Genomic DNA, 191,371 nt, shown 5'->3' on the forward strand with positions numbered 1-191,371 from the left:
TTGTAGTTACTTGTTTCTAGATGCGAGATGCGAGATGCGAGATTGATATGACCCCTAAAAAGTAGACACAGGGGGTTAGTTGATTAGCTCAACATATCATGTGGTATAGCCCCGTACTAAGTGGATACGGGACAAATTTAGATAGAGCTAAAAAGAGGGACTAGCGTTTCAAATCAATGTAGATCTGCTCTACTTTGGTACGAGCCCAGTCTGTTTTACGCAAAAACTTTAAGCTAGATTTAATGCTTGGGTCTTTTTTGAAACAGTTGATGTTCACCATGTAACTCAACTCTTCCCAACCGTAATGCTCAACCAATTCAGTCAGTAGCTTCTGCAATGTGATACCGTGAAGTGGGTTATTTTCTTGTGTCATGAGATGTTCTCGCCATTTATTTGAGCTCAGTATATCAGTTTCGCTTTATGAATTATCAGACCATTTCAGCTCGTAATCTGTCTCGATAATAGAAAGTTCTTCTCGACCTTTATTTCCAAACAACTGAACCTGACTTTGCATCCAAGCTTCAAAGCGTTTGATTTTCTCACGATGAAAATATCCCGCTGGCGCACATAGGAAATAGTTGTATTTGGGCTTAAGTGCGATGTTACCTATCCGTACCAGCTTCTTTTCCTGCAAATACCGATAAACCAAGCTGTGCTTAACCAGTGCGACACCTTGAACGGATAGCGCACCTTCTAAAACAAAATGCGAACCATCAAATTGCAGTGATGAACGTCCTGCCTTCGCTCCAACAACATCTAACCATAGATTCCAATCCATATCAGGCCAGCGGTCTTCAATTAGTTCGGCTTTGTGTAGGTCGTCGATGTCATAAATACCATGCTTCTCTTGGTAGATAGGGTGGCAGACAGGGTAAACCACTTCGTCCATTAACCAACGTGATTCAATGTTTGGATAACTACCATGACCATATCGAACGCAGACATCGACATTAGAGTCTTCAAACGTCACGAGCTTATTGGTTGGTTCAATCAACATGGATAGATCAGGGTGGCGATCGCGAAAGTCACCAATTCTAGGTACCAACCAGTGTTGGGCAAATGATGGCACGGTCGAAATAGACAGTTGAGTGGGATTTGGGTCTTGGTTAATTCGCCTCACACCATCTTGAATGTGGGCAAAGCCTTTCTTGGCTTGCAGGTAAAGCACTTCACCTTCATGAGTGAGTACTATTTTTCGGTGCTGACGAATAAACAAGTCTGCACCTAACCACTCTTCAAGTTGGCGAATTTGTTGGCTGACGGCAGCAGCCGTGACAAACAGCTTTTCAGCCGCGAGTTTAAAACTGCCAGTTTCAGCCGCAGTATAAAAATAGTAGATCCCTTGGAATGGTGGGGTTCGCTCTCTCACATTAGTTTTCCTTAACTGAATGCCAGTATCTATCGTTTGTCGTAAGTACGTTGTTGGTCGATTATTGACCATAACAAAGCAGATAATCAATAGGAGAAAGGTTATGAATACAATAACTGCGGGAACAAATAGTCATCAAGTATTCTTTTCATCACTGTCAGTTAAGAAATTCTATTCTAAATTTAGACTGTATCTTCAGAACCGTAGAACGAGAAAACACCTAGCTGAACTGTCAGATCATTTGCTTGAAGATGTTGGTATTACCCGAGGCCAGGCTAATGAAGAGGTGAGAAAGTCATTTTGGGAGTGATTCAGATGATCAAACGTAACTCTTTCTTTTTAGGAGGAGTTACGCCAAAACCAATGCTAGATCTTTGAGATATCAGAAACTTCTTCATGTAGCCACTCAGTAAACGCCGCAATGCGCTCTTTTCTCGGTGAGCTAGGATCAAAACATAAGTTAACTTGAACGCCAGGTGTCATCCCAATATTAAACGGTTTAACAAGCAGGCCGCGTTCTATAAAGTCTCCGGCTAAGCTATCTGTTGCCAGGCAAACTCCATGACCTGCCATCACTGTCGTTAACCCCATATCAAATGTTCCCACCTCCATCCATTGAACTGCGGTGTCTTGCATTGGAATATTCGCTTGTCTGAACCATTCCTCCCAAGGGAAAAGGCCACCCTCAAATTGAATCAACCAACACTTTAGTAGTTGTTCTGGTGATGTGAATTTCAAAGAACTGGCGAGCTCGGGAGAGCAAAACGGATATAGAGGTTCGTTGAACAGCACTTCAAGTGCTAAACCTTGCTCAACGCACAGATCTTCCCCTTGTCGAATCGCGACATCAATTTCACCATGTTTTAGATTTGGTGTGTCACACCCTGTGAGGATCTTGATTGGAATCTCAGGGTGCTTGACTGAGAATTTCCAAAGCCTCGGCAGCAACCAACGCGATGCAAAAGAGGGAGGACTTCGAACAACGATAACGCCTTGCAAGGGTTCAGACTGGATCTTATTCAATCCGACAACAAGCTCTTTAAATCCATCTGACACATGTTGGAAGAGAGTCCGCCCCTCTTGAGTTAATGCCATTTCACGCCCTTTCCTAATGAACAGCTTGCACTCTAGTTGTTCCTCTAACTGACGGATCTTTTGGCTGACAGCAGCTTGGCTAACGAAGAGCTCTTCTGCTGCCTTGCTGTAGCTACTCAAGCGAGCTGCGACTTCGAAGTAACGAAGTCCGGAAAGGTGGCGTAGTCTATTGTCCATAACGTCTGCTTATAGTTCTTGTTAGAAATGGTTGTTCGCTTATCGAACAAGTTGTTTTCATAATAACGACAGAACGATGGCAAATACAAGAGAGTAATTATGGAAGTATTAATCAGTTGGACGAGATTTTATGGTACTAAATTATTTAAAAATAAGAAGATAAGAGTAGGTAAAGTTAAGGCGAAACAGAATAAGGTTTTATGTGCGGAACAGCTGAGTCGTCGAGTGAAAGAAGACATAGGGTTAGAATATGAAAATAACGATGCAACTGATTATACTAAATATTTATAACCATGACTTATGTAGCCATTAGCGCGAAGGCTAGTCTCGTTGGTTCTATCTCAGCCACAATATTCATTTGTACTCGCTTAATCCAGGCTGACTTTACCCATTAATCATCGAGTACTTATAAAACCCTATTCCTACTAAACTAAATGCTTAGTTTTCAATTTATGTTGTCTTATTTTTGAGACTGCAACTCTGATTTATATAGAAACAAGCGTCGTAATGTTTTTTTCTTTCTTTGTCTAATGGATATAAAACAGACAGTTATTTTGGGGATTAAAAAATGAAAATTAAATTACTATGTAGTATTAGATTCTTTAATTTTATATAAGCAATTGAATTAAATTAAATAAAATAAAAAACAGTTTGAATCCACCTACGTATTAATAGTATTGAAATTGATTAATTGAATAGTGCTTGTGTAACTCATTTGTCAGTTCTATATATGTAGTGTTCAGTTTTTCTATATCTCCTGAGGTTTTCTATTGGGCTAGATAAGGTGAATAGAAAGACGAGAGGGTGGGGGTTGTATGAAATCTATTTTAAGAGTTTCGGAGCGTAGCCGTTTCCGAAGCAGTTTAAAATCAAAAATGAAAGGCATCGCTATTATCGAGTTTACGGTTGTGGTGAGTCTGTTTTTTGCGCTTTTCTTAACGGTTGTCGATCTTGGTATATATGGGTTTGTTAAATTGACCATGCAACATTCGGCAAGAGAGGGCGCAAGATATGCCATCACAGGTCGTTCTGATCTGGATCCTGACGCGTCGAGTGACCGCGAAGCAGCAATATTAGAAAAAATTTCTCAATCCTCGAGCGGTTTGCTCGACAAAGTGATGGATGTCCAAAACATACGTGTTGAAGATGTCTATGGCAACGCAGTCACTGGCTTTGGTGGCTCAGGAGACATTATTTCTATTCATCTTGATTGCGAGTGGCCATCTGTAAATCCTTATATGTATGTTTTGCTTGATGACGGGAAGTTTAAATTTACCGTTAGCGCGGCAATGAAAAACGAAGCTTTTTAAGGAGGGACAGGATGTTTCCTTTACAGATAAAAAAAGCCGCTGAGAAAGGGTTTGCGGCAATCGAAATGACGTTAATAGCACCATTGTTTATGTTGCTTATTGTTGCTGCTGTCGATATCACGCACCTCATTCAAGCCAACCACATCATTATTAGTATCAGCCGAGAAGGTGGAAACATTATTTCTCGGAGTAATACTGACACCCCCCAAGAAGTGATGGACATCATCGCCACGACATCGGGAACATTGGATTTGACGCAAGACGGTGTCATTTATATTACCGAGGTGGTTGGGCAAGAAGATGCTTCCCCCTACATTAAAAGCCAATACCGATGGAACCAACACGGGTTAAGTAAAAATAGTGCTATTTGGTCGAGCTGCAGTAATTGGGCAAATGATGGAGAGTGTTCTGATGTGGATGCAGATGACCCTCCACTCATTAATAATTTAGCCGTTGCGCTTGATGATGGGGAGATCGTGTACAGCGTAGAAGTATTCTATGACTATTCGCCGGTTTTTAGTCGAGTATTCGATGAGGAATATATTCTGAGCGACACAACATATATGTAAGGGAGGTTAAAATGGATAAGGGAACCCCAATCAAATATCGTTACAGTCGTGGGTTAGTGGCTTTGATGTCAGTCATCGCACTGCCTTTTATTCTGTTAGTTGTCGGGCTTTCTGTTGACGCTGGACGTGCTTATATTGTTAAATCGAAATTATTTGCAGCAGTCGATGCTGCCAGTATTGCCGCTGCAAGAGCGGTTGCCAATGGCGAAGATGCAGGGCGTGCCGCTGCTCAAAAATATTTTACAGCAAATATCCCTGCCGACTTTTATTCTGCAACACCTAGCTTGGGCGCAGTCAATTTCTCCTATGATTCATTCGGTAATATCTCGATTGATATTTCAGCTACGGCACAAGTGCCCACAATCTTTTTACCTTTAATAGGGTTAGACACATTTAACCCTGGCGTGTCAGCACAATCTATTCGTCGCCCTGTCGATCTAGTGTTAGTGATTGATAACACAACTTCCTTGAGACTTGGCAGCATAGGTGATGTGACTCAAGACGTCATTGATAGGTCTAAGTCATTCGTTGAAAATTTCCATGAAGGGTTTGATCGAATTTCATTGGTTAAATTTGCTTTCGGAGCCGAGGTTCCAGTGGGGTTCAATGCAACTCGTGGCCATAGCCGAAGTACTATCAAATCTGAAATAGACAGCTTTAATTTTGGTAGTACGTCTAATGCACAATATACCAATGCATCAGAGGGGATCTATCGAGCTTTAAATGAGCTTAGAACGGTTACCGATCCCGCTAACTTAAAAGTGATCGTGTTCTTCACAGATGGAGCGCCGAATACCTTTGCGACAACGTTTGACTTTGAGGACGGTGATTCGCATACGGGAGCTATTCGATCGAGTGATGGCAGCAGTGGTACACCTCGAGGGCTTTGGAGACATGACTCGATTGCAACGACTTTAAGTGGAGGTTATGAGGGGCGTGATATTGATGACCATATTAGCGAGATGCCCGATTACTATACCACTCATGATTCAAGCGCAACCGAGTTCAATATTTTAAATCCGACTCATACGGTGCGGCCGGTAGCACAATATGACCCTGATAGTCATTCGGCAAATGATCTGTACACCAGAGTGAATCGTGTGGCACGTAATTTAGTGGAAGACATTGCTGAGGCTGCAAGAGGAGAAGATATTTACGTCTTTACCTTAGGGTTAGGTTCATCATTAACATCGGCAACCGGACCTGATAGTGAGTTTGGAGAAGACTTACTGTTACGAATGGCAAATTCTAGTGCGCTTTTGGATGATCCAGATTTAAGTGCGGATTATGACCCTGCCCAATTAGAAGGTGTGTATTGCCATGCCATCGATGAGGAAGCATTAGGCCCTTGCTTCGACGAGATGTTGGATGTGATTATCCGTTTAACTTTGTAACGTCTTTCTGGTTTAGCACTTTTGCATATTGATAGGTTAAAGAGAGCTCAATCGAGAGATTAGAAAAATAAAAGAGGGAGCTTTTCGCTCCCTCTCAATGCTATGTGTATTTTTGTCGTTAGTTACTCTTCCCAAACCACCAATTTATCTTTTGGCCAGTTATGGCCGACTTCGTGATATTTCTGCTCAAGGATATGTCGCTTTATCTTAAGCGTTGGTGTTAACACGCCATTCTCAATGCTCCACGGTTCCTTAATCATTAATACGCCTTTGATCTTCTCGTGTGAGGCGAGTTGTTCGTTCATCTTCTCGATAACACGCTTGGTCGTTTTCTCATAACGAGTTCGATCAAAGTTAGGGAAGTCATGGGGTACAACAAGCAGGATAGGACCTGGTAAGCCTAAGCCGATCAAGCACATCATTTCTACGCGGCTGTATTCAAAGAGTTTGTTCTCGATTGGAACGGGAGCAACAAACTTACCTTTAGCGGTTTTAAAGGTATCTTTCTTACGTCCACGAATCGTTAAATAGCCTTCGCTGTCAATATCACCAATATCACCCGTATGTAGCCAACCCTCTGAATCAAAAGACTCTTGAGTTGCAATATCATTTTTGTAGTAGCCAGAGAATAGCCCTTTGCCTCGAACCAAAATCTCTTCGTCTTCAGCTATTTTGAGCTCGATACCCGGACCAGCATTACCAACACTACCAATTTTGTCTGCTCTAAATGGATAGTTGAGCGTGCTGTAGGCGAATGATTCTGTCATTCCCCATGCCTCGGTGATGTGTAAACCAACGCTTTCATACCATGCGAGCAAAGCCGGTGATACTGGTGCTGAACCACAGCCGAGAACACGCGCTTGGTCTAAACCCAGACCGTCAGCCAGTTTCTTCTTAATGATGTTATTCACAAATGGAATTTTAAGTAAGAAGTTCAGTTTTTTCTGTGGCAGCTTATCTTGGATTCGTTGTTGGAATAGAGTCCATAAACGAGGAACAGAGATAAACAAAGTTGGACGGTGCATTTTTACATCGTCAATAAACGTGTCTAAAGATTCAGGGAAAGCAGTGACTACACCACCCATTACGGACGAACCAAAGATGTATACTCGTTCTGTGATATGGGCAAGCGGCAAATAAGAAAACAGACGGTCGCCGGGTTGGATACCAATGTGATCGATTAATCTCTGAACTGACCATGTAAAGGCACCATACGTGAGCATTGCGCCTTTAGGTAACCCAGATGTACCCGATGTATACACAAGCGACATCAGCTTATCATCGTGATGCTGAGGTCGTTTCGTGGATGGTTCATGTGTCTCTATGAGCTGTTCAAAAGTATGTTGGCACTTCGCCGCAGTATCGTAGGGTAATGAGATACTGACTAAGCTCGGATTATCATCGAGTACTTTTTGTGTCGCTGCAGGATCATCAAGCTTACCTGCAATTACTATCTTACTTTCACTGTGTTCAATACAGTATTGAATGGTATCTGCCCCAGCTGTTGGAAAGATTGGGACGCTGACAAAATCTCCTAACATCATGGCAAGATCACAGATAAACCACTCTGCACAGTTTTTTGAAACGAGAGCGACTCGATCGCCGGGTTGGGCTCCGAGTCCTTCTAATGCTGACGCCAGTTTTAGTGCTTTGTCGGCCACTTCTTTATAAGTGAATTCAACAAATTGGCGGTTAATGATTTGTTTTAAATAGACTTCATCTGGGCGTTCTTCTGCCCATTTTAAAATCATGTCATTGGGTGTAGGGAGAGCTGTTGCTTTTTCTTGGCTAAACTCGTTAGGCTGAATCATTGTCTAACTCCATGTTTTTCGCTAAGTTATTTTTGTTAAAATCATGTTAAATGTACCATGATTTTTTCTTTTAGGGAGTAAAATTAGCGTTTTCTGTTATCCGTGCAGGCACGTCTGTAACTTGCGGGTGTTACTCCGGTCCTTTTCTTAAAGATTCTTGAAAAATACGACACATCCTTGTATCCACATTGGTAAGAAATAACAGCGATTTTTGATTCGGTATCGGCTTCGATTAACTTTTTGGCTAACAGGATTCGTTTATCGCATACAAAGTCTCTAAAGCTTACCCCAAAGTGTAGATGAAACTTCTTAGAAAAGTAGGTTGTTGAACAATGGCACTTTTCCGCTATCTCGGTTTCTCTGATTTCTTTGTTGATGTTGTCCATAACAAAGTTAACGACTTCAGAGGTAAACAACTTTGCAGGTAGTTGATTATTGTTGTTGGTATCTCGGTCGAGATCAAAGTGAGGCTCGAAGATATGTTGCGTTTTACGCTGTAGTTCTTCGAACTTACTGGTCAGATGATTACTGCTCGTTTCGATAACAAAGAATATATTCTTATGATTTCGCACGATATTAGGTATCTTACCTGAACAAATAATGACTATTCGCTTGTTTAGGTTTTCACAAATAGACAGTGCCATTGTAAGTAGTTGAAGTTCATCCGTTCGATTCAATATATAGAATACTAACCTTACATCTAAGTTACTGATTATAGATATATCTTGTTTATAGTTCTCAATAGGGAAGTAATGACTAATTTTATTGGTAATAATTGAGTTGAAATCACTGTCTATATCAGAAAGTAGTGGTGTTATTATTTCCATTGGTATTGAACCTGTGTCATATCAAAATAAACAGTAAGGAATTAATGTGAAAATGGTATTTATTAAATAGATTAGAAGCACCACAAAAAAGTGCAAGTAAATAGCAAGAAAATCCTAACCGAATATATTGTTCAGCTCTAGATTTAGTTTACAGGTAAATAAAACCTGATACGTAAATCAAGGAGAGATTCTTATGAACAACCTATTGAAAAACATCAAAGAATTCATGAACGATGAAGAAGGTTTAACTGTTGTTGAATATGTCATCGGTGCAGCCATGCTTGTATTCGGGCTAACGAGTATTTTCGGCAATATTGGTACTGTATTGGGTGATAAGCTCAGTGATATTGTTGATGCTATTAGCACAACATCGGCACCTTAGAGCATGATTTTCAAAAGAATGAGGAGGCAGAATGGGCTGACGGTAGTTGAATATGTCATCGGCGCAGCCTCACTCGTTTTAGTTATATTTCTGGTGTTTTCTGGTATGTCAGCGTCGTTATTTAGCAAGTTCTCGTTGATAGTTTCTAGTATGTAGAGTTTTTATATGATTTTTGAGACTTTGCCATTTTGGGGGTTAGTTTTTCTTATTGCTGTATACGATGTTGAGAAACATCGTATACCTAATAAGATACTGATTTTGTTTCTTTTTCTATATTTATTATCAATGTTAAATGATAATTTCACATTAAGTGCACTAGTTTCATCATTAACTGGTTCTGCAGTTTTTTTCTCTGCTGGGTTGTTTTTATACTTTCTAAGAGCAATGTCTGCAGGTGATGTTAAATTACTTGGTGTTATTGGTTTGTATATTGGGTGGGGTTCATTACTTGATGTGTCTTATTACATACTTGTAGCTTCGGGAATGATAGGGTCATTATATTTGCTTTATAACAGAGTAAATAATAGTGAGATGACAGTTAGACGATATTATGAAGAAAAACTAATGTTAGTTAACGGGATCTCACCTGATATTAAAGGTAAGCCTGTTGTGCATTCTCGGTACTCAAATAAAGTAACCATGCCATTTGCTCCTTCAGTTGTTATAGGTTTAGCGATGTACAGTTATTTTACATAGATCAAACTAAATCACTAATCGATGTGTTGGAGAGGACATATGGATATGAGAGGGATACCTTCCCCGAGCAATTTAAAGCCTCAAATATCAGCTCCTGTGGTGCCGACTTCCATCGAAATGCTTGGTGTTCCTGAGGTTGTTGTTGAAAACCTGTTGCTCAAGCATCTGTCAGCTTACCCTAAATCAGATGTGCTGGAACTTTCCAACTATTTGTGTGTGGTGACACATATTGTAGAAAACGGACTTGCGGTACTCAGAAATAAATCCCTTATCGAAGTATTTCAACCTACTTCTGCTTTGTCTTTGGAATCGTCTTCTCATAGCCACGTCCGTTATTCTTTGTCAGATAAAGGCTTAGAAGAGGCCGACCTTGCGTTCAAACGAGATGCTTATTTAGGCCCAGTTCCTGTTTCTCTCAAACAATATACTGAAATTGTAGAGCAACAAGATTTAAGGGCAGAGCTTGTTACTCGCCCTGATGTGGAAGCAGCATTGAGTGATGTTTACGGCGTACAAAAAATGATCTCCGTTTTAGGGCCGGCAATAAACTCGGGTAGGGCGCTGTTGTTGTATGGGCACGCTGGTACAGGTAAGACTTTTGTTGCGTCTCGTATCGTAAATGCGCTTCATACTTCAGTTTTTATCCCCTATGCCGTTTATGCGCTAGGGAATGTCATTAAGGTTTTTTCAGCGCAACATCATACTCCTTTAGATCGTAATGGCAGTGAGCAAACTGTTTCACTCCGAGATCAATACGATAAGCGATGGCTCAATTGTGAACGTCCTAATATCCAAGTGGGTGGAGAGCTCACCATGGATATGCTTGAGGTAAATCACTCCGAGCACAATCGCGTTTGGTTAGCACCTTTACAAATGATGGCTAATAACGGCATTTTTGTTATTGATGATCTGGGGCGCCAACCCATGCCGGTGGATGCTTTGCTCAACCGCTGGATCGTACCAATGGAATATTTCTTTGATCACCTGTCATTACCGAATGGGCAACAAATCACCATGCCATTCGTTTTAACGCTCGCATTTTCTACCAATTTGAATCCTGAAAAGATCAGTGACCCTGCCTTTCTACGTCGCTTGGGCTACAAAATAGAATTCAAGCCTCTGAATCAGCAAGATTATGAAGCTCTGTGGGTGAGCGTAACTGTTGATAAAGAGATAGAGCTGCAAGATGGTTTCTTTGAGCGTTTGTCTCAAATGCATACGCTGCACAAAGTACCGCTTTTCCCTTGTTTACCGAAAGACCTTGTTGGTATTAGCAAAGACATTCTTTCGTTTGAGCAACTCCCACCCGTTATCACATTCGACATTCTAGCCATGGCATGGAAAGTCTATTTTACCTCTGATGGACACGAGGAAGAGAATAATGAATAAAAGTCAAGTTTTCCTACTGTTTTTACTGTCCGTAGTATTCGGTTTAGCCGCTGTATTTTTCGCTAAACAATGGATGGACAATCAAGTTCAACCGACGATTGAAGTCGAGCAAGTTGAGCGTCATCCGGTTGTAGTGGCATCTCAAGAAATTGAAGCTGGAACCATAATTGAAGAGCAATATTTAACAACGAAGTTGATGGAAGTTGATTGGATCAATGAAAACAACTATTCGGATAAAGCGGAGCTTATCGGAAAAGTAGTCGCCAATACTATTTATTCCGGAGAGGTGCTTCACAAGTTACGTTTTACTGTGCCAGGAGAAGGGTCAACACTTGCTGCTCTCATCCCTGAAAATAAACGTGCGGTAACGATACGTGTTGATGATGTTATTGGTGTGGCCGGTTTCTTATTACCGGGGAATAAGGTTGATATTCTCAATACCGTTTCTTACGGAAAAAATTCTGCAGCGACTCAAACGGTATTAAAAGACATTAAGGTTTTAGCCGTCGACCAAACGGCTAAAACGAAAGAAAACAGTCCGATTATCGTTCGTGCGGTAACACTTGAGATGACGCCAAAAGAGGCGGAGAAGCTTCTCACGGCTAAAAGCAAAGGTAGTATTCAGCTGACCTTGAGAAATCCACATGAAGTAGAGAAAAAAGTGGTTCGTCGATATGTGCCTAGACCAAGTGTCACCATTATCAAAGGTACAGAAACATCTAGTGTGCGCGTCAAGGATTGAGGTGAGATATGAAAATATTATTAGCGTGTGTTTTTAGCCTGATTTGTTTTTCGGCAGCCAGTGTTGCTGCACTGCAGACGGGAAAAACGGTCACGGTTCCACATCACAAATCTACGCATGTGGTGCTGTCGGGAAAAGCGGCGAAGGTTTCTCTTGGTGATCCTGAAGTCTTAGATATTGTGATTTTGAAATCTAATGAGTTGTTCTTAATTGGTAAAAAATTAGGGGCGACAAATTTGATGGCTTGGGATTCGCGAGGTCAGTTGATTGAGTCGATTAACATCGAAGTTACCCATGATCTTAATAGCTTAAAGTCAAAGCTATACGAGTTTCTTCCAGATGAGACGATTGAGGTTCATAGTGCGCAAAACCGTTTGCTGTTAAGTGGGCAAATCAGTAATCAACAAAAAATGAATGTAGCGATGCGAATTGCCGAAACTTATGCGGCAGGACAAGCAGCGGATGATGCTAAAGAGAGTGGTAGTGAGCAAGCAGCCGCAACGGGTGTGATCAACTTGATGTCTATTGGTGGCGCACAACAAGTTATGCTTGAAGTGACGGTCGCCGAGGTTCAGCGAAGCTTAGTGAGAAAGTTCGATGCTAACTTCCATTTCTTCCAAACCAGTGGTTCTAACTTTTCGTGGGGCGCTTCATCAGTCCCTGCTGGTGTATTGGGCGCAACGCCAATTTTCGATATCCCAACCTCTACCGATTACGGGATTTTAGGTTCTTTCATCGATAGTAATACCTTGTTTACTTTTGCTCTTGATGTCGCGAAGCAAAACGGCGTGGCTAAGGTATTAGCTGAGCCAAACTTAACCGCATTGAGTGGCTCAAAAGCTGAGTTTCTAGCGGGTGGTGAGTTTCCTATTCCTGTTCCCGACGATGATGGAATTACCATTGAGTACAAGGAATACGGTGTCGGGTTGAAATTCATACCTACCGTACTCAGCGATAAAAAAATCAATCTTAACCTAGCGGTTGATGTGAGTGAGATAGCTAACAGCAGTTCATTGACTATCGATCCTGGTTCTACGAATGCGACTTATTTTATCCCACCAATCACACGTCGAAGTGCATCTTCTACGCTTGAGCTTGCTGATGGCCAAACTATCGGTATCGCAGGGTTGTTGAGTGAGAATGTACGAGATGTCAGTAACAAAATGCCGGGTATTGGTGATGTGCCGATTTTAGGTCAGCTTTTCAATAGTCAGGAATACATATCGGGTGAAACCGAGCTTGTTATTCTTGTCACACCTCGACTCGCCAAACCGGTGGATAGAAGTAAAATCGCGCTGCCAACTGATGCCTTTGTAGATCCTAATGACCTGGAATATTACTTATTAGGTAGAAGTGCTTACATTGCTGAGCCTTCTGATTCTGAAGACAGCAGCAATACAAATTCAGACAAAGGAATCGCGCCAACTGATGGTGGCAGTGAAGGTTCATTTGGTCATGATTTATAAGGAGATAGATATGATTAGAACAATGATGGTCTTTCTCGTCATTCTATTAGCGGGTTGCGCGAATGACGCACCTTTGGGTCAGTCGGTTGCTAAGCTGCAAGCAGAACAAACGTATAACCCTAATGCGACTCAAGAGAACTTGCAGGTTTTACCTGATGGTACCGGAGAGCGCATGCAAGCTGGGTACGATAAGTATGTAGGTAAAGGTGATGAAGAACTCTCCGGAAGTAGCAGCCAGGTTTTAAAGAGCTTTAATTAGTTTGGAGGTACTTTATGTTGTATCAAGTATCAAGAATGCCTAAAAAACAGGGCGGATTGGTGGTCATATTTGTGACCATTGCGCTGTTAGTTTTCCTAGCCGTATCTGCCTTAGCGGTGGATATAAATCATATGCTAGTGAATAAAACTCGCCTACAGAATGCGGTTGATTCAGCGGCTTTAGCAGCAGCGACGATTTTAGATAACAGCAAAAATCAGACTGCGGTATCAACAGAAGTTACATCAACATTAAATGCAATGGCGGGGTCTTCTGGCAATCATGAATTTGATTTTTCGACTGCAGTAGTAACCGTAGAGTACTCGAATGATCCGCAAGATTTTGTTGGAGTGGCAACGTTCGGCGCTGACGATGATGTTTATGTGCGAGTCAATGTCAGTTCATTGGATATGGATGAATTCTTTATTCAGATGTTTGGCTTGGCCAAAAGTGTATCTGCAACCGCTGTTGCAGGGCCAAGTTCTGGTCAACAAGTCGTAAACAACATTGTACCGATTGGAGTGTGTATTGGTGATGGAACCTCAGATAATGATGTAAATGAAGATGGCTATCACGATACTACTGGCGCGGAAATTACCAACGTATTTGGTTATGAAGTCGGTAGTGTTCAGGCGCTTAAAGTCGGGGACAAAAAGCTGTCTCAGATGGGGAATGGTAACTACCACTTGCTGGACTTTGGATCTGGAGGGAGCACAGTTAGAGAAGCTTTGGCTGGATACTATGATTACTCAGTTGCGATTGGCGATGATGTCACAACTAAGCCCGGAGGAACGGTTGGCCCCACAGGTCAAGGGCTGAACACTCGTTTTGGTGATTACGGTGGAGGATTGGCGAGTTCAGATTATCCTTCCGATTACGTAACAACAGAACCTAGTTCTAAAATTACGATAGACAGCAAAACGGGCGATATAGACTTTGATGGTTCTTATACCTATGCGCAATATGAGGCCGCTACAAACGCATGCATTGCAAATAACGGTTCTGGTTGCGTTTCCGATGGCACTGCATGGCGACGTATCCTCCCAATTCCTATGGTCGACTGTTCAGGGAAAAGTGGTGGAGTAACCACTTTTACTGTAGAGAAAATAGGGTGTTTCTTCTTATTGCAAAAAGCGCCAACAAACAATTCTGGCACGCCTGCTGTGTTTGGTGAATTTATACACTCTTGCAGTGTCGCTGGTGGCGCTAGTGGCTCAGAGTCATCCACTGAAGGTCCATATACGATTGTGTTGTATAAGGATCCTGATGGAGAGGGGTCGTAGTTATGAATAGTAAATTCAAAAAACAGCAAGGTTTTGCTGCGATTGAAATGATGATTGCGACACCGGTGTTACTCTTTTTCTTGGTGTTGGTTCTTGAGCTGGGAAACATTTTAATCCACTACAACATCATCTCCAAATCTGTTCAAAATGGGGCCCGTTATGCGGTTACTGAGGTTTATGGAACGCAAGGTGGAACAGTAGCGCCTACTGCAGAAATTCAAAATATAGTGGTTTATGGGAAGAATACAGTCGGTACTGCAATACTCTCGAGCCTTGTCACTTCTGATGTGACAATTACCCCTCCTTCTGGTGATAGTTACGTGCGAGTAACGGTTAATTACAACTATGTTCCGCACTTTTTATCTATCCCATTTTCATCGGAAAGTTTATCGGTTCCTTTGAGCGTATCGTCCGTGATGAGGGTTTTCTGATGAAGTTAATCAAGAAACAAAACGGTTTAGCCATCATTGAGTTTACGATTGTTTCTTGGTTGATATTCTTGCTGATTTTTTTGATTGTCGCCTTGGGGGCTTATGTATTTTCCCTGCAAATAGTGAACGAAGCGACAAGAAAAGCAGCAAGATTAGCCACCGTTTGTTACGTGTTGGATCGCGATAATATTGCAGGGGTTGTTGTAGAAGATATACCCATATTAGGCTTTAGTGATAGTAATTTGGAGGTTGCGTATTTGGATGCTGCAGGCGCTGAGATTACTTCTGATCTGGAAGCAAACCTGAGTGCGATTAAGTTTGTACGAGCAAGAGCGACAGGTTATGGCATTCAACTGATCAGTAACCTAAGCTTTTTAGGAACGAATGGTTTTTTGGCTGCACCTGCATTTGAGACAATTTTACCGTCTGAGAACTTAGGTGTGATAAGAGCGAATTCAAATACTAGGACAAGATGTCCGAAACAAATACAGGGTGAGTAGCATGGGCGAAGCAATTGATATTTTACCTAATGAAGACGATGCGATTCGCCTTAAAACTAACTTGAATGTATGGCTGATTTATAACAATGAGAATTTTCATGCTCATATGAGACAGCAATTGAAACGTTGTCGAAACGTGCATATTGAGTCTTTTTCTTTGTTAGGTATGACTGAAGAGTATGTGAAAAATATTGATGCCCCAGATTTGATTTTTGTTGAAGCAAGCGGTGGCTGGGCTCAGAAAATGGTGGATTTGCAAAGCTACAATCTGCAGTTAGAAGAGCATGATTTATCTTTGGTTGTGTTTGGTGATGAAAGTGACAATGGGTCATTAAAAATAGCGCTAAGACTCGGTGCTTCGGATTTTCTGTCTCACGATATATCGATTTCTGGTCTTCTCCCCTTACTAAAGAAAACAGCGGCAGAGAAAATCGAAAACTCGAGCTACGGAGAAGTGTTCTTATTTATCAACACTAAAGGTGGTATGGGGGCGACAACCTTAGCGCTCAATACAGCCGTAGAAATAGCAAGTTACCACCCGAATGAGGTGCTGTTGCTCGATATTGACCTCCAGTTTGGTGTTATTCCTGAGTATTTGAATATCACGCCTACCTACAGTATTTCTGATGCCATCGATAACTCCAATGATTTGGATGAGATGTCTTTGAGTAGCTTGGTGAATAAGCACACATCAGGGCTACACGTTTTAAGTTTCAAGCATGAAAATAACGCAGATGATTATGAACATGCTCAGAAAATCGGGAAGTTACTGCCCGTATTACGTCGCTTCTATCGCTACATTATTATCGATTTTTCTCGAGGGTTGGATCATATCTTCGCATCGGCTATCTCTCCTGCGACTAAGGTGTTACTTGTTGCTCAACAAACCTTGGTTTCGGTTAAAAATAGTAATCGATTAATTCGAACGCTCAAGTTTGAGTACGGGTTGCAGCAGGACTCAATCGAGATCATTGTGAATCGTTATGAAAAGCGACAAACCATCAAGCTAACAGACATAGAACAAACCGTTGGAAAGCATGACATCCATTTAATGCCTAATGATTTTAAGGTGGCTCTTGAGAGCGCCAATTTAGGTTTGCCGTTGGTTGAATCGAAGAAAAAGAGCTCGATTACACGGTCGATTATTGATTTGTCCCATATCCTTTCTCCGCCAGAACAAGAAGAGAAAGGTTGGCTTAAAAAAATATTTTCATAACACGTTTGTTACAGCATATATGAGGGATCGTTATGTTCTTTAAACGAAAAAATATTAATCCGGAGTTTGAAAAGAAAGTAGAACAGTTTTCCCAAGAGGAAGACGGCGTTGTATCGCCCCTCATTCAGAAAGTAGCTAACGTATCTCATGAAGCTAAGAGTTTAGAGGCGAGTGAAGAGCAAGAGAAGTCGATGAATGAGGCGAAAAAAGTCTTAGAGCAGGAACTGTCGATTAAACACTACTTTCATAAACAGCTACTTGAAACATTAGATTTGGGGCTACTTTCTAGTTTGGATAAAGAGCGCGCCAAAGTAGACCTTCATGAAGCGATCGTTCAGTTAATGGCGGATGACCAAAGCCACGCATTAAGTGCTGAGGGGCGTAAGCGAGTCATCAAGCAAATTGAAGATGAAGTATTCGGCCTTGGTCCACTTGAACCATTATTAGCCGATAAAACGGTGTCCGATATTTTGGTCAACGGACCTAAAAGTGTTTATGTCGAACGCCGAGGCAAATTAGAAAAAACACCGTATACGTTTTTAGATGATCGTCACTTAAGAAACATTATTGATCGTATCGTTAGTCAGGTTGGACGCCGGATTGATGAAGCGTCGCCGATGGTGGATGCTCGATTAGTTGATGGTTCACGAGTGAATGCCATTATTCCCCCTTTGGCCTTAGATGGCCCTTCCGTTTCTATACGACGTTTTTCGGTAGACAGCCTAACCATGGATAATCTTCTGGAATACAAGTCAGCCTCTCCACAAATGGCAAAGTTCATTGAAGCTGCAGTAAAGGGTGAGCTCAATATCCTTATTTCTGGTGGTACAGGTTCAGGGAAAACGACGACGTTGAATATTTTTTCTGGGTTTATTCCTAGAGATAAACGGATTATTACCATAGAAGATTCCGCAGAGTTACAACTGCAACAGCCACACGTGATTCGTTTAGAAACACGCCCAGCAAACCTTGAGGGTAAAGGTGAGATTAGTCAGCGAGAGCTGGTAAAAAACACTTTGCGTATGCGACCTGACCGTATTGTGGTCGGGGAGGTGCGTGGTAGCGAAGCTGTCGATATGTTAGCGGCAATGAACACGGGTCATGATGGTTCACTTGCCACGATTCACGCGAATACACCTCGTGATGCTCTAAGCCGTGTTGAGAATATGTTCTCGATGGCGGGGTGGAATATTTCAACGAAAAATCTCAGAGCGCAGATTGCTTCTGCTATTCATTTGGTGGTTCAAATGGAGAGACAAGAAGACGGTAAGCGTCGGATGGTAAGTATCCAAGAGATCAACGGGATGGAAGGAGAGGTTATCACTATGTCTGAGATCTTCCACTTCCAGCGTCAAGGTATAGACGAGAATGGCAATATCTTAGGTTATTACACTGCAACCGGTGTGGTTCCTCAGTCTCACGACCAGTTAGTTAAGCGTGGTCTTGACTTGCCGTTTGAACTCTTTACCGAATCTCATAGTTGAGGAGCCGATTATGGATAACGTAACGGTATCGTTGGCCCTATTGTTTGTCGCAGTGTTGTTTATTTCACAAGCCTTGTTATTGCCCGCTGCCGGTAAAAAAGCCAAGCACAAAGAGTTATCTCGTCGCTTAAAAGAGACGCAAAGAAATATTGATGAAGAGAGCTTGTCTCTCTTAAAAGAACATTACAACAAAGAGTTATCACCACTCGACCGAAAGTTGATTGTTATACCTTTCTTTGCCGATCTAAAACGCATGCTTGAGTTAGCAGGCCTCAAGCTCACATTAAGCCGCTTCTTATTAATCGTATTTTTGTGCGGAACGTTATTGGCTTTGATTGCTTTGGTTTTCAATCAGGTGTGGTTCATTTGTGTTGCCGCTTTTGTCTTTGTTTGGGTCATCGCTTATCTGTTTGTACAAAACCGAGTGACTTACAGAATGGCACGCTTTGAAGAACAGCTACCAGAGGCCTTGGATATTATCAGAAGGGCCTTACAAGCCGGCCAACCATTAGTTCAGTCTTTCAATGAGGTTGGCGAAGAGATGCCAGAGCCTATTGGGGTTGAGTTTAAGAATACCTATAACTTACTGAACTATGGTTATGACTTAAGGCTCGCTATTTTACAAATGTCGGAAAGAGTGCCGACGGTATCGATGTTGGCTTTCTCAAGTGCGGTTATGTTGCAGAAAGAAACGGGGGGCAACCTCTCCGAGAATCTACAAAAAGTATCTGAAGTATTAAGAGCCCGCTTTAAGTTAGAAAGAAAAATTAAAACGCTTTCTGCTGAGAGTCGACTTTCTGCTTGGATACTGACGCTTTCTCCTTTCGCCCTATTTTTCGGTCTTAAATTCGTAAACCCTGAATACATCGAGCCTTTGTACAGCGATCCTAGAGGTATATCTATGGTCAGTGTCGGCGTGATTTTGTTGGCTATTGGGGCGTTGTGGATAAGAAAAATAATAAATATCGAGATATAGATTATGGAATTCTTTGATTTAGAAGTATGGAAACAAACACTCTCTGAGTTCGGTATCAGTAGTCAAACTCTGCTGTACGGAATGATTTTGCTGACCACTATGTTACTGACTCTTACCCTTGGTTTTATTTTTGTTGGTACTCGTTCCCCATTGGATAAAAAACTAAAGCAGATTTCAGGAAGCAGTCAGTCGAGTAGTCGTAAACCTTACGACTTCACTAATACCTTGGAGTCGTTGACGCCATTCATTGGGCGAGGGAACAAAAAGGACAACGAAACGTATTCAGAAAAGTTAATGCATGCTGGGTACCATGACAAAAGTGCGCTATCGATGTTTTATGCGATAAAGGTTTTATCTACTCTAATAGGTATAGTGTGTGCGTTTACCGTGTACTACTTATCTATAGGCGATAGTTACAATGGTTTGTTAGTTATTACCTGTATTTTCATTGGTACTTTTTTACCTAATTACATGTTGTCTAGATTTCAAAAAGAACGTCAAAGAAAAATTAGAAATGGTATACCAGACGCTCTTGATCTGTTGGTGGTTTGTACTGAATCTGGGTTAGGTTTTAACGCAGCCTTAGGGCGTGTCGCTTCTGAACTTTACATTTCTCAACCTGAATTGGCTGATGAACTTGATACGGTTTTCGCTAAAATTCAAGCTGGTGTCACCATGCCTGACTCCTTGAGTCAACTTGTTGAGCGAACTGGTCTTCACGAACTAGATGGCCTTGTTTCTTTGCTCTCGCATGCTTCGAGAATGGGGGGAAGTTTAGCTCAAACCTTGCGTGACTATACCGAAGATTTTCGAGACAAACGCCAACAAGCTGCGGAAGAAATTGCAGCAAAAATCCCCACCAAAATGCTATTTCCCATGTTGTTGTTCATTTGGCCTTGCTTCTTTATCGTTGCTCTTGGCCCCGGAATGATGATTGTAATGGATGCACTGACATCTCCAGGAGCGAGTTTATGATGCGAATGAACAGAATGGTTTTACTTTTACTACCGCTATTGATTCTCGGGTGCGCCTCTTCTGATGAGCCAACTAATCAGTTTGATGCCGAATTGTATTCGGGTAAGCCAATTGACACCCTAACCAGTGACGATCCACCCGTCAGTGAAAAAGAAGCAATTATGCGTGGTGATGTCGCTTTGAGAGACAACAACATCGATTTAGCTCTCTATGAGTACATCCGATCTCTGTCTTTTCCTGAACAAGAGTTTCATGACAAAACGCTATTTACGATTGGTCGAATTCACTCATCTAGAGGTAATTACGCTCTCGCTGAAAAAGCGTATTTGGCTGCATTAGATTTTAACCCTGCACATACTGAAGTATTAGAGCAGTTAGGTGTTTTATATACCAAACAACGCCGTACAGATGAAGGTCGAAGTTACTTCTTTAAAGCGATCAACGCCGACCAAGTTCGTTTGAAAAGCAGTGAAACGATTAAAAACTACCAAGCGTTAAGTCAAAGTGAAGTGGCAGGTTTGAAAGTTGACAGTATGTCTCCTGCTTTGGCTTACATGGGAATCGGAGTCTTGGAAGATGTAGATGGTAAACATCAGATAGCCCAAGAATATTTTAAAAAGTCTCTCACTATCGATAAGACTTCAGTGAAGGCTCTACTGAACATGGGTTATTCCCATTACATGTACGGCAACTACAAGGAAGCGTACCAATACACGCGTTCTGCTTTAGAGATCGAACCTAACAATGAGAAAGCTCAAAACAACCTTGCACTTATTTATTTAGCATCAGGTGATGTGAAAAAAGCCATAAATGTGTTTATGCGTCATATGGATGCGCCGGAAGCTCTGAATAATGTCGGTTACTTTTTAATTATTCAGGGACGACCTGATGAAGCGATTCCTTACCTTCAACAAGCCATCGACAAAAAACCTTCGTATTACAAAATCGCCAATGAAAACCTAAATCGTGCCTTAGCAGAGGTCAGAGAAATGAAGGCGAGCACACCAATATAGTGTTGTTCTATGAAGAGTTATTCTTCTTATGGTAAATAACGAAAATGAATTAGCCCCTGATGAGTTTCCTTATCAGGGGCTAATATTTGTAACTCAGTTTTGTATCTAAAGTTGGGTATCTAAGTACTTAATTATAAATAGTTAAGCATCGCACCAGCTGCGATAAAGGTACCAACTAAACCTACAATCGGCATCTTCATTGTTTTCAATAACCACACGCCAACAATGATCAGAGCGAAGTCTATGCCGCTGCTCACTGCGCTTGTGAAGATCGGTTGGTATAGAGCTGCAAGTAATAGACCAACAACTGCAGCATTCACACCGGTAAGAGCACCAGCCACCAAAGGTTTACTCGCAATTGCCTGCCAGTTCTTCAGTACACTCAGTAGCAATAAGAAGCCCGGTAAGAACACGGCAATTGTTGCGAGCAGTGCACCTGTAATCGGTGCCGATGGCATTAACACATAACCAAGGTAAGTAGCTAATGTAAACATTGGGCCAGGAACCGCTTGTGCAGCGGCATAGCCTGTTAGGAAAGTATCTTGAGACAGTTGGTCGCCAATACCATTCTGTAGCAACGGAAGAACCACGTGACCGCCACCGAAGACTAAGCTGCCTGCTTGGTAAAATAACCCAAATACTTCGATGCCTTGAGAATATGCACTGAACAGAGGTAAACCAACCAGTAGTGCTACAAAAATCACTAGCGGTGTTATGGATATCTTATGAGTCGAAGGCGCTGTTTTTAAGTCTTGCGAGGTTAAGAACTTACTGCCAATGATAGCTGCAAACAGAAGTACGAAGATTTGCGGCCAGATTCCTGGAACTAAAAGTAGAACAATCGCGGTGATCACACACAATGCTGTTGCCATCTTTGATTGGCAAAAGTTTTTGTACATGCCGAAAGTGGCGTCAGCTACAACCACGACCGCGAGTAGCTTGAGTCCGTGGATGATTGAAATGAAAAGAGGTGCTTCCAACAACTGGTTGCTCACTAAGGCCAATATCAACATTAGGATGACAGAAGGGGAGGTGAAGCCTACAAATGCGGCAATCGCACCGGTTAAGCCACCTTTTTTGTAACCAACCGCGAAGCCAACCTGACTTGAGCCTGGACCCGGCAGAAATTGACTGAGGGCGACAATTTGCCCGTACTCTTCGTCGGATAACCAATTCAGTTTCTCAACAAAGGTTTTACGGAAGTAGCCAATATGTGCCGCTGGTCCACCAAAGCTAATCCAGCCAAGCCAGAAAAAGGTTTTAAAAATTGAAAGCATGATCGATTCCAGATAAATGTTTAGCGTAATTTAGGTGGAGTTGGACTATGATTCAAATTAATTATTTTAATTATAACTATGAATGATATGGGATTGGTTTATGGCTGACTTTAACTGGAAAGGAATTGATCTTAACTTATTGATTGCACTACAGGCACTGTATAAAACGAACAGTGTGAGCAAAGCGGCTGAGCGTTGTTTTGTCAGCCAATCAGCGATGAGTCATAGCTTACAAAGACTGAGAAAGCTGTTTGATGATCCTTTATTTGAACGAGTTGGTAGCAAGATGGAAGCGACCGAACGAGCGATTGAATTATCAAGCACCGTCGATGCGTTGCTTAATACTATTCAATCTGAAGTTCTGTTGTCCAAAAGGTTCGAAGTTGATAGTTATAAAGGCAGCTGGAAGATCGGACTTACCGATTACGCGGAACAGATGTTTGGCCCAATGATCTTCGATTTTATTAAACAAGCTTCGCCAAACTCTCAAGTTGCATTTCTTAACGTTAATCGAACCAATTACCAGCAGGTATTTGAAGAGGCTAAGCTAGACATTGCGATAGGCAGCTTTGGTGAAGTGCCTAAGCTATATGGCATTGAACATCTCTATACCGAGCAACATGTTTGCTTGCTTGATGCATCCGTTTTGGATGTTGAGTTGCCTATGTCATTACAATCATTTGTCTCTGTGGAGCACGCCTTAGTGTCTCCTAGTGGTGCCTTAAAAACGGCAGTTGATAGTAAATTGTCTGAATTGGGCTACACCAGAAAAGTAGCAATCGCATCGAGCAACTTCTTAACCGTAAAGCGATTGATCAGTGGCAGAAAGCTATTGTGTATTGTGCCTAAGCTAGTCGCTAGAAACGCCCCTAATGTCGATAGCTCATTGATAGCGGTTGCTCCGCCGATAGAAGTTCCAGACTTCGATATACAGCTTGTTTATCGTAAGGGAAAGCAATTAGACGACAAGAACACTCACTTGAGAAAAGTGATTTCTCAAGCTGTTGAGATTGTTATTACTGCCGAGTAATTGAGGGCATGTTCCTTCGGAGTAAGTAACCGATCAAGTGCCAGAGAGATACAACCAGTATTGCACCCACATAACCGTCAATAGCGTAATGCCATGCCAAATGCACCGACCCAACCTGAATAAAGAAGGCGTAAATCCACGCTATGTAACCGAGTTTCTTATTCAATTTGAATGATGTCATCGCAATCAGAACGGATATGGTTACATGCATGCTAGGCATGGCTGAGATTCCTGTTCCTCTACTTGTTTTACCAGAAATATAGCTATCCCAGAGCATATCTTGAGTCGAAAGTGCCCATAGGGGAAAAGCACCTAACTCTTGTAATTCTAAGTTTTGAATGTTTAACCTGTGCATTAATTCAATATACAGATTCTGGTCGTTGAAATGATGAAAGAATGTAGGTCCAACAGAGGAAAGCAGTGTAGCGGCGGCGTTGCCAATTAAAAGCCATGAGATCAGGAATGTCAGTAAAAATTGATTACGTAAAAGGGTACTTCCTCTATAGATAATAAAGAACAACAGCATTCCCCACATGACGAAGAACCACAAGTTGTACAATATGTTGATAGCTAAGGAACATAAAGCACTAGGGAATATATAATGTGTAATCTCCCAAGGTGAAACTCCAAAGTGAAGCCATTTATCAATAAGATAGAAATCAAGATCTAATGCGTATGGGTTGAAATAAGGTATTGCGGACTTAATGAATGTGTAGCTGGAAAATGACACATTTAAAGAAAGCATCAAAAGAACAAAAAAAATGGGTTTTGATACAGGGAATAATAGTGACTTTATTTTTCTTAAGAACTGTATTGTTGGCCTTTTTTCACGTTTAAAAAGTAAAGAGAAGTAGTAATAAGTAGCCCAAGCAATAAAAGTGACATAACAAATTGTCATCAAAGCATTGAGATAACTATAAATATCATATTTCATTTTGTGGGGAGCATACGAAGTTACGTATAAGGTTAAGATCGCTATGAAAACGACATAATACAAAATCAGTTTGTTTCTTCTGAATTCATGAAGTAAAGACGACAATAAGTTTGATTGTTCTTTTTGAGGAGTGGGTTTGGCGGTGGTCGTCTCTGAATCCATATAGCCCTTCATCAAGGTTTCCTATCATGATTAAAGGTTAGTTCATTTGAGCTGGTTTTCTACTTTTCAACCTTGTGTCTAAGGTAAAAATAAACGAAATAAAGCCTTCCATTTTTCATAACCCGACTATACTTAACTTACGACTCAAAGCAGTCGTAAAGAATAGGCTTTTTGATTTACCTAAGTAAAAAAATTGGTTATATCCTCATGATATAGCTTAAAAAACTACCAGGCTAAACGGACTTAGTTGGTCTTAAAGCGCTAGCTCCCCCTAGCGCTTTTTCTTTTATCTCGATTCTGGCAAAAGGGTCTGAATCCTTTTTAGCAATTGCTCGATCTCTTGTTTTTCATAGTGAGCCGTCACCTTAGGTTGACTGCTTTCTCTTGGGAGTAATGCAGTTTCGATATGTTGTTGCAGTAAAGCATCTTGTGAGTTGGCGTTGAGCTTCTCTGCAAGTATCACAGCTTGTCGACCAATCGTGGTGAAGTCTTGTTTGATGGTGGTCAATGGTGGATTAAAAAACGCACTGTCCTCGATTCCATCAAAGCCGACGACCGCAACCTTATCAGGGACAGGTATCAGCAGTTCTTGCAGTGCACGTAAAGCCCCCAATGCCATCTGATCACTTGCCACTAACACGGCATCAAATACGGCTTGTTTAGCGACAGCTTCTCGAACGCCAAGATAACCACTTTCTGCTTGCCAGTTTCCTTGATATTGATACTGCACCTTACTCTCTGCATCTGATAACGCGGCTAACCAACTTTGGTGACGAATCTTTGAGGCGCTGGATTCGTTCGGACCAGTGATCAACAGGAAGTCCGTTCGTCCGCTCTCAAGTAGATGTTGAGCCGCCAGTTTTGCTCCTTCCGCATGATCACCACAAACATAGTTCACTTGGCTGTTAGAAGGGACATCAATGAAGATTAGGTTAAGGTGCTGATATTGTTCCACTAACAATTCTGCATCGGCGCTCTTTAAAGGCACGTTTAGAATAATGCTGTCGACCTGTTGAGCCATCAATTCTCGGATTGCCTCACGGGTATTCGCGAGATTGGGCTCGGAAACAACAGAGAAAGCGACGCCATAACTCATATCATGAGCCTGCATTCGTACGCCATTTGCGATCATTGCTGCGCCATGCAGTGCCATATCGAGAGTGACTAAACCAACGCTGGTGGACTTGGCTCGACTGAGCATTTGAGCACCTTTATTGGGTACATAACCAAGTTGCTTTATGGCGGCGTTAACCTTGTTGCGGGTGGATTCCGCGACGTCTTGTGAGCCATTGGTTACTCGAGATACCGTTTGGGTGGATACCCCTGCCAGTTTTGCTACGTCTTTAAAGGTGATACTCATCGGTCTGCTCATCGAATATTTTAGAGTGAAATAAGCCTACCGAAATTTACCAAACTAAACTCTGCTCACTCTCAAATAAATGTCTTTTAAAACATTAGAAATGTTTCCGGAAACAGTCGATCTTGTGCAAATTTTTTGAATGTTAAAGCCAATTTACATCACGATTTTGTCGATGTTGGATACTAATTTGACGTGATGGGTTCACTATTATTTCTATATTATGTTTACGAAAACAGTAGAGATTAGTAATGAACGAGTTTATTCATTTAAAGAGTAAAAATCATAGTTTGATCATTAAATCAGGGCGCGTTCCAGAGGTTTTGCATTGGGGAGCAAAGATCGCAAGTATTGATGAAGATCTTCTGCTTTCGACAGAGAGACCGATTTCTCAAGCTCGACTTGATGTGGATGTGCCACTTTCTCTTTGCCCTGAGTTAGGCAGTGGGCATTTTAACGCTCCTGGCATTGAAGGTCATCGAGAAGGGCGTGATTGGGCTCCCGTCTTTAAGACCGTTCGTTACGATGCTCACGATCAAGAAGTGAGTTTTTTCCTTGAAGACAAGGTTGCTCAACTGGATCTTAAGGTTGAGATCAAACTGGATTTCGAATCTGACGTCGTCCAAAAGCGTGTAACCGTCACCAATAAAGGCAGCAATAAATACTACCTGAATAAGCTTTCTTCTACGTTGCCATTGCCGAATCATGCCAACGAACTCATGACGTTCCATGGCCGTTGGTGTCATGAATTTCAAACGCAACGTCAGCGTTTTGAACACGGCGGCTTCATGCAAGAGAACCGTCGCGGTCGTACTTCACATGAAAACTTCCCTGGCATGTTTGCAGGCACTCAAGGGTTCTCAGAGCAGAGCGGTTTGGTGTGGGGATTTCATTTGGGTTGGAGCGGTAACCACCAAATGCGCGCGGATGTTCGTAGTGATGGCCGCCGCTTTGTTCAAGCGGGAGAGTTATTGCTAGCGGGTGAATCGATTCTAGAACCAGAGGCTACTTATCAGACACCTTGGCTCTATGGCTGTTACAGCAATTCTGGCTTGAACGGTATTGCTCAGCGTTTTCAGCAATTTGTTCGCGACAATATTATTCAATTTCCAACTGATAAACCTCGTCCCGTTCACTTGAATACATGGGAAGGGATCTATTTTGATCACAAGCCTGACTACATCATGAAGATGGCAACGGAAGCGGGCGTGATGGGCGTTGAACGTTTCATTATTGATGATGGTTGGTTTGTGGGCCGTGATGGTGAACGTACCGCACTGGGCGACTGGTATTTGGATGAGGTGAAATATCCAAATGGCTTAGAACCTGTGATTGAACATGTAAACCAACAGGGTATGGAGTTTGGCCTTTGGGTTGAACCTGAGATGGTAAGTCAAGATTCTAATCTTTATCGAAACCATCCGGATTGGGTGCTTGGTTTACAAGGGTATCATCAACCATCTGGTCGTTGGCAGTACGTGTTAGACCTACAAAATGAAGCGTGTTTTAACTATTTGTATGAACGCCTCAATGCGCTTTTGACTCGATACAACATCACTTACCTTAAGTGGGACATGAACCGAGAGTTGGTTCAACCTGGGCATCAAGGTAAAGCTGCGGTGCATGGTCAGACTAAAGCGCTATACCGTCTTGTTGATGAGTTAAATCGAGCGCACCCAGAAGTCGAGATTGAATCTTGCTCTTCAGGTGGTGGTCGTATCGATTTTGAAATTCTAAAACGAACCCATCGTTTCTGGGCATCAGATTGTAATGATGCCTTAGAGCGCCAAGCCATTCAGAAAGGCATGAGTTACTTCTTCCCACCAGAAGTGATGGGGGCGCACATCGGCCCAGCTGAATGCCACTCAACCAACCGTCGTCATAGCATCAATATGCGTGGTGTAACCGCACTCATGGGGCATATGGGGGTTGAGCTTGACCCTGTTAAAGAGTCACCTGAAGAGAAACAAGCATTCTCACATTACATTTCACTGCACAAGCAATTTCGTCATGTTTTGCATTCTGGCCGTAGTTTCCGAATGGATCCTTCGGACAAAAATCAGAACATTTATGGCGTTGAAAATGACGATGAAATGCTGATCACCGTGTGCCAATTAGCGATGCCTGAATATGCTCTGCCTTCGCCACTTCGTATTAGCTGCGTGGAAGACAACGCGATGTATCAAGTGAAGTTAGTGGACATGCCAAAAACCAGTTTCCAGTTGATGAAACAACGCCCCCAATGGCTCGACAAAACGTTAACCCTGAGTGGCGATAACCTCAAGGAAATTGGATTGACCTTACCGATTCTAGACCCGGAGTCAGCCTTGATTGTTCATCTGAAAAAGATATGAAGCGCTAACTCTGAGTACTCCTACATAAAATTCTAAATATAAAAATATAATCGGCAGCGAGGAATTGCTGCCGCAATAACTAAACTTAAGGAAAACAAAATGTCTATTACAGTTCTGCTGTCATTCTTGTTATTTACTGGTTTTGTTGTCGCGTTTACCTACAACAAAGTTAAAAATGACAAGAACACCTCACAAGACGGTTTCTTTCTCGGTGGAAGAAGCTTAACCGGTGGTTTGATTGCCAGCTCCCTAATTTTAACCAACTTGAGCGCGACTAGCTTTGTTGGCATGAGTGCACAAGCTTATACCCACAACATGAGTGTCATGGGTTGGGAAGTGGCGTCTGGTGTCACCTTAGTGATCATTGCTCTGATGCTGGTACCACGTTACCTCAAGCAAGGGATCACGACGATTCCAGACTTCTTAGAGAGCCGTTATGACATGTCGGTGAAGAAGTTCGTTACCTTGCTTTTCTTATGCCAGTACGTCATCAATATTTTGCCAACCACACTTTATGCCGGTGCCGTTGTTCTCGGTGAGATCTTTGATGTTCAAGCTCTGCTTAATATTTCAGAATTCAGCTCTATTGCCCTAATTTCAGCGACGATCGGTCTACTTGGTTTCTTTTACGCGATTTATGGTGGACTCAAAGCGGTCGTGATTGCCGATACTATTAATGGTGTGGGTCTTATTATTGGCGGCTTGATGATCCCTGTTTTTGGCTTGATGGCACTAGGTGATGGCAGTTTTGGTGCAGGCTTAGATACGCTGTTGTACGCTGCTCCTGAGAAGTTGCAATCGGTCGGTACAGAGACCGATCCACTGCCGTTCTCAACCTTGTTTACTGGTCTTTTACTTGTGAACCTTTACTACTGGGGTACGGATCAATCAATCATCCAGCGTGCGTTGGGTGCTAAGAACTTAAAAGAAGGCCAGAAAGGGGTGATTCTTGCGGGGGCAATTAAGGTTATCTCTCCGTTGTTCCTAATCATTCCTGGCATCATTGCATTCCACATGTTTGGTGCAGATGCTGGTAATCCAGACACCATGTACACGCGCTTGGTAAACGAAGTATTGCCTAAACCATTAGTCGGCTTCTTCGTCGCGGTTATGTTTGGTGCCATCCTAAGTACTTTCAACGGCGTGCTTAACAGCTCGACCACTCTGTTTGCATTGAATGTCTACAAGCCTTTGTTTGGCCAAGGTAAAACGGATGAAGAGCTGGTGGGTAAAGGCCGTATCTTCGGCGTTGTGATTGCGATTATCTCTGTGTGTATTGCACCGTTCATCATGTATGCCCCTGAAGGTTTGTTCCAATACCTACAGATGGTAGCGGGCTTCTTCAGCGTGCCAATTTTTACGATTGTGTTTGTTGGTTATGTCTCTAAACGTGTCCCTGCTGTGGCGGCTAAAGTTGCGTTGGTGGTGTTTGTAAGCTCATACGCCGCAATGCAATTAGTGTTCAAAACGCCAATTCACTTCTTACACCAATTGGCGATTCTGTTTGTTGTATGTACAGCGCTGATGTTCATCATTGGCTACTTTATGCCACGTGAAGATGATTATGTGATGCCTGTGAATGAAAACATTGATGTTACGCCTTGGGCATTCCGTTTCGAAGCTTCGGCTATCATTCTCTACATGGTATTAGGTGCTTACGTGATGTTCTCTGATGTCGGTTTTGTATCTGATGATCCAACTATCATGCAAGTGTACGGCGTGTGTGGCATTGTGATGTTGTTCGGAATCGCAGCACGGTTGGCAAAGCGCAAGAAAGCACTTGAAGCTGCCGCATAACCTTCACAGAGCCTGCCATTCGTTCTTTTAGAATGAGCTTGCTAAGTAAAAGGATCATAGTAGGCCAATAACTAAAAAGGCATCTCAATCGTAATGAATGAGATGCCTAACATATTGTTTTTATAACTGGTTATTGTTTGGCTACTTACTACTTACTACTTACTACTTACTACTTACTACTTACTACTTACAAAGAAAAACGAGTCCATTTTTTTGTTCTCCAACGATACGCCATAATGATTCCGCGGAACCATTCATCCATCGCGATCGCCATCCACGCGCCTAATACGCCATAACCCCAATGCACGCCAAGCAAATAGCTCATAGCAACGCCAATGCCCCACATGCTGAGAATACCCATTTTGATCGGAAACTTAATATCGCCTGCGGCTTTCAAGCAAGAGATGAAAATCAAATTAAATACACGGCCAGCTTCTAACAGGATAGAGCCTGCAATCAGTGCTGCGGTGAGTGCGATGATCTCTGGATCTTGAGTGAATAAGTCCAAAATATCGAATCGGAAAATATAGACCACGCAGGTAATGCTGATAGAGGCGATGAAGCCAACTACAAAATAGCGTTGTACACGATTGGCTATCTCATCTATCCAACCCTTGCCGATGTAGTATCCGGTTTGGATTTGGCTACCTTGACCGATAGCTAAGGCAAAAGCAAAAGAGAGGCGAGCGATATTTTGTGCGTAAGTAAACGCAGCCAGTGAAGACGTTCCCATCTGTACCACAAAGAAGGTAATGCTGATCTGCGCCATATTGTAAGAGAGCACTTCTCCTGCATTCATAGAACCAATCTTGATGATCTTTTGATAGATAGCTTTCGGTACAGATTTGAACTGCTTCATCGGCAGATCAATGCCTTTATTTCTTACCACACCAATCAAGATAAACATGCCGATTAATTGGCTGATCACAGTTGCGGTAGCCACCCCTTGCACGCCGTAAACGGGCAGTCCAAAAGGTTGATAGAGTGCGCAATAGTTACCGAATACGTTGATAACACCAGCAATCAAATTGATCACCATCGGCGATTTTGAATAACCATGGCTACGTAGAATGGTGGTAAGTACTACGCCTATCGTGACATTAAAGGTGAGTGCGCCACTGATGAACAGGTACTCTTGTGCGTACTGTTCAACTTGAGCCTCAAGCTGATAGAGCGGGATAAAATATTCAGCGCCAAGAACCGCAATAATACTGAGCAATACGCCCGTAATAATGGCCAAGATAATGCTGGCCACACCCACATGAGCGCTATCTTGAGTACGAGAGGCACCGTTGTATTGAGCAATTAGGATGCCAGTGCCACTGCTGACCATGGTTGATACGATGATCAGAAAAAAGGATATCTGAGAGATAACACCAACGGCGGACACGGCTTTGTCTGAGTATCCCGATAACATGAATACATCGCTGGTGTTGAGTGCGGTTCTTAGAAGAACTTCGATAAAAATTGGCCAGGTGAGCGCAACGATTCCCATGCGTTTGTTTAGGGTGGAATCAGCATTAGGCATTTAGGTTTTCTCAAAAAAGGGGTAGGCGACACTATAGTTTAGCCATTATTGCGTAAACGACTATCAAATTAATGTCCGGAAGACTCTTAAGGATAAATTAATTTCGAATAAGTCTTCAGAAGACAACATTTAGGGACGAGTTATGAAATTTTAAAAGCAGTTTCATAAATTAAGGAACAAGGGGGCGAGGGTTGTGGCTGTGTGGAATGATATGAAAATCGGGTTTGAAATAACACGGTAAAGCTAGCGATATCTAGCTTTACCGTTTTTAACGACTTAGTTAATTCGCTGACCTTCAGCATCAAACAGATGGCAATCTTTTGATGAGAAATTTAAATTGAGCGATTGATAGCGGGTGACTTCCTGATCGCCGGGTAGATGAACCTTGAAGCTATCGACACCACAAGATTGACCAAACATATAAGTGCTGTTGCCAAGCCTTTCTACGACCTCGCTTTGGAACTCAATCGTGATATCAGATTCGCCGTTGATCTCTAGATGTTCTGGTCGAATGCCTAGAGTCAGCTTTTGTCCTTCGGTAAGGCCATCACTTGGTAATGGCAGAGTAATTTTACTGAGGCCATTGACAGTAAGTTGAGCATGGGTGTCCGAGGTGTTATTGACCACACATGGCAAGAAGTTCATTTTCGGAGAGCCAATAAAGCCTGCCACAAATTCATTTTGAGGAGAATGATACAGTTCGAGAGGTGAACCCACTTGCTCAACTCGACCATCTCTCAGTACCACGATTTTGTCTGCAAGTGTCATTGCTTCGACTTGATCGTGTGTTACATAAATCATGGTGTTTTGCAGATCTTGGTGCAATTTTGCGATTTGTAAGCGCATATCGACACGAAGTTCAGCATCTAAGTTTGATAAAGGTTCGTCGAATAAGAACACTCTTGGGTTACGAACAATCGCTCGACCAATAGCAACACGCTGACGTTGTCCACCTGACAGCTCTTTAGGTTTACGTTTCAACAAAGGATCTAGTTGAAGCGTTTTCGCTGCACTGGTGACTTGTTTCTCAACGACTTCTTTAGCTACACCGTTCATTTTCAGGCCAAAGCCCATGTTTTCTTCAACCGTCATATGCGGATAAAGGGCGTAGGACTGGAATACCATCGCGACACCACGTTCGGCAGGATCGACATCGTTAACCAGATCATCGCCAATATGGATCTCACCTTCAGTAATCTCTTCCAAGCCAGCAACTAAGCGTAAGAGGGTTGATTTACCGCAACCAGACGGCCCAACGAATACTACGAATTCGCCGTTACTTATTTCTAGATCAACACCATGGATCGTTTGAACATCACCATATCGTTTGATGACTTGTTTTAAGCTGATATCAGCCATGTTCTCTCCTTGCTTCGTTGGACTACATCACTTTGCCTTTAAAACATACGCTTTCATCAGAAATTTGTTAGATGCCTCGAATGAATTATTGATCGGGGTCATATAAATTTTACAAATCATACCGATTTTTGTGGAAACGTTTACAAAATCAAAACATAACTGTGCGTAATATTATCAATAAGCCTAATATTTGAACGTAATCACCATAAATGCTGATTTGCTAGATTGAATTTAGAAATCTAGGTGGAAATTTATCAAATAGTAAATGAAGCTTTGAAGACAAGGAATTTCGGGAAATGGAGCAATCTGTGAAAACGATATACCCAGAAAATCGCATCCCATCGACTAAAAAGAAAAGACGTATTAGTTCTAAGGTATCGCCTTGGTTGTTCTTGGCACCGGCTATCGCCATCTTTTCTCTCTATGTTGTTTATCCGATCTTAGACAGCATTTGGCTCAGTTTCTTTGAGTGGGACGGGCTAGGTGAGAAAGAGTGGGTAGGGCTTGAGAACTATCGCGAACTGTTTGATTCCGATGCATTCTACACATCGTTAACGAATAACTTCCTTTGGTTGATCTTCTTTATGCTCGCGCCACCTTGTGGCTTGGCGATTGCTCTTTTCTTAAACCAACAAGTGAAAGGCATTCGTGTCGTTAAATCCTTATTTTTCTTCCCCTTTGTTATCTCTCAAGTGGTGGTCGGCCTCGTATTTTCTTGGTTCTACGACCCCTCATTTGGCCTTTTCAATATGGTATTGGGTGCGTTCGGTTTTGAGCCCATATCAATACTCGCTGACGAAGACTATGTGACCTACGGAATCATTGCCGCTGGTCTATGGCCACAAATCTCTTACTGCATGATCTTGTATCTAACGGGGTTGAATAACCTCGACCCAGAGCAATTAGAAGCGGCGCGACTGGATGGTGCGAAGAAATGGCGCATGCTCTGGTATGTGGTGCTTCCTCAATTAAGACCCGCGACGTTTATTGCTGTGGTCGTGACTGTAATTGGTGCCCTTCGTTCTTTCGATTTAGTGGCAACCATGACGGCTGGTGGACCTTGGGGAAGCTCGACGGTACTGGCGTATCAAATGTATGAAGAGTCTATTTTTAACTATCGAATGGGTTACGGTGCGGCGGTTTCAGTGGTGCTGTTTCTGATTATGGATATCTATATCGCTTACTTCTTGTGGCGCATGTTAAGGAGTGAAAAATAATGTTTCCGCAACCAATTCAAAAAGCCGGTCGATTTACTAATATCAGCTACCGAGTCGCGTTACCTATCTCGATCGTGATGTGGTTGTTACCGCTTATCGCCGTGATGATGACGTCGATTCGTTCGATGGATGACATCAACAAAGGTAATTATTGGGGCTGGCCGAGCGAGATTCAGTTCATTGAGAACTACACCCAAGTTTTTACTTCGACTTCGATGGGGCAGTACTTAATCAATAGTTTGATCATTACATTGCCAGCAGTCGCAGGGGCTGTCGCTCTTTCTACTTTGGCCGGGTATGCCTTGGCGAAATATAACTTCAAAGCCAACGTTTGGATCTTTGCGATGTTTATCGCGGGCAACTTTGTTCCGTTCCAAATTTTGATGATTCCAGTGCGTGATTTAACGATTGGACTCGGTTTGTACGATACCCATTGGGCGCTGATTTTCTTCCATATCGCTTTTCAAGCCGGCTTTTGTACCTTGTTCATGCGTAACTTTATCGTTGGCATTCCCGATGCGTTAATTGAAGCGGCGCGTGTTGAAGGGGTGAGTGAATGGAAAATATTCTGGCATGTGGTGCTGCCTTTGGTTCGCCCGGCTTTAGCTGCGCTAGCAGTATTGGTGTTTACCTTTATTTGGAATGATTTCTTCTGGGCGTTGGTATTGGTGCAGAGTGATGACGTTCGCCCTGTAACTGCGGGGTTGAGTTCACTGCAAGGCCAGTGGTTGGCGTCTTGGCAGTTTATGTCTGCCGGAGCAGTGGTCGCGGCTATCCCACCGGTAGTACTGTTCTTCACCATGCAAAAACACTTTATTGCTGGCCTGACATTAGGTGCGACCAAAGGGTAAATAACGAGATAAGAATAGATACACGAATCTAGCGATAGCGACGGCTTAAAGTCGTTATTGCTACCGGCATCCCGAATGGATGAATCATTGAAGAGAAACTAAAACACGCACAACCCTACGAGACAAAACAATAAAAATTGGACTTAGTGAGCTTAGCTCTATAACAAGGACCTCAATATGAAATACGTGAAACATATCGCTGCTACGGCAGTGCTTGCTGCCTCCGTTTCTACAACAGCGTTTGCAGGAACCTTAGTCATCAACTCTGATGCTTCCGATCCTGCGCCAAAAGAAGCGTGGGGTGAGATCATCAATCGCTTTGAAAAAGAAAACCCAGATATTACGGTGAAGTACAACTTGTACGATCACGAGTCGTACAAAACAACGATTCGTAATTGGTTGGTCACTTCGCCGCCGGACGTGGTTTTTTGGTATGCGGGTAACCGAATGAAAGCCTTTGTTGATCGTGGCCTGTTCGAAGATGTGAGTGATATTTGGACTGACAACAATATGAAGCAAGACTTTGCGGCTGCCGCTCCTGCGATGACAGTACAAGGCAAGCAATTTGGTGTGCCATACACGTATTACCAATGGGGTATCTACTACCGTAAAGACATCTTTGAGCAATATGGAATTGCTGAACCGAAAACATGGGAAGATTTGAAGTCGGCATCGGCAACGCTTAAAGAAAATGGTGTGGCACCGTTTGCGATTGGTACTAAGTACTTGTGGACTGCCGCAGGCTGGTTTGATTACATCAACATGCGTACCAACGGCTTGGATTTCCACATTCAGTTGATGGAAGGCAAGGTGCCTTATTCTGATGAGCGTGTGAAGAAAACATTTGCGAACTGGGCTGAGCTTGTTGAGCCTGGTTACTATCTAGAAAATCACGCCTCTTATTCTTGGCAAGAAGCTCAGCCATTCTTATATAACGGCAAAGCGGCGATGTACCTCATGGGGAACTTTATTACGCCAAACTTCCCGGCTGAATTAGATGGCAAGATGGATTTCTTCCAATTCCCTGTGATCGACCCAAGTGTTCCTATGTCTGAAGATGCGCCTATGGATACGTTACACATTCCTTCAAAAGCGAAAAATAAGGAAGATGCACGTAAGTTCCTAGAGTTTGTTGCACGTGCGGAAAATCAACAGCTGATCAATGAGATGCTGCTACAGATCCCAACCAACAATAAAGCCAAGGCGAAGTCTGATCCGTTCTTAGACAAAGGCGTAGCAATGCTGGCTTCTACTGATGGTACGGCCCAGTTCTATGACCGCGATACCGATCCTGCAATGGCTAAAGAAGGCATGAAGGGCTTCCAAGAGTTTATGGTTCACCCTGATCGAATCGAAAAAATCTTAAAGAAACTCGATAAGGTGAGTAAGCGCGCCTTTAAGTAATGTGTTATTCGCCGCAGCGGTTCTCGCTGCGGCTTCTACTTTTTCTAAGTTTGTCATTGCTGGTGTTATTTCGTTGGCGTTTGTCGTGTCCTAAGAGCGCTTTAAGTACTCAGCACTCAACACTAAGTACTACTTGCAATGATTCACTTTGAACGGTTTATCGTAAGGAACACTCCATGAGAACTTTCTCTCAAGTCATCTCTGCCCGTGAATGGGAAAACCAACATATAACTCACCACAATGTCATTGAGGCTCACGCCCCTCTCAATGCTTACAGTTCGCTCATACAAGCACTCACTAAACATTCACCACACAAGGTCTCCCTTAATGGGGAGTGGAAATTTCAGTTGTTTGATGCGCCTGAATTAGTGTCGGAAGAGTCGGTGTCTGAACATTTCGATGATTCACTGTGGGAGAAAATAGAAGTACCAAGCAATTGGCAGATGCAGGGTTTTGATAAACCGATATACACCAATGTGAAATACCCATTCGATGACAAGCCGCCTTTTGTACCAACCGACAATCCAACGGGGCTGTATCGCACGCGTTTTAATTGTACCGAACAAGCGCTTTTGGATACCCATAGGCTCACCTTTGATGGCGTTAACTCGGCATTTCATTTGTGGTGCAATGGTAAATGGGTTGGGTATTCACAAGACAGCCGACTACCGGCTGAATTTGATGTGTCTGACTACCTTCAGGCGGGAGACAACACCTTAGCTGTGATGGTGCTGCGTTGGTCCGATGGTTCTTATCTTGAAGATCAGGATATGTGGTGGCTGAGTGGTATCTTCCGCGACGTCACTTTATTGAGAAAACCGAAAATCGCCATTGAAGATGTGCGGGTTGAAACTCAACTGGACGCTTGTTATCGAGATGCGTGTTTGAAGGTGTCGACACAAATATCGAAACCAAATCCATTAGCTCAAGATAACCAAACTCAACAAATAAACCGAGTTAAAGTCGAGCTGTTTGATGTGCAGGGGCAACTTATCTCTGAGCCTCAAATCGTTGGCTTGGGTGAGCGAGTGGTGGATGAGAAAGGGCCTTGGTCTGAAATGGCTGAACACAGCATTTCAGTGGTTAATCCGAACAAGTGGAGTGCCGAGTCGCCTTACTTATATCGCTGTGTGGTGTCGTTACTTAATCAGCAAGATGAGCTCATTGATTGTGAGGCTTACGATGTCGGCTTTCGAAGTGTTGAAATTACCGATAGTTTGCTAAAAATTAACGGTAAGCCGTTGCTGATTCGCGGTGTGAATCGCCATGAACATCATCCTGAATTGGGTCACACCATGACTCGTGAAGGGATGATTCAAGACATCAAACTGCTCAAGCAAAATAACTTCAATGCCGTTAGAACCGCCCATTATCCCAATCATCCATTGTGGTATGAACTATGTGATGAGTATGGCCTGTATCTGGTTGATGAAGCGAATGTGGAAACCCACGGCCAGTTTCCGATGTGTAGACTATCCAATGATTCGTCGTGGTTGAATGCGTACATGAGGCGAATGACAAGGCTGGTCGAGCGCGATAAAAACCACGCCAGTGTGATCGTTTGGTCGCTAGGCAATGAGTCAGGTATTGGGCGTAATCACCATGCGATGTATCAATGGGTGAAACAAGCCGATCCAACCCGACCTGTTCAGTATGAAGGCGGTGGTGCAGATACCGCAGCGACTGATATTTTGTGCCCAATGTACGCTCGTGTTGATTGGGATCTACCTGTGGTTGAGAGCCAATCTGAAGTTACTCCTAGAGTGGGTATTCGTAAAGCTATCGCTCTACCCAACGAGCAGCGTCCGCTGATCTTGTGTGAGTATGCACATGCAATGGGCAATAGCCTTGGTAGCTTTGATAAATACTGGCAAGCTTTTCGAGATAACCCTAGATTGCAAGGTGGCTTTATCTGGGATTGGGTCGATCAGGGGATAACCAAAACAGACTCGAACGGACAGACATACTGGGGATACGGTGGTGATTTCGGTGACGATATTAATGATCGCCAGTTCTGCATTAATGGTTTGGTATTCCCAGATAGAACGGTTCATCCAACCTTACATGAAGTGAAAAAAGCACAGCAGTTTTATCAATTCAAGCTGGTTTCTGCATCTCCACTGGTGATTGAGATTACTAGTGAGTATTTATTTGATGCTGAGTCTGTCGAAACGCTTAATTGGAATATCACTCAAGATGGAATTGTTCAATGTCATGGCAGTATTGAGTTGCTTGTTGAAGCTCAATCCAGTGTACAGATTGAGCTTGATGGTGTGACTATCCCGAACACGGCTAATGCGCTCAACTTCCTTAATCTCGATGTGGTGTTGAATACCAATACGGCGTGGGCTGACAAAGGTCATGTGACGGCCATTGAACAACTGAGTTTACCTACTCAACCGCAATTAGTTTTGGACGCCAACCTTTCACAAAATCTGCCGCAAGTTATTGAAACTGAAAAACAGCTAACGGTTATCGGCGACGATTACCAAGTTGAGTTTGATGCGTTAACAGGGACCTTAGACAGTTGGCTAGTGAAGGGAGTTGAACAGTTAACCCGTGGCCTAAAAGATAACTTCTATCGAGCACCACTAGACAATGATATTGGTGTAAGCGAGGCCAATCGAGTAGACCCCAATTCATGGATAGCACGTTGGCAGGCAATGGGGCTCGATTCACTTACTCCTGAGTGTATTGAATTTTCCCACTTCACTCAGCAAAACTCAGTATCGGTGACAGCAAGAATTGCTCACTTAGTTGAAGGGCAGGTGAGGTTGCTTACTTGTTGGCAATATCAGCTTTATGCTGATGGCGAGGTCAAGCTAGATGTGGATGTGCAAGCGGCGAGAGGTTTACCGTCTTTACCACGAGTGGGATTAACTTTCGCATTGAAAAACGTTTCTGATGGCGTGAGGTGGTTTGGTCGTGGGCCACATGAAAATTACCCAGACCGAAAGATGTCAGCGCATATGGGGAGATATCAGCAGAGCATTGAGCAAATGCACACTCCTTATATTTTCCCTTCAGACAGCGGCTTACGTTGTGATGTTCGTGAGGCAAAGATTGGTGAATTTGAAGTGAAAGGAAACTTCCATTTTTCTGTCAGTCGATTTGGACAACAGCAATTACAGAAGGCCAAACATACTTGTGACTTAACTGAGCAAGAACAGTTGTTTGTATATATCGATGGCTTTCATATGGGCGTCGGCGGTGACGACTCATGGACACCAAGTGTTCATGATGAATACAAACTATTGAAAGAGCATTACCATTATCAGGTGCGCTTCTATTGTGGTGAGAACGGTCAAAGTACAGCGAATAGAGTAAAAGGATCATAGTAGGCCAAATAGTCTAAGTGCTTGTTTGTTAGCTTATTTGGCTTCAGGTGTAAAAAAGGCACTCAGCGAGATACTGAGTGCCAAAGCCTGAAATTTATGAGGTTATCTTTTCATTGAATTCCAGAAGACAGGTATAGGTTTGATTTACTCTGCGTCAGTAAAGAAATCGTTGTAAAGCATGTATAGGTGAGCAGCACTCCAAGAGAAGTTTGGTGCGCCTTGTTGTTCGCCGGTTAGTGGATTGTAGTTCTCACGGATAGGGCCGTCTTGCACTAGTCCATCGGCGTGATCAAAGAATGCACCTGCCATTTCAATCGCATCGTCACGGTAGCCGTAGCTGTCCATGCCTTTTAGACCGAAGTAGAATTGGTCTACCCAAACGCGTCCACGCCAGTAAATATCTGGGCCAAATGCTGGGCTAGAAAGCGCCGCTGTGCCTAGTGGAACGTAGGTATTGAACTCTTCTGTATCTTTCATTACAGAGACAACTGCATCAGCGTTAGCTTGAGTGGCAGCAGCATTGAACAATGGTGACCAACCTTCAGGGCCTTTACCACGCTCTACAATCGGTTTACCTGCACAGCCGTTGGCTAGTGGTTTGTCTTCGATACGAATGTCGTAGAAGAAGTTAGTGCCTTCGTCGAACATACAGGTGTTGATGTAGTTCGACAGATGCTCAGCCTTTTCACGGAACTCTTTCGCTTCTGCGTCTTTACCAAGAATGTCAGCCATTTCTGCTAGGTACTTGTTATCGCTGTACATGTAGCTTGCTTGGTCGACAGACTCTTGTAGCAGTGAGTAACCCAATAACGTGCCATCTTCAGCGCGGTTTTGAGCGAACTCAACATCCCAATCGCTGCGCTTGCCGCCATTCGCCACATACGCGTCTAGTTGGTCTTTATCAATGAAACCAAATGCGGCTGCATCGTCACGACCTGATTCCCAAGATGCGGCTGTTTGAGCTGGGCTTTCGATGTAATCGTAGTTACCTTCAGCCACAACTTTATCCAGTGCTGCTTGGCCTACGACGGTTTCATGTTTGTCGCCACGAACCACAGTGAAGTACATTTCACCTTCAGGTGTGTTGTGTGCTTTGTCGCGTGCTGCGCCATATTCAGGTACACCGTTGCCGTTGTTGTCACGGTTGCGTAGCCACCAATCGTGGTAAGCCACGAGCTTTGGATACATCTCTTCGAGCCAAGCTTCATCGCTGGTGGTCTTGTAGACTTCCATTACTGCCCATGCAGCTAGGCTTGGTTTAGTATTACGTTCATTCCAGTTACCACCGTCGCCGCCACGTTCTGGGCTTAGGTTATAAGCCAATAAATCGGGCACGTAGCCTTCATCCCAAGGGCGAACGGCGTCGTCAGCCTGAATTTGGTAAGCGAACATCGCACGGATGTTGTCTTTCGCTACGTCAGGGTTGAAGTGAGCCATTGCGTAGGCTTGTTTCCATGTGTCCCATGGCCAAGTTTGGTTGCCTGAGAACCAACGTGCGGTCACTGATGGCGTCACTGAATCAAACTCCATCGCACCTGCAGCGCCACGCCAGTTACCGTTTAGGGTTTCCATCGCTTTAACCGCAACACGTTCTTGTTCTGGTGTCGCGTTCGGGTTGGTTAAACCCATCTCAAGATAGCCTTCCCAACGTTCTGCTGATGCCGCTAAGAAGTCGGTAGGGTTTGCCATGATCTTTTTGATTTCTGGCTGTTCTGCTTGCGCTTCTTCTGCCGTTAGAACATGTGAGTATGTGGTGTAGATAGTTGTCGATGCTTCAATGTTTGCCGTTGAAGTAAACGCTAAACCATCAACTGTAGTTTGCGTTGGAATCGATTTGTGAACTTGGTACTCAGACTCACCTGAAGTCAGCAGATCCCACGTTGAACGCACTTTACCAAAGGTGACCTTTAGGCCATCGTCGGTTGCGACGATTTGACGGTCATACTCAGGGTAAGTTTCAGCGATTGTTTTGTCGGTTTGTGCTACGCCTTCTTTCGCATGGGTCTTTTCTAGCAGTTCACCATCCCACACTAACTCAACCGGCGAGTCGGTAGTGATTTTGGTTTCTAGCAGAGAGGTACGGTTTGAAGCAAAACGCATCGTCATTTCTACCGTTACATCGTCAGATTTTAGTGTCTGAACCAATGCGCCCGGTAGGCTGTAAGCTTCCATGGTGAATGCGACTTTTTTGCCATCTTTGAACACGCTTAGGCGGTCAAAGTTATCTGCCATGAAGTTGATGTATTCTTCAGTAAGCAGTGCCGTTCCTGGGAAGCCGCCCATGCCTTCAGCTGTGTCTGGCAGCAAGTGACCGTGCCATGCACCTAAGTCGAAGAATGGGTTGAAGCGCTGGTGGTCATCGAAGTCGTAATCTCGCATGTATTCTGGCGAGCCAGTGCGGTCGATAACGTTTTTAAATTGGTTGGCTTGAAGTTCTTCAGAGCCTGTATTTGATGTACAGCCAGTAACAACAAGTGCTGCGCCAATAGCGAGAGCTGCGAATGATTTATTCAGTTTCATGATGAGTTCCTGTTATTACCAGTAGAAGTATTGCATTGCGAACACTTGCGCGTCGCCGATTTCAGTGTCGCTGCCTACGCCAAAGCGGCTGTCGAAAGCAGTCGCAAATGCGCCGTTTCCGTATTCGTACCAAACGCCAGCATTGATGTAAGAGGTGATCTCTTTGTCGCCATTGTCACCGTCAAAGTTTGCGTAGTTGTAGGCTGCTGATAGGTAAACGCCTTGTGCTGCTTCGTACCACGCACTGGTTTGAATACCTGACTCGCTACCGAAAGATTCTTGGTTGCCTTTATCGGTATCATGCCAAACACGAGTGGCGAAGTTTTTGTATTCAGCTCCTAATAGTAGAAGTTCACCACCATCGTTGTTACGAACTTCACCGCCACCCATCAGGGTTAGGTCGTCGGTCAGATCGTATTGAAGGTAACCATTGACCATGGCGTTCTTATCTTTCCATTGGTCTGCGAAGCTGTCGTATTTGCCGAAGTGAACGAGAGCATCGTCTTCAGAGAAGTCAGACTCTGGCGCGAATGAAACACTGTAGCGAAGTTTGCCTTCTAGGTTTTGAATCTTTACACCAAGATGTACGTCACGCGTGTTTGAGATTGCGTAGCCGTACTCAACTGTAGGGTCACCCCACCATTGAACGTCATCCAGTGACGAGTCCATACGACCGACAATAAATTCTGTTTTTGCGTCGGTGCGGTAGCCAGCGTAAAAGCGGTTAAAACCACCTTCGAAGCCACCCCAGCCGTGGCCAGTCGCCCAAGCGTTACCTTCGTCATCGGCCTGTACTGTCCAGCCTTCCATGTAAGCAAGACCAAACCAATTACCGTGCTCGATAGCTAAGCCCGCTTCAATGTAAGTGCCGTCTGCGTAGCGACCTTTATCATCACCTTCGAGTGCCACATGACCACCAAGGCCAAGCTCACCGTAAAAGTTAAACAGCGTTTCTGATTCTGTTTTAGGGGGCTGAGTGTCGCCGTGGTTAGCTGCGGTTTCATCAGCGTGCGCATTAGCCGTAAGGGCAGCAAGAATACAACTTGTAATAAGAGTCTTTTTAGTAAAACTACTTTTCATTTTGTTCACTTCTGTGTCGGGGTTATAAATGAAGCTTCGTAAGCAGTTCTGACTTCTAATATGGGGTGCTCTTCAAGGCGTATATGGTCAGGTCACTTACGATCGCAAAACCAATATTAATGATTATTTTTGTGTTTAAAATTAAATAAGCTTAAAAGTGTGATCTATTTTTAGTAAAAGTTTACTGTTAATTTATTTTGGGTTTTAGTTGAATTTATAAACAAATATCAGGCGAGGGATATATCGGTGTTGTGAATCTATTTTTGATGAAAGGAATAACTCAGTAAATAGGATGTAAGGCGCAGCGATAAGAAAAAAGGGAAGCGAATAAAAAGGCACTCGCCAAATAGTGAGTGCCTAAGAGAGTTCAAATCAAGATTAAGACCAAGGTAAGGAGAACACTAGGCGTTAGCAGTTTCCGGCTTTGCTTCTAGTTTCTTCTCTTCTGGAGATAAGCTTTTCTCGTATTGACCGTATTTCCACCATGCGTAGCCAAGGAAGATCACAATACCACCTACGTTGTAGAAGATGATGGTCATGATGTCTGCGCCAGTTGGGAAGGTTGATGCAAAGAAACCAACCGTAAAGATAGCGATAAGAATCGACACCGCTGTGATACCCACTCGGCGTGAACCCATTCGGAAATCACGTGGGAGATGGTCGAGTTTCACACGCAAGTGAAGGTAAGCGATCATGATGAACAGTGGCGGCAACATAGAGGCTGCAGCGGTCATGTTGATGATGGTGCTCATCAAGTCTTGTACGGTGTCCGACGCCAACGTTGGGATGAACATCAGTGGAATCACGATGAAGAATTGAACCCAAGCTGCACGCTCTGGAACGCCTTGTTTGTTTAGAGCGACCGTTTTCTCACCGAAGATTCCTTTAGGGATCTCAGAAAAGAAAATCTTAACCGGAGTCGCTGTCCACATCAGTAGAGAGCCCAACATCGCAGTGAATGAAACCACACCAACGAAACGGTTCATCAAGATTTCAGACAGGCCAAAGTGTCTTGCTAGCCCTTCGAATACCTGCACCGAACCACCAGTAAACTTAAGTTCTTCGCGAGCAACGAATACGTTCGCAAGCACAGAGCCAACTGAGTAAAGCGCACCGATAAAGATACCGGCAATGATGATCACTTTAACGAAAGACTTGTGTCCACCTTTGATGTCGTTGACGTAAACCGCAACCGATTCAGCACCGCCTGCCGCCATGAAGATCCAAGTGATTACCCCAAGGAATGCCCAGTTAAAGCTTGGTGTCATCGCTTCAATGGTGATTGGGTCAGCTGGCTCGATACCACCGATCAAAGCACCGCCTGAAAGCAGGATGTAAGACAGAGTCAGCAACAACATCAGTGACGAGGTTAGTGAGGTGATTGGGCCAAGTAGCTTCGCACCGTTGTTTGAAATGTGCGTTGCAACAGCAAATAGAATGGTGCTTAAGATCGCCGTGGTTATCGGCGTAAATATGTATTCGAAGCCTAAGAAAGCATACGACGCATAAGCGATGATTCTAGGCAGCAGAGAGGTGAAGAAGAATAGGTTAACAAACCAGTAGGTGTAAGCTGAAATAAATGCCCAGCGACCGCCTAGAGAGCTTTTAACCCAAGAATAAACACCCGCCTCAGAGTCTTTATTCAATGATACAAACTCGGCCACGATCAAACAAAATGGCACAAAGTAAAAGATGGTTGCTAAAAAGAACATCGGAGCTGAGGAAAGGCCAATTTCGATGTTGTTGTTTATGATGTTATTGAAGCTGTATACCGCCGCGAAGGTCATAGACAGTAGGGCAAACTTGCCTATCGTACTGCGTTTATTATCGGACATGATGTTCTCCGGTGAATCACGTTGATGATCGTTATTACTAGGTCCTAGAGAGGGAGATCTAGGCCGTGTTTTTATTGTTATGTTGGTTTGGCAAACACCCGCTTCATGAAGTCAGGTTTGGCTCATTTATTATTTTTGTATTGATTTACGAACGAATTCCTTGGCGTTTATCTTTTCGATTTCAGTAAATTTATTACTTGAATTTCAAATGCAACACTAAGGCATTCATCGAAGAAATTGGCTTTCTCATGTACGACGATGTAACAGGCTTGTAGGGGCTTTTTGTCGTTTATTGTTCTATGAGTTTTTCTATTTCTTCAGCAAGAAGATTAAAGATTAAGCGGCGGGAAGTTAATCGGAATTGATCAAATATGTGATATCGAGTAAATAAATTTAGTTAATATTTTACCTGTATTTTTGTTCGGGATTTATTACGACTTAACTAGCGTTTTTCGTGAAGTGAAACCTTGACGGAATGACGTTTTTATTCTTGTTTATTGGTGTTTAATATTCTGATTTAAAACAAAAAAAGCGCCACAAAGGCGCTTTTCAATTAGAGATGTAAATTTTGGATTACGACTGCTTTGCTGCTTCTAACTTCGCGTCTTTACCTGCTTGCTTCTTTTCAAAGCGAGAGATCCACCACCAAGCGATAGCTGAGAACACTGCCGTCATAAATACGTTGACGAAGAACGCTTGCATTAGGTCTACACCCGTCGGGAATGCTGACGCCGTCATACTCACAACGAAGATACCGATAAGTACAGATACAACAGCCATACCTTGAACTCGAGTACCCATGCGGAAATCACGTGGCGTATCGTCATGCTTCAAGCGGAATACAAAGTACGCCACCATGATGAAGATAGGCGGTAACATTGCCGTACCAGCTGTTAGGTTAATCGCAGTGTTCATCATGTCTTGTACAGACTCAGAACCGAAGCCGTTTATAACGAGCATTAGGAATACGAACGCAAACTGCCACCATGCTGCACGTACTGGCACGCCATGTTCGTTAAGCTCAGTCGTCTTCTCACCGTAAACACCTTTAGGGATTTCAGAGAAGTGAATTTTTACTGGAGCTGCTGTCCACATCATCATCGAACCGAACATTGCGACGAACAGGATGATACCGACGAAGCGACCTGTTAGAGATTGTGAAATGTCGAAGTAGTTCGCCATACCAGTGAAGATTTCAACCATGCCGCCAGCATAAGTGAGTTCATCACGTGCAACGAACACGTTCACTAACAGAGAACCGACTGCATACATGATACCGATAGCGATACCCGCGCTGATGATCACCTTGATGAAAGACTTATGACCACCTTTAACATCGTTTAGGTAAGCGGCTGCGGTTTCTGCACCACCGGCTGCTTGGAAGATCCAACACATAATACCTAGTGTTGCCCAGTTGATGGTTGGCGTCATTGCTTCTAGCGTGATTGGTTCTACTGGCTCATGGTTACCACCTAATGCCATTAGTGCGCCGATAACGTAAACCGCGAACAGTGCAAATACGCCGTATGCCACGATCTCTGCAATCTTACCTAACCAGCTCGCGCCTTTGGTCGAGATGTGCGTTGCCGCCGCAAATAGGCCAATTGAGATTGCCGATGTCACAATAGGAGAGAAGGCGTACTCGTAGCCAAGCATTGCGTAAGACGCGTATGCGATAACGTTAGGTAGTAGTGATACAAACCAGAATAGGTTAACGAACCAATAGAGGAATGAACCTAAGTAGGCCGCTTTTGAGCCTAAAGGTTGTTTAAGCCAGTCATACATGCCTGACTCAGAATTTTTATTTGCTGATACGAATTCAGCAATAATGAATACGAATGGAATGAAGTAAATAAGAGTGGCAAGCAAAAAGATAGGGGCTGAACTCAATCCCAATTCGATGTTGTTATTTACAATGTTGCGAACGTTAAATACCGCTGCAAATGTCATGGAGAGTAAGGCAAATTTACCTAACTTACCGCGTACAGATTCAGACATAGTGTCCTCCAAGGGTCACGTAATTATAGTCGTTATTTCTTTAAGCTTCCTTGTAGGGAAGAAGCGTAAAGGCGTTATGCAGTGTGACTGAGCCTTGAACGGCAAGGCTCAGTACACACTGTGAATAGATCTTGTTGTTGCTTTCGTTTGTTTAGCTTTCAGTTACTTACTTATTAAGGAAGTAACCGTCTTCAATAGTCACTTTCAGCACCACTTTGCGTACTCGGTTATCACCGTGGAATCGATAAGCTTTGCTGTTATCAAATATCGCTACTTGGCCTTCAATGAGTTCACGAGTTTCACCGTTACCCATTAGGTGTTCGCGGTCACTCTCATCGCTGTAAGCTTGGATTTGCTCTAGCTCTGATTTGGCTGCGAACTCAACCGTTTCACGACCTTCTAGGTAGTAATGCACGTCGAAGTAACGACGATTGCCAGTAAAGCTTTCGGTGTTACGAGCCACGCCGTCTTCAATCATGTAAGCCAGTGAGTCACCAATTGAATACATCACGCCATCCTTGATGTTGCCGATGTTTTCAATCGCTTCTACACAGCGTTGCCATTTACGACCGTCGCGGTAAACGACTTTAAATTGCTCTAGGTTGTCTAAAACGATCATCGCTTATGCCTCGTTCTGTTGTGGTTGAGCTTTCGGTGCGTTCGCCGTGAAAAACTCATCGCCAAAGTTGTGATTGATTAGGTGCTGCGCATCGCAATCGCCTGCTTGGAATGGAATCAGAGTTAAGCCGTAGCGGAACTCGTCCATGTAAACTCGGTAAGAGTCGAGCACTTCGCTGCCCCAAGAGTTCGAGCCTAAGCCCATCACTTGGTGGTCTAGGTTTAGCGTGATGTAACCGCTCTTCTCTAGCTCAATGGTGTGTTGTGCTTGGTGCAGGTTTTGGTTGGTGTAGAACCATGCGCTGAAGTTGATTTCTTGCTGTGGTTTTACTGCAATACCATTACCTGCGCGGCTTGAAAGCGCAGCCCAACGAACATGTTGGCGGTTGCCGTTGTTTTGTGGGAACGGGTAGTTCTCGAACATGTCAGCCACGGTTGATTGGTAAACATCAATCATGTTGGCTTGTTTGCTGTCTTGGTAGTTCTCTTCAGGGCCACGGCCGTAGTATTGAACTTGGTCGAAATCACCGTTGATACCCATGTCGAAACCAATCACTGGAATAACGTGAGGGTAATCACCGTAGCGTTCACCGCTCAGTTCAACGTTCAGTTGGCCTTCAGCACTGATTTGGTAGCGATATTCACAACGTATGCCGAAATCGAATACCGGTGGAGCAACGATACTGGTGGTGGTGATCTCAATCTTGCCGTTGTTCGCTTCCACGTTTAGCGTGCGGAAGTGCTCTTGCATGATTTGTAGATGCGCAGGTTCCCAGTAACCATCGTGCTCTTGTTTATGGTTATCGATCATTGGCTTGAAGAAGTTCAGCTTAGGCTCCGACTTAATCAGTTCTTCGCCATTCACTAACCATGACGTCAGCTTGCCGTTCACTTTCGAGAAATTCAGTGCGAAGTTGTGGCCTTTGATTACATAAGCGAGGCGAGACTCTTCAACATTCAGTGCCGTTGCATTGTTGTTGGTGAAGGCGTCAAGCTGTGCAGTGTTCTCTTTCACTTGGAACTGGTAAACCGCGATATCGTGGTTCGCTTCGCTGTATGAAGTACGAGAATCTTTGCGAACAGTAAAGTTCACAAACACTTCACGCTCATCAAGCTGTGGCAAGTTAAGTGTCAGTTCGCGGCTAGAGTTTTCAGCCAGCTCTTCAACCTTAATATGTTGTACAGCAATGGTTTCACCTTCAGCGCGGATTTCCGCAGTGATGGTGTAGTCATCAATGTTTGAGAACCAAAGTTTGTTATCGACAGTGAAGGTGCCAGTTTGTGCATCGAAATCGCGAAGCTTCACTGGGGCAATCACTTGTTTGTACTCTTTCAAGCCTGGGCCTGGTGTTTGGTCTGGGTAGATCAAACCGTCCATGCAGAAGTTGTAGTTGTTCGGGTAGTCACCGTAGTCGCCACCGTACTTGTAGAACTCTGTGCCTGCTTCATCACGCGCTAGAATGCCGTGATCACACCATTCCCAAACGTAGTGACCTTGAATGGCATCGTGCTTGTAGAACACGTTTTGGTATTCGGTTAAACCGCCCGGGCCGTTACCCATTGCGTGTGCGTATTCGCAGATGATGCGTGGTTTTTCGTGTGGGAATTCACCGAAGGCATTCATCAGTTGAGCACGTGAGTACATGGTTGAAATGATGTCGACCACTTCAGCATCACGGTCTTCTTCGTAGTGAACCAGACGTGTGTCATCAATCGCTTTTGCTGCATCGTACATAGAACGGATGTTGCAGCCGTAGCCAGACTCGTTACCTAGCGACCACATGATGATGGAAGGGTGGTTCTTTTGAGCATGAATGTGACGTTCGATACGCTCAACAAACACCGCTTCCCATGCGGCATCGTTAGTGATGCGGCTTAGGTCGCCAACGTTAGCAAAGCCGTGTGTTTCAACATCGGTTTCGCCCATCACGAATAAGCCGTAGATATCACACAGTTCGTAGAAGCGTGGGTCGTTCGGGTAGTGCGCTGTACGTACTGAGTTGATGTTGTGTTGCTTCATCAGTACCAAGTCTTTCTCTACGCGATCCATACCAACAGCGCGACCTTTCAGGTGGTCGTTGTCGTGGCGGTTTACACCGTGCAGCATCACGTACTTGTTGTTGATGTAGAACAGACCATCGCGAACTTTAATATCACGGAAACCAACGCGTTGTGGAATCACTTCCAGCACCTTGCCGTCAGCGTCTTTCAGCGTAAGTAACAGTTGGTACAGGTAAGGGTTTTCAGCGTTCCATTGAACTGGGTTAACCACATCAATAGAGAATTGAGTATTCGCATTGCCGTCAGTCAATCTATTAGGAACGGCTAGGTTATCTACTGAGCCTTGCGAGATAACTTGGCCGCCATCAAGCAATGCGTACTCAAGGGTTGCGTTTGTTGCTGCTGCTAGGTTTTCTAGCTCCACTTTGCACGACAGGGTAGCGCTTTGGTAAGCGTCGTCGAAGTCAGTGCGAACGGTAACGTCTTGAACGTGCAGTTGTTCTTTACCGACTAGGTAAACATCACGGAAGATACCGCCCGTCCACCACATGTCTTGGTCTTCAATGTAGGTTGAGTCGGCCCATTGCATCACGCGAATAGAAAGTAGGTTGTTGCCTGCTTTTACGTGGCTAGAGATATCGAACTCAGCGGTTAGGCGGCTGCCTTTGCTGAAACCCACGTACTCGCCGTTTACGTAAACTTCGAAGTAAGTTTCAACGCCATCGAATTTGATGATGGTTTGTTTCTCGTCCCAGCTTTCGCCTAGGAAGAAAGAGCGTTGGTATGCGCCAGTTGGGTTGTCTGATGGTACGAAAGGCACATCAATTGGGAATGGGAAACCTTCATCTGTGTATTGAAGATCGCCGTGGCCTTCCATTTGCCACATGTTTGGAACCGTAATGTGGCCCCAGTCTTTCATTTCTTGAGAGTAGAACTCTTCAGGAACCAATAGTGGATTGGTGAAATAGCTGAAATTCCATTGACCACTCAATAGTTGGAAGTGGCTGCTAAGTTCACGCTGAAACGTTTTTGCATTCTTTTCTGATGCGTATGAGAAGAAGTATGCACGCGGTGCCATACGGTTCTCATGTAAGTTCAGGAAGTTTTCCCAGTTGTTCACGTTGCCTCTCTCTCGGCCTAAATGCAATTTGCTGACCGACGTTCTTATGCGTAATTGGGTCGTAGTGAATACGAGTATTTTTGGACTGAGGTAATTATTAGTAAAAGTTTTACTAAATGAAATTAGTGAAAACGTTTTACTTTAACTCCATCACGTTTTTTGTGGGCTTTTTACAGTGGTGTGTGATCCACTTAAAAGAATGTCATTTGGTGATTTAGGTGAGTATTTTAGAAGGGAGATATGCGTATATTAGCGTATATAAAAGACATAAAAAGGGCCACCTTCAATAAAGGCGGCCTTGATTTATATGTCTGATTTATATGATTATTTTGTTGTATCGCGCAGCTTGAGTTTACTAGGGACGTAGACTCTAAGTGGGATGGTTCGTCCGTCGCGCGCTTTCTCTATCAGCAGGTTAACACCTTGAATTCCCATCAGTTCAGAATGGATACGAACCGTTGATAAAGATGGGAAGGTAAACTTAGCGGTTGGGATGTCATTTACACTGATCAGCGCAATGTCTTCAGGAATGCGCAAACCGTGCTCATGAATCGCTCGTAAAACGCCAATAGCGATGGAATCTGATGCAATAAACATGGCTTTCGGGTAATTCTCGCTCTCTAGCATTTTCTTCGCTAGGTCGTAGCCCGATGAGCTAGAGAAGTCACCGCGATAGATATCTTGCTCACTGACTACGTTTTTAAGGCCACCGTATTCAGCAAAAGCCACTTCACGAATGTCTGAAGTATTGATGTCGTCTTGCCCACCAATGAAACCAATGCGTTGATAACCTTGGTTGATGAAGAAGTTGGTGATCTCTTTGCTGATACGAGCAAGATCGATATCGACAGAATCATAAGGTTCTGAGTGATCCGTAAAGTCGACGTAGCAAATATTATCGGTCAGCTTTTTCGCTTGCTCGATAACTTCTTGTGTCATTCTACCGACTAATAAAACACCGGTAATGTTGCTAGAGCTAACCTGTATTTTGCTTTCATAACAATTGGTTAGTCCAACTTCCATTTTTTCGCATTGAGTTTCAATACCATGGCGGATGGATAGGTAGTAAGGGTCGTTAACTTCAGCTTCTTGCTTGTAGTTATACAAGGCAAGGAAGTGATGATTTTGTTTTTTACTGCTAACGGTTTTTCGTGAGCTGCTGGTTTTGTACTCCAACTTCTCGGCAATTTCAAAGATACGCCTTTTGGTTTCTTCCTTGACGCTTAATGTAGGATCTTCATTGAGAACCCGTGAAACTGTAGCCAGTGAAACATTTGCTTCAGTCGCGATATCTTTTAACGTTGCCATACTCACTTCCTGTTATTGGAACATTGCGTTGCTTTGAAAATACATCTTTAGTAAAAAAGCAATGCACCTCTTTATTCTACAGACCTATTGTAATCAAACTAGATGTCATTGCATTAACTTTTAGTAAAATAAATGTTCAACTCCTCTACGATGTCTCAAATCTAGTTATCAATAATTATCTTATTAAAATTCAATGTATTAGATGTAATCGAGCATAGGTTATCTCCATGCCATGCTCAGTCACAGCGCTGAAAGTTAGTGTAAACGTTTACACTTCGTGGTTTTGATCACAGAATTATAGTCAAAATGGCTGCTACTATTTCTGGTATAGGGCGTTATTGAGCTGAATATCAGATCGAATTAAGCCACGAATGATGACAAAGAGAGGTTGATTGTGAAAGTACTGGTTACGGGCGGCATGGGTTACATCGGAAGTCATACATGCATTCAAATGATACAGGCAGGTATGGAGCCAATCATCGTTGATAACCTTTGCAACAGTAAAGAGCTGGTGCTAGAACGAATCGAATCGTTAACCGGAAAGCGACCAACGTTTTATCTTGGTGACATTCGTGATCAATCTTTTCTAGATAGCGTGTTTTCAGAAAACGATATCCAAGCCGTGATTCACTTTGCTGGCCTGAAAGCGGTAGGGGAGTCGGTGACTAAGCCTTTGGAGTACTACGATAACAACGTCAATGGTTCATTGGTGTTAGCTCGAAGCATGAAGAAAGCGGGTGTGAAAAGTATCGTATTTAGTTCTTCGGCAACGGTTTACGGTGACCCAGAAGTAGTGCCAATTACCGAAACTTCACCAACAGGCGCGACAACCAACCCTTATGGCCGCAGCAAATACATGGTGGAAGAGTGTTTGAGCGATCTGTTCAACGCGGAGAATGATTGGAGTGTGACGTTACTGCGCTACTTTAACCCTGTTGGCGCACATCCATCAGGCACCATGGGTGAAGACCCACAAGGTATTCCAAATAATTTAATGCCGTTTATTGCTCAAGTAGCCGTTGGTCGCCGTGAGAAATTGGCTGTGTTTGGAAACGATTACCCAACAGTCGATGGCACAGGCGTTCGTGACTATATTCATGTAATGGACTTAGCAGACGGCCACGTCGCCGCGTTAAAAGCGGTGGGTGAGAAGGCTGGCTTACATATTTATAACCTAGGCACTGGTAAAGGTTCGAGTGTACTTGAGATGGTTGAAGCCTTCGCACAAGCATCGGGTAAGCCTGTCCCTTATGAACTTTGTCCACGCCGCGCTGGTGATATTGCCGAATGTTGGGCAAGCACAGAAAAAGCAGAGCGAGAGCTTGGCTGGAAGGCGACGCGTAGCGTGATGGAGATGACGGCAGATACGTGGAATTGGCAGTCGAATAACCCGAACGGCTATTCCCCTTCGTAATTGAAGCCGCAGCGTTGTTAGCTGCGCTTACCAATTCCAATCACATAGAAGATCTATGCTCATGGATATTGGAAATCTTGCTGCCTAGCTGCAACTCCAATTTCTTTGGGGAATGCAGATATGAGAAAAAGAGATTCCAGATATCTCGTACCTCGATTCTGGAATGACGAATGAGCTAAAGGTAATCAATGAATGGCTTTGTAACCGTTGCGTTGAAATATGAAGCTCTGAAAAAGAAGCTTTGAACGTCATTCCCTACAACGAGGAACGAGCGTGATAGGGAATCTCCTTGTAGAAGAATTATTCATCTTGGTGAATTGACCAAGACACAAAATTTGAGAGCAATCTAAACATGTCAAAAGTTGAATTTAACCCAGTAGACCATCCGCACCGTCGTTATAACCCATTAACGGGTCAGTGGATCTTGGTGTCACCGCACCGCGCAAAACGTCCGTGGAGCGGCCAAGATGAAAAGCCATCGACTGCGCAACTTCCAGCGTATGAGAAAGAGTGTTTCTTGTGCCCAACCAATACACGTATCTCGGGTGACGAAAATCCAGATTACGACGGCACTTACGTATTCAGTAACGATTTTGCGGCGTTGATGCCTGATTCACCTGACGCTCCAGAGTCTGAAAACCCTCTATTCAAGACTCAAGGTGTTCGCGGGTTGAGCCGTGTTATCTGTTTCTCTCCGGATCACAGCAAAACGCTGCCAGAGTTACCGGTCAATAAAATCCGTGGTGTGATTGATACCTGGAACGAGCAAATTGAAGAACTGGGTAAAGATTACCTATGGGTTCAAGCCTTCGAAAACAAAGGCGAGACCATGGGCTGTTCTCAGCCTCATCCACACGGTCAAATCTGGGCGAACAGTTTTTTACCCAACGAAATTGAACGTAAAGAAAAGCTACTGAAAGAGTACTTCGACCAGCAAGGTTCGAATTTGTTAGTCGATTACGTTGAAGCTGAAATGAAAGACGGCTCTCGCACTGTGGTTGAAACTGAACATTGGATTGCTGTGGTGCCTTATTGGGCTGCGTGGCCATTTGAAACCATGTTGCTACCAAAAACACACATCCGCCGTATGAGTGAGCTGACTGACGAGCAGCGTGATGATTTAGCGCTTGCGATTAAGAAGCTGACTAGCCGTTACGATAACTTGTTCCAGTGTTCATTCCCGTACTCGATGGGTTGGCACTATGCGCCGTTCTTCGAAGAAGGCACCGACATCGATCATTGGCAACTGCACGCTTTGTTCTACCCACCGCTACTGCGCAGCGCATCGGTTCGTAAGTTCATGGTGGGCTATGAAATGCTGGCTGAATCTCAACGTGACTTAACCGCAGAGCAAGCTGCGCAACGTCTTCGTGATTTGAGTGACGTTCACTACAAAGAGCAGTAATACGTTGCTTCGTAGATAACGAGCGAGATTCCTGATATCTCGTTCCTCGATTCTGGAATGACAGTTTCATTGAAACGTTTAGCGTCAATCCCGAGAGTGAGGAACAAAGGAGTCGGGAATCTAAAAGAATTAAAGTGGTGCCGTAAAGGGGCCATAACCAATTGATTAAAGAGTTTAAGCAGAGAGTTTACTTATGTCTGATCTAATCCAAAACGTGAAAGCATCTTTTGAGCAAGTCCTTGGCTATCAAGCGACTCATATCGTTCAAGCTCCGGGTCGTGTGAACCTGATTGGTGAGCACACTGACTACAACGATGGTTTTGTTCTACCGTGTGCCATTAACTACCAAACGGTAGTTGCGGCAGCAAAGCGCGACGACAACATCGTTCGTGTTGTGTCTGTCGACTACGATAATGCAGTAGACGAATTCGATATCACTCAAGAGATCACGTTCCAACAAGACAAGATGTGGGCGAACTACATTCGTGGTGTTGTGAAATGCCTAATGGGTCGTGGCTTTGAGTTTAAAGGTGCAGACATCTCTGTAACCGGCAACGTGCCTCAAGGTGCGGGTTTAAGTTCTTCTGCGGCTCTGGAAGTCGTCATCGGTCAGACATTTAAGGTGCTTTACAACCTAGAGATCAGCCAAGCTGAAGTTGCGCTATATGGTCAGCAAGCGGAAAACGAATTTGTAGGCTGTAACTGCGGCATCATGGATCAAATGATTTCTGCTGAAGGTCGTGCAAACCACGCGATGCTGTTGGACTGTCGTAGCCTAGAAACTCAAGCGGTTTCTATGCCAGAAGATATGGCTGTGGTAATCATCAATTCAAACAAAAAACGCGGTTTGGTCGACAGTGAATACAACACGCGTCGTGAACAGTGTGAAGAAGCAGCGCGCATCTTTGGTGTTCCAGCATTACGAGATGTGACGATTGAACAGTTCAATGCCAAAGTCTCTGAGCTTGATGAAATGGTCGCTAAGCGAGCTCGTCACGTGATCACGGAAAATGACCGTACGGTTGAAGCGGCTCAAGCTTTACGTACTCATGATATGAAGCGTATGGGCGAGTTGATGGCAGAATCTCACGCGTCAATGCGAGACGATTTTGAAATCACAGTCAAAGAAGTCGACACTCTGGTTGATATGGTCAAAGACGTGATTGGTGACCAAGGTGGCGTGCGCATGACTGGCGGCGGTTTTGGTGGCTGTATCGTGGCATTGGTTCCGCCTGCTTTAGTTGATGAAATTAAAACAACGGTAGAACAGAAGTACCAAGCAGCGACTGGCCTAAAAGAATCGATTTATGTGTGCCAAGCGAAAGACGGCGCTAGCCTAATTGAAGTAATCTAGCTGTTTCGAGATTTCATGCTTGAAAGATAGTGCTTACCAAGTAAAAAGATCATGGTAGGCCAAATGGTAAAGCCTTTGCTTAAATGTAGAGGCTTTTTGTTGGCACTAGGAAGGAATTTAGAATGACATCAGAGCAGAACTTGCACCAATCCATGACACAAACGGCAGCCTATGATGGTCACCCTGCTCAGTTAGTTACCTTGTCCAACAAGCATGGCATGCAAGTAACATTCATGGATATTGGCGCGACTTGGTTGAGCTGTATCCTGCCAGTTAAGGGAAATCAACGAGAAGTTCTGTTGGGTGTCGATTCAATGGAAAACTTTCAGAAACAAGCCAGCTACCTTGGTGCGACGGTCGGGCGTTATGCCAACCGTATTGCCAATGGTCGTTTTAAAGTTGATGGCACGGGTTATAAGCTCGATGCGAATCAATCCGGTAATACTTTACACGGTGGCTCAGATGGCTTTGATAAACGCCGCTGGCAGTTAACCGCTCAAACACCGATGTCGGTCGTTTATAGCTTAGTGTCTGCTGATGGCGACCAAGGTTTCCCAGGGTTGCTGAATGTGTCTGTGAGTTACGAGTTAACCGAAGACAACCGAGTGTCTATCGAGTACTTTGCGACAACCGATAAAGCAACGGTTGTGAACTTAACTAACCACGCTTACTTTAATTTACTTGGCGCAAACAGCGATCACGATTGTTTGTCTCATATTGTCAGCATCAATGCCTCGCAATACCTACCGACGAATAAGGTGGGTATCCCATTAGGTAATTTGAAATCGGTGAAATCAACCAGCTTTGATTTCAATCAGCCTATGATGATCTCTGAACGCTTATTGGGTGATGAACAGCAAAAAGCGGCCAAAGGTTATGATCATTCTTTTCTTTTAGCGGAAAACTGTAAACGCGATCAATGTGCGGCTACAGTGACTTCGCCTAATGCACTTGTCACTCTGAAAGTCTTTTCAACCAAGCCAGCAATGCAGCTGTATACCGGTAATTGGTTGGGCGGAACACCTAATCGAAATGGTGGCAGCTACGAAGACTACGCAGGAATTGCATTGGAAACCCAGTTCTTACCTGACTCACCTAACCATCCAGAGTGGAAACAGGACAGTTGTATTCTTAGGCCTGAACAAGAATACCGCTACCGAACCTGTTATCAGTTTGAATTTTCGGGGGATTATTCAAACTAGTCTGCTCTAGCTCAAAATGGTTTATGCCAAATTGGCGCCTAACAAAGGGAATTATTGTTGGGGAGAGTAAGGTAAGAAAGCCCTAACAGAATCGCTTCTGTTAGGGCTTTTTTTTGTGTTCTATATTCGATGCTAACGGCTGGTCAGAAGACGAGCGAAAGCAAAGAGAGGCAGCTCTGCGGCTAGACAACTTTCTCAACCGAGTTTCTACGAACCAGAGTCGGAGAGAACATCATTGGCTCAGAGGAAACAGCTTCACTTTTAGCCAGCACTAACGCGAGTCGAGTGGCTTTTTCTGCCATCATCTGAATAGGGTAGCGGATAGTCGTCAGCTTAGGGTGAACGTAGCGAGCAATTAAGCCGTCATCAAAACCAACAATAGAAACCTTGTCTGGCGCTTGAATACCGTTTTCATCAAGCACTGAGAGTGCGCCTGCTGCCATGTAATCGTTGTAAGCAACAAGGCCGGTGATCGGCAGTGACTTGGTTAACAGGTTGGTCATCGCGTATTCGCCACCATCACTGGTGGGCGCTGAATATTCAATATAGCTATCAGATAACTCGATTTTGTAATCGGAGAGTGCTGCTAGATAGCCTTGCACTCGTTCATCGGCATCTTCAATGCTGTGAGACGAGGCGATGCAGGCGATGTTTTTGTGGCCATGACGAATTAGGTATTCAGTGGCGAGGTACGCGCCTTTCTTGTTGTCTAAGAAAATACAACGGTTCGCAATCTCAGCAATATAACGATTGATCAGCACTAAGCCTTTCACTTCTTTGGCATAGGCAATCAGCTCTTCGTCGGTGAGTCCTTTAGAGTGGATAACTAAGGCATCGCAACGGCTATTAATCAGCAACTCAATCGCTTGTCTCTCTTCTTCACGATCGTGTGAGCCATTACCAACGAGGATATGTTTTCCGTTCTCACGAGCGACATTATCGACAGCCTTAACCAGCGTGCCGAAAAAGGGGTCGGAGATATCACCGACTAACACGCCCACAGTGTTGGTGCTTTGGCTGACCAACGCACGAGCATTCGCATTAGGGCGGTAACCCAGTTTAACCATCGCTTTAGTCACTGACTCTACCGAGCTTGCGCTTGCTTTTGGAGACTTGTTGATTACTCGAGATACGGTTGCAACAGAAACACCAGCTTCCTTTGCTACATCTTTAATTGTTGCCATTTTTAACCTCTATATATTGCTGAATCTATTTAACACCGACAATGATACTAAGGCAATGAAACTCTCATTTTACTTCCAGTAATGAGATCTTTACCGCTTGTAATTGTTGCTCTTAGTGCTAGTGTAAACATTTACATTTTACTTAATTTTAGTAAATAATTTAATTGATAAAAATAAATTAATATAGGAAGTGAGAAATGGATACTGTCTCTTATGGTGACTTTGCTAAGTTAGAAATGCGTGTGGGTAAGATCATCGAGGTTGTGCGTCATGAAAACGCAGACAAGCTGTACATTGTGCAAGTGGATATCGGTGAGAAGACGCTACAAACGGTGACTAGCCTAGTCCCTTACTACACCGAGGAAGAGTTAATGGGCAAGCAAGTTGTCGTGTTGTGTAACCTAGCTAAAGCGAAGATGAGAGGCCACACTTCTGAATGCATGCTGTTATGTGCGGAAACAGATGATGAATCTGAAAGTGTATTGCTGACACCGGAACGTGCGATGCCAGCGGGTATTCGAGTGGTTTAAGTTGTCTAGATTAGTCGGTGAGACTATTCGTTATAAGCTCATCGACTTATCTGCTCTCAAAGCTTCAAATGATCGAAGATCCAAATTGCCGAAGCTCCAAGTTGCTGAAGCTTCAAAATACCCAAAGCCCTCAAAGACTAGCTACGAACGGTCAGTATCAAACCATCAATCACACTGTGGTGGTGATCAGAAACCCCAGCAAGGTTGCCGTATTTCGGCTGGTGGCGATCATTTTCTAATGGATGGTGCCAACCTTGTGTATGTTCCACAAAGTGCGCAGCAAAGCTTTCAGACACCTCTAAGCATCCTGCCATGACAGTATCAACATAGGTTTGAACGATAGGGCTGTTTTCACAAGGCGCTTCGATTTCGTCTTTGATGTATACCCAGATCGATTGATCCGCTTTAAAGTCGGTTTGGCTCTCTATCTGATCGCTTCTTAACTCAATTCGGTGATAACCACGCTCACGACGATCAAATTCAGCCAACGCAACATCATCGACCTCAAGCAAAACACCATTCACTTGTCCCTCACCAAGATTGACGATCAACGGTGACAAAACATAGCTGTCGTCGATTTTACTCCAGTGACGCACTAGGCCGTGCACTATCGCAGGAATAGCTTGTCCTGTTTGACCTGTGAGTTGACGAGAAGAGGAGTTGATCAAGCTACCATAACCAAAAATATACATCGCGTTCCCTGTCTGTTCTTTTGTATTTGAGACTAGTCTTACTATATGTTTGGCTTAATCAAATGTCAGTAGTTTTTTATTTTACACACCTTCGAGTCTAAATGACTTTTTGTGGTGTGTTTAATTGACACTTTTTTGACCTCTAAATACACCTTGTTGCTTGTTTTTATTGGTTTTATATCTTTGGCGCGTTTCATGCATTGTGTTAGGCAATATTGCGGTGATGATTACTGCACCTTGAATTTGGCTATTGGTAGCAATTCAATATAAGCCACACTTGGCTTGTTATCTGAAATGAGGAATGAGTTTGTTAAATATCACAGATAAAAGCGTAGAAGATGCGATTCCAGCTTATCTTCGTTTAGGTTTTAGACCTTTCTTCTTTCTAGGCAGCCTTTATGCCGTGATTGCTATCGTCGCTTGGGTTGTCATGTTCCAGAATGGTCAGCCTGAAGTGTTAAAAGTGCCCGCGCTTTGGTGGCACGTACATGAAATGCTGTTTGGTTTTTCTATGGCGATTGTGGTTGGTTTTGTTCTGACTGCGGTGCAAACGTGGACGGGAGTCAACGGAACTAAACATTATCGATTAGCTGCGCTCGTTGGTTTGTGGCTAGCACCTCGTATTCTATTTTGGACACCGGCGCCATTGTGGTTGATCTCATCGGTTGAAGCGTTGTTCTTGATCTTTGCCGCTTACGAGATTGGTTTCCGTGTCGTGAAATCGAAAGGCTGGAAGAACCTGTTTTTTGTACCGCTGTTTATATTGGCTATCGTCGCCAACTTTGCCAGTTACGCGACGATTAAAGGCATGCCTCCATTCCCATCGTCTGCAGTATGGCATGCTATGTTATGGTGGTTTACCTTGCTATTATCCGTGATGGGTGGACGAGTTATCCCGTTCTTCACGGCCCGTCGTTTTGACTTTGAAAAAGCACAACCACTGGTTTGGTTGGAATGGCTAGCGAACCTGCCTTTGGTTGGGTTGTTTGTGCTGAGCTTCTTCCCGCTGACCTTTGCTCAAGTGGGCAATGAGTTGATGGTGTTTGCAGGTGTGACTCAGTTGGTTCGCTTTGTCCGTTGGAAGCCTTGGACAACGTTGTCTGAGCCTTTGGTGTGGTCACTGCATGCGGCTTATATGTGTATTCCTTTGAGCTTGTTGCTAAGAGGCTTATTAGATAATCCATTTGCAAGCCATAACATGCTGCACCTGTTTGCGATTGGCGGTTTGAGTGGGCTCATTCTTGCGATGATCACTCGTGTCACCATGGGACACACAGGCCGTGCTATCTATAAAGGGCCAAGCATGGCGTTGGCGTTCTCGGCTATCTTTATCGCGGCATTAGTTCGTAGCTTAGGTGTCACTTTCTTCCCTGCTTACTTATTTGAGATGGTCAACATCAGCGCGGGTTTATGGACGTTGGCGTTTGGTCTGTTTATCTGGAAGTTTGGCATGATGTTATTAACCCCGCGAGTGGACGGTCACCCAGGTTAATCAGAGGATTGATGAAGCTTGCGAGTTAAGCCTTCAGATAATCAAAGGGAAGCAATGAGCTTCCCTTTTTTGATCGTGTTGAAGAGTGCACTTTTCTATTCGTTCAGTACTATCAATTCGTTCGTTCAGTATTATCTATTGGCTCGTTAAGAATTCACTGTCAGATATTGGCGGACTTGCGCGGTGAGTTCTTGTCTAGCCTGAGGGGAAACGAAGCTCGCTTCAATGGCATTAATACTGAATTGCGCTAATTCGTTTTTCGTCAGTGGATGAGCATTGGCGACAGCAAGGAAGTTGTCATTCATGTAACCACCAAAGTAAGCCGGGTCATCGGAATTGATGGTGACGCATAACCCTTTTCTCAACAGTTTGACAATGTTGTGTTGTTGCATGGTTTCGAAGACCTTGAGTTTGGTATTCGATAGCGGGCATACGGTCAGCGGTGTGCGCTTTGCTATTAACTGTTCCATCAAGTCGTCATCTTCAACACAGCGAACGCCATGATCAATTCGGGTTATGCCTAACAAGCTCAGCGCGTCACTAATATTTTGTGCTGGGCCTTCTTCTCCTGCATGAGCCACGGTTAGGAAACCTTGGTTGATGGCTTCTTGAAAGACATGTTTAAATTTTTCAGGCGGGTTGCCTTGCTCTGATGAGTCTAGCCCAACCGCTATGATTTTATCTTTGTAGGGCAGGGCTTGCTTGAGCGTCTCGAACGCACTGTCTTCATCAAGGTGGCGCAGAAAGCACATGATCAGTTGGCTGCTTATCCCAAGTTCCTGCTCTGCTTTTTGTAAAGCTTGAGTGATACCGCCAACAACTGTGTCGAAACCTATCCCACGTTCGGTATGAGTCTGTGGGTCAAAAAATATTTCGGTATGAACTACGTTGTCTTGCTGGCATTTCAATAGGTAAGCCCAAGTTAGGTCGTAGAAATCTTGCTGGTGGATCAGCACGTTGGCGCCTTGGTAATAGATATCGAGGAAGGATTGCAGGTTGTGAAATTGATAGGCTTCGCGAACTTGGTCTGGATTCTCAAAGGGAATCGACACGTTATTGCGCTTGGCGAGTTGGAACATCAACTCAGGTTCTAGTGTGCCTTCTATGTGTAAATGAAGCTCAACCTTCGGTAATTTTTTGATGAAGCTATCCATAGCAACTCCTTAGCTATTTTAATTATGGGCGGAGTAGGTGAGATGCTTACGCCTATTAATGTGAGATTTTAGGCGATTTATTTCTCTCTGTTTGAGCATAGTTCATTTCATTGCTGTCGATAAAACAGCGCTGAAATTGCTGGTGAATAGAGGGTAATGAAAGAATTGAAATGAGTCGCAAACGATTTGCAGCAATGGAGTGTGATCCGCTGCAAATATTTGCAGCAATATCCATGGATTTGTGCTCTAATACCGCGCTTACCAAGGGATGGTGTTAAAAGATGCTCACTTAGATGGAGTTATCAAAGTTGACCGATCCCTTAATGATCTCCCTTAGGAATAAATAGAACATGTCTAAGAACAAAAAATTTGATATCCGCATTACAGAAAAACGCAACGGTTGGTGTGCAGAGATTACTCGTCAAGTAACGTCTCGCAGCACAACAGTATCTAAGCGTGAATCTGGTTTTGAAACTGAAGCTCTAGCACAAGAGTGGGCTGAGAAAGAACTAGCATCTTTCATCGCAAACCAAGCTGAGCGTAACGATCGTAAATCAGAGCAACGTAAAGAGCGTGATGAATTGCGTCACACTAAAGAGCTTAAAGCTGAGCAAGCGCGTGAAGCACGTGCAAAAGCTCGCGCAGAAGAGCTAGACGACGAGTAAGTCGCAATAATTTATGCTCTTCTTGTTTGAAGAAGAGCAGAAAAAAGCCCCAATATAACTTTTCTCTTTCTAGTTAAAAGTATATTGGGGCTTTTGCATTTCTGAGCGTTATTCAGCTAACTTACTCTGCAAACTTAGTTGTTCAGAGTCGTTAACCAATCATCTTCCGCGACTTCTTCAATGTAACTCTCAACAGACTGTCCCACTTCATCATCATCTTGCTTGAAGTAAGCAATGTGGAACACCGCGTCACCTTCATTCACTAGAGGCAGCGTTTGTTGGCCAATCACGATACCGCCTTTGGTTGTGATCACTTGGCCTTCTTGGTGACCTAGAGGTGAACTGATGTAAGCCAGAGTTTGTCCTGCTTCAACTTGTTCACCAAGCCTTACCATGTTACGCAAAATACCGTCTGATTCAGCGCGGATCCAGCTGGTGGATTTACTCAGTACTGGCTCTGGCAACTTCTTACGGTTAGGGCGCAGCATGCCGATTTCTTTCATTACTTGATGCACGCCAAGGTAACCCGCACGAATCGCTAGGTGATCAAAACGCAGCGCTTCACCACCTTCATACGTTAGTACAGGAATCCCCAACTTTTCTGCTTCGCTACGCAGTGAACCATCACGCAATGGAGAATCAATGATCACTGGTGTTGCGAACGCTTTTGCGATGCGCAGTGTTTCTGGATTCGACAGGTTTGCACGGATCTGTGGCAAGTTAGTACGGTGAATTGCACCCGTGTGTAGATCCAGAATGTAATCACAGTGCTTTGCTACGTTCTCGAAGAAGGTGTGAGCGATGCGTGATGTTAGCGATCCTTTCTCACTACCAGGGAAGCAACGGTTTAGGTCACGACGGTCTGGTAGGTAACGAGATTTATGGATAAAACCAAACACGTTAACGATCGGCACAACAATTAATGTCCCTTTCAGCTTCTTTGGATCAATCGCGTTTGTCAGTTGTCGTGCAATCTCAACACCGTTTAGCTCATCGCCGTGGATAGCCGCATTTACCATCAGTGTTGGACCTGCTTGGCGACCGTGAATAATTTCAATCGGGATCGAAAGTGGAGAGTGCGTGTAAAGCAGGGCAGCTTGCAGTTCAATCTCCATTCGTTGCCCTGGCTGAACAGTATAACCAAGTAATTCGAAGGGTTGATTAGGTTTTAGTCTTGCCATTTAGGTTGTTCTCAACATAGTGATAATTCGTTAACACGGAATGTATCAATCGTTGATTTTTAGTACGAATCAATCACTTTACGGTCACGACAAAAGTTTTTTATGGAGAGGCTTCTGAATTGGTTTCTGTTTTTGATTTGGCTAATTAGAGGGTGTTTTTAATTGTGAATTTTCTGACAATACATTGATTTAACTCTGATATTTGTCGTTCGGTTGATTGGTATTATCCATCGCCATTTTTTGGCGGCCAAATTCATATATCGAGATAAAAATGAAAAAAACAATTTCAAAAGTCGTTGCTCTGGCGGTGGTTTCTGTCGCTTTATCTGGCTGTGTTGGTAGTAACGCAGTAACCGGTTACCTAATGAAGTTTAACGTTAAGGCTGTTGATAACCGTTACGCACGTGGTGGCTTGAACATGCTACTAGCGCCTGCTTACGGCCTAACAGTTGCTGCCGATTACCTGGTATTCAACTCACTAGAGTTCTGGACTGGTAGCAACCCACTAACTGGTTCTCCGCACATCTTTGATACAAAGACTGATACGTACCTAGACATCAACCATCAGTTGGATCCGTCTCTAACGGAAGCGCCTGTAGGCCCAATTACGAGTGCCGATGTGATTGAGAAAGGTCAAATGCAGCAGATTGATGAAAACACTATCCAAATGGATATTACTTACCAATCTGGTGAGCGTGCGACGTTAATCGGTGTTCGCGATGGCGAGATGGTGACGTACTTCATCGATGGTGAAGTTGTGGCACAAACTTCAATTGATGAACTAGAGAGCTACGCGGCTACACGCGCTTAATTGTTTCTTTAGTCACAAATAGTCATTACAAAGATTAGATACAAAAACAGGTACTCATTGAGTACCTGTTTTATTTTGTCTCGGATAAAAGGTGTTTACTGAAAAGTGCTATTTATTGAAAAGCACGATTCATTGAACAAACATAGCTTATCGAATTATGCTTTTTCTGGGATAGCTTCAAGTAGCGCAACCATTTGGTTCCAGAATAGCTCAACCGTATCGATCTTCACTTTCTCATCAGGAGAGTGAGGGAACTTGATGGTTGGGCCGAAAGAAACCATATCCATGTTCGGGTAAGGTTCTTTGAATAGACCACATTCAAGACCAGCATGGATAACCATGATGTTTGGCTTGTGACCGTAGATACCTTCGTACATGTCGCGGAAGATATGCATGATTTCTGAATCTGCGTCTGGTTTCCAACCTGGGTAAGCACCAGAGAACGCGATGTTAGCGCCTGCTAGTTCAGCAACAGAGTGAAGCATGCTTTCTACTTGGCTACGACCTGAATCGATAAGAGAACGGATCAGGCAAAGCACTGTGATTGAGTTCTCTTCTGTTGTGATAACACCTACGTTTAGAGACGTTTCAACAACACCTTCAATCTCGTCACTCATACGAATCACGCCGTTTGGACATGCGTTAAGTGCCGCGATAAAGCGAGCTTGGTCTGCTGACGCAAGTGCGCCCATTTCTACAGAAGCTTCTTCATTGAAAGTCACGATGCTGTCTTCTACTTTACCTAGCTCTGTTGAAAGCAGCTCTGTGTAGTAGTTGTATAGCGAAGCCAGTTTCTCTTGGTTTGCTGCTGGAACCGCAACCGTTACGAAGCCTTCACGAGGAATAGCGTTACGAAGGCTACCACCTTTGAATTCTACGATGCGAAGGTCTAGCTCTTTTGCGTGACCCGCTAGGAAGCGAGCAAGCAGTTTGTTCGCGTTTGCACGACCAGTATGGATGTCACAACCAGAGTGACCGCCTTTTAGGCCTTTTAGCGTTAGCTTACGTGTTACGAAATCTGCTGGGATTGCGTTACGTGCAATTTCAAATGTCATTGCGCCGTCGATACCGCCAGCACAACCCATGTACACTTCGCCTTCTTGCTCTGAATCGGTGTTAAGAAGGATATCACCTTCTAACCAACCTGCTTCAAGACCGAAAGCACCAGTCATGCCTGCTTCTTCATCTACTGTTAGTAGAACTTCGATAGGGCCATGTTTGATTTCGTTTGATGCCAGTACAGCAAGGCAAGAAGCCATACCCATACCGTTATCAGCACCCAGTGTTGTGCCTTTTGCTGTAACCCACTCACCATCAATATATGGCTGGATAGGATCTTTAGCGAAGTCGTGAACCGTGTCTTCGTTCTTTTGTGGAACCATATCGATGTGCGCTTGTAGCACTACACCTTTTTTGTTTTCCATGCCTGGCGTTGCAGGTTTAGTAATGAATACGTTACCCGTTGGGTCGCGACGTACATTTAAACCTTGCTCTGTTGCCCAAGCAATAATGTATTGAGCTAGCTCTTCCTCATGCTTAGAAGGATGTGGGATTGAGCAAATCTTATCGAAGAACTGCCAAATAGGGGCAGGGGATAATTTACTGATCTCAGAATGGAATTCAGACACGGATGACTCCTTTTTTATTTGGTAACCATATATTTAGGATTTCTATAGGTAAAACCTTAGAATAAAAATCTAAAATATGGGTCTGTTTTGATGGCAACAGCATACCACTTGAGCGTTTTGACGAGTAGCGGTTCTAAACCTCAAATAGCTCAAATTTTGAAAGCGATCTTGTCTATCTGATCATGGTTAAGCGCTTTGATGCTTATAAATGGCGTAAGCAAACGTTTGTTTAAGTCTATTTTGTAATTTAATTACAAAATAAAGTTTCTTAAATAACCATAATTAGCCAAAAGTGTGACGTATAGCAAAAAATACTTGTAATCTTTTTTCTTTCGGGTATATTAATAACCAACTTCTGAAGTGAAGAGTAAATGCTCAAAGGATGAGTCCGTTTTATCGCCTCCAAGGAACCGAGAAATCAAATTCGTTTTTTATTGATTTATTAAGGTGATAGTTATGAAAGGTTTACCATCTGCAATGTTCTGGCTTAACAGCTCTGTTTACACTAGCAACTTTGCATACCCTACAAGCTTTGGTTACTAATACCACAAGCATGTAACTCGAACAGTTTTGTTCACCCCTATATATTGGAATTCTTTTACAACCCTTTTGGTTGACAGATTCTACCGCCACTCAGTATTGAGTGGCGTTTTTTTTGCCTGCTACTTTTTCCCTATCGCGTCAATTCACTACTTTTTCTACCATTCTCAGCGGTTGTTTTTTAAACGCTAAAATATCAATTTGCGCCTTATTACTGATCCTGTTGAAAAATACACATCTCTTGTGGGTTTAAATTGAGAATTTGATGGCTACATTCTCAATGAAAATAACTGATGGTTTGAAAAATAGCCAAGTGATTCTATGGTGTTGAGTTTCACTAACGTATTGTTTTTATTCGTTATTGTTCCTGTCTTTCTTCGTTTTTAATCGCTTTGTTTCATACGGCATTCTGATAAATATCGATTAGAGCCTTAATTCTATCTGGAATTTGTTATTTGATAACTTTATAATCCACAGCCAATCGATTACGCAACCGTTTACTTTTTACCCTTATAGGATTCGATAATGTTCGAAAAGCTATTCAAACTCAGTGAAAATGGCACCAATGTGCGCACTGAAATCATCGCAGGTCTAACAACCTTCCTAACAATGGCTTACATCATTTTTGTAAACCCAATGATTCTAGCTGATGCTGGTATGGACCATGGCGCTGTATTTGTAGCAACCTGTTTAGCGGCCGCTATTGGCTGTTTCATCATGGGTTTTGTTGCTAACTACCCAATCGCGCAAGCTCCAGGCATGGGTCTGAACGCATTCTTTACCTACGCTGTTGTAATGGGTATGGGTTATACGTGGCAAGTTGCTTTGGCAGCGGTTTTCGTATCAGGCGTAATCTTCATCTTCTTAAGTATCTTTAAGATCCGTGAATGGATTATCAACTCGATCCCTATGTCTCTGCGTGTTGGTATCTCTGCGGGTATCGGCCTTTTCCTTGCGTTTATCGCGCTTAGCAATGCAGGCATCGTTGTTTCTAACCCAGCGACTAAGGTTTCACTTGGCGATATCACTGCGATTGCGCCAATGTTAGGTGCGCTTGGTTTCTTCCTGACTATTGCTCTTGTTCACCGCGGTGTGAAAGGTGCGGTAATGATTGCGATTCTAGCAATCACGGCTATCGGCATTGCAATTGGTGACGTTCAATACGGCGGCATCATGTCTACACCACCAAGCCTAGCTCCTACGTTCATGCAGCTTGATTTCTCTGCTGTATTTGAAATCGGTATGATTTCAGTCGTATTCGCATTCTTGTTCGTCGATTTGTTCGATACCGCGGGTACTCTGGTTGGTGTAGCTACGAAAGCAAACCTCATCAAAGAAGACGGTAAACTGCCTCGTCTAAACAAGGCACTACTTGCTGACTCAACAGCAACGTCTATTGGTGCATTGCTAGGTACATCAAACACAACTTCTTATGTTGAGAGTGTTGCGGGTGTTGCTGAAGGCGGTCGTACAGGTCTAACTGCGGTTGTTGTTGGTATCTTATTCCTACTGGCTCTTTTCTTCTCGCCACTTGCAGGTATGATTCCGGCTTACGCAACATCAGGTGCACTTTTCTATGTAGCAATTCTGATGATGTCTGGCCTAGTTGGCATTGATTGGCGTGATCTTACGGAAGCTGCACCAGTCGTGGTAACATGTCTGCTTATGCCGCTGACGTACTCTATCGCTGAGGGTATCTCACTAGGTTTCATCGCTTACGCTGCAATTAAGCTGCTAAGTGGTAAAGGTCGCGACGTTTCACCTGCTGTGTGGGTAATGTCGGTTATCTTTATTCTTAAATACATTTTCGCTTAATCGTCTAGATTTCTGCTTAATCGCTGAAGAGGCTATGTAAGGCATAGCCTCTAATAACATGACAAAATTATTAGGTTTTATACTATGAGCAACAAATTCGTTATCACTTGGGACAACATGCAGACTTACTGCCGTCAACTAGCTGAAAAGCAAATGCCAGCAGAACAGTGGAAAGGTATCTGGGCAGTAAGCCGTGGTGGTTTGGTTCCTGGTGCAATCTTGGCTCGTGAACTAGGTATTCGTCACGTAGATACGATTTGTATTTCTAGCTACGACCACGATCACCAGCGTGATATGACAGTCGTTAAAGCACCTGAAGGTGACGGCGAAGGTTTCCTAATCGTTGAAGACCTTGTTGATAGTGGTGACACTGCACGCAAGCTTCGCGAAATGTACCCTAAAGCGAAACTGATCGCTGTATGTGCAAAACCATCTGGCGCAGATTTGTTAGACGAATACATCGTTGATATCGCGCAAGACACATGGATCGAGCAACCTTGGGATACTAGCCTAAGCTTCGTTGAGCCGGTAAATCGCAAGTCAAAATAAGTGTAAACTTAGTTTTTTGAGAAATGACCCTTTATAGGGTCATTTTTTTTTATATGATTAGTAACAACCATTTCTTATTAAGTATCCCAATGTCTGAATCAGAAGAAACGAGCTCGAACCTTTCGGAAACCTTGTTTGTAAAGCACAAGCAGGCTAAAGAGACCTCAATGCTCACGCGTTACATGCCAAGTTCAGAAGAACTGTTGGATAAAAAGCGTGAAGAGCAGAACTCATCTTGGTATCGAAACCTAAGACGTCTTCAGTGGGTATGGCAAGGCGTAAACCCGATAGAGCAAGAAGCGGTATTGGCACGCATCGCCTCATCCGATAATTCTCGTACCACCGATGAGTGGTTAGATACCGTGATGGGCTACCGCAGTGGTAACTGGGCATACGAATGGACCAAGCTAGGTATGCAGCATCAGAATCGTTCTAATGAGAAGAACGGTGAAGAGATGGCTGAAGAGCTGTTTTCAGCATCGTTATGTTTCAGCATTGCGGGTTACCCACATCTAAAGAACGACAACCTTGCTGCTCAGGCGCAGGTATTAGCGAATGCGGCGTATTCTGAAGCGATCAAACACACCAAATTGATCGTCAAACAAATCGAAGTGCCGTATCAAAACAAAAAGATTAAGGCGAACTTACATCTAACCAAAACAGACAAACCACAACCTGTCGTGATCGTGAGTGCGGGTTTAGATAGCTTGCAAACTGACATGTGGCGTCTGTTTAGAGATTACCTAGCACCGAAAAACATTGCGATGCTAACGATTGATATGCCATCGATAGGGCACAGTTCGCATTGGCCATTAACCGAAGACTCTTCTTGTCTGCATCAAGCCGTGTTGAATGAACTGCCTAATATTCCATGGGTCGACCATCATAAAGTCGGTCTGTTTGGTTTCCGATTCGGTGGTAACGCGATGGTGAGGCTATCCTTCCTTGAGCAGCACAAACTGAAAGCCTGTATCTCTCTTGGCGCTCCGATCCACGATATATTTGTTCATGCGGACAAACTCAAGCAGATGCCCAAGATGCATTTGGATGTGTTGGCTTCTCGCCTTGGCAAAGGAGCGGTGGATATCAATAGCCTTTCTGGGCAACTGATGGCTTGGTCATTGAAGGTGCAAGGCTTGCTGGCTAACAGTAAAACCAGTGTTCCTATTTTGGCATTGGCTTTGGAAGGTGACCCTGTTTCACCGCATCTGGATAATCAACTGGTTGCTATTTACAGTGATTACGGCAAAGCGAAGAAAATCAAAACTAAATCAATTACACAGGGGTATGAGCAATCCCTCGAATTAGCGATAAAGTGGCTCGAGGATGAATTATTTAGATGACATTTCTCCTAAATTAGTTAAGCATGAAAAGTGTACAAAGTAAGTACCTGATACTCAGAGAAAATTTATAAAATCCAACTGCATGTTTTCTACGTATTGCAGTCTGAGTAAAGTCATTCTTAACATTGAAAATGGAGATTCAATATGTCAGAAGTGACACAGCAACCGACACATTATCGCTTGTTAAACGTTTTAAAGGCCATTGGTCCGTATTTGAGGGAGCCGCAATCAGAAGAAGGCCACTATATCTTTGATTGCTTGTCTGTGTGTGTGAACGATAAAAAGTCACCAGAAGAGCGCGAGTTCTGGGGCTGGTGGCTAGAGTTGGATAAGTCGGAAGAAGGATTTTCGGCGAAGTACAACACGGGTAAATACAACATCGATGGTAACTGGGATCCTTTGCCATTACCTAAAAAGGCAGTCGCTGAGGTCTCTCGAACTCAAGAAGCCTTTCACCAAAAGCTGGTTGACGAACTTCAAAAGAAATTTGAAATCGGCGTTCAGTTAGACGAAGAGTCTGTCGAATTCGTCTGATTTTAAAGGTTACTCTTCTCTATAAAGCAAAAAGGTGCGATTTCGCACCTTTTCTACTTGTGAATTCTCTTGTTGATTGCTAAAACATCACCTCTTATTTGTTTTATTCATAAAAGACTTCATGACAACAAATCATCAAAGCGGGACAACAACACAGAGTAAAACTGTCGTTGTTAAACTGGGTACCAGTGTCTTAACTGGTGGAACATTGGCATTAGACCGCGCTCACATGGTTGAGTTGGTTCGTCAATGTGCTGAATTAAAAAAACAAGGCCACTCTGTGGTTATGGTTTCGTCTGGTGCAATTGCAGCCGGACGTGAGCACCTTGGTTACCCCGCACTTCCCAACTCGATGGCGAGCAAACAATTGCTTGCGGCAGTTGGGCAAAGTCAGTTGATTCAAGTTTGGGAGTCTTTGTTTGCTATCTATGGCCTTAAAATTGGCCAGATGCTACTGACTCGTGCTGATCTCGATGATCGCGAGCGTTTTCTTAATGCACGTGACACGATCAACGCACTCGTTGAACACGATATTATTCCTGTAGTAAACGAAAACGACGCAGTAGCCACCAACGAAATTAAAGTGGGCGACAACGATAACTTGTCGGCATTGGTTGGTATTTTATGCGGCGCTGATAAGCTTTTGCTATTAACCGACCAAAAAGGCCTGTTTACGGCTGACCCTCGCAAAGATCCAAATGCTGAGCTCATCAAAGAAGTGAAAACCATTGATGACACACTGCGCAAGATCGCAGGCGGCAGTGGTACGACATTAGGTACCGGCGGCATGGCAACAAAACTGCAGGCGGCTGATATTGCTCGTCGCGCAGGCATCGAAGTGATTATTGCTGCGGGCAGTGCTGAAAATGTGGTGTTTGATTCACTGAGTGATAACCCACAAGGCACACGTTTCTTGCCTTTAGCGGAAGCGCTTGAAAACCGTAAACGCTGGATTTTAGCGGGCCCTGCTTCAGCTGGTGACATCGTAGTCGATGATGGCGCAGTCAATGCCGTTAACACCAAAGGCAGTAGCTTGTTGGCAAAAGGGGTTGTTCGAGTTAAAGGCGAATTCTCTCGTGGTGAAGTCACCCAAGTCACAGACAGCAAAGGCAAAGTAATTGCGCGTGGTATCGCCAGTTATTCAAGCCAAGACCTAGCAAAAATTGCAGGCAAGCACAGTAAAGATATTGGCGACATTCTTGGATACGATTATGGGTCAGAAGTCATTCACCGTGACGACCTAGTTGTAATCCAAGAATAGCTCGTGATGATAAGGCGAATCGCCTTTTTACATCCAAAGACAGACAGAATTTAGGGAGAGTTAAACGTGGATTTAACTAACATGGGTATTGCAGCAAAAGACGCTGCTTTCCACCTAGCGACCGCATCAACGGCGCAGAAGAACAAGGCATTGGCGATCATCGCTGATGAGTTAGAAGCAAACGCAGCAACGATTTTAGAAGCGAACGCGAAAGATATCGAACTTGGTCGCGAAGCGGGTCTGACCGACGCACTGCTTGATCGTCTACTTCTTAATGAAGAGCGCTTAACCGGTATCGCTAACGATGTGCGTAACGTGATTAGCCTGAACGACCCAGTTGGCAGCGAAATTGACAGCAAGGTACTGGAAAACGGTATGTCACTGTCTCGCCGCCGCGTGCCACTTGGTGTGGTTGGTGTTATCTATGAAGCGCGTCCGAACGTAACCATCGATATTGCAGCTCTGTGTCTGAAGACAGGCAACGCAAGCATTCTACGTGGTGGTAAAGAGACGTTCTTCTCGAACATGGAACTGGTTAAAGTTATCCAGTCTGCATTAGAGAAAGCGGAGCTTCCAGCTGCTTCTGTTCAGTACATCGAGAAGCCGGATCGTGAACTCGTATCTCAACTACTTAAGTTGGATGACTACGTGGATATGATCATTCCACGTGGTGGCGCTGGCCTGCACAAGATGTGTAAAGAGAACAGCACCATTCCAGTGATCATTGGTGGTTTTGGTATCAGCCATATCTTTGTTGATGAAAGCGCTGACCTTGAGAAGTCTGTTGATGTGGTTGAAAACTCAAAAGTTCAACGCCCATCTGCGTGTAACTCGCTAGATACATTATTAGTGCACGAAGCGGTTGCTGAAGCTTTCTTAGCGCAGCTAACACAGCGTTTAGCAGGCAAGGTTACCTTGGTTGCTGACACTAGCGCAAAATCGCTGCTAGCGGGTTTTGAAGACCAACGTGATGCAGTTGAAGGTGACTTTGACACTGAATGGCTAAGCTACACGTTAGGTGTGAAAGTAGTCGCTAGTGTGGCAGAAGCGATTGACCACATGCGCATACACAATGCGAGCCACTCAGATGCGATCATGACGAATAGTCTAGAGAGCTCAGAGCGCTTTATTAACTCAGTCGGTTCTGCAGCGGTTTATGTGAATGCATCAACACGATTCACCGATGGCGCACAGTTTGGTTTAGGCGCTGAAGTCGCAGTATCTACCCAGAAACTGCATGCTCGTGGTCCAATGGGCTTAGAAGAACTGACAAGTTACAAATGGGTGGGCAAAGCGAACTATTTGGTTCGTGGTTAACGCTGGTCGTTAATTTTATTCCTCAGCTCATTTTTGAAATTGCTTTTGAGTAGCAATAATCAATGAATCACCACACAAAAGGGCCTTAATTGGCCCTTTTTCTTTCCTAACGTTTGGCAATTCCGTTACACTGATATTCAATTATTTGGAGGTGATATGCATTGTCCTTTTTGTTCAGAGAACGACACTAAAGTAATCGATTCAAGACTGGTAGCCGATGGCCATCAAGTTCGCCGTCGCCGTCAATGCCTTGCATGTAGTGAACGCTTTACGACGTTCGAATCGGCAGAACTTGTGATGCCTAAAGTCATAAAGTCGAATGGAAACCGCGAACCATTTAATGAAGATAAAATGGTCGGTGGTGTACAGCGCGCCCTAGAGAAACGCCCAGTGAGTGCTGATGCCATTGAACTTGCGATCAGTACGATTAAGTCACAACTCCGTGCAACTGGTGAGCGTGAAGTACCAAGCGAGATGATTGGTAATCTTGTTATGGGTCAATTGAAAGTATTGGATAAAGTGGCGTACATCCGTTTTGCCTCTGTTTACCGCAGCTTTGAAGACATCCGAGAGTTTGGCGAAGAAATCGCTAAATTAGAGGACTAATTCCTCAATCATGTCTAACTTTACTCCCCTAGATTTTCAAATGATGTCGCGTGCTATTCAGTTAGCAAAACGCGGCATTTACACTACTGCACCCAACCCGAATGTGGGTTGTGTCATCGTACAAACCGACGGTCAGATCGTTGGCGAAGGTTTTCATGCCAAAGCTGGCGAAGCTCATGCCGAAGTACACGCGATGAGAATGGCGGGTGACAAGGCAAAAGGCGCGACCGCTTATGTCACGCTAGAACCTTGTTCGCACTATGGTCGAACACCACCTTGTGCTGAAGGTTTGATTAAGGCTCAAGTTTCAAAAGTGATTTGTGCCATGCAGGATCCAAACCCTAAAGTCGCAGGCCGTGGTATCAAGATGCTACGCGACGCAGGTATTGAGGTTGAAATCGGCTTGTTAGAGCAAGATGCTCTCGATTTAAATCCTGCATTTATCAAGCGTATGCAAACGGGCATGCCATTCGTTCAGTTAAAGATGGCCGCGAGCCTTGATGGCCAAACGGCATTAGAAAATGGTCAAAGCCAATGGATCACATCGCCAGAAGCGCGTCGAGATGTTCAGAACTATCGAGCAAAATCAGGCGCGGTGCTATCAACCAGCCAAACGGTGATTGAAGACAACGCGTCGCTGAATGTTCGTTGGGCAGAGTTGCCAAGCAGTACCAAAACAAATTACGTTGAAGACGAGTTGCGTCAGCCAATTCGCGTAATTCTTGATCGTCAAAATCAACTGTATCCTGAGCTCAAGTTATTCCAAACTCCAACATCGGTATTGAGAGTCGCTGAAACCTCTGCTGATATTGAAGTCGGAACTACGGATGCAGGTCAGCTCGATTTGCACGATCTAATGTGTCAATTGCCAGCGAACCATATTGATCATATTTGGGTAGAAGCGGGTGCAACATTGGCAAAAAGCTTGATTGAAGCACAGTTGGTGGATGAGCTAATCCTCTATTTAGCACCTAAACTAATGGGCAGTGACGGACGAGGTTTGATGGGCGCATTAGGGCTCACTTCAATGTCTGATGTAATTGACCTAGAAATTAAAGATGTTCGACAGGTTGGTGTGGATATTCGCATCGTCGCGAAACCTATTATCGCGACGAAACCACAGTAGAAATAGTCATTCCAACAGCATACGTGTCGTTGACAACAAAAAGAGTTTTAAAATGTTTACAGGAATTGTAGAAGCCGTAGGTACATTGAGTGCAATCACTCCCCGCGGAGAAGACATCACCGTAACGGTTAATGTTGGTAATCTTGATATGGCTGACGTTAAGTTAGGCGACAGTATCGCGACCAATGGTGTTTGTTTGACCGTAGTTGAGTATAACGACCACAGCTACAGTGCAGACCTTTCGCTTGAGACCCTGAAAAAAACGGGTTTTGTCGATTACCAAGCTGGCGATAAGGTCAACCTAGAGAAAGCTATGCTACCGACCACGCGTTTCGGTGGTCATATAGTATCGGGTCACGTTGATGGCGTGGGTGAGATTGTTGAGCGTAACCAAGTCGGTCGTGCGATTGAGTTCTGGGTTGAAATGCCAGCAGAGATCTCAAAATACGTGGCTCAAAAAGGTTCAGTCACCGTTGATGGTATTAGCCTGACAGTGAATGATTTACGCAAGAATGCCTTTAAGCTGACTATCGTTCCCCACACCTCTTCAGAAACGACCATTGATCAATTCAATGTTGGTCGCAAAGTGAATCTAGAGGTTGATGTATTAGCGCGCTACATGGAACGCCTACTGCAAGGTCAGCAGCAAGAGTCTGAACCTGAATCTCGATTGACGATGGAATTCTTACAGCAGAATGGTTTTGCCTAACCGTTAGTACAAAGTGCACTAAACATCACTTTGTAAAAGCGAGCAATATCATCAGGTTTAAATAGTGTCGGTTCTAGGAAGCAGAACCATTTCAAAGGATATAGAACAATGCCAATTAGTACTCCTCAAGAAATTATTGAAGACATTCGCCTAGGAAAAATGGTTATCCTGATGGATGATGAAGATCGCGAGAATGAAGGCGATCTGATTATGGCAGCAGAACATGTCACGCCAGAAGCGATTAACTTCATGGCGATGTATGGCCGTGGCTTAATTTGTCTAACATTGACGAAAGAGCGTTCAAACCGCATGGGTCTAGCGCCTATGGTTCAAGACAACAACGCTCAATACACGACGAACTTTACGGTTTCAATTGAAGCGGCAGAGGGCGTAACAACGGGTATTTCTGCATCAGATCGCGCTGTTACCGTTCAAGCGGCAGTAGCAAAAGACGCAAAAGCGGCTGACTTAGTTCAACCTGGCCATATCTTCCCTCTGACAGCTCAAGAAGGTGGCGTGTTAACTCGTGCTGGTCACACTGAAGCAGGTTGTGACTTAGCTCGTCTAGCAGGCTGTGAGCCAGCATCTGTTATCGTTGAGATCCTAAATGACGACGGCACCATGGCACGTCGCCCTGATCTTGAAGTCTTCGCTGAAAAACACGATATCAAACTGGGCACCATTGCTGATTTGATTGAATACCGCAACAACACAGAAACGACGATTGAACGTGTAGCACAATGCCATTTGCCAACAGAGTTTGGTGACTTTGAGCTTGTGACTTACCGTGACACGATTGATAACCAGATCCACTACGCAATGCAAAAGGGCGACTTGTCTGTAGGCGCTCCTTTAGTGCGTGTTCACCTGCATGATACGTTTACCGATCTGCTTCATTCTGATCGTGGTACCGAGCGTAGCTGGTCGCTAGATAAAGCGATGAAGCGCATTGGCGACGAAGGCGGTGTGTTGGTTATTCTGGGTAACGAAGAGTCGTCTGATTCTTTGATTCATAAAGTGAAGACGTTCGAAGCTCAAGATAAGAATGAGCAACCAACCATGGCTAAGAAACAAGGTACTTCTCGTCGTGTTGGTGTGGGTTCTCAGATCCTTCAAGACCTAGGCGTTCACGATATGCGTCTGCTTTCTTCAAGCACTAAGCGTTACCACGCATTGGGTGGTTTTGGTCTTAACGTTGTTGAATACGTTTGCGAGTAAGCTGACGTCTGTCCGTTTATAGCGACATAATTTACCGATGATTTCAGTGGCTCTTTTAGAGGTTAATTTCGATAAAAGAGCAAAGTAGCCAAGCCCGATTCAAAACGTGTTGAATACACAAGCTTGGCTACTTGCTGCTCCAGTAAGGTTGGCAGCAGCGCTGCGTTATCATCTTTACATCTCCGGTGCCTGTTCTTCTAAATTAGCATTAGATATTGCTCACAGTTTTGTGCTAGAATCCGGCGATTCTCACTTGATGAAAATAGTTAAAGGAAGGCTTATGAAAGTGATCGAGGGTGGCTTCCCAGCGCCAAATGCAAAAATTGCTATCGTTATTGCTCGTTTCAACAGTTTTATTAACGAAAGTTTACTTTCTGGTGCAATCGATACTTTAAAGCGTCATGGACAAGTAAGCGAAGACAACATCACTGTTGTTCGTTGCCCTGGTGCAGTAGAACTTCCACTTGTAGCGCAGCGCGTTGCAAAAACAGGTAAGTTCGATGCGATTGTATCTCTTGGTACAGTAATCCGTGGCGGTACACCTCACTTTGACTATGTTTGTAGTGAATGTAATAAAGGTTTGGCACAAGTGTCTCTGGAATTTTCTCTTCCAGTAGCGTTTGGTGTTCTTACTGTTGATACGATCGATCAAGCTATTGAACGCGCAGGAACCAAGGCTGGTAATAAGGGTGCAGAAGCAGCACTTAGCGCACTTGAGATGATCAACGTTCTTTCTGAAATCGATTCCTAATGGGGGCCAGTGTGAAACCAGCCGCACGTCGTAACGCACGTCAATTTGCTCTACAAGCAATTTATTCTTGGCAAATTACTAAAGAAAATATTGCTACCGTTGAAGAACAGTTCTTATCTGGTGGTAAGTATGATGAAGAAGAGCATCATGCCGCAGAACCTGCTCTAGCTATGCCAGAAACAGACGTTGCATACTTCCGCGACCTACTAACTGGTGTTGCTCTTAGTCACATGGAACTTGATAGCAAGCTTCGTCCATTCGTATCTCGCCCTATGCAAGATCTGGATTTGATGGAACTAGCGCTTCTACGTTTAGCTATGTACGAGATGACTCGTCGCGAAGATGTACCATACAAAGTGGTTATCAACGAAGCTATCGAGCTTGCGAAAGTATTCGCAGCAGAAGACAGCCATAAGTTTGTTAACGGTGTGCTTGATAAAGCTGCACCGCACGTTCGTAAGAAATAAGACGTTCGTATATTGAATCTAAAGGTCAGCTTTTATGCTGGCCTTTTTTGTAACTAAATTTCTGTAATATCAATAATTACGGTGATTTGTATGAAGACTAAAGATAGGGCATGTGATGTCTGGCGAATTTAACCTGATTGAAAAATATTTTGTAAATCGACAACCACAACGTAAAGATGTACATCTGGCAGCGGGCGATGACTGTGCTTTGGTCAAAGCGCCAAGTAATGTTCAGATCGCGATCAGTACCGACACCTTAGTGGCGGGCACTCACTTCTTAGCGGAAGCAAACCCAGCTTGGGTGGCACACAAAGCCTTGGCTTCGAATATCAGTGATCTCGCGGCTATGGGCGCGACGCCTGCTTGGGTTTCGTTTGCGTTAACCATGCCTGAAGTCGATGAAGCGTGGCTTGCCCCATTTTGTGATTCTTTTTTCAAACTTGCAGACTATTTTGGTATTCAACTTATTGGTGGTGACACGACCAAGGGGCCACTGAGTTTAACGCTGACTGTGCAGGGCTTTGTACCCGAAGGTCGAGCACTACGCAGAGATGGCGCGAAAGTGGGTGACTGGATTTACGTAACGGGCAACTTAGGCGACAGCAAAGCGGGACTAGAGGTGATATTAGACCCTGAACAGAACAAAGCTAAGCCTTATGCGTTAGAGCTTGAAGAAAGGCACTATCTGAGTACTCCACGAGTTTTGGCTGGCCAAGCATTGGTGAACCTTGCTTCGTCTGCTATTGATATCTCTGATGGTGTGATTGCTGATTTAAAACACATCCTTAAGCGTTCTCAGGTCGGTGCAAGCGTTGATGTGAGTGCGTTGCCTATCTCCGCTGAATTACGCCAGTTTTCTTCCGATATCGCTTCTGCACAGCAGTATGCGCTCACCAGTGGCGAAGAGTACGAACTGTGCTTTACCGTGCCGGAAGAAAATAAAGGTTCACTGGAAAGTGCTTTGTCACACACTGGCACAAAAGTCACCTGCATTGGCCAGATAAGACCTGTAGAATATTTTGAATTACACAATAATGGTGAACCACTAAGCTGGAACTTAACTGGTTACGATCACTTTAAGGTTAATTGATGACAAACCCACTTTCTCTTATTTCTCTTAAAAATCCTTGGCACTTATTGGCAACGGGTTTTGGTAGTGGCTTATCGCCTATTATTCCCGGCACCATGGGCACGCTTGCGTCGATCCCATTTTATCTATTGCTGGTTCAGTTACCTTTCCCTATTTATGTCATTCTTGTGGTTGTGAGCTGCATTATTGGTATCAAAATATGCCAAGTGACTTCTGATGACATGGGCGTGCACGATCACGGCTCTATTGTGTGGGATGAGTTTGCTGGCTTTTGGATCACCATGGGCCTAGTACCGTTGTTGGGTATTCCTGTTAATGATTGGAAATGGCTATTCGCTGGCTTTGTTCTGTTTCGTTTTTTCGATATGGTAAAGCCTTGGCCAATTGGTTGGTTAGACAAGCGAGTTCACGGCGGCTTAGGTATCATGATTGATGATATCGTGGCGGGTATTATGGCGGCGATTTCGCTGTATGCAGTGGCTCATTTTTCAGGTTGGCTTGTTTAAGAATCAATACCCAGAGAACGAACAATAATAGATAAAAACAAGGAATTACAATGTCTAAGAAGGTTTACTGTGTTGCTCAATTTCAGCCAAAAGAAGGCAAATTGAACGAGTTGTTTGAAGTGTTAAAGTCTCTAGAACCAAACACAATGCGTGAAGATGGTTGTATCCAGTACACGGTGACTCGTCACATTCAGAGCCCGTTTGCAGAAGGTCAGAGTTTCCCGATTGCTTTTAATGAGATCTGGGCGGACAACGAAGCGTTTGAAGCGCATTGCCAACGTCGTGAGATTCAACAGTTCTTCCAAGAGCAGTGTGTTGAAGAGACTGGCTTGGTTGAGAACTTCAACGTTGCTATCTACTCTGATGAACCAGAGAACTATGACGCGCCAGTACTTAAGCCTTGTTGCTAAGTTTAGGCTACAAGTTTGGATAAGCGAAAGTTAGTTGAGCTATAAGGTTTAGCTAACGAGTTAGCGTATACTAAAAAGGTTGACCCTAGGGCCAACCTTTTTTGATTTGTTGCTTATGCCGTTTGCTTGTGAAAGCTATTTAGCAAGGTAGTCAGAGATAGACTTCTCTATGCCTTTCGCATCTAAGCCAAGCTCTTCATGCAGCTCGCCTTGAGTACCTTGAGCAATAAACTTGTCTGGTAGACCAAGGTTCAATACTGGCATCAGTAGCTTTTCTTTCATCAAGAATTCAATCACACCCGCGCCGGCACCACCTGCAATCGCGTTTTCTTCGATTGTCACCAGTACATCGTGGTCAGCAGCAAGTTGTTTGATCAGAGCTTCATCGAGTGGCTTCACAAAGCGCATATCAGCAACTGTCGCATCAATAGCGTCAGCCGTTTGAAGTGCACTCTCAAGGAAAGTACCAAAGCTCAGGATAGCGACTTTCGAGCCATCTTTTGCTTTTTCGCTTTCGCGAACGATACGACCTTTACCAATCTCTAGCGCAGTAAATTCATTTTGAATCTCAGTACCCATGCCATTACCACGAGGGTAACGAACGGCACTTGGACCTGTGTGCTGGTGGCCTGTGTATAGCATTTGGCGACATTCGTTTTCGTCGCTTGGCGCCATGATCACCATGTTTGGAATGCAGCGCATAAAGCTTAAGTCGAACGCACCTTGGTGTGTCTGACCATCAGCGCCGACAAGACCTGCACGGTCAATCGCGAACATAACCGGTAGATCCATGATAGCTACATCGTGGATCAGTTGATCGTAGCCACGTTGTAGGAACGTCGAGTAGATAGCCACAATTGGCTTATCACCTGCAATCGCCATACCAGTTGCTAGTGTCACAGCGTGTTGCTCAGCAATCGCTACATCGAAGTACTGTTCTGGGTATTCTTTCGAGAAACGTACCATGCCAGAACCTTCGCGCATTGCTGGCGTGATCGCCATTAGCTTAGGATCTTGCGCGGCCATATCACACAGGAAGTCGCCAAAAATCTTAGAGAAAGTTGGTTTAGAGCTGGTGCTCTTAGGCAGACTTGAGTGTGCAGGATCGAATTTAGGTACGCCGTGATAACCAATTGGATCTTTCTCAGCGGGCTCGTAGCCTTTGCCTTTCTTGGTCATGATATGCAGGAACTGAGGGCCTTTAAGGTCTCTCATGTTCTTCAGCGTTTTAATCAGCTCATTCACATCGTGACCGTCAACCGGACCAATGTAGTTAAAGCCTAATTCTTCAAACATGGTGCCAGGGACAACCATGCCTTTTAGATGTTCTTCTGTACGACGAACCAGCTCTTTAATCGGCGGAACGCCCGATAGCACTTTCTTGCCACCCTCACGAATTGACGTGTAAAGACTGCCAGAAAGAACTTGAGCTAGATGGTTGTTCAGAGCACCGACGTTTTCAGAGATCGACATCTCGTTATCGTTAAGGATAACCAGCATGTCATTGTGAATATCACCCGCGTGGTTCATCGCTTCGAAGGCCATACCTGCGGTAATCGCGCCATCACCAATGACACTGACGACTTTACGATTCTTGCCTTCTTTCTTCGCACTGATCGCCATACCAAGTCCGGCACTGATCGATGTTGAAGAGTGACCAACAGAAAGCGTGTCGTACTCGCTCTCTTGACGCCATGGAAATGGATGCAGTCCATCTTTTTGACGGATAGTCGACAAGCGGTCACGACGGCCAGTAAGAATCTTATGTGGGTATGCTTGGTGGCCAACATCCCAAACCAACTGGTCGAAAGGCGTGTTGTACACATAGTGCAGAGCAACTGTTAGCTCTACTGTACCTAAGCCTGACGCTAAGTGACCACTTGACTGGCTCACTGAGTTAAGAAGATAGGTACGTAATTCATCACAAAGCTGTGTAAGCGTCTCTTTTGGAAGTAGACGCAAATCCTCTGGCTTATCAGCCAAAGCAAGAGTTGGGTACTTTGATATATCAAGAGTCATAGGTAATGCGCGCTTATTGTCTTAGTTCTTGCGCTCGATGACGTATCGGGCGAACTCTTCGAGTAACTGGGTATTGTATGGGATTGCAGCCAAAGCTTGAAGCGCTTCCTGTAGCAGAGTTTGCGCTTTTTCTTGAGCGCCCTCTAAACCTAGCAAAGAAGGGTAGGTGCTTTTGTTCAAATCTTGGTCAGAGCCCTGTGGTTTACCCAAAGTTTCGGTATCGCTAATGATATCTAAAATATCATCCTGAACTTGGAAGGCTAACCCGATTGCATCGGCGTACTTATCTAATTGAGGCATTACTTCAAACGCTTTTTCGCCAGCAGCAAGAGCACCTAAACGAATCGCACTCTTCATTAGAGCGCCAGTCTTGTTACGGTGAACTTCTTCTAACTCTTCTAGCGTGACAGAGCGATTTTCAGCTTCAATATCAAGAGCTTGCCCAATACACATACCTTGTGCACCAGACGCTTCTGCTAGGCGTTGAATCATTCGAACGCGATTGCTTTCCCCGTCAGCACTTAATGTGCCTTCCGCAAGTATAGTAAACGCGAGAGTTTGTAGTGCATCGCCAGTTAAAATTGCCGTTGCTTCATCGTATTTGATGTGACAAGTCTGATGGCCACGACGCAATTCGTCGTCGTCCATTGCTGGAAGGTCGTCGTGAATCAGAGAATAGGCATGAATACATTCGATTGCTGAAGCTGGAGTGTCGAGTTCTTCCGCGGTGCAACCGAGCATTTCCCCTGTAATGTAGACAAGAAACGGACGTGCGCGTTTGCCGCCTAAAAGTAACCCATAACGCATCGCGTTGATTAGGTTCTGATTTTGGTGTGGCAGGCGGTCAAGCCAAAGGTTCAGTTGCTCGTTATTACGTGCTTGATAAGACAATAACGTCTCGATCATAGGGGATCTCATACAATTTGTTATTCAGGTTGTGGGTTAAAGTCACTCAGTTCTGCATTTTCATCATTTTGCAGCAGGATGCTAACACGCTGTTCAGCGTCGTTTAGTTTACTTTGACCAGCACGAGCGAGGGAGATGCCTCGTTCGAACTTTTTCAGCGCATCATCTAAAGCTAGATCACCATTTTCTAGTTGATCAACCAAGCCATCAAGCTCTTCGATAGCCGCTTCAAAGCTCATATTTTCAGGTTTCTTAGTAGCCATAATAAATCTGCGTTTGGAAAGATGAACGAACGTTACCCTAGGCCGCTGAGATGGTCAAATGTAACCAAGAAATTTTGCTAGAAAGTTCGTTTTTAAGGGGCTTGAACTCACTTTGATTGAATAACCTTAGCTTTATCGAGTTTATGCACTACGGATAAGGCCAAAGTAAGCTAATAGTTGTGATTCAAAAACGAAAAGTGTGATACTTAGGCCAAGAATTAACTAAAAGATCTTACAGTCTTGCCGATAAAAAGATTATCGTCGACATAGAGCTACAAAAAAGCATGAGGAGTGCTCAGTGGATTTAGCAACCCTAATAGGTTTGATTGGTGGATTTGCCTTTGTAATCATGGCAATGATCCTAGGTGGAAGCCTCGGGATGTTCTATGACACGACATCCATTTTGATCGTGGTTGGTGGTTCAACGTTTGTTGTTCTGATGAAGTTCACCATGGGACAATTCTTTGGTGCGACCAAAATCGCTGGCAAAGCATTTATGTTTAAAGCTGACGAGCCTGAAGATCTTATCGCTAAAGTTGTAGAGATGGCTGACGCAGCACGTAAAGGTGGTTTCTTAGCACTTGAAGAGATGGAAATCAGCAACAGCTTCATGCAAAAGGGCATCGATCTATTGGTCGATGGTCATGATGGTGATGTGGTGCGTGCGGCACTGCAAAAAGACATTGCGTTAACCACAGAGCGTCACGAACAGGGCGCGAAAGTGTTCTCTGCATTCGGTGATGTTGCCCCTGCGATGGGTATGATAGGTACCTTGGTTGGTCTGGTTGCGATGCTTTCAAACATGGATGATCCTAAAGCGATCGGTCCTGCGATGGCGGTTGCACTTTTAACGACTCTATATGGTGCGATTCTTTCGAACATGGTGTTCTTCCCAATCGCAGACAAGCTTGCATTGCGCCGAGATCAAGAGACGCTCAACCGCCGCTTGGTAATGGACGGTGTATTAGCCATCCAAGATGGTCAAAACCCACGAGTGATTGACGGTTACCTCAAGAGTTACCTGAACGAAGGTAAGCGCAGTCTTGATGGTGAAACTGATTAAGGGGGAAGAATGAAGATGGATGAAGACAATCCATGTAAATGTCCCCCTCCCGGTTTACCTCAATGGATGGGAACATTTGCTGACTTAATGTCACTGCTGATGTGTTTCTTCGTACTGCTGCTCTCGTTTTCTGAGATGGACGTATTGAAGTTCAAGCAGATTGCCGGTTCGATGAAGTTTGCATTCGGTGTCCAAAACCGCTTGGAAGTGAAAGACATTCCTAAAGGCACTAGCATCATTGCACAAGAGTTCCGCCCTGGTCGCCCAGAACCGACACCGATTGACGTGATCATGCAGCAGACCATTGATATTACTCAGCAAACGCTAGAGTTTCATGAAGGTGAATCTGAGCGTGCTGGTGGTACGATGCGCGACCAAGGCAAGATGACCGGAGGTAAGTCTCCAGAGGTGTCGACTCACGACAATCAAAATTCTGAGTCAGACCAGCAACAGCAGCAAGCTGAGGCTCAATCACAAGAGATGGAAACCTTGATGGAAAGCATCAAGAAAGCACTTGAGCGAGAGATCGACCAAGGTGCGATTGAAGTTGAAAATCTTGGCCAGCAGATTGTGATTCGAATTCGCGAGAAGGGTGCATTCCCATCGGGTTCTGCTTTCCTACAACCTAAGTTCCGACCATTGGTGAGACAGGTTGCTGAGCTTGTTAAAGATGTGCCCGGTATTGTTCGAATCTCAGGACACACCGATAACCAGCGACTCGATTCTGAGCTTTACCGTTCTAATTGGGACTTATCATCGCAACGTGCGGTGTCTGTTGCTCAAGAAATGGAAAAGGTTCGTGGTTTCTCTCATCAACGTTTGAGAGTGCGTGGTATGGCCGATACAGAGCCTGTCGAGTCCAACGATACAGAATGGCAACGTAGCCTTAATCGTCGCGTTGAGATCAGTATTATGCAGGGTGAGCCGCTCTATAGCGAAGAAGTTCCAGCAATCGCTGAATAGTCTTTACCAAGAATATGTATTTCAAAGCCCAATCTGTCGTAGATTGGGCTTTTTCTTTGTGTGATACCCAAAAGTGTTTGTAACAAGCAGACAAGAGAAGATATCGAGAAATGAGCTTGGATGAAATCGAGACGGTAGTTTGTCGCCAAGGTGAGTTTATTAATGGCACCAAAGCACGCACTCTTTTCCTTGTTTGACTTTCTCATGTATAATTCGCGCCCTTAGATTTAATATTGATCTATTATTGCTTCAATAACTATGTGAAATGACCTTTTACGTGGTGATGAACCTATTAAAATTGTGAACCTTATTGGCGTGAAAGTACTATGAAATTTATTGTTAAGCCCCACCCGGAAATTTTTGTAAAAAGTGAATCGGTGCGTAAGCGCTTCACAAAGATTCTAGAACGTAATATTCGTACTATTCTTCAGCGTCGTACTGAGTCTGTGGCTGTCTTCAACCGTCGCGACCACATCGAAGTGACGTCTGAGAGCGATAAATACTTCAAAGAAACACTCGAAGTATTGACGCAAACTCCGGGTATTCATCACTCCCTTGAGGTTCAGCAATCAGAATTTAAAGACCTGCACGATATTTACGAGCAAGTTCTTGAGCGCAGCCGTAGTCTTATTGAAGGTAAGACTTTCTCTGTGCGAGCTAAGCGTCGTGGTAAACATGACTTTACCTCTATCGAGCTAGAACGCTACGTAGGTGGTGGTCTAAACCAAGCGGTTGAATCAGCAAAAGTAAAACTGAAAAACCCAGATATTACCGTTAAAGTTGAAGTCGAGAACGACAAGCTAAACCAAGTAATTGAACGTCATAAAGGCCTAGGCGGTTTCCCTCTAGGTACTCAAGAAGATCTACTGAGCTTGATCTCTGGCGGCTTTGACTCTGGCGTTTCGAGCTACCTACACATTAAACGTGGTTCTAAGGTGCATTACTGTTTCTTCAATCTTGGTGGCCCTGCTCACGAGATTGGCGTTAAGCAAGTTTCTCACTACCTATGGAATAAATACGGCTCATCTGCAAAGGTGAAGTTCATCTCTATCGATTTTGAACCTGTAGTCGCAGAGATCCTTGAGAACGTTGAAGACGGCCAGATGGGCGTTGTTCTTAAGCGTATGTTCATGCGTGCTGGTGGTATGGTCGCAGAGCGTTTCGGTATCGAAGCACTAGTAACGGGTGAAGCACTTGGTCAGGTTTCTAGCCAAACGCTAACTAACCTGCGTCATATCGACAACGTGACGGATACTTTGATCCTTCGTCCACTGATCAACTGGGACAAAGAAGACATCATCGACCTGTCTCGTAAGATTGGTACTGAAGACTTCGCTAAAGTAATGCCTGAGTACTGTGGTGTTATCTCTAAGAAGCCAACAGTGAAAGCGAAGAAAGGCAAACTAGAAGCGGAAGAAGCTAAGTTTAACTTCGAAGTGCTGGATCAAGTGATCGAGAACGCTCGTATTATGGATATCCGTGATATCGAGAAAGAGAGCCAAGAACAGGCACCAGAAGTGGAGCAAGTTCAAGCCGTTGCTGAGCACGCAGTCGTTCTAGATATCCGCAGCCCAGACGAAGAAGACGAAAGCCCACTAGAAATCGATGGTGTTGAAATCAAACACATCCCGTTCTTCAAGCTTTCAACTCAGTTTGGTGACCTAGACCAATCGAAAGAGTACTTGTTGTACTGTGACCGTGGTGTCATGAGTCGTCTGCAAGCGCTTTACTTGCAAGAGCAAGGCTTCCACAACGTTAAGGTTTACCGCCCATAGTGGTGTGTTGACCAACCGTTAATCATTTTGCAAAGCCGCTTACTGAAAAGTAAGCGGCTTTTTTATTTTCTATTATGAATGATTTACAGTAGTCAGACAGAGACGTGAGTTTGGGCGTGCTATCGTCATGAGCAGCTTTAAAATTTTTGATTGATAGAAATGGTGAGCTCTAAACGTGTTTATATGTCACTGAAGAAGTGTGAGTATCTTGAAGTATTCTGTTACTTTTTAGTGCAACTCAATGGTTCTATTTGTATGTGTTCAGTTGATTATTTGAGTGGGTATCTGATTCTGTGATTAGCGATGAAAAATAATAAAGATTAATTAGCACAGCTATTGATAAACTTGTTGTTATTTTGCTTTGGGCATAAAAAAACACCGCCTTAAAGGCGGTGTAAACCAATTTGACAGACAGGTCAAAATAAATACAGGAAGTATATGCCTCGTTTCAGTATGGAACTGCAACAAAACATTTGGTAGAACTCTACCCAACTCGAAAAGTACGAGTTTGCAAACACAACATCGCAGGAGCTAAACCAATTGATTCTGGAGAGAATCAAGCCGTTCAGGCTAGCTGCTGCGGGATGAAATATAGAATTTCTCTGGCCGCTAGGCAATGGACAAATTATAATGTTTCAGATAAAAAAAACTAATGCCAATTTAGAGAGTAACTATGTCTCGTCGATTACCCCCATTAAACTCCTTGAGAGTGTTTGAAGCCGCGGCTCGACACTTGAGTTTTACGCGTGCCGCAGAAGAGTTATTTGTTACTCAAGCTGCAGTAAGTCATCAAATTAAGGCGCTTGAAGAATTCTTGTCATTAAAGCTCTTTCGCCGAAGAAACCGCTCTTTGTTGCTGACTGAAGAGGGTCAAAGCTACTTCTTAGATATTAAAGATATCTTCACTTCTTTGGCTGAAGCGACAGACAAGGTGCTTGAGCGAAGCGAGAAGGGCGCATTGACCATCAGCTTACCGCCAAGTTTTGCGATTCAATGGTTAGTGCCAAGGTTGGCTGATTTTAATCAGCAAGAACCGGATATCGATGTGCGAATCAAAGCCGTAGATATGGACGAAGGCTCGCTAACGGATGACGTAGACGTGGCTATTTACTACGGGCGAGGCAATTGGTCGGGGCTTAGAGCTGATAAGCTTTACCAAGAATACTTAATTCCTCTTTGCTCACCGTCGGTGTTGCTCGGAACGAAACCTCTAGAATCGTTAAGCGATTTGGCATGCCATACGCTACTGCACGATACCTCTCGAAAAGATTGGAAACAGTTCGCGAAACAAAATGGCATTGATGGTGTTAACGTGAATCACGGCCCTATCTTTAGCCACTCGACCATGGTGTTGCAGGCTGCTGCCCATGGACAAGGTATCGCTCTGGGGAACAACGTTTTAGCTCAGCCTGAAATCGAGGCCGGTCGCTTGTTGGCTCCATTTGATGAAGTGTTGGTGAGTAAGAATGCCTTCTATGTGGTGTGTCATGAGAAACAGGCCGACATGGGGCGTATTGCGACCTTCCGAGATTGGATGTTAGCGAAAGCACAAAGCGAACAAGAGGACTTACTCGATGAGTAACCTAATTATTGATGGTGAAGACAACCCAGTAACCTTTGTCTTCGCGCACGGCGCAGGTGCAGGTATGGATCATGAGTTCATGCAGTCGGTAGCCAAAGGGTTGGCATTTAAAGGAATACGAGTGATTCGCTTCAATTTCCCTTACATGATTAAGAGAACTGAAGATGGCAAGCGTCGTCCACCTGACAGAGCGCCTAAGCTGCTTGAAGCCTACCAAGATATTATTGAGCAGGTTGATGCCGATAAGCTTGTGATTGGTGGTAAGTCGATGGGAGGGCGTATGGCGAGCCATTTGTCTGAAGTTGATAAGGTGGCAGCAATGGCGTGTTTGGGTTTTCCCTTTCATCCTCCTGGCAAACCAGAGAAATACAAAGGTGAGCACTTGGCTGAGTTAACAAAGCCATGTCTTATTCTACAAGGCGAGCGCGATACCTTTGGTAAGCGTGAAGAGTTTGCTGATTTCGATTTGTCCGATTCTATTCGTGTTGAATTTATCCCTGATGGCGATCACAGCTTTAAGCCTCGTAAGAGTTCTGGTTACACCGAACAGCAGAATATTGCGTTAACCGTTGAGAAGTTATCAGCGTTTATCAAAGAGGTGCTCAATGAGAAGTAAGTATTTACTCACTATCGCGGGCATCTCTGGCGCGATTGCCGTAATGCTTGGCGCCTTCGCGGCTCACGGGTTGAAAGCGATTTTACCTGAGTATCTGCTAGGCGTGTTTGAGACCGGTGTTCAGTACCAGTTTATCCATACGCTCGCGATATTGGCGTGTGGTGCTCTACTACAGATGAAACTTGGCGCTAAATCACAAAAATATTTTTTCATTGCGGCAATTTGCTTTATCATCGGCATCCTTTGTTTTAGTGGCAGCCTTTATGGCTTAGCACTGACAGGAATAAAATGGTTTGGCCCTATAACACCGTTTGGTGGTCTACTATTTATCATTGGTTGGGGAGTCTTCTCCTTCGCTGCTTTGAATATAAAAGAGGTAACTCAGTGAAACACGTACTACTTTATTGTCGCTCTGGTTTTGAAAAAGAATGTGCTGGCGAAATTCAAGACAAGGCAACACAACTGGAAGTGTTTGGTTTTCCTCGCTTAAAGAGCAATACAGGCTTTGTATTGTTTGAATGTTATCAAGCTGGCGAAGCCGATAAGCTGATCAAAGAAGTGGATTTCCAATCACTGATCTTTGCTCGTCAAATGTTAGCGGTTGCTGTTGAGATCAAAGATCTCCCAACAGACGATCGTATCTCTCCTATTCTTGAGGCGCTTTCTGAGAAAGAAGGTTTCCCACGTTGTGGTGATATCCGTATTGAAACGCCAGATACCAATGAAGCGAAAGAGCTTTTGAAGTTCTGCCGTAAGTTTACCGTGCCGATGCGTCAAGCAATGCGTGGTAAAGGCCTGATGACTGCGAAAGATAACGCTAAGAAGCCAGTGCTTCATTTATGCTTTATCGCACCGGGTCATTGCTTTGTTGGTTACTCTTACCCAACCAACAACTCACAGTTCTTCATGGGCATTCCTCGTTTGAAATTCCCATCAGATGCGCCAAGCCGTTCTACATTGAAGCTAGAAGAAGCATTCCACGTATTCATCCCTCGTGATGAGTGGGACGAGCGTCTGGCTCCGGGTATGTGGGGCGTAGATTTAGGTGCGTGTCCAGGTGGTTGGACTTACCAATTGGTTAAGCGCTCTATGTTTGTTCACTGTGTCGATAACGGCATGATGGCAGACAGCCTAATGGAAACGGGTCAAATTAAGCACCACATGGTGGATGGCTTTAAGTTCGAACCTGACCGTAAGAACGTGACTTGGATTATCTGTGACATGGTTGAGAAACCAGCTCGTGTTGCTCACCTGATGGGTGAGTGGATCATCAAAGGCTGGGCGAAAGAAGCTCTGTTCAACCTTAAGCTGCCAATGAAAGGTCGCTACGATGAAGTACTGCAAGATATCGAGAACCTAAAACAGTTCCTTATCGATAACAAAGTTAAATTCAAGATGCAGGCAAAGCACCTTTATCATGATCGCGAAGAGATCACGGTTCATATTCAGTCACTTTCGAATATCTCACCGTACTAATTGTAGTGACAGTGAAGAGTGACTAATATCAGTCATTAATCGGTCTGTCATAGGCCAATAAAATGCTCCTTTATGGGGCATTTTTTGTATCTGCAATTTGGTGGTATAGATGGTGACGTTTTTGGTGGGGCGCTTGGTCATCGTCGCCGATTTGTGCTTTAACCTTTGCGATCATCAGTTAAAAAAGCCGTAAGAGATCGAGACTTACGGCTACCTAATTCAGGGGTGATACGAAGCAGGATTTAATTAATAATTCAGCGGCAAAACTAAGTAAGTTTTACAACAAGAACATTCTAGCCAAAAGTAATTTTATTAAAAGTAAGTGAATGTAAGTAAAGAATGTAAATGATAAGAATTATCATTCAAAGTGTGTAATATTCACGCTTCCTCACTTGATTCTATAAATTATAAAAACACAATATGAAACTTAAAGTACTATCAGTGGCCGTTACGGTTGCCTTGACTTCATTTACTGCCCTTGCTGCAGACGAAACAGAAACCGTTGTCGTTATCGGTTCCGCTCTTGATCAACTCGTTCAGACAGAAATCAATTCAGATATCCTTGAAAAGAAACAAGCATCGGACATCAAAGATGTTCTGAACACCATGCCTAGCGTAACGGTAGACGGAAACGCACGTTACTCTCGAAAAGTGTTTGTACGTGGTATGGAAGATAAATTTTCCGTAGTGACCATTGATGGTGCTCGTCAAGAAGGCCAGCTCTTCCACCACTCAGGCGACCAAGCAATTGATCCTGCGATGCTTAAGCGCGCCGAAATTGAACTCGGTGGTAATTCTGCGCTATCTGGCTCAGGTGCGATCAACGGTTCGTTTAGTTACGAGACGAAAGACCCGAGCGACCTTCTTAAGCCAGGTGAAAGCATTGGCGCTCGAGTAAAAACAAGCTACCAAACGGCTTACGAGCGCTTCGCAACCAACGTGGCAGTGTACGCAAAAGTGAACGACAAACTGCAGTTCATGGGTATTGCTAACTACTCAGAAGATGGTGACCTGCATATTCCCGATCAGAAAGCGGTGACCTCAAAGCAGGGTGAGCTGAAGTCTGGCTTAGCTAAGGTTGTTTTCATCCCAAATGATGCCAACGAATTCAAACTAACGTTCAACCGATACAGTGATGGCGGTAAGCGTCAGCTTTCTGGTGAGAAGGCCGGTGCACTGTATGCCGACGACGAACACAACTACCACTCACTAAACCGCGATACAGTGACGCTGCAGCACGAATACGATGCAGGCAGTGATTTGGTTCATCTGAAAACTAACGTCTACTACAACCGTCAGTACATGGATCGTGACGCGCTTGTTGACACTGCTTGGGACAAAGACGCGAACGGCGATTGGATTAAAGACGGTACAATTGCTATTCCTGATCGTGAATACAACGTGACGACCATCGGTGGTGACATTCGTAACATTTCTTGGGTTGGTGAGCATGAGCTTACTTACGGCCTTGATGGTTACAAAGCTGAACAATGGATTGATGCTGGCGATGGCGTTTACCAAAGCGGTTCAAAGCAAGGCGAAACCAAGAAGTACGGTATGGATGGCGGCACGGTTACAGCGTACGGTCTTTACGTGCAAGATATGTATGAATTCAGCGATTTCCGTTTAACCACAGGTCTGCGTTACGACGTTCATAAGCTGGGTGGTGTATACACGGGTGATTTCGACCAGCTGTCTCCAAAGTTCAAGGGGGAATACCAAACCACGGACAACCTAAAACTTCGTCTTGGTTACGGTCGTTTGTTTAAAGGTGCATCACTACCAGAAACGCTAACGATGAAAGCGGCATCCGACGTTGACCAGTCTGATACTAAGGCGATGACAGGTAATAACTACGAAGCAGGTTTTGATTACGAACTGACAAGCTTACTTGCGGCGGATTACGCCATTCTAGGTTTCACGGCTTACACCTACAACCTTGATAATCAAATGCACCCAACCAAGAACAACTCAACATTAGCTAACCAGTATGATGTTGAAGTGTGGGGTGTTGAAACGGTATTAAGCTATCAGCTAGATGCGCTAAGTGTTTATGCTAACCACTCGTACTCCGATGGTGACCAGAAAGATCTAGAGAATGGTAAAACTAGCCATATGAGTAAAACAGGTATTCACAACTTCAAGGCGGGTTTCAACTACAGCCTGAACAGTGAGGTTGTGTTTGGTTGGGATTCTCGCTTTGTTCCTGGTAATGATTACACGGACGAAGATGGTGAACAGATCAAACGTGCAGGCTTCGGCACACATAACATTTGGGCGGCTTACACGCCAACATTTGCTAAGGATCTAGAGATGAACCTTGGTGTTGATAACTTATTCGATAAGAAATACGCAGAGCATACTGGCTTTGGTATCTCTTGGGGTTCAGATAAGTACACCAGCTACGAAGCAGGTCGTAACTTCAAAGCCTCAATCGCTTATAGCTTCTAATCCACTCTTTACTACAAGTCATTCTAGAAATAGAAGTTAATCAGTATAAGCGACATGTTTCGCCTTAACTGAAACCAAAAAAAGCCTTAGTTCAGACTAAGGCTTTTCTAGTTTCTAATGACTATTTTTTTAAGTTATTGATTTATAGTTGATATATCTCTAACGGTGAGCTTTTTAGCGATTGAGCTTGTAACGTCGAATTAAGACACCGCTTCGTAGCGAATATCTTGCAGATTAAAGCCCAGATCGATGTCTGTTTTGAGTGCAGAAACGAGCTTACATACGCGAGCTGACTCGATATGCTCATCGAACTTCTTACGATACTTTTTCGGTAAATCTTCAGCTAAGAATGCCGCTTCAATATCTGGGTACGTGGTTAGGATCTCTTTGGCAGCTTTTGGTCCAACGCCTGGGATCCCCGGAACTTGGCTTGAACTTACGCCGGTTAATCCCCAGTAATCTGCCAGTTGCTCAGGCTTCACGCCAAACTCCGCTTCAATGAAGGGCTTATCTAACCAACGATGTTGGAAGTAATCACGGATCTGTAGGGTTGGTGACAGTAGTTGGCAGTAGCCTTTATCAGTAGAAATGATCGTGACCTTTTCGCCATGGTCAGCGACTTTCTTCGCGAGTGTTGCGACTAGATCATCCGCCTCATCGCCGTCTGAAAGTAATGAATCAATACCCAGCTCCCACCATGCTTGTTGAATCGCATCTAGCCCTTTCATTAAAGGCTCTGGCATTGGCTTGCGGTTTTGCTTATAGGCAGGGAGTACCTCAGCGCGCCAGCCTCGATCTTGTAGGTGATGATCAAATACCGCGATGATGTGCGTTGGTTGTGATTCGTTTAGGATTCGGTTGAGTGTACGAGCTGTTGTGGTGATGGTTCTTGCTATATCGGTGGGATCCGGCTGAACGGAGTGCACGCGTCGGATGAGGTTCAAGGCATCGATAATAACAAGATGGATAGACATAAGTTTCCACTAAATAGGCAATAAAAAAGGGGCTGCTAGCCCCTTATAGTAACGTATCACTTGGTGAGTTGAAACGTTAGCGACGTAAACGCCATAACCTGATTAACTTTAGACCTGCCAATTGGTTATCACTGCATTAGTTACCAGTGAATGAGTGTCATTAATTACTGGGTGCGATCTTATAGCAAGGAACATAATCCGTACCGCCCGGCAGTTTCATTCGGTGTTGTTCAACAAAGTCATTCAGCAGTTGGTCCATTTTGGTCATCAGCTCTTTGTCCCCATCAATGATAAATGGGCCATGTTCCTCGATTTCAAGAATGCCCTCAGCTTTGACATTACCCGCGACAATGCCTGAGAACGCTTTACGTAAATTAGCGGCTAGGCTCTCTGTTTTCTGATCCATATGTAGGTCTAGTGCCGCCATAGACTCATGCGTAGGGTCAAATGGCAGTTGGAACTCAGGCTCAATATGCAGTGACCAGTTGTAACTGTATGCATCACCTGTCTCTTTACGATGAGATCGAACATCTGGCATTGCTTGCTTCATGATTTTTGCAGCGCGTGCTGGATCATCAATGACGATCTCATAGTGTTTCTGCGCATCAGGCCCTAATGTTTCGCCGATGAACTTATCAATCGAACGGAAGTAAGCCTCACTCTCTTTCGAGCCTGTTAAAACAATCGGCATGGGTTGATCGACATTATTCGGGTGCATCATGATCCCTAATATATACAGCAGCTCTTCGGCAGTACCGGGGCCACCAGGGAAAATGATGATGCCATGCGCCATACGTACAAACGCTTCAAGGCGCTTCTCAATATCTGGCATGATCACCAGTTCGTTGACGATTGGGTTTGGTGGCTCAGCCGCAATGATTGATGGTTCAGTCAACCCTAAGTAACGATGGTCTGTATAGCGCTGCTTCGCGTGACCAATCGCTGCGCCTTTCATCGGACCTTCCATTGCTCCCGGTCCACAACCGGTACAAATGTTCAGTTCACGCAGGCCTAATTCATTACCCACTTCGCGAGTGTATTGGTATTCGTTGGCGTTAATCGAGTGGCCACCCCAACACACGATCAGGTTAGGCTCAATGCCGGGTGTAAGTGCACCAGCGTTTCTCAATATCCCAAAAACGAGGTTGGTGATGTGAGTGGCGTTAGTCAGGTTGAGTCGTTGGTTGTCTGCTAAATGCATGTTGACGTAAACAATGTCACGCAGCACTGAAAATAGGTGTTCTTGAATACCCTTGATGATTTCACCGTCGACAAAGGCATGCTCCGGTGGGTTACTCAGTTCGAGCTTGATACCACGCTCACGGCGCACGACCTCAACATCAAACGATTGATACTTGTCGAGCAACTCTTTGGAGTTGTCGGTGTGGCTACCAGAGTTGAGTACCGCTAACGTACAGTTACGATACAGTTGGTACAGATCACTAGACGCGGTTTTCTTAAGACGCTCAACTTCAAGTTGAGAGAGTAAATCCATGCTACCGGCTGGGCTGATATGAGTGATCATAATGCCTCCTTGTTGAAAAGAGCAGGGGGACGTTGAAGTGACCCTCTGGCTCGAGAGTGAGAAGCAAACGTTGAAAGTGTTTGGTTAAAGGTGAGAGAGTTAACCAGACGAAACGGTTACGACAGCGTTGCTTAATGACTTAGTTAGAATGGCTTACGAGCCTATATACAGATGCTTAAGTACGTATACACGTTTTCTTAAGTTCATATATACACTGATTCTTAAGTTCATATATAGAGACTTAAAAGCTTATATACGCATTGCTTGTCAAAAATGCTTGTTAAGCGAATGTTAATCATTAGCTTAGCAAACATTGAGGGAATTGGTATGTGATAAGTATTTGAAAAAATGAAATAAATTAAACGCTAGGCTGGCTTAGTGCCAAATGAGTTGGTTAGTACCACGTTGTTTTGCTTTATTCAGTGTCTTATTTAGTCGCTCTAGCACTTCTTCCGGTGTATCTGATTCTTTAAACTGAGTACTTGCCGCGCATAAAGTAATGGTGATTTGTTGGTCACGGAACTTAAAAGGTAGGCGGCTAACTTGAGCCTGAATATTCTGAATCACCTGATGGCAATATTCATCCGTTTGTTCTGGAAGTAACAAGACGAACTCTTCACCAGAAAAACGAGCCACAGTATCAGTATTACCGACCTCTTTGGTGATGGTTCTTGCGATGATTTTAAGGGCTTTATCACCCGCGGTATAACCAAAGCTATCGTTAATGGATTTGAAGTTATCGATGTCTAGCAGTACAACGCGTAGTGAGTGTTGTGCGCGAATCCAACGACGGTACTCAAGCTCTAAGCGATCGGTAAAAGCGGTACGATTGTAAACCTTAGTGAGTGGGTCAAGCAGCATACGCTGAGCCTGATCCTCAAGACGCTTTCTGTAGTCTTGGGTCACTTCATAGAGAGAATCTAGTTGAGTCTTTCCGTAACTCATTCGTTCGATCAAAGCTTGTTCTTTCTGCTCTGCATGATTGAGTCGCTCTGACAGAGAAGCTATCTCGCTAAGAAGCGGATTAATCGACTGCTTCAAGACAGTAATATCAGTGGCTTTCTCAACCGAGTTTTGACTTTTGACGACAAGGTCGCTTAACTCAGAATTAAGGCCTTGGCGGTGCTCAAAATAGCTTTGGCTTTGATCGGTGTTTTGGTCTGCAGTTTTGATGCTGGAAGAGAGTGAAGCATTGAGCTGATCGATAAACTGTTCAGATTTCTTACGCTCTAAATTAGTGCCTTCAATCACTAGTTTGAGAATCTGAAGTGACAGTTCAAGTAGGTTTTGTGTTGAAACACCCAGTAGGAGCTTTGCTCGAATATCGATAAGCGAGTCACCTGATTCACCCTCGAAGTCGAGTTCAGTGATCAAGTGTTGTAATTCTGTGGAAAGATCCGAAAGTAATTCTTGCTCAGGAGATTGAGCCGTATCGCCAAAATGAGTGCGAGAGTTGTTCGCCATAATCTTAATGGCACGCTCATAAATACTGAGAAGCTTCATGGCGTGGTCGACTTTCTGACTGCCATTGCATTCGGAGAAGCTAAGTAAGTTTCGTAGATCGCGTTTCAACTGCGCTGGAAGACCAGTAATGCGTTGTAGCGTTTCACCACTGTGCTTAATGCTATCGTCCAGATATCCGTTCTGTTTATCCATAGCCAACGTTTTCTGCTTAAGCATCCTTTCTAATACTGCCAATTTTGGGATCATTGAGCTAATGTCTTTTTGCTTTTCTAGCTCTTCCCGCAAGGCAATAAGGTTTTCATCTAAATGTTCGTTACTTCCAACGCACGCGTCACTTAATGATGTAACGATACGCTTTAGAACTTTCTGCTCTCTAATAAACTTGAACGAAGTGTCTCTCTGTGTCAAACGAACTTGTTCCAACTGAACTTTCAGCTGGTGGAGTTGCGCGTGAATGTCTTGTTCGAGAATGCCCATAGATGTATTAATTAGCGCCGAGTAGACCGATCACGATCGTTTAGATGAAATTCCATTGCATCGATAATAACAAAACTAAAAATAAGGTCACGAGTTGCAGGTCTCAACCGCTCGCAAATCAGTCATCTTTTAGCATTTTTTTGATGTTGTCCTCATTCTGGTAGGACGATTGTATTTTTATTAACCCTTGATTAATCGCATGTTTACAAGCTTCTCTTATGTTACCTGTTGCAAGGCTTGCTGCGGGCGCATTATCAATGGCTTTGAGATATACCCATTGGCTGCTTCGCTCTTTAAGGCTGATTTCTCGTGCTAGGTTCGTCGACATCAATAAAACATCCAACAGCTCTTGGTCATTAATAGCGGTGTAAGCTCTAGGCAAGAACGGGTAGTCAGCGATACCCATACGAATTGTTCGGTTGATATTACGCTTCGGTTCAAAGTCGGTAATCCAAGATTGTATCTTTTTGAACATCGTCTCTGGTGATGAATCTCGGTCTGAGTTAGGTTCGATGTAAAGTAGGTTTGCGTCCGAGAAGTGATAGACACGAGCAGGGCCTTCAAGCTTCTCTTTCAAGAATTCACCAAAAGCATCCTCTAACTCTAAACCCGCTTTATAACCATTCTGCGTATACATGTTACGTAGGAAAGGTAAATCAATCATCACGAAGCGGAGACGATCATTCAATGGTTCATAGATTAGCTCGCCAAGTTGCCATTGTTCGAAGGTTTGGCTGGTTTGTTCTAGCGAATTGGACAGCTTGGCATTCAGCATTCTGAGGTTCGGGAGCTTAGATCGTGAGTGCGTAAACAGGTCTGTTCGTAGTGAGTCGACTTCTTTGGCTAAGGTTTGAATGAGGTAGCCACGGCGAAGCACAAAGAAGAACAAGATAATACTGAACAAGAATAGGGCGAACGATATTTTCTGGAACTTGCGATGCTCTAGTTTGTACTTTTCTAGCTCTTGCGCTTGGCCTGCGTAGTGCAGGGTTTGTTCGGCAAACTCTTTCTGTTGGCGGAATGCGTCTTCACCAACACGGTTGAGCTTTTGCTGTTCTAAAGAGACAAGGCTGTTGTACTGCTTAAGATTAGCCAATGCTTGTTGCGGACGACCTGCCTGCTCATAACCTAAAGAGAGTAAGTAGTACGAACGCTGCGAAAGACGCATGTTCTCTATCTGACGTGAGATCTCAAGCGCACGTGTCGCATGCTTTATCACATCTTCGCTCTCTTGCAGGTGATAAGCCAATCCTGCCGATAACAGCGCAGCACGACCTTCCAGCTTTGGAATATCCGTATATTCCAGCAGCTCAAGAGCACGGGTTAGGTATTGCTCGGCTAGAGGGTAGTTATAAAGGCGCAGATAGGTTGCCGATAAACTTAGACGAATATCAATGACTTGGTGGATATCTCGGTCAGTACTCTCGTGATCAAGGACGTTGAAGAAATGCACGAGGGCAAGGTTGTATTTACCTTGGAAGAAGTACACATCACCCATCTTCTTAAGCACTTGTGCTAATACGGGAGAATTTTCGAAGTTATCATAAAAATCAGCGGCTTGAGAAAGGTGCTCTAGTGCTTTATCTAGGACTTGTCGCTCGAAGAAAAGCTGTGCAAGCAGGCGGTTTACTTTAGCCAAGCGCGAGCTTAGGTTGCCTTCCACTGATTTCCAGTAACCATACAACAATTCAGAAAGCGCGTGGTTATATTCTTTGTGGGTCAGGTAAAACTCACCAACAGAGATATGGTAATCAATCGTGACTTTTTCAGAGTAGCGCTGATCGAGGAATGTTTTAGCTTCTTGGTAGTACTTTTCGGCTTCGTCGATTTTGTTTTCATAAGAGGCGATCTCCGCCTTCAACATGATCAATCGATAGGTGATGCCTTCTGTTAGACGCAGCGTTTTGTTTATTGATTCTAGGTTCGCTTCAATACTGGCGAGTTCATTTTTTGCTTTCGTAGACTTTTTATCGCTGAGCCAAAGCAATCTCACTTTCAGTATCTGTAGATCAAGCGTTAGGTATTCAAGTTTATAAGTTTTAGCCAGTTCTGAGGCTTCTTCAATGTGCTGAATGGCAGTGTGAGTATGGCCAAGGTTGTATTCAGCTTTGGCTAAGATTTTGTAGGCATCAATACTGCTGTTTGGCGTTCGAATGGAAGAGTCAGTCTCTTCGCGAGAAATAGCCGATGGGCTTTTCTCTCGTTGATCAGAAAGGACACGCAGCGTTAGGTAACTGTTGGCCATTTGTTTTGCTTGGCTCGGCTCAATCTCTACAAGGTTGTTAGCCTCGTTGAGCAACGCCGACGAGTAGACCGACGCATTGACCGATGTACTGAAGCTTAAAATAAATAGACTAACAACGTATAACCAACGCATTTCAATGTCCCTTTAAAGATTGGATAGGTTCAAATAAGAGTAAGTGCTTTACGCCTGATTATTGGCGAGCCATACGCTTATTGTGGCTTGGTCTATCTTGCTCGGTTGAACGATATGGGTTGATATCCAGACCACCACGACGCGTGTAACGTGCGAACACGGTTAGCTTCGATGGGCCACAGTATTTCATGATATCAGTGAAGATACGTTCAACACATTGTTCGTGGAATTCATTGTGCTCACGGAAAGAAACTAAATAGCGTAGCAGAGCTTCACGGTCAATTTGCTTACCTGAATATGCGATCTCAACGCTGCCCCAGTCTGGCTGATTAGTGATCAAGCAGTTCGACTTCAACAGATGGCTGTGCAGTGTTTCTTCAACATCTTGCCCGCCTGCAGTCCCTTCAAGCAGCGATGCTTCAAAGTCGTAACTAGTGATTTGGATGTCTTGGTTGTCGATACAGTCGCCTTCCATCGTTACGATAGGCTGGTTGGTGTAATCGGTTACTGAGTTTACATTCACTATCACCGTTTCGCCTGCACATGCAGACAAATCTTGGGTCAGGCGCTCAGTGACTTGGTCCCAGTTTTCAAATTGAGTCTGGTTGTAGCTGTTCAAGTACAGCTTGAAAGATTTTGATTCAATTAAATTTGGGCTGGTTGCTGGGATGAAAACCTCACCCACAGCCACTTGTGGTAGGCCGTTGCTGTTTAGCCACGAAAGTTCGTACATCGTCCAAATATCATGGCCAACAAAAGGCAGGTCACCGTTTAGCGCAAGGTCATCACGATTCAGGCTACGAGGTACTGGTTGCAATAAACTTGCATCGTATTGGTTAGAGTACTCAGTTTTTTGGCCTAGGGTTAAACCCGCTAGCTCTTTTGCGTCAGAATATTTGCTCATACTTTCGTTTCAAATTCGATTAGAATGGGGTCGATTTTACTGAATCCCCATTACCCTGTCATTAAGTCATCGCTTAATCGGTGCTGAAAGGGCTCGGATTCTATTTATTATTTTGTGTTTAGGAGATTTTCATGACTCAACGTGCTCAAGACGCACTACTTTCTTTTAGTCAGCGATACGTTGACGCGTGGCAACTGCAACACCAAAGTTTACCTCGCAATGAGGAGTTGGTGGATATTGTGTCGCCTTGCGTAGAAGAAAAGAGCGGCGATGCCGTGTTATGGAAAAACTATCCACGTGAGCAATTTGCTGATTTCACTAACGTTGAAACGGGCATCGAGTTGACGCTGCATGAAGACATCAAAACATTCTACGGCGCACAATACAGCGCAGACATGAACGCGACTTTTGATGGTAACGATCTGACGTTATTACAGATTTGGAGTGATGAAGACTTCGAATGTTTACAAGAAAACATCTTAGGCCACTTAGTGACTCAACGTCGTTTGAAATTAAAGCCAACGGTTTTCATCGCAGCGACTGACGCTGAACTGGATGTTATCTCTATCTGTAACCTAACGGGCAACGTGATCCTAGAGCGCTTAGGCACCAAAAATCGTGATGTACTAGCCGAGACATTGGCAGAATTTTTAGAAAAGTTACAACCAGCGGTATAAATAGATGTACGTACTAGAACTTCAATTTGAGTGTTTTGATAACACAACGGTAAGCGCTGTCGACAAGGCAGTTAATGGCTTGATGGATGCACTTCGTTATAACGGGCAAGTGTTGGGGCGTGAGTTTCCTATCGTGATGGGTGACGGCGAATTTTATGTTCGCGTTGTGTGCCCTGAGCAAGACAGCTTGCACCCACGTAACCATTCAGATTTCGTAAAAGTCTGTTTTGATCGCTTGTCTAACGCGAGTCTTCTTGCTCCTAAAATGCGTTTGCTGGGTCGAGATCTGAATTCTGAAGAAGTGGCTGAAGACGAAGAGCCCAGCTGGCAAGTGTTGTACACGACGTTTGTTCATACCTGTTCACCGCTGCGCAGTGGCGACAGCTTATTGCCGATCCCTTTATACCGCAATCCACCGACTTTTAATGGCGACCATAAAGCCGTGTTGAAATGGCAGACCGAATGGCAGGCCTGCGATGAAGTCCAAATGGGTGGTGGTTGTCGTGCTGAACACGCCACTTTAACTGAGATCAGTGATACCAAAAGCGTATTGTTCAAACGTGGTTGGGGTTTAAGAGGGCGTATTGAATATCTCACTAAGATCCCAACGTATTACTACTTGTACCGTGTGGGCGGCATTAGCTTAAAAGCTGAAAAAGAGCGCAAATGTCCGCAATGTGGTGGCGAATGGCTGCTTGATGCGCCGATCCACGACATTTTCTATTTCAAGTGTGACGACTGCCGCTTGGTGTCGAACATTTCATGGGATCATATTAAGTAATCCATTTCGCTCTATTCTAGATTCAGGGTATCGAAGTATGAACCAATACTTCGATACTTGTTCCTCTGCTTTTCTCCCTGCTAGCTTCCCGTTTATTTCTCTTTTTATCCCTTAATCTTGATCGTTTATCAGTATTGGGAAAACCAATCTGGTCGAACGAATTTGGTACTTAAACACGTCCATTCTGTGTTTTATCTCTCGCTCTGTAGCCCTCAAGTATTCACCAAGATAATTCCACACCCATCAACTTTTGATTATTTCAATAGTTAACTGGATCACAGTAATCAACCAGTTCTCTTTCAATTTATATTCCTCTCAATATAAATGGGATCGATCCCATGGGAATGTTCCCATTTATAAAAATAACGTAATTCTAGATCTTAAAGGAATGGACGATGAAACTGTTACCTATTGCTGCTGCACTCTCTACTGCTTTACTTGCTCCTAATTTATACGCTGATGAAACCACGCCATTGGAATTCAATGGCTACATGCGCGGCGGCGTTGGCCTGAGTAATGAAGGCGGTTCAAATAGCAAATGGGAGGTGAGTAAAGTTGGCCGACTTGGCAACGAAAATGACCTGTATGGCGAGTTTGGTTTTAAGAAAGAGGTGTATGCCGAGGACGACGTTTCATTTTTAGTTGATTCCATGTTGTCGTACTGGCAAGGCCAAGATGAGAACGCCGCGGATAAAAGCGTTGATGTGGTGCAATTGAATGTTCAGGCGGTCGGGCTATTTGAAGATAAGGACATTGGAATTTGGGCGGGTGAACGTTACTACCAACGTCATGATGTACACATCGTTGATAACTACTACTGGGATGTAAGTGGTATTGGTGCCGGCGTAGAGCACATCAATATGGGCCCAGGTAAATTATCGGTCGCATTGATTCAAGACACCGTTACGGGTGATATATTTGATGGCAAAGAAACCACAGCCATGATTGCAGACGTGCGCTATGCGGGGATCCCACTGTGGAATAATGCGGACCTTGAGGTCGGCATTGATATGAACTTCGCCAATGAAAAGCAAGGTCAAACGGTCGATGCGGATGACAGCGTCATGCTAACGGCAAGCTTGAATCAAAATCTTACAGGTGGCTTCAACAAAACGATTCTCCAAGTTGCTAACTCTGGCTATGCCGAGCAGATGACAACCTTTGGTACCGGTAAGGGCATCGTGCGTGATGCAAACAATAATGACGCAGAAGGCTTCCGATTGATTAACTGGGGTGTGCTTGCGATTGGTGAGAACATCGAGTTTGGCCACACTGTTCGTTATGCCATGTCGACGGGAGTTGGTGCGAATAATAGCGATGATGATTCTCTCAGTGCGGTCATTCGTCCGCTTTACAAGTGGGACAAGCGTATGCGTACCATTCTTGAAATTGGTGGCTTTGTTGAAACGATCGATAACAAAGATGGGGCGGGTGGTAAATTCACAATCGCTCAGGCATGGGTTCCACAAGTGGGTTTCTGGTCTCGTCCTGAATTCCGTATCTTTGCGACTTACCTAAACGATGCTGAAAATGACAATGCCTTCGGTGAAGGTAAGAACAGTGAAATGAGCGTTGGTATGCAAGTGGAAGCTTGGTGGTAAGTCGAACTTTCTTGTAAATCCTAACCAATAAAAAGGGGCTGACGTTATGTCAGCCCCTTCGGGTATCTATAGATTGCTGTCGTTTAGTTGATTACCAACCTTTAACTACGCCACCTTGGAAGATATCAGAAGCTGCTTTGTACACTTCTTCAGTTTGGTAAGCTTTAACGAAGTTCTGTACGTTTTCAGCGTTTAGGTTGTCTTCACGAGAAACGATTAGGTTTACGTATGGAGAATCTTTGTCTTCAACGAAGATACCGTCTTTTTGCGGAGTCAGGTTGATAGAGCTCGCGTAAGTTGTGTTGATGATAGACAGTGCTACATCATCAAGAGAACGTGGTAGTTGTGCTGCGTCTAGTTCAACAATTGTTAGGTTCTTAGGGTTCTTAACGATGTCACGAACTGTTGCTAGAAGACCTGCACCTTCACGAAGCTCAAGAAGACCTTGTTGCTCAAGAAGAAGTAGAGAACGACCTAGGTTTGTTGGATCGTTTGGTACCGCAATACGAGCACCGTCTTGGATTTCGTCTACAGATTTCACTTCTTTAGAGTAACCCGCAATTGGGTAAACAAACGTGTTGCCAGCAATAGTTAGCTTGTAACCACGGTCAGCCACTTGCTGATCTAGGTACGGTGCGTGTTGGAATGCGTTGATGTCGATAGAGCCGTCATCCAGTGCTGCGTTTGGTGTTACGTAATCTGTGAAAGTTACTAGTTCAACATCTAGGCCGTACTGCTCTTTTGCTACTTTAGCTGCAACTTCAGCAACTTGTGCTTCTGCACCTGCCATTACGCCAACTTTTACTTTAGAAGTGTCGACTTCTTTGTCACCACAACCTGCTAGTACTAGCGCTGATGCCGCTGCTGCGATAGTAAGTAAACCTTTAAGGTTAAATTTCATAATAATCTCCTTTTAATAAATCTATTTAATTTGGTTCAGACGACTTTGAATTTGGTCTATAAGTCGTTATCTGTGATCAACACGGCGAACTAATGAATCACCGATTGATTGAATAATTTGTACCAGCACAATCAACATCACTACCGTCACAGCCATGATAGTCACATCATAACGGTGGAATCCGTAACGAATCGCGACATCACCTAAGCCGCCACCACCAACAGTTCCTGCCATTGCTGAGTAGCTCACCAGCGTCACTAATGTAATCGTTACTGAGTTGATGATAGTCGGTAGTGCTTCAGGAAGCAGAACCTTATTGATGATTTGTGTTGGTGTTGCGCCCATTGATTGAGCCGCTTCCACTAGACCTGTTGGTACTTCAAGTAGCGCACTTTCGATAAGTCGAGCCACGAATGGGATAGCGCCAATCGTCAGTGGAACAATCGCTGCTGTTGTACCAATGAAGGTACCAATCAGCATCTTAGTCAGTGGGATAATAGCAACCATCAATACTAAGAAAGGCACTGAACGGCCCACGTTCACAACCGCACCGAGAATTTTGTTTAGCTTGGTGTTCTCTAACAGACCACCCTTTTTAGTCGTATGTAGAATCACGCCTAATGGGATACCTACAGCGAAGCCAACAATGCCTGCTACAGCAACCATGTAAAGGGTTTCGCCTGTTGCGCCTAATAGAAGGTTACCGTTAAGGCTGATCCAGTCAGCAATCTCGTTGAAACTAAAGGACATAACCAAGTACCTCTACTTTTACATTGTTGTCACGTAGGAATTGAATAGCAGCATTATCATCGGCTTCATTACCGAACAGTTCTGCGACCATCATGCCGAACTTAACGCCGCCTGCGTAATCCAGGTCTGAGCTTAAGATGCTGACATCGATATTAAATTTACGTGCAATTTGCGTCATCAGCGGAGCATCGACCGTTGCGCCAGTAAACTCAAGGCGTACTAGCGGGTAGCTGCTGTTTACACGAGTCTCTTGCAAGCGTGCTTGGTAATCTTCAGGAATCGTTAGATCCAAGGTTGAGCGAATAAATTGATGTGCCAGTTCTGTCTTAGGATGTGCAAAGATGTCACCGACAGTCCCTTTCTCTACCAATTCACCACCGCCAATGATCGCCACTTCGTGACAAATGCTTTTCACTACATCCATTTCATGAGTAATAAGCAGGATAGTGATGTTCAGCTTGCGGTTGATTTCACGCAGTAGCTCAAGAATCGATTGAGTAGTCGCAGGATCGAGTGCACTGGTCGCTTCATCACATAGCAATACTTTCGGGTCAGAGGCCAGTGCGCGAGCAATCGCAACACGCTGCTTTTGACCGCCACTCAAGTTGGCTGGGTAGGTGTCACGCTTGTCTGATAGGCCAACAAGTTCAAGTAGCTCACTCACTTTTGCTTCAATCGCTGCTTTATCTTTACCAGCAAGCTCTAAAGGCAGTGCTACATTGTTAAATACAGTACGAGAAGACAGCAGGTTGAAGTGTTGGAAGATCATGCCGATGTTACGACGCGCTTCGCTGAGTTCTGATTTGCTGAGTGTTGTTAGGTCAATACCGTCAACAATCACTTCACCAGACGTTGGAGCTTCCAACATGTTTACACAACGGATTAGGGTACTTTTGCCTGCACCTGAAGAGCCGATGACTCCAAAGATTTGACCTTGAGGAATGTGGAGGTTGATATCAATTAAGGCATTGATTTCTTTAGTGCCTTGATAAAAAACCTTGTTGACTTGATTCACTTTAATCATAGGGAAACTCGTGCAGGTAAAACAGAATAATATATCGATAGCTCGTTCGATTTATAGATGATGCTATGGTGTTCTATGACCTAAGTCAATAGATATTTTTACGTCTAGACGGCTATACGTCGATCGTGTTGCTAGGGTAGAAACAAATCGTTAACGAACGCAAAACTAAATAGATAGTGATGAAGCAAATAAAGCGTGTAATAATTAATGATTAATAGAGAGTTGATAGAGAACTGAATTTTGTCTAAACCGGCTGTTTTTTTAGATCGTGATGGTGTGATTAATGTTGATCACGGCTACGTACATGATGAGCATGACTTTGAATACATCGATGGTGTGTTTGAAGCGGCGAAAGCGTTTAAAGATATGGGCTATTTATTGGTACTTGTGACCAACCAATCTGGTATTGCTCGTGGCAAGTTTAGCGAAGATCGTTTTCTTTCTTTGACGCAGTGGATGGATTGGAACTTTGTCGATAATGGCGTTGAGTTAGATGGTATCTATTACTGTCCTCATCACCCTGAACACGGCATTGGCGACTACAAACAAGATTGTGAATGTCGCAAGCCTAAACCAGGCATGTTCATTTCAGCGCGTGACTTTCTGAAAATTGATATGGCGAACTCTGTCATGATCGGCGATAAAGCTGAAGACATGATGGCAGCAGAAGCCGCTGGTGTTGGTACCCGAGTCTTGGTGAGAACCGGTAAACCCGTGACTGAAAAGGGTGAGGCACTTGCCAGTGTCGTGCTGGATAGCATTAAAGATATACCTGCATATTTAAAAGGCTAAACACAGACCTATCGCTCAGTATGCAAATGAGTGTTGTCCACCATATTTGCCCACTATATAAAGATGAGGAACGAAGTATGAAAGCTATGTTAGTAGCATCTCTATGTTCAGTTGCATTAGTCGGGTGCTCTAAATCAGCAGCTCCTGAGACTGAGAGCGCAGCATCGGATAATCAATTCGTGACTTATCAATGTGAGTCTGACGTTTCGTTTGAAGTGGCTTACCTTGATAATGAAAAAGCGGTATTACGTCTCCCTGAGAATGAATACCGTCTGACTCAAGTTCCAGCAGGTTCAGGAACGAAATACATCTTAGATGATGGAACCTCTGAACTGATTAACAGCGTCACTTTACGTACTAAAGGTGATAACGCGCGTCTAGAACTTGGTCGTGTCGTCTATCGAAATTGCCAAAAGTAAGTCATAGTAGTTGCTAGGATTTACAAACAGTTAAGTGAGGGATTACGCCCTCACTTTTTCTTCTCTTCCCTTTAACGTTAGACTTTTTATGAGCAAAAAACTCACTATTCTCGATATTGCTAAGCTGTCCGGTGTTGGTAAGTCAACCGTATCTCGTGTTCTGACCAATGATCCAAAAGTGAAACCTGAAACCCGAGAAAGGGTGGAAAGAGTAATTCAAGAATCTGGGTACACGCCTTCAAAGTCTGCGCAGTCGATGCGTGGTGGCAGTCAAAAAGTCATCGGTGTCATCATTTCTCGTCTGGATTCTCCTTCTGAAAACAAAGCAGTTAGCACTATGTTGGCTGAGTTGTATCGAGCGGATTACGATGTCGTGATCATGGAAAGCCAACTAGATAGAGAAAAAGCCAATGAGCACCTTCAGGTTCTTAAGCGTCGCAATGTAGACGGCATAATCGTGTTTGGCTTTACTGACTGCGATATTCCTGCAATCGAAGCTTGGGAACACAAAGCGGTGGTTATTGCTTTAGATACCGAGAACGTGACGTCAATTAACTATGACAATCAACAGGTGATCAATAGTGCGTTAACGCATCTGTCGGATCAGGGGATCTCTGATGTTGGCTTCATTGGCGTTGATCCTAGCGATAAATCAACCGGTGAACTGCGTCTTAAGGCTTATCTCGAGTGGTGTGAAGACACAGGCTCAGTTGCCAACTACCGTACTGGTCAACTTCATCACGAAAGTGCTTATCAGTTGGTAGATGAGGTGCTCGCTCCTGCGACTCAAGCGATTGTGTGTGCCAGTGACACATTGGCTCTTGGCGTAATCAAACGTCTGCAAGAGCTACAACGTGAAGATGTGGTGGTGACCGGTGTTGGTGGCAATGATCTTCTCTCTTTCTTGTTCCCGCGAGTATTTAGCATTGACCCTGGGTATCAATCTGCGGGCAAGTTGGCCGCTAATCTATTGATCTCTCAGCTTTTAGGCAATGCAGAGATCTCTCATCACACTCAATCACCTATTCTATAATCCACTCAATCAAGCGAAATTGAACCGCTTAGATTAAAATTAGAGTGTGATCTCTTTCAATTAATGGGACTGTTCCCATTTTAATTTGTCATTCATGTGGGCATTATAATAACCGTAATTGGGAATGTTCCCATAAATCTAAATCCGAGTGGTTATAGCTGCATGGTTTAGATGAGTAATTGAATGAAACCAGGGTGGGGTAGTATGAGTAAGATAGCGAAGCAAGACGTTGCGCGTCTTATCGAGTTAGTCGGTGGCAAAGAGAATATTGCGAGTGTCAGCCATTGTCTGACTCGACTGCGTTTTGTATTGAATGATACAGAAAAAGCGAACAAAGCAGAATTAGAGAAGCTTAAGCTGGTAAAAGGTTGCTTTACTAACGCAGGTCAATTCCAAGTGGTTATTGGCACCGAGGTTGATGAGGTGTACGCACTTTTGATTGAGCAAACGGGTAAAGATGCATCATCAAAAGATGAGGCGAAGTTGGCTGCTCGTCAAAACATGAATTTCCTTGAGCGTGGTATCTCCCATTTAGCCGAAATTTTCGTACCACTGCTACCTGCCATTATTACTGGTGGTTTGATTCTTGGTTTCCGTAATGTGATTGGCGACATTCGCATGTTCGACGGCAAAACCTTGGTTGAGATCAGCCAGTTCTGGGCAACCGTTCATTCTTTCTTATGGTTGATTGGCGAAGCGATTTTCTTCTTCTTGCCGGTTGGTGTGTGTTGGGCAACGGTTAAGAAACTTGGTGGAACCCCTATTTTGGGCATCACGCTCGGTGTGACCTTGGTTTCCCCACAATTGATGAACGCTTACATGATAGGTAAATCGGTACCTGAGGTGTGGGACTTTGGTTTGTTCGTGATTGAGAAAGTCGGTTATCAAGCTCAGGTGATCCCTGCGATGTTAGCGGGTGTGGCTCTGGCCTTCATTGAGACCAACCTTAAGCGCATTATTCCTTCTTATCTGTATCTTGTTGTCGTGCCATTTGTCTCGATCATCTTGTCTGTGATTTTGGCTCACGCTTTTATTGGTCCATTCGGTCGTATGTTGGGTGATGGTGTGGCATTCGCTGCCAAAGTGGCAATGACAGGTGACTTCGCGATTCTTGGTTCAGTGGTCTTTGGCTTCCTATATGCACCTTTGGTTATTACAGGTATTCACCACACAACCAACGCTGTGGATCTACAACTGATGCAAGACTTAGGTGGCACACCAATCTGGCCTTTGATTGCGCTATCAAACATTGCACAAGCTTCAGCGGTTGTCGGCATCATCATTTTGAGTAAGCGCGAAGGCGAACGAGACATCTCGGTACCTGCGGCAATCTCTGCTTACTTAGGTGTAACAGAGCCAGCGATGTACGGCATCAACCTTAAATACAAATTCCCAATGCTGAGCGCAATGATCGGCAGTGCCGCAGCGGCTGCAATCTGTGGTAGTGCTGGTGTGATGGCGAATGGTATCGGTGTTGGTGGCTTGCCGGGCATCTTATCGATTCAACCTCAATATTGGTCGATTTACTTAGTCGCGATGCTGGTGGCGGTTGTACTGCCGATAACGCTGACATTGTTCTTCTATAAACGAGCACAGATGAAAGGCGAGCTAGAAACCGCCAACGCGTAATGCATTTAACAAGCGATGATTCAATTGAGTCATCGCTTTTCTCTTAGTTATAGCTTTTTCTCTTAGTTATAACGGCTATTCGACCATGTAAGCATGGTGATTTTTTATTTATATTTTCTGGTAAGTGAGTGTTAGAGATGGCGATGACTGAACATGATGAAAGCTGGTGGAAAACCGCAACCATCTATCAAATCTACCCAAAGAGCTTTTGTGACAGTGGCAGTAAAGGTACTGGCGATATCAAAGGGATCATTTCGAAACTGGATTACCTAAAACGTTTGAGTGTCGATGCGATTTGGTTAACCCCAGTTTACGCGTCACCTATGATCGATAACGGCTACGATATTTCAGACTATTACTCGATTAACCCTCAATTCGGCACCATGGAAGACTTCGACTTATTATTGTCTGAAGCGCACCAGCGTGGCATCCGCATCGTGATGGATATTGTCGTCAATCATACTTCAACAGAGCATGCATGGTTTCAGTCTGCATTGGGTGACAAAAACAGCCCATACCGCGACTACTACATCTGGAAAGACCCAGTGAACGGTCAAGCACCAACTAACTGGCAGTCTAAATTCGGTGGTAATGCTTGGGAAATGGATGAGGCGACTGGGCAATACTTCCTACACTTATTCGCCAAAGAACAGGCTGACCTTAACTGGGAGAATCCTGTTGTACGCGAAGAAGTAAAAGACGTCATCAGCTTCTGGGCTGAGAAGGGCGTTGATGGTTTCCGTTTAGATGTAATCAACCTGATTTCAAAGCAGCAAGATTTCCCAAATGATGATATCGGTGATGGTCGCCGTTTCTATACCGATGGCCCACGAGTGCACGAATATCTGAAAGAGATCAGCGAAGCGGTATTCCAAAAATACGGTAGCGTGACCGTAGGTGAGATGTCTTCAACTACGTTGGAACATTGTCAGCAATACTCAAACGTTGATAACAGCGAGCTATCAATGGTGTTTAACTTCCACCACCTTAAGGTTGATTACACTAATGGTGAAAAGTGGACCAATGCGCCGTTTGATTTCTTACAGCTCAAGTCGATCTTTAACCATTGGCAAACGGGCTTGAACGGCAAAGGGTGGGGCGCACTATTCTGGTGTAACCATGACCAACCAAGAGTCGTGAGCCGCTTGGGTAACGATCAACAATATCGCGTTGAGTCAGCCAAGATGCTTGCAGCTTCTGTCCACATGATGCAAGGCACACCTTATATCTATCAAGGTGAAGAGATTGGTATGACCAACCCGGGTTACACCGAGATCAGCCAGTATCGAGATGTAGAGAGCACCAACATGTACGACATCATGGTGAACCGTGATGGTGTGGCGCATCAAGATATGATGGCGATCTTAGCGCAGAAATCTCGTGATAACTCTCGTACACCAATGCAATGGAACAGTGAGCCTTACGCCGGCTTCTCACAAGCTCAACCATGGCTTGATGTGGCGAATAACTACACTGAGATCAACGCTGAGCAAGCGTTGGAAGATAAAGATTCCGTATTTTACTTCTACAAGGCTTTGATTGAGTTACGTAAACAAGTAGCGGTGATTACTCATGGTCGCTATCAAGACCTTCTGCCTGAGCACCCATCCATTTTTGCGTATGTTCGTGAGAGTGAAGGGCAAACTCTGCTGTGCATTAATAACTATTATGACGAAGAAACCGAGTGCGTTTTACCTGAGCGCTTTGAGATGATGAAGGCTAAGAGCCTGTTATCCAATTATCAAGTGAGCGAGAGTTTAGTTACGTCTCATCACCAAGTGCTACGACCTTACGAGACTCGTATTCTCTTGATTGAAGATTAGCCTCGTTACTATTTCAATAAACCTAATTATCAGTTCCCCCTAAAGATTTAGGTTTCAACAAAGGCTTTGGAGTGCTCCCAAAGCCTTTTTTATTGTTTGCGGTTAGCCCTCGGTTAAGCTTAGGTTTAGTTAACCTAAGTCAAGGCTAGCTAATCGAGGTCAGTCTTGCTGCTGATTCTTCGATATTAGATTGCTCTACAGACATCAAGTCAATTTGTTCAATTAAGCCGATGCTTGGGTTGAACCAGCGCTCTGATGACGTACCAAATTCTGCCGAATCCATACCATTACAGCCAATGTAGTAAGTGTTTTTTTCCGTAAGATTCGCAGCTTCGATGGATTTACCCGAAACAGTGAAACTCTTACGTACACCTGTTTCATTAATTTCTTGCTGCCAAGTAACTTGGCATGAAGCATCAGTTGGAAGGCTTGATACCCATGAGTGGTCTTCAAAGTCATTTAGCATGTTAGCGACTGCTTCGCCATCTAACGTCACTTGCAATGAAACGGCTTCTTCACTGATATCAATGATTGGATTGCTCTCTTTTACGTCAGCACCCTTTAAACGGAAAAGTGGGCTGCTGCGCATAACGGTTGTGATGTATTGGCTACCAATCAAGTAGGCATTGGTGAGCTCGTGTAGACTGCGGTCGGGGCCTACAAAATAGATGCTACCGTCTTCTTGTGTACCTTCAACATTCGTTATGATGTCTTCAGAAACATAAAATTCGGTGGTGCCGTAATTGATGAGGTCATTGAGCACTTGAACTACCGCCTCATTGCCGGTCTCTTCTTCTAGCCCTGCAATAATGACTTCACCGCTTAAAGGTGTGAAGTTCATGGTCATCACACCTTCAGCCTGACCATCTTTGGTAAATGAGTAGCCCAATGTTGTTTCTGGTTTAGGGGCAAATGCAGAGTTCGCTATCGGGTAGTTAACCTGACTGCTTGGCCCTTTGTTACCACCTGTTGAACCAGAAGAAGAACCGCCTCCGCCGCCACAACCATAGAGAGCAAAGAGAGAAGCTGTTAGCAGCGTCATGGATTTTTCATGTTGAACATTCCTAAAGTTGGAAGCCCTTGATGGGCTCGATGTTTTTAGGAATGCTATTGTTTGAAGAGTAAATAGGGCAAAAAACGAAGTTACATAAAACCTTAATTTATATTTAAGTTGTTTATTTTAAAAGGTTTTTTATTTTACCCTGAAATCTGTTGCCCAACAGCCGTGCAGTAATTAAGCATTAAGCTTTCCCACTGCTTTATGATCAGAGGCTCTTTAACGCTTAGCTTCAAGCTCTTCCAAGGTTGTAGGCAGGTCGATTTGGATTCAGGTTTAGATAGTCGAGCGAACAGATCTTCAGATGGAACTACTCTTAATAACGCAACCAGAGACTCCATGTAGTTCAGGCGGAATTTCTCCATGTTGCCTTGCTTATAAGCAATGTGAGAAACCATCATATAAACCAACGCATTTTCGATCGTAGAGTTTCCTGAGGTATTGGTCAGGAATTCTTTGGCGGTTTGTAGGTCTCTCAGTTTGAAATGAATGATACCAAGCCACAGTTTGAGTTCATCCGGTAGTAACTTAAATCGAGTTTGAACAAGATTAGTGAAGGCAATGAGCTTCTTCTGATCCGTTTCAAATAGAGCAAGTTGTCGCGCAATCAGAGTTGAAGTCATGGTGTTGAGTTTGATGCCATCAAACGCGATGTTTTTTCCACTTAGCAAATCGCTGATTTCGGTGTTGTCGACTGACCATTCAGGAGGCAATGGTGCGGGCAGAGCAAAGTAGTTAGCTAACTCGCGGTTAACCTCCAAAATGCTTCTGCTGATATTATTTACATCAATAGAGTAAACCCCACCATACGCCAGCTTCCCTGAGTTTGGGTAAATCAGGCTTATTTTAGCGATAAGACGTTTATCTACTTCTTGATCCTTCAGCTGGATATTAAGCAGGTAATCACTGGTACGCATGTTTTTGGCTCCCGGAAAGAAGGGAGAGCTATCTATCGGATCAAGGAAGTAGCTCGGCGCATCTTGATTAGCAAGATCGGTGTAGGCGTATTCAATTTGCTGTTGAAGTAGTAAGGCTTTTACGACTTTTCGGTATTTTCTGGAATTATCGCCAATGGCGTCCAATCGATTCAGCAGAAGTTCGACCTTAGGAATCAATCGTTGGTCGCGTTCGACTTCGGAAGCTCGAGTCGAAGATTGCCAAAGCATATAACCCATTACCGCAGTGCTGATCAGCAAAGCCAAAGACACCACAACAAGCCAAGGATTAACTGGATTGGAGCCCAACCCTTTTTGTCTGGTTGGAGGTTCTATTGCGGCATCATCCGCTGCGGTATCAGGGGAGCCTGTGGCAAAGCTAATTGAGCTGGGGTTAAGGAAATAGCCCTTGCGCGGGTAAGTCACCAGTATTTTGGTTGCGTCGCTATCAGGCAAATATTTTTGAAGTACGGAACGTAAGGTGCTGATTCGGTTAGTAAGAACATTTTTGGAAATGAAGTTACTTTGCCATACAGATTCAATGATGTGCTCGGCAGCGAGCGCCTGACCAACGCTGGTAAGAAATAACTCTAAGAGCTCGATAGAACGAGGCTCTAAATCAATGACCTGCTCGTCGCAGCTTAAGACTCGTGTGTTGGGGTTGAACTCCAAGCCTTCAATGTAAATAGAGACTTGTTGGTCTTTGGCGCTAGAGAGGTAATCTTGCATAGAAAAGGCGATGGTTTACAAAACCTAAATTCTAGCTGTTTTTGTTATTAAAAACAGCTAGTAATTCATAGGGTGATTGGTATTAAGACGCGTAGTTCACGGAATAACGAGTCGGCTTGTGGTTCATTGCCAATACGATGTTTAATACTGCTGTGCCTAATACAGAGACTGCAATTACCCAAGGCGATATGAAGAAGAAGGATGCAAACAGAATACAGGCATCAATGGCCATTTGTGTTTTGCCTACTGAGATACCGTAGCGATCTTGAATGAACAGACACAATACGTTGAAGCCACCCAAGCTTGAACGATGACGGAACAAGATCAACATGCCTAAGCCCATTAACAAGCCGCCAGCGACTGCACAGTAAATTTCATTATGAACGTCTAACGAAATCACCAAGTATAAATGGTCGGCAAATACAGACACTAAAGCGCCAGAGATGGCACTACTTATTGCGAAGTGACGGCCAAATCGTTTCCATGCCAATAGATAGAATGGACAGTTCGCAATAAAGTACAGAATACCAAAGGTTACTGGCGTAAATTGACTCAAAAGCAGAGCTAGGCCAGTAGTGCCACCAGTAAGCAGGTTTGCTGACTGTAAAAAGAATACGCCTAACGCCACTAAAAACGTGCCAGTGAGGATTGCTACCCAATCTTCTTTGCGTGTGTGTTTTTCCATCGTTTTTATAATTACCTAACCAATAAAGGCGTGCATAGTAGAGAAAAACTTTAGCTTTCGGTAGCTAGAGGGGCAAAATTAAGGTAAACCTATGTAATCTGCGTTTTACAGGGTGTAAATCGTAAAATTGACAGTAAGCGTCATCTTTGGTTGGATATGCTTAATAACCATGATGAATCTTATATGTGATTATGAAAAAACTGCATGATAAAATTGCAATTAGCTCTTTATGACCTAGATCAAATTATGTAGAATGCGTCACATCAAAACGGTGACGGAAACGTTTGCTTTCGGTCGTTGTGTGGTTTTTTTGAAACTTTCAGTACAATCTGAGTCAGGAGATACAGATGCTTAAGCGTGACATGAACATTGCTGATTACGATGCGGATCTATTCGCAGCTATCCAAGAAGAAACTCTTCGTCAGGAAGAGCACATCGAACTTATCGCTTCAGAAAACTACACAAGCCCACGTGTAATGGAAGCTCAAGGTTCTCAACTTACAAACAAATACGCAGAAGGCTACCCAGGTAAGCGTTACTACGGTGGTTGTGAGTTCGTAGATAAAGTTGAAACACTAGCAATCGAACGTGCATGTGAACTATTTGGCGCGCAATACGCGAACGTACAGCCTCACTCAGGTTCTCAAGCGAACAACGCTGTGTACATGGCACTACTAAACGCTGGCGATACGGTTCTTGGTATGAGCCTAGCGCACGGTGGTCACCTAACTCACGGTTCTCCAGTAAACTTCTCTGGTAAGCTTTACAACATCATTCCTTACGGTATCGATGAAGCGGGTCAAATCGATTACGAAGAGATGGAAGCGTTAGCTATCGAGCACAAGCCTAAGATGATCATCGGCGGTTTCTCAGCTTACTCTCAAGTTTGTGATTGGAAGCGCATGCGTGAAATCGCTGACAAAGTAGGGGCTTACTTCTTCGTAGATATGGCTCACGTTGCTGGCCTTATCGCTGCAGGTGTTTACCCTAACCCAGTCCCACACGCTCACGTTGTTACAACAACAACGCACAAAACGCTTGCGGGTCCTCGTGGTGGTCTTATCCTTTCTAACGAAGGTGAAGATCTTTACAAAAAGCTGAACTCAGCAGTATTCCCAGGCGGTCAAGGTGGCCCTCTAATGCACGTTATCGCTGGTAAAGCAGTAGCGTTCAAAGAAGCTCTAGAGCCAGAATTCAAAGAATACCAAGCTCGCGTAGTGGCTAACGCAAAAGCAATGGTTGCTGAATTCCTAGCACGCGGTTACAACATCGTTTCAGGTTCTACAGAGAACCACCTGTTCCTAGTTGACCTAATCGACAAAGACATCACAGGTAAAGAAGCAGATGCAGCACTAGGTTCAGCTAACATTACAGTTAACAAGAACTCAGTACCAAACGATCCACGTAGCCCGTTCGTTACGTCTGGTATTCGTATCGGTTCTCCTTCTATTACTCGTCGTGGTTTCTCAGAAGCAGACGCGAAAGCTCTTGCTGGCTGGATGTGTGACATCCTAGATAACATGGGCGATGAGTCTGTTATCGAAGCGACAAAAGCAAAAGTATTAGAGATCTGTAAGCGTCTACCTGTTTACGCATAATTTTTTCTGCGTAGAGTGAACGAATTTCTGTGTCGCACATACTCATTTGCTAGCGCAAACTCCGTGTGAGCTCCTTAAACTTCGTTAATCTACTTTGAAAAAGAGTTTAAAAGGTCCCTTTTGGGGCCTTTTTTGTATTCGTAAGTAATAAAGTCGTTGTTGAACTGAGCATGCTCACTTACATCCGTAAGCTCCGCGTGCTCTCCTAGAGTTTCAAACGACTACTTTGAAAAATACGATTTGAAAGGCTCCTAGATAGGAGCCTTTTTTACGTTTGAAGGTTAGCTATCGGAGTAATAAGGAGCGGGTACTAAAAAGGGCTAATGCTTTCACATTAACCCTTTGTTGTTTGCTGATGCCTGTTCTACTTTTTAATGCTGAGCAAGGTGCCTGACTTACATTTGAATGAGTAGTACTTACGGCTTTCATTGAACTTGCCTAGGCCTTCGCCATCACAGTAGTCGATGTTGATATCACGCATTACTTCTAGCGTATCTTCGCTGCTTAGAGCGAATTTAGAACCATCAGAGCAGACGATACGTACTCTTTCATCATGACTTACTGAGTAGATATCGACTTCGGTATTACACAGCTCAAAAGAGGCTTCACGAAAGTTGTCTTGCTGAGTATTTGAAGCGCAACCAGCGGTGAGTGTGGCTGCAATAACGGCTAAAAGTCCAAGTCTTTTCATTGTTAATCCTTCGCTATCATCAAGTTGAATGATGAGGTTTATATGCTGTTTGAGGTAGCCTATACAACAATACGCTTTGATTCAAGGAGCGTTGGTTGACTCTAAGATATAAAAGTATAGGTGCAGACCGATAATTTATAACTGACTTACTGCATGTTTAGTTATTACGTATCACCAACAAAAAAAGACCAACGCAGAGGTTGGTCTTTTATTAGGAAGCTTGTTTTCAATTATTATCGAAACTGTTTGGCTTCTGGAAGATACTCAAAACCAGCAGACGCGAGTTTAGCGATCAATGCTACTTTATCGATTTCGTAGAAGTTGACCACTCGATCCAAATCACCACCGAAGTCGTCACGCAGTTTCATGTTGACGATGCTCATCAACATCACAGGATCCATTTTTTCAAAGTTAGCGAGGTTCATGTTAGTCCTCGAAATCTGAGATCAATAGGTTAGCTGCGGCAAATGCAGCGCGATCTCTTGCTTCCTTAGGAAGGGATTCATCCGCAGCAAGGTCATTCAATGTTTTTACAGCGCAAGTGATCGCTTTAGGGATATAGCCTTGGTCGCCACTGCCAATTTGAGAATACAGTTCACGCACCAAATCACAACAATCGTATACTTTCATTTTTATACCTAACCAAATGATAACTGGTCTCAATATACACATAGAGATAAGCAAAAACAAAGTGGATCTGATTAAGTTCAGAGTTAGTTTGTCCTTGCTCAATATCTCATTTTGTTGAGGCTCAATATATCACTCTGTCAGCTTGTGGATTAGCCTGATATTGACCGCTTAACTAGAGATCTGCTGTTCAAGCTGATAAGTCACTTCATCAGCAAGGTTAAGCTGCTTAGCTAGCTCTTTGAGGTAAGCCTTTTCCATAAAGTTCTGCTCGTCGGCCACAATCAAAGAGGCTAAGTAGATCTCACTCGCTTGTTGAGGTGACGTTGCTAATTGAGCTATTTCGCTTGGATCGAGTGGCTTGTGCAATTCTTGAGACACCAATTTAGTCAGCTGATAATCTGCACCCATGTTCTCGACGGCTTGTTCAATCTTAGCCATCTCTTCTTCATCAACATGGCCGTCGGCTTTGGATGCGGCAATCATCGATCTTAGAATCAGTACGCTATGGTTTGAATCGTTCTCATCAAATTGAGCTTGTTCGGTATTCGGTGTTTGGCCTTGTTTCGATTGGTAATCGTTGTAGACCTTATAAGCCAGAGCACCCAGTGCCGCTGCACCACCAATCCCAGCCGCTTTCTTACCCATCTTCTTCGTCTTCTTAGATCCCATTAATGCACCTAGCAGCCCACCGCCAACTGCGCCTGCGCCGAAGGCTCCAAGTGTGCTTTTACTGCTACTCTTGCCATTGCTACCTTGAGTTAGGCCACTTAAACTCGAAGATCCTTGGGAAAGCTTCTGAGTGCCTTGTTTAACGAGATCTGACTTAAGTGCTTGGTTAAGTAAGCTTTTGATATCCATCGATACCTCCAATGTAAATGTGTCAAAGAGTAGTTGAGACCAATATACGGATATAAAGATGAACAGGGGATTAACTTACGTTATTTACTCTGGTGATAAATAGAAGGGAATTTGAAGAGAAACGACAGACACAAAAAAGGCCACCTAATGGCAGCCTTTCAATGTTTATCTATCTATCAGCTTGCAAGCACAAGCAATCGGATGATTAAGCTAGTTGAGCTTTAAGGTGCTCGATAACCGTGTCCATTGCGATAGCTTCTTTATCACCAGTACGACGGTTTTTGTATTCGAAGTTACCTTCGTCCATGCTGCGATCACCGATAACGATAGTGTGAGGGATACCCACTAGCTCGATATCTTTAAACATAACACCTGGGCGCTCTTTACGGTCATCAAATAGTACTTCGATTCCCATAGCCGTTAACTCAGCGTATAGCTTCTCAGCTGCTTCTTTAACGCGCTCAGATTTGTGCATGTTCATTGGTACGATAGCAACTTGGAATGGTGCTAGTGCGTCTGGCCAAGTGATACCGAATTTATCGTGGTTTTGTTCGATAGCTGATGCAACAACACGTGAAACACCGATACCGTAACAACCCATTTCTAGGATTACGCTCTTACCATTAGGACCAAGCACGTTACAGTTCATTGCTTTAGAGTAAGTATTACCTAGCTGGAAGATGTGACCAACTTCGATACCGCGTTTAAGTTGGATAGTACCTTGACCACATGGGCTTAGGTCGCCTTCAACTACGTTACGTAGGTCTTCAACTTGAGCAAGCTCAACGTCACGACCCCAGTTAATACCGAAGTAGTGCTTACCGTCTACGTTTGCACCAGCACCGAAGTCGCTCATTACAGCAACTGAGCGGTCAACGATGAATGGTAGCTCTAGACCAACAGGACCAAGTGAACCAGGACCAGCACCAACAAGTGCACGGATTTCTTCTTCAGAAGCCATCTCTAGTGGAGAAGCAATCTGTGGAAGGTTTTCTGCTTTCACTTCGTTAAGCTCGTGGTCGCCACGGACGATTAGAGCAATGATATCAGCTTCTACTTCATCAGATGCTTTAACGAATAGAGTCTTAACTGTCTTCTCGATTGCTAGACCGTGTTGCTCTACAAGCTCAGCAATTGTTTTTGCGTTTGGCGTATCAACCAGTTCCATCTCTTGAGTTGGCGCTGCAACTTCTTCAGTAGGAGCGAGTGCTTCTGCTTTCTCGATGTTCGCTGCGTAATCAGATTCTGAAGAGAATGCGATTAGGTCTTCGCCGCTTTCAGCAAGAACGTGGAACTCTTGAGAGCCGCTGCCACCGATTGCGCCAGAGTCTGCCAATACTGGACGGTACTCAAGACCCATGCGGTCGAATGCTTTACAGTAAGCATCGTGCATCGCTTGGTAAGACTTTTCTAAGCCTTCTTTATCGATATCAAAGCTGTACGCATCCATCATAGAGAATTCACGAGCACGCATTACGCCAAAACGAGGGCGGCGTTCATCACGGAATTTAGTCTGGATTTGGTACAGATTTAGAGGAAGCTGTTTGTAAGAGCTGATCTCGTTACGTACTAGGCTCGTTACCACTTCTTCTGCTGTTGGGCTAAGAACAAACGGACGAGAATGACGGTCTGTGAAACGAAGTAGCTCAGGACCCATCTTTTCAGAACGGCCAGTCTCTTCCCAAAGCTCAAACGGTTGAACTACGGGCATCAAGATTTCAACGGCACCTGCATTATCGATCTCTTGGCGAACGATATTTTCGACTTTACGCAGTACACGTAGACCAGTAGGTAGCCAAGTATATAAACCTGAAGCTAGCTTACGGATCATACCTGCACGTAGCATCAGCTGGTGGCTGATAACTTCTGCGTCGTTTGGAGTCTCTTTCAGAGTAGAAAGAAGGTAGTTACTGGTACGCATTCTATGGTATCCGTTTCATCATTGATAAAAGAAAACTTGCTGCAGTTAGTGACGACAGCAAATCTGATATAGCCGCATATAATATCAGCCTATTTGGGATCTCAAAAGCGTTCAATGTCGGTAACATTGATGAAAAGCGTTTCAACAACGAATTTCACGTTAAGATCGAACAAATTTACCGCATATTCTTTACTGTCTGGCTTGCCTTTCTTATAGGCGGGTCGTGGATCTTGGCCTAGCACTTCTTTGAACACCTGAATGATATGGCGCGCCTGTGGGTGATCAGACAGCTTATTTTGGGCTTGCTGCGAGAAGTTCACATCTAACACTTCAGGTTCATCGGCGGCAAACCCTCCTCGTGCATCGGGAATCGAATCCGAGTAGGGGATATAAGGTTTGATGTCGATGATAGGCGTGCCGTCAACGAGATCAACACTGCCCAAGTCCAACCAAGTTTGTCCCTTTTCTTGAGATACCCCTTTGAGTTCAACCGCAGACATGCCAATTCCATTTGGTCTGAATGTGGCACGAGACGCGAATACACCAATACGTTCATTCCCGCCAAGGCGAGGTGGTCTCACTGTTGGTTTCCAGCCGGCTTCAAGGTTCTTATCGAACAGAAACAACAACCACACGTGACTAAATTGCTCAATATCACGAACAGACTCAACACAGTTTGCTGCGTCAGTCAGCCTGACTCTTGAGGTGGATGTAGGCACCAATCTAGGCTGCCTTGGTACCGCGAACTTCTCTTTATAGGGAGACTCTATAAAGCCAATAGGTTCAATGAAGTACATGAGTGGACGTTCTCTAATTACGATCTATGGCGGAAAAATATCATAAAATAGCTTGTTTTTCTTTTGATAATAATTATCATTTGATATGTTATAACGTATCAATTTAATTATTTAGGGAAATACAATGAAACCGAATATCCACCCTGACTACCGCACAGTGGTGTTCCACGACACCAGCGTTGATGAGTACTTCTTAATCGGCTCTACGCTGAAAACAGACCGCACTATCGAATGGGAAGATGGCAATACTTACCCTTATTTCACGATTGAAGTGTCTGCAAAATCGCATCCTTTCTATACGGGTAAACAGAGAGTGCTACATAAAGAGGGACGTGTTGCTAACTTTACTCGTCGCTTTGGTCAATTAGGTAAGGGAGCTAAATAATGAAAGTGGTTAAATCACTTAAAAGTGCAAAAAGCCGTCACCCAGATTGCCAGATCGTTAAGCGTAGAGGGCGTCATTATGTGATCTGCAAATCCAATCCAAGATTTAAAGCGGTTCAAAAATAACCGTCAATATGATGTGACGCGTGTGTAAAAACGAGGGGAAAGTCAAACTTCATTCATTTGCCTGTTTTTCTTTTCCTTCGAGCGGAACCTTGGCCAATATAGAATCTTACTTTAGAGTATGGTGTGTTTTATTTTCATGTGAATCAATGAGTTATATTGTCAGTCATATTTGTAGTGAATACTTGTTTGTGAATTATAAATCTATCTTTTGTATTTAATATAGATTTATTTGCTAATTAATTGTTCAAATAGAGTTAAAAATCGTCGTTTGTTACACATTTTGTAACATTTTGAATTTCTAATTGATAATTTTGTCGCGTACTCTGCGCTGGCAATTTGAACATTTTTGTCACAATTGCACAGGAATCACTACAAGGAGGGAACTGATGAGTTCATCAGCTTCAATAAAAAACAACTCGCCAAAGAAACCTATTTTTACCCGCTTTCTCGATGGCGTTGAATATTTGGGGAACCTTTTACCCCACCCAATCACTCTTTTCGCAATCTTCTGTGTCGCAATCCTAGTTTCTTCAGGAATTGCTGGTTACTTCGAAGTATCTGTAATGGATCCTCGCCCAGAAGGTGCTAGCGGTCGTGCTGCTGATGGCATGATCCACGTTGTAAGCTTACTTAATGCTGAAGGCTTACAGCTCATCGTAACTAATCTAGTTAAGAACTTTGTTGGCTTTGCGCCACTTGGTACCGTGCTTGTTGCAATGCTAGGTGTTGCGATTGCTGAACACTCAGGTCTATTATCTGCGGCAATGCGCGGCATGGTAATGGGCGCATCTCAGCGCATGGTTACTGTAACCGTGGTATTCGCCGGTATTATCTCTAACACGGCTTCAGAGCTAGGTTACGTAGTACTTATCCCTCTTGCAGCAATGCTTTTCCACTCATTGGGTCGTCACCCATTAGCAGGTCTAGCGGCAGCATTTGCTGGTGTATCTGGTGGTTATTCTGCAAACCTACTTATCGGTACGGTTGATCCACTGCTTTCTGGTATCACAGAAACAGCGGCACAAATGCTTGATCCTTCTTACTCTGTTGGCCCTGAATCAAACTGGTACTTCATGTTTGTTTCGACCTTCTTTATCTCGATTGCCGGTGCATTGGTAACAGAGAAGATTGTTGAACCTAAGTTAGGTAAATACAACGATGAAGACGCATCTGAAGATCTTTCAAATGACTCAATGGGTAAGCTTACTGCTATTGAGAAGAAAGGCCTTAAGCTAGCGGGTGTTGCTGTATTAATCGTGAGTGCACTTTTAGCTTGGACTGTGGTTCCTGCTGACGGTGTTCTGCGTTCAGAGGCTGGTACGATTTCAGGTTCTCCATTCCTGAAAAGTATCGTCGCGTTTATCTTTGTATTCTTTGCTATTCCTGGTTTTGTTTACGGCAAAGTTACTGGTTCAATGAAGAATGACCGTGATGTGATTAATGCAATGGCAACGTCTATGTCTTCAATGGGCATGTACATTGTTCTTGTATTCTTTGCTGCACAGTTTGTTGCTTTCTTTAAGTGGACTAACTTTGGTCAAGTGGTCGCTGTAGGCGGCGCAACATTCCTTCAGGATATCGGCCTAACGGGTCCAATGTTGTTCTTCGCATTTATCCTAATGTGTGGCTTCATTAACCTGATGATCGGTTCAGCTTCTGCACAGTGGGCAGTAACAGCGCCTATCTTCGTTCCAATGCTAATGCTAGTAGGCTACGCACCTGAAACGATTCAAGCGGCTTACCGTATCGGTGATTCAACAACGAACATCATTACACCAATGATGAGCTACTTCGGTCTTATCCTTGCCGTAGCAACTCGCTACATGAAGAATCTAGGTATCGGTACACTGATCGCGACAATGTTACCTTACTCAATGGTATTCATGTTCGGTTGGAGCATCTTGTTCTACCTATGGGTATTCGTATTTGGTCTACCAGTAGGTCCAGGCGCTGCAACGTACTACACGCCTTAGTGAACGGTGATAGGCGAACATTTCTATTCGCTTATTAACTGAATAAAAGATGAGATACCAAAGAGCCTGCATTGATGCAGGCTCTTTTTGTTTGAGTCAGTAAACTTACAATCCCGCGAACCGATAGGTGACGCCTAGTTCGAATGACCAGCCCACGTCTCGTTGTATCAACGTGCTGTCGCTGTCATGATGAATTAGGTCTGCTCGAGCGATACCAATCCAAGTTGGCGTGAACTCATAAAGCCCGATTAACCCTGCTTGATAGACAAAGGTTGAGCCCGCATCAAACTGGTTTAGTCCCGAAGCTGATGATTCGGTGTTAGAAATACCATACAGGTGATTGGACAGTTTCTTGTCTCGATAATCGACTTCTAGGTAGGGCGTAATGGTGAATGGCTGTGTCCAGGTTTCTAATGTTCTGCCTAAGTGAAGCTGAACTTCGTAGCCGCTATGTTCTGAAGTCACATCATGCAAGTAGGTTAGGCGTGCGCCTACCGTTCCTAAGGTTATCCCCAGCTCTCCATTACCATCTCTGTCTTGGATGCCGTTAGGTAGGTCAACGAAGGTGTCTGACACTTCAGCAAAGCGCCAATTTCCAGATAATCCTACGTAGGGCAGCAGTTGCCAATTGGCTAAGCTACCATCGATAAAGCCTTTTGGACCTGAATAGAATAGGTTGGGTGTCGCGCCAAATTGAGGGGCACTTTTAGTCGAGAAAACACTTTCACCATAGGTGATGCTGCCTCCGATGATTCCGTACTCTTGATCAGCAAAGTCTTCATCGGCAAAAGAAAGTGGGATGCTGCCAAAAATAATGGATAGCGAGAGGGCGATTCTACGAATCATAAGCAATACTCCGTTATTGTAATAAATATCAAGAACGGAGTATGTCGATTAAAATTTCACCTGGGCTACAACGATGTAAGAGACGACTTCTAAAGCTGTCGTCATTAGAAAGCTGTGGTTAGCGCTTTGCTAATAGACGATCGAGGTGGTTTGCGAACTCACGACGGTCGGTTTGAGAAAGGGTGCTTGGTCCGCCAGTTTGAATACCACTTGAACGCATAGTATCCATAAAGTCACGAATGTTGAGACGCGCTTTAATAGTCTCTTTGGTGTAAAGCTCGCCGCGAGAGCTTAAAGCAAGCGCACCTTTGGTGATCACTTCGTCAGCCAGAGGAATGTCAGAGGTAATCACCAGATCGCCGGGTTCAGTGCGTTTTACGATTTCATCATCTGCAATATCAAATCCGCTTGGGACTTGAATTGAGTGAATGTTGTTACGCTTGGGAACGGGAACCAAATGGTTCGCGACAAAGGTACATTCGACCCCTGTGCGTTCAGCTGCGCGTACGATTGTTTCTCGGATAACCTTGGGACAAGCGTCCGCATCAACCCATATCTTCATAGTGTTCTATTTCTCTGTTAGCTTATTGCTCAGTTAACTTAGCTTCTAGCGTGGCAACGCGAGCGGTAAGTTCAAGGATTTGCTTTTCCAGTTGGCTAACACGATCAAGTGCTGGCTCTTCTTGTGTCGCGACTTCCACTTTAGGTACGCGATTCGCACTTTTCCAGCTCTTGATGGTTGTAATCAAAGCCGGCATTGGAACGGATGTACTCATACGAGCTTTCACTAAAGCAACGGTTGGCTCTTTCCCTTGTGCTTGCAGTCCTTCAAGCACTGATTTCAACTCTTCAGACACATCTTTTGTCAGCATGTTGACCTCCATTTTTAGTCTTTGGTCATTTTACTCGCTCCAGTGAATGATAGCGAATCATAAAACAGCCCATCGCGTGTGAGAGATCTCTTACAAAGGCTGTGAGATAACACAAATAGTTCCCTAGAGAGATTGATATGCATATGGCTAAGTTTTTGAATTTTAATTGTTTTATATAATTAACAACTTTATTGAATTCAAAGTGTGATGCAAATCTATTGTCCGAAATCTTAAATCGCGTAAATTAAACCTTGTCGGAAGGATTCTGACACGGAACAGGAAAGCACCAAGGATTTGGTTATCTTCAGGATGAAGATTTGGTTACTTAGGATTGAGTAGTCAAGCATGGAGCGTAAGGACATTGTAGGGATACAGTCAGTTAACAGGAAGTTAGCTGCAACGGAATGACAATGGACACCTTTAGGATTTAAAGGGTTGGATTAGCATCAGGACGATGTAAAGGACACCGCTCACGGAACAAGTGATGTGCGCTAACTAGGATTGTTAGCTTTCAGGATGATTGGACACCGCTAGGACGGCGAAGTAAAGGAAAGAGCTGAAGGATTACAGCCACTATTATGGATGATGCATGGAGCATTAATTAGTAGCCGGACTGCTGCGAGTAAGACCCTAGCCCTGACACTTCGGTGTCGGGGCTTTTCTTTTCCTAAGGCTTTTTCTCTATCTAGGGGCTCTCTTTAATTCAGAAGCTTTTTACCTAAGCGCGCGACATCTGCTTTTCTGCTAATGGTCAACACAAGGAGTGTTTTATGACGATAGCAACCTCAAGAACGCTGTTGGTACCTTATACCGAGCAGTTAGAACATGACTTTATCAAGTTGAATTGCTGCCCCATCAATCGTGCTGAAATGAACGGGCCGCATTCTATTGCCTCTGCAAAACACCTATTTCAAGAAATACTGAACGACAACGTTGGTTTTTGCCGAGCAATTATCCACAACCAAACACGCGAATACCTCGGGCATTTGTTTGTTTCGTCTGAAGAAGGGAAGCATGAACTGGGATTTATTCTGGACAAGGAGTTTTGGAATCAAGGCCTTGCTAGTGAAGTGCTAAAACCTTTCTTTAGTTTGGTTTGTTTTGAAGAACACCTAACGAATGTTGTCGCGACCGTTAATGTTGGTCATAACCCATCGATTAAGTTACTTGAAAAGTTAGGCTTTGCATTTAAAGAGACCAAACAAGATCAGTTTGGCCCTTATCATGAATATAGTTATACCGCGTATTGCGACGTTACATTCTATGAGGCTGTAGCTCAAACCGCATAGAGCGAAAACCCACCATGGTCAGTTTTCCTTGGTACAGGTCATCACCTAACGCCGAAAATTCAAAATGGTACACAGTATGCCAGCGCCAAATGGTCGTTAGCTCATGGCGCATCTTAAGTTTATGACCGTTGAAGGCGACACTTAATAATTGTAGGTCGAGCTCTTTACACTTTCTCGCAATGGCAGCTTTCGCAAGCTCGGATTGCCTGCGCTGCTGCCAAAATAGAAAGCAAAAGAAGCACAGAAGCAAAATAGCCAATAAGTTATCTATCATTTAATCCATACTTCCTTTTAATCACTCTATTCCAATCGTAATTTTGAGCTTGTGTTAACGAGCAACAGATCTAGCTCGCTTTTGAGTTAGTCGTCAGTCAATTATTGAGATTTAGCCGCTTGTTGTAACTCAATCAATGCGTTTGCGAGCTCGGGTGATGGGTTCGAATTTAACAAGGGTAAAAATACCATTCTTAGTGTCGGAATCATCACTAAATCTGCAAATAACTGATTGAACAGGTTTTGATTGCCCGTTTGTGCGAGACGTAGCAAGAATTGCTCAGCAATCGCAGGGTCTTGTAGCGCATGCCAGCTGCGACCCGCTAAACCAATCAACACTTCTTGGTGGCTCAAGCGTGGACTAGCGAGAACTTGGTTAATGATGTTATTCGCGATTCCTTGCTCTGCACCGGAAAGGGCACGAACCAAAGCTGAAAGTAAGAACAAATCAGGCTCTTTACTTGCGATTTCATTCTCTGCAAGCTCTTGTAAGCGTTGCGCGAGTTTGTCATTGATTTGTGTATGCTCAAGCGCACCTAGCGTCGCGTATAGCGGTTCTGATGGCAGCTTATTGATGGCTTTGCGAATTGACACACCGTTTTGTTGGCTGCCTAAACGCGCGCACATATCTGTGATGCCTTGTAAGCCAACCGTTTTCCAGTTATCCCAACCAAGCTCACCAGTGAAGTAATGCTGAGCGTGCTCGTAATATTGGCTCGTCGCGAGGTCTAACCCTGCTCTTACTTGGCTATGGAATACGGCCATTTTGTCTTCAGAAGGTTTGAAGGTATAAGGGTTGTTTGACAGCTTTTGTTGTTGCCCTTCGCTGATATCACCGTTCAAACGCGTGCCCATTGCTTCGATAACAAACTTAAGAAAATTACCCACATCCCCTTGATGCAGTAAGCCTCTTTCATCGAGTTTGAATTTTAGGAACCAGATCCAAGGCTGCTTGTGTTCGTTCCAGTAGCTAATCGCTAAGTGAGCTTGTTTTTGAAGTGGAAACGGGTATGGCTGTTTCCCCTGCTCAACATCAGAGAATAGGGTGTTGTCGATCTTCTGGATACGGCGACCGAGGTCGTAGATATCGTATTGGCAACCGCTATTCTTTAGCAACTGAGTGAGCGTGTGAATCGTTTCCATAGTAATAAAGCTCCTAACTTTCTTTCCTAAATAGATGGTACTCTATGCCCCAATTTCAAGGTCACTAGATAAATAACTTGGTGAAAAATGACAGCAGCCACAAAGTTACCTCTTTTACTTCAACAATTAGAACAACAAATGCGCCAATGTTCTCTGTGGAGCGATGTTTCGCCTTCGGATGAAGCGCTTTCAAGCGTTGAACCCTTCGCTATTGATTCGCTACAACCTGAAGAGTGGTTGCAGTGGATCTTCATCGTTAAGATCAATGCAATGATGGATGCACAAATGAGCCTACCTAAAGGCTTTGCTATTCATCCTTATTTTGGTGAAGTGTGGAAAAATGAGGCAGAGAAAGCGGAATTGCTAGTGACGATTCTAAGCATTGATGAGGTATGCGCGTAATGTTAGAGATCATTTATCAAGATGAGTATTTTGTCGCGGTGAATAAGCCTGCGGGTATGCTAGTGCATCGCTCATGGTTGGATAAACACGAGACTCAGTTTGTGATGCAGACTCTGCGCGACCAAATTGGTCAGCATGTCTTTCCTTTGCATCGTTTAGACCGACCTACATCTGGTGTGTTGGTGTTTGCACTGTCGAGTGAGGTTGCCTCTGAGGTGATGCCGATGTTCGCAAACCATGAGATGCAAAAGACTTATCATGCGATTGTGCGTGGGTGGATAGAAGAGGGCGATACGCTTGATTATGCGCTTAAGGTTGAACTGGATAAGATCGCCGATAAGTTCGCGAAAGAAGACAAAGAACCACAAGAGGCCGTCACCGTTTACGAGCCGTTAGCGAAAGTCGAAGTGCCGTATTCAACAGGCCGTTTTCCTACCAGTCGTTACTGCTTAGTTGAGATGATGCCAAAGACAGGACGTAAACATCAACTGCGTCGTCATATGGCTCACCTAAGACACCCGATTGTAGGCGATACTTCACATGGTGATGGTAAACATAACCGACTGTTTCGTGATGATTTAGACTCACACCGTCTGTTGCTGCATGCTTCTGAATTGCGCTTCATCCATCCTTTTACTAAAAAAGAGTTAGTGATGAAGGCCAACCTAGATGAAACGTGGTTAAGGTTATTTGAAACCTTTGAGTGGGATACCAACTTAGTGAATGCTGAAGCATGTTTGTCTAAGTAAACGCACACGTGTCTAGTCAACGTAGACAATAGAAAAATAAAGGGCTGATAGTGATGTCAGCCCTTTTTAATGTCTGTGCAATTTGGACGGGTAACTAGCATTTAGTTGTTAACCGTACATAGTGAACCGCGGGATCATTTTAGCTTTTCTAGATCCGCTTCGATCTCTGCGATCTTACTCGATACCACTTTCTCTAGGTGACGTAAGTCAGTAAGAATTTTCTGTTTCACATCGACTTCTGCAGTTGGAATCGGCTTGGTGATCTTATTGAGCTCATCAATTACAAGTGTGAGATTACGGTTAATCTCGGTCACTTCTTTGTATTGATTGTTGCCACCGCTAACAAGCACACTTTTTACTTGTCGTGGATACTTAAACTTAACGCTTTTCGCGAACAGTTCGCCTTTCTGTTTACGGAAGTAAATCTTAAGAATATCTTTGTGAGCTTCTTGGCGAAGGGAGTAACGTTCAATCTGTTTAGGTTCGTGGATACCTAAGCCAGTGAGGTTTGGATACATAAGCGACCTCTAGTTTATGAATGTAATACTTTTATGTAATTGACTTGATCAATGTAGCAGCCTAACGACGAGCTAGATAGTTGATATATGGGAATTGATTGTAAGTTGTGGGCAAGATCGCTCTCTATCTTTACCCACACTTATCTGATGATTAGATTCTCTTTTTAGGGCGCAAGTTCCGAAACATGCTCCGTCAATCTTTCTCTTAGCGCTTGTTCCTGCTCTTCAGATAGCCTTCCTCCCGCTTCACTGGTCAGGATAAATAAATCCTCTGCACGTTCGCCGATGGTGGTAATTTTAGCGCCGTGCAAATTGATGTCTAACTCAGCAAAGGTTGCACCGACTTGAGCCAACAATCCCGGTGTGTCCAGTGCTCTGAGTTCCATCAAGGTGCGTTTCTTGCTCTTGGTCGGTAGGAATTCGACCAGAGTTTTCACCTTGAAGTGCTGCAAGTTACGCGGCGTTCTGCGCGTTCTAATTTTAGTTGGACGACCATCAGCCAGAACGTGAGTCAAATGCTTAGCCACGGCTTTGTGTCTTGCTTCATCAATCGCTTCACCATGCTGATCGAGTACGATAAAGGTATCCAAAACATGGCCATCTTTACTGACCATGACCTGCGCGTCATGAACGTTGAAGTTGCGTCTATCTAACTCAGCTACAACGGTCGCAAAAAGTGCGGCTTGGTCTTTACAGTAAACAAACACCTCAGTACCGCCACGCGTCGCTTTCTTGCTGATCAAAACTAGCGGTTGGCTTGGGTCTTCTAGACGAAGTAAGTGCTCACAGTGCCAAGCGATTTGCTTGTGCGTGTGACGTAAGAAGTAATCGGCTTTGAAACGTTGCCAAAGCACTTCAATCTCACGAGCGGTGAAGCCCTCTTTACGCAGTAGAGCTGATGCCATCTGCTGATTGTGACGAATACGGTCTCTGACATCGACTGGGTTTTCCAAGCCACGGCGCAGTGCTCGCTGTGTTGAGTGAAATAGCTCCGCTAACAGGGTGCGTTTCCAGCTGTTCCACAACTCAGGGTTAGTCGCACAGATATCGGCGACAGTTAAGCACACCAGTAGCTCTAAAGATTCTTCATCGCGGACTTTTTTAGCAAACTCTGTGATGACATCAGGGTCGTAGATATCACGGCGTTGGGCGGTGACCGACATCAATAGGTGATTCTGAACGAGCCACGCGACTTGTTTTGCTTCTGGTTTTGATAACCCGTGTTCGATACAGAAGGAGTAAGCTTCAACTGCGCCAATTTCCGAGTGATCACCCCCACGGCCTTTACCGATATCATGGAAGATAGCGGCGAGGATCAGCAGCTCTTTTTTCTGAACTCGCGGGTAAACTTCGCAGCAAATCGGGTGCTTATCGTGATTTTCAATTTGGTTAAAACGATTGATGTGCTTGAGCAGACGAATACTGTGCTCATCTACGGTGTAAACGTGGAACAGATCAAACTGCATTTGACCAACAATCTGGCTCCACTGCGGTAAGTAAGCCGATAGCACGCCCAGTTTATGCATCAGGCTAAAAGCTTTGTGCAGTGCATTTGGGTGACGAACCAAGTCCATGAACTTGTCACGCGCTTCAGGAATGGTATGTAAGAAGCGGTTTAATCGGCGACGTGCCGTACGCAGCTGTCGCAAGGTTGGTGGGCTGACCCCTTCTATAGAAGAGTCATTCGCGATATGGATAAACATATCGAGAATCGTTTCCGGACGAGCTTGGAATAGGGCAGGTTTACGGGCTTCGATCAGTGAACCTCGACGTTGGAAGTCGTTGTCGAGAATCTCCGCTTCTTGCGTCTGACCACCGTTGATGATCGCTTGGTCAAACAGTTTAAGCAGCATCTTGTTGAGCTCTGCGACACGACGAAGTGTTCGGTAGAACTCCTTCATCATCATTTCTACGCCGCGATTGCCCTCACCAGTATAACCAAGGTGTTCGGCTACTTGAGCCTGATGCGCGAAGGTAAGGCGGTTGTCGTAGCGGCGTAGTTCGATATGCAATGCAAAGCGAACGCGCCATAAGAAATCTTGGCATTCAACGAGCTCACGATATTCAGCATCGGTGAGGAATCCGTATTTGCTCATCTCCAATAAAGACGTTGCACCAAAGTGTCGACGTGCAACCCAACTCAGAGTATGGATGTCTCTTAATCCACCGGGTGTTGATTTGATGTCCGGTTCTAGATTGTAGGTGGTGTCGTGGTAGCGAGCATGACGCTCTCTTTGTTCTTGAATTTTGGCTTTGTAAAAGGTCTCACTTGGCCAAAATGAATCGGAATGAATATTTAGTTTCAGCTCTTGGAAGGTGTCTTCACTGCCACAAAGTAAGCGCGACTCTTGCAGGTTAGTCGCAACCGTTAAATCATCACTACCAATCTCAATACATTCAGCAATGGTACGCACTGCGTGGCCAACTTCGAGTCTCAAATCCCAAAGTAGCGTGATGAACTGGCTGACTTTTTCACCAAGCGCTGGAGGCAGCGTCTTTTGCGATACGATTAAGATATCAATGTCGGATAACGGGTGCAGTTCGCCGCGACCATAACCACCCACAGCGACCAACGCAATATGAGGCAGTTTGCTAAATCCAAAATGATCCCATAATCGGTTGAGGAGCAAATCCATATATTCAGAGCGTAACAACACTAAGTCTGTCACTGGGTGATGATTGAGAAATTCATCTTTCTGATACTGCGTGAAGATTTCGAGTTGGTTTTTTAATTCGCAGATTTCAATTTGTTCGTCATTGAACGTAATAGGGCATTGATAAGGCATAGTCTGCTATCCGTGCAAGCAAATGAGAGTATTTAACAATTTAACAGAAGGTGATGGAAAATCGAAATTACGCAGATAAAAAAATATCCCCGACAATGCGAGGATATTTTTAAAAGTCTGATGTATTCAGCTTGTTGAACTAAGCGTTCTTCATGATACGTGGAATCGTATCGTCGCTGCGTAGTGTTAGTACTTCACAACCTGTTTCCGTTACAACCAGTGTGTGTTCCCACTGTGCAGAGTTCTTGCTGTCTGCTGTGTACACTGTCCAGCTATCTTCGTCATCAAGACGGCAGCCAAACTTACCAGCATTGATCATTGGCTCGATTGTGAAACACATGCCAGCTTTCAGTACGGTACGGTCGCTGTTTTTGTAGTGAACCACTTGTGGATCTTCGTGGAATTCAGAACCGATGCCGTGGCCACAGTAATCTTTAACAATAGAGAACTTAGCGCGTGGGTTGTTCTTATTGTTTGTTTTGATGTACTTCTCGATAGCGGTACCGATTTGACCAAGCTGAACACCTGGTTTTACTTGGCGCATGCCTTCGTAAAGTGCTTCTTGAGCAACCATACATAGACGTTTGTTTGCTGGAGAAACTTCACCCACAAGGAACATCTTAGATGTGTCACCGTGGTAGCCTTGTGGACGAGTGCTTAGATCTGCATTTTCGTCATCAGGAACAATCACAGTGATATCAACGTTTAGAATGTCGCCATCTTTCAATACTGCAGGTTTGAATTGACCTGTGCTACCCGTCTCATCTTGTGATGCTGGAATACCGTGACACACGATGTGGTTGATAGACGTACAGATTGACTTAGGGAAACCGTGGTAATCAAGTGGTGCTGAGTATGCGCCTCTTTCTAGAGCGTACTCATGACAGATCTTATTCAGTTCTTCTGTCGTTGTACCTACTTGGATATGAGGTTCAATCATCTCTAGAATTTCAGAAGCCAGCTTGCCGGCAACGCGCATTTTCTCGATTTCTTCAGCAGTTTTAATTTTTACAGCCATTGCATATCTCTTAATTTGGTAGCACCTAAGTGTGCATATTGGGGCTATTCTAGCAGTGCAGCATTTTAGCGCAACATTCTGATACCCATATAATGCTGGTGGATACTACTAAGCGTGATTGAATAGTGTTCAACTTTAAGCCGATAGCCTCTTGCGTTATTGGTACTATTTATAAGAGAAATACAGCATCAAAGATCAGTATAGCAACCGCCATTTTTATATTTTTTTCTAGCCATAGATGGACAAAATATGGTATAAAGCGCGCCGGACATCAGGACTGTTTTCTCCAATTGGCGAAACAAGCTTCGTGTCCACTAACTTATATCTTTAAATCACACACATTCCGACACATGTTCCGGGGTGCCTCAACAACACAGATAACGGCTGAAAAAGTGGTTAGTTGTTAGGGGTCGGATTCATGGGGAGTGTGGAGGCCTAACCCCATAGAGGATTTTAAAATGGCAACTGTATCAATGCGCGATATGCTTAAAGCTGGTGTTCACTTCGGTCACCAAACTCGTTACTGGAACCCAAAAATGAAGCCATTCATCTTTGGTGCTCGTAGCAAGGTTCATATCATCAACCTAGAAAAAACTGTACCAATGTTCAACGAAGCTCTAGCTGAAATTGCTAAAGTTGGCGAGAAGAAAGGTAAAGTTCTTTTTGTTGGTACTAAGCGCGCTGCATCTGAAGCTGTTAAAGAAGCTGCTATCAACAGCAACCAGTTCTACGTTAACAACCGCTGGTTAGGCGGTATGCTAACGAACTACAAAACTGTTCGTCAGTCTATCAAGCGTCTGAAAGAACTTGAAGCGCAAGCTCAAGACGGTACTTTCGACAAGCTTACTAAGAAAGAAGCTCTAATGCGTACTCGTGAAATGGAGAAGCTAGAGAAATCTCTTGGTGGTATCAAGAACATGGGCGGCCTTCCAGACGCTCTTTTCGTTATCGATGCTGATCACGAACACATCGCAGTTAAAGAAGCAAACAACCTAGGTATCCCAGTTTACGCTGTAGTTGATACTAACTCTAACCCAGACGGCGTTGACTTCGTTATCCCAGGTAACGATGATGCAATCCGTGCAGTACAGCTTTACCTAAACGCTGCTGCAGACGCGGTTAAAGAAGGTCGTAACAAAGATGTTGCTGCTGTAGCTGCTGAAAAAGACGGTTTTGTAGAAGCTGAATAATAGCGGCTCTGAGCCATATTTAGTTCATATTAAGCGGTCATAATCGATGGCTTAACGGACTGAATACAGTCAATATCAGGGGCCAATTAATTAGGCCCCTGTTTTTTATCTTTTTTAGAATTTACTAAGGAATAGAGAATGGCAACTGTAACTGCAGCTCTAGTTAAAGAACTTCGTGAACGCACTGCAGCGGGCATGATGGAATGTAAAAAAGCGCTTGTTGCTGCTGAAGGCGACATCGAGCTAGCAATTGAAAACATGCGTAAATCTGGCGCAGCGAAAGCAGCTAAAAAAGCTGGTAACGTTGCTGCTGAAGGCACAATCATCATTAAAGAAGAAGCTGGCGTTGCTGCTCTTCTTGAAGTGAACTGCCAAACTGATTTCGTAGCTAAAGATGCAGGTTTCCTTGCATTCGCTAACGAAGTTGCTGAAGCGGCTCTAGCTGAACGTCTAGACATCACTGCTCTTCAAGCTAAGTTTGAAGACGCACGTATCGCTCTAGTAACTAAGATCGGTGAGAACATCAGCATCCGTCGTGTTGAGCTTGTTGAAGGTGTTGCACTAGCTTCTTACCGTCACGGCGAGAAAATCGGTGTTGTTGTAGCTGGTGAAGGCGAAGCTGAAACGCTTAAGCACATCGCTATGCACGTTGCTGCTTCTAAGCCTGAGTACGTTAACCCATCTGACGTACCTGCTGACGTAGTAGAAAAAGAAAAAGCTGTTCAAGTAGAAATCGCTATGAACGAAGGCAAACCACAAGAGATCGCTGAGAAAATGGTTATCGGCCGTATGAAGAAATTCACGGGCGAAGTATCTCTTACTGGTCAAGCTTTCATCATGGAACCTAAGAAAACTGTTGCTGATATTCTTAAAGAGAAAGGCGCATCAGTTACTACCTTCGTTCGTTTAGAAGTTGGTGAAGGTATCGAGAAAGCTGCTGAAATGAGCTTCGCAGACGAAGTTGCAGCGGTACAACAAGGTTAATCCTTAGCGTATTGATTGAAAAAAAGACCGTGGCAAATGCTGCGGTCTTTTTATGAATAGTGAATTATTTTTGGCTTTTAGCTGTTATGAATGCGAACTGAGCTAATCAGTTTTTATCCATGACTGTTAATCATCAACTCTTTGGAAGGTAAACTCCATGACTACGAACCCTAAACCGGCGTATCAACGTATTCTGTTAAAACTTAGCGGTGAAGCACTACAAGGCGAAGAAGGTTTTGGTATTGACCCGACGATCCTTGATCGTATGGCTCAAGAAGTAAAAGAATTGGTTGAACTAGGTGTTCAAGTAGGTGTTGTTATCGGTGGCGGTAACCTTTTCCGTGGCGCAGGCCTTGCAGAAGCAGGTATGAACCGCGTTGTTGGTGACCACATGGGTATGCTTGCAACGGTAATGAACGGCCTTGCAATGCGTGACGCTCTACACCGTGCTTACGTAAACGCACGTGTAATGTCTGCAATCCCTCTTAAAGGTGTGTGTGACGATTACAACTGGGCAGATGCAATCAGCCAACTACGTCAAGGTCGCGTTGTGATCTTCTCTGCAGGTACTGGTAACCCATTCTTCACTACAGATTCTGCTGCGTGTCTACGTGGTATCGAAATCGAAGCTGACGTAGTTCTAAAAGCGACGAAAGTAGATGGTGTATTTACTGCTGACCCAGTAGCAAACCCAGACGCAGAGCTGTATGATACTTTGTCTTACAACACGATTCTTGAGAAAGAATTGAAAGTAATGGATTTGGCTGCATTTACGCTAGCACGTGATCACAAAATGCCAATCCGTGTATTTAACATGAATAAACCAGGCGCACTACGCCGCGTGGTTATGGGTGAAACTGAAGGTACATTAATCAGCGATGCTGACTAATTTTTCGGGCTTACTGAGGTTTACACTTTGGTAAGCTTATCCTTATCACTCCAAATAAAAAGCTTTCTTGAAGAAAGAACATAATCAAGGTGAAATTGTGATTAACGAAATCAAAAAAGACGCTCAAGAGCGCATGGTAAAAAGTGTTGATGCACTAAAAAACAGCCTGCAAAAGATTCGTACAGGTCGTGCACACCCGAGCCTACTTTCTGGTCTGACTGTTGAGTACTACGGTGCACCAACGCCTTTGACCCAAGTTGCTAACGTTATTGCTGAAGACGCACGTACTCTAGCGATCACTGTATTTGATAAAACACTGACGCCTCTTGTTGAAAAAGCAATCATGTCGTCTGACCTAGGCCTAAACCCTATGTCTGCTGGTACAGTTATCCGTGTTCCACTTCCACCGCTAACGGAAGAGCGTCGTAAAGACCTAGTTAAAATCGTTCGTGGCGAAGCTGAAGGTGGCCGTGTTGCTATCCGTAACATCCGTCGTGACGCGAATGGCGATCTTAAAGCACTTCTGAAAGACAAAGAAATTTCTGAAGATGAAGATCGTAAAGCACAAGACGAAATTCAAAAGCTAACTGACGTTGCTGTTAAGAACGTAGATGAAGTTCTAGCTACGAAAGAAAAAGAGTTGATGGAAGTTTAATTTCCCATATTCTTTACTTACCGGAAAAACGCTGTACTCACTGTTCAGCGTTTTTTTATGCTACTCTGTTCGACTATTAGAATTTGATTCACTCTTTTATGCATAATTCTCAAGCGTTCACAGACTCTCTTCCTAAACACATTGCTATCATTATGGATGGTAATGGCCGCTGGGCAAAAGCTCAGGGCAAGCCTCGCGTCTTTGGCCATAAAAACGGTGTTCAAGCCGTTCGAAAAACCATCTCTTCTGCTGCCAGACTTGGCATTAAAGCTGTTACACTTTTTGCATTTAGCAGCGAGAACTGGCGTCGACCAGAAGAAGAAGTCGGTATTTTGATGGAACTGTTTATCTCAGTCCTTTCTAGTGAAGTAAAAAAGCTTCATAAAAATAATCTACAACTTCGTGTTATTGGTGATAAAAGTCGTTTCAATGATCGACTACAAAAGAAGATAGAAGAAGCAGAAGCTTTGACTAACGCCAATACCGGTATGGTTATCAATATTGCGGCTAACTACGGCGGTAAGTGGGATATTCAGCAAGCAATGACCTCTATTGCTCAACAGGTAAAGTCTGGTGATATTAATGTAGAAGACATTGATGAAGCTATGATTACACAACACCTAACAATGTCTGATATTCCTGAAGTTGATCTGCTGATTCGCACCAGTGGTGAATGTCGCATTAGCAACTTTATGCTTTGGCAATTGGCTTATGCTGAAATGTATTTCACTGAACAATTCTGGCCAGACTTTAATGAAGACAGCTTAGTAGAAGCTGTGACTTGGTTTGTAAACCGTGAGCGTCGTTTTGGATGCACGGGTGAACAGATTAAAGCTCTGATGGACAGTTAATAAGGATTTTTTGGTTTGAAACAACGAATTATTACGGCGTTGATTTTGGCTCCCCTAGTTATTCTAGGTATTTTCGAGTTATCACTTCCCACATTTATACTTTCATTAGCGGTAATTACGCTATTGGGCTTTTGGGAGTGGACTCAGTTTGTTGAAAGCAAATCGCGTTATTTAGCGTTGATTCCAACGGTTGTGGTGAGTGCTGCCAGTTTTGCTTTTATCCCTTTTGATGCATTTAGCCTTAATCACCTTTCTAGTGCTCACTACGCCATTCTGAGTATTGGTTCGATTTGGTGGGTGATAGCGAGTGGTATGGCGGTGACTTATCCTAAGTCTATGCCTGCATGGAAAGACTCTTCTATTCTTAGACACGGCTTTGGGCTACTTACTCTGCTGCCATTCTTTTGGAGTGTGGTGATTCTGCGCGCTAACGGTATCGATGCGGATCCTTATCATGGTGCAAAGCTAGTGATGTTTGTTTGCTTGCTCGTGTGGGCTGCAGATAGCGGCGCATACTTTTCAGGTAAGAGCTTTGGTAAGCGTAAAATGGCGCCAGCGGTAAGCCCAAATAAGACGATTGAAGGTCTTATTGGCGGTATTATTACTGCGGTGATCGTGGCTTGGATCTTTGCTGATTTGTTTGATATCCAGTTTACCAGTCCTCTTCACATGATTGTTATAACCCTCGTGACGGTTGTTATCTCTGTTCTTGGTGACCTTGTTGAAAGCATGTTTAAGCGTGTTTCCGGGGTCAAAGACAGCAGTAATCTGATTCCTGGTCATGGTGGTATACTTGATAGAATAGATAGCTTAACGGCTGCATTCCCTGTCTTTGCTCTGCTTTATTTAGCATTCTAATAAAAAGGGCAGTGATTCTGCCCTTTATTACATTTCTACGGTCATATGCGATGCGAAATCTAACTATCCTTGGTGCTACAGGCTCTATCGGTGCAAGTACACTGAAAGTGGTCGAGAAAAACCCGACGCTCTATTCAGTTGTCGCACTAGCAGCAGGTTCGAATGTCGACAAGATGTTGGCGTTAGTTGAAAAGTGGAACCCTAGCTACGTAGCTATGGCGTGCCCAGATGCAGCGTCTCGATTAGCTGAAATTTTGTCTGCCAGTCATCCTAAAACAGAGGTACTCTCTGGCCCTGAAGGGATGTGTCAGGTCGCTTCTTTAAAAGAAGTCGATACTGTGATGGCTGCGATTGTTGGAGCGGCAGGTTTACTTCCTACAATGGCTGCAGTTAAGGCTAGTAAGCGTATTTTGCTTGCTAATAAAGAAGCCTTAGTGATGTCAGGGCAGTTGTTCATCGACGCAGTCGAAAAATATGGCGCTGAGCTACTTCCTGTCGATAGTGAACACAATGCTATCTTTCAATGCTTACCGAAAAATGTACAAACCAATCTAGGTCGTTGTAATCTGGAAGAGAACGGTATCAACCATATTCTCTTGACGGGTTCTGGCGGCCCTTTCCGCTATACCGATGTCGCAGAGCTTGAATCCGTTAGTCCTGAGCGTGCTATTGCCCACCCTAACTGGTCAATGGGACCTAAGATCTCTGTTGATTCAGCAACGATGATGAATAAAGGCTTAGAGTACATTGAGGCTAAGTGGTTATTTAATGCCTCTCAAGAGCAGCTCAAAGTTATTATCCACCCTCAGTCTGTGATTCATTCTATGGTTCAGTACAAAGATGGCTCGGTACTGGCTCAAATGGGGGAACCTGATATGGCGACGCCAATTGCTTTGACCATGTCTTACCCTGATCGCACTGAAGCGGGTGTGAAGCCGTTGGACTTTACTAAGATTGGCGAACTGACGTTCTTAGAGCCTGATTTAACTCGTTACCCATGTTTGAGATTAGCGATCGAAGCGTGCTACTTAGGTCAGCATGCGACAACAGCAATTAATGCGGCAAACGAAATTGCAGTCGATGCTTTCTTGAACAATCAAGTGAAGTTTACCGATATTGCTATCATTAACGAGCATGTTATGAGCAAAGTATGTGAACAATATAACTCTGAGGGCTTAGATAGCTTGGAAAGCCTTCTTGAGCTCGATAATATGTCTCGTCAAATAGCCATTCAATTTATTAAAGAGCAGCTAGCATGAGTGGAATTCTGTGGAACTTCGCATCTTTTATTGTAGCGCTTGGCATTCTGGTCGCTGTTCACGAGTTTGGACACTTCTGGGTTGCTCGCCGTTGTGGTGTGAAAGTCGAAAAATTTTCGATTGGTTTTGGTAAATCAATCTGGAGCAAAGTTGGTCGTGATGGCACGGAATACAGCTTGTCAGTGATTCCATTAGGCGGCTACGTTAAAATGCTTGATGGTCGTGTTGATGACCTTTCTGACGAAGAACAGCAATACGCTTTTGATAAGAAGCCGTTATGGAAACGAACAGCGATAGTGGGTGCAGGTCCTGCATTTAACTTTATCTTTGCAGTGTTCGCGTACTGGTTAGTATTTTTAATCGGCGTACCCGCGGTTAAACCGGTAATTGGAGAAGTCACTCCTCAATCTATCGTGGCACAAGCCGGAATTGAAAGTGGAATGGAACTTAAATCTATTTCAGGAATCAAAACCGCAGATTGGGAATCAGTAAACATGGGTTTGATATCACATATCGGTGATCAATCCATGACAGTAACGGTTTCTTCTCCAGATGATATTGGCTTTGAGCAACAAATGACATTGGACATTTCAGACTGGTCGTTTAACCCAGAAACTGAATCTGCAATGACAACGCTTGGTTTTAGACCGTATTCGCCAGAAATATCGACAACGCTTGCTCAAATTATTGAAGACGGTGCTGCATACTCTGCAGGATTTGAAGCGGGTGATAAAATTGTCGAAATTAATGAGCAACCTATTGAACAGTGGCAATCGGTAGTTGAGTTAATTCGAGCGAATCCGGAAACTTCGATAAACGTCAACGTGTTGCGAAATGGTGTGAAGCAGCAATTGGTTCTTACTCCAAAAAGTCGAGAGCTTTCTGATGGTTCCACAATCGGCTATGCGGGTATTGCTCCAGAAGTCGCAGAATGGCCAGAAGATTATCGCTTTGAGTTACAATTTGGTGTAATTGAGTCTGTAGGAAAAGCATTTGATAAAACAGGTCAGATCATTGGTTTGACGCTGACAATGCTAAAAAAGCTCATCGTTGGTGATGTTGGCTTAAATAACCTAAGTGGCCCTATTTCGATTGCTAAAGGTGCAGGTACAACCGCCGATTATGGTCTGGTTTACTTCTTGGGATTTTTGGCTCTGATCAGTGTTAACTTAGGTATCATTAATTTGGTTCCGCTGCCTATGCTTGATGGCGGACATTTGCTCTTTTTCGCTATTGAAGCCATTACTCGTAAACCCGTTCCTGAGAAAGTTCAGGAAATAGGGTATCGACTGGGAAGTGCAATTATCTTCTCTTTGATGGCTCTGGCAATATTTAACGATTTTACTCGTCTGTAAATGGTTTCTTACAGACATTGTTAGTAGCAAGGAATAATTAGAATAAGTATGGCGATTAAGCAAATTCTGTTCGCAAGTCTATTGGCCACTAGTGTGGCTGCGAACGGAGCACAAAACTTTGTAGTTCAAGATATTAAGATCGAAGGTTTACAGCGTGTTGCACTTGGTGCTGCTCTACTGAAAATGCCGGTGCGTATTGGCGATCAAGTAGAAGAAGGCGATGTATCTGAGATCATTCGTGCATTATATGCTTCAGGTAACTTTGAGGACGTTAAAGTACTGCGTGATGAAGGTGTATTGATTGTTCAAGTAAAAGAACGACCAACTATCGCAAGCATTTCATTCTCGGGTAACAAAGCGATTAAAGAAGAGCAACTTCAACAGAACCTAGATGCATCTGGAGTTCGTGAAGGTGAAGCGCTTGATCGCACAACGCTGAGTAACATCGAGAAAGGTCTTGAAGATTTTTACTACAGCGTAGGTAAATACAACGCGACAGTAAAAGCGGTTGTGACTCCATTGCCACGTAACCGTTCTGACCTTAAGTTTGTGTTTACTGAAGGCGTATCTGCGAAGATTCAGCAAATTAACTTTATCGGAAACGAAGTCTATTCTGATGCTGAACTTCTTAGCCGTTTTAACCTAAACGTAGATGTTGCATGGTGGAATTTCCTTGCGGATGAAAAATACCAAAAGCAAGTTTTAGCGGGTGATATCGAAGCTCTGAAATCTTACTATCTTGATCGTGGTTACCTGAAGTTTAAGGTGGATTCGACACAAGTTGCGATCTCTCCAGACAAGAAAGGCGTTTACATCACGCTGGGTATTGATGAAGGCGAAGCATACACCGTTAAAGATGTCGCGTTTCGTGGTGAGCTAATTGGCCGTGAGGCTGACTTTGATGCATTAGTCCCATTTGAAGATGGCGATACGTACAACGGCTCTTCTGTAACTTCTTTAGAAGAAGGCGTTAAGCGAATTCTTGGTGAATCAGGTTATGCCTACCCACAAGTTCGTACTATTCCTGAATTCGATGATGAGACCAAAGAAGTTTCGCTTGTTATCAATGTAGAAGCGGGCAGCCGTATCTACGTTCGTGATATTCGCTTTACGGGTAACAACTCGACCAAAGATGAAGTTCTACGTCGTGAAATGCGTCAAATGGAAGGCAGCTGGCTTAACTCTCGATCGATTGATACTGGTAAGAGCCGACTTAACCGTTTAGGTTTCTTCGAAACGGTTGATGTACAAACAGTACGTGTTCCTGGTAGTGACGATCAAGTCGATTTGGTTTACAACGTAAAAGAAGCAAACTCAGGTAGCATTAACTTTGGTGTCGGCTACGGTACTGAATCTGGTGTGAGTTTCCAAGTTGGCCTACAACAAGACAACTTTGCTGGTTCTGGTAACCGTGTTGGCGTAAGTGCCATGATGAACGATTACCAAAAGAACGTGAGCTTGGACTACCGTGACCCATACTGGAACCTTGATGGTGTAAGTTTGGGCGGTAAGATCTTCTACAACGAGTTTGAAGCATCTGAAGCGGGTATCGTCGACTATACCAACCAAAGTTATGGTACGAGCCTAACATGGGGTTTCCCTGTGGATGAGCTTAACCGTATCGAATTTGGCGTAGGCTACACGCACAACAAGATCGGTAACGTTCCGACGTATATCCAAGTTGAACAGTTCGCTAGAAGTATTGACCAATATGGTGACGAACACATCCTAACCGATGACTTCGATATCAATATCTCTTGGACTCGCAACAACCTTAACCGTGGTTTCTTCCCTACAGAAGGTAACCACCAACGTGCTTTTGCTAAAATGACCGTACCGGGCTCTGATGCTAAGTACTTCAAAGCGCAGTACGATGTAAAACATTACATCCCGCTGACCAAAAAGCATGAGTTCACACTATTGATGCGTGGCCGATTAGGCTATGGTAATGGTTATGGCCAAACGGATGGTAATGATAACTTGTTCCCATTCTACGAGAACTACTACGCGGGTGGTTTTACAACGCTGCGTGGCTTTGGTTCTAACTCAGCTGGTCCAAAAGCCGTTTACGGAAACAGCACGGGTAACAACCCTACATACGATTCTGCTACCGATGACTCGGTTGGTGGTAACGCGGTTGCTTTGGCGAGTTTAGAGCTAATTGTACCTACACCGTTTGCTTCTGATGAAGCGCGTAGCCAAATTCGAACCAGTGTCTTCTTCGACATGGCAAGTGTATGGGATACCGAGTTCGTAGACCGTGGCGCACCTAACAGTGGCAGCCAGTACTACTACGATTACTCAGATCCAACCAATTACCGTTCATCTTATGGTGCAGCCCTTCAGTGGATGTCTCCGATGGGCCCACTGGTTTTCTCTCTAGCGAAACCAGTTAAAATTTACGAAGGTGATGATGAGGAATTCTTCACATTTACCATTGGTAGAACTTTCTAATATTTAAAGGACAATATTTTGAAAAATATGATTAAAGCAGCAGGTTTAGGCCTTGTAGTTCTTAGCTCTTCTTTCTTTGCAACAGCTGCAGAAGCTGCGCAAAAAGTGGGTTATGTAAACACTGCACAAGTATTCCAGGCTCTACCTCAGCGTGAAGTTGTTCTTCAAAAAATGCAGGAAGAGTTCAAAGATAAAGCGGCTGAGCTTCAAAGCATCCAAGCTGAAGCTAAGACCAAGATCGAAAAGCTTAAGCGTGATGGCGAATTGCTAGGTCCTGATGAAATTGAAAAACTTCGTATCGAAGTTGGTCAATTGGACAGCAAGTACAAAATCAAAGCTCAAGCACTAGAAAAAGCAAGCCAACGTCGTGAGGCACAAGAGAAGCAGAAGCTATTCAAAGTGATTCAAGATGCTGTAACAAAAGTTGCAGAGAAAGAAGGCTACGACATGATTGTTGATATTCAAGCTCTGCAATATGGCAAGCCAGAATACAACATCTCTGAGAAAGTAATTAAAGCACTGAAATAAGTTTTATGAAGAATCTGACTTTAGCCGAATTGGCAACGATTACCGGGGGAGAGCTACACGGAGACGGTACTATTACTGTTTCAGCGGTTGCTCCTATGGATAAAGCGCTAGAAGGCAACATTACGTTCCTTTCTAACGTGAAGTACAGCAAACACCTAGGTGACTGTAAAGCATCCGCTATTATGGTTAAAGAGAGTGAACGCGAACTGTGTAAAACCAATGTAATTGTGGTTAATGACCCTTATGTTGCTTTTGCTAAAGTTGCTCAAGCGCTGGACATTACTCCTGCACCGGCTGCGGCTATCGCTGATTCAGCTTCAATCTCCGGTGATGCAACCATTGGACAAAATGTGTCTATTGGTGCAAATGCTGTGATTGAATCTGGTGTTGTCCTTGGTGATGACGTGATCATTGGTGCCGGTTGTTTTATTGGTAAAAATGCTCAAATTGGTGCTGGCACTAAGCTGTGGGCTAATGTAAGCATTTATCATGAAGTGATCATTGGCACTGCGTGTTTGATTCAATCAAGCACAGTGATTGGTTCTGATGGCTTTGGTTATGCGAACGAGAAAGGTGAGTGGGTTAAGATCCCTCAAGTTGGATCGGTTCGCGTTGGTAATCGCGTAGAAATTGGCGCGTGTACGACCATCGACCGTGGCGCACTGGACGATACAGTGATTGAAGACAACGTTATCTTAGATAACCAACTTCAAATTGCTCACAATGTTCACATCGGATATGGTTCGGCCATTGCTGGTGGTACTATTGTGGCTGGCAGCACTACGATAGGTAAGTACTGTATTATTGGTGGCGGTTGTGTGATTAATGGTCACATTGAAATCGTTGACGGCGTTACAATCACCGGTATGGGGATGGTAATGCGCAGCATCACTGAGAAAGGCATGTATTCATCTGGTATTCCTTTACAGCCAAATAAAGACTGGCGTAAAACAGCGACGCGAGTTCATCGTATTGATGAAATGAACAAGCGTTTGAAAACCGTTGAAAAACTTATCGAGAAGAGCGCGGAATCATAATTCCAGCATTTCTAATAAAAGGCTCGCGTACAGCGAGTCTTTTTCGTTTATAATCCTTCTAATTAAATAAAGAATATACATAGGAATACGACTTTGACTACTGAACAGACAACGATGAACATTACTGAAATTCAGGAACTATTACCTCATCGCTACCCATTCTTAATGGTTGATCGTGTGACTAGCTTTGAAAAAGAAAAAACACTGACCGCGATTAAGAATGTTTCTGTTAACGAACCTCAGTTCACAGGCCACTTCCCGCAGCTTCCTGTATTCCCGGGCGTGTTGATCTTAGAAGCAATGGCTCAAGCTACAGGTCTTCTTGCATTTAAATCTTTTGGTGCGCCTTCTGGCAACGAACTTTACTACTTCGCAAGTGTTGATAAAGCAAAATTCCGTAAGCCAGTAGTACCTGGTGACCAATTGGTTATCGAAGTTGAGTTCCTAAAAGAACGTCGTGGCATTGCATCATTTAACGGTGTGGCTAAAGTTGACGGCGCTGTAGTGTGTTCAGCTGAACTTAAATGTGCTCGTAGAGAGTTTTAATATGATTCATGAAACAGCGAAAATTCACCCGGCAGCAGTAATCGAAGGTGATGTAACTATCGGTGCTAACGTGACGGTTGGGCCTTTCACTTACATTGCTGGTACTGTGACTATTGGTGACGACACAGAGATTATGTCGCACGTTGTGATTAAAGGTCACACAACCATAGGTAAAGAAAACCGTATCTTCCCACACGCTGTGATTGGTGAAGAAAACCAAGACAAGAAGTATGGCGGCGAAGCAACAACAGTAGTGATCGGTGATCGCAACGTGATTCGTGAAGCCGTTCAAATCCACCGTGGTACGACTCAAGACAAAGCAACCACAGTGATTGGTGACGACAACTTACTTTGTGTAAATGCTCACGTAGCGCATGATGTAATCGTTGGTAACCACACTCACATTGGTAACAACGCTATCCTTGGCGGTCACGTGACGGTTGGCGATTATGCTGGCGTAATGGCACTGTCTGCGATTCACCCGTTCTGTTCAATTGGCGCTTATGCGTACATTGGCGGTTGTTCTGCAGTTGTTCAAGATGTACTGCCGTACGTGCTTGCACAGGGTAACCACGCTGCTCCATTTGGTTTGAACCTTGTTGGCTTGAAGCGTAACGGATTTGAGAAACCTGAAATTCGTGCACTACAGAAAGCGTACAAAGAGTTATACCGTTCAGGTAAAACACTTGAAGAAGCGAAAGCGGCTTTAGTTGAAATGGCAAAAGAGTTTACTTCGGTTACTCCTATGCTAGAAATGCTAGAGAACTCTGAGCGCGGTATTATTCGTTAATACTTGATGTGATTGTGTACCAATCAGCGCAAGTATGACAATAATTACTTAATCAGATTGGTATAACAAAAAGATCGCTACTCATTAGGCGGTCTTTTTTGCTTTAGGCGAGAAGGGAAAACTATGGCACAGCAAGATACACAAACTAACACCTCGAATTTTGTTTCGAACGAACCACTGCGTGTGGGTATCGTTGTTGGGGAACTTTCTGGCGACACACTGGGTGAAGGCTTTATAAAAGCGATTAAATCACAATACCCAAATGCAGAATTCGTCGGTATTGGCGGCCCCAAAATGAAAGCCCTTGGTTGTGAGTCTCTTTTCGAAATGGAAGAGCTTGCTGTGATGGGTTTGGTTGAAGTACTTGGACGTTTGCCTCGCTTACTTAAAGTGAAAGCGGAACTGGTGAAGTATTTCACCCAGAACCCACCCGATGTGTTTGTTGGTATTGATGCGCCTGACTTCAACCTGAGACTTGAACTCGATCTTAAGAACGCTGGCATCAAAACAGTGCATTACGTGAGTCCTTCAGTATGGGCTTGGCGTCCAAAACGTATCTTTAAAATCGATAAAGCAACCGACTTGGTATTAGCTTTCCTACCGTTTGAAAAAGCGTTCTACGATAAATATAACGTTGCCTGTGAATTCGTTGGCCACACGTTGGCAGACTCGATTCCTTTGGAACCGAGTAAACGAGACGCTCGAGAGCTTTTAGGTCTTGATCTAGATAAGCAATGGTTAGCGGTATTGCCGGGTAGTCGTGGTGGTGAAATGAGTTTGATTGCTCAGCCATTTATCGAGACTTGTCAGCGTATTAAGCAGAAATATCCTGATATTAACTTTGTTGTTGCGTTGGTTAATGAACAGCGTAAAAAACAGTTTATCGAGATATGGCAATCGACGGCGCCTGAGTTGGAATTCACACTCGTGGAAGATACTGCGAGAAACGTGATTACCGCTTCTGACTCAGTTCTATTAGCTTCTGGTACCGTTGCGCTTGAATGTATGTTGCTTAAGCGCCCGATGGTCGTAGGCTACAAGGTAAACAAGCTCACTGGCTATATCGTGAAGAAATTGTCGATAACAGAATTTGTCTCGTTACCGAATATCCTAGCGGGTGAGGAAATCGTAAAAGAACACATTCTTGAAGAGTGTCACCCAGATTACCTTTTCCCATCGGTCGACAAGATGCTTTCAACGGACAACGCGCCACTGATTGAGCGCTTTACTGAAATGCATCACTGGATCCGTAAAGACGCGGATAAACAAGCGGCTAACGCGGTATTGAAACTGATTAACCGACCGTTTGTTGAGTCATAAAACGCTTGTTTACAGAACATTAAGAGAAGAATGATGGCAGTAAAAGAGAAAAAAGAGCTTCCTCCGTTTGAATACCCTCAAGGTTACCAGTTGTTTGCTGGTGTGGATGAAGTGGGTCGTGGTCCATTAGTCGGTGATGTCGTGACTGCGGCCGTTATCCTCGATCCTAATAACCCTATCGAAGGCTTAAACGACTCAAAAAAATTGTCCGAGAAGAAACGTCTTGCCCTGCTTCCTGAGATAAAAGAGAAAGCATTGGCGTGGTCGGTTGGCCGTTGCTCTCCACAAGAAATTGATGAGTTAAATATTCTACAAGCGACCATGGTTGCTATGCAGCGAGCTATCGCAGGGCTAAGCGTTCAGCCAGACATGGCTCTGATCGACGGTAACCGTGTTCCAGAATTACCGATGGATGGTTTGGCGATTGTGAAAGGGGACTTGCGAGTTGCTGAAATCAGTGCGGCATCTATCATCGCTAAAGTAGTTCGTGACCAAGAGATGGAAGAACTTGATAAGCTTCATCCAGAGTTCGGCTTTGCTCAACATAAAGGTTACCCGACCAAAGCGCATTTCGAAGCGATTGAAAAACATGGTGTAACTGAGCATTACCGCAAAAGCTTTAAGCCAGTAAAACGTGTTCTTGGCATTGACTAGAGCGCATTGATTAAACTTTATATTGCTCTGGCTTCCTATTGATAGTGGCTTCCTATTGATTGGAACTGGCTATCGAATAAAGTTGCCTACTTGCAGTAGAAAAAAATAGAATACACACAGTTGTAATCCTAGGCTCAAACCTAGAACTCAGGAAAAATAATGTCAGATCCAAAATTTGTTCACCTTCGCGTACACAGTGACTTTTCTATGGTGGATGGCCTATCAAAGGTACCACCATTGGTTAAGAAAGTTGCTGAGATGGGTATGCCTGCTCTAGCACTGACCGACTTTACCAACCTATGTGGTTTGGTGAAATTCTACGGTACAGCCCATGGGTGTGGGGTTAAGCCAATTATTGGTGCTGACTTCCTGATGCAGTCTCCTGAGTTTGGCGACGAATTGACCAAACTCACCGTTATTGCAACGAGTAACAAAGGTTACAACAACCTAACGTTATTGATTTCAAAAGCTTACCTTCGTGGTCACGTACAGCATCAGCCAGTGATTGATAAAGAGTGGCTGATTGAGCATGCCGAAGGCCTGATTCTTTTATCGGGTGCGAAAGAAGGTGAGATTGGCAAGGCGTTGCTGAAAGGCAACCGAGAGTTGGTTGCAAGTAGTGTCGAGTTTTACAAAACGTACTTCGCAGACCGTTTTTATCTGGAGCTGATCCGTACTGGGCGTCCGGATGAAGAGTCCTATCTGCACTTTGCGCTGGAACTGGCTGAGCAAGAAGATTTGCCAGTTGTTGCGACCAACGAAGTGGTATTCATTTCTGAAGACTTGTTTGACGCCCATGAAATTCGTGTAGCGATTCACGACGGCTTTACCATGGTTGATCCACGTCGACCAAAAAACTACAGCCCGCAGCAGTATCTACGTAGTGAAGAAGAGATGTGTGAGCTGTTCTCAGACATTCCTGAAGCTCTGGAAAACAGTGTTGAGATCGCTAAGCGTTGTAATGTCACCGTGCGATTGGGCGAATACTTCTTGCCTAACTTCCCTACGGAAGGTTTAGCGATTGAAGACTTCCTGATTAAGAAATCAGAAGAAGGTCTTGAACGACGTTTAGCATTCCTATTTCCTGATGAGAAAGTCAGAGCTGAACGCAGGCCTGAATACGATGAGCGACTCAAGATCGAGCTTGAAGTTGTCAACAACATGGGTTTCCCAGGTTACTTCTTGATCGTAATGGAGTTTATCCAGTGGTCAAAAGATAATGATGTACCAGTAGGTCCTGGTCGTGGTTCTGGTGCCGGTTCTTTGGTGGCTTACGCGCTTGATATCACCGATCTTGATCCACTTGAATATGACTTGCTGTTCGAGCGTTTCTTGAACCCAGAACGTGTATCTATGCCCGATTTCGATATCGACTTCTGTATGGATAAGCGTGACCAAGTTATTGATCACGTGGCTGAAATGTACGGTCGTGATGCTGTTTCTCAGATCATTACCTTCGGTACCATGGCGGCGAAAGCGGTAATTCGAGATGTAGGTCGTGTGTTAGGCCACCCATTTGGCTTCGTTGACCGTATTTCTAAGCTGGTTCCGCCTGATCCGGGTATGACGCTAGAGAAAGCATTCCTCGCAGAGCCTGCATTGCCTGAACTTTATGATGGTGATGAAGAAGTTCGTGAGCTGATTGATAAATGTCGAATTCTAGAAGGTTGTACGCGAAACGCAGGTAAACACGCAGGTGGTGTTGTAATCTCACCGACCACGATTACTGATTTTGCACCTATCTATGCTGATGCGGAAGGCAACTTCCCGGTAACGCAATTCGATAAGAATGACGTAGAAACAGCAGGCTTGGTTAAGTTCGACTTCTTGGGTCTACGTACACTGACAATCATTGACTGGGCGTTAGGCCTAGTAAACCCTCGCTTAGCGAAAGAGGGGAAAGATCCGGTTCGTATCGAGTCGATTCCTCTGGATGATCAAGCGTCATTTAACCTATTACAGAATTCAGAAACGACGGCGGTATTCCAGCTGGAATCTCGCGGTATGAAAGACCTGATCAAGCGTCTACAGCCCGACTGTTTTGAAGATATCATCGCATTGGTGGCCTTGTTCCGTCCGGGCCCTCTGCAATCAGGCATGGTAGATAACTTTATCGACCGTAAACACGGACGAGAGGCGGTATCTTACCCTGATGAAACGTGGCAACACGAATCATTGAAAGAAACACTAGAACCGACTTACGGCATCATCCTGTATCAAGAACAGGTAATGCAAATCGCTCAGATCCTTGCGGGTTATACGCTTGGTGGAGCCGATATGCTGCGTCGTGCGATGGGTAAGAAAAAGCCCGAAGAGATGGCAAAGCAGCGCGGTACCTTCAAAGAAGGTGCTGAAGCCAATGGTGTTGATGGCGAACTGTCCATGAAGATCTTTGACTTGGTAGAGAAGTTTGCGGGCTACGGCTTTAACAAATCTCACTCGGCTGCATACGCACTGGTTTCTTATCAAACACTGTGGTTGAAAACACACTACCCTGCGGAATTCATGGCGGCAGTAATGACCGCGGATATGGATAACACCGAGAAGGTTATTGGCCTTGTCGATGAGTGTTTCCGTATGAAGCTCAAGCTCCTTCCACCTGACATCAACTCGGGCCTCTACCGCTTTAATGTCGATGAAGATGGCGCAATTGTTTATGGCATCGGTGCGATTAAAGGGGTTGGTGAAGGCCCAATTGAAGCCATTATCGAAGCGCGTAATAAAGGTGGTTACTTTAAAGACTTGTTCGACTTCTGTGCACGACTTGATCTGAAAAAAGTGAACAAGCGTGTTATCGAAAAGTTGATTCTGTCAGGCGCCTTAGATAGATTAGGTCCTCACCGAGCAGCGATGATGGCCTCATTGAAAGATGCGGTTAAGGCGGCAAGCCAACATCACCACGCTGAGTCTTTTGGTCAATCGGATATGTTTGGTGTTTTGACCGACGCTCCGGAAGAGGTGGAACACAAGTATACTCAAGTGCCTAAATGGCCTGAAAAGGTTTGGCTAGAAGGTGAACGCGAAACGCTTGGTTTGTATTTAACGGGTCACCCGGTTAATGCGTACATTAAAGAGCTCGCGAAATACACCAGCTGTCGCTTGAAAGATGCGACGCCGACACGTCGTGACCAGTCATTAACGATTGCAGGCTTAGTAATTGCTGCTAGGGTAATGACCACGAAGCGTGGAACTCGAATTGGTTTGATGACCCTCGACGACCGATCGGGGCGAATGGAAGTGATGTTGTTCTCGGATGCGCTCGATCGCTACGCTGAATTGCTCGAAAAAGATAAAATAGTGGTCGTTTCTGGACAGGTCAGCTTTGATGATTTCAATGGTGGGCTTAAAATGTCCGCGCGCGAGGTCATGGACTTAGGAAGCGCCCGTGAGAAATATGCTCGTGGGGTGTCGATATCTATCGACCAATCCCAAATTAATGGTCAATTTTTTGAACGCTTTAGTCAAATCTTAGAACCTTATAGAGCCGGAACGGTCCCAGTCAATGTATACTACCAGCGTGCCGACGCTAGAGCGCGGTTAACATTGGGCACAGAATGGCGTGTGACGCCAAGTGATACATTACTAGACGAATTAAAACAGCTGCTTGGAAATAGCCAAGTAGAACTCGAATTTAACTAAAATTTAGCTCCATGATTGTGGAGCTGAATCAACAAGGATTCATAGATGAGCCTGAACTTTCTAGAATTTGAAAAGCCTATCGCTGAACTTGAAGCAAAAATCGAAGCGCTACGTGACGTTTCACGTCACGGTGGTGACACAGCGGTAGATCTAGACAAAGAAATTGAACAACTAGAGAAAAAAAGCTTAGAGCTTAAACAGAAAATCTTTAGTGACTTAGGTGCATGGCAGGTAGCTCAACTTGCTCGTCACCCTCAACGTCCGTACACCAAAGATTACCTGGAGCATGCCTTCACAGAATTTGAAGAGATGGCGGGCGATCGCGCTTACGCTGACGACAAAGCAATTGTGGGTGGTATGGCTCGTCTAAATGGTCGTCCTGTTATGGTTATTGGTCACCAGAAAGGTCGTGAGACTAAAGAGAAAGTGATCCGTAACTTTGGTATGCCAAAGCCAGAAGGTTACCGTAAGGCACTTCGCTTAATGGAAACGGCTGAGCGTTTCAACATGCCAATTATTACTTTCATCGATACTGCGGGTGCATACCCAGGTGTTGGTGCTGAAGAACGTGGTCAATCTGAAGCGATCGCAAAGAACCTTAAAGTAATGGCCGGCCTTTCAGTTCCAGTTATCTGTAACGTTGTTGGTGAAGGCGGTTCTGGTGGTGCACTAGCGATCGGTGTTGGCGACTACGTGAACATGCTTCAGTACTCTACGTACTCAGTAATCTCTCCAGAAGGTTGTGCTTCTATCCTGTGGCGTGATTCAGATAAAGCGCCACAAGCTGCAGAAGCGATGGGCCTAGTTGCTCCTCGCCTGAAAGAGCTAGAGCTTATCGACGAAATCATTCCTGAGCCTCTAGGTGGCGCGCACCGCGATCCAGTACAAACGGCTCAGAACATGAAAGACATGCTAGTTAAACAGCTAGAAGAGCTAGAGCAGTTTGATAACGAATCGCTTCTTGAGCGTCGTTACCAACGCCTAATGAGCTACGGTTACTGCTGATAAGCGTGCCTTGAAATGAGGCAGCTTCAAGTAACAAGATGATGAAAGGGTTGGACTCAGTGCCAACCCTTTTTTATTATTAGAACATTCCCCTTCAAACCTACTCTCATGGTTCACTCGCTCATGACTCACTTAATCGAAGCCTTCACATCGGTACTTCATCAAAGCGCACTCAAGCCTAGTAGATTGATCGTGGCTTTCAGTGGCGGTGTTGATTCTCGAGTTTTGTTAGAGTTAGCGGCGCAGTACGCGCAAACGCATGACATTGAGTGTCGTGCGGTACATGTTCACCATGGCCTAAGCGAACATGCCGACCACTGGGTAGAACAATGCCAAGCATGGTGTGATGCTTTGTCGGTTTCGTTAGCTGTAGAAAGGGTCTCGTTGGATATCAACGGTGGTGAGAGCGTTGAAAAGCTTGCTCGAGATGCTCGCTACCAAGCTTTTCAGCAGCACATCAGACAGGGCGATGTGCTTGTTACGGGCCAACACATTGACGATCAACTTGAGACTTTCTTGTTGGCGTTAAAACGTGGCAGTGGTCCGAAAGGACTCTCTTCAATGGCGAAAGTGATGTCGTTTGGAGAAGCGTTTATTGTGAGACCTCTGCTGTCAGTGACTCGATCAGACATCGAAGCGTCGGCTCACGACATGGGGTTAACTTGGGTCGAAGATGAGAGTAATCAGGATCTGCGTTTTGACCGTAACTTTATTCGCCATCAAGTAACGCCAACGCTGACTGAGCGCTGGCCTAGTTTTCGCGAGTCGGTAAGTCGCAGTGCTCAGCTTTGCGCAGAGCAAGAGTTATTGCTCGATGAGTTGCTTGAATCACAGTTCCTGCAAGCTTTGGTAGGCAGTAACAGTAAGAGCTTAAGCATTGAGGCGTTATCTCAGCATTCTGATTTGTTACGAGCACGTTTGATCAGAATGTGGATCAGCCATTGTAATCAACCGATGCCAAGCCAAAAGCAGCTAAAACTTATTTGGGATGAAGTGGCTTGTTCTCAGGCAGATGCCAATCCTAAGCTGGTGTTGAATGATGTTGAGGTTAGGCGCTTTAATAATCAGCTCTATTTGGTACAAGACACCAAAGATTTGTCGAACTGGGTAAGTGAAATCTTGATTGATGAGAATTTACTATTACCTGATGGTTTAGGTGAGATCCACTTAAACTCATTACCGAGTGATTCTGTTACTCATAACTGTGATTCGCAAAGCTTTAGTTTGTCGAACACAAGCGAATCACTACGAGTTATTTTTAACCCTGAAGGGCTCTCGGCTCATCCTGTCGGGCGCGGGCATAGCAGAAAGCTCAAGAAGCTCTTTCAGGAATACCAAGTACCCAGTTGGTTAAGACGCAGAACACCCATATTAATGGATGGTGATCGAGTGATCGCTGTTTTAGGATTATTCGTAGATAAGGACTACGAAGGTCAAGATTGTGAAGCGCTTTGGAGCAAGTAGAAAAAGTTTGTGTCACAATTCGACGTCACTTTAATAAAAATAATTAATGGAATATGCAATGAAGAAAATTACACTAGGATTAGTTCTTGGATTTGGACTATTGAGTGGTAACGCTCTGGCGGGTGATGTTGCTGCAGGTCAAGCTAAAGCAGCGATCTGTGCGGCGTGTCATGGTGCTGATGGTATCGCTATGATTCCGGGTTACCCAAACCTGAAAGGACAAAACGAGCAGTACATCGTTTCATCAATCAATGCGTACAAAACAAAACAGCGTAATGGCGGTTTGGCCGCTGTAATGCAGGCGCAAGCTTCTATGCTGAGTGATGAAGACATCGCAAATCTAGCCGCTTACTACGCAAGCCTTAAGTAAAACCTTCTCAAAGCGCTGATTAAACAAGACGATAAATTTCGAGCCAGAGCTTTAAAGCTCTGGCTTTTTTCATTGAATGTTTACTATAGCTAACCGATAATGACCTATTCGCACAGTTTAAGGGATGAACATGAAAAAGATTGAAGCCATTATTAAGCCATTCAAGCTTGATGATGTACGTGAAGCACTTGCAGAAGTGGGCATTACGGGTATGACAGTATCTGAAGTTAAAGGCTTTGGACGACAGAAAGGTCATACTGAGCTATACCGCGGCGCAGAGTACATGGTCGACTTTTTACCTAAAGTGAAATTGGAAATTGTTGTGACCGATGAAGTGGCTGACCAATGTGTTGATACCATTATCGAAACGGCTCAAACTGGTAAAATCGGCGACGGTAAGATCTTCATTACTGACGTTGAACGTGTGGTACGTATTCGTACTGGCGAAGAAGACGAAGACGCCGTATAAAAAAACTATTACCCTAAAAGGAGCGTTTATCGCTCCTTTTTCATTTCTGGTAGGGTGCTGTATGTTTAAGAAAACCATCATTGTTATCGCAGTTTTGATAATACTTGCTGTTGCTAGTTTTCATATTATCTTCGTGATCCCGAACAAACCTAACCTGATCACTTCCTCTCAAAACACCAGTAATGATATCTATAGCTGCTATCAAAACTCGAAACCGAAGGCGATTGATGTGTCTGACGGATTGAGTCTCACCGTGTGGAATATTTACAAGCAAAACCGCAGTAATTGGCAGAGTGAACTGAATAAGCTGTCGGCAGGAAGCGATCTAGTGCTACTGCAAGAAGCGAGTATGACAGAAGGGCTTCGCCAATGGGTGACGAGTGGCCAGTGGGGAAGTACTCGAGTGAATGCATTTGAAGCTTTTGAACAAAGTGCGGGCGTACTCAACCTAGCGACGCATCTACCGATCGAAGCTTGTGCTTATACTCATGAAGAACCTTGGCTTCAACTGCCTAAATCCGCGCTTTGGTCGCGCTACCAACTAAGTAATGGCGAAGAGTTGGCTGTGATTAATATCCATGCCGTGAACTTTACCTTTGGTACGGAAGATTACGAGGCTCAGATCAAGAGTTTAACCGACAATCTGCAAAAATATCGTGGGCCTGTTATTTTTGCTGGGGACTTTAATAGCTGGAGTGAAGCTCGCTTTGCTGTGTTGAAAGATGCGTTGGAGAAAGTTGGTTTGACGGAAGTTGCCTTTGAGCCAGATAACAGAACTCAGTTCATTACAGGACTGGTGCTCGACCACGTGTTCTATCGAGGGCTAGAGGTAGAAAAAGCAAAAGCGCCCATTACAGACGCTTCTGATCATAATCCTATGCGAGTGACCTTTAAGGCTAAATAGTTATTAGCTATTGGAGCTTAACCATTCGCTCGGTGGTTACGTTGGGTAATCTAACGGAGCAAATAGGCTAGAGAGTTTTCGCTAGCCTTATCTCTTCAACTTAAAAGATTAAAATGTAGAGTGCCCAGATTAGGTAATAGCCAACCCATGGTAAGCCTGAAATCACAAGCGCTTGCCCGCGTTCAAACTCAGTCCACGTCAATACCGCGGCATAACCCAGCACGATGTACCACGGTAGAAGCAGTGGTAATGAGCTAGCAAACTGCGACCAGTCATTGGTGAGCGGTAACTTGATTAAGCCGTTTAAGCTGTTCAAGTCAGCAGCGTAGTTCATCACATGTCCGTGTTTGAGTATTAGGCTTGCGTAGCTCGCCACATCTCCTAAAACAGCCGGGAACATCACAACAGACGAAGCTGCAAACCATCGCCAGTAACTGTGCTGATGTTGGCTTGGTTTGGTTGCTAGGTTAAACCAGAACGCCAACAGAGCGATGGTTAACGTTCGGCCAAACACATCGCTGATGATTTCACTCGCGAGTAGGGTATTGCTGTCAAGTAACGCCAATTGGTCTGGGTTCGTTTGAGCGAGTTGCTGTGACAACTCTGCGCTTAACCATGCAAAATCTACATTCGAAAAATAGGCACCCCAAAATAAAAATGGACTGAGTATTAATACGACGTAGGGTTGCCATCCCCAAGCACTTCGCTGATAAAGCGCTAAGAAACAAGCTGTTGGTGCTCGGAAAATATCCAACAGCATGACGAGTGGGTTACTTGACGGGTTCATACACTTACCTTAGTTACATCAACATACAGCTTCAGTTTCTGTCCTGGCTGTAGGTATTTTTTGTTCTGCAAAGTGTTCCATTTTACAACATCTGCACTTTTTACTTTGAACTTTGATGCAATACCGCTGACTGTGTCACCCGATCTTACGTTATAAAAGATAGTGCGGATGATGGCACCGTCTGAACCATTCTTCCAAATGACCAGTTCTTGACCAATACGCAGTGTGTCGCGTGGCCCCATGCCATTCCACTTAGCCAGTGATTGATGAGATACCTTATTTGCGCGTGCAATCGTCCACAGGCTGTCACCACTTCTTACCGTATGGCTTAGCTTATATTGACCTCGACTCTTCGACTGTGTGCTTGCTAGGCGGTTTGAAGCGCTTAGTGCGTACGTTTTGTCGTCTTTGGTTGAGGTTGGGATAAGTAGGTGCTGACCAACACGGATATTGTTGTTGCTCATCCCGTTTGCAGAGCGAATCACTTTGCTGGTGGTGTTGTATTTATTCGCCAGTACGCTGATGCTATCGCCAGATTGCACTTTATAGCGCACCAACTTCATGCCTTTGCCTTTATTGGCCGCCACTTCTTTGTTGAACTTCTCAACAGAGCTTAGAGGAAGCAATAATTGCTGATGTTTTTCTGGTGCCGTCGCCCACTGGTTATAAGCGGGGTTGTAGCCTTGCAGCTCTTTTACCGGAATGCCTGCGTAGTTTGCCGCAATCGCCAGATCAAGTTGTTCGTCTGGGTTAACCAGTGTCAATACCGGCTTGTTTGGGATCGCAGGAATGTCGATGCCATACTTTTCTTGGTTGGCAATTACGTCAGCCAGTGCAAGTAGCTTAGGTACGTAGCTGCTGGTCTCTTTTGGTAAATCCAAAGAGAAGAAGTCGATTGGCTTACCTAGCTTCTTGTTTTTGCGGATAGCACTGCTTACACGACCACCGCCACTGTTATAGGCAGCAATGGCATGGTTCCAATCGCCATCGAAACGTCTGTTGAGGTCTGATAGAAAATCCAATGCAGCATCGGTAGAAGCGGCGACATCACGACGACCGTCGTACCAGAAGTTCTGTTCTAGTCCGTAATCTTTGCCTGTGCCAGAAATAAACTGCCATAGACCTGCAGCGCTGCCATGAGAGTAGGCAAACGCATCGAAAGAACTTTCTACAACTGGCAACAATGCCAATTCTAGTGGTAAGCCTTTTTCTTCAATCTTAGTTGTGATCAGATAAAGGAAGGGTTCAGCACGTTGTGAGACGGTCTTTAGATGACTAGGGTGCTTTAGATACCAAGTTCGGTAGTAATCGACCTTCTTTTGGTCTGGTACTTCCATTTCAAGTTGCATCGCAATACGTTTCCAAACATCTTGTTGTGTTTGTGGAGTAACGACAGGTGCTTCAACTTTGGGTTCTTCTTTGGTCGCTTCTGATGAAACGTTCGCTTGAGAAACTTCTTTAGTAGGAGATGTGTTGGTTTGCTCGGAAGCTTGGTCTGGATTCTCTGACTGAGTTAATTGGCAACCAGATAGTAGTAGTACCAAAGCCCAGCTGTACTTAACTCGCATGTTACAGCCTTTTTAATAAACGGCCGATGATAATACTTGCCACTCCCTATGAGTGACAAGTCTGTATTTGTTAAAATTCGTTCTTCCACGTACGTAAAGCGGTGAACACTGACAGAGGATCGGTGTTTTCGGTGCGGTTAGAGACTGATTTGATTACACTTGGCTCGGTGTAACGCAAGAAAGGGTTAACGAACTTCTCTTGTCTCAAATTTGTGGGGATGGTCGACTTATTTTGCGCACGCAGTCGGTTCACTTGGTCGCGATATTGCTGCAAATGTTGGTTATCAGGCTCAACAGCCAGTGCGAAAGCGATATTCGCGGCAGTGTATTCATGGGCACAATAGACTTCGGTTTCTTGAGGAAGTGCCGTGATCTTGTTCAGTGCATCAAACATCTGTTGTGGTGTGCCTTCCATGATTCGGCCGCAGCCAGCTGAAAACAGCACATCACCACAAAATAGTTTTGCATCACCTACATAACCAATGTGCCCCGCAGTATGGCCACTTAGCCCAAGCACTAGGAACACCTCACCAAACAGTTCCAACTGGTCACCGTCATCGACTGGGTGAGTCAGGGTTGGAATTGGCTCATTTCTAGGACCAACGACGTCTACGCTTGGGAATTGTCTGACTAACTCTGGAACGCCACCAATGTGATCATGGTGGTGGTGTGTAATCAAGATTGCATCTAAAGTTAGCTCATGGTGTGCTAAGTACTCTAATACTGGAGCAGCATCACCAGGGTCGACGACAGCACAACGGCGATCGCTATTTTGAATCAGCCAGATGTAATTGTCGTTAAATGCAGGTATGCTTTTGATATGTAACATTATTGGTTCTCCAGTCACTTTTAGTGCGACAGAATAAGTGAGACAGATTATTGATGAAGCCAGCACGTAGCAGAAAAAAGTTTGAATGTCCTTACACTTGGGCACAGTTGCACAATGGGGACTGGTTGAGAGAATCTATTCAAACTCGACTCGATGAGTGGTGTCCAAAGCTATTTGGCTACCATATGCTCAAGCTCGGTGGCCTCAGTAGTGAGATTTCTAGCTGCACATGCAACATTCAACATCAAGTAAACCTAGATATCCAGAACCCATTACATAATGTGATAGCGGATGGCTATAATTTACCCTTTTTAGAGAAAAGCTTTGATGTTGTGGTGCTCAGTCATCAATTAGATTATAGCAACGACCCTCACCGATTATTGAGAGAGGTTGATCGAGTGATGATGGACGATGGTTATATCATCATTACTGGCTTCAATCCGTTTAGTATTACCGGGCTCGCAAGTTTACTGCCTTGGCGTAAGAACAGTTTGCCTTGGAGTGGGCGTATGTATACGCCAAATCGTGTGAAAGATTGGTTAGGTGTGTTGAATTATGAAGTGATTCACTGCGATACCTATGCGCTATTTCCGATGAGTAAATATCAGGCGATGTGGACTTGGTTAGAGAATAGCTTGGGTGGCTGTGCATCCTTTGCGGGAAGCCAATATTTTATTGTTGCTCGTAAGCGTACTTATCCGCTTAAACCGATTAAGCCTCATTGGCATCTCAAACGACGCTTTTCTCCTGTTGGAGCAAGCTTTAGAACCAATAGCCGCCCCACGCAGCATTCAAACAAGGCTTCATATCCGCTAAAAACAGAAAAAGCCGACTAGCAGTCGGCTTTTCATCTATTAATTAGGCTAAGGAATTATCAATTAGCTTGGTTGATAGCCCGTATCTTCTTGAGTTGGGTTCTCAGCAGCGGTTCTCGCTAGGTCATCACACATTTCGTTCTCTCTGTGTCCTGCATGCCCTTTTACCCAACGCCAATCAACGCTATGACGTGCGGTCTCTTTATCTAGCCTTTGCCAAAGGTCGGCGTTTTTCACTGGCTTCTTATCCGCTGTTTTCCAATCACGTTTTTTCCAGTTATGGATCCACTGGGTGATGCCCTGACGTACGTATTGACTGTCTGTTGTTAGAATCACAGAGCAGGGTTCTTTGAGTGCTTGAAGCGCAATGACTGCGGCGAGCATTTCCATTCGATTGTTGGTCGTTAGTGTAAAGCCTTCTGCGAGTGTCTTTTCGACTTTTTTATAGCGAAGTACGATGCCATAGCCACCGGGACCTGGATTGCCTAAACAAGAACCATCAGTGAAAATTTCAACTTGTTTCGTCATGATTTGATACTATTACCTCAAGCACATTATCGGCATAGTCTGACACAGATATCCTTATGAATACCAGTAGCACTCCAGAACAAAGCGTTGACGCAGCAGCGAACTCCAAATCAGAAAATGGGGCGAACGCAGAAAACAAACGCATCATTGTACTCGATACCGAAACAACCGGTATGAATACGGAAGGTGGTCCTCACTATATGGGTCATCGCATCGTAGAAATCGGTGCCGTCGAGATCATCAACCGTCGATTGACCGGGCGTCATTTTCACGTCTACATCAAACCCGATCGTGCCATTCAAGAAGAGGCGATTGGCGTTCACGGTATTACTGATGAGTTCTTGGTAGATAAACCAGAGTATCAAGATATTCACAAAGAGTTTCTCGACTTTATCAAAGGTGCTGAGCTGGTGGCTCACAATGCGCCCTTCGATACGGGCTTTATGGATTATGAGTTTGAGAAGCTCAACCCTGCGATTGGTAAAACGGATGACTACTGTAAAGTTACCGATACCTTGGCGATGGCGAAAAAGATATTCCCGGGTAAAAGAAACAACCTAGATATCTTATGTGATCGTTATGGTATTGATAACTCACACCGTACTCTCCACGGCGCTTTACTCGATGCGGAGATTCTAGCTGACGTCTATTTATTGATGACAGGTGGACAAACTTCGCTGCAATTTAACGCTGGCCAACAAGATGGTGGTGCAGAAAGTATCCGAAGAGCAGAAAGTGGTCGAAAATCCCTAAAGGTTTTACGAGCTACGGCCGATGAAGTAGAAGCGCATCAAAGTCGTTTAGATCTCGTCGAGAAAAGCGGAAGCTGCCTCTGGCGTCAGTAGGGAGAAAGTATGTTAAGGGTATTGGCTACCGGTTACTTATTGCTGTTAAGCTTTAGCTTGCATGCGGCAACGGAATCCGTAATGAGTTTATTGGACAACCGCTTTCGCGTTGATCCCAGTATTGAACAAGTCACCTTTGTGATTTATCGAGCCGATAACTCTAAACCTGTCGTTTTGGTTCGCCCTGACGGTAAGAAATACTACGCTTGGCGCAATGCCGATAATGTCCGTTGGTACGAAGAGTCGTCAATGGACATCATATCTATCGACAATCCAATGCCAGGCCCTTGGCAAGCGGTTGGTAAGGTCTCACCTAAGAACAACATCAAGCTATTGTCTCACCTTGTTTTAGATGCCAATGACTTCCCAGACAAACTGTATCAAACCGAAAATATTAAATTTACGGCTCGTTTGACATCAGACGGCAAACCTTTAGTGTTGCGCGATTTTTTAGATCGCGTAAAGCTTAAAGTTACGTTTACTAAGTTCGTTGAAAATGAAGAGTCTTTAGTGAGAGAGGCGCGCCCAATTCCAGTTGTGATGGGCGAATTTGCCGATGATGGCAGTGGTCTTGATGAACAAGCCGGAGATGGCGTTTTTACTGTGTCGTTACCGATTGATATTGAGCCGGGCAAATATCGTGCGCGTATTACTTCTGGAAACGGTGTGTTCCTTCGAGCGCAAGAGCAAGAGGTCTTGGTTTATCCAACACCGCTCACCACAACATTTATTCAGTCTCGTAAAGAAGGGCTGCCTCACACGATCGTCGTATCTGGTGAGCCGGGCATGATAGCCCCAAGCTCATTAGCCGTTCATGTTGAGCATAAAGCCCCTGATGAGTATGTAACGTATAAGCAAGGGCAAGCTGAAGTCGATGCGATGAAAGTGCCTTTAGAGGTGCCTTATAATGGTGATTTGGGGATTTATAGTTGGTCAGGGATGGTTTACGCCACCGATGCTTCAAGTCAACGTCCACTGATCTTTCCAATTACAGAGCAATCATACAGCGTTGTTGAAGATATTGATTTAGCGGAGTCAAGACGCCTTCAAGAAGAAGCGCTAGCCGAGAAAAAACGTATTGCGACAGAGTTGATGATTCTTCAGAAACGCGAAGATGACCGACAACGCAGTATGATCATCATCGCCATCGGTAATGTTGTCGCCATTCTCTTGGGTTTATTGATCTGGTTTGTGATTCGTAAAGTGACCGCGAAGAAGCAAGCTCAACCTGAGATGCAGCTAAGAGCTCCTAAATAAAGCAGGAGTCGACGCTGGCAAGGTCATTCAGCGTTCGCTTTAGCTCATAGATGTAAGTAGCTCATGGATGTAACATTGCGACTACTTTATTGTGATATAAAAACGGGACTCTATGAGTCCCGTTTTTGCTTCTGGTCTATCTCGTGTATCTGGTTTCGTAACTGAGTTGCTTAATTACGTACGGATACAACTGATACTTTGGCTAGGCCACGTTATCAATCGATTGACCTGGGTATTGTGACTTTGCTGCGAGTTCCTCTGGTGCGAAGTCGTCAACGTTAATTGTGTATAGTCGGTGTTCTTCAGCGCTAACAAGCAACGCAGCTTCTTGCTCATTTAAAATACCTTTCTCAAGTCCTAGTTGAGCAACAAGGTCGAGTCTTAAGAAAGCGCGTTTTTGATGCGTCTCTTTGCAGACTTTGTCGAATAAAGGCTCTGCTTGCAGAATCACTTCTAGTGCTTTTTCTATTTTACCAACAGGGTTGTATTCCGTTGCTTCTAAGTATTGACCGCGGCCAATACGTGAACGAGTTTCACTCGGTGTCTGCAGTATGCTTGCTACTTGGCTATCCAGTTTGTCATTGGGTGCACGACGAATACGACCAAATGGCATCAGTACAACACGAAGTAGGCGTCCAATTACCGGGTTAGGGAAGTTTGCTAGGAATTCATCAATCGCGACTTCCGTTTGACGTAAGCTATCTTGCATACCCCAATGTACTAGCGGTAGATCCTCAGCGTGGCTGCCTTCACTTTCAAAACGCTTAAGTGTTGCAGACCCCAAGTACAGTTGACTTAGGATGTCGCCCAGTCTTGCAGAAAGACGCTCTCTACGTTTCAGTGAGCCCCCAAGAACCGCCATTGAAATATCAGACAGTAGCGCTAGGTTAGCGCTGTAGCGGTTCAATTTTTGGTAGTAGCGTTGTGTTTGTTTGTCAGTTTTATTAACTGGTGTTGGTGTATCAGAACCACGACCGTCGGTTAAACCAAACCACAAACTACGAACGAGGTTACTGAGCGTAAAGCTAACGTGTCCAGCTAACGCCGAATCGAACTTATCCAGTGCATCGCTGCTTTCAGAGTAAGCCGCTTCCATTTCGCTTAGAACATAAGGGTGACAACGAATCGCGCCCTGACCGTAGATGATCATTGAACGAGTCAGGATGTTTGCCCCTTCAACGGTAATCGCGATTGGCGAACCTTGATAGCCACGCGCTAAGAAGTTTGATGGACCTAAGCAAATGCCTTTACCACCGACGATATCCATCGCATCGATGATGCTGCGTTGGCCACGGTGAGTACAGTGGTACTTAACGATGGCAGAGATAACTGAAGGTTTTTCGCCAAGGTCGATACCTGCAACGGTTAGGTTACTCGCTGCATCCATCACGTAAGCATTACCCGCTAGGCGTGCTAGTGGCTCTTCAACCCCTTCCATACGACCGATTGGTTGTTTGAACTGACGACGAATGCGAGCGTAAGCACCAGTTGCCAGCGCTGCTGACTTAATGCCACCTGTTGAGTTTGAAGGCAGTGTTATACCACGGCCAACCGATAGACATTCAACCAGCATGCGCCAGCCTTGGCCTGCCATTTTCTGGCCACCAATGATGAAATCGATCGGCACGAAGATGTCGTCGCCCTGAGTTGGACCGTTTTGGAATGGAACATTGAGTGGGAAATGGCGATTGCCAATCTCAACACCTTTTAAATCAGTTGGGATAAGCGCACAGGTGATACCAAGATCTTTTTGATCACCAAGCAGGCCATCTGGGTCACGCAGTTTAAAGGCTAATCCCAAAACTGTCGCGACAGGCGCTAGGGTGATGTAACGCTTATTCCAAGTTAGGCGCATGCCCAATACTTCTTCACCTTCCCATTCGCCCTTACATACCACACCATAATCTGGGATAGAGCCTGCGTCTGAGCCTGCTTCTGGACTGGTCAGTGCGAAACAAGGGATCTCTTTACCTTCAGCTAGGCGTGGCAGGTAATGGTTTCTTTGATCTTCTGTGCCGTAGTGTTGCAATAGCTCACCAGGGCCTAGTGAGTTAGGTACGCCAACTGTCGATGATAATACGCTCGAAACACCCGTTAGCTTCTGTAGAACCAAAGACTGAGCGTAAGCTGAGAATTCTAAACCGCCGTATTTCTTTTTGATGATCATGGCAAAGAACTTGTGGTCTTTTAGGAATTGCCATACTTCTGGTGGCAGATCCGCTAACTCATGCGTCACCTGGTAATCGTTCACCATTTCACAAACCTGATTTACAGGTCCGTCTAAAAAGGCTTGTTCAGCTTCAGAGAGCTTAGGGTCAGCAATGCCCTGAAGTTTCTTCCATTCTGGTTTGCCTTTGAACAGCTCAGCTTCCCACCATACGGTACCCGCTTCCAATGCTTCTTTTTCTGTCTGTGACATTGCAGGGAGTACTTTCTTAAACAAAGAAAGTGCTTTTTGGCTGATGATGGTTTGACGAATTGCAGGTACAGCAAGCATTGCAACGGCCAAGAGGTAACAAAGCCAGCCAGTGACAGCTACGCCGCCAAACAATGTCAGTACAACCATTGAACCGGTTAATACGATTAAAGCACGTACCAGACTAACTCTATGGTAAAGGCAGACACCAAAGATGGTTGTCATGGCAAGTAGGGAGAGCAATATGTTCATGATCGATTTCCTTTTCAGAGATCACTTATCGTTATGATTTTAGGTAAGAGGTCTAACCAGTTAAGTGTAAACAAAATATTAAATATTTGTAAAACTCTAAATTGGGTAAAAAGTGATCTTAATAGAGTTAAAATTCTAATTGTGAGAGGTTGGTGGTGAATAATTGGACGGTTCTGCAGTGAGATATTAATTTTGGTAGCAATCTTTTGGCTTAAGTATCGACACTATTTCATGTTTGTGGGTAAACTCAGTGATAAAGAGGGAAAAACCCTCAGCTCTCATTTCACGTACTTTAAGTTGCGTAAAAAAATATAAGAGATAAGCCTTATGTACCAAGACCTAATCAAAAGTGAATTGAACGAAGCTGCTGACGTTCTTAACAAGTTTTTGAGTGATGATCATAATATCGCTCAGATCGAAGCTGCGGCAAAATTGATTGCTGACTCATTTAAACAAGAAGGCAAAGTGCTTTCTTGTGGTAACGGTGGCTCACACTGTGATGCGATGCATTTTGCGGAAGAGCTAACTGGCCGTTACCGTGAAAATCGCCCAGGCTACGCTGGTATTGCGATTTCAGACCCTAGCCACCTGTCTTGTGTAAGTAACGATTTTGGTTACGATCATGTCTTTTCTCGTTATGTAGAAGCCGTGGGTCGTAAAGGTGATGTGTTGTTTGGTTTGTCGACTTCAGGTAACTCTGCCAACATCCTAAAAGCGATTGAAGCTGCTCAAGCTAAAGGCATGAAGACGATTGCATTGACGGGTAAAGATGGCGGTAAAATGGCAGGTTGTGCTGATATCGAAATCCGAGTTCCGCATTTTGGTTACGCTGACCGCATCCAAGAGATTCACATTAAGATCATTCACATTGTGATTCAGCTTGTCGAAAAAGAAATGGAATAATAGTTTTACAGACATTTGGAGCCCAGCTTAGGCTCCATTGGTTTTAAAAGGGAGTAGATTAAACCATGTGTGAATTGCTCGGTATGAGCGCGAATGTGCCAACTGATATTTGTTTTAGTTTCACCGGCCTGATGCAGCGTGGAGGTAATACCGGACCACATCGTGATGGTTGGGGAATCACCTTTTATGAAGGGAAGGGCTTTCGAACGTTCAAAGATCCTAACCCTAGCTGTGAATCAAAGATTGCTGAGTTAGTTCAAAACTACCCAATTAAAAGCCAAGCTGTTGTCAGTCATATCCGTCAAGCCAATCGTGGTGGCGTTAATCTAGAAAATACTCACCCATTTACCCGTGAGCTATGGGGACGATACTGGACCTTCGCTCATAATGGCCAATTAACGGATTACGATGATCTGGTTAGTGGTCGTTTCAGACCTGTCGGCGAGACGGACAGTGAGCTTTCTTTTTGTTGGTTAGTGAAACAGCTAGAAGATCGTTTCCCTGAACCACCACAAGACATGGAAGGCATGTTTCGCTTTGTCGCGGAATGTTGTGACCAGTTGCGTGAGAAAGGTGTCTTTAACATGCTACTCAGTGATGGTGAGTACGTTATGACCTATTGTACGAATCACTTATACTGGATAACGAGACGTGCACCTTTTGGTAATGCGAGCCTGATTGACGAAGATGTTGAGATAAACTTTCAAGAAGAGACCACGCCAAATGATGTGGTTACGGTCGTCGCAACGCAGCCTCTAACATGCAATGAAGAGTGGTTTAGAATGAAGCCAGGCGAATACGCACTGTTTCATTTTGGTGAGCTGATCGGCAATAACCATAAAGCGTTGGAAGATGTTGCTTACGCACCTAAAAAGGTTGCAAGCCAAGCTCCGACTGAGCCATTGAGCTAAGTATTCCGAATAGTTTTATTTTGAAACACATAAAAGAAAGGCCGCTTACTGAACTAATGAATCAGTAAGCGGCCTTTTTATTTGGTTTAGTTTTAACTAATCACTCTTCTGCGTAACCGTGCTTGCCCAATGCCTTGCCGTCTAAGATAGCTTGTCCGTTTGCCATTGATAAACGATCTTCCGCGAACCACTTGCAGACCAGAGGATAAATGCAATGTTCTTGGGTGAGTACTCGGCTCGCTAGCATGTCGGCATCATCACCTTCAAATACAGGCACCTTAGCTTGTAAGATTACAGGACCGCCATCGAGCTCTTCGGTAACAAAATGGACGCTGGTGCCATGCTCTTTGTCCTGAGCATCAATAGCACGCTGGTGGGTGTGCAGCCCCGGATACTTAGGTAACAGAGAAGGGTGGATATTGACCATTTTACCCGCATAATGACGAACAAACTCTGAACTCAAAATGCGCATATAGCCAGCGAGTACAATCAGGTCGGGTTGGTAAGCATCGATCTGAACCATCAATTCATGATCAAATTCTTCACGCGAATTAAATTCTTTTGGATTCACCGAATGAGCGTCAACGCCTGCTGACTTTGCTCTCTCTAGACCAAAAGCCTCTGCTTTGTTTGAGAAAACGGCCTTAACAGAGGCGTCAATCGTGTGGCTCTCACAGGCATCCAAAATTGCCTGCAAGTTACTTCCGCTTCCTGAGACTAAAACGACGATGTTTTTCTTAGAGTGACTGGTATTCATAGAATGGCTGTTCTTCATAGAGTGGGTCATACGATTGATTAACTGGACTGTTTACAATGTACCTACATAAACTAAGGTTTTCTGCGGGCTAAATAGCAAAATGAGGACCATAAGGTCCTCATTGATTAACTAAGTAAGCGAACGTGTCACTTATTTGATTTCAACTTGCTCTTCGCCAGCTTGAGCGTTTGCGATCTCACCGATAACCCAAGCGTTTTCGCCTTCTGCTTTCAGTAGTTCAACAGCAGCGTCTGCTTGATCTTTAGGTAGAGCAACAACTAGGCCTACACCACAGTTGAAAGTGCGGTACATTTCAAATGTCTCCACGTTACCTTTCTCTTGTAGCCAGTTGAAGATAGCAGGCCATTCCCAGCTCTTGCCATCAATGACTGCTTTAGTACCTTCAGGAAGTACGCGTGGGATGTTTTCCCAGAAACCACCACCCGTGATGTGCGAGATAGCATGAATGTCATGCTCTGCGATCATCTTAAGTGCTGATTTGATGTAAATCTTAGTCGGTTCTAGAAGGTGTTCACCGATAGTGCGACCTTCTAGCTCTTCACTCTTATCAGCACCAGAAACTTCTAGAACTTTACGAATTAAAGAGTAACCGTTTGAGTGTGGACCACTTGAGCCAACTGCGATAAGTGCGTCGCCTGCTGCTACTTTAGTACCGTCAATGATGTCAGCTTTTTCTACAACACCAACACAGAAGCCAGCTACATCGTAGTCGTCGCCTTCGTACATACCCGGCATTTCAGCAGTTTCACCACCGATTAGCGCACAGCCAGCTTGAACACAGCCTTCAGCAATACCAGAAACAACGTCTGCTGCTGTATCTACATCTAGCTTACCTGTTGCGTAGTAGTCTAGGAAGAATAGCGGCTCACCACCTTGAACGATTAGGTCGTTCACACACATTGCCACTAGGTCGATACCAATGGTGTCGTGTTTTTTCAGATCCAAAGCAAGGCGAAGTTTAGTACCAACACCATCAGTACCTGAAACAAGCACTGGCTCTTTGTATTTCGTTGGAAGTTCACATAGGGCGCCAAAGCCACCAATACCGCCCATTACTTCAGGGCGACGAGTGCGTTTAACAGCACCTTTAATACGGTCTACTAGTGCATTACCTGCGTCGATATCAACACCAGCGTCTTTGTAGCTTAGAGAAGAAGTATTACCACTCACGGGATAGTCCTCGAACTTAAGTTGGATGTGAAAACGGCGCTATTCTAACAGGGCTTGATTACCAAGAGCAAACGTTTGCGCGGTTTTTTTTATTAGAATAAAGATTCTGAAATAACCTTAGAGTTCGTGTATAATCTACAGGTTTGTTTAAATATTGCCGGAGTTGGAAATGAAAGTTGTTGAAGTGAAACACCCGCTAGTAAAACATAAAATTGGCCTGATGCGTGAAGGTGAGATTAGCACTAAGCGTTTTCGCGAGCTAGCGACAGAAGTGGGTAGCCTTCTAACATACGAAGCGACATCAGACTTTGAAACTGAGCGTGTAACTATTAATGGTTGGAACGGTCCAGTTGAAGTTGACCAAATTAAAGGTAAAAAAGTAACTGTAGTGCCAATCCTACGTGCTGGTCTAGGCATGATGGACGGCGTTCTTGAGCACATCCCAAGTGCACGTATCAGCGTTGTTGGTATCTACCGTGACGAAGAAACACTTGAGCCAGTACCATACTTCAACAAGCTTGCATCTAACATCGACGAGCGTATTGCTTTAGTAGTAGATCCAATGCTTGCGACAGGTGGTTCTATGATCGCAACGATCGACCTGATGAAAGAGAAAGGTTGTAAGCACTTTAAGATTCTTGTGCTTGTAGCGGCTCCTGAAGGTATCGCAGCTCTAGAAAAAGCACACCCAGACGTTGAGCTTTACACAGCTGCAATCGATGAGAAGCTAAACGACAAGGGCTACATTGTACCTGGTCTTGGCGATGCTGGTGATAAGATCTTCGGTACTAAGTAATTCGGTTTCAGCTTAAGTTACTCTAAACAGTTTCTTAACTCGCTGAATTAGCCGTATTAATAAAAAGGGAGAGCATTCGATGCTCTCCCTTTTTTGATCTTGCTAGCTTGTGATGCTCTTTATTGAGGCCCACAAGCCTGTATCAGTTTGTCGACTTAGTTAGTCTATTTGCGCTTTATCTACAACGGTGTTGTCGCCTAGCTCTTCTGGAAGGACTAGGTTCAGTAGAATCGCCACGATACCGCATAAGCTTACGCCTTGAAGGCTAAAGTCACCGATGCCAAATGCCATGCCGCCAATACCGAATACTAGAGTAATACCGACAATCACAAGGTTACGTGATTTGTGTAGGTCAACTTTGCTCTGAATTAGGGTGTTCAGGCCGACTGTTGCGATTGAACCAAACAGGAGAATCATGATGCCGCCCATTACAGGAACTGGAATCGTTTGAAGTAGAGCACCTAACTTACCAACCAATGCTAGAACAATCGCTGTTACTGCTGCCCAAGTCATGATCACTGGGTTAAATGCTTTCGTCAGCATTACCGCACCTGTTACTTCACTGTAGGTTGTGTTTGGTGGCGCGCCCAGCATAGAAGCTGCAATAGTCGCCACGCCGTCACCTGTGATTGTGCGGTGTAGACCTGGCTTCTTAAGGTAGTCTTTGCCGGTTACGTTAGAGATAGCAAGCATGTCGCCAACGTGTTCAACGGCTGGGGCAATCGCAACAAACACCATAAAGAAGATAGCGTTGATGTTGAATTCTGGCGCTGTGAAGTTAGGTAGAGCTAACCAAGCAGCTTGAGCGACAGGGGTAAAATCAACGACGCCGTATACTAAGCTTGTGATGTAACCTGCGACAATGCCACCAAAGATAGGCAGTAGCTTAAGGAAGCCTTTTGAGAACACACTGATGACAATCGTTACTAGCAGTGAAATTGAAGAGATCCACAGTGCTGCATCTGCATCGACAAGCTGAACTGCACCATCGCCTGTTTTACCTAACGCCATGTTTACCGCAACAGGCGCAAGACCTAAACCGATCACCATGATTACAGGGCCAACCACGACGGGTGGAAGCAGTTTGTGGATGAAGGCTACACCACGTACCTTAATTAAGGCACCCATTAATACATACACAACACCGGCTGCCATTAGGCCGCCCATGGTTGCACCTACGCCCCAAGTTTGAATACCAAACATGATAGGGGCGATGAATGCAAAAGAAGATGCTAAGAAGATTGGCACTGAACGGCGTGTAATAAGTTGGAATAAAAGGGTACCGATACCTGCGCCAAATAGTGCAACGTTGGGATCAAGTCCTGTTAGTAGTGGCACCAGTACAAGCGCACCAAACGCTACAAACAGCATTTGCGCACCTTGCAGAGCATTTTTCATGTTATGTCCTTAAAAATGGTCGTTATATGAAAAGTGAAAAATAAAATTCGCGGGATTCTATCACTTAGCAATCGATTGCCACACCAAATAGATCAAATTTATTTATCTTAGTGATGTTTTATATCCATCGTCGCCCGAAAAACTCAGTTTATAAGTGAGCGATTTATCATGGCCAGGTGATATTTTAAGGTTATTAAACACAGTGGGCGCTATCGACCTTGCCCCTCAATCCATAGTTGCTTATCATCTAGGCACAAGATTTGAATATTAGGATCAGTATGCGCTACATAGCATTGTTGTTGATGGGACTATTAGCCTCTCCGAGTTATGCCTTAACTCAAGTAGATATTTTTAGTGCTGAAGTTGCGATTAACGCTGAAAACAAACAGCCAGAACAAGTGGCAAGAAATACAGGTATGGAGCAGGTATTAATACGTGCGACTGGCCAAACTGATGTCGCTTCGAATGAGACGATTCAAAAGGCGATGCGTAAGAGTTCGCAGTACATGTCTCAAATGAGCTTTGGCGAGAGCAATGACCAATCAACGTTGCGTATGCGTTTTAACGGCGCTCAAATCCGTTCTCTATTGACGCAAGCACAGTTGCCGTACTGGCCTGACACTCGTTCAAATATTCTTGTTTGGCTGGTGGAAGAGCAGAACTACGACAAGAATATTGTGTGGGAACACTCCAATTCACAATTGGCTGCTGGTTTACAAGCCAACGCAAAAGAGCGCGGTTTACCCCTGACGTTACCAGTCGGTGATTTTGACGATATTACTGGTATTGCGACCTCTGATCTTTGGGGTAGCTTTGTTACGCCAATCAGTAAAGCGAGTCAGCGTTACCCGGTTGATGCTGTTTTGGTGATTAAAGCTCAATCTTCTGGCTTACGCTGGACTCTGTATGACCAAAAACCAAACCAACTGACGAGCGCACCAAAATCGCCTGTGAGTGGTTCAGTATCGGGCAACAGCGCGACGACTTCTAAGAAGCTTGTTGACCAAATCAGTAACTACTACGCGAGTAAGAGTGCAGTAACGGTTGCGAGTGAATCTTCGGAATCAATCTTAACGCAGTTTATTAGCCTGAATAACGCGCAAGACTTCTTCCAGTTGGAGAGTGCACTTAAACGTTTAAACTCAGTTGCAAGCCTAGATATCCTTAAGATTCAAAACAACGAAGTGACTTTCCGAATTCATTTATTGTCGACTCAACAAGAGTTTGAGCAAGAAGTTGAAAGCATTCGCCAAGTCGCGAAGGTTGAAGAGTCTTACATTGAACCTGAAGTGAGCCCTGAATTTGAAACGCAAGACAACTCCATGTCTGTCGGCGATGATTCAACAGACGCTGTTGATGCTGAGGGTGGCGAGACTGACTCAAACGTTCAGGTGATTAAAGGCAGCGAGCTCTCTACTGACGCTGAGCTAACAAGCACTTCTGACGTAACGCTAGACGAATCTGGTGAGGAAGAACTCACGGTAACTGCACCAGTGCATGCTAAGCCAAGCCTAGTATATGAATGGGTTCGTTCGTAACTGTCCGTTGGAATGATCGATTGACATGACATCATGAAAAAAGCCCTGCAAGAGTTATCTCGCAGGGCTTTTTGTTGCTTGGGTGCCATATAAGCTCTAGAACATCGAAGCAATATTATTGCTCGAACTTAGCTTTCTCTTTCTTTTCTACTTCAGAAAGGCGCTTAAGCTTAATACCTAACTCTTTGGCTCTAAAACGGGTAAATAAGATATTGCCTGCGAAGCCTAGGCTAGTCAGGAGTAGCTCTACAGCCGCTAACAAACGCTCTCCACCGTCTACATACATAATCGTTAACGCGTGTAGGAAGTAGAGCATTAAGACGAAATTCGCCCAAGCGTGCGTATAAGGCTTGCCTGCTAGAATGCCCGGTAATGGCAGTAACAGAGGTACAGCCCAAGCAATCGCAAGTGTGACATTGCTAAGATGCGGGTGCGGTGAAAGCGTCATCTGCCAAGCCACCACCCAAAATAAAAGCAGCAAATTACCTGCTAACGCTAGGTAGCGAAAGAGCTTGGTTTTGGGAGACATAGCCGTTTCTGGCATATACATCATTGAGAGATTCCCTTCTGGTTGATAGCGATGCGCGCTAAGCGTTTGCCTAGGTTCTGTGCCAACTCAATTTCTTCTTTACTTAATGAAGCGCTCTCTCCAGTACTGCTTGCACCGTAAGGCGTGCCACCTGTTTGAGTGGTGTGCAGCGCAGGTTCTGAGTAGGGGATTCCCACGACTAACATGCCATGATGAAGTAGAGGCAGCATCATGCTTTGCTGTGTCGTCTCTTGACCACCATGCAGTGATGAAGAAGAAGTAAAGACACAAGCTGGCTTATCGATGAGATCGCCATTGATCCACAGTGATGTCGTGCTATCCCAAAAGTGCTTCATTGGCCCTGCCATGTTGCCGAACCAAACTGGGCTGCCTAGTGCTAAGCCATCGCAAGAACGGAGCTCTTGCAAGGTCGCAATAGGATCTGTCGGTTGATGACGCGAATCAGGCTGCTCTTCTACCGTGTACACGTCGTTCACTGTTCTCAGCATGGCTTCGCAGTTCGGGATAGATTCAACCCCTCGTGCAATCTGTCTTGCTAGCGCTTGTGTGTTGCCGTGGCGACTGTAGTAGAGAACAAGAATGTTAATGCTCATATTGGCTTACAGGATCTCTAATACTTGCTCTGGTGGACGACCAATTTTTGCTTTGTTGTTCGCAACAACAACAGGGCGTTCAAACAGTTTTGGGTTTGCCGCCATTGCTGAGAAAAGATCTTCATCAGTCACCGATGCATCACCAAGATTTGCTTCTTTGTAATCTGCTTCTTTGGTACGCATCATCTCGCGCACACTGGTAAAACCAAGCTGAGTGAAAAGCACTTTAAGCTGCTCGATAGTTAAAGGTGTGTCTAGGTATTTGATAACCTCCGGCTGTACGCCGTTCGCTTCAAGCAGTTCGAGAGTTTGACGGCTCTTTGAGCAACGTGGGTTATGATAAATCACGACAGACATGGTTCTTCCTCATTATTATTTTTGATTTAGTTGTTCAGTTGAAGCCACCTGAGTGGCTTCTTTATTATGTAGCGTTGAGCTTTCTTTTTCTGCTTTTACCAAGAATTACGGCTAATGACACAAACTTATTGCAACGATAAGAAACGCTCGCGCTGAATCATTAGCTGGTCGAGTCGAGCATCGTAACGTGCTTGTTTTAGACTGCCGAGTTCTGCGATTTGACTTGCCTGCGTGTAGTACTGAATCGCTTTGTTCCAGTTAGCTTGCAGTGCCAAAATTTCTGCGCGAGCGGCCAATTCTTCGTCGCTATTACCAAGGCTTGTATTTACTTTTGAAAGTAGGTGCCAACCATTGGTGTCGTTCGGGTTATCGTGCGTGTAACGTTGCAGCACGCGAACGGCTTCCTGTAGGTCTTCATTTTCAATCAGCGCATTGGCGTAGTTAATGGTCAGAACCGGGTTGTTTGGTTGGCGAACCAGTGCCGATTTAAGTTCTTTGATCGCTATCTCGGGCTGTTTCTGTTCAATGTGCAGATCTGAGATGGCATCTAAATAGAACAGATTGGTTGGATCGCTGTTGATGAGTTTGGTTAGAATCGGTTCAGCTTTATCTAATTTTTTAGTATCTAGATAAACCAATGCTTGGCCATATTCTAATGAAGGCACTATAGCTTTAGGTGCTTTCTTTAGTTGGCGTGCAAACCAGTCCAAGGCCGCATCATTATTGATACCCGCGTAGCGCGCGACAATGCGAGCTCTTGCTAGGTGGTAATCCAATGAAGGAGCCAGTTTAAGTGGCGGATAGCTGCGAGCACGGGCACGAGAGTCTGTGATTCGGTCTTCTGGTAATGGGTGAGTTAGCAGCATTGGTGGTGGTGTGCTTGCGTAGCGGTATTCATCAGCCAAACGACCGAAGAAACGTGGCATTGCATTCACATCGAATCCTGCTTTTGCAAGGGTGTTGATACCAAAGCGGTCGGCTTCTTTTTCATTACTACGTGTGTAGTTGATCTGGCTTTGCATGTTACCCGCCGTTGTTGCGGTTAATGCAGCAATACCAGCTTCAGGAGCTGCAATGGCCAGCAATACAGACGCCGCAAGCGCTGCGATGGTGGCTGGAGAACGGCGAGCTTGGTCTTCCATACTACGTGCTAAGTGACGTTGGGTAACGTGCGCGATTTCGTGCGCTAATACCGAAGCGAGTTCACTTTCTGATTGTGCATGCAAGAACAGACCTGAGTGCAGCGCAACGTAACCTCCAAAGAAAGCGAAGGCGTTAATGTTGCGGTCACGGATCATAAAGAACTGGAAAGGGGTCTTTACATCATTCGCGTTTGCGACAAGGCGGTGGCCGAGCGTATCGATATATTGGTTTAGAACAGGGTCGTTGACGATGGGCTGGCTGCTTCTGATGATGCGCATGTAGGCATCACCATAGATAAGTTCTTGATCGATAGTGAGTGTGCCGCCAGCAGCGGTGCCGATATCCGGTAGATCCAAACCATTGGTATTTGCCAAAGTTGGTGTGCTTAATGTAGCTGCGATGCATAAGCAAGCAATTGAACGAGCGCGTTTAAACATATTAGTCAGTAATACTCCGTTTCTTCTGACAGTAAGACAAGAGCAATGCAAATTGGTTCTTTATCTGATTTAACCTTTACTAAGTGCGTGCGCTATCATTAAGGAAGATGAATGAATGATGGCGCGTTTTCAAAAACAGATTACAATACGACCCTTATAATAAGCATCGAGCCCAAGAATGACACCTAATATTCTAGATTTACGCCAAGAGCGATGTCCAATGGCTTTATTATTAGCCAAGCGTCACAGTGTAAAGTTAGAAGTAGGACAGTCATTGTCAATTTATGTCTCTGATAATAGCTCGATGAAAGATATTGTTACTTTTTTGTCTAAGCAAGCCTATGACGTCATCTCTGAGGTTTGCTCTAATTACCATCATATCCTCGTCACTAAAAAGGAATTGCAGTCAGATGCTTGAAATGGTCAATCGTTGGTATAAACGACGTTTCTCTGATCCCCACGCTGTCAGTTTGGTTGCCATCATTCTATTCGGCTTTATTACGATCTACTTCTTTGGTCACCTTATTGCGCCATTATTGGTGGCCATTGTGTTGGCTTACTTGCTTGAGTGGCCCGTTACCCAACTCCAAAGACTCGGCGTTCCAAGAACCCCTTCAGTGATGTTGGTGATCTTAATGTTCTTTAGCGTGATGCTATTGGCGATATTTGGTTTGGTACCGACCATTTGGGAGCAAGTGGGCAACCTAATCAATGATATTCCAAGCATGTATGGCAGCCTACAAAAGTTCATCGCGACGATTCCAGAGCGTTACCCTGAACTGGCTAACTTACAGATTGTTGAGTCAGTTATGTCTAACGCGAAGAACAAAGCGTTAGGCTTTGGCGAAAGCGTTGTTAAAGGCTCTTTAGCGTCTCTTGTGAGCTTAGCGACCTTGGCGGTTTACTTGATTCTCGTACCACTGCTTATCTTCTTCTTGTTAAAAGACAAAGAAGAGATGATCAGAATGGCGAGTGGTGTACTTCCTCGAAATCGTCGTTTAGCGACCAAAGTATGGGAAGAGATGAACCAGCAAATCTCGAACTACATTCGTGGTAAAGTCTTGGAGATTTTAATCGTTGGTGGTGTGAGTTATGTAACCTTCGCGATTTTAGATCTTCGTTATTCAGTATTGTTAGCGGTCGCGGTTGGTTTCTCTGTATTGATTCCTTATATCGGCGCGGCAGCTGTGACTGTTCCAGTAGCGATTGTTGGCCTGTTCCAGTGGGGACTAGAGCCTCAATTTTACTGGCTGTTACTTGCGTACGGCATCATCCAAGCACTAGATGGCAACGTGTTGGTTCCGGTTTTGTTCTCTGAAGCCGTGAACCTGCACCCAGTCGCGATTATTGTTGCGGTATTGGTGTTTGGCGGGCTGTGGGGGTTCTGGGGTGTGTTCTTTGCTATCCCGCTGGCGACGTTAGTGAAGGCGGTTTGGAATGCGTTACCAAGTCATGCTCTTGACGATGACCCTGAGCATCAATCGTAATTGAATGCGCTATCAATTTGAATGCGCTATCAATTTTAATAAGTAAAAAAGGCCGAATATCCATGATATTCGGCCTTTTTGCATTTGGCTTAGTGAGTAGTGTATTTAGATTCGCTAGGTGCGAATTTAGAGAGTCAACTCACTGAAGTCGAGATTAAACTTCTGGGTTGAAGTAATCTAAAACCACTTCGTGGTGAGTCTTAGTCTTGAACTTATTGAAGACGTGTTCAATCTGACCTTCTTCATCGATTAGGAAGCTAATACGGTGCAGACCATCGTAGATCTTACCCATGAATTTTTTCTCACCCCAAACGCCAAACTGTTCAGCAACGCTGTGGTCTTCATCTGATAATAGAGTGAAGTTCAGAGACTTCTTCTCAACGAAGTTTGGTAGGCGTTTGACTGGATCAACACTCACACCTAGAACAACCACATTCAGGTCATCAAGCTGTGCTTTGATATCACGCAGGCCTTCCGCTTGTACGATACAACCTGGAGTCATTGCTTTTGGGTAAAAGTAGAAAAGTACTTTCTTACCTTTAAAGTCACCAAGAGATACGATATTGCCATCTTGATCTGGAAGAGAAAAAGCAGGTGCTGGAACACCAGCCGTTAGCGTATTCATGACATTTCCTTTTTAAAGACTGTTTTTGATAAAGTTGAGCGAGCCTTGTACGGATAGGCTCAGACACAGCGCGTCGAATTCTTCTTGTAGCTGCATCAAATTACATTCTGATTGAACAGAAGCGGTAATAGAGATATGGAATTGGTCGTTGTCGAGTTGAACCTTCGACTTATTGATGGTTCGAGCGCTCAGCGAGTCGAGTCCGATGTTGCGGTCTGCAAAGAACTGAGTGAACTGCTCGGTAAGGCCGATTTTGTCGTCTGACTCAACGAACACCTCTACGGTGTAAGAGTTCTCAATCACATCATGAGTTGAGGTTCGCTTCATAATCGTAATCAAGTCGTGCTCTTGTCCAAGCAAGGGCAGGGTGGTTTCAACGCGGGTGATGTTGTTTGCCTTTCCAGACAGCAGCATGATAAGCGTAAATTCTTCGCCAAATAGAGCGATACGGCTATCAATAATGTTACAGCCTGATTGGGTGACTAAATGAACCACTTGGTTGCATACACCTGGGCGATCTGTGCCCACAGCTGTGATTACTAGATGTTGAGTCATAAAATCACGTCTCTTTATATTCCATTGATTCATGCATGTTAGCACAGTTAACAAGAGGAATAAGTGTAGGAGGGGGGCTTTTATGAGGCGTTTTTCTTCCGATGCGTAGCAAATGGTAGGAATATCGAGGAGGCTAAAAAAACAAGATAGCGCCACGTTGCGACAGCTTACCTGTTACTGACATCGAGTTTAGCCCTATCCGTTAGATTGAGCGTAGATGACCAAAATTTTAGATAGAACGGCGTTAGAAGTCGTTTTACCTCAAACATACGACAATATTTAATGCAGTTGTTGCCAGTAAGCCACTTTAATGTCTTGTGTTTATTGATCGGCTTACAGTAACATGCAAAAAGAATAAATTAAGGGAGATAGACATGTTTTCAGGAAGTATCGTTGCGCTAGTTACGCCATTTAATACAGATGGTGAAGTGGATTTCGACAGCCTTAAAAAGTTGGTTGAGTACCATGTTGCTGCAGGTAGTGATGGTCTGGTTGCGGTTGGCACAACAGGTGAGTCTTCTACGCTCACTATTGAAGAGCATGTCAAAGTCGTCAATAAGATCGTTGAATTTGCCGATGGTCGTATCCCTGTTATTGCAGGTACAGGCGCAAATGCAACTCACGAGTCAGTGTTATTCAGCCGTTTGTTGAACGGTTCTGGTATTGCTGGTTGCCTGAGCGTAACGCCTTACTACAACAAACCAACTCAAGAAGGTTTGTACCAACACTATAAAGCGATTGCTGAAGTTAGTGACGTTCCACAAATCCTATACAATGTTCCGGGTCGTACTGCCGTTGACTTGTTACCAGAAACGGTTGCTCGCCTTGCTGAGATCGAAAACATCGTTGCACTTAAAGATGCGACGGGTGATCTCGACAGAATTGCAATTCACCGTGAACTTTGTGGCGAAGACTTTATCTTACTAAGTGGTGATGACTTAACAGGTCTAGAATTTGTTAAGCGTGGTGGTGATGGTGTTATCTCTGTAACCAATAATGTTGCAGCGGCTGATATGGCAACCATGTTCAAACTAGCGAAAGAAGGTAAGTTTGAAGAAGCAGAAGCGATCAATGAGCGTTTGATGCCTCTTCACAAAAACTTGTTCGTTGAGTCTAACCCTATTCCCGTAAAATGGGCGGTTCACAAATTGGGTCTGATTGCTGAAGGTGGCTTACGTCTACCACTGACTGAATTGTCAAAGCCAGCTCAACCTGTTGTTGCTCAAGCAATGACTGAAGCGTGCATTTACTAAAACGTATGAAATGATGCCGAAGCGAACCTTCGGCATTTAGGAGTATAAATGAAGTATTCTCACCAGCTAGTGATTGGGTCACTGGCTGTTTTCGTTCTTACAGCATGTTCTGGCAGCCCGACTCAACGTCGCCAAGCCAAAGATGATTTCGAATACTTAGAAACACCTGAGTTTTCACAATGGCAACTGCCTGAAGATGCTCAACCTCAGTTCTACCCAAATTTTGATATCCCAAGCGGTGAATTCAGTGGTGGTACAGGTCGTCAAGTGGATATTCGTCCGCCTCAACAGGTTCTTGAACTGATCCCAGGTGCTCGTGCTGAGCGTCAAAACGGTGAAGTGACACTATGGCTTCTTCGTGCTGAAGAAGCAGACCGAGTGTGGCAAACAGCGGTAGACATGCTAGCTCAGCGTGGCATTGGCATTCGTGAGCAATCAGAGAACGACATTGAGACCGATTGGGTAACTTGGGTTTCTGAGGACGAAGAAGTAGAGATTGGCAGCCGCTATTCTATCTCTCGTTTCCAAGCGAACAATCGCCATGGCTTCAAGATTAATCTGATTGATTGGCGTGAAGGTTCTGAAGAAAAACCTGTATCGGCAACCAATAAAGAGCGTTACAACGCGTTCCTAACGAACCTTGTGATGGCTAAGTACGATGAAAACCTTCGTGCTGAAGCTGCACTGAAAGCGCAAGAGTTAGTGAAACGTATCCCTATTTCAATGGGTGCTGACCGCAGTGGTTTCCCTGTGATCATCGCGCGTACGCCTTACAACGTATTGTGGCAACGCTTGCCTGAACTGCTACCTCAAATGGGCTTTGAGCTTGAAGAGCGTAACCAGTCTCAAGGTACCGTAAAAGCGAAATACGCAGCGCCTGATGATGAGTTCTGGGAAACAGTTGGCCTACAGCCTATTGACCTAGCGCCAGGTACATACACCTTCTTGTTTGGTGATCTTGGTAACCGTACGTCGATTAACGTAACGGATGCATCAGGTAAGCCAGTAGAAGAAGAGCTCTTGAAGTCAATGGTTCCGGTATTAGCACACGTTGCTGACCAAACCAAAGATAAGAAAGAAGCAAAAGCTGAATAAGCCCTGAGCTGATTTTGATAAATAAAAAAGAGGACACATTGTGTCCTCTTTTTTTATGTTCGTTCGTCAGCGTTTTATCTATCTGTTGTCTAATTTCTAATTAGGGATCACAGCGCACCTGACTTGTTGGGGCGAGCGCATCAAAGGCATTAGGTTAAGTGTCTTTGTTCTCTGTGGACTTATCTTCTTGAGCTTTCTCTTGGTTCTGTTTATCCAATTGATTGAGCTTGTCTAAGTCTTTCTCTGTTTTATTACGACCTGTCAGATCCATATTGGCGGTCTGTTTGAGCGCAGCAATATTACCCACCACAACGCTAACCACGATGATGATGATAACCCAAGGGTTTGTAAGCCACTCCAACATAAGCGCTCCTAATGACTGATATTCGCCACGAAGCACGCATAGATCTCGTCTAGCTGCTCCATAATTATCTCATACCCTAATATTGGCTTAGATTGGAGTTGCTTGCCAAGTAAAGTGGGAGATAACTGTGATAAACACAACTGTGAAACTTTACGGTGGCTAATATGCCAAGGTTCTATCGCAACACCGCCAAGGTCTTGGCTGTAAGGGAAGAAGAACCCATATTGAGATGCATTGGCAACAAGCCATTGGTAAAACGCCTGCTGGTGGCCAGTAAGGTATTCCCATGGCTCCAGTTGTAGCTTTGTGCCTTCAGGTAAGTGATTGCGAGCAAAGACGTCAAAGTCACAACCCCAATGATGACGACTCGCTCCAGGAAGCGCAGACCACCTCAGAATCGCCGACAACTTTTGCTGTTCACTGAGTGTTGAAGCATCCAGTGGTTGGCTTTCTGAGTCTAATATCGGTACTTCACCAGAAAATTTGCGGTTCCAAATCAGAGATTGCCTTTCATAGTCGCGAAAGCCACTGGCAATCTCCATTTTAAAACCAGCGACTTGAGCAGCTTCAATCAAATTGTTTAGGTCATCTTTGACATCACTGTGGACCAAGAAGGTCTTGGTGCCAATCAGGCTAGGTTCCAGATGAGAATCTGATTGTCCGGTAAGCTGCTCTGGTGTCATAACGCGTCTCTCAATAATTAGATGCTATCAATCGCTGATCAAAGAACTATTTAGCGAACAGGTTCACTAGTGTTCTTTCGTACATGTCGGTTAGCTTCTCTAAGTCAGCCACTTTCACGCATTCGTTAACCTTGTGAATGGTCGCATTAACCGGACCTAGCTCTACTACTTGCCCTTTCATGCGCGCAATAAAGCGTCCGTCAGATGTACCACCTGTAGTCAGTAGTGCTGGTTTTACGTCATTGACGTGACCAACAGCATCAACAATAGCATCAAGCAGTGAGCCTGCGTCGGTTAAGAACGGGTCGCCATTGAATGTCCATTTCAAATCGTATTCGAAATCGTATTTGTCGAGTGTATTTGTGATTCTCTCAACGATGATGTCGTTGTTTAACTCTGTGCTAAAGCGAAGGTTAAACTGAACATTAAATTCACCAGGAATCACGTTTGATGCGCCAGTACCCGCACTGACATTTGGTATCTGGAAGCTGGTCGGCGGGAAGTAGTCATTTCCTTTATCCCACTCGGTAGTAGCCAGTTCATTGATCGCAAGCAGAGAGCTATGTACCGGGTTGTTCGCTAGGTGAGGGTAAGCAACATGACCTTGTGTGCCTTTAACTGTTAGATCACCAGTGATAGAACCACGACGGCCGTTTTTCACGACATCACCAACGTACTCAGTACTTGATGGTTCACCCACAATGCACATGTCGATGTTCTCGCCACGAGCCATCAGTGCTTCAACAACACGTACAGTACCGTTGATGAAAGGACCTTCTTCATCTGACGTGATAAGGAAACCGATTGAGCCGGTGTGATCAGGGTGCTTAGCGATGAACTGCTCTACTGCAACGATCATTGAAGCTAGAGAACCTTTCATATCTGCCGCGCCGCGACCGTGTAGGAAGCCGTCTACGATAGTCGGTTCGAATGGTTTAGTGTTCCACTGCTCAATTGGGCCTGCAGGTACAACATCTGTGTGGCCAGCAAAAGCAAATAGAGGCGCTTTTGTACCACGGCGAGCCCAGAAGTTCGTCGTATCTTCAAATACCATCACTTCGATTTCAAAGCCGAGTGCTTTTAAGCGTTCAATCATCAGGTCTTGGCAGCCTGCATCTTCTGGTGTTACTGATTGACGGCTGATTAGGTCTTTTGCCAGAGCCAAAGTTGGGCTATCTGTCATCCTTGAATTCCTTGTTTAAATAAAACGTCTAGTCATTAATTGTTGAGCGCTGAATAGGGGAGGTTCAACGCTTTGTTATTTATTCTAATACTGCTAATTACGCAAAAATAGCGGCATATTGGTCAGCTTTAAAGCCGATGTGAAGCTTGCCATCAACTTTCAAAATTGGGCGCTTGATCATTGCCGGTTGTTCAACAAGTAGAGCCACTGCTTTTTCTTCCGTTAGCGTGTCTTTTTGTTCTTGAGTCAATTGGCGATAAGTCGTACCACGTTTGTTTAGCACCAACTCCCAACCAAGCTCTGAACAGAAGCTTGTTACTAACTCTTCAGTGATACCTTGTTTACGATAATCGTGAAATTCGAACTCGATACCTTCAGCTTCTAGCCATTTTTTTGCTTTTTTGATGGTGTCGCAGTTCGGAATGCCAAACATAGTGATAGTCATTATTCTTCCTTTGGGTGATTTTATTTCGTTGTTATGAGTTGAATCCTATCAGGAAGCTGCAATTCAGACAAAATAGAGTGAGGAATATTTCATAGAGTGAAAAAAAACAGTAAGAAAATGTCACTATTGGAGACTTATTGATCAGCCTCAACATGTTGTCAGCGAAAAAAGAAATAATTGAGTTGCACATATATAGGAGGTGTCAATGGAGTTGAGTCCTGTTTTTGCAAGGCGGCTATATTTAGCATTGTTAGTGGAAAGCCTTGATAGGCCAAATGTGCCTAAACTCATCGAAAAAACGGGTTGGCCTCGTCGTACTATTCAAGATGTACTCAAGGCGTTACCGGGGATCGGTATCGAACTTATGTTTGTTCAAGATGGGCGACGTCATAATGATGGTTATTACCAGTTATCCGACTGGGGGCCATTTGATAGTCAATGGGTTATCGAACGTAAAGGCGATATAGCAACAAGCCTTGGATTTAGTGCATAAGCCAGCGAAAGCTGGCTTTCTTTTGGGCGCCATAAAATCAAAGCATATCGAGATGCCGATTTACTGATTAATTTTCTTTCTTACACAGATAGGCTGTGCCAAGCATAGTGACGGAAGTACTAAAGTCTTGGGGAAGTGTGAATATAACGGTGTCTGCGCCTAATTCAATGGCGTTGAATTTTAACTCGTTCATTGCGCCTTGAATCAGAGTGTCATTTGGGAAGAATAGGTAGCTGTACCAGTGGCCTTCGCTGCCTGTGACTTCTCCTTTGTACTCGCACTTGTTGATATCAATCAGTCCGTGATAATCCATTTGTACTTGGTCAGCTTCGCTATGCGGGACTGTCGTCGGTGTCGTGCACCCTAATAATATGCCAGTCATAGCTAAAGCGACTAATTCCTTTTTCATACGTTTACCCTGCTATTTCATCAAATAAATCGCGAAACCTACCCAGCTTGCGATCAATAGTAACCACGGTAATTTACTGGTGTGATTTGATGTTGTTTCAATACTTGCGTCTACATTGTTCTCTTCGTCTAGATTCGCTTGTTGAGTTTGCTTCTCTTTCTGTACACGTTTCTTTGCTTTGTCAGCTTGGCGACTGCGTTCTTTTTGCTGTTTCTTGTAAAGTGCGATGCCTTTCTCGATACCCTGAGCAATCAACTTCGTTTGTTCTTTGGTTTGAGCTGGCTTTTGCGTCGCTTTGGCTATCTTCAGTGCTTCTTGTTGAGATTCAACAGACGGTGTATTAGTTTTCTTTTTCATACTGAGTTCGATAATTAAAACGGATTAGCCAATAAGATAACGCAAACCTAGTTAAGTATGAATGATTTGCGTTAAAGTGTTGGTTTGAAAATAAGTGAAAGTGAGATTTGTGCGGTACTCCATAGAACAATACGACAAACACGGCTTTTTGAAAGCCCCGATCTTATTATGGTTAGGTTGGCTATTTCTGGCGAAAGCTTTGGTCGTTTTCATTGTTGCGGGCGCAAGCCGAGAGTCGGGTACGGATATCCTCGAGATAATCTATCCTGACCACCAGATGTTTTATGTCGGAATCGCGTTGAGTGTCCCTAGCCTGTTATTGATGTGGCTGTTTGGGCTTAGAACACCAGATAGAAAGCGCCTAAATAAAGTCGTGTCTTGGGGGCGTTGGGTCACCATGATGGCTATCTTGGCGCAGGGGTCTCATACCATTTATTTAATCTATTTGGATAATGGATGGTTCCGTTGGTCAAATGGCATCACCCTGTTGTTGCTCCTATGGTTAGCGCTTTTTCTAACCAATAGTCATGCCGCTAGGGATTGCTTTAAAGTGGTTGAGCTCGAAGACTGATTCTCATCAAAACATTTGTCCCATTCACAATTATACTTAGAAGCTAAAAATGAAAGGATTAATCTATGCTTAACATCTCAAATGAGCAGCCTAACGTTCAAAGTGCTATCTTGCCAGAAGCTGGGCCTTTCGCTCTTTACGTTCAATTAAAAGTGAATGCTAACGCTGCTAACGTACTAGCAGAAATTCAAAAGATTCCTTCGCTAATCGAAGAGCTCAACCAAACTCAACCAGATGCGAACTTAACGGCGTCGGTTGCGTTCTCAAAAGCTTTTTGGGATAAGTTCGAGCAAGCTGCTCCGTCTGACCTCATTGATTTCCCTGCGCTTGGTGAAGGTGATGTCACTGCACCGAGCACATTGTCTGATGTTCTGATTCACTGTCATTCAAATCGACACGATCTGCACTTCTTCATCCTACGTAAATTGCTATCTGAAGTAGCTGCGGATGTTGAAGTAGTTGATGAAACGTACGGTTACCGCTTCCTAGATTCACGTGACATGACCGACTTCGTTGATGGCACCGAAAACCCGAAAGACGCACAGCGCGCTGAAGTGGCGATTGTGCCTGAAGGTGAATTTGCTGGTGGTAGTTATGTAATGGTGCAACGTTTTGTGCATAACCTACCTGCTTGGAACCGATTGAATGTATCGGCACAAGAGAAAGTGGTTGGCCGTACTAAGCCAGATTCAATCGAGCTAGATGATGTTCCTGCGGCGTCTCACGTTGGTCGTGTGGATATCAAAGAACAAGGCAAGGGCCTTAAAATTGTTCGTCACAGCTTACCTTACGGCACAGCAACGGGCGACCACGGCCTACTGTTCATTGCTTACTGTAACGTTCGTCATAACTTTGATGCGATGCTAGAGAGCATGTACGGCGTGACAGATGGTAAAACGGACCAATTGCTTCGTTTTACTAAAGCAGTGACAGGCGCTTACTACTTTGCACCGTCGACTGACATGTTGAGTGCATTAACGGTTAAGTAAATCGTCTCAAATAGAATCAATAAAGGGAGCCTCAGGGCTCCTTTTTTATTAAAGCTTTATATGAATTGGTCGATATAAGAGCAATCGTGAGTTTTATTCATCTTTTTGTAAGTGAAGGTCTATGGCTATAACTGTTAATACAAATGTCTCAGCGCTGGTGGCTCAGAGGAATCTGTCGAATGCCAACAACATGCTGAACCAATCTTTGGAGCGCTTAGCTTCAGGGAGTCGTATTAATAGTGCAAAAGATGATGCAGCTGGCTTACAAATTTCGAATCGATTAGAAGCGCAGATGAGCGGTATTGATGTCGCGGTTCGAAACGCCAACGACGGAATCTCCATTATGCAGACTGCAGAAGGAGCGATGAATGAAACCACCAATATCATGCAGCGCATGCGAGATTTGTCGCTGCAAGCGAGTAATGGTTCGAATAGCCAGTCGGAAAGGACGGCTATTCAAGAAGAAGTGACAGCTCTAAATGATGAGTTGAATCGAATTGCTGAAACCACCTCATTTGGCGGTAAAAAACTTCTTAACGGTAGTTTTGGTAGCACGTCATTTCAAATCGGTGGCAGTTCTGGTGAAGCGGTGCAGATAGGTTTGAAAAATATGCGCACCGATGACATCAACATGGGTGGATTTAGTTATGTTGCCAATGGCAAGGCAAGTGACTTGTGGGAAGTCAAATCCAACCAGAATGATATGACGATGTCATTTACCGACCGTTTTGGTCAGCCACAAGAGATCACCATCAACGCGAAAGCGGGCGATGATATCGAAGAGTTGGCGACTTACATTAATGGTCAAACAGATCTGGTTTCGGCTTCAGTTAATGATGAAGGGCAGCTTCAGATCTATATGTCTGGCGAAGACACGGCAGGCACGATCTCTTTTTCAGGTTCGTTAGCCAGTGAGCTTTCGATGTCGGCGGGTTATTACGAATCAGTCGATGACATCAATGTCACTGATGTAGGTGGAGCGCAGCGTGCTGTCTCTATTTTGGATACAGCGATGAAGTACGTGGATAGTCATCGCTCCGAACTCGGCGCAATGCAAAACCGCTTTGATCATGCGATTAATAATCTCGAAAATGTTCATGAGAACTTGGCGACATCCAACAGCCGAATCAAAGATACAGATTACGCCAAAGAGACCACTCAAATGCTCAAGCAGCAAATATTGCAGCAAGTGAGCACCACAATACTGGCTCAAGCCAAACAAGCGCCGAATCTTGCCTTAACCTTGTTAGGTTAATAAATCACTTCGAATCTTATAAAGATATTTCAGCTTAACTAAAGCCCTTTGGTTAATAAAAATACAAATTTCGATCGACTGACATCCCGACAACTTTAGCGTTTTTCTCATCTTTTTTTGATAATTTTACTGCCAGTCACGCTTTCCTCCCCTTTACCGCTATTTCTTTAATTTTGTTGTTTTTTTCCTAAAGGTTTCGGTATTCACGCCGTTATTAATAGTAACTTAGAGATAACTACTTGGTTTTCCGAGACGTCGGAAACCGCTATACCGGAAAATCAATTGGAGAAGTCACCATGGCAGTGAATGTAAACACCAACGTTTCAGCGATGACAGCACAACGTTACTTAAACAACGCAAACAGCGCACAACAAACATCAATGGAGCGTCTAGCTTCAGGCTCTAAAATCAATAGCGCAAAAGACGACGCTGCGGGCCTACAAATCTCGAACCGTTTGAACGTTCAGAGTCGTGGTCTTGATGTTGCTGTTCGTAACGCGAACGACGGTATCTCTATTGCACAAACTGCTGAAGGTGCAATGAACGAGACAACCAACATCCTGCAAC

General features: G+C 44.3%; 178 protein-coding genes and 1 pseudogene. 109 read left to right on the forward strand and 70 right to left on the reverse strand.

Annotation, left to right across the window (positions count from 1 at the left end; translation table 11 throughout):
- Positions 1 to 160: 160 nt before the first annotated feature.
- Positions 161 to 373 carry a VF530 family protein gene (locus OW495_RS12535; protein WP_017106559.1) on the reverse strand — a complete coding sequence of 71 codons (213 nt, stop codon included), beginning with the start codon at positions 371 to 373 and terminating at the stop codon, positions 161 to 163.
- Between the two features lie 45 nt (positions 374 to 418).
- Positions 419 to 1,369: a LysR substrate-binding domain-containing protein gene (locus tag OW495_RS12540; RefSeq protein ID WP_017108781.1), complete on the reverse strand. Its 951-nt coding sequence runs from the start codon at positions 1,367 to 1,369 to the stop codon at positions 419 to 421.
- Positions 1,370 to 1,472: 103 nt separating this feature from the next.
- Here OW495_RS12540 and OW495_RS12545 point away from each other — a divergent pair, with 103 nt between their 5' ends.
- The gene (locus tag OW495_RS12545; RefSeq protein WP_102353367.1) at positions 1,473 to 1,679 is read left to right on the forward strand and encodes a DUF1127 domain-containing protein; all 207 of its coding nucleotides are present in this window, start codon (positions 1,473 to 1,475) and stop codon (positions 1,677 to 1,679) included.
- Between the two features lie 56 nt (positions 1,680 to 1,735).
- Here OW495_RS12545 and OW495_RS12550 read toward each other — a convergent pair whose 3' ends face one another.
- On the reverse strand, positions 1,736 to 2,641 hold the full coding sequence (locus OW495_RS12550) for a LysR substrate-binding domain-containing protein (RefSeq protein WP_017108783.1): 906 nt from the start codon (positions 2,639 to 2,641) through the stop codon (positions 1,736 to 1,738).
- A gap of 99 nt (positions 2,642 to 2,740) precedes the next feature.
- Between OW495_RS12550 and OW495_RS12555 the strand changes: the two genes are divergently transcribed.
- From OW495_RS12555 to OW495_RS12570, 4 genes are all read left to right on the forward strand, one after another.
- Positions 2,741 to 2,932 (forward strand): hypothetical protein, encoded by a 192-nt coding sequence (locus OW495_RS12555; RefSeq protein WP_102513054.1) that lies wholly within the window; start codon positions 2,741 to 2,743, stop codon positions 2,930 to 2,932.
- A gap of 524 nt (positions 2,933 to 3,456) precedes the next feature.
- On the forward strand, positions 3,457 to 3,951 hold the full coding sequence (locus OW495_RS12560; RefSeq protein ID WP_017108785.1) for a TadE family protein: 495 nt from the start codon (positions 3,457 to 3,459) through the stop codon (positions 3,949 to 3,951).
- 11 nt (positions 3,952 to 3,962) lie between these two features.
- Positions 3,963 to 4,520, forward strand: coding sequence for a TadE family protein (locus OW495_RS12565; RefSeq protein ID WP_102513055.1), 558 nt, complete (start codon positions 3,963 to 3,965; stop codon positions 4,518 to 4,520).
- 11 nt (positions 4,521 to 4,531) lie between these two features.
- Positions 4,532 to 5,914: a VWA domain-containing protein gene (locus OW495_RS12570; protein WP_017108787.1), complete on the forward strand. Its 1,383-nt coding sequence runs from the start codon at positions 4,532 to 4,534 to the stop codon at positions 5,912 to 5,914.
- 122 nt (positions 5,915 to 6,036) lie between these two features.
- Here the strand turns inward: OW495_RS12570 and OW495_RS12575 are convergent, their stop codons facing one another.
- Together OW495_RS12575 and OW495_RS12580 are read right to left on the reverse strand one after the other, a co-directional pair.
- A complete protein-coding gene (locus tag OW495_RS12575) occupies positions 6,037 to 7,725 on the reverse strand; it encodes an AMP-binding protein (RefSeq protein WP_102513056.1) in 1,689 nt (562 codons plus the stop codon).
- Positions 7,726 to 7,808: 83 nt separating this feature from the next.
- Positions 7,809 to 8,552, reverse strand: coding sequence for an AraC family transcriptional regulator (locus OW495_RS12580; protein WP_065103026.1), 744 nt, complete (start codon positions 8,550 to 8,552; stop codon positions 7,809 to 7,811).
- Positions 8,553 to 8,745: 193 nt separating this feature from the next.
- Between OW495_RS12580 and OW495_RS12585 the strand changes: the two genes are divergently transcribed.
- The 14 genes from OW495_RS12585 to OW495_RS12650 all read left to right on the forward strand — a co-directional run bounded on the left by OW495_RS12585 (position 8,746) and on the right by OW495_RS12650 (position 21,361).
- Positions 8,746 to 8,934 (forward strand): Flp family type IVb pilin, encoded by a 189-nt coding sequence (locus OW495_RS12585; protein ID WP_102306430.1) that lies wholly within the window; start codon positions 8,746 to 8,748, stop codon positions 8,932 to 8,934.
- A gap of 165 nt (positions 8,935 to 9,099) precedes the next feature.
- The gene (locus OW495_RS12590) at positions 9,100 to 9,630 is read left to right on the forward strand and encodes a prepilin peptidase (protein ID WP_099165255.1); all 531 of its coding nucleotides are present in this window, start codon (positions 9,100 to 9,102) and stop codon (positions 9,628 to 9,630) included.
- A gap of 39 nt (positions 9,631 to 9,669) precedes the next feature.
- Positions 9,670 to 11,019 carry an AAA family ATPase gene (locus tag OW495_RS12595; RefSeq protein WP_102513057.1) on the forward strand — a complete coding sequence of 450 codons (1,350 nt, stop codon included), beginning with the start codon at positions 9,670 to 9,672 and terminating at the stop codon, positions 11,017 to 11,019.
- The gene (cpaB, locus tag OW495_RS12600; protein ID WP_017110456.1) at positions 11,012 to 11,761 is read left to right on the forward strand and encodes a Flp pilus assembly protein CpaB; all 750 of its coding nucleotides are present in this window, start codon (positions 11,012 to 11,014) and stop codon (positions 11,759 to 11,761) included. The genes OW495_RS12595 and cpaB overlap by 8 nt, the downstream gene beginning before the upstream one ends.
- A gap of 8 nt (positions 11,762 to 11,769) precedes the next feature.
- The gene (locus OW495_RS12605) at positions 11,770 to 13,227 is read left to right on the forward strand and encodes a type II and III secretion system protein family protein (RefSeq protein ID WP_102513058.1); all 1,458 of its coding nucleotides are present in this window, start codon (positions 11,770 to 11,772) and stop codon (positions 13,225 to 13,227) included.
- Complete coding sequence (locus OW495_RS12610) at positions 13,217 to 13,486, forward strand: hypothetical protein (protein WP_029225220.1); 270 nt, start codon at positions 13,217 to 13,219, stop codon at positions 13,484 to 13,486. Before OW495_RS12605 ends, OW495_RS12610 begins: the two co-directional genes overlap by 11 nt.
- A 14-nt stretch (positions 13,487 to 13,500) precedes the next feature.
- Entirely contained in the window at positions 13,501 to 14,766 is a 1,266-nt protein-coding gene (locus OW495_RS12615; RefSeq protein WP_102513059.1) for a Tad domain-containing protein, read from the forward strand.
- 2 nt (positions 14,767 to 14,768) lie between these two features.
- Positions 14,769 to 15,197: a TadE/TadG family type IV pilus assembly protein gene (locus OW495_RS12620; RefSeq protein ID WP_065110856.1), complete on the forward strand. Its 429-nt coding sequence runs from the start codon at positions 14,769 to 14,771 to the stop codon at positions 15,195 to 15,197.
- A complete protein-coding gene (locus tag OW495_RS12625; RefSeq protein ID WP_017076274.1) occupies positions 15,197 to 15,697 on the forward strand; it encodes a TadE family protein in 501 nt (166 codons plus the stop codon). The genes OW495_RS12620 and OW495_RS12625 overlap by 1 nt, the downstream gene beginning before the upstream one ends.
- 1 nt (position 15,698) lies before the next feature.
- A complete protein-coding gene (locus OW495_RS12630; protein WP_102513060.1) occupies positions 15,699 to 16,913 on the forward strand; it encodes an AAA family ATPase in 1,215 nt (404 codons plus the stop codon).
- 32 nt (positions 16,914 to 16,945) lie between these two features.
- A complete protein-coding gene (locus OW495_RS12635; RefSeq protein WP_065110857.1) occupies positions 16,946 to 18,397 on the forward strand; it encodes an ATPase, T2SS/T4P/T4SS family in 1,452 nt (483 codons plus the stop codon).
- Between the two features lie 10 nt (positions 18,398 to 18,407).
- Positions 18,408 to 19,373, forward strand: a complete 966-nt coding sequence (locus OW495_RS12640; RefSeq protein ID WP_099165258.1) for a type II secretion system F family protein — start codon at positions 18,408 to 18,410, stop codon at positions 19,371 to 19,373.
- A gap of 3 nt (positions 19,374 to 19,376) precedes the next feature.
- Complete coding sequence (locus OW495_RS12645) at positions 19,377 to 20,348, forward strand: type II secretion system F family protein (RefSeq protein WP_102513061.1); 972 nt, start codon at positions 19,377 to 19,379, stop codon at positions 20,346 to 20,348.
- Positions 20,345 to 21,361, forward strand: a complete 1,017-nt coding sequence (locus OW495_RS12650) for a tetratricopeptide repeat protein (RefSeq protein ID WP_102513062.1) — start codon at positions 20,345 to 20,347, stop codon at positions 21,359 to 21,361. Before OW495_RS12645 ends, OW495_RS12650 begins: the two co-directional genes overlap by 4 nt.
- Before the next feature lie 131 nt (positions 21,362 to 21,492).
- Here the strand turns inward: OW495_RS12650 and chrA are convergent, their stop codons facing one another.
- The gene (gene chrA, locus OW495_RS12655) at positions 21,493 to 22,638 is read right to left on the reverse strand and encodes a chromate efflux transporter (RefSeq protein WP_289886832.1); all 1,146 of its coding nucleotides are present in this window, start codon (positions 22,636 to 22,638) and stop codon (positions 21,493 to 21,495) included.
- A gap of 100 nt (positions 22,639 to 22,738) precedes the next feature.
- Here chrA and OW495_RS12660 point away from each other — a divergent pair, with 100 nt between their 5' ends.
- Positions 22,739 to 23,668, forward strand: a complete 930-nt coding sequence (locus tag OW495_RS12660) for a LysR family transcriptional regulator (protein ID WP_289886834.1) — start codon at positions 22,739 to 22,741, stop codon at positions 23,666 to 23,668.
- Here the strand turns inward: OW495_RS12660 and OW495_RS12665 are convergent.
- Together OW495_RS12665 and OW495_RS12670 are read right to left on the reverse strand one after the other, a co-directional pair.
- A complete protein-coding gene (locus tag OW495_RS12665) occupies positions 23,655 to 24,776 on the reverse strand; it encodes a phosphatase PAP2 family protein (RefSeq protein WP_289886835.1) in 1,122 nt (373 codons plus the stop codon). The genes OW495_RS12660 and OW495_RS12665 overlap by 14 nt on opposite strands.
- 274 nt (positions 24,777 to 25,050) lie before the next feature.
- Positions 25,051 to 26,124, reverse strand: a complete 1,074-nt coding sequence (locus tag OW495_RS12670) for a LacI family DNA-binding transcriptional regulator (protein WP_289886836.1) — start codon at positions 26,122 to 26,124, stop codon at positions 25,051 to 25,053.
- Positions 26,125 to 26,372: 248 nt separating this feature from the next.
- Here OW495_RS12670 and OW495_RS12675 point away from each other — a divergent pair, with 248 nt between their 5' ends.
- Together OW495_RS12675 and OW495_RS12680 are read left to right on the forward strand one after the other, a co-directional pair.
- Entirely contained in the window at positions 26,373 to 28,475 is a 2,103-nt protein-coding gene (locus OW495_RS12675; protein ID WP_289886837.1) for an alpha-galactosidase, read from the forward strand.
- 99 nt (positions 28,476 to 28,574) lie between these two features.
- Positions 28,575 to 30,272 (forward strand): solute:sodium symporter family transporter, encoded by a 1,698-nt coding sequence (locus OW495_RS12680; protein ID WP_076668220.1) that lies wholly within the window; start codon positions 28,575 to 28,577, stop codon positions 30,270 to 30,272.
- A gap of 187 nt (positions 30,273 to 30,459) precedes the next feature.
- Here the strand turns inward: OW495_RS12680 and OW495_RS12685 are convergent, their stop codons facing one another.
- Positions 30,460 to 31,800 carry an MATE family efflux transporter gene (locus OW495_RS12685; protein ID WP_289886840.1) on the reverse strand — a complete coding sequence of 447 codons (1,341 nt, stop codon included), beginning with the start codon at positions 31,798 to 31,800 and terminating at the stop codon, positions 30,460 to 30,462.
- A gap of 276 nt (positions 31,801 to 32,076) precedes the next feature.
- Positions 32,077 to 33,159, reverse strand: coding sequence for a sn-glycerol-3-phosphate ABC transporter ATP-binding protein UgpC (gene ugpC, locus OW495_RS12690; RefSeq protein WP_102279470.1), 1,083 nt, complete (start codon positions 33,157 to 33,159; stop codon positions 32,077 to 32,079).
- A 296-nt stretch (positions 33,160 to 33,455) separates the two neighbouring features.
- Between ugpC and OW495_RS12695 the strand changes: the two genes are divergently transcribed.
- From OW495_RS12695 to OW495_RS12710, 4 genes are all read left to right on the forward strand, one after another.
- Positions 33,456 to 34,376 carry a sugar ABC transporter permease gene (locus OW495_RS12695; protein ID WP_065103045.1) on the forward strand — a complete coding sequence of 307 codons (921 nt, stop codon included), beginning with the start codon at positions 33,456 to 33,458 and terminating at the stop codon, positions 34,374 to 34,376.
- Complete coding sequence (locus OW495_RS12700) at positions 34,376 to 35,227, forward strand: carbohydrate ABC transporter permease (RefSeq protein WP_004734435.1); 852 nt, start codon at positions 34,376 to 34,378, stop codon at positions 35,225 to 35,227. The genes OW495_RS12695 and OW495_RS12700 overlap by 1 nt, the downstream gene beginning before the upstream one ends.
- A gap of 177 nt (positions 35,228 to 35,404) precedes the next feature.
- Positions 35,405 to 36,631 carry an ABC transporter substrate-binding protein gene (locus tag OW495_RS12705; protein WP_102279469.1) on the forward strand — a complete coding sequence of 409 codons (1,227 nt, stop codon included), beginning with the start codon at positions 35,405 to 35,407 and terminating at the stop codon, positions 36,629 to 36,631.
- A 176-nt stretch (positions 36,632 to 36,807) separates the two neighbouring features.
- Entirely contained in the window at positions 36,808 to 39,969 is a 3,162-nt protein-coding gene (locus OW495_RS12710) for a beta-galactosidase (RefSeq protein ID WP_289886845.1), read from the forward strand.
- A 144-nt stretch (positions 39,970 to 40,113) separates the two neighbouring features.
- Here the strand turns inward: OW495_RS12710 and ygjK are convergent, their stop codons facing one another.
- From ygjK to ebgR, 7 genes are all read right to left on the reverse strand, one after another.
- Positions 40,114 to 42,489, reverse strand: coding sequence for an alpha-glucosidase (gene ygjK / locus OW495_RS12715; protein WP_289886846.1), 2,376 nt, complete (start codon positions 42,487 to 42,489; stop codon positions 40,114 to 40,116).
- 15 nt (positions 42,490 to 42,504) lie between these two features.
- Positions 42,505 to 43,569, reverse strand: coding sequence for a protein YgjJ (gene ygjJ / locus OW495_RS12720; protein WP_102513071.1), 1,065 nt, complete (start codon positions 43,567 to 43,569; stop codon positions 42,505 to 42,507).
- 401 nt (positions 43,570 to 43,970) lie between these two features.
- Complete coding sequence (locus OW495_RS12725) at positions 43,971 to 45,404, reverse strand: amino acid permease (protein WP_017110436.1); 1,434 nt, start codon at positions 45,402 to 45,404, stop codon at positions 43,971 to 43,973.
- A 573-nt stretch (positions 45,405 to 45,977) separates the two neighbouring features.
- On the reverse strand, positions 45,978 to 47,402 hold the full coding sequence (locus OW495_RS12730; RefSeq protein ID WP_017110435.1) for an amino acid permease: 1,425 nt from the start codon (positions 47,400 to 47,402) through the stop codon (positions 45,978 to 45,980).
- 166 nt (positions 47,403 to 47,568) lie between these two features.
- Positions 47,569 to 48,021: a beta-galactosidase subunit beta gene (locus OW495_RS12735; protein WP_102326265.1), complete on the reverse strand. Its 453-nt coding sequence runs from the start codon at positions 48,019 to 48,021 to the stop codon at positions 47,569 to 47,571.
- A 3-nt stretch (positions 48,022 to 48,024) separates the two neighbouring features.
- Positions 48,025 to 51,141 (reverse strand): beta-galactosidase subunit alpha, encoded by a 3,117-nt coding sequence (gene ebgA / locus OW495_RS12740; RefSeq protein ID WP_289886847.1) that lies wholly within the window; start codon positions 51,139 to 51,141, stop codon positions 48,025 to 48,027.
- Between the two features lie 324 nt (positions 51,142 to 51,465).
- Positions 51,466 to 52,449: a transcriptional regulator EbgR gene (ebgR, locus tag OW495_RS12745; protein WP_017110432.1), complete on the reverse strand. Its 984-nt coding sequence runs from the start codon at positions 52,447 to 52,449 to the stop codon at positions 51,466 to 51,468.
- Between the two features lie 394 nt (positions 52,450 to 52,843).
- Between ebgR and galE the strand changes: the two genes are divergently transcribed.
- The 4 genes from galE (at position 52,844) to galM (ending at position 57,824) form a co-directional block, all read left to right on the forward strand.
- Positions 52,844 to 53,863, forward strand: coding sequence for a UDP-glucose 4-epimerase GalE (gene galE, locus OW495_RS12750; protein WP_017110431.1), 1,020 nt, complete (start codon positions 52,844 to 52,846; stop codon positions 53,861 to 53,863).
- 352 nt (positions 53,864 to 54,215) lie between these two features.
- On the forward strand, positions 54,216 to 55,268 hold the full coding sequence (locus OW495_RS12755) for a UDP-glucose--hexose-1-phosphate uridylyltransferase (RefSeq protein ID WP_099165274.1): 1,053 nt from the start codon (positions 54,216 to 54,218) through the stop codon (positions 55,266 to 55,268).
- A gap of 193 nt (positions 55,269 to 55,461) precedes the next feature.
- Entirely contained in the window at positions 55,462 to 56,622 is a 1,161-nt protein-coding gene (gene galK / locus OW495_RS12760) for a galactokinase (protein WP_289886848.1), read from the forward strand.
- Between the two features lie 122 nt (positions 56,623 to 56,744).
- Positions 56,745 to 57,824, forward strand: coding sequence for a galactose-1-epimerase (galM, locus tag OW495_RS12765; protein WP_289886849.1), 1,080 nt, complete (start codon positions 56,745 to 56,747; stop codon positions 57,822 to 57,824).
- Between the two features lie 182 nt (positions 57,825 to 58,006).
- Here galM and OW495_RS12770 read toward each other — a convergent pair whose 3' ends face one another.
- Positions 58,007 to 59,008, reverse strand: coding sequence for a substrate-binding domain-containing protein (locus OW495_RS12770; protein WP_065110878.1), 1,002 nt, complete (start codon positions 59,006 to 59,008; stop codon positions 58,007 to 58,009).
- Positions 59,009 to 59,205: 197 nt separating this feature from the next.
- On the opposite strand from OW495_RS12770, the gene OW495_RS12775 reads away from it, so the two are divergent.
- A complete protein-coding gene (locus OW495_RS12775) occupies positions 59,206 to 59,538 on the forward strand; it encodes a tRNA-binding protein (protein ID WP_017110426.1) in 333 nt (110 codons plus the stop codon).
- Between the two features lie 137 nt (positions 59,539 to 59,675).
- Here OW495_RS12775 and OW495_RS12780 read toward each other — a convergent pair whose 3' ends face one another.
- Positions 59,676 to 60,230 carry a gamma-glutamylcyclotransferase family protein gene (locus OW495_RS12780; RefSeq protein ID WP_017096780.1) on the reverse strand — a complete coding sequence of 185 codons (555 nt, stop codon included), beginning with the start codon at positions 60,228 to 60,230 and terminating at the stop codon, positions 59,676 to 59,678.
- Between the two features lie 307 nt (positions 60,231 to 60,537).
- Here OW495_RS12780 and OW495_RS12785 point away from each other — a divergent pair, with 307 nt between their 5' ends.
- A complete protein-coding gene (locus tag OW495_RS12785) occupies positions 60,538 to 61,722 on the forward strand; it encodes an NnrS family protein (protein WP_029225831.1) in 1,185 nt (394 codons plus the stop codon).
- A gap of 146 nt (positions 61,723 to 61,868) precedes the next feature.
- Here the strand turns inward: OW495_RS12785 and OW495_RS12790 are convergent, their stop codons facing one another.
- A complete protein-coding gene (locus tag OW495_RS12790) occupies positions 61,869 to 62,876 on the reverse strand; it encodes an adenosine deaminase (protein WP_289886851.1) in 1,008 nt (335 codons plus the stop codon).
- A 350-nt stretch (positions 62,877 to 63,226) separates the two neighbouring features.
- Here OW495_RS12790 and OW495_RS12795 point away from each other — a divergent pair, with 350 nt between their 5' ends.
- Positions 63,227 to 63,541, forward strand: a complete 315-nt coding sequence (locus OW495_RS12795) for a DUF3622 domain-containing protein (RefSeq protein ID WP_017106303.1) — start codon at positions 63,227 to 63,229, stop codon at positions 63,539 to 63,541.
- 134 nt (positions 63,542 to 63,675) lie between these two features.
- Here OW495_RS12795 and OW495_RS12800 read toward each other — a convergent pair whose 3' ends face one another.
- Positions 63,676 to 64,722, reverse strand: a complete 1,047-nt coding sequence (locus OW495_RS12800; protein WP_102306453.1) for a succinylglutamate desuccinylase/aspartoacylase family protein — start codon at positions 64,720 to 64,722, stop codon at positions 63,676 to 63,678.
- Positions 64,723 to 64,993: 271 nt separating this feature from the next.
- Between OW495_RS12800 and OW495_RS12805 the strand changes: the two genes are divergently transcribed.
- The gene (locus tag OW495_RS12805; RefSeq protein ID WP_029223480.1) at positions 64,994 to 65,533 is read left to right on the forward strand and encodes a DUF3332 family protein; all 540 of its coding nucleotides are present in this window, start codon (positions 64,994 to 64,996) and stop codon (positions 65,531 to 65,533) included.
- Positions 65,534 to 65,688: 155 nt separating this feature from the next.
- On the opposite strand, the gene OW495_RS12810 is transcribed toward OW495_RS12805, so the two are convergent.
- Complete coding sequence (locus OW495_RS12810) at positions 65,689 to 67,161, reverse strand: aminoacyl-histidine dipeptidase (RefSeq protein WP_102361916.1); 1,473 nt, start codon at positions 67,159 to 67,161, stop codon at positions 65,689 to 65,691.
- A gap of 1,065 nt (positions 67,162 to 68,226) precedes the next feature.
- On the opposite strand from OW495_RS12810, the gene OW495_RS12815 reads away from it, so the two are divergent.
- The 15 genes from OW495_RS12815 to OW495_RS12885 all read left to right on the forward strand — a co-directional run bounded on the left by OW495_RS12815 (position 68,227) and on the right by OW495_RS12885 (position 81,403).
- Complete coding sequence (locus OW495_RS12815) at positions 68,227 to 69,516, forward strand: NCS2 family permease (protein WP_017106261.1); 1,290 nt, start codon at positions 68,227 to 68,229, stop codon at positions 69,514 to 69,516.
- 84 nt (positions 69,517 to 69,600) lie between these two features.
- Positions 69,601 to 70,065 carry an oxytetracycline resistance phosphoribosyltransferase domain-containing protein Tet(34) gene (gene tet(34), locus OW495_RS12820; RefSeq protein ID WP_017084190.1) on the forward strand — a complete coding sequence of 155 codons (465 nt, stop codon included), beginning with the start codon at positions 69,601 to 69,603 and terminating at the stop codon, positions 70,063 to 70,065.
- Positions 70,066 to 70,154: 89 nt separating this feature from the next.
- Positions 70,155 to 71,408, forward strand: coding sequence for an esterase FrsA (frsA, locus tag OW495_RS12825; protein WP_026012376.1), 1,254 nt, complete (start codon positions 70,155 to 70,157; stop codon positions 71,406 to 71,408).
- A 144-nt stretch (positions 71,409 to 71,552) separates the two neighbouring features.
- A complete protein-coding gene (crl, locus tag OW495_RS12830) occupies positions 71,553 to 71,942 on the forward strand; it encodes a sigma factor-binding protein Crl (RefSeq protein ID WP_017091097.1) in 390 nt (129 codons plus the stop codon).
- A 121-nt stretch (positions 71,943 to 72,063) separates the two neighbouring features.
- Positions 72,064 to 73,203 (forward strand): glutamate 5-kinase, encoded by a 1,140-nt coding sequence (gene proB / locus OW495_RS12835; RefSeq protein WP_032498927.1) that lies wholly within the window; start codon positions 72,064 to 72,066, stop codon positions 73,201 to 73,203.
- Positions 73,204 to 73,269: 66 nt separating this feature from the next.
- The gene (locus OW495_RS12840) at positions 73,270 to 74,520 is read left to right on the forward strand and encodes a glutamate-5-semialdehyde dehydrogenase (protein ID WP_289886861.1); all 1,251 of its coding nucleotides are present in this window, start codon (positions 73,270 to 73,272) and stop codon (positions 74,518 to 74,520) included.
- A 156-nt stretch (positions 74,521 to 74,676) separates the two neighbouring features.
- The gene (gene nrdR / locus OW495_RS12845; RefSeq protein WP_017106265.1) at positions 74,677 to 75,126 is read left to right on the forward strand and encodes a transcriptional regulator NrdR; all 450 of its coding nucleotides are present in this window, start codon (positions 74,677 to 74,679) and stop codon (positions 75,124 to 75,126) included.
- Positions 75,127 to 75,136: 10 nt separating this feature from the next.
- Positions 75,137 to 76,252: a bifunctional diaminohydroxyphosphoribosylaminopyrimidine deaminase/5-amino-6-(5-phosphoribosylamino)uracil reductase RibD gene (ribD, locus tag OW495_RS12850; protein ID WP_289886862.1), complete on the forward strand. Its 1,116-nt coding sequence runs from the start codon at positions 75,137 to 75,139 to the stop codon at positions 76,250 to 76,252.
- Positions 76,253 to 76,304: 52 nt separating this feature from the next.
- Positions 76,305 to 76,961 carry a riboflavin synthase gene (locus OW495_RS12855; protein WP_004734396.1) on the forward strand — a complete coding sequence of 219 codons (657 nt, stop codon included), beginning with the start codon at positions 76,305 to 76,307 and terminating at the stop codon, positions 76,959 to 76,961.
- A 108-nt stretch (positions 76,962 to 77,069) separates the two neighbouring features.
- Positions 77,070 to 78,179 carry a bifunctional 3,4-dihydroxy-2-butanone-4-phosphate synthase/GTP cyclohydrolase II gene (gene ribBA, locus OW495_RS12860; protein ID WP_004734397.1) on the forward strand — a complete coding sequence of 370 codons (1,110 nt, stop codon included), beginning with the start codon at positions 77,070 to 77,072 and terminating at the stop codon, positions 78,177 to 78,179.
- A 280-nt stretch (positions 78,180 to 78,459) separates the two neighbouring features.
- Entirely contained in the window at positions 78,460 to 78,930 is a 471-nt protein-coding gene (gene ribE, locus OW495_RS12865; protein WP_004734398.1) for a 6,7-dimethyl-8-ribityllumazine synthase, read from the forward strand.
- On the forward strand, positions 78,930 to 79,397 hold the full coding sequence (gene nusB / locus OW495_RS12870; RefSeq protein ID WP_004734399.1) for a transcription antitermination factor NusB: 468 nt from the start codon (positions 78,930 to 78,932) through the stop codon (positions 79,395 to 79,397). Before ribE ends, nusB begins: the two co-directional genes overlap by 1 nt.
- A 115-nt stretch (positions 79,398 to 79,512) precedes the next feature.
- Positions 79,513 to 80,487 (forward strand): thiamine-phosphate kinase, encoded by a 975-nt coding sequence (gene thiL / locus OW495_RS12875; protein WP_289886863.1) that lies wholly within the window; start codon positions 79,513 to 79,515, stop codon positions 80,485 to 80,487.
- Entirely contained in the window at positions 80,487 to 80,993 is a 507-nt protein-coding gene (gene pgpA / locus OW495_RS12880; RefSeq protein ID WP_029222743.1) for a phosphatidylglycerophosphatase A, read from the forward strand. Before thiL ends, pgpA begins: the two co-directional genes overlap by 1 nt.
- Positions 80,994 to 81,043: 50 nt before the next feature.
- On the forward strand, positions 81,044 to 81,403 hold the full coding sequence (locus tag OW495_RS12885) for a putative quinol monooxygenase (RefSeq protein WP_065103066.1): 360 nt from the start codon (positions 81,044 to 81,046) through the stop codon (positions 81,401 to 81,403).
- 135 nt (positions 81,404 to 81,538) lie between these two features.
- Here the strand turns inward: OW495_RS12885 and dxs are convergent, their stop codons facing one another.
- From dxs to xseB, 3 genes are read right to left on the reverse strand one after another with little or no spacing between them, the layout of a single operon-like run.
- Positions 81,539 to 83,422, reverse strand: a complete 1,884-nt coding sequence (gene dxs, locus OW495_RS12890; protein ID WP_289886867.1) for a 1-deoxy-D-xylulose-5-phosphate synthase — start codon at positions 83,420 to 83,422, stop codon at positions 81,539 to 81,541.
- Positions 83,423 to 83,443: 21 nt separating this feature from the next.
- A complete protein-coding gene (gene ispA, locus OW495_RS12895; protein ID WP_012604642.1) occupies positions 83,444 to 84,328 on the reverse strand; it encodes a (2E,6E)-farnesyl diphosphate synthase in 885 nt (294 codons plus the stop codon).
- A gap of 20 nt (positions 84,329 to 84,348) precedes the next feature.
- A complete protein-coding gene (gene xseB / locus OW495_RS12900; RefSeq protein ID WP_004734405.1) occupies positions 84,349 to 84,591 on the reverse strand; it encodes an exodeoxyribonuclease VII small subunit in 243 nt (80 codons plus the stop codon).
- 298 nt (positions 84,592 to 84,889) lie between these two features.
- Here xseB and pomA point away from each other — a divergent pair, with 298 nt between their 5' ends.
- The 8 genes from pomA to OW495_RS12940 all read left to right on the forward strand — a co-directional run bounded on the left by pomA (position 84,890) and on the right by OW495_RS12940 (position 94,517).
- Positions 84,890 to 85,654, forward strand: coding sequence for a flagellar motor protein PomA (pomA, locus tag OW495_RS12905; protein WP_017106271.1), 765 nt, complete (start codon positions 84,890 to 84,892; stop codon positions 85,652 to 85,654).
- 15 nt (positions 85,655 to 85,669) lie between these two features.
- Positions 85,670 to 86,617, forward strand: a complete 948-nt coding sequence (locus tag OW495_RS12910) for a flagellar motor protein MotB (RefSeq protein WP_029223478.1) — start codon at positions 85,670 to 85,672, stop codon at positions 86,615 to 86,617.
- A gap of 326 nt (positions 86,618 to 86,943) precedes the next feature.
- On the forward strand, positions 86,944 to 88,392 hold the full coding sequence (thiI, locus tag OW495_RS12915; protein WP_102339890.1) for a tRNA uracil 4-sulfurtransferase ThiI: 1,449 nt from the start codon (positions 86,944 to 86,946) through the stop codon (positions 88,390 to 88,392).
- Between the two features lie 673 nt (positions 88,393 to 89,065).
- Positions 89,066 to 89,974 (forward strand): transcriptional regulator GcvA, encoded by a 909-nt coding sequence (locus OW495_RS12920; protein ID WP_017106275.1) that lies wholly within the window; start codon positions 89,066 to 89,068, stop codon positions 89,972 to 89,974.
- Positions 89,967 to 90,590 carry an alpha/beta fold hydrolase gene (locus OW495_RS12925; RefSeq protein ID WP_102559637.1) on the forward strand — a complete coding sequence of 208 codons (624 nt, stop codon included), beginning with the start codon at positions 89,967 to 89,969 and terminating at the stop codon, positions 90,588 to 90,590. Before OW495_RS12920 ends, OW495_RS12925 begins: the two co-directional genes overlap by 8 nt.
- Entirely contained in the window at positions 90,580 to 90,978 is a 399-nt protein-coding gene (locus tag OW495_RS12930) for a DUF423 domain-containing protein (RefSeq protein ID WP_065103071.1), read from the forward strand. The genes OW495_RS12925 and OW495_RS12930 overlap by 11 nt, the downstream gene beginning before the upstream one ends.
- Positions 90,975 to 92,066, forward strand: coding sequence for a 23S rRNA (cytidine(2498)-2'-O)-methyltransferase RlmM (gene rlmM / locus OW495_RS12935; RefSeq protein ID WP_029223477.1), 1,092 nt, complete (start codon positions 90,975 to 90,977; stop codon positions 92,064 to 92,066). The genes OW495_RS12930 and rlmM overlap by 4 nt, the downstream gene beginning before the upstream one ends.
- Before the next feature lie 420 nt (positions 92,067 to 92,486).
- A complete protein-coding gene (locus tag OW495_RS12940) occupies positions 92,487 to 94,517 on the forward strand; it encodes a TonB-dependent receptor (RefSeq protein WP_289886879.1) in 2,031 nt (676 codons plus the stop codon).
- Between the two features lie 200 nt (positions 94,518 to 94,717).
- Here OW495_RS12940 and xni read toward each other — a convergent pair whose 3' ends face one another.
- From xni to queF, 5 genes are all read right to left on the reverse strand, one after another.
- Positions 94,718 to 95,491, reverse strand: coding sequence for a flap endonuclease Xni (xni, locus tag OW495_RS12945; protein ID WP_017110410.1), 774 nt, complete (start codon positions 95,489 to 95,491; stop codon positions 94,718 to 94,720).
- A gap of 160 nt (positions 95,492 to 95,651) precedes the next feature.
- On the reverse strand, positions 95,652 to 97,016 hold the full coding sequence (ppnN, locus tag OW495_RS12950) for a nucleotide 5'-monophosphate nucleosidase PpnN (protein WP_017106281.1): 1,365 nt from the start codon (positions 97,014 to 97,016) through the stop codon (positions 95,652 to 95,654).
- 375 nt (positions 97,017 to 97,391) lie between these two features.
- Positions 97,392 to 98,957 carry a diguanylate cyclase gene (locus OW495_RS12955; protein WP_102513514.1) on the reverse strand — a complete coding sequence of 522 codons (1,566 nt, stop codon included), beginning with the start codon at positions 98,955 to 98,957 and terminating at the stop codon, positions 97,392 to 97,394.
- A 118-nt stretch (positions 98,958 to 99,075) separates the two neighbouring features.
- Positions 99,076 to 101,334 (reverse strand): tetratricopeptide repeat protein, encoded by a 2,259-nt coding sequence (locus OW495_RS12960; protein ID WP_102300272.1) that lies wholly within the window; start codon positions 101,332 to 101,334, stop codon positions 99,076 to 99,078.
- A gap of 58 nt (positions 101,335 to 101,392) precedes the next feature.
- Positions 101,393 to 102,238 carry an NADPH-dependent 7-cyano-7-deazaguanine reductase QueF gene (gene queF / locus OW495_RS12965; protein ID WP_102513513.1) on the reverse strand — a complete coding sequence of 282 codons (846 nt, stop codon included), beginning with the start codon at positions 102,236 to 102,238 and terminating at the stop codon, positions 101,393 to 101,395.
- Between the two features lie 131 nt (positions 102,239 to 102,369).
- Between queF and syd the strand changes: the two genes are divergently transcribed.
- From syd to OW495_RS12980, 3 genes are all read left to right on the forward strand, one after another.
- Positions 102,370 to 102,915 carry a SecY-interacting protein gene (gene syd / locus OW495_RS12970; RefSeq protein WP_102435099.1) on the forward strand — a complete coding sequence of 182 codons (546 nt, stop codon included), beginning with the start codon at positions 102,370 to 102,372 and terminating at the stop codon, positions 102,913 to 102,915.
- Positions 102,916 to 102,919: 4 nt separating this feature from the next.
- Positions 102,920 to 103,696 carry a Zn-ribbon-containing protein gene (locus OW495_RS12975; RefSeq protein WP_065103076.1) on the forward strand — a complete coding sequence of 259 codons (777 nt, stop codon included), beginning with the start codon at positions 102,920 to 102,922 and terminating at the stop codon, positions 103,694 to 103,696.
- Positions 103,697 to 104,091: 395 nt separating this feature from the next.
- Positions 104,092 to 105,297 carry a carbohydrate porin gene (locus OW495_RS12980; protein ID WP_289886880.1) on the forward strand — a complete coding sequence of 402 codons (1,206 nt, stop codon included), beginning with the start codon at positions 104,092 to 104,094 and terminating at the stop codon, positions 105,295 to 105,297.
- Between the two features lie 91 nt (positions 105,298 to 105,388).
- Here the strand turns inward: OW495_RS12980 and OW495_RS12985 are convergent, their stop codons facing one another.
- The 3 genes from OW495_RS12985 to metN all read right to left on the reverse strand — a co-directional run bounded on the left by OW495_RS12985 (position 105,389) and on the right by metN (position 107,972).
- Positions 105,389 to 106,198 (reverse strand): MetQ/NlpA family lipoprotein, encoded by an 810-nt coding sequence (locus OW495_RS12985; protein WP_017106288.1) that lies wholly within the window; start codon positions 106,196 to 106,198, stop codon positions 105,389 to 105,391.
- Between the two features lie 66 nt (positions 106,199 to 106,264).
- Positions 106,265 to 106,948, reverse strand: a complete 684-nt coding sequence (locus OW495_RS12990; RefSeq protein WP_004734372.1) for a methionine ABC transporter permease — start codon at positions 106,946 to 106,948, stop codon at positions 106,265 to 106,267.
- Positions 106,938 to 107,972, reverse strand: a complete 1,035-nt coding sequence (gene metN / locus OW495_RS12995; RefSeq protein WP_065103078.1) for a methionine ABC transporter ATP-binding protein MetN — start codon at positions 107,970 to 107,972, stop codon at positions 106,938 to 106,940. The genes OW495_RS12990 and metN overlap by 11 nt, the downstream gene beginning before the upstream one ends.
- Positions 107,973 to 108,212: 240 nt before the next feature.
- Here metN and gmhB point away from each other — a divergent pair, with 240 nt between their 5' ends.
- The 5 genes from gmhB to treC all read left to right on the forward strand — a co-directional run bounded on the left by gmhB (position 108,213) and on the right by treC (position 113,668).
- On the forward strand, positions 108,213 to 108,764 hold the full coding sequence (gene gmhB, locus OW495_RS13000; RefSeq protein ID WP_289886881.1) for a D-glycero-beta-D-manno-heptose 1,7-bisphosphate 7-phosphatase: 552 nt from the start codon (positions 108,213 to 108,215) through the stop codon (positions 108,762 to 108,764).
- A gap of 77 nt (positions 108,765 to 108,841) precedes the next feature.
- A complete protein-coding gene (locus OW495_RS13005) occupies positions 108,842 to 109,183 on the forward strand; it encodes an MliC family protein (protein WP_017110401.1) in 342 nt (113 codons plus the stop codon).
- Between the two features lie 88 nt (positions 109,184 to 109,271).
- Positions 109,272 to 110,216 (forward strand): trehalose operon repressor TreR, encoded by a 945-nt coding sequence (gene treR / locus OW495_RS13010; RefSeq protein ID WP_102543597.1) that lies wholly within the window; start codon positions 109,272 to 109,274, stop codon positions 110,214 to 110,216.
- A gap of 204 nt (positions 110,217 to 110,420) precedes the next feature.
- On the forward strand, positions 110,421 to 111,845 hold the full coding sequence (gene treB / locus OW495_RS13015) for a PTS trehalose transporter subunit IIBC (protein ID WP_289886885.1): 1,425 nt from the start codon (positions 110,421 to 110,423) through the stop codon (positions 111,843 to 111,845).
- Between the two features lie 137 nt (positions 111,846 to 111,982).
- Positions 111,983 to 113,668 carry an alpha,alpha-phosphotrehalase gene (gene treC, locus OW495_RS13020; RefSeq protein ID WP_289886887.1) on the forward strand — a complete coding sequence of 562 codons (1,686 nt, stop codon included), beginning with the start codon at positions 111,983 to 111,985 and terminating at the stop codon, positions 113,666 to 113,668.
- A gap of 145 nt (positions 113,669 to 113,813) precedes the next feature.
- Here the strand turns inward: treC and OW495_RS13025 are convergent, their stop codons facing one another.
- The 3 genes from OW495_RS13025 to OW495_RS13035 form a co-directional block, all read right to left on the reverse strand.
- Positions 113,814 to 114,710: a hypothetical protein gene (locus OW495_RS13025; protein WP_289886889.1), complete on the reverse strand. Its 897-nt coding sequence runs from the start codon at positions 114,708 to 114,710 to the stop codon at positions 113,814 to 113,816.
- Positions 114,711 to 114,865: 155 nt separating this feature from the next.
- A complete protein-coding gene (locus OW495_RS13030) occupies positions 114,866 to 116,389 on the reverse strand; it encodes a winged helix-turn-helix domain-containing protein (protein WP_289886891.1) in 1,524 nt (507 codons plus the stop codon).
- 82 nt (positions 116,390 to 116,471) lie between these two features.
- Complete coding sequence (locus OW495_RS13035) at positions 116,472 to 117,074, reverse strand: YitT family protein (RefSeq protein WP_289886894.1); 603 nt, start codon at positions 117,072 to 117,074, stop codon at positions 116,472 to 116,474.
- A gap of 347 nt (positions 117,075 to 117,421) precedes the next feature.
- Between OW495_RS13035 and glyA the strand changes: the two genes are divergently transcribed.
- Positions 117,422 to 118,672 carry a serine hydroxymethyltransferase gene (glyA, locus tag OW495_RS13040; protein WP_017106297.1) on the forward strand — a complete coding sequence of 417 codons (1,251 nt, stop codon included), beginning with the start codon at positions 117,422 to 117,424 and terminating at the stop codon, positions 118,670 to 118,672.
- A 364-nt stretch (positions 118,673 to 119,036) separates the two neighbouring features.
- On the opposite strand, the gene OW495_RS13045 is transcribed toward glyA, so the two are convergent.
- The 6 genes from OW495_RS13045 to tsaA all read right to left on the reverse strand — a co-directional run bounded on the left by OW495_RS13045 (position 119,037) and on the right by tsaA (position 123,569).
- Positions 119,037 to 119,363 carry a hypothetical protein gene (locus tag OW495_RS13045; RefSeq protein WP_017107167.1) on the reverse strand — a complete coding sequence of 109 codons (327 nt, stop codon included), beginning with the start codon at positions 119,361 to 119,363 and terminating at the stop codon, positions 119,037 to 119,039.
- A 233-nt stretch (positions 119,364 to 119,596) separates the two neighbouring features.
- Complete coding sequence (locus OW495_RS13050; protein ID WP_099165287.1) at positions 119,597 to 119,788, reverse strand: DUF4250 domain-containing protein; 192 nt, start codon at positions 119,786 to 119,788, stop codon at positions 119,597 to 119,599.
- 1 nt (position 119,789) lies between these two features.
- A complete protein-coding gene (locus OW495_RS13055; RefSeq protein ID WP_009847436.1) occupies positions 119,790 to 119,993 on the reverse strand; it encodes a YaeP family protein in 204 nt (67 codons plus the stop codon).
- Between the two features lie 168 nt (positions 119,994 to 120,161).
- A complete protein-coding gene (locus OW495_RS13060) occupies positions 120,162 to 120,851 on the reverse strand; it encodes a tellurite resistance TerB family protein (RefSeq protein ID WP_289886901.1) in 690 nt (229 codons plus the stop codon).
- A gap of 205 nt (positions 120,852 to 121,056) precedes the next feature.
- Positions 121,057 to 122,772 carry a proline--tRNA ligase gene (locus OW495_RS13065; protein ID WP_289886902.1) on the reverse strand — a complete coding sequence of 572 codons (1,716 nt, stop codon included), beginning with the start codon at positions 122,770 to 122,772 and terminating at the stop codon, positions 121,057 to 121,059.
- A gap of 101 nt (positions 122,773 to 122,873) precedes the next feature.
- The gene (gene tsaA / locus OW495_RS13070) at positions 122,874 to 123,569 is read right to left on the reverse strand and encodes a tRNA (N6-threonylcarbamoyladenosine(37)-N6)-methyltransferase TrmO (RefSeq protein ID WP_289886904.1); all 696 of its coding nucleotides are present in this window, start codon (positions 123,567 to 123,569) and stop codon (positions 122,874 to 122,876) included.
- A gap of 124 nt (positions 123,570 to 123,693) precedes the next feature.
- Here tsaA and OW495_RS13075 point away from each other — a divergent pair, with 124 nt between their 5' ends.
- From OW495_RS13075 to OW495_RS13085, 3 genes are all read left to right on the forward strand, one after another.
- The gene (locus OW495_RS13075) at positions 123,694 to 123,954 is read left to right on the forward strand and encodes a type B 50S ribosomal protein L31 (RefSeq protein ID WP_054541634.1); all 261 of its coding nucleotides are present in this window, start codon (positions 123,694 to 123,696) and stop codon (positions 123,952 to 123,954) included.
- A complete protein-coding gene (gene ykgO / locus OW495_RS13080) occupies positions 123,954 to 124,079 on the forward strand; it encodes a type B 50S ribosomal protein L36 (protein WP_010436457.1) in 126 nt (41 codons plus the stop codon). The genes OW495_RS13075 and ykgO overlap by 1 nt, the downstream gene beginning before the upstream one ends.
- 386 nt (positions 124,080 to 124,465) lie before the next feature.
- Entirely contained in the window at positions 124,466 to 126,052 is a 1,587-nt protein-coding gene (locus tag OW495_RS13085) for an AbgT family transporter (RefSeq protein WP_029225911.1), read from the forward strand.
- A gap of 105 nt (positions 126,053 to 126,157) precedes the next feature.
- On the opposite strand, the gene OW495_RS13090 is transcribed toward OW495_RS13085, so the two are convergent.
- The 3 genes from OW495_RS13090 to OW495_RS13100 all read right to left on the reverse strand — a co-directional run bounded on the left by OW495_RS13090 (position 126,158) and on the right by OW495_RS13100 (position 127,770).
- Positions 126,158 to 126,898 carry a MipA/OmpV family protein gene (locus OW495_RS13090; RefSeq protein ID WP_289886909.1) on the reverse strand — a complete coding sequence of 247 codons (741 nt, stop codon included), beginning with the start codon at positions 126,896 to 126,898 and terminating at the stop codon, positions 126,158 to 126,160.
- Positions 126,899 to 127,016: 118 nt separating this feature from the next.
- Positions 127,017 to 127,460: a YaiI/YqxD family protein gene (locus OW495_RS13095; protein ID WP_004734361.1), complete on the reverse strand. Its 444-nt coding sequence runs from the start codon at positions 127,458 to 127,460 to the stop codon at positions 127,017 to 127,019.
- A gap of 22 nt (positions 127,461 to 127,482) precedes the next feature.
- Positions 127,483 to 127,770, reverse strand: coding sequence for a hypothetical protein (locus OW495_RS13100; protein ID WP_017110392.1), 288 nt, complete (start codon positions 127,768 to 127,770; stop codon positions 127,483 to 127,485).
- Between the two features lie 770 nt (positions 127,771 to 128,540).
- Here OW495_RS13100 and OW495_RS13105 point away from each other — a divergent pair.
- Complete coding sequence (locus OW495_RS13105) at positions 128,541 to 129,059, forward strand: GNAT family N-acetyltransferase (protein ID WP_017060749.1); 519 nt, start codon at positions 128,541 to 128,543, stop codon at positions 129,057 to 129,059.
- Here OW495_RS13105 and OW495_RS13110 read toward each other — a convergent pair.
- The gene (locus OW495_RS13110) at positions 129,025 to 129,333 is read right to left on the reverse strand and encodes a DUF3301 domain-containing protein (RefSeq protein ID WP_017069389.1); all 309 of its coding nucleotides are present in this window, start codon (positions 129,331 to 129,333) and stop codon (positions 129,025 to 129,027) included. The two genes, OW495_RS13105 and OW495_RS13110, sit on opposite strands and share 35 nt — an antisense overlap.
- A 101-nt stretch (positions 129,334 to 129,434) precedes the next feature.
- A complete protein-coding gene (locus tag OW495_RS13115; RefSeq protein WP_102513500.1) occupies positions 129,435 to 130,475 on the reverse strand; it encodes a DUF3549 family protein in 1,041 nt (346 codons plus the stop codon).
- Positions 130,476 to 130,562: 87 nt separating this feature from the next.
- Between OW495_RS13115 and OW495_RS13120 the strand changes: the two genes are divergently transcribed.
- Together OW495_RS13120 and truC are read left to right on the forward strand one after the other, a co-directional pair.
- Positions 130,563 to 130,877: a YqcC family protein gene (locus OW495_RS13120; RefSeq protein WP_017110390.1), complete on the forward strand. Its 315-nt coding sequence runs from the start codon at positions 130,563 to 130,565 to the stop codon at positions 130,875 to 130,877.
- Positions 130,877 to 131,626 carry a tRNA pseudouridine(65) synthase TruC gene (gene truC / locus OW495_RS13125; RefSeq protein ID WP_102513499.1) on the forward strand — a complete coding sequence of 250 codons (750 nt, stop codon included), beginning with the start codon at positions 130,877 to 130,879 and terminating at the stop codon, positions 131,624 to 131,626. The genes OW495_RS13120 and truC overlap by 1 nt, the downstream gene beginning before the upstream one ends.
- A gap of 134 nt (positions 131,627 to 131,760) precedes the next feature.
- On the opposite strand, the gene OW495_RS13130 is transcribed toward truC, so the two are convergent.
- The 3 genes from OW495_RS13130 to map form a co-directional block, all read right to left on the reverse strand.
- Positions 131,761 to 132,144, reverse strand: coding sequence for a DUF3461 family protein (locus OW495_RS13130; RefSeq protein WP_017107178.1), 384 nt, complete (start codon positions 132,142 to 132,144; stop codon positions 131,761 to 131,763).
- Positions 132,145 to 132,308: 164 nt separating this feature from the next.
- Complete coding sequence (gene glnD, locus OW495_RS13135) at positions 132,309 to 134,930, reverse strand: bifunctional uridylyltransferase/uridylyl-removing protein GlnD (protein ID WP_102513498.1); 2,622 nt, start codon at positions 134,928 to 134,930, stop codon at positions 132,309 to 132,311.
- 139 nt (positions 134,931 to 135,069) lie between these two features.
- A complete protein-coding gene (gene map, locus OW495_RS13140) occupies positions 135,070 to 135,948 on the reverse strand; it encodes a type I methionyl aminopeptidase (RefSeq protein ID WP_017110387.1) in 879 nt (292 codons plus the stop codon).
- Positions 135,949 to 136,406: 458 nt separating this feature from the next.
- Between map and rpsB the strand changes: the two genes are divergently transcribed.
- The 21 genes from rpsB to OW495_RS13245 all read left to right on the forward strand — a co-directional run bounded on the left by rpsB (position 136,407) and on the right by OW495_RS13245 (position 159,169).
- Positions 136,407 to 137,138, forward strand: coding sequence for a 30S ribosomal protein S2 (rpsB, locus tag OW495_RS13145; protein WP_032500394.1), 732 nt, complete (start codon positions 136,407 to 136,409; stop codon positions 137,136 to 137,138).
- A gap of 138 nt (positions 137,139 to 137,276) precedes the next feature.
- Entirely contained in the window at positions 137,277 to 138,122 is an 846-nt protein-coding gene (gene tsf / locus OW495_RS13150; RefSeq protein ID WP_017107181.1) for a translation elongation factor Ts, read from the forward strand.
- A gap of 157 nt (positions 138,123 to 138,279) precedes the next feature.
- Positions 138,280 to 139,011 (forward strand): UMP kinase, encoded by a 732-nt coding sequence (pyrH, locus tag OW495_RS13155; protein ID WP_009847418.1) that lies wholly within the window; start codon positions 138,280 to 138,282, stop codon positions 139,009 to 139,011.
- A gap of 97 nt (positions 139,012 to 139,108) precedes the next feature.
- A complete protein-coding gene (gene frr, locus OW495_RS13160) occupies positions 139,109 to 139,666 on the forward strand; it encodes a ribosome recycling factor (RefSeq protein WP_029225913.1) in 558 nt (185 codons plus the stop codon).
- Positions 139,667 to 139,764: 98 nt separating this feature from the next.
- Positions 139,765 to 140,517 (forward strand): isoprenyl transferase, encoded by a 753-nt coding sequence (locus tag OW495_RS13165; protein WP_029223474.1) that lies wholly within the window; start codon positions 139,765 to 139,767, stop codon positions 140,515 to 140,517.
- Between the two features lie 15 nt (positions 140,518 to 140,532).
- Positions 140,533 to 141,375, forward strand: a complete 843-nt coding sequence (locus OW495_RS13170) for a phosphatidate cytidylyltransferase (RefSeq protein WP_017110385.1) — start codon at positions 140,533 to 140,535, stop codon at positions 141,373 to 141,375.
- Positions 141,376 to 141,425: 50 nt separating this feature from the next.
- Positions 141,426 to 142,634, forward strand: a complete 1,209-nt coding sequence (gene ispC, locus OW495_RS13175) for a 1-deoxy-D-xylulose-5-phosphate reductoisomerase (RefSeq protein ID WP_102513497.1) — start codon at positions 141,426 to 141,428, stop codon at positions 142,632 to 142,634.
- Positions 142,631 to 143,989, forward strand: a complete 1,359-nt coding sequence (gene rseP / locus OW495_RS13180; RefSeq protein ID WP_017110383.1) for a sigma E protease regulator RseP — start codon at positions 142,631 to 142,633, stop codon at positions 143,987 to 143,989. The genes ispC and rseP overlap by 4 nt, the downstream gene beginning before the upstream one ends.
- A gap of 48 nt (positions 143,990 to 144,037) precedes the next feature.
- Entirely contained in the window at positions 144,038 to 146,443 is a 2,406-nt protein-coding gene (bamA, locus tag OW495_RS13185; protein WP_017107187.1) for an outer membrane protein assembly factor BamA, read from the forward strand.
- Positions 146,444 to 146,470: 27 nt separating this feature from the next.
- A complete protein-coding gene (locus tag OW495_RS13190; protein WP_029223473.1) occupies positions 146,471 to 146,971 on the forward strand; it encodes an OmpH family outer membrane protein in 501 nt (166 codons plus the stop codon).
- A 5-nt stretch (positions 146,972 to 146,976) separates the two neighbouring features.
- The gene (gene lpxD / locus OW495_RS13195) at positions 146,977 to 148,008 is read left to right on the forward strand and encodes a UDP-3-O-(3-hydroxymyristoyl)glucosamine N-acyltransferase (protein ID WP_065103097.1); all 1,032 of its coding nucleotides are present in this window, start codon (positions 146,977 to 146,979) and stop codon (positions 148,006 to 148,008) included.
- Between the two features lie 93 nt (positions 148,009 to 148,101).
- Positions 148,102 to 148,554: a 3-hydroxyacyl-ACP dehydratase FabZ gene (fabZ, locus tag OW495_RS13200; protein WP_017107190.1), complete on the forward strand. Its 453-nt coding sequence runs from the start codon at positions 148,102 to 148,104 to the stop codon at positions 148,552 to 148,554.
- Position 148,555: 1 nt separating this feature from the next.
- A complete protein-coding gene (lpxA, locus tag OW495_RS13205; protein WP_017107191.1) occupies positions 148,556 to 149,344 on the forward strand; it encodes an acyl-ACP--UDP-N-acetylglucosamine O-acyltransferase in 789 nt (262 codons plus the stop codon).
- A 123-nt stretch (positions 149,345 to 149,467) separates the two neighbouring features.
- Entirely contained in the window at positions 149,468 to 150,664 is a 1,197-nt protein-coding gene (gene lpxB, locus OW495_RS13210) for a lipid-A-disaccharide synthase (protein WP_102513496.1), read from the forward strand.
- 33 nt (positions 150,665 to 150,697) lie between these two features.
- Positions 150,698 to 151,318 carry a ribonuclease HII gene (gene rnhB, locus OW495_RS13215; RefSeq protein ID WP_065110917.1) on the forward strand — a complete coding sequence of 207 codons (621 nt, stop codon included), beginning with the start codon at positions 150,698 to 150,700 and terminating at the stop codon, positions 151,316 to 151,318.
- Positions 151,319 to 151,477: 159 nt separating this feature from the next.
- Positions 151,478 to 154,957, forward strand: coding sequence for a DNA polymerase III subunit alpha (gene dnaE, locus OW495_RS13220; RefSeq protein ID WP_102513495.1), 3,480 nt, complete (start codon positions 151,478 to 151,480; stop codon positions 154,955 to 154,957).
- A gap of 45 nt (positions 154,958 to 155,002) precedes the next feature.
- Positions 155,003 to 155,962, forward strand: a complete 960-nt coding sequence (accA, locus tag OW495_RS13225) for an acetyl-CoA carboxylase carboxyl transferase subunit alpha (RefSeq protein WP_017107195.1) — start codon at positions 155,003 to 155,005, stop codon at positions 155,960 to 155,962.
- Positions 155,963 to 156,085: 123 nt separating this feature from the next.
- Entirely contained in the window at positions 156,086 to 157,426 is a 1,341-nt protein-coding gene (gene tilS, locus OW495_RS13230; protein WP_102513494.1) for a tRNA lysidine(34) synthetase TilS, read from the forward strand.
- Positions 157,427 to 157,484: 58 nt separating this feature from the next.
- Positions 157,485 to 157,796 (forward strand): cytochrome c, encoded by a 312-nt coding sequence (locus OW495_RS13235; RefSeq protein WP_004734334.1) that lies wholly within the window; start codon positions 157,485 to 157,487, stop codon positions 157,794 to 157,796.
- Positions 157,797 to 157,926: 130 nt separating this feature from the next.
- A complete protein-coding gene (gene glnB / locus OW495_RS13240) occupies positions 157,927 to 158,265 on the forward strand; it encodes a nitrogen regulatory protein P-II (RefSeq protein WP_004738609.1) in 339 nt (112 codons plus the stop codon).
- A 61-nt stretch (positions 158,266 to 158,326) separates the two neighbouring features.
- Positions 158,327 to 159,169: an endonuclease/exonuclease/phosphatase family protein gene (locus tag OW495_RS13245; RefSeq protein WP_102513493.1), complete on the forward strand. Its 843-nt coding sequence runs from the start codon at positions 158,327 to 158,329 to the stop codon at positions 159,167 to 159,169.
- A gap of 100 nt (positions 159,170 to 159,269) precedes the next feature.
- Here OW495_RS13245 and OW495_RS13250 read toward each other — a convergent pair whose 3' ends face one another.
- The 3 genes from OW495_RS13250 to gloB form a co-directional block, all read right to left on the reverse strand.
- On the reverse strand, positions 159,270 to 159,956 hold the full coding sequence (locus tag OW495_RS13250) for a YIP1 family protein (RefSeq protein ID WP_102435062.1): 687 nt from the start codon (positions 159,954 to 159,956) through the stop codon (positions 159,270 to 159,272).
- The gene (locus OW495_RS13255; RefSeq protein ID WP_102513492.1) at positions 159,953 to 161,524 is read right to left on the reverse strand and encodes a LysM peptidoglycan-binding domain-containing protein; all 1,572 of its coding nucleotides are present in this window, start codon (positions 161,522 to 161,524) and stop codon (positions 159,953 to 159,955) included. Before OW495_RS13255 ends, OW495_RS13250 begins: the two co-directional genes overlap by 4 nt.
- Positions 161,525 to 161,594: 70 nt before the next feature.
- Positions 161,595 to 162,353, reverse strand: coding sequence for a hydroxyacylglutathione hydrolase (gene gloB / locus OW495_RS13260; protein WP_017107201.1), 759 nt, complete (start codon positions 162,351 to 162,353; stop codon positions 161,595 to 161,597).
- A 53-nt stretch (positions 162,354 to 162,406) separates the two neighbouring features.
- On the opposite strand from gloB, the gene OW495_RS13265 reads away from it, so the two are divergent.
- Positions 162,407 to 163,189 (forward strand): class I SAM-dependent methyltransferase, encoded by a 783-nt coding sequence (locus tag OW495_RS13265; protein WP_029225915.1) that lies wholly within the window; start codon positions 162,407 to 162,409, stop codon positions 163,187 to 163,189.
- Between the two features lie 42 nt (positions 163,190 to 163,231).
- Here the strand turns inward: OW495_RS13265 and rnhA are convergent, their stop codons facing one another.
- Positions 163,232 to 163,696, reverse strand: a complete 465-nt coding sequence (gene rnhA / locus OW495_RS13270) for a ribonuclease HI (RefSeq protein ID WP_017107203.1) — start codon at positions 163,694 to 163,696, stop codon at positions 163,232 to 163,234.
- A gap of 56 nt (positions 163,697 to 163,752) precedes the next feature.
- On the opposite strand from rnhA, the gene dnaQ reads away from it, so the two are divergent.
- Positions 163,753 to 164,541 carry a DNA polymerase III subunit epsilon gene (dnaQ, locus tag OW495_RS13275; RefSeq protein WP_170960633.1) on the forward strand — a complete coding sequence of 263 codons (789 nt, stop codon included), beginning with the start codon at positions 163,753 to 163,755 and terminating at the stop codon, positions 164,539 to 164,541.
- Positions 164,542 to 164,550: 9 nt separating this feature from the next.
- On the forward strand, positions 164,551 to 165,798 hold the full coding sequence (locus OW495_RS13280) for a TIGR03503 family protein (RefSeq protein WP_102513491.1): 1,248 nt from the start codon (positions 164,551 to 164,553) through the stop codon (positions 165,796 to 165,798).
- 202 nt (positions 165,799 to 166,000) lie between these two features.
- Here OW495_RS13280 and fadE read toward each other — a convergent pair whose 3' ends face one another.
- Entirely contained in the window at positions 166,001 to 168,466 is a 2,466-nt protein-coding gene (fadE, locus tag OW495_RS13285) for an acyl-CoA dehydrogenase FadE (protein WP_102513490.1), read from the reverse strand.
- A 327-nt stretch (positions 168,467 to 168,793) separates the two neighbouring features.
- Between fadE and lpcA the strand changes: the two genes are divergently transcribed.
- The gene (lpcA, locus tag OW495_RS13290; RefSeq protein ID WP_017063379.1) at positions 168,794 to 169,369 is read left to right on the forward strand and encodes a D-sedoheptulose 7-phosphate isomerase; all 576 of its coding nucleotides are present in this window, start codon (positions 168,794 to 168,796) and stop codon (positions 169,367 to 169,369) included.
- A 65-nt stretch (positions 169,370 to 169,434) separates the two neighbouring features.
- On the forward strand, positions 169,435 to 170,280 hold the full coding sequence (locus tag OW495_RS13295) for a class II glutamine amidotransferase (protein ID WP_017079424.1): 846 nt from the start codon (positions 169,435 to 169,437) through the stop codon (positions 170,278 to 170,280).
- A gap of 100 nt (positions 170,281 to 170,380) precedes the next feature.
- On the opposite strand, the gene purN is transcribed toward OW495_RS13295, so the two are convergent.
- Together purN and purM are read right to left on the reverse strand one after the other, a co-directional pair.
- A complete protein-coding gene (gene purN / locus OW495_RS13300) occupies positions 170,381 to 171,055 on the reverse strand; it encodes a phosphoribosylglycinamide formyltransferase (protein ID WP_076668318.1) in 675 nt (224 codons plus the stop codon).
- 132 nt (positions 171,056 to 171,187) lie between these two features.
- Positions 171,188 to 172,228 (reverse strand): phosphoribosylformylglycinamidine cyclo-ligase, encoded by a 1,041-nt coding sequence (gene purM, locus OW495_RS13305; protein ID WP_102513489.1) that lies wholly within the window; start codon positions 172,226 to 172,228, stop codon positions 171,188 to 171,190.
- A gap of 169 nt (positions 172,229 to 172,397) precedes the next feature.
- On the opposite strand from purM, the gene upp reads away from it, so the two are divergent.
- Complete coding sequence (gene upp / locus OW495_RS13310; protein WP_017060716.1) at positions 172,398 to 173,024, forward strand: uracil phosphoribosyltransferase; 627 nt, start codon at positions 172,398 to 172,400, stop codon at positions 173,022 to 173,024.
- Between the two features lie 159 nt (positions 173,025 to 173,183).
- Here upp and OW495_RS13315 read toward each other — a convergent pair whose 3' ends face one another.
- Entirely contained in the window at positions 173,184 to 174,422 is a 1,239-nt protein-coding gene (locus OW495_RS13315; RefSeq protein WP_099165302.1) for a uracil-xanthine permease family protein, read from the reverse strand.
- 278 nt (positions 174,423 to 174,700) lie between these two features.
- Between OW495_RS13315 and OW495_RS13320 the strand changes: the two genes are divergently transcribed.
- Complete coding sequence (locus tag OW495_RS13320; RefSeq protein ID WP_102513488.1) at positions 174,701 to 175,960, forward strand: DUF2066 domain-containing protein; 1,260 nt, start codon at positions 174,701 to 174,703, stop codon at positions 175,958 to 175,960.
- 115 nt (positions 175,961 to 176,075) lie between these two features.
- On the opposite strand, the gene OW495_RS13325 is transcribed toward OW495_RS13320, so the two are convergent.
- The 4 genes from OW495_RS13325 to OW495_RS13340 all read right to left on the reverse strand — a co-directional run bounded on the left by OW495_RS13325 (position 176,076) and on the right by OW495_RS13340 (position 179,040).
- On the reverse strand, positions 176,076 to 176,513 hold the full coding sequence (locus OW495_RS13325) for a DUF2069 domain-containing protein (RefSeq protein WP_017107212.1): 438 nt from the start codon (positions 176,511 to 176,513) through the stop codon (positions 176,076 to 176,078).
- Complete coding sequence (wrbA, locus tag OW495_RS13330) at positions 176,510 to 177,103, reverse strand: NAD(P)H:quinone oxidoreductase (RefSeq protein ID WP_102513487.1); 594 nt, start codon at positions 177,101 to 177,103, stop codon at positions 176,510 to 176,512. Before wrbA ends, OW495_RS13325 begins: the two co-directional genes overlap by 4 nt.
- Positions 177,104 to 177,109: 6 nt before the next feature.
- Complete coding sequence (gene arsC / locus OW495_RS13335) at positions 177,110 to 177,460, reverse strand: arsenate reductase (glutaredoxin) (protein ID WP_017107214.1); 351 nt, start codon at positions 177,458 to 177,460, stop codon at positions 177,110 to 177,112.
- Between the two features lie 125 nt (positions 177,461 to 177,585).
- Positions 177,586 to 179,040, reverse strand: coding sequence for a M48 family metallopeptidase (locus OW495_RS13340; RefSeq protein ID WP_102306499.1), 1,455 nt, complete (start codon positions 179,038 to 179,040; stop codon positions 177,586 to 177,588).
- A gap of 178 nt (positions 179,041 to 179,218) precedes the next feature.
- Between OW495_RS13340 and OW495_RS13345 the strand changes: the two genes are divergently transcribed.
- Both OW495_RS13345 and OW495_RS13350 read left to right on the forward strand, forming a co-directional pair.
- The gene (locus tag OW495_RS13345; protein WP_102485343.1) at positions 179,219 to 179,458 is read left to right on the forward strand and encodes a sulfurtransferase TusA family protein; all 240 of its coding nucleotides are present in this window, start codon (positions 179,219 to 179,221) and stop codon (positions 179,456 to 179,458) included.
- On the forward strand, positions 179,451 to 180,527 hold the full coding sequence (locus OW495_RS13350; protein ID WP_017107217.1) for an AI-2E family transporter: 1,077 nt from the start codon (positions 179,451 to 179,453) through the stop codon (positions 180,525 to 180,527). Before OW495_RS13345 ends, OW495_RS13350 begins: the two co-directional genes overlap by 8 nt.
- Positions 180,528 to 180,681: 154 nt before the next feature.
- Here the strand turns inward: OW495_RS13350 and bcp are convergent, their stop codons facing one another.
- Complete coding sequence (bcp, locus tag OW495_RS13355; RefSeq protein WP_102513486.1) at positions 180,682 to 181,152, reverse strand: thioredoxin-dependent thiol peroxidase; 471 nt, start codon at positions 181,150 to 181,152, stop codon at positions 180,682 to 180,684.
- Positions 181,153 to 181,164: 12 nt separating this feature from the next.
- Positions 181,165 to 181,707, reverse strand: a complete 543-nt coding sequence (locus OW495_RS13360) for a glycine cleavage system protein R (protein ID WP_017107219.1) — start codon at positions 181,705 to 181,707, stop codon at positions 181,165 to 181,167.
- 374 nt (positions 181,708 to 182,081) lie between these two features.
- On the opposite strand from OW495_RS13360, the gene dapA reads away from it, so the two are divergent.
- Positions 182,082 to 182,960: a 4-hydroxy-tetrahydrodipicolinate synthase gene (dapA, locus tag OW495_RS13365; protein WP_029223468.1), complete on the forward strand. Its 879-nt coding sequence runs from the start codon at positions 182,082 to 182,084 to the stop codon at positions 182,958 to 182,960.
- Between the two features lie 48 nt (positions 182,961 to 183,008).
- Complete coding sequence (gene bamC / locus OW495_RS13370) at positions 183,009 to 184,055, forward strand: outer membrane protein assembly factor BamC (RefSeq protein ID WP_017110364.1); 1,047 nt, start codon at positions 183,009 to 183,011, stop codon at positions 184,053 to 184,055.
- A 154-nt stretch (positions 184,056 to 184,209) separates the two neighbouring features.
- Here the strand turns inward: bamC and OW495_RS13375 are convergent, their stop codons facing one another.
- The 4 genes from OW495_RS13375 to OW495_RS13390 form a co-directional block, all read right to left on the reverse strand.
- Entirely contained in the window at positions 184,210 to 184,419 is a 210-nt protein-coding gene (locus OW495_RS13375; protein ID WP_017107222.1) for a DUF2897 family protein, read from the reverse strand.
- Positions 184,420 to 184,427: 8 nt separating this feature from the next.
- Positions 184,428 to 185,102: a M15 family metallopeptidase gene (locus OW495_RS13380; RefSeq protein WP_102291171.1), complete on the reverse strand. Its 675-nt coding sequence runs from the start codon at positions 185,100 to 185,102 to the stop codon at positions 184,428 to 184,430.
- A 46-nt stretch (positions 185,103 to 185,148) separates the two neighbouring features.
- Positions 185,149 to 186,285, reverse strand: coding sequence for a succinyl-diaminopimelate desuccinylase (gene dapE / locus OW495_RS13385; protein WP_102291170.1), 1,137 nt, complete (start codon positions 186,283 to 186,285; stop codon positions 185,149 to 185,151).
- A 97-nt stretch (positions 186,286 to 186,382) separates the two neighbouring features.
- On the reverse strand, positions 186,383 to 186,730 hold the full coding sequence (locus OW495_RS13390; protein ID WP_017110361.1) for an ArsC family reductase: 348 nt from the start codon (positions 186,728 to 186,730) through the stop codon (positions 186,383 to 186,385).
- 205 nt (positions 186,731 to 186,935) lie between these two features.
- Between OW495_RS13390 and OW495_RS13395 the strand changes: the two genes are divergently transcribed.
- Positions 186,936 to 187,223: a helix-turn-helix domain-containing protein gene (locus OW495_RS13395; RefSeq protein WP_029223467.1), complete on the forward strand. Its 288-nt coding sequence runs from the start codon at positions 186,936 to 186,938 to the stop codon at positions 187,221 to 187,223.
- 67 nt (positions 187,224 to 187,290) lie between these two features.
- Here OW495_RS13395 and OW495_RS13400 read toward each other — a convergent pair whose 3' ends face one another.
- Together OW495_RS13400 and OW495_RS13405 are read right to left on the reverse strand one after the other, a co-directional pair.
- On the reverse strand, positions 187,291 to 187,632 hold the full coding sequence (locus OW495_RS13400) for a DUF4156 domain-containing protein (RefSeq protein ID WP_102291169.1): 342 nt from the start codon (positions 187,630 to 187,632) through the stop codon (positions 187,291 to 187,293).
- A gap of 12 nt (positions 187,633 to 187,644) precedes the next feature.
- Positions 187,645 to 187,989 carry a DUF2956 domain-containing protein gene (locus tag OW495_RS13405; protein WP_102291168.1) on the reverse strand — a complete coding sequence of 115 codons (345 nt, stop codon included), beginning with the start codon at positions 187,987 to 187,989 and terminating at the stop codon, positions 187,645 to 187,647.
- Between the two features lie 109 nt (positions 187,990 to 188,098).
- On the opposite strand from OW495_RS13405, the gene OW495_RS13410 reads away from it, so the two are divergent.
- From OW495_RS13410 to OW495_RS13425, 4 genes and pseudogenes are all read left to right on the forward strand, one after another.
- On the forward strand, positions 188,099 to 188,560 hold the full coding sequence (locus OW495_RS13410) for a DUF2919 domain-containing protein (protein WP_065675259.1): 462 nt from the start codon (positions 188,099 to 188,101) through the stop codon (positions 188,558 to 188,560).
- Between the two features lie 65 nt (positions 188,561 to 188,625).
- Positions 188,626 to 189,549, forward strand: a complete 924-nt coding sequence (locus OW495_RS13415) for a Dyp-type peroxidase (RefSeq protein ID WP_102291167.1) — start codon at positions 188,626 to 188,628, stop codon at positions 189,547 to 189,549.
- Between the two features lie 121 nt (positions 189,550 to 189,670).
- Positions 189,671 to 190,804, forward strand: coding sequence for a flagellin (locus OW495_RS13420; RefSeq protein WP_102291166.1), 1,134 nt, complete (start codon positions 189,671 to 189,673; stop codon positions 190,802 to 190,804).
- A gap of 296 nt (positions 190,805 to 191,100) precedes the next feature.
- Positions 191,101 to 191,371: pseudogene (locus tag OW495_RS13425) on the forward strand (flagellin B); the annotation flags it as partial.

The sequence above is a fragment of the Vibrio sp. 14N.309.X.WAT.E.F5 genome, from assembly GCF_030397615.1.
Taxonomy (GTDB): Bacteria; Pseudomonadota; Gammaproteobacteria; order Enterobacterales; family Vibrionaceae; genus Vibrio; species Vibrio lentus.

Coding starts and splice junctions, on each gene's coding strand:
- gloB (WP_017107201.1), bottom strand. CDS start 162,353: ATGTTACATATCAAAAGCATACCTGCATTTAACGACAATTACATCTGG.
- OW495_RS12705 (WP_102279469.1), top strand. CDS start 35,405: ATGAAATACGTGAAACATATCGCTGCTACGGCAGTGCTTGCTGCCTCC.
- OW495_RS12610 (WP_029225220.1), top strand. CDS start 13,217: ATGATTTATAAGGAGATAGATATGATTAGAACAATGATGGTCTTTCTC.
- OW495_RS12620 (WP_065110856.1), top strand. CDS start 14,769: ATGAATAGTAAATTCAAAAAACAGCAAGGTTTTGCTGCGATTGAAATG.
- OW495_RS12680 (WP_076668220.1), top strand. CDS start 28,575: ATGTCTATTACAGTTCTGCTGTCATTCTTGTTATTTACTGGTTTTGTT.
- ispC (WP_102513497.1), top strand. CDS start 141,426: ATGCGAAATCTAACTATCCTTGGTGCTACAGGCTCTATCGGTGCAAGT.
- upp (WP_017060716.1), top strand. CDS start 172,398: ATGAAAGTTGTTGAAGTGAAACACCCGCTAGTAAAACATAAAATTGGC.
- OW495_RS13390 (WP_017110361.1), bottom strand. CDS start 186,730: ATGACTATCACTATGTTTGGCATTCCGAACTGCGACACCATCAAAAAA.
- dapE (WP_102291170.1), bottom strand. CDS start 186,285: ATGACAGATAGCCCAACTTTGGCTCTGGCAAAAGACCTAATCAGCCGT.
- ugpC (WP_102279470.1), bottom strand. CDS start 33,159: ATGGCTGATATCAGCTTAAAACAAGTCATCAAACGATATGGTGATGTT.
- glnD (WP_102513498.1), bottom strand. CDS start 134,930: ATGCCTTATCAATGCCCTATTACGTTCAATGACGAACAAATTGAAATC.
- OW495_RS12565 (WP_102513055.1), top strand. CDS start 3,963: ATGTTTCCTTTACAGATAAAAAAAGCCGCTGAGAAAGGGTTTGCGGCA.
- dxs (WP_289886867.1), bottom strand. CDS start 83,422: ATGACTCTTGATATATCAAAGTACCCAACTCTTGCTTTGGCTGATAAG.
- OW495_RS13115 (WP_102513500.1), bottom strand. CDS start 130,475: ATGGAAACGATTCACACGCTCACTCAGTTGCTAAAGAATAGCGGTTGC.
- OW495_RS13190 (WP_029223473.1), top strand. CDS start 146,471: ATGATTAAAGCAGCAGGTTTAGGCCTTGTAGTTCTTAGCTCTTCTTTC.
- OW495_RS12990 (WP_004734372.1), bottom strand. CDS start 106,948: ATGTCCTTTAGTTTCAACGAGATTGCTGACTGGATCAGCCTTAACGGT.
- OW495_RS13415 (WP_102291167.1), top strand. CDS start 188,626: ATGCTTAACATCTCAAATGAGCAGCCTAACGTTCAAAGTGCTATCTTG.
- OW495_RS12805 (WP_029223480.1), top strand. CDS start 64,994: ATGAAAAAAACAATTTCAAAAGTCGTTGCTCTGGCGGTGGTTTCTGTC.
- OW495_RS12795 (WP_017106303.1), top strand. CDS start 63,227: ATGTCTAAGAACAAAAAATTTGATATCCGCATTACAGAAAAACGCAAC.
- OW495_RS12640 (WP_099165258.1), top strand. CDS start 18,408: ATGGATAACGTAACGGTATCGTTGGCCCTATTGTTTGTCGCAGTGTTG.
- OW495_RS12585 (WP_102306430.1), top strand. CDS start 8,746: ATGAACAACCTATTGAAAAACATCAAAGAATTCATGAACGATGAAGAA.
- galK (WP_289886848.1), top strand. CDS start 55,462: ATGTCTGATCTAATCCAAAACGTGAAAGCATCTTTTGAGCAAGTCCTT.
- OW495_RS12780 (WP_017096780.1), bottom strand. CDS start 60,230: ATGTATATTTTTGGTTATGGTAGCTTGATCAACTCCTCTTCTCGTCAA.
- OW495_RS12635 (WP_065110857.1), top strand. CDS start 16,946: ATGTTCTTTAAACGAAAAAATATTAATCCGGAGTTTGAAAAGAAAGTA.
- OW495_RS12665 (WP_289886835.1), bottom strand. CDS start 24,776: ATGAAGGGCTATATGGATTCAGAGACGACCACCGCCAAACCCACTCCT.
- ppnN (WP_017106281.1), bottom strand. CDS start 97,016: ATGATCACTCATATCAGCCCAGCCGGTAGCATGGATTTACTCTCTCAA.
- OW495_RS12980 (WP_289886880.1), top strand. CDS start 104,092: ATGAAACTGTTACCTATTGCTGCTGCACTCTCTACTGCTTTACTTGCT.
- tsaA (WP_289886904.1), bottom strand. CDS start 123,569: ATGTACTTCATTGAACCTATTGGCTTTATAGAGTCTCCCTATAAAGAG.
- treC (WP_289886887.1), top strand. CDS start 111,983: ATGGCGATGACTGAACATGATGAAAGCTGGTGGAAAACCGCAACCATC.
- bamC (WP_017110364.1), top strand. CDS start 183,009: ATGAAGTATTCTCACCAGCTAGTGATTGGGTCACTGGCTGTTTTCGTT.
- OW495_RS12770 (WP_065110878.1), bottom strand. CDS start 59,008: ATGGCAACAATTAAAGATGTAGCAAAGGAAGCTGGTGTTTCTGTTGCA.
- OW495_RS13375 (WP_017107222.1), bottom strand. CDS start 184,419: ATGTTGGAGTGGCTTACAAACCCTTGGGTTATCATCATCATCGTGGTT.
- OW495_RS13095 (WP_004734361.1), bottom strand. CDS start 127,460: ATGAAGATATGGGTTGATGCGGACGCTTGTCCCAAGGTTATCCGAGAA.
- OW495_RS13340 (WP_102306499.1), bottom strand. CDS start 179,040: ATGTTTAAACGCGCTCGTTCAATTGCTTGCTTATGCATCGCAGCTACA.
- crl (WP_017091097.1), top strand. CDS start 71,553: ATGTCAGAAGTGACACAGCAACCGACACATTATCGCTTGTTAAACGTT.
- OW495_RS12535 (WP_017106559.1), bottom strand. CDS start 373: ATGACACAAGAAAATAACCCACTTCACGGTATCACATTGCAGAAGCTA.
- OW495_RS13345 (WP_102485343.1), top strand. CDS start 179,219: ATGACACCTAATATTCTAGATTTACGCCAAGAGCGATGTCCAATGGCT.
- syd (WP_102435099.1), top strand. CDS start 102,370: ATGACTCAACGTGCTCAAGACGCACTACTTTCTTTTAGTCAGCGATAC.
- OW495_RS13005 (WP_017110401.1), top strand. CDS start 108,842: ATGAAAGCTATGTTAGTAGCATCTCTATGTTCAGTTGCATTAGTCGGG.
- OW495_RS12910 (WP_029223478.1), top strand. CDS start 85,670: ATGGATGAAGACAATCCATGTAAATGTCCCCCTCCCGGTTTACCTCAA.
- xni (WP_017110410.1), bottom strand. CDS start 95,491: ATGTCTATCCATCTTGTTATTATCGATGCCTTGAACCTCATCCGACGC.
- OW495_RS12645 (WP_102513061.1), top strand. CDS start 19,377: ATGGAATTCTTTGATTTAGAAGTATGGAAACAAACACTCTCTGAGTTC.
- OW495_RS13315 (WP_099165302.1), bottom strand. CDS start 174,422: ATGAAAAATGCTCTGCAAGGTGCGCAAATGCTGTTTGTAGCGTTTGGT.
- OW495_RS12755 (WP_099165274.1), top strand. CDS start 54,216: ATGTCAAAAGTTGAATTTAACCCAGTAGACCATCCGCACCGTCGTTAT.
- ribD (WP_289886862.1), top strand. CDS start 75,137: ATGTCTAACTTTACTCCCCTAGATTTTCAAATGATGTCGCGTGCTATT.
- OW495_RS13420 (WP_102291166.1), top strand. CDS start 189,671: ATGGCTATAACTGTTAATACAAATGTCTCAGCGCTGGTGGCTCAGAGG.
- OW495_RS12580 (WP_065103026.1), bottom strand. CDS start 8,552: ATGGAAATAATAACACCACTACTTTCTGATATAGACAGTGATTTCAAC.
- OW495_RS12685 (WP_289886840.1), bottom strand. CDS start 31,800: ATGCCTAATGCTGATTCCACCCTAAACAAACGCATGGGAATCGTTGCG.
- OW495_RS13325 (WP_017107212.1), bottom strand. CDS start 176,513: ATGATGTATATGCCAGAAACGGCTATGTCTCCCAAAACCAAGCTCTTT.
- nusB (WP_004734399.1), top strand. CDS start 78,930: ATGGGGGCCAGTGTGAAACCAGCCGCACGTCGTAACGCACGTCAATTT.
- treR (WP_102543597.1), top strand. CDS start 109,272: ATGAGCAAAAAACTCACTATTCTCGATATTGCTAAGCTGTCCGGTGTT.
- OW495_RS12940 (WP_289886879.1), top strand. CDS start 92,487: ATGAAACTTAAAGTACTATCAGTGGCCGTTACGGTTGCCTTGACTTCA.
- OW495_RS12975 (WP_065103076.1), top strand. CDS start 102,920: ATGTACGTACTAGAACTTCAATTTGAGTGTTTTGATAACACAACGGTA.
- ribBA (WP_004734397.1), top strand. CDS start 77,070: ATGCCAATTAGTACTCCTCAAGAAATTATTGAAGACATTCGCCTAGGA.
- rnhB (WP_065110917.1), top strand. CDS start 150,698: ATGGCAGTAAAAGAGAAAAAAGAGCTTCCTCCGTTTGAATACCCTCAA.
- truC (WP_102513499.1), top strand. CDS start 130,877: ATGTTAGAGATCATTTATCAAGATGAGTATTTTGTCGCGGTGAATAAG.
- OW495_RS12710 (WP_289886845.1), top strand. CDS start 36,808: ATGAGAACTTTCTCTCAAGTCATCTCTGCCCGTGAATGGGAAAACCAA.
- OW495_RS13025 (WP_289886889.1), bottom strand. CDS start 114,710: ATGACGCTGCTAACAGCTTCTCTCTTTGCTCTCTATGGTTGTGGCGGC.
- OW495_RS13130 (WP_017107178.1), bottom strand. CDS start 132,144: ATGTATCCAAACCTCACTGGCTTAGGTATCCACGAACCTAAACAGATT.
- OW495_RS12595 (WP_102513057.1), top strand. CDS start 9,670: ATGGATATGAGAGGGATACCTTCCCCGAGCAATTTAAAGCCTCAAATA.
- OW495_RS13030 (WP_289886891.1), bottom strand. CDS start 116,389: ATGCAAGATTACCTCTCTAGCGCCAAAGACCAACAAGTCTCTATTTAC.
- OW495_RS13055 (WP_009847436.1), bottom strand. CDS start 119,993: ATGAAAGTATACGATTGTTGTGATTTGGTGCGTGAACTGTATTCTCAA.
- OW495_RS12570 (WP_017108787.1), top strand. CDS start 4,532: ATGGATAAGGGAACCCCAATCAAATATCGTTACAGTCGTGGGTTAGTG.
- OW495_RS13360 (WP_017107219.1), bottom strand. CDS start 181,707: ATGACTCAACATCTAGTAATCACAGCTGTGGGCACAGATCGCCCAGGT.
- xseB (WP_004734405.1), bottom strand. CDS start 84,591: ATGGCTACTAAGAAACCTGAAAATATGAGCTTTGAAGCGGCTATCGAA.
- OW495_RS12615 (WP_102513059.1), top strand. CDS start 13,501: ATGTTGTATCAAGTATCAAGAATGCCTAAAAAACAGGGCGGATTGGTG.
- lpxA (WP_017107191.1), top strand. CDS start 148,556: ATGATTCATGAAACAGCGAAAATTCACCCGGCAGCAGTAATCGAAGGT.
- OW495_RS13280 (WP_102513491.1), top strand. CDS start 164,551: ATGTTAAGGGTATTGGCTACCGGTTACTTATTGCTGTTAAGCTTTAGC.
- lpcA (WP_017063379.1), top strand. CDS start 168,794: ATGTACCAAGACCTAATCAAAAGTGAATTGAACGAAGCTGCTGACGTT.
- OW495_RS12855 (WP_004734396.1), top strand. CDS start 76,305: ATGTTTACAGGAATTGTAGAAGCCGTAGGTACATTGAGTGCAATCACT.
- OW495_RS12550 (WP_017108783.1), bottom strand. CDS start 2,641: ATGGACAATAGACTACGCCACCTTTCCGGACTTCGTTACTTCGAAGTC.
- OW495_RS13165 (WP_029223474.1), top strand. CDS start 139,765: ATGCATAATTCTCAAGCGTTCACAGACTCTCTTCCTAAACACATTGCT.
- glnB (WP_004738609.1), top strand. CDS start 157,927: ATGAAAAAGATTGAAGCCATTATTAAGCCATTCAAGCTTGATGATGTA.
- OW495_RS13265 (WP_029225915.1), top strand. CDS start 162,407: ATGAAGCCAGCACGTAGCAGAAAAAAGTTTGAATGTCCTTACACTTGG.
- OW495_RS13060 (WP_289886901.1), bottom strand. CDS start 120,851: ATGGATATCAAAAGCTTACTTAACCAAGCACTTAAGTCAGATCTCGTT.
- OW495_RS13105 (WP_017060749.1), top strand. CDS start 128,541: ATGACGATAGCAACCTCAAGAACGCTGTTGGTACCTTATACCGAGCAG.
- ygjK (WP_289886846.1), bottom strand. CDS start 42,489: ATGAAACTGAATAAATCATTCGCAGCTCTCGCTATTGGCGCAGCACTT.
- nrdR (WP_017106265.1), top strand. CDS start 74,677: ATGCATTGTCCTTTTTGTTCAGAGAACGACACTAAAGTAATCGATTCA.
- tsf (WP_017107181.1), top strand. CDS start 137,277: ATGGCAACTGTAACTGCAGCTCTAGTTAAAGAACTTCGTGAACGCACT.
- OW495_RS12885 (WP_065103066.1), top strand. CDS start 81,044: ATGTCTAAGAAGGTTTACTGTGTTGCTCAATTTCAGCCAAAAGAAGGC.
- tilS (WP_102513494.1), top strand. CDS start 156,086: ATGACTCACTTAATCGAAGCCTTCACATCGGTACTTCATCAAAGCGCA.
- OW495_RS13380 (WP_102291171.1), bottom strand. CDS start 185,102: ATGACACCAGAGCAGCTTACCGGACAATCAGATTCTCATCTGGAACCT.
- lpxB (WP_102513496.1), top strand. CDS start 149,468: ATGGCACAGCAAGATACACAAACTAACACCTCGAATTTTGTTTCGAAC.
- OW495_RS13235 (WP_004734334.1), top strand. CDS start 157,485: ATGAAGAAAATTACACTAGGATTAGTTCTTGGATTTGGACTATTGAGT.
- OW495_RS13320 (WP_102513488.1), top strand. CDS start 174,701: ATGCGCTACATAGCATTGTTGTTGATGGGACTATTAGCCTCTCCGAGT.
- OW495_RS12800 (WP_102306453.1), bottom strand. CDS start 64,722: ATGGCAAGACTAAAACCTAATCAACCCTTCGAATTACTTGGTTATACT.
- OW495_RS13245 (WP_102513493.1), top strand. CDS start 158,327: ATGTTTAAGAAAACCATCATTGTTATCGCAGTTTTGATAATACTTGCT.
- OW495_RS12625 (WP_017076274.1), top strand. CDS start 15,197: ATGAAGTTAATCAAGAAACAAAACGGTTTAGCCATCATTGAGTTTACG.
- ispA (WP_012604642.1), bottom strand. CDS start 84,328: ATGATCGAGACGTTATTGTCTTATCAAGCACGTAATAACGAGCAACTG.
- OW495_RS12735 (WP_102326265.1), bottom strand. CDS start 48,021: ATGATCGTTTTAGACAACCTAGAGCAATTTAAAGTCGTTTACCGCGAC.
- OW495_RS13110 (WP_017069389.1), bottom strand. CDS start 129,333: ATGATAGATAACTTATTGGCTATTTTGCTTCTGTGCTTCTTTTGCTTT.
- rseP (WP_017110383.1), top strand. CDS start 142,631: ATGAGTGGAATTCTGTGGAACTTCGCATCTTTTATTGTAGCGCTTGGC.
- queF (WP_102513513.1), bottom strand. CDS start 102,238: ATGAGCAAATATTCTGACGCAAAAGAGCTAGCGGGTTTAACCCTAGGC.
- OW495_RS13090 (WP_289886909.1), bottom strand. CDS start 126,898: ATGATTCGTAGAATCGCCCTCTCGCTATCCATTATTTTTGGCAGCATC.
- proB (WP_032498927.1), top strand. CDS start 72,064: ATGACAACAAATCATCAAAGCGGGACAACAACACAGAGTAAAACTGTC.
- OW495_RS12925 (WP_102559637.1), top strand. CDS start 89,967: ATGAGTAACCTAATTATTGATGGTGAAGACAACCCAGTAACCTTTGTC.
- OW495_RS12670 (WP_289886836.1), bottom strand. CDS start 26,124: ATGAGTATCACCTTTAAAGACGTAGCAAAACTGGCAGGGGTATCCACC.
- OW495_RS12930 (WP_065103071.1), top strand. CDS start 90,580: ATGAGAAGTAAGTATTTACTCACTATCGCGGGCATCTCTGGCGCGATT.
- fadE (WP_102513490.1), bottom strand. CDS start 168,466: ATGAACATATTGCTCTCCCTACTTGCCATGACAACCATCTTTGGTGTC.
- accA (WP_017107195.1), top strand. CDS start 155,003: ATGAGCCTGAACTTTCTAGAATTTGAAAAGCCTATCGCTGAACTTGAA.
- OW495_RS13100 (WP_017110392.1), bottom strand. CDS start 127,770: ATGCTGACAAAAGATGTGTCTGAAGAGTTGAAATCAGTGCTTGAAGGA.
- OW495_RS13045 (WP_017107167.1), bottom strand. CDS start 119,363: ATGAAAAGACTTGGACTTTTAGCCGTTATTGCAGCCACACTCACCGCT.
- arsC (WP_017107214.1), bottom strand. CDS start 177,460: ATGTCTGTCGTGATTTATCATAACCCACGTTGCTCAAAGAGCCGTCAA.
- dnaQ (WP_170960633.1), top strand. CDS start 163,753: ATGAATACCAGTAGCACTCCAGAACAAAGCGTTGACGCAGCAGCGAAC.
- OW495_RS12775 (WP_017110426.1), top strand. CDS start 59,206: ATGGATACTGTCTCTTATGGTGACTTTGCTAAGTTAGAAATGCGTGTG.
- OW495_RS12660 (WP_289886834.1), top strand. CDS start 22,739: ATGGCTGACTTTAACTGGAAAGGAATTGATCTTAACTTATTGATTGCA.
- OW495_RS13035 (WP_289886894.1), bottom strand. CDS start 117,074: ATGGAAAAACACACACGCAAAGAAGATTGGGTAGCAATCCTCACTGGC.
- OW495_RS12555 (WP_102513054.1), top strand. CDS start 2,741: ATGGAAGTATTAATCAGTTGGACGAGATTTTATGGTACTAAATTATTT.
- thiL (WP_289886863.1), top strand. CDS start 79,513: ATGTCTGGCGAATTTAACCTGATTGAAAAATATTTTGTAAATCGACAA.
- OW495_RS13250 (WP_102435062.1), bottom strand. CDS start 159,956: ATGAACCCGTCAAGTAACCCACTCGTCATGCTGTTGGATATTTTCCGA.
- OW495_RS13400 (WP_102291169.1), bottom strand. CDS start 187,632: ATGAAAAAGGAATTAGTCGCTTTAGCTATGACTGGCATATTATTAGGG.
- bcp (WP_102513486.1), bottom strand. CDS start 181,152: ATGAATACGCTAACGGCTGGTGTTCCAGCACCTGCTTTTTCTCTTCCA.
- OW495_RS12700 (WP_004734435.1), top strand. CDS start 34,376: ATGTTTCCGCAACCAATTCAAAAAGCCGGTCGATTTACTAATATCAGC.
- OW495_RS12725 (WP_017110436.1), bottom strand. CDS start 45,404: ATGTCCGATAATAAACGCAGTACGATAGGCAAGTTTGCCCTACTGTCT.
- metN (WP_065103078.1), bottom strand. CDS start 107,972: ATGATTAAAGTGAATCAAGTCAACAAGGTTTTTTATCAAGGCACTAAA.
- OW495_RS12675 (WP_289886837.1), top strand. CDS start 26,373: ATGAACGAGTTTATTCATTTAAAGAGTAAAAATCATAGTTTGATCATT.
- OW495_RS12695 (WP_065103045.1), top strand. CDS start 33,456: ATGGAGCAATCTGTGAAAACGATATACCCAGAAAATCGCATCCCATCG.
- OW495_RS12630 (WP_102513060.1), top strand. CDS start 15,699: ATGGGCGAAGCAATTGATATTTTACCTAATGAAGACGATGCGATTCGC.
- OW495_RS12590 (WP_099165255.1), top strand. CDS start 9,100: ATGATTTTTGAGACTTTGCCATTTTGGGGGTTAGTTTTTCTTATTGCT.
- rpsB (WP_032500394.1), top strand. CDS start 136,407: ATGGCAACTGTATCAATGCGCGATATGCTTAAAGCTGGTGTTCACTTC.
- treB (WP_289886885.1), top strand. CDS start 110,421: ATGAGTAAGATAGCGAAGCAAGACGTTGCGCGTCTTATCGAGTTAGTC.
- bamA (WP_017107187.1), top strand. CDS start 144,038: ATGGCGATTAAGCAAATTCTGTTCGCAAGTCTATTGGCCACTAGTGTG.
- OW495_RS12730 (WP_017110435.1), bottom strand. CDS start 47,402: ATGTCTGAATCTGTACGCGGTAAGTTAGGTAAATTTGCCTTACTCTCC.
- OW495_RS13085 (WP_029225911.1), top strand. CDS start 124,466: ATGAGTTCATCAGCTTCAATAAAAAACAACTCGCCAAAGAAACCTATT.
- OW495_RS12545 (WP_102353367.1), top strand. CDS start 1,473: ATGAATACAATAACTGCGGGAACAAATAGTCATCAAGTATTCTTTTCA.
- pyrH (WP_009847418.1), top strand. CDS start 138,280: ATGACTACGAACCCTAAACCGGCGTATCAACGTATTCTGTTAAAACTT.
- map (WP_017110387.1), bottom strand. CDS start 135,948: ATGGCTGTAAAAATTAAAACTGCTGAAGAAATCGAGAAAATGCGCGTT.
- OW495_RS12560 (WP_017108785.1), top strand. CDS start 3,457: ATGAAATCTATTTTAAGAGTTTCGGAGCGTAGCCGTTTCCGAAGCAGT.
- ykgO (WP_010436457.1), top strand. CDS start 123,954: ATGAAAGTGGTTAAATCACTTAAAAGTGCAAAAAGCCGTCACCCAGAT.
- OW495_RS12605 (WP_102513058.1), top strand. CDS start 11,770: ATGAAAATATTATTAGCGTGTGTTTTTAGCCTGATTTGTTTTTCGGCA.
- OW495_RS13120 (WP_017110390.1), top strand. CDS start 130,563: ATGACAGCAGCCACAAAGTTACCTCTTTTACTTCAACAATTAGAACAA.
- rnhA (WP_017107203.1), bottom strand. CDS start 163,696: ATGACGAAACAAGTTGAAATTTTCACTGATGGTTCTTGTTTAGGCAAT.
- ebgR (WP_017110432.1), bottom strand. CDS start 52,449: ATGGCAACGTTAAAAGATATCGCGACTGAAGCAAATGTTTCACTGGCT.
- thiI (WP_102339890.1), top strand. CDS start 86,944: ATGAAATTTATTGTTAAGCCCCACCCGGAAATTTTTGTAAAAAGTGAA.
- OW495_RS13065 (WP_289886902.1), bottom strand. CDS start 122,772: ATGCGTACCAGTAACTACCTTCTTTCTACTCTGAAAGAGACTCCAAAC.
- glyA (WP_017106297.1), top strand. CDS start 117,422: ATGCTTAAGCGTGACATGAACATTGCTGATTACGATGCGGATCTATTC.
- OW495_RS13350 (WP_017107217.1), top strand. CDS start 179,451: ATGCTTGAAATGGTCAATCGTTGGTATAAACGACGTTTCTCTGATCCC.
- OW495_RS13075 (WP_054541634.1), top strand. CDS start 123,694: ATGAAACCGAATATCCACCCTGACTACCGCACAGTGGTGTTCCACGAC.
- OW495_RS13255 (WP_102513492.1), bottom strand. CDS start 161,524: ATGCGAGTTAAGTACAGCTGGGCTTTGGTACTACTACTATCTGGTTGC.
- galM (WP_289886849.1), top strand. CDS start 56,745: ATGACATCAGAGCAGAACTTGCACCAATCCATGACACAAACGGCAGCC.
- OW495_RS13405 (WP_102291168.1), bottom strand. CDS start 187,989: ATGAAAAAGAAAACTAATACACCGTCTGTTGAATCTCAACAAGAAGCA.
- chrA (WP_289886832.1), bottom strand. CDS start 22,638: ATGCTTTCAATTTTTAAAACCTTTTTCTGGCTTGGCTGGATTAGCTTT.
- OW495_RS12920 (WP_017106275.1), top strand. CDS start 89,066: ATGTCTCGTCGATTACCCCCATTAAACTCCTTGAGAGTGTTTGAAGCC.
- ribE (WP_004734398.1), top strand. CDS start 78,460: ATGAAAGTGATCGAGGGTGGCTTCCCAGCGCCAAATGCAAAAATTGCT.
- purN (WP_076668318.1), bottom strand. CDS start 171,055: ATGAAGAACAGCCATTCTATGAATACCAGTCACTCTAAGAAAAACATC.
- OW495_RS12575 (WP_102513056.1), bottom strand. CDS start 7,725: ATGATTCAGCCTAACGAGTTTAGCCAAGAAAAAGCAACAGCTCTCCCT.
- OW495_RS12955 (WP_102513514.1), bottom strand. CDS start 98,957: ATGGGCATTCTCGAACAAGACATTCACGCGCAACTCCACCAGCTGAAA.
- OW495_RS13395 (WP_029223467.1), top strand. CDS start 186,936: ATGGAGTTGAGTCCTGTTTTTGCAAGGCGGCTATATTTAGCATTGTTA.
- OW495_RS13295 (WP_017079424.1), top strand. CDS start 169,435: ATGTGTGAATTGCTCGGTATGAGCGCGAATGTGCCAACTGATATTTGT.
- OW495_RS12790 (WP_289886851.1), bottom strand. CDS start 62,876: ATGGATAGCTTCATCAAAAAATTACCGAAGGTTGAGCTTCATTTACAC.
- dapA (WP_029223468.1), top strand. CDS start 182,082: ATGTTTTCAGGAAGTATCGTTGCGCTAGTTACGCCATTTAATACAGAT.
- pgpA (WP_029222743.1), top strand. CDS start 80,487: ATGACAAACCCACTTTCTCTTATTTCTCTTAAAAATCCTTGGCACTTA.
- dnaE (WP_102513495.1), top strand. CDS start 151,478: ATGTCAGATCCAAAATTTGTTCACCTTCGCGTACACAGTGACTTTTCT.
- cpaB (WP_017110456.1), top strand. CDS start 11,012: ATGAATAAAAGTCAAGTTTTCCTACTGTTTTTACTGTCCGTAGTATTC.
- frsA (WP_026012376.1), top strand. CDS start 70,155: ATGTCTGAATCAGAAGAAACGAGCTCGAACCTTTCGGAAACCTTGTTT.
- OW495_RS12815 (WP_017106261.1), top strand. CDS start 68,227: ATGTTCGAAAAGCTATTCAAACTCAGTGAAAATGGCACCAATGTGCGC.
- wrbA (WP_102513487.1), bottom strand. CDS start 177,103: ATGAGCATTAACATTCTTGTTCTCTACTACAGTCGCCACGGCAACACA.
- lpxD (WP_065103097.1), top strand. CDS start 146,977: ATGAAGAATCTGACTTTAGCCGAATTGGCAACGATTACCGGGGGAGAG.
- OW495_RS12650 (WP_102513062.1), top strand. CDS start 20,345: ATGATGCGAATGAACAGAATGGTTTTACTTTTACTACCGCTATTGATT.
- ygjJ (WP_102513071.1), bottom strand. CDS start 43,569: ATGAAAAGTAGTTTTACTAAAAAGACTCTTATTACAAGTTGTATTCTT.
- OW495_RS13050 (WP_099165287.1), bottom strand. CDS start 119,788: ATGAACCTCGCTAACTTTGAAAAAATGGATCCTGTGATGTTGATGAGC.
- OW495_RS12960 (WP_102300272.1), bottom strand. CDS start 101,334: ATGCGTTGGTTATACGTTGTTAGTCTATTTATTTTAAGCTTCAGTACA.
- OW495_RS12985 (WP_017106288.1), bottom strand. CDS start 106,198: ATGAAATTTAACCTTAAAGGTTTACTTACTATCGCAGCAGCGGCATCA.